The 184,911-nt window shown below is 51.7% G+C and carries 192 protein-coding genes, 1 tRNA gene, 1 other RNA gene, 3 pseudogenes and 4 riboswitches; of the genes and pseudogenes, 83 read left to right on the forward strand and 114 right to left on the reverse strand.

The window, feature by feature from the left end; all coding sequences use genetic code 11:
* Positions 1–33 precede the first annotated feature (33 nt).
* The 4 genes and pseudogenes from EVJ33_RS04885 to EVJ33_RS04900 form a co-directional block, all read left to right on the forward strand.
* Positions 34–399, forward strand: a pseudogene (locus tag EVJ33_RS04885) (RNA-guided endonuclease TnpB family protein); the annotation flags it as partial.
* 132 nt (positions 400–531) lie between these two features.
* On the forward strand, positions 532–1,017 hold the full coding sequence (locus EVJ33_RS04890) for an SRPBCC family protein (RefSeq protein ID WP_131434961.1): 486 nt from the start codon (positions 532–534) through the stop codon (positions 1,015–1,017).
* 7 nt (positions 1,018–1,024) lie between these two features.
* Positions 1,025–1,501, forward strand: coding sequence for a GNAT family N-acetyltransferase (locus EVJ33_RS04895; RefSeq protein WP_131434963.1), 477 nt, complete (start codon positions 1,025–1,027; stop codon positions 1,499–1,501).
* 19 nt (positions 1,502–1,520) lie between these two features.
* Complete coding sequence (locus EVJ33_RS04900; protein WP_131434965.1) at positions 1,521–2,501, forward strand: Gfo/Idh/MocA family protein; 981 nt, start codon at positions 1,521–1,523, stop codon at positions 2,499–2,501.
* Positions 2,502–2,532: 31 nt separating this feature from the next.
* On the opposite strand, the gene EVJ33_RS04905 is transcribed toward EVJ33_RS04900, so the two are convergent.
* Positions 2,533–3,084 carry an ATP-binding protein gene (locus tag EVJ33_RS04905; RefSeq protein WP_131434967.1) on the reverse strand — a complete coding sequence of 184 codons (552 nt, stop codon included), beginning with the start codon at positions 3,082–3,084 and terminating at the stop codon, positions 2,533–2,535.
* A 215-nt stretch (positions 3,085–3,299) separates the two neighbouring features.
* Here EVJ33_RS04905 and EVJ33_RS04910 point away from each other — a divergent pair, with 215 nt between their 5' ends.
* A complete protein-coding gene (locus EVJ33_RS04910) occupies positions 3,300–3,866 on the forward strand; it encodes a histidine phosphatase family protein (protein ID WP_131434969.1) in 567 nt (188 codons plus the stop codon).
* 159 nt (positions 3,867–4,025) lie between these two features.
* Here EVJ33_RS04910 and EVJ33_RS04915 read toward each other — a convergent pair whose 3' ends face one another.
* Both EVJ33_RS04915 and EVJ33_RS04920 read right to left on the reverse strand, forming a co-directional pair.
* Positions 4,026–7,406: a dynamin family protein gene (locus tag EVJ33_RS04915; RefSeq protein ID WP_131434971.1), complete on the reverse strand. Its 3,381-nt coding sequence runs from the start codon at positions 7,404–7,406 to the stop codon at positions 4,026–4,028.
* A 17-nt stretch (positions 7,407–7,423) separates the two neighbouring features.
* Complete coding sequence (locus tag EVJ33_RS04920; protein WP_131434973.1) at positions 7,424–8,044, reverse strand: NAD(P)-dependent oxidoreductase; 621 nt, start codon at positions 8,042–8,044, stop codon at positions 7,424–7,426.
* Between the two features lie 187 nt (positions 8,045–8,231).
* Here EVJ33_RS04920 and EVJ33_RS04925 point away from each other — a divergent pair, with 187 nt between their 5' ends.
* The 6 genes from EVJ33_RS04925 (at position 8,232) to EVJ33_RS04950 (ending at position 14,306) form a co-directional block, all read left to right on the forward strand.
* The gene (locus tag EVJ33_RS04925) at positions 8,232–9,323 is read left to right on the forward strand and encodes an FUSC family protein (protein WP_131434975.1); all 1,092 of its coding nucleotides are present in this window, start codon (positions 8,232–8,234) and stop codon (positions 9,321–9,323) included.
* Positions 9,324–9,417: 94 nt separating this feature from the next.
* Positions 9,418–10,320: a hypothetical protein gene (locus EVJ33_RS04930; RefSeq protein ID WP_131434977.1), complete on the forward strand. Its 903-nt coding sequence runs from the start codon at positions 9,418–9,420 to the stop codon at positions 10,318–10,320.
* A gap of 4 nt (positions 10,321–10,324) precedes the next feature.
* Positions 10,325–11,515: an SMI1/KNR4 family protein gene (locus tag EVJ33_RS04935; RefSeq protein WP_131434979.1), complete on the forward strand. Its 1,191-nt coding sequence runs from the start codon at positions 10,325–10,327 to the stop codon at positions 11,513–11,515.
* 36 nt (positions 11,516–11,551) lie between these two features.
* Positions 11,552–12,223, forward strand: coding sequence for a WGR domain-containing protein (locus EVJ33_RS04940; RefSeq protein ID WP_161566898.1), 672 nt, complete (start codon positions 11,552–11,554; stop codon positions 12,221–12,223).
* Positions 12,224–12,297: 74 nt separating this feature from the next.
* Positions 12,298–12,807 (forward strand): PH domain-containing protein, encoded by a 510-nt coding sequence (locus tag EVJ33_RS04945; protein ID WP_131434983.1) that lies wholly within the window; start codon positions 12,298–12,300, stop codon positions 12,805–12,807.
* Positions 12,804–14,306: a PH domain-containing protein gene (locus tag EVJ33_RS04950; protein ID WP_131434985.1), complete on the forward strand. Its 1,503-nt coding sequence runs from the start codon at positions 12,804–12,806 to the stop codon at positions 14,304–14,306. The genes EVJ33_RS04945 and EVJ33_RS04950 overlap by 4 nt, the downstream gene beginning before the upstream one ends.
* Positions 14,307–14,515: 209 nt before the next feature.
* On the opposite strand, the gene EVJ33_RS15710 is transcribed toward EVJ33_RS04950, so the two are convergent.
* A complete protein-coding gene (locus EVJ33_RS15710; protein ID WP_255417482.1) occupies positions 14,516–14,638 on the reverse strand; it encodes a hypothetical protein in 123 nt (40 codons plus the stop codon).
* Positions 14,639–14,923: 285 nt separating this feature from the next.
* Between EVJ33_RS15710 and EVJ33_RS04955 the strand changes: the two genes are divergently transcribed.
* The 13 genes and pseudogenes from EVJ33_RS04955 (at position 14,924) to EVJ33_RS05015 (ending at position 25,091) form a co-directional block, all read left to right on the forward strand.
* Positions 14,924–16,186 carry an NCS2 family permease gene (locus EVJ33_RS04955; RefSeq protein ID WP_131434987.1) on the forward strand — a complete coding sequence of 421 codons (1,263 nt, stop codon included), beginning with the start codon at positions 14,924–14,926 and terminating at the stop codon, positions 16,184–16,186.
* A 63-nt stretch (positions 16,187–16,249) separates the two neighbouring features.
* The gene (locus tag EVJ33_RS04960; protein WP_131434989.1) at positions 16,250–16,855 is read left to right on the forward strand and encodes an Imm64 family immunity protein; all 606 of its coding nucleotides are present in this window, start codon (positions 16,250–16,252) and stop codon (positions 16,853–16,855) included.
* A gap of 28 nt (positions 16,856–16,883) precedes the next feature.
* Positions 16,884–17,372: a hypothetical protein gene (locus tag EVJ33_RS04965; protein WP_131434991.1), complete on the forward strand. Its 489-nt coding sequence runs from the start codon at positions 16,884–16,886 to the stop codon at positions 17,370–17,372.
* 82 nt (positions 17,373–17,454) lie between these two features.
* Entirely contained in the window at positions 17,455–17,940 is a 486-nt protein-coding gene (locus EVJ33_RS04970) for a DUF3916 domain-containing protein (protein WP_131434993.1), read from the forward strand.
* 142 nt (positions 17,941–18,082) lie between these two features.
* On the forward strand, positions 18,083–18,856 hold the full coding sequence (locus tag EVJ33_RS04975; RefSeq protein ID WP_236634537.1) for a hypothetical protein: 774 nt from the start codon (positions 18,083–18,085) through the stop codon (positions 18,854–18,856).
* Positions 18,853–19,776, forward strand: coding sequence for an AAA family ATPase (locus EVJ33_RS04980; RefSeq protein ID WP_131434995.1), 924 nt, complete (start codon positions 18,853–18,855; stop codon positions 19,774–19,776). Before EVJ33_RS04975 ends, EVJ33_RS04980 begins: the two co-directional genes overlap by 4 nt.
* 2 nt (positions 19,777–19,778) lie before the next feature.
* Complete coding sequence (locus EVJ33_RS04985) at positions 19,779–20,849, forward strand: DUF58 domain-containing protein (RefSeq protein WP_236634538.1); 1,071 nt, start codon at positions 19,779–19,781, stop codon at positions 20,847–20,849.
* Between the two features lie 14 nt (positions 20,850–20,863).
* Positions 20,864–21,568 carry a hypothetical protein gene (locus EVJ33_RS04990; protein ID WP_131434997.1) on the forward strand — a complete coding sequence of 235 codons (705 nt, stop codon included), beginning with the start codon at positions 20,864–20,866 and terminating at the stop codon, positions 21,566–21,568.
* Positions 21,565–22,938: a barstar family protein gene (locus EVJ33_RS04995; RefSeq protein ID WP_161566899.1), complete on the forward strand. Its 1,374-nt coding sequence runs from the start codon at positions 21,565–21,567 to the stop codon at positions 22,936–22,938. Before EVJ33_RS04990 ends, EVJ33_RS04995 begins: the two co-directional genes overlap by 4 nt.
* Positions 22,939–22,999: 61 nt before the next feature.
* A pseudogene (locus tag EVJ33_RS15595) lies at positions 23,000–23,248 on the forward strand (CPCC family cysteine-rich protein); the annotation flags it as partial.
* Between the two features lie 241 nt (positions 23,249–23,489).
* Positions 23,490–24,044, forward strand: a complete 555-nt coding sequence (locus EVJ33_RS05005) for a hypothetical protein (RefSeq protein ID WP_131435003.1) — start codon at positions 23,490–23,492, stop codon at positions 24,042–24,044.
* Between the two features lie 56 nt (positions 24,045–24,100).
* Positions 24,101–24,490, forward strand: a complete 390-nt coding sequence (locus EVJ33_RS05010; protein ID WP_131435005.1) for a hypothetical protein — start codon at positions 24,101–24,103, stop codon at positions 24,488–24,490.
* A gap of 46 nt (positions 24,491–24,536) precedes the next feature.
* Complete coding sequence (locus EVJ33_RS05015) at positions 24,537–25,091, forward strand: suppressor of fused domain protein (protein WP_131435007.1); 555 nt, start codon at positions 24,537–24,539, stop codon at positions 25,089–25,091.
* 52 nt (positions 25,092–25,143) lie between these two features.
* Here the strand turns inward: EVJ33_RS05015 and EVJ33_RS05020 are convergent, their stop codons facing one another.
* Positions 25,144–25,854: a GntR family transcriptional regulator gene (locus EVJ33_RS05020; protein WP_131435009.1), complete on the reverse strand. Its 711-nt coding sequence runs from the start codon at positions 25,852–25,854 to the stop codon at positions 25,144–25,146.
* A gap of 153 nt (positions 25,855–26,007) precedes the next feature.
* On the opposite strand from EVJ33_RS05020, the gene bglA reads away from it, so the two are divergent.
* From bglA to EVJ33_RS05035, 3 genes are all read left to right on the forward strand, one after another.
* Positions 26,008–27,462, forward strand: coding sequence for a 6-phospho-beta-glucosidase BglA (bglA, locus tag EVJ33_RS05025; protein ID WP_131435011.1), 1,455 nt, complete (start codon positions 26,008–26,010; stop codon positions 27,460–27,462).
* 83 nt (positions 27,463–27,545) lie between these two features.
* Complete coding sequence (locus EVJ33_RS05030) at positions 27,546–28,304, forward strand: hypothetical protein (protein WP_131435013.1); 759 nt, start codon at positions 27,546–27,548, stop codon at positions 28,302–28,304.
* Positions 28,305–28,322: 18 nt separating this feature from the next.
* Positions 28,323–29,339, forward strand: a complete 1,017-nt coding sequence (locus EVJ33_RS05035; protein ID WP_131435015.1) for an SMI1/KNR4 family protein — start codon at positions 28,323–28,325, stop codon at positions 29,337–29,339.
* 78 nt (positions 29,340–29,417) lie between these two features.
* Here the strand turns inward: EVJ33_RS05035 and EVJ33_RS05040 are convergent.
* The 3 genes and pseudogenes from EVJ33_RS05040 to EVJ33_RS05050 all read right to left on the reverse strand — a co-directional run bounded on the left by EVJ33_RS05040 (position 29,418) and on the right by EVJ33_RS05050 (position 30,890).
* A pseudogene (locus EVJ33_RS05040) lies at positions 29,418–30,192 on the reverse strand (AraC family transcriptional regulator).
* An 89-nt stretch (positions 30,193–30,281) separates the two neighbouring features.
* Positions 30,282–30,497, reverse strand: a complete 216-nt coding sequence (locus EVJ33_RS05045; protein WP_131435017.1) for a hypothetical protein — start codon at positions 30,495–30,497, stop codon at positions 30,282–30,284.
* Between the two features lie 39 nt (positions 30,498–30,536).
* Positions 30,537–30,890 (reverse strand): hypothetical protein, encoded by a 354-nt coding sequence (locus EVJ33_RS05050; RefSeq protein WP_131435019.1) that lies wholly within the window; start codon positions 30,888–30,890, stop codon positions 30,537–30,539.
* 112 nt (positions 30,891–31,002) lie between these two features.
* Here EVJ33_RS05050 and EVJ33_RS05055 point away from each other — a divergent pair, with 112 nt between their 5' ends.
* Positions 31,003–31,266, forward strand: a complete 264-nt coding sequence (locus tag EVJ33_RS05055; protein WP_131435021.1) for an excalibur calcium-binding domain-containing protein — start codon at positions 31,003–31,005, stop codon at positions 31,264–31,266.
* A gap of 33 nt (positions 31,267–31,299) precedes the next feature.
* Here the strand turns inward: EVJ33_RS05055 and EVJ33_RS05060 are convergent, their stop codons facing one another.
* Both EVJ33_RS05060 and EVJ33_RS05065 read right to left on the reverse strand, forming a co-directional pair.
* Positions 31,300–31,674 carry a hypothetical protein gene (locus EVJ33_RS05060; RefSeq protein ID WP_131435023.1) on the reverse strand — a complete coding sequence of 125 codons (375 nt, stop codon included), beginning with the start codon at positions 31,672–31,674 and terminating at the stop codon, positions 31,300–31,302.
* Positions 31,675–31,803: 129 nt separating this feature from the next.
* Positions 31,804–32,661, reverse strand: a complete 858-nt coding sequence (locus EVJ33_RS05065) for an alpha/beta fold hydrolase (protein WP_161566900.1) — start codon at positions 32,659–32,661, stop codon at positions 31,804–31,806.
* A gap of 195 nt (positions 32,662–32,856) precedes the next feature.
* Here EVJ33_RS05065 and EVJ33_RS05070 point away from each other — a divergent pair, with 195 nt between their 5' ends.
* Positions 32,857–33,615 carry a glucose 1-dehydrogenase gene (locus EVJ33_RS05070; protein WP_131435027.1) on the forward strand — a complete coding sequence of 253 codons (759 nt, stop codon included), beginning with the start codon at positions 32,857–32,859 and terminating at the stop codon, positions 33,613–33,615.
* A 33-nt stretch (positions 33,616–33,648) separates the two neighbouring features.
* On the opposite strand, the gene EVJ33_RS05075 is transcribed toward EVJ33_RS05070, so the two are convergent.
* Both EVJ33_RS05075 and EVJ33_RS05080 read right to left on the reverse strand, forming a co-directional pair.
* Positions 33,649–34,446 carry a helix-turn-helix transcriptional regulator gene (locus tag EVJ33_RS05075; protein WP_131435029.1) on the reverse strand — a complete coding sequence of 266 codons (798 nt, stop codon included), beginning with the start codon at positions 34,444–34,446 and terminating at the stop codon, positions 33,649–33,651.
* A 140-nt stretch (positions 34,447–34,586) separates the two neighbouring features.
* Entirely contained in the window at positions 34,587–34,847 is a 261-nt protein-coding gene (locus tag EVJ33_RS05080; protein ID WP_236634539.1) for a DUF1294 domain-containing protein, read from the reverse strand.
* A 208-nt stretch (positions 34,848–35,055) separates the two neighbouring features.
* On the opposite strand from EVJ33_RS05080, the gene EVJ33_RS05085 reads away from it, so the two are divergent.
* Positions 35,056–35,844, forward strand: a complete 789-nt coding sequence (locus EVJ33_RS05085) for a LysM peptidoglycan-binding and 3D domain-containing protein (protein WP_131435031.1) — start codon at positions 35,056–35,058, stop codon at positions 35,842–35,844.
* A gap of 46 nt (positions 35,845–35,890) precedes the next feature.
* Here the strand turns inward: EVJ33_RS05085 and EVJ33_RS05090 are convergent, their stop codons facing one another.
* The gene (locus EVJ33_RS05090; protein WP_131435033.1) at positions 35,891–37,105 is read right to left on the reverse strand and encodes a cation:proton antiporter; all 1,215 of its coding nucleotides are present in this window, start codon (positions 37,103–37,105) and stop codon (positions 35,891–35,893) included.
* A gap of 147 nt (positions 37,106–37,252) precedes the next feature.
* Here EVJ33_RS05090 and cls point away from each other — a divergent pair, with 147 nt between their 5' ends.
* The gene (cls, locus tag EVJ33_RS05095) at positions 37,253–38,719 is read left to right on the forward strand and encodes a cardiolipin synthase (protein ID WP_131435035.1); all 1,467 of its coding nucleotides are present in this window, start codon (positions 37,253–37,255) and stop codon (positions 38,717–38,719) included.
* Between the two features lie 47 nt (positions 38,720–38,766).
* On the opposite strand, the gene EVJ33_RS05100 is transcribed toward cls, so the two are convergent.
* From EVJ33_RS05100 to EVJ33_RS05120, 5 genes are all read right to left on the reverse strand, one after another.
* Positions 38,767–39,744, reverse strand: a complete 978-nt coding sequence (locus tag EVJ33_RS05100; protein WP_131435037.1) for a hypothetical protein — start codon at positions 39,742–39,744, stop codon at positions 38,767–38,769.
* A complete protein-coding gene (locus EVJ33_RS05105; RefSeq protein WP_131435040.1) occupies positions 39,741–40,769 on the reverse strand; it encodes a DUF58 domain-containing protein in 1,029 nt (342 codons plus the stop codon). The genes EVJ33_RS05100 and EVJ33_RS05105 overlap by 4 nt, the downstream gene beginning before the upstream one ends.
* 1 nt (position 40,770) lies before the next feature.
* Positions 40,771–41,679: an AAA family ATPase gene (locus tag EVJ33_RS05110; protein WP_131435041.1), complete on the reverse strand. Its 909-nt coding sequence runs from the start codon at positions 41,677–41,679 to the stop codon at positions 40,771–40,773.
* Positions 41,680–42,071: 392 nt separating this feature from the next.
* Entirely contained in the window at positions 42,072–42,767 is a 696-nt protein-coding gene (locus EVJ33_RS05115; RefSeq protein WP_131435043.1) for an amino acid ABC transporter permease, read from the reverse strand.
* 6 nt (positions 42,768–42,773) lie between these two features.
* Positions 42,774–43,622, reverse strand: a complete 849-nt coding sequence (locus tag EVJ33_RS05120) for a transporter substrate-binding domain-containing protein (protein WP_131435045.1) — start codon at positions 43,620–43,622, stop codon at positions 42,774–42,776.
* Positions 43,623–43,954: 332 nt separating this feature from the next.
* Here EVJ33_RS05120 and EVJ33_RS05125 point away from each other — a divergent pair, with 332 nt between their 5' ends.
* Both EVJ33_RS05125 and EVJ33_RS05130 read left to right on the forward strand, forming a co-directional pair.
* Positions 43,955–44,350 (forward strand): hypothetical protein, encoded by a 396-nt coding sequence (locus tag EVJ33_RS05125; RefSeq protein WP_131435047.1) that lies wholly within the window; start codon positions 43,955–43,957, stop codon positions 44,348–44,350.
* A gap of 80 nt (positions 44,351–44,430) precedes the next feature.
* Positions 44,431–44,973, forward strand: a complete 543-nt coding sequence (locus EVJ33_RS05130; RefSeq protein WP_131435049.1) for a GNAT family N-acetyltransferase — start codon at positions 44,431–44,433, stop codon at positions 44,971–44,973.
* A 157-nt stretch (positions 44,974–45,130) separates the two neighbouring features.
* Here the strand turns inward: EVJ33_RS05130 and EVJ33_RS05135 are convergent, their stop codons facing one another.
* Genes EVJ33_RS05135 through EVJ33_RS05145 form a run of 3 tightly spaced genes read right to left on the reverse strand, consistent with a single transcriptional unit; the run spans position 45,131 to position 46,940 of the window.
* Positions 45,131–45,580 (reverse strand): GNAT family N-acetyltransferase, encoded by a 450-nt coding sequence (locus EVJ33_RS05135; protein ID WP_131435051.1) that lies wholly within the window; start codon positions 45,578–45,580, stop codon positions 45,131–45,133.
* Between the two features lie 17 nt (positions 45,581–45,597).
* The gene (locus EVJ33_RS05140) at positions 45,598–46,314 is read right to left on the reverse strand and encodes an MBL fold metallo-hydrolase (protein ID WP_131435053.1); all 717 of its coding nucleotides are present in this window, start codon (positions 46,312–46,314) and stop codon (positions 45,598–45,600) included.
* Positions 46,315–46,328: 14 nt separating this feature from the next.
* Positions 46,329–46,940 (reverse strand): NUDIX hydrolase, encoded by a 612-nt coding sequence (locus EVJ33_RS05145; protein WP_131435055.1) that lies wholly within the window; start codon positions 46,938–46,940, stop codon positions 46,329–46,331.
* Positions 46,941–47,106: 166 nt separating this feature from the next.
* Here EVJ33_RS05145 and EVJ33_RS05150 point away from each other — a divergent pair, with 166 nt between their 5' ends.
* Positions 47,107–47,613 carry a DinB family protein gene (locus EVJ33_RS05150; protein WP_131435057.1) on the forward strand — a complete coding sequence of 169 codons (507 nt, stop codon included), beginning with the start codon at positions 47,107–47,109 and terminating at the stop codon, positions 47,611–47,613.
* Positions 47,614–47,651: 38 nt separating this feature from the next.
* Here the strand turns inward: EVJ33_RS05150 and EVJ33_RS05155 are convergent, their stop codons facing one another.
* The 4 genes from EVJ33_RS05155 to EVJ33_RS05170 all read right to left on the reverse strand — a co-directional run bounded on the left by EVJ33_RS05155 (position 47,652) and on the right by EVJ33_RS05170 (position 53,328).
* Positions 47,652–48,320, reverse strand: coding sequence for a hypothetical protein (locus tag EVJ33_RS05155; protein WP_131435059.1), 669 nt, complete (start codon positions 48,318–48,320; stop codon positions 47,652–47,654).
* A gap of 99 nt (positions 48,321–48,419) precedes the next feature.
* On the reverse strand, positions 48,420–50,825 hold the full coding sequence (gene parC / locus EVJ33_RS05160; RefSeq protein WP_131435061.1) for a DNA topoisomerase IV subunit A: 2,406 nt from the start codon (positions 50,823–50,825) through the stop codon (positions 48,420–48,422).
* 2 nt (positions 50,826–50,827) lie between these two features.
* Positions 50,828–52,795 carry a DNA topoisomerase IV subunit B gene (gene parE, locus EVJ33_RS05165; protein WP_031200243.1) on the reverse strand — a complete coding sequence of 656 codons (1,968 nt, stop codon included), beginning with the start codon at positions 52,793–52,795 and terminating at the stop codon, positions 50,828–50,830.
* Between the two features lie 128 nt (positions 52,796–52,923).
* Entirely contained in the window at positions 52,924–53,328 is a 405-nt protein-coding gene (locus EVJ33_RS05170; RefSeq protein ID WP_034777629.1) for a CoA-binding protein, read from the reverse strand.
* A 353-nt stretch (positions 53,329–53,681) separates the two neighbouring features.
* Between EVJ33_RS05170 and EVJ33_RS05175 the strand changes: the two genes are divergently transcribed.
* On the forward strand, positions 53,682–54,737 hold the full coding sequence (locus tag EVJ33_RS05175; RefSeq protein ID WP_131435063.1) for a GGDEF domain-containing protein: 1,056 nt from the start codon (positions 53,682–53,684) through the stop codon (positions 54,735–54,737).
* A 15-nt stretch (positions 54,738–54,752) separates the two neighbouring features.
* Positions 54,753–55,763 (forward strand): tyrosine-type recombinase/integrase, encoded by a 1,011-nt coding sequence (locus tag EVJ33_RS05180; RefSeq protein WP_131435065.1) that lies wholly within the window; start codon positions 54,753–54,755, stop codon positions 55,761–55,763.
* 65 nt (positions 55,764–55,828) lie between these two features.
* Here the strand turns inward: EVJ33_RS05180 and EVJ33_RS05185 are convergent, their stop codons facing one another.
* The 3 genes from EVJ33_RS05185 to EVJ33_RS05195 form a co-directional block, all read right to left on the reverse strand.
* Complete coding sequence (locus tag EVJ33_RS05185) at positions 55,829–56,965, reverse strand: hypothetical protein (protein WP_131435066.1); 1,137 nt, start codon at positions 56,963–56,965, stop codon at positions 55,829–55,831.
* The gene (locus EVJ33_RS05190) at positions 56,962–58,173 is read right to left on the reverse strand and encodes a hypothetical protein (RefSeq protein WP_131435067.1); all 1,212 of its coding nucleotides are present in this window, start codon (positions 58,171–58,173) and stop codon (positions 56,962–56,964) included. The genes EVJ33_RS05185 and EVJ33_RS05190 overlap by 4 nt, the downstream gene beginning before the upstream one ends.
* A gap of 70 nt (positions 58,174–58,243) precedes the next feature.
* Positions 58,244–59,416 carry a MalY/PatB family protein gene (locus tag EVJ33_RS05195; protein ID WP_131435068.1) on the reverse strand — a complete coding sequence of 391 codons (1,173 nt, stop codon included), beginning with the start codon at positions 59,414–59,416 and terminating at the stop codon, positions 58,244–58,246.
* A 116-nt stretch (positions 59,417–59,532) separates the two neighbouring features.
* Here EVJ33_RS05195 and EVJ33_RS05200 point away from each other — a divergent pair, with 116 nt between their 5' ends.
* Positions 59,533–60,189, forward strand: coding sequence for a M48 family metallopeptidase (locus tag EVJ33_RS05200; RefSeq protein WP_131435070.1), 657 nt, complete (start codon positions 59,533–59,535; stop codon positions 60,187–60,189).
* Between the two features lie 37 nt (positions 60,190–60,226).
* On the opposite strand, the gene EVJ33_RS05205 is transcribed toward EVJ33_RS05200, so the two are convergent.
* From EVJ33_RS05205 to EVJ33_RS05225, 5 genes are all read right to left on the reverse strand, one after another.
* Positions 60,227–61,132 carry a methyl-accepting chemotaxis protein gene (locus tag EVJ33_RS05205; RefSeq protein WP_131435072.1) on the reverse strand — a complete coding sequence of 302 codons (906 nt, stop codon included), beginning with the start codon at positions 61,130–61,132 and terminating at the stop codon, positions 60,227–60,229.
* Positions 61,133–61,335: 203 nt separating this feature from the next.
* Complete coding sequence (locus EVJ33_RS05210) at positions 61,336–61,740, reverse strand: hypothetical protein (RefSeq protein ID WP_131435074.1); 405 nt, start codon at positions 61,738–61,740, stop codon at positions 61,336–61,338.
* A 28-nt stretch (positions 61,741–61,768) separates the two neighbouring features.
* Complete coding sequence (locus tag EVJ33_RS05215; protein WP_131435076.1) at positions 61,769–63,025, reverse strand: hypothetical protein; 1,257 nt, start codon at positions 63,023–63,025, stop codon at positions 61,769–61,771.
* An 11-nt stretch (positions 63,026–63,036) separates the two neighbouring features.
* A complete protein-coding gene (locus EVJ33_RS05220) occupies positions 63,037–64,329 on the reverse strand; it encodes a hypothetical protein (protein WP_131435078.1) in 1,293 nt (430 codons plus the stop codon).
* 106 nt (positions 64,330–64,435) lie between these two features.
* Positions 64,436–64,819: a DUF302 domain-containing protein gene (locus EVJ33_RS05225; RefSeq protein WP_131435079.1), complete on the reverse strand. Its 384-nt coding sequence runs from the start codon at positions 64,817–64,819 to the stop codon at positions 64,436–64,438.
* 170 nt (positions 64,820–64,989) lie between these two features.
* On the opposite strand from EVJ33_RS05225, the gene EVJ33_RS05230 reads away from it, so the two are divergent.
* Positions 64,990–65,385, forward strand: coding sequence for a Spx/MgsR family RNA polymerase-binding regulatory protein (locus tag EVJ33_RS05230; protein ID WP_021067479.1), 396 nt, complete (start codon positions 64,990–64,992; stop codon positions 65,383–65,385).
* A 27-nt stretch (positions 65,386–65,412) separates the two neighbouring features.
* On the opposite strand, the gene EVJ33_RS05235 is transcribed toward EVJ33_RS05230, so the two are convergent.
* The 5 genes from EVJ33_RS05235 to EVJ33_RS05255 form a co-directional block, all read right to left on the reverse strand.
* Complete coding sequence (locus EVJ33_RS05235) at positions 65,413–66,075, reverse strand: methionine ABC transporter permease (protein ID WP_131435082.1); 663 nt, start codon at positions 66,073–66,075, stop codon at positions 65,413–65,415.
* Entirely contained in the window at positions 66,047–67,081 is a 1,035-nt protein-coding gene (locus EVJ33_RS05240) for a methionine ABC transporter ATP-binding protein (RefSeq protein WP_131435084.1), read from the reverse strand. Before EVJ33_RS05240 ends, EVJ33_RS05235 begins: the two co-directional genes overlap by 29 nt.
* A 9-nt stretch (positions 67,082–67,090) precedes the next feature.
* Positions 67,091–67,912: a MetQ/NlpA family ABC transporter substrate-binding protein gene (locus tag EVJ33_RS05245; RefSeq protein ID WP_131435086.1), complete on the reverse strand. Its 822-nt coding sequence runs from the start codon at positions 67,910–67,912 to the stop codon at positions 67,091–67,093.
* A gap of 73 nt (positions 67,913–67,985) precedes the next feature.
* Positions 67,986–68,090, reverse strand: a riboswitch (SAM riboswitch).
* A gap of 40 nt (positions 68,091–68,130) precedes the next feature.
* The gene (locus EVJ33_RS05250; RefSeq protein WP_131435088.1) at positions 68,131–69,147 is read right to left on the reverse strand and encodes an iron-containing alcohol dehydrogenase family protein; all 1,017 of its coding nucleotides are present in this window, start codon (positions 69,145–69,147) and stop codon (positions 68,131–68,133) included.
* Positions 69,144–70,319 (reverse strand): aminotransferase class I/II-fold pyridoxal phosphate-dependent enzyme, encoded by a 1,176-nt coding sequence (locus tag EVJ33_RS05255; RefSeq protein ID WP_131435090.1) that lies wholly within the window; start codon positions 70,317–70,319, stop codon positions 69,144–69,146. Before EVJ33_RS05255 ends, EVJ33_RS05250 begins: the two co-directional genes overlap by 4 nt.
* A gap of 77 nt (positions 70,320–70,396) precedes the next feature.
* Positions 70,397–70,497: riboswitch (SAM riboswitch) on the reverse strand.
* Positions 70,498–70,671: 174 nt separating this feature from the next.
* Here EVJ33_RS05255 and EVJ33_RS05260 point away from each other — a divergent pair.
* From EVJ33_RS05260 to EVJ33_RS05270, 3 genes are all read left to right on the forward strand, one after another.
* Positions 70,672–71,772 carry an AI-2E family transporter gene (locus EVJ33_RS05260; protein WP_131435092.1) on the forward strand — a complete coding sequence of 367 codons (1,101 nt, stop codon included), beginning with the start codon at positions 70,672–70,674 and terminating at the stop codon, positions 71,770–71,772.
* A gap of 265 nt (positions 71,773–72,037) precedes the next feature.
* Entirely contained in the window at positions 72,038–73,282 is a 1,245-nt protein-coding gene (locus EVJ33_RS05265; RefSeq protein WP_131435094.1) for an MDR family MFS transporter, read from the forward strand.
* 143 nt (positions 73,283–73,425) lie between these two features.
* A complete protein-coding gene (locus tag EVJ33_RS05270) occupies positions 73,426–74,919 on the forward strand; it encodes a peptide MFS transporter (protein WP_131435096.1) in 1,494 nt (497 codons plus the stop codon).
* Positions 74,920–74,967: 48 nt separating this feature from the next.
* On the opposite strand, the gene EVJ33_RS05275 is transcribed toward EVJ33_RS05270, so the two are convergent.
* Entirely contained in the window at positions 74,968–76,263 is a 1,296-nt protein-coding gene (locus EVJ33_RS05275; RefSeq protein ID WP_131435098.1) for a glutamine synthetase family protein, read from the reverse strand.
* 192 nt (positions 76,264–76,455) lie between these two features.
* Here EVJ33_RS05275 and EVJ33_RS05280 point away from each other — a divergent pair, with 192 nt between their 5' ends.
* Positions 76,456–77,493, forward strand: coding sequence for an SDR family oxidoreductase (locus EVJ33_RS05280; RefSeq protein ID WP_131435100.1), 1,038 nt, complete (start codon positions 76,456–76,458; stop codon positions 77,491–77,493).
* 41 nt (positions 77,494–77,534) lie between these two features.
* Here the strand turns inward: EVJ33_RS05280 and EVJ33_RS05285 are convergent, their stop codons facing one another.
* Together EVJ33_RS05285 and EVJ33_RS05290 are read right to left on the reverse strand one after the other, a co-directional pair.
* Entirely contained in the window at positions 77,535–77,858 is a 324-nt protein-coding gene (locus EVJ33_RS05285) for a YflT domain-containing protein (RefSeq protein ID WP_236634540.1), read from the reverse strand.
* Positions 77,859–77,962: 104 nt separating this feature from the next.
* Positions 77,963–78,190, reverse strand: coding sequence for a hypothetical protein (locus EVJ33_RS05290; protein ID WP_131435102.1), 228 nt, complete (start codon positions 78,188–78,190; stop codon positions 77,963–77,965).
* Between the two features lie 118 nt (positions 78,191–78,308).
* Between EVJ33_RS05290 and EVJ33_RS05295 the strand changes: the two genes are divergently transcribed.
* Positions 78,309–79,367: a GTP pyrophosphokinase gene (locus tag EVJ33_RS05295; protein ID WP_201739661.1), complete on the forward strand. Its 1,059-nt coding sequence runs from the start codon at positions 78,309–78,311 to the stop codon at positions 79,365–79,367.
* 90 nt (positions 79,368–79,457) lie between these two features.
* On the forward strand, positions 79,458–79,895 hold the full coding sequence (locus EVJ33_RS05300) for a MarR family winged helix-turn-helix transcriptional regulator (RefSeq protein ID WP_034777659.1): 438 nt from the start codon (positions 79,458–79,460) through the stop codon (positions 79,893–79,895).
* Between the two features lie 102 nt (positions 79,896–79,997).
* On the opposite strand, the gene EVJ33_RS05305 is transcribed toward EVJ33_RS05300, so the two are convergent.
* The 5 genes from EVJ33_RS05305 to EVJ33_RS05325 form a co-directional block, all read right to left on the reverse strand.
* Positions 79,998–80,636, reverse strand: coding sequence for a class F sortase (locus EVJ33_RS05305; RefSeq protein ID WP_236634541.1), 639 nt, complete (start codon positions 80,634–80,636; stop codon positions 79,998–80,000).
* Positions 80,584–81,381 carry a DUF4397 domain-containing protein gene (locus EVJ33_RS05310; RefSeq protein ID WP_131435104.1) on the reverse strand — a complete coding sequence of 266 codons (798 nt, stop codon included), beginning with the start codon at positions 81,379–81,381 and terminating at the stop codon, positions 80,584–80,586. Before EVJ33_RS05310 ends, EVJ33_RS05305 begins: the two co-directional genes overlap by 53 nt.
* 253 nt (positions 81,382–81,634) lie before the next feature.
* The gene (locus tag EVJ33_RS05315) at positions 81,635–82,348 is read right to left on the reverse strand and encodes a glycerophosphodiester phosphodiesterase (protein ID WP_131435106.1); all 714 of its coding nucleotides are present in this window, start codon (positions 82,346–82,348) and stop codon (positions 81,635–81,637) included.
* Between the two features lie 11 nt (positions 82,349–82,359).
* Positions 82,360–83,826 carry a carboxypeptidase M32 gene (locus EVJ33_RS05320; RefSeq protein WP_131435108.1) on the reverse strand — a complete coding sequence of 489 codons (1,467 nt, stop codon included), beginning with the start codon at positions 83,824–83,826 and terminating at the stop codon, positions 82,360–82,362.
* A gap of 66 nt (positions 83,827–83,892) precedes the next feature.
* Entirely contained in the window at positions 83,893–85,425 is a 1,533-nt protein-coding gene (locus tag EVJ33_RS05325; RefSeq protein WP_131435110.1) for an FAD-dependent oxidoreductase, read from the reverse strand.
* 201 nt (positions 85,426–85,626) lie between these two features.
* On the opposite strand from EVJ33_RS05325, the gene EVJ33_RS05330 reads away from it, so the two are divergent.
* Together EVJ33_RS05330 and putP (EVJ33_RS05335) are read left to right on the forward strand one after the other, a co-directional pair.
* Positions 85,627–86,604, forward strand: a complete 978-nt coding sequence (locus EVJ33_RS05330; RefSeq protein WP_131435112.1) for a D-alanyl-D-alanine carboxypeptidase family protein — start codon at positions 85,627–85,629, stop codon at positions 86,602–86,604.
* Between the two features lie 358 nt (positions 86,605–86,962).
* The gene (putP, locus tag EVJ33_RS05335) at positions 86,963–88,444 is read left to right on the forward strand and encodes a sodium/proline symporter PutP (RefSeq protein WP_131435113.1); all 1,482 of its coding nucleotides are present in this window, start codon (positions 86,963–86,965) and stop codon (positions 88,442–88,444) included.
* Positions 88,445–88,620: 176 nt separating this feature from the next.
* Here putP (EVJ33_RS05335) and EVJ33_RS05340 read toward each other — a convergent pair whose 3' ends face one another.
* The 6 genes from EVJ33_RS05340 to EVJ33_RS05365 all read right to left on the reverse strand — a co-directional run bounded on the left by EVJ33_RS05340 (position 88,621) and on the right by EVJ33_RS05365 (position 93,124).
* Positions 88,621–88,914, reverse strand: coding sequence for a hypothetical protein (locus EVJ33_RS05340; protein ID WP_232819561.1), 294 nt, complete (start codon positions 88,912–88,914; stop codon positions 88,621–88,623).
* Positions 88,915–88,928: 14 nt separating this feature from the next.
* Positions 88,929–89,483, reverse strand: coding sequence for a hypothetical protein (locus EVJ33_RS05345; RefSeq protein WP_131435115.1), 555 nt, complete (start codon positions 89,481–89,483; stop codon positions 88,929–88,931).
* Positions 89,484–89,562: 79 nt separating this feature from the next.
* A complete protein-coding gene (locus EVJ33_RS05350) occupies positions 89,563–90,384 on the reverse strand; it encodes a YihY/virulence factor BrkB family protein (RefSeq protein WP_034777670.1) in 822 nt (273 codons plus the stop codon).
* Positions 90,385–90,489: 105 nt separating this feature from the next.
* Positions 90,490–91,908 carry an alanine/glycine:cation symporter family protein gene (locus tag EVJ33_RS05355; RefSeq protein WP_201739662.1) on the reverse strand — a complete coding sequence of 473 codons (1,419 nt, stop codon included), beginning with the start codon at positions 91,906–91,908 and terminating at the stop codon, positions 90,490–90,492.
* Positions 91,909–91,967: 59 nt separating this feature from the next.
* On the reverse strand, positions 91,968–92,873 hold the full coding sequence (locus EVJ33_RS05360) for a Gfo/Idh/MocA family protein (protein WP_131435118.1): 906 nt from the start codon (positions 92,871–92,873) through the stop codon (positions 91,968–91,970).
* Positions 92,874–92,941: 68 nt separating this feature from the next.
* The gene (locus EVJ33_RS05365; RefSeq protein ID WP_131435119.1) at positions 92,942–93,124 is read right to left on the reverse strand and encodes a hypothetical protein; all 183 of its coding nucleotides are present in this window, start codon (positions 93,122–93,124) and stop codon (positions 92,942–92,944) included.
* 289 nt (positions 93,125–93,413) lie between these two features.
* Between EVJ33_RS05365 and EVJ33_RS05370 the strand changes: the two genes are divergently transcribed.
* Positions 93,414–94,289 carry a DNA/RNA non-specific endonuclease gene (locus tag EVJ33_RS05370; RefSeq protein WP_131435120.1) on the forward strand — a complete coding sequence of 292 codons (876 nt, stop codon included), beginning with the start codon at positions 93,414–93,416 and terminating at the stop codon, positions 94,287–94,289.
* Positions 94,290–94,456: 167 nt separating this feature from the next.
* On the opposite strand, the gene EVJ33_RS05375 is transcribed toward EVJ33_RS05370, so the two are convergent.
* Positions 94,457–95,620: a THUMP domain-containing class I SAM-dependent RNA methyltransferase gene (locus tag EVJ33_RS05375; protein WP_131435122.1), complete on the reverse strand. Its 1,164-nt coding sequence runs from the start codon at positions 95,618–95,620 to the stop codon at positions 94,457–94,459.
* Between the two features lie 106 nt (positions 95,621–95,726).
* Positions 95,727–96,094, reverse strand: an RNA gene (gene rnpB, locus EVJ33_RS05380) — RNase P RNA component class B.
* Between the two features lie 121 nt (positions 96,095–96,215).
* Here rnpB and EVJ33_RS05385 point away from each other — a divergent pair.
* Positions 96,216–96,620, forward strand: a complete 405-nt coding sequence (locus EVJ33_RS05385) for a hypothetical protein (protein WP_131435124.1) — start codon at positions 96,216–96,218, stop codon at positions 96,618–96,620.
* A gap of 53 nt (positions 96,621–96,673) precedes the next feature.
* Here EVJ33_RS05385 and EVJ33_RS05390 read toward each other — a convergent pair whose 3' ends face one another.
* Complete coding sequence (locus EVJ33_RS05390) at positions 96,674–97,081, reverse strand: hypothetical protein (RefSeq protein WP_131435126.1); 408 nt, start codon at positions 97,079–97,081, stop codon at positions 96,674–96,676.
* A gap of 168 nt (positions 97,082–97,249) precedes the next feature.
* Here EVJ33_RS05390 and EVJ33_RS05395 point away from each other — a divergent pair, with 168 nt between their 5' ends.
* From EVJ33_RS05395 to EVJ33_RS05415, 5 genes are all read left to right on the forward strand, one after another.
* Positions 97,250–98,140, forward strand: a complete 891-nt coding sequence (locus tag EVJ33_RS05395) for a hypothetical protein (RefSeq protein ID WP_131435128.1) — start codon at positions 97,250–97,252, stop codon at positions 98,138–98,140.
* A gap of 61 nt (positions 98,141–98,201) precedes the next feature.
* Positions 98,202–98,867 carry a response regulator transcription factor gene (locus EVJ33_RS05400; RefSeq protein WP_131435130.1) on the forward strand — a complete coding sequence of 222 codons (666 nt, stop codon included), beginning with the start codon at positions 98,202–98,204 and terminating at the stop codon, positions 98,865–98,867.
* Entirely contained in the window at positions 98,864–100,219 is a 1,356-nt protein-coding gene (locus EVJ33_RS05405) for a sensor histidine kinase (RefSeq protein ID WP_131435132.1), read from the forward strand. The genes EVJ33_RS05400 and EVJ33_RS05405 overlap by 4 nt, the downstream gene beginning before the upstream one ends.
* A 68-nt stretch (positions 100,220–100,287) precedes the next feature.
* Positions 100,288–101,295 carry an ABC transporter permease gene (locus EVJ33_RS05410; RefSeq protein WP_131435134.1) on the forward strand — a complete coding sequence of 336 codons (1,008 nt, stop codon included), beginning with the start codon at positions 100,288–100,290 and terminating at the stop codon, positions 101,293–101,295.
* Positions 101,292–101,960 carry an ABC transporter ATP-binding protein gene (locus EVJ33_RS05415; protein WP_131435136.1) on the forward strand — a complete coding sequence of 223 codons (669 nt, stop codon included), beginning with the start codon at positions 101,292–101,294 and terminating at the stop codon, positions 101,958–101,960. Before EVJ33_RS05410 ends, EVJ33_RS05415 begins: the two co-directional genes overlap by 4 nt.
* A gap of 21 nt (positions 101,961–101,981) precedes the next feature.
* Here EVJ33_RS05415 and EVJ33_RS05420 read toward each other — a convergent pair whose 3' ends face one another.
* Entirely contained in the window at positions 101,982–102,410 is a 429-nt protein-coding gene (locus EVJ33_RS05420) for a hypothetical protein (RefSeq protein ID WP_131435137.1), read from the reverse strand.
* Positions 102,411–102,599: 189 nt separating this feature from the next.
* On the opposite strand from EVJ33_RS05420, the gene EVJ33_RS05425 reads away from it, so the two are divergent.
* A complete protein-coding gene (locus EVJ33_RS05425; protein WP_131435139.1) occupies positions 102,600–103,499 on the forward strand; it encodes an alpha/beta hydrolase in 900 nt (299 codons plus the stop codon).
* Here the strand turns inward: EVJ33_RS05425 and EVJ33_RS05430 are convergent.
* A complete protein-coding gene (locus EVJ33_RS05430) occupies positions 103,456–104,154 on the reverse strand; it encodes a CPBP family intramembrane glutamic endopeptidase (protein ID WP_131435141.1) in 699 nt (232 codons plus the stop codon). The two genes, EVJ33_RS05425 and EVJ33_RS05430, sit on opposite strands and share 44 nt — an antisense overlap.
* A gap of 78 nt (positions 104,155–104,232) precedes the next feature.
* Here EVJ33_RS05430 and EVJ33_RS05435 point away from each other — a divergent pair, with 78 nt between their 5' ends.
* Together EVJ33_RS05435 and EVJ33_RS05440 are read left to right on the forward strand one after the other, a co-directional pair.
* Positions 104,233–104,925, forward strand: a complete 693-nt coding sequence (locus tag EVJ33_RS05435; protein ID WP_236634542.1) for a lytic transglycosylase domain-containing protein — start codon at positions 104,233–104,235, stop codon at positions 104,923–104,925.
* A 34-nt stretch (positions 104,926–104,959) separates the two neighbouring features.
* Positions 104,960–105,547 carry a DUF1643 domain-containing protein gene (locus tag EVJ33_RS05440; RefSeq protein ID WP_131435143.1) on the forward strand — a complete coding sequence of 196 codons (588 nt, stop codon included), beginning with the start codon at positions 104,960–104,962 and terminating at the stop codon, positions 105,545–105,547.
* Positions 105,548–105,559: 12 nt separating this feature from the next.
* Here the strand turns inward: EVJ33_RS05440 and EVJ33_RS05445 are convergent, their stop codons facing one another.
* The 9 genes from EVJ33_RS05445 to EVJ33_RS05485 form a co-directional block, all read right to left on the reverse strand.
* Positions 105,560–106,297, reverse strand: a complete 738-nt coding sequence (locus EVJ33_RS05445; protein WP_131435145.1) for an energy-coupling factor transporter transmembrane component T family protein — start codon at positions 106,295–106,297, stop codon at positions 105,560–105,562.
* Positions 106,297–107,625 carry an ABC transporter ATP-binding protein gene (locus tag EVJ33_RS05450; protein ID WP_161566901.1) on the reverse strand — a complete coding sequence of 443 codons (1,329 nt, stop codon included), beginning with the start codon at positions 107,623–107,625 and terminating at the stop codon, positions 106,297–106,299. The genes EVJ33_RS05445 and EVJ33_RS05450 overlap by 1 nt, the downstream gene beginning before the upstream one ends.
* Positions 107,618–108,193 (reverse strand): ECF transporter S component, encoded by a 576-nt coding sequence (locus EVJ33_RS05455; RefSeq protein WP_131435149.1) that lies wholly within the window; start codon positions 108,191–108,193, stop codon positions 107,618–107,620. The genes EVJ33_RS05450 and EVJ33_RS05455 overlap by 8 nt, the downstream gene beginning before the upstream one ends.
* Positions 108,186–108,779: a YkoF family thiamine/hydroxymethylpyrimidine-binding protein gene (locus tag EVJ33_RS05460; protein ID WP_201739663.1), complete on the reverse strand. Its 594-nt coding sequence runs from the start codon at positions 108,777–108,779 to the stop codon at positions 108,186–108,188. The genes EVJ33_RS05455 and EVJ33_RS05460 overlap by 8 nt, the downstream gene beginning before the upstream one ends.
* An 80-nt stretch (positions 108,780–108,859) precedes the next feature.
* A riboswitch (TPP riboswitch) is annotated at positions 108,860–108,960 on the reverse strand.
* A 61-nt stretch (positions 108,961–109,021) separates the two neighbouring features.
* Entirely contained in the window at positions 109,022–110,215 is a 1,194-nt protein-coding gene (locus EVJ33_RS05465; protein ID WP_131435153.1) for a GTP-binding protein, read from the reverse strand.
* Positions 110,216–110,318: 103 nt separating this feature from the next.
* On the reverse strand, positions 110,319–110,582 hold the full coding sequence (locus EVJ33_RS05470) for a hypothetical protein (RefSeq protein ID WP_131435155.1): 264 nt from the start codon (positions 110,580–110,582) through the stop codon (positions 110,319–110,321).
* Positions 110,583–110,594: 12 nt separating this feature from the next.
* Positions 110,595–111,476 (reverse strand): SMP-30/gluconolactonase/LRE family protein, encoded by an 882-nt coding sequence (locus EVJ33_RS05475; protein WP_131435157.1) that lies wholly within the window; start codon positions 111,474–111,476, stop codon positions 110,595–110,597.
* 173 nt (positions 111,477–111,649) lie between these two features.
* Positions 111,650–112,711, reverse strand: a complete 1,062-nt coding sequence (gene rlmN, locus EVJ33_RS05480) for a dual-specificity RNA methyltransferase RlmN (RefSeq protein WP_131435159.1) — start codon at positions 112,709–112,711, stop codon at positions 111,650–111,652.
* 69 nt (positions 112,712–112,780) lie between these two features.
* Positions 112,781–114,184 carry an amidase family protein gene (locus tag EVJ33_RS05485; protein ID WP_236634543.1) on the reverse strand — a complete coding sequence of 468 codons (1,404 nt, stop codon included), beginning with the start codon at positions 114,182–114,184 and terminating at the stop codon, positions 112,781–112,783.
* Between the two features lie 111 nt (positions 114,185–114,295).
* Here EVJ33_RS05485 and EVJ33_RS15510 point away from each other — a divergent pair, with 111 nt between their 5' ends.
* Entirely contained in the window at positions 114,296–114,457 is a 162-nt protein-coding gene (locus tag EVJ33_RS15510; protein WP_201739664.1) for a hypothetical protein, read from the forward strand.
* A gap of 44 nt (positions 114,458–114,501) precedes the next feature.
* Positions 114,502–114,602: riboswitch (SAM riboswitch) on the forward strand.
* A gap of 63 nt (positions 114,603–114,665) precedes the next feature.
* Complete coding sequence (msrA, locus tag EVJ33_RS05490) at positions 114,666–115,190, forward strand: peptide-methionine (S)-S-oxide reductase MsrA (RefSeq protein WP_131435161.1); 525 nt, start codon at positions 114,666–114,668, stop codon at positions 115,188–115,190.
* A 117-nt stretch (positions 115,191–115,307) separates the two neighbouring features.
* On the opposite strand, the gene EVJ33_RS05495 is transcribed toward msrA, so the two are convergent.
* Positions 115,308–115,769 (reverse strand): hypothetical protein, encoded by a 462-nt coding sequence (locus EVJ33_RS05495; RefSeq protein WP_131435163.1) that lies wholly within the window; start codon positions 115,767–115,769, stop codon positions 115,308–115,310.
* Positions 115,770–115,949: 180 nt separating this feature from the next.
* A complete protein-coding gene (locus tag EVJ33_RS05500; RefSeq protein ID WP_131435165.1) occupies positions 115,950–116,813 on the reverse strand; it encodes a GRP family sugar transporter in 864 nt (287 codons plus the stop codon).
* A 133-nt stretch (positions 116,814–116,946) separates the two neighbouring features.
* Between EVJ33_RS05500 and EVJ33_RS05505 the strand changes: the two genes are divergently transcribed.
* The 3 genes from EVJ33_RS05505 (at position 116,947) to EVJ33_RS05515 (ending at position 118,100) form a co-directional block, all read left to right on the forward strand.
* A tRNA-Ala gene (locus EVJ33_RS05505) sits at positions 116,947–117,019 on the forward strand.
* 115 nt (positions 117,020–117,134) lie between these two features.
* On the forward strand, positions 117,135–117,467 hold the full coding sequence (locus EVJ33_RS05510; protein ID WP_131435167.1) for a four-helix bundle copper-binding protein: 333 nt from the start codon (positions 117,135–117,137) through the stop codon (positions 117,465–117,467).
* Positions 117,468–117,533: 66 nt separating this feature from the next.
* The gene (locus EVJ33_RS05515) at positions 117,534–118,100 is read left to right on the forward strand and encodes a 3'-5' exonuclease (RefSeq protein ID WP_131435170.1); all 567 of its coding nucleotides are present in this window, start codon (positions 117,534–117,536) and stop codon (positions 118,098–118,100) included.
* Between the two features lie 43 nt (positions 118,101–118,143).
* Here the strand turns inward: EVJ33_RS05515 and EVJ33_RS05520 are convergent, their stop codons facing one another.
* From EVJ33_RS05520 to EVJ33_RS05540, 5 genes are all read right to left on the reverse strand, one after another.
* Positions 118,144–119,205, reverse strand: a complete 1,062-nt coding sequence (locus EVJ33_RS05520; RefSeq protein WP_131435172.1) for a bifunctional glycosyltransferase family 2/GtrA family protein — start codon at positions 119,203–119,205, stop codon at positions 118,144–118,146.
* Between the two features lie 102 nt (positions 119,206–119,307).
* Positions 119,308–120,297: a sodium:calcium antiporter gene (locus EVJ33_RS05525; RefSeq protein ID WP_131435173.1), complete on the reverse strand. Its 990-nt coding sequence runs from the start codon at positions 120,295–120,297 to the stop codon at positions 119,308–119,310.
* A gap of 212 nt (positions 120,298–120,509) precedes the next feature.
* Entirely contained in the window at positions 120,510–121,358 is an 849-nt protein-coding gene (locus EVJ33_RS05530; RefSeq protein WP_236634544.1) for an HD domain-containing protein, read from the reverse strand.
* A gap of 111 nt (positions 121,359–121,469) precedes the next feature.
* Entirely contained in the window at positions 121,470–122,174 is a 705-nt protein-coding gene (locus tag EVJ33_RS05535; protein ID WP_201739665.1) for an SDR family NAD(P)-dependent oxidoreductase, read from the reverse strand.
* 49 nt (positions 122,175–122,223) lie between these two features.
* Complete coding sequence (locus EVJ33_RS05540; RefSeq protein ID WP_131435179.1) at positions 122,224–122,772, reverse strand: glycerol-3-phosphate responsive antiterminator; 549 nt, start codon at positions 122,770–122,772, stop codon at positions 122,224–122,226.
* 126 nt (positions 122,773–122,898) lie between these two features.
* On the opposite strand from EVJ33_RS05540, the gene EVJ33_RS05545 reads away from it, so the two are divergent.
* Together EVJ33_RS05545 and EVJ33_RS05550 are read left to right on the forward strand one after the other, a co-directional pair.
* Positions 122,899–123,318: a GNAT family N-acetyltransferase gene (locus tag EVJ33_RS05545; protein ID WP_131435181.1), complete on the forward strand. Its 420-nt coding sequence runs from the start codon at positions 122,899–122,901 to the stop codon at positions 123,316–123,318.
* Positions 123,319–123,355: 37 nt separating this feature from the next.
* The gene (locus tag EVJ33_RS05550; RefSeq protein ID WP_131435183.1) at positions 123,356–124,534 is read left to right on the forward strand and encodes a cation:proton antiporter; all 1,179 of its coding nucleotides are present in this window, start codon (positions 123,356–123,358) and stop codon (positions 124,532–124,534) included.
* Between the two features lie 45 nt (positions 124,535–124,579).
* On the opposite strand, the gene EVJ33_RS05555 is transcribed toward EVJ33_RS05550, so the two are convergent.
* Positions 124,580–125,209, reverse strand: a complete 630-nt coding sequence (locus EVJ33_RS05555; protein WP_131435185.1) for a DedA family protein — start codon at positions 125,207–125,209, stop codon at positions 124,580–124,582.
* Positions 125,210–125,311: 102 nt separating this feature from the next.
* Between EVJ33_RS05555 and EVJ33_RS05560 the strand changes: the two genes are divergently transcribed.
* The 7 genes from EVJ33_RS05560 to EVJ33_RS05590 all read left to right on the forward strand — a co-directional run bounded on the left by EVJ33_RS05560 (position 125,312) and on the right by EVJ33_RS05590 (position 132,378).
* On the forward strand, positions 125,312–125,869 hold the full coding sequence (locus EVJ33_RS05560) for a DNA-3-methyladenine glycosylase I (protein ID WP_131435187.1): 558 nt from the start codon (positions 125,312–125,314) through the stop codon (positions 125,867–125,869).
* A gap of 123 nt (positions 125,870–125,992) precedes the next feature.
* Complete coding sequence (gene putP, locus EVJ33_RS05565) at positions 125,993–127,480, forward strand: sodium/proline symporter PutP (RefSeq protein ID WP_131435189.1); 1,488 nt, start codon at positions 125,993–125,995, stop codon at positions 127,478–127,480.
* Between the two features lie 136 nt (positions 127,481–127,616).
* Positions 127,617–128,768, forward strand: coding sequence for a CapA family protein (locus EVJ33_RS05570; protein WP_236634545.1), 1,152 nt, complete (start codon positions 127,617–127,619; stop codon positions 128,766–128,768).
* Between the two features lie 124 nt (positions 128,769–128,892).
* On the forward strand, positions 128,893–130,104 hold the full coding sequence (locus EVJ33_RS05575) for an argininosuccinate synthase (protein ID WP_131435191.1): 1,212 nt from the start codon (positions 128,893–128,895) through the stop codon (positions 130,102–130,104).
* Positions 130,097–131,479, forward strand: a complete 1,383-nt coding sequence (argH, locus tag EVJ33_RS05580; RefSeq protein WP_131435193.1) for an argininosuccinate lyase — start codon at positions 130,097–130,099, stop codon at positions 131,477–131,479. The genes EVJ33_RS05575 and argH overlap by 8 nt, the downstream gene beginning before the upstream one ends.
* Before the next feature lie 110 nt (positions 131,480–131,589).
* On the forward strand, positions 131,590–132,120 hold the full coding sequence (locus tag EVJ33_RS05585) for a biotin transporter BioY (protein ID WP_131435195.1): 531 nt from the start codon (positions 131,590–131,592) through the stop codon (positions 132,118–132,120).
* Positions 132,121–132,183: 63 nt separating this feature from the next.
* Positions 132,184–132,378 (forward strand): hypothetical protein, encoded by a 195-nt coding sequence (locus EVJ33_RS05590; protein WP_131435197.1) that lies wholly within the window; start codon positions 132,184–132,186, stop codon positions 132,376–132,378.
* Between the two features lie 124 nt (positions 132,379–132,502).
* Here EVJ33_RS05590 and EVJ33_RS05595 read toward each other — a convergent pair whose 3' ends face one another.
* From EVJ33_RS05595 to EVJ33_RS05630, 8 genes are all read right to left on the reverse strand, one after another.
* Complete coding sequence (locus EVJ33_RS05595) at positions 132,503–133,351, reverse strand: sulfite exporter TauE/SafE family protein (protein WP_131435199.1); 849 nt, start codon at positions 133,349–133,351, stop codon at positions 132,503–132,505.
* Between the two features lie 74 nt (positions 133,352–133,425).
* Complete coding sequence (locus tag EVJ33_RS05600; protein WP_131435201.1) at positions 133,426–133,782, reverse strand: transposase; 357 nt, start codon at positions 133,780–133,782, stop codon at positions 133,426–133,428.
* Positions 133,783–134,069: 287 nt separating this feature from the next.
* Entirely contained in the window at positions 134,070–134,531 is a 462-nt protein-coding gene (locus tag EVJ33_RS05605) for a hypothetical protein (protein ID WP_131435203.1), read from the reverse strand.
* 635 nt (positions 134,532–135,166) lie between these two features.
* Positions 135,167–135,577, reverse strand: a complete 411-nt coding sequence (locus tag EVJ33_RS05610; protein ID WP_131435205.1) for a hypothetical protein — start codon at positions 135,575–135,577, stop codon at positions 135,167–135,169.
* A gap of 91 nt (positions 135,578–135,668) precedes the next feature.
* On the reverse strand, positions 135,669–136,556 hold the full coding sequence (locus tag EVJ33_RS05615) for an alpha/beta hydrolase (protein ID WP_131435207.1): 888 nt from the start codon (positions 136,554–136,556) through the stop codon (positions 135,669–135,671).
* Positions 136,557–136,596: 40 nt separating this feature from the next.
* Positions 136,597–137,379: an AAC(3) family N-acetyltransferase gene (locus EVJ33_RS05620; RefSeq protein ID WP_131435209.1), complete on the reverse strand. Its 783-nt coding sequence runs from the start codon at positions 137,377–137,379 to the stop codon at positions 136,597–136,599.
* A gap of 5 nt (positions 137,380–137,384) precedes the next feature.
* Entirely contained in the window at positions 137,385–140,396 is a 3,012-nt protein-coding gene (locus tag EVJ33_RS05625; protein WP_131435211.1) for an SbcC/MukB-like Walker B domain-containing protein, read from the reverse strand.
* A complete protein-coding gene (locus EVJ33_RS05630; RefSeq protein ID WP_131435213.1) occupies positions 140,393–141,499 on the reverse strand; it encodes an exonuclease SbcCD subunit D in 1,107 nt (368 codons plus the stop codon). The genes EVJ33_RS05625 and EVJ33_RS05630 overlap by 4 nt, the downstream gene beginning before the upstream one ends.
* A gap of 105 nt (positions 141,500–141,604) precedes the next feature.
* Here EVJ33_RS05630 and EVJ33_RS05635 point away from each other — a divergent pair, with 105 nt between their 5' ends.
* Genes EVJ33_RS05635 through EVJ33_RS05645 form a run of 3 tightly spaced genes read left to right on the forward strand, consistent with a single transcriptional unit; the run spans position 141,605 to position 144,487 of the window.
* Positions 141,605–143,338 (forward strand): ABC transporter ATP-binding protein, encoded by a 1,734-nt coding sequence (locus EVJ33_RS05635; RefSeq protein WP_131435215.1) that lies wholly within the window; start codon positions 141,605–141,607, stop codon positions 143,336–143,338.
* On the forward strand, positions 143,335–144,207 hold the full coding sequence (locus tag EVJ33_RS05640; protein ID WP_131435217.1) for an NAD(P)-dependent oxidoreductase: 873 nt from the start codon (positions 143,335–143,337) through the stop codon (positions 144,205–144,207). The genes EVJ33_RS05635 and EVJ33_RS05640 overlap by 4 nt, the downstream gene beginning before the upstream one ends.
* 46 nt (positions 144,208–144,253) lie before the next feature.
* Positions 144,254–144,487: a DUF2188 domain-containing protein gene (locus tag EVJ33_RS05645; protein ID WP_131435219.1), complete on the forward strand. Its 234-nt coding sequence runs from the start codon at positions 144,254–144,256 to the stop codon at positions 144,485–144,487.
* 20 nt (positions 144,488–144,507) lie between these two features.
* Here EVJ33_RS05645 and EVJ33_RS05650 read toward each other — a convergent pair whose 3' ends face one another.
* The 12 genes from EVJ33_RS05650 to EVJ33_RS05710 form a co-directional block, all read right to left on the reverse strand.
* A complete protein-coding gene (locus tag EVJ33_RS05650) occupies positions 144,508–145,155 on the reverse strand; it encodes a DUF975 family protein (RefSeq protein WP_131435221.1) in 648 nt (215 codons plus the stop codon).
* A 59-nt stretch (positions 145,156–145,214) separates the two neighbouring features.
* Positions 145,215–145,877: a copper homeostasis protein CutC gene (locus tag EVJ33_RS05655; RefSeq protein WP_131435223.1), complete on the reverse strand. Its 663-nt coding sequence runs from the start codon at positions 145,875–145,877 to the stop codon at positions 145,215–145,217.
* A gap of 15 nt (positions 145,878–145,892) precedes the next feature.
* On the reverse strand, positions 145,893–146,663 hold the full coding sequence (locus EVJ33_RS05660; RefSeq protein ID WP_131435225.1) for a DeoR/GlpR family DNA-binding transcription regulator: 771 nt from the start codon (positions 146,661–146,663) through the stop codon (positions 145,893–145,895).
* Positions 146,664–146,909: 246 nt separating this feature from the next.
* Entirely contained in the window at positions 146,910–147,515 is a 606-nt protein-coding gene (plsY, locus tag EVJ33_RS05670; protein WP_131435316.1) for a glycerol-3-phosphate 1-O-acyltransferase PlsY, read from the reverse strand.
* 20 nt (positions 147,516–147,535) lie between these two features.
* Entirely contained in the window at positions 147,536–148,450 is a 915-nt protein-coding gene (locus tag EVJ33_RS05675; protein ID WP_131435227.1) for a M15 family metallopeptidase, read from the reverse strand.
* A 75-nt stretch (positions 148,451–148,525) separates the two neighbouring features.
* Positions 148,526–148,945 (reverse strand): acyl-CoA thioesterase, encoded by a 420-nt coding sequence (locus EVJ33_RS05680; protein ID WP_131435229.1) that lies wholly within the window; start codon positions 148,943–148,945, stop codon positions 148,526–148,528.
* Positions 148,946–148,975: 30 nt separating this feature from the next.
* Positions 148,976–151,237: an AAA family ATPase gene (locus tag EVJ33_RS05685; RefSeq protein WP_131435231.1), complete on the reverse strand. Its 2,262-nt coding sequence runs from the start codon at positions 151,235–151,237 to the stop codon at positions 148,976–148,978.
* A gap of 57 nt (positions 151,238–151,294) precedes the next feature.
* Positions 151,295–151,978: a hypothetical protein gene (locus EVJ33_RS05690; protein WP_131435233.1), complete on the reverse strand. Its 684-nt coding sequence runs from the start codon at positions 151,976–151,978 to the stop codon at positions 151,295–151,297.
* 101 nt (positions 151,979–152,079) lie between these two features.
* Complete coding sequence (locus EVJ33_RS05695) at positions 152,080–153,645, reverse strand: BCCT family transporter (protein ID WP_131435235.1); 1,566 nt, start codon at positions 153,643–153,645, stop codon at positions 152,080–152,082.
* A 126-nt stretch (positions 153,646–153,771) separates the two neighbouring features.
* Positions 153,772–154,260, reverse strand: a complete 489-nt coding sequence (locus EVJ33_RS05700) for a DUF3939 domain-containing protein (RefSeq protein ID WP_131435236.1) — start codon at positions 154,258–154,260, stop codon at positions 153,772–153,774.
* Between the two features lie 107 nt (positions 154,261–154,367).
* On the reverse strand, positions 154,368–157,082 hold the full coding sequence (gene acnA / locus EVJ33_RS05705; RefSeq protein ID WP_131435238.1) for an aconitate hydratase AcnA: 2,715 nt from the start codon (positions 157,080–157,082) through the stop codon (positions 154,368–154,370).
* 194 nt (positions 157,083–157,276) lie between these two features.
* The gene (locus EVJ33_RS05710) at positions 157,277–158,872 is read right to left on the reverse strand and encodes a peptide chain release factor 3 (RefSeq protein ID WP_131435240.1); all 1,596 of its coding nucleotides are present in this window, start codon (positions 158,870–158,872) and stop codon (positions 157,277–157,279) included.
* 193 nt (positions 158,873–159,065) lie between these two features.
* Between EVJ33_RS05710 and EVJ33_RS05715 the strand changes: the two genes are divergently transcribed.
* From EVJ33_RS05715 to EVJ33_RS05725, 3 genes are all read left to right on the forward strand, one after another.
* Positions 159,066–159,497, forward strand: coding sequence for a DUF2621 domain-containing protein (locus EVJ33_RS05715; protein WP_131435242.1), 432 nt, complete (start codon positions 159,066–159,068; stop codon positions 159,495–159,497).
* A 295-nt stretch (positions 159,498–159,792) separates the two neighbouring features.
* Positions 159,793–160,125: a DUF485 domain-containing protein gene (locus tag EVJ33_RS05720; protein WP_131435244.1), complete on the forward strand. Its 333-nt coding sequence runs from the start codon at positions 159,793–159,795 to the stop codon at positions 160,123–160,125.
* Positions 160,122–161,684, forward strand: a complete 1,563-nt coding sequence (locus EVJ33_RS05725; RefSeq protein ID WP_131435246.1) for a solute symporter family protein — start codon at positions 160,122–160,124, stop codon at positions 161,682–161,684. Before EVJ33_RS05720 ends, EVJ33_RS05725 begins: the two co-directional genes overlap by 4 nt.
* A 34-nt stretch (positions 161,685–161,718) precedes the next feature.
* Here EVJ33_RS05725 and EVJ33_RS05730 read toward each other — a convergent pair whose 3' ends face one another.
* Entirely contained in the window at positions 161,719–162,171 is a 453-nt protein-coding gene (locus tag EVJ33_RS05730; protein WP_131435318.1) for a CcdC family protein, read from the reverse strand.
* A 20-nt stretch (positions 162,172–162,191) separates the two neighbouring features.
* The gene (locus EVJ33_RS05735) at positions 162,192–162,890 is read right to left on the reverse strand and encodes a cytochrome c biogenesis CcdA family protein (RefSeq protein ID WP_131435248.1); all 699 of its coding nucleotides are present in this window, start codon (positions 162,888–162,890) and stop codon (positions 162,192–162,194) included.
* 192 nt (positions 162,891–163,082) lie between these two features.
* On the opposite strand from EVJ33_RS05735, the gene EVJ33_RS05740 reads away from it, so the two are divergent.
* On the forward strand, positions 163,083–163,262 hold the full coding sequence (locus EVJ33_RS05740) for an aspartyl-phosphate phosphatase Spo0E family protein (protein WP_131435250.1): 180 nt from the start codon (positions 163,083–163,085) through the stop codon (positions 163,260–163,262).
* An 83-nt stretch (positions 163,263–163,345) separates the two neighbouring features.
* Here EVJ33_RS05740 and EVJ33_RS05745 read toward each other — a convergent pair whose 3' ends face one another.
* The 7 genes from EVJ33_RS05745 to EVJ33_RS05775 form a co-directional block, all read right to left on the reverse strand.
* Positions 163,346–165,109, reverse strand: coding sequence for an ABC transporter ATP-binding protein (locus EVJ33_RS05745; protein ID WP_131435252.1), 1,764 nt, complete (start codon positions 165,107–165,109; stop codon positions 163,346–163,348).
* A complete protein-coding gene (locus EVJ33_RS05750) occupies positions 165,099–166,853 on the reverse strand; it encodes an ABC transporter transmembrane domain-containing protein (protein ID WP_131435320.1) in 1,755 nt (584 codons plus the stop codon). The genes EVJ33_RS05745 and EVJ33_RS05750 overlap by 11 nt, the downstream gene beginning before the upstream one ends.
* Before the next feature lie 129 nt (positions 166,854–166,982).
* A complete protein-coding gene (locus EVJ33_RS05755; RefSeq protein ID WP_131435254.1) occupies positions 166,983–167,213 on the reverse strand; it encodes a YneF family protein in 231 nt (76 codons plus the stop codon).
* 124 nt (positions 167,214–167,337) lie between these two features.
* Positions 167,338–169,329, reverse strand: coding sequence for a transketolase (tkt, locus tag EVJ33_RS05760; RefSeq protein ID WP_131435255.1), 1,992 nt, complete (start codon positions 169,327–169,329; stop codon positions 167,338–167,340).
* A gap of 198 nt (positions 169,330–169,527) precedes the next feature.
* The gene (locus EVJ33_RS05765; protein ID WP_131435257.1) at positions 169,528–169,761 is read right to left on the reverse strand and encodes a DUF896 domain-containing protein; all 234 of its coding nucleotides are present in this window, start codon (positions 169,759–169,761) and stop codon (positions 169,528–169,530) included.
* 60 nt (positions 169,762–169,821) lie between these two features.
* A complete protein-coding gene (locus EVJ33_RS05770) occupies positions 169,822–170,466 on the reverse strand; it encodes a YneB family resolvase-like protein (protein ID WP_131435259.1) in 645 nt (214 codons plus the stop codon).
* 72 nt (positions 170,467–170,538) lie between these two features.
* Positions 170,539–170,772 (reverse strand): hypothetical protein, encoded by a 234-nt coding sequence (locus tag EVJ33_RS05775; RefSeq protein WP_131435261.1) that lies wholly within the window; start codon positions 170,770–170,772, stop codon positions 170,539–170,541.
* Between the two features lie 205 nt (positions 170,773–170,977).
* Between EVJ33_RS05775 and lexA the strand changes: the two genes are divergently transcribed.
* Together lexA and EVJ33_RS05785 are read left to right on the forward strand one after the other, a co-directional pair.
* Positions 170,978–171,598, forward strand: a complete 621-nt coding sequence (lexA, locus tag EVJ33_RS05780; protein ID WP_021067589.1) for a transcriptional repressor LexA — start codon at positions 170,978–170,980, stop codon at positions 171,596–171,598.
* A complete protein-coding gene (locus tag EVJ33_RS05785; RefSeq protein WP_131435263.1) occupies positions 171,598–172,038 on the forward strand; it encodes a metal-binding protein in 441 nt (146 codons plus the stop codon). The genes lexA and EVJ33_RS05785 overlap by 1 nt, the downstream gene beginning before the upstream one ends.
* An 86-nt stretch (positions 172,039–172,124) precedes the next feature.
* Here EVJ33_RS05785 and EVJ33_RS05790 read toward each other — a convergent pair whose 3' ends face one another.
* The 6 genes from EVJ33_RS05790 to hflX form a co-directional block, all read right to left on the reverse strand.
* Positions 172,125–172,610 (reverse strand): P-loop nucleotide/nucleoside kinase family protein, encoded by a 486-nt coding sequence (locus tag EVJ33_RS05790; protein ID WP_131435265.1) that lies wholly within the window; start codon positions 172,608–172,610, stop codon positions 172,125–172,127.
* A 65-nt stretch (positions 172,611–172,675) separates the two neighbouring features.
* Entirely contained in the window at positions 172,676–173,779 is a 1,104-nt protein-coding gene (locus EVJ33_RS05795; protein WP_131435267.1) for a DNA alkylation repair protein, read from the reverse strand.
* Between the two features lie 156 nt (positions 173,780–173,935).
* On the reverse strand, positions 173,936–175,276 hold the full coding sequence (glnA, locus tag EVJ33_RS05800) for a type I glutamate--ammonia ligase (RefSeq protein ID WP_131435269.1): 1,341 nt from the start codon (positions 175,274–175,276) through the stop codon (positions 173,936–173,938).
* 46 nt (positions 175,277–175,322) lie between these two features.
* On the reverse strand, positions 175,323–175,724 hold the full coding sequence (locus tag EVJ33_RS05805; protein ID WP_131435271.1) for a MerR family transcriptional regulator: 402 nt from the start codon (positions 175,722–175,724) through the stop codon (positions 175,323–175,325).
* 93 nt (positions 175,725–175,817) lie between these two features.
* Complete coding sequence (locus EVJ33_RS05810) at positions 175,818–177,113, reverse strand: methionine gamma-lyase family protein (RefSeq protein WP_131435322.1); 1,296 nt, start codon at positions 177,111–177,113, stop codon at positions 175,818–175,820.
* A gap of 7 nt (positions 177,114–177,120) precedes the next feature.
* Positions 177,121–178,365 carry a GTPase HflX gene (gene hflX / locus EVJ33_RS05815; protein ID WP_131435273.1) on the reverse strand — a complete coding sequence of 415 codons (1,245 nt, stop codon included), beginning with the start codon at positions 178,363–178,365 and terminating at the stop codon, positions 177,121–177,123.
* 102 nt (positions 178,366–178,467) lie between these two features.
* Here hflX and EVJ33_RS05820 point away from each other — a divergent pair, with 102 nt between their 5' ends.
* A complete protein-coding gene (locus EVJ33_RS05820; protein ID WP_131435275.1) occupies positions 178,468–179,466 on the forward strand; it encodes a site-specific integrase in 999 nt (332 codons plus the stop codon).
* Between the two features lie 61 nt (positions 179,467–179,527).
* Positions 179,528–179,923, forward strand: coding sequence for a hypothetical protein (locus EVJ33_RS05825; RefSeq protein WP_131435277.1), 396 nt, complete (start codon positions 179,528–179,530; stop codon positions 179,921–179,923).
* On the opposite strand, the gene EVJ33_RS05830 is transcribed toward EVJ33_RS05825, so the two are convergent.
* The gene (locus EVJ33_RS05830) at positions 179,924–180,472 is read right to left on the reverse strand and encodes a GNAT family N-acetyltransferase (RefSeq protein WP_131435278.1); all 549 of its coding nucleotides are present in this window, start codon (positions 180,470–180,472) and stop codon (positions 179,924–179,926) included. It lies immediately after the preceding gene.
* A 145-nt stretch (positions 180,473–180,617) separates the two neighbouring features.
* Between EVJ33_RS05830 and EVJ33_RS05835 the strand changes: the two genes are divergently transcribed.
* Complete coding sequence (locus EVJ33_RS05835) at positions 180,618–181,775, forward strand: MFS transporter (protein ID WP_131435279.1); 1,158 nt, start codon at positions 180,618–180,620, stop codon at positions 181,773–181,775.
* A 55-nt stretch (positions 181,776–181,830) separates the two neighbouring features.
* Here EVJ33_RS05835 and EVJ33_RS05840 read toward each other — a convergent pair whose 3' ends face one another.
* Both EVJ33_RS05840 and EVJ33_RS05845 read right to left on the reverse strand, forming a co-directional pair.
* Positions 181,831–182,358, reverse strand: coding sequence for a hypothetical protein (locus EVJ33_RS05840; RefSeq protein ID WP_131435280.1), 528 nt, complete (start codon positions 182,356–182,358; stop codon positions 181,831–181,833).
* A complete protein-coding gene (locus tag EVJ33_RS05845) occupies positions 182,348–183,175 on the reverse strand; it encodes a hypothetical protein (RefSeq protein WP_131435281.1) in 828 nt (275 codons plus the stop codon). Before EVJ33_RS05845 ends, EVJ33_RS05840 begins: the two co-directional genes overlap by 11 nt.
* Positions 183,176–183,264: 89 nt before the next feature.
* Between EVJ33_RS05845 and EVJ33_RS05850 the strand changes: the two genes are divergently transcribed.
* Positions 183,265–183,813, forward strand: coding sequence for a DUF4256 domain-containing protein (locus tag EVJ33_RS05850; RefSeq protein ID WP_131435282.1), 549 nt, complete (start codon positions 183,265–183,267; stop codon positions 183,811–183,813).
* A gap of 23 nt (positions 183,814–183,836) precedes the next feature.
* Here EVJ33_RS05850 and EVJ33_RS05855 read toward each other — a convergent pair whose 3' ends face one another.
* Both EVJ33_RS05855 and EVJ33_RS05860 read right to left on the reverse strand, forming a co-directional pair.
* Positions 183,837–184,322 (reverse strand): hypothetical protein, encoded by a 486-nt coding sequence (locus tag EVJ33_RS05855; RefSeq protein WP_131435283.1) that lies wholly within the window; start codon positions 184,320–184,322, stop codon positions 183,837–183,839.
* Positions 184,319–184,597: a hypothetical protein gene (locus EVJ33_RS05860; RefSeq protein ID WP_131435285.1), complete on the reverse strand. Its 279-nt coding sequence runs from the start codon at positions 184,595–184,597 to the stop codon at positions 184,319–184,321. Before EVJ33_RS05860 ends, EVJ33_RS05855 begins: the two co-directional genes overlap by 4 nt.
* Between the last annotated feature and the right edge of the window lie 314 nt (positions 184,598–184,911).

A 184,911-nucleotide genomic window follows, 5' to 3' on the forward strand; every position in this document is an offset into this window, starting at 1 on the left:
AAGGGCTACCAATACCGGCTCCACAAGCTGTAGCGACACATCGTCGACGAGAACCAAGTCGTCGTGGTCGAGACGCTGAAACCGAGGGAGATGATGCGGGACCGCCGCCTGGCGAAATCGATCGGGGACGCCGGATGGGGCGAGTTCGTCCGCCAACTGGAATATAAGGCGAGCTTCTATGAGCGGACGCTCATCAAGGCCGACCCGTGGTTCGCCTCGACCCAAGTCTGTTCGGCCTGCGGCGAGAACGGCGGTAAGAAGAGCCTGAACGTCCGCGAGTGGACGTGTGCCGCGTGCGGTGCGCACCACGACCGAGACGTCAACGCGAGCCTCAACCTGTTGCGCCTCGCCGATCGAAACACCCGAGAGCAGGGACTGCCCGAAGAGCTTGGCCCATAACCGTGGATGGTCAAAGCACGGTCTTCCCAAGAAGCTCCCACTTCAGGTTGCGAAGGAAATAAGTGGTGAGTAGTTCACGAAAAAGATGACAAATGAAATAGAAATCATTTCATCACAATTAAAGGAGGACCTATGAAACAACCAATTGAAGTAGCTACATATACGATGGCAATCGACGCACCGATCGACCACGTCTTCGGTTGTCTCGCAGAAGACGAACATATCGTCAAATGGAACGACCATTTGATTGAGAACATTTATGAGGATGGTAACGCCTCACTCGTGACGGGAAAACGGTTCATCTCGGTCCAACAGTTCGAGAAGAAAGAAATTCGGGTCGAGTCTGAGTTGACCTATGTCAATCGTCCTCACACATGCGAGGTACAGGCGGTGACGAATCAAGGGGTATCGATTGCGACATATACGTTGAGCGAGACAGCAGACGGGACGGACGTGACGATTCGTATCTCGCTCGTCCCGTCCTCATGGCTCTATGCCCTTTACGTGAAGGCGTTCCGTTGGGCGATTCGGCTGATATACGATGAACAGTTCAAACAGTTCCGGATTTATGCCGAGGCGAGTGTTCCAAAACCGTCCCCTGCCCGAGAGGCGGAGTGATACGGCGATGATTGAACCGATTACTTCTTCGACGCGTGACGCGGTCCGTTCGTTCTTCATTGACGCCTGGGGCTCACCCGAGATGGTCATCTCGACCGGGACGTATGATTGCGCCACGCTTGACGGGTTCGTCTGGTCGGAAGGGAACGTCATTATCGGCCTCACCACGTATGTCACTCGGGAAGACGAGATTGAAATCATCTCGCTCGACAGCCTGCAGGAGAAGCGTGGCATCGGCTCGGCGCTCCTCGATGCAGTGGAGCGAGTGGCCAAGCAGCATCAGCTCGAACGGCTGTCGCTCATCACGACAAATGACAACTTACGAGCGATTGCTTTCTATCAAAAGCGGGGCTGGCGTCTCGCACGCATCATCCCGGACGCAGTCGATGCGGCCCGGATTCAGAAACCGTCGATCCCCGTCATCGGGGAGCACGGTATCCCGCTCCATGACGAAATCATGCTTAGCAAAGCCATCACAACCTAAAGAAAAGAGGGATTAACCTATGATTCGATTCGGTATCATCGGCACAAACTTTATCACCCGTTCTTTTATTGAAGCGACTCATGAAGTCGAAGGCGCATCCGTGTCCGCCGTCTATTCTCGTACGGACGAGCGCGCGAAAACGTTCGCTGAAGAATTTGATATTCCAAACACGTTCACCTCGCTTGAGCAGATGGCGTCCAGTGAGTTGATTGATGCGGTCTATATCGCGAGTCCGAACTCGCTCCACGCCGAGCAGAGTCTGCTCTTTATGCGTCACGGCAAGCACGTCCTCTGTGAGAAACCGTTCGCCTCGAACGTTGAGGAAGTCAGACAGATGCTTGAGACGGCGCATGAACATGACGTCGTCTTGCTCGAAGCGCTCCGCAACCTATTCATGCCGAACTTCGATGTGTTGCGTCAAGAACTCCATCGCGTCGGACCGGTCCGGCGTGTCATCTTGAACAAGTCACAATACTCGTCCCGCTACGACTTGTATAAACGCGGGGACAACCCGAACACGTTCAATCCCACCTTCTCGAACGGTTCACTGATGGATCTCGGTGTTTATTGCCTCGGTCCGGCCTTGAAGCTGTTCGGCCGACCGAAAGGCTTGCATGCCAACGCCGTCAAGCTCGAGTCAGGCGTCGACGGAAGTGGTTCGGCCATCTTGTCGTATGACGGCATGGACATCATCGTGCTCCACTCGAAGATTCACGGTACGGATTCCCCGTCCGAAATCATCGGGGAAGCGGGGCGCATCGTGATTGACGATATCGGTTCGCTTGACCGCTTGACGTTCGTTGGCCGCGACGGGACGACCGTCGAACTCGGCTCAAAACAGGCGAGCCATATGACGTATGAGATTCAGACGTTCGTGAACATGATTGAGGCAGGGGAGCGGGAGACCGAGGTTCATTCGTTTGCCAATATGCTCACACTCGCGGACGTCATGACCGATATTCGGCAGCGTATCGACGTGCGGTACCCGGCTGACGTATAACAAAGAGCCTCGAGCATTTTGTGCTCGGGGCTCATTTATCATGACTGAAATCTTCTTTTAGAAAATTCGTAACTATTGCGATCCGTTCCTCGGTCGAGTAGTCACCTTCGATTCTTAGGATGGGACAAGACAGTTCAGCCAGCCATTGTTCATGCAACGTCTTGCTTCTGACTTCCGTCCCGGCATGGTCGTAGAGAGCAGCCCAATTTAGAAAGGCTTGTGATTGCTCGTACAGGCTGCCACCGACGAGTGACTCTGCTCCATAGCGCTCGCGTTCCCGTTGTTGTAATCTGGCCAATCGAACGTCGGGCGGAATCCATAAAAAGATAACCAAATCAAAATAGGGCATGAAGCAGTCGCCCCAACCGACAAGCGACCCTGACAGAATCCACTGTTCAGATTGGAGCAACTCTTCTTTGAGCATCTCGCGTCGTTCAGGGACGGGTCTCGGTTCGGTGAACTTGGTGGTCCAAAAATACTCATCCGTATCGAGATATGTATGCGGCAACACGTTCGCCAACGCGTCGCCAAGTGTTGACGTGCCGGAGCCCGAAGCGCCGAGTATGTGAATTCTGCTTCTCATGTTTGCCTCTCCCATCAACCTATATTTTTTGTGGCTAACATCATGAACTCCTAAGATATATGTTCATCGTTCGAATCTCGATGTTCGTCTTCATCGAGAAAACGTGTAAGCGAAATCCTCTTTTTGAGGATTATCATGAAGGCATGCTGGATAATTTTACAATAAGTTTCAGTAGAATGATAGTTGATGACATACCTAGAACGGGAGACGATGACATGACGACCATGTATTTCGTAAGACATGCACACTCTACATATACAGCTGATGAGTGGACGAGACCTTTATCTGAAAAGGGAGAGGGAGACGTCCGTAACATCACAAACACCTTGAGTGAAGAAAAGATTGATCTCGTCGTTTCGAGTCCATATAGACGAGCGATTCAAACCGTCCAAGGGATTGCTGACCAGATTGGGACAGAAGTTCTGCTCATCGATGACTTGAGAGAGCGGACATTGACGACAGAGCCGGCCGAGAATTTTACCCTGGCGATGACGAGAGTGTGGGAAGATCCTACTTTTGCATGGGAAGGGGGCGAATCGAACGTGGTTTCTCGACAGCGCGGAGTCCGTGCGATCCTGTCACTGCTCGACCAATACGAAGGAAAGCGAATCACAATCGGTACGCATGGGAATATCATGGTGCTGATCCTCAATTATTTTGATGAACAGTATGGCTATGCGTTCTGGAAAGAACTCGATATGCCGGACGTTTATAAAGTGACGTTTAACAAACATGAACTAGTGAGCGTTGAAAAGCTATGGGACCGTCCAGAAATGGTTTGAAAGCCGTTTATGCCGTCATAAAAAAAGGATGGGCCGGTCTCGGTCCCATCCTTCAAAGTCTACTCTCTATTCAGATACAGGTGGCGGATAAACAGGCCGAGTGCGACTGTCATGATGACGGCCGGAATCAATCCGACGAGCAACAAGGAACCCATGCGTTCAGTCCTTTCTGAGCGCATCGAGGCGCTGTGTCATGTCTTGGAACGATTGACCGTCCGAGAGCACGCTCAATTCACCGGCGACGAGATCGTTCACTTCACGGTCCCAGTCCTGGCTGAGCGTCGTCTCGAGTGCGAGGAGATGCATCGCTGTCCGCTCGACTTGATGTGTTCCGACGCGCGCCAGCTGTTCACGCACCGCCGTCTTCAACAGGGCGCTCAAGTCATCGCGCAACTTCGTCCGGCCGTCGCCTTCGAAGAACTGGTTCGCGTTCTTATAGTGCTTCAATACGGGACGGAACGGGGCCGCCTCGAACGTGACCGGATCGACGGCGTCGCGGAGCCAATCGATGTCGATGTCTTCCTCGTATGATAACGTCGGCAAGAGCGGGCGCAGTTTGAGCGTCTCGCGCTCGATCAAGCGTTCCGTCTCCCGTTTCAAGAAGCGCTCGAGCCGATATTGGAACACTTGCAGCTCCTGATGGATGTCATACGCATACTTGTCGAGCGTGCGGGTGAGGGCGCGCTCCAGGCTCGCTTTCGACCCATCCACTTCGACCGGATGGAACGTCTCCTTGACGAAGTCCGACAGCCGGAGGAGCGAGCGGGTCTCGAGGTGAGCAAGCAACTCGTCCGTCTCGCGCTGGAACGGGTCTTCGAGCGTCGTGACGTTGAGACGATTGTCAGACGTGCGCAACTGTTCGAGCTTGTCACGACGGGCCGCCTTGACGCTCGCATCCGCTTCGGCCTCGCGGACGACGTCCTCGAACGCGGCGACGAGGGCTTCTGCCTCATCTTTGATGCGGACCGCGTTCGCCTGACGCAAATCGTGGTCGACGAATTGCTCGAGCTTGGCCGAGAATCGATTGAACCCGGCATCCGTTCCCTGGATGGCGTTTCGGCTCGAGATCGGCAGCACCGTCGGATGACGGACACCGAGCTTTGTCAACTGGTTCGACACATAATCGGTGACGGCGAGCCGTTCCGCTTCATCCGCCGCCAAGTCAGCCGCGTTGACGAGGAAGAACATGTGATGGTCACCTGTCCCTTGTACGCGTCCGAGCTGGATGACGAGTTCACGGTCGGCCTCGGTGAAGGCGTGATTGTAATACGTCACGAACAGGACGGCATCGGCGTCACGCATATAGCCGAACTGTACCTCGCTATGACGGTTGAACTGCGAGTCGGCACCCGGCGTGTCGACGAAGATGATGCCACGGTCGGCCCAAGGGGAGTCGATGGCGAGCTCGATTTCTTTGACGATACAGCTCTTCTCTTCTTCTGTGACGAACGAGCAGAACGTGTCATAGTCGACCATCTCCTGGCTACCGAGATAGGACAGGGGAGCGTTCTTGACGGCGTTGACGAACGGGTGATCGAGATGGAGCGCGTCGAGTGACGCCCCGTAACCGTTCAGCTCGGCCTCGAGTTCGACACGTGTCTTGAACGTGATCAACGCGCTCTTGTTGGCGCGGCCGTTCGGCGGCACGATTTTCGTGATCGATGCCGTCAGTGGGTTCGGTGACGTCGGGAGCACCGTCTCACCGAGCAACGCGTTCAATGTCGACGACTTGCCGGACGAGAACGCCCCAAAGATGGCGAGCGTATACGTCTCGGATTCGGCCCGGGCCAATTTATGACGGAGCGACTTGACGCGTGACTTGAATAACGGATGTCTTTCTAATATTTCACATACCGTATATTCATAAGAAAAATCAAAGGACAAAGCAGTAATATCATCCACCAAAAGCGCGGTCGAGGCAACTTCTTGTTGCTGATGTTCGACTTGTTTCTGCGGCAATTGGTCGGCCGTGACGTAGTGACGGGTCTCAAGGTCCGTCAAACGCGAAGCAGAGAGGTCACGTGTCGTGTAATTGGTGAGTTCGTCTCGTTGTTCGCCCAGCTGACGTTGTAGCGCCAACGTGTCGAGCATGTCATACAACTCATCTTGCTCAGTCTCGATGGCATGGATTCGGTTTTTGCCTTCGGCTTCGAGATACGCCTCGACCGACGTGACCCACGGTTCGGACACTTTCGTCACCCAAGAGGCGAGAGCCGCCTCGATGTCGCGGCTGAATTGAAGCACCGTGTCACCGCTGAGCGATGCGCCGGACTTCACTTGGTCACTGATGAGCGTGCTCGGTGCAGTCGGTAACGTATCCGGACGGGACAAAATCGCCTCGGGCAGTTTCAAATCGCGGACGATGTCTTCGGCGTACTTGATCAAATGGGGGCGAAGGTTCGTATCGATCAATCGGTTGAACTCCTTGACGGCAATGTCTTCACGACGCAGGCGTTCCTGGCGCGTCTTCTCTTTTGAGAAGAACAGGCCGACTTTGAACTCCGGCGCACAACTCTCGAGATAGTTCCGCAACAGTTCACGGAACTCGTAGTTCATGATCGGCGCGCTCGCGACGATCGGCGTTTGGTGTTTGAAGAACTCGCGGCGGAATGATGTGAGCCATATCGCTTTTTTGTCGAGGCGTTGCAGGCGGGCTTGAATCTCCGTCGGCTGCTTCTCGACGACCGGCAATTCGTTCAGGAGCGCATCGTTCGCACGAGTGGACCGGGCGAGCAACGTGTCGACGAGCAAGTCGGCGCGCGCTTCTGCGTGTTCCCGTGCGCCGTCGATGACGGTTTGGACATACGTCCGGAGTCGTTCGGCCTCGTTCTCAGGGTGATCGAGCTCAAGGAGCGAGATATAGAATATATCGTCCGGATTAATGGCATGACGGGTGAAGGCGGTCTCGAGCGAGCGTTTAAACGTGCTGAATGGAAGCTCTCCTTCATCGTGCTTATCGATTTGGTTGATGATAATCGAGTAGGGACGTCCTTCAGCGCTGAACTGTTTCATCAGTTTGATGTTCTGTTCGGACTGGACGTGATTGTAATCCATCATGAAGAACAGATGGTCGGCGAGGAAGAGCGAGCGTTCCGTCGCTTGACGGTGTCGCTCATCGGTCGAGTCGATCCCGGGTGTGTCCATGAGGACGACGTCGCTTCCGAACGGGAAGCGGGGCAGGGCGTATTCGACTTCTTTAATTTCTTCAATCTTACAGTAGTCTCCTAAACGGTCTAGTTCATCCGTCTCAAGTCGAATCCAATCGGTGTCGTTAATGGCGACGGATGCCCCGACATCCCCCTGTCGAAGCGTCACGATATTCGCACTCGTCGGAATCGGGCTCGTCGGTAACACACCGTCCCCGAGCCAATTGTTGAGCAGCGTCGACTTCCCGGCCGAAAAATGACCACAGACTGCGATCCAAATCTCGTCCCGCGTCACTTTCCGGAGCGCGGTCTTGGCAAGACGGGCCGACTCTGTCTCAGCTTGCGTGTCAAATACGTCGGTCAATTGCGCGAGGCGCATGCGTTGTTCGTTCATAAATCCCCATCCCCTACTTATGATTCCGTCGTGATGCCGACGCGGTGTCTACGATATGAGTTGTTTTCCCAGGCTTGAATGACGAGCTCCGCCACATCGTCACGCGAGATTGGTCCCGAGTTCTGCGTCCCGAGCACGTCAGCTGTGATGACGATCTTCCCGACGGACGCGTCTTCAATCAATTGGGTCGGGCAGACGATTGTATAGTCGAGCGTCGATGCGTCGAGCAGTTCATACGCCCGCGCGTGGTCTTCGGCCGCGGTCGTCATCGAACGTTTCGACTCGCGGGTTTCAAAACGATAGTGATCAGAATCATGTGCCTGCAAAATTCCGGCCGTCCCGACCGTCAAGATGCGCGTGATCCCAGCTGTTTGCATCGCCGAGATGACGAGCGGGGTAAAGCGGGACAAGACGTTCTGCTTATCCGTACCGAGCGCCGACATGACGACGTCGGCTGATTTCAATGTTTCCGCGATAGCCTCTCCATCAGTCGCGTCTCCGATGATGACCGTGAGTCGTTCACTCGGTTCGACCTCTCGACGTGACAAGAGTCGGACGTCGTGTCCGTCTTCTAATAAACGTTCGAGCAACCGCATCCCCGTGCGGCCGCTCCCTCCAAATAAAGCAATGGTTGACAAGTAAACCCCTCCCCATCAAGATTAAAGAAAATATCCAACGCCATCATACCACGGAAGCGCTCTCGAATCGGACAAAATGTCCTGACTTCGACCGGTTCGAAGGGCAAATGTTTCACACACGCCGAAGACGGCTAAAAAAATTGCATGACGTGTATAAAGGGGGAAGACACTCCGGTGTCGAGAACGCATGAGATTTGGAGCTAGAACAATTAAAACCGGGATTTCTGTCGCCCTGGTATTGCTTATTGCCGAAGCATTTCAATTTGAACAAATCGTCGTCCCGGCACTCGCGGCCTCGCTCGCCTTACTGCCTTCAGTCTATCAGACCGGTGTCCGACTTTTAGAAGAGTTGAAAGGGAACTTGATTGGGGCTTTGCTCGCTGTCTTCTCATTGATGTTGACGCCGAACCCGACGCCAATCGCCATTGGGGTCGTCATCATCATCGCCATCTCAATCCTTCTCTTCTTGAACCTCGAGTCGACGACCCGAACCGTCATCTTGACGACAATCCTGATCATGGAAGGGGCGAGCCAGTCGGACATGCCCGTCTGGATGTTCGCCGGCGAACGTTATTTGCTCATCATGATGGGGATCACCGTCGCGCTGCTCGTCAACGCGCTCTTGTTCCCGCCACGCTATGAACGGAAGCTCGAAGAAGACATCACGACCGTCTTCCAGATGGCCGTCCGCATCGCCCGCCTATTTTCGGAAACAGAAGGCGGCCGTTCATCGTTCGAATCGCTCGATGAGACGAAGAAGAAACATCGCGCCTCAAAGACCACGTATGATTATTTCGAAGAAGAGATCAAAGCCAACCGCTGGCTCGAAAAGAAGACACCCATCTACCGTCGGGCCGTCTTGAAGTCGAAGATGATCGACACGAACAGTGCCGCTATCCACGTGCTCGACAAGTTGCATGACGATTATTTGACGGTCGAACATCTGCCGCCGCAACTTGAAGAAGAGTTGTTGCGTCATATGCGGCATTTGTTACGCCGGCATGAGCGCCTCTTTTCGGCTTACGAATTAGAGAACGAGCATATCATCGACCGTGAAGAGGATCTGATCCACGAGAACTTCGATTTCGCAAAATTGATGATTGAGAAGATGCGCGATGAAGAAGAAGACCTCATCTTGACTGTCGTCCCGCTCGTCGCGGCGATGACAAACTGGGTCAAGGCGATGAATGAACTCGAACGCTATCTCATCACCGAGATGAAGAAGCACGGGGACAATTTGAAAGTGGAACCACGCAAGAAATGGTTCTTTGAAGATTAACCGCCGACTGGCGGTTTTTTTGTTGCATCAAGACATGCGCTCCTTCGTTGTTTCATTCATAATAAAATCAAGAGAATAAGAGAGGATGTAACGAATGAGCTATCTAGAAGAAATGAGGCATTTAAAAGACTTAGGGACTATGACATTTGATGGGGATTACCTGCTTATGGTTGATGAACAAAGTTCTCTCAATCGAATCTCATTACCAATCAAACGGGAAGGCGAGTGGCGCGTACATATCGGATACGCTACCGGTCAAGAAGGGGTGATGGCTTATTGCGAAGATGTAGACTGGGCAGAACTTGAGCATGTCGGAGATTTGGAATGTGAGTCAGTAGTAAATTTGATTGCTGTCGAAGATTCTTCTACACGAGTTCTAAAATCGGACAAAGCATTTGCACTTGAGCTGGATTCTTTTCATCGACCACTTAGTGTATATGTGATCAAACGCCAACAAACAATCGTAGCTTTTTATATCGAAACAGTTGATGAAGGATTGACAGAACTTCCAATCGGTGAATTTTCAACTGATTCATCGAATCTCTGTTTCACTGATCCCGCGAACACTGATGAATCGTTAATCGTTCCAGTCACACCAAATCTGACATGGACTGTAACCGGTTTTCTAGATGAGACAGAGACTCTTGTTCGCGTTGAAGGAAGAGCGCAGACTGATTCTTTATCCGATGTGACTGACTATCAAGAGCTTGGAACTTTTTTAGTTCTCTCAGCATTCATTTGTGTCCTTGATGAACAACAGCTCAACATGACACCACATCCGATCACTGTAGATTATCCTGGGTCCCCATTTTATCTTTCCTTGATGAGTCTGATGGGGGAAAACCAGGAAGCGGCATGGAATCAAGGAGTCATCTTTTTAACAGAGGGTGGAAATAAGGAATATTCAGTCCGCGGTAGCTTTCAGGAAAATCGATTAGTCACTTTCTCAATCGACTTGTTTGAAGATGATTCTATAGACTTGGGCATCAAGGAGTAAATCGATGAGACACATAAAACTTACATTTTACTTTCAACATGATGTAACATCGATTGATTACGCTCGACGGCTTCTTGAATTGTTCAAGCGACACCGTGTGACCATCGAGTCGATTGGTTATGATTTAAAATCGATTTCGCGATACGATGGGAGGCGATTCGAACGGAGTTGGACAGACGGAATCGAAGGGAAGCATTCTTTCTTCGCAAAGCTTGAAAGTCAACCGAGTTACGTGACTGCCTTTAATTTAACCGGACTAGAAACAGGTGACATCGGTTTTGGGTTGGTGTTATCGAAGTCCTATTTCGATAAACATAAAACCGATTGGGAAAAGCTGTTTCATGCAGTATGTGAGACGTTAAGACCAACTTACGCGACAATCGGTAAAGACGTTGTGGAACGATCCGTCTATGCGTATACACCAAATCGTTCAACAATCCATGAAATTGAATGGCTCAACTACTGCAGCGACGACTTCTTAAAGGAAGTGGAACGTTCTCGATTAGATTCTTATTCGTGGCATGCCGTATTTCCGTCTGCATATGGCACGTTTTATCAATTGACCGAAAGGCTTCATGATCGACAACTATTCGATGAATCCGAGACAGCACGTTCTCATATCGGGACGCGACTGATGAGGCAAAGAAAGGAAGCACAAGGTCCGTTTACGTTGATTGCGCACTTACATGCCAACTTTAAGACCGATTACAAGATACTCAACAATGGAGCACACGTATTTGGGTACTTAGGGGAAACAGACACATGGCGTATATCGATTGCACCGCCTCGTGATGAACGTGTGCTTCGTCTCTGGGAGAGTCATCATCGAGATCTCCCTAAAACCTACAAACGATTGTTGAGACAGTTTGATGGGGTTAGCCTCTATTGCCAACTCAACCTATACGGCGTATCAGACATCGAATATAAAGGTATATCGATTGAAGAACAAGTGAATACACCGCTCGATTTATCCTCACATTACGATACGTTACGAGCAGACTATTTCGTTATCGGACAATCCCTCATGGAAGGAGAACTATATGCCATGACATATGACGGGGACGAGACCGTCTATGTATTTGATGGGGAGACGTATATCGAAAAATCGCAAATCGCAAATATCGAGGTGCTCATCAAACAAGCGCTAGCCGTCGTGGAAGCAGAGCATCGCCATGGAACCCTACACTTCACTTGAGCCGACGGACTATATTTAGACATAAGGGGAAATCGTGTGAATACATCACTGCAACACACCACAAAATTTTGGAACATCCGTGTTGGCACAGACGAGTTCGTCGTCCAGTACGGAAAGCTCGGTACGGTCGGTAAAGTCCAACTAAAGTCTTTTAATACGGCCGAAGAGTGTAAGAAAGAAGCCGACAAACTCGTCCGTCAAAAACTGAAGAAAGGGTACGTGGAGGTCGATTACGACTGGGACAACCATCTTTATTTCGACGACCCGGAAATCGGTCCCGACCAACTCACCGCATACCCTCGGTTCAATGCTCATTTTCAGGAGGACTTCTACTTGGATTGCACGGATGAGTTCAGTCCGTTCGGCAGTGATGAAGGCGCCGACGTGCTCGTGATGTTCGAGGACGCAATCCGAAAAGAACGGGACATCGATTTCCTCGTCGGTGCGTACGACATCGTTTCGGGCTGGATGGAGCGGGATGTATCGAGCTCTGACGACTGGGCGACATATGAATACGGATTCGACTGTGACGTCGTCGTCATGTCGAGTGCGTTCGCATCGATTAAACTGACCGGTCATCTAGACGCTGCGCTACAGGAGGAAGGCGTTGCCGCACTCGACCGACTTATCCAGCAAGTCGAACCAGAAGACAGACCGCGGTTTAAATTGATGAGCGTGCAGTTGAACAGTTTCCCGACCTCAATTTGAAACTTTTTTAGGGAGTGCGCCGTATACTAGAGGTAGAACGGACATATGCTCCGAATCGTTAGGGGGAAACACCAATGTCAGACATAGAAACAACACCGACATCATTCAGCGGCACACTGCCAATCGAGGCCCGTACCGTCTTCCGACTGTCGAGCGCCATCTTTTATCTGATCGGGCTCGTCATCACAGGGGGCCTCGTCGCTGCCTCGCTTTATTTTGACTGGCCGACGTGGCTGCAATATACGATGTACGCCTTACTCGCTATCGACCTCATCTATAGTGTGATCGATATCGTCGTCTTCCAAAAGTGGAAGCAAGAGCGGTTTACGTATGACGTGAAACCACTCGAGATTCGCCTGCATCACGGCATCATCACGACGCACGACGTCTTGATCCCAATGACAAAAGTACAATACGTCCACGCCCAGCAAGGCCCGTTGCTACGGAAATACGGCTTGCAGACGATCACAATCGGGACGGCAGCAGGCTCACATGATATCTATGCGATCGAGGAATCGTTCGCGAAGACGCTTCGGGAACAGATTGCCGTCTATGCCCGCATCGAAGAGGAGGATGTCGTATGACAGAAGCCGCTCTCACGTGGCATCGACTGCCGAGTCGCGTCTTGCTGTTGCGTGTCTTAGAGGTCATCAAGTCGTTTATCATCCCACTCGTACTGCTGTTTGTGATCAATAACGACTGGAGCTCAACATTCGGCATCATCTTACGGGTCGGGATTTTGTTGTTCCTCTTGCTCGATATCCTGCAGAAGTTCTTCGGTTGGCTCAACTTCCGGTATGCGCTCGACGAGAAGACGGTATATGTCATCGACGGCAACTGGATCAAGAAAGAGAAGTCGTTGCCGCTGTATAAGATTCAGAGCGTCCACTCGAACAGCCCGTTTTTGTACCGGCTGCTCGGGGTCGTTGAATTGACGTTCGATACGAACGCGAACAGCGACGACGCCTCGTTCAAATTAGCCGGTGTCTTCCCGAATGAGGCGAAGCGGCTCGAGGACATCCTTGACCAGGTCCGTCATCGGAAGGCCGAGACCGATGTACCGGTAGAAGGGGAGACGGACGCGACCGAAACACCGGTGGCGATTGCAAAGCCAGCGAGCCGTTTGTTGTACGCCCTCTCGACCCGCGAAATCATCATCGCCTCGTTGACGTCACTGTCGGTGTTCGCCATCTTCCCGGTCGCCTCAACGATCGTCTCGTCCATCGATGATTTCATCAATCTCGACGGGACGTTCGATACAATCGGGGATTGGGTGATTCACGCGTCCATCATCGCAATCGGCCTGCTCGTCTTGTCGGTCCTAATATTGTCGGTCGTCATCGGCATGGTCATCAACTTCTTGAAGTACGGGAACTTCCGGCTCGAACGACGAGGTGACCGCATCCGGGTCGAGAAAGGACTACTCAACCGTTCCGCCAAAGAGATTCCGTACGAGAAGATTCAAGCGATCCGAATCAAGGAGACGTTCATCCGGCGTTGGTTCAATATCGTCGGCGTCGAACTCGTCGCGGCCGGAACGATGGATGAGCTGAAAGATGAATCGTCGACGATTCTCCCATTCGTGAAACGGGAGCGGGCGATGAACGTGTTGAACGAACACTTCGATCAGTTCGTCTGGTCTGATACGCTGCATCGTTTGCCGAAGCGTTCCCTCTGGGTCAAACTGTTGCGCATCAGCTGGTTCGGACTCATCGTCTCGGGTGTCGTGCTGTATTTCTTCCGCGATTACGCCTGGTGGCTCGTCCTGTTGTGGGCCATTATCGTCGGCGGCCGCCTGTTGAGCTATATGACGACACGCTACGCCCGGAACGGTCACTTCGTCGAGTTACGGACCGGCGCCTTCAACGTCCACTCATTTTTGACGGACAAGCCCCGGATCGAACAAATCCAAGTGACACAGACGCCGCTTCAACGCCGTTTCAATGTATGTAACGTTCTGTTCTCGACGCGTGGTGTCTTATCGAATGAAATGATCGAGGACATCCCGAAACAAGAGGCGGACGCCATGCTGAACTGGTTCTCCCGCTATACAGTAGAGGAAGATATGAAAACACCGGGCTAAAATCGCCCGGTGTTTGTTCGTCACGTCAACTTCATCGTTTTCGTGTTTCTGTTACTGAAAAATGGGAACAAGTATGGTATGATGCAAGTAGAAAGAGACCGGTGCTGGACACACCGGCCTCTGGCGTACAGGTTACCACTTTAAGAGTGGCCCAGCCGCCACAATGGTTAGTGAATCAGAAAGTGACCCATCTCATTGCGCCGAGGGGGTCATTTTTTTGTGCGTTCAGACGTTGCACGATCGGATGTTTGGTGTAACACCAAGTGAACGATAATCGGAGCGAGGATCGGGACGATGACATAATCGCCGACCCAGGTCCATAGTTGTTCCATCCGCACCACCGCCTTCCTCCATTGTGGACTTGGCGGCTGACCCCACTATTGCTGCGTTAACCTGCCTCTTCATTATAGCAGATTCCCTTCAAAAAAGATGCTAAAAACAGGAACGTTTGTTCTTATTTTATAAAATGAACCTTTAGATGGAGTCGTCTCGGCAGTAGGTCTAAAGATGGAATTGAACGACAATAATGTTGCATGTCAGAAGTCAGACAGGATATAATCAATCTCGTGTGTATAACCACATGGGTGGGTGAGGGTGCCAATAAAGGATTGATTCCTATGGCAAAACAAACAGAATGGAAAACAGAAACATACGGGGGCGTGCTGAACTTTCTGGCGACAGCATACATCCCGGCCGTTCACGCGGCAATCTTGACACAAGCCGGACTCCCGTTCGAGGGAGCGCTCGTCGGAGCGATTTTGACAAGCATCATCGGAACGTTCATCGCAGGGCTGTTCAACTTGCCGCTGCTCCTATTACCAGGGATGGGCATCAACGCGCTCTTTACGTACACGCTCGTCCTGCAGATGGGGCTGAGCTGGCAAGGCGCGCTCGCCGTCTCGTTCGTCTCGGGGGCGCTCGTCGTCCTGTTGACGGTGACGAAAGTGGCGAGGAAACTCGCGAACGCGTTCCCGCCGATCATTCATGACGGTTTGACGGTCGGACTCGGCCTATTCCTCATCTTGATCGGACTCGAGGCGGCGGGGATCGTCTCGGGCGGTGGTGGGGCGTTGCTTCACATCGGAGACCTCGGGGAGCGGCCGGTACAGGTCGCGTTCCTGACGCTATTCGTCGCCATCCTTCTCTTTTTGAAGATGGGACCGAGCAGTTTCCTATGGACGATCGCGTTCGGGGTCGGCTTGAGCGCCGTCATGGGCACGCTCGACTGGACCGGTGAGTTCGCGCTTATGCCGTTCTTTGAGTCGTTCGGTACGGTATTCGGCAACGTCTCGTTCGCCGAGTCGGCGTCACCGATCTTCCTTGTCGCTGTCGGCGTATTGACGCTCGTCTTGCTGATCGAGAACATCAGCCTGATTCAGAATCAGACGCGTGCCATCGGCAAGGATGCGGATGCTCCGAAAGGGCTCGTCGCCCAAGGGTTATCGACGATGGCCGGTGCGATGTTCGGTTCGAGCCCGACCGTCTCGACGGTCGAGGTCGCGGCCGGCATCTCGGTCGGCGCTCGGGGCGGCATCGCCTCGTTCGTGACGTCAGGGCTGTACGTCGTCTCGCTCTTGTTGTTGCCGCTGTTCGCGATCATTCCGGTGACGGCGATTGCGCCGGTGTTGATCATCATCGGCATGATGATGTTCCAGAACGTGAAGCATCTCCCGCTCGACAATTGGGAGCATGCCTTCCCGGCGATTCTCGTCATCATCATGATTCCGTTCACGTATTCCATCGTCGATGGCATCGGGCTCGGCTTCATCGCCTACACGATGATCGTCTTGTTCAAGAAGGGCTATCGGTCGCTCAGTCCGGTCGTCGGTGTCTTGACCGTATTGTTCTTGGTTTTCTTCTCTTTACCAGTCTGGTTGTAAGATAGGGCGGTACCGTGTAAACGGTGCCGCTTTTTTGTATGATGAAACAAAGGGGGAGGTTCTATGGGGAAATCAGGAGGATTCGTTTCAATCGGAATCGCGTTCACAACAGGGAGTGGCCTGCTTCGCAACCTTCAAGTCGTTTGTGAAGCGTTAATGCGAGATGGTGGGAAGATAGATCGCATCACCTATAGCAAAGACGAAGATGGAACGGAGTGGGTGACGATTGAACCGAAGGGATCAGACCTCGACTTGTCTCAAATTCAGTATTACGGTTCCATTACCCTATCGACTGCCCGTTTCGGTCGACGTGACCAAATTGTGACCGTTTCATTGAAAACTGAAGTCGATTTTGAAGGGCTTCTCATTGATTTGGACTGGGAGGACTTGTTCGTGGACACGAATGAGACGGAATCGATTGTCAGAGCCACAGACAGTGTGGAACGACTGCTTATAGACGTATACCGTAGCACATCCTTCGCCTATGCGGTGGCGGGCCACGAGATTGAGCTGGACTGGGCACCTGAGACGCTTCTTCAAGACCGTAAAGTCATCGAAAGTCTTTCCCTCTCTGTCATACCCGTTAAGGACGGTCTCAAAGTGGTTCACGGGTCAATCGCACTTGATGGGATGACGCCACAAGATGATAAAAGCTCAAACCGGCGTTAGCTGAATGGTTGTTAGAAAGGGGCATGTTATGAATACAATCATCGATCGATTTACTTCAATTCAACAGGTCATTGATTCTCTCGGCACACAGGTGACCAAGTACAATTGGATGCTGACAGACGTGGACGGAAATATACCAGATCGCCATCTGCATTATTTTGATGATGTACGCGAGTTTGAAGAGGGATGGGTTTACTGGATTAAAGGAGAGCAACTGATTCAATTCGTTCACATGCCTGATGTCTATTTCATCTGGGGCGTATTTTCAGGATTTGACTCTAAGCAGTACATAACTTTTGAACAATTGGACGTCTACCCGTTCGCAGATGGAAATGCAGAACTGTGGATTGAATCACCACACATCCAACACCGAGCTGCGGTTTGTGAATTAATCTTGTGGGATTCCAGTCATGTCTTATTGTTAAGCAAAAATAGTGAATTAACTGAGCAGTTTCGTAAGGCTCATCCTGACTGGAGAAGTTTAGAAGAATATAACCGAACGAATGAACTATATTAATCTATAAAGCATTGCATCGGCATGGTATAATTTCCTTAATTTAGGAATAAAAAATTAAATTTACAGTTAATGAGGATGAACCATGAATCGAGAGCGGAAAATACGCGGCATGCGTCGGAAATTAAGAAAAATGGTCGAGCACGTCGAGGAAACGACGTCCACGTTTCCGACAACGTTCATCAATGGGTACTGGAACAGCAAAATCCCGATTGGGCAGCCCATCCTGTTCTCCAAACGGTTCAAGATGCGTGGAAAACGTCTTGTTGTAGACACATTGCTAGATGGAGCAATCCGTTTAAAACGTCTTCGACCTAACGAGGTTTATCGAATCGTCGTATTATTGGACGTCCCTTCACTCTGGGCGTCTGAGATCATCGTTTTCGAGACGGACGAAGCTTATCGAGATTTTCTCCTGAATCCGAATTGGACCCTTGGATCGATGGAGTTCAAGGAACACGAAATCTTATTGCGACAATTACCCGATGACATGGAACTGAAGAAGTACATGTCTTCGATGTGTGACGAGGATGGTCAGTTTGAAAGTGAGATTTGGCTTCTATATGTCTAGTGGTCATTTCACAACTAAAGAATACTGAAGATTGCGACATCTTTCTTTTGAAAGCACAATCGAATTTGTCATTCACTTTAATTCGAAAGGAGCCGTTGGAAGGTATGAAATCCAATCTACATCTATCTGTACGGATCATTACATGAAAAAGGCCAAAGCTATTTTTCTATCCGTCTCCTTGCTTTCCTTACTGGTTGTCGCACTCATTTCATTCTCAGGTCAACTCGCTTATACCTACTTCAAAGAGTTGGACATCTCAGGGAGCCCCATCACGAGTTGGGTCACGGACTGTCATGACAAGCGAAAGTTGTTTGGGATCATTGAGGTCGTCGATACGGATTTTTGGTGTGGAGATGGTAGTGACGTAGATTCCGGGCCCGGTATTTCTGAAGCAGGGGCGATTGTTGGACCTTCAGATGATGAAGGCGGCACACCAAGGGAAGATGAGAATGACTCGTCTCCGTCATACGGCAAACCATCTACAAGTGAATCTGATCGCCTTTCCCTATTACCTTACATCTTCAGCGCAATCCTTCTCTTGATTGGCTTATGGATGTGGCATAGACGCCGCTTTAACAAAAAAGTGAGGGAATCCATTTCGACAGACGAGAGGGTTGATGCAACGAAAGAGACAGACGAAATGTCCGAAGAGGTAAAACGCCCCGTCCATCCGCTGCCGGATTCACCGTTACGGCAACATTTGATTCAATTCGAACAAGCATTGCCGCCACAAAAGCGTCGGCGGACGTTCGAGACGTTATCCGCCTGGGCGAGCCGCATTCAACTCGATGCCTCGCTTCGGAGCTATTTAGAGACCCGTTATGACAAAGTCGAGATCACGCCACAACGTGAAGAAGCGTTCAAACAACAGCTCGACGCCTACTTACTTCGCCTAGAAAAGGAGCCACTCTCATGACCATCAAACGCGTATTGGAACAACTGGACCAGATCTATCTCGGAAAGCCTGAAATCACGCGTCTCTGCTGTACGGCACTCCTCGCCAATGGTCACATCTTATTAGAGGACGTTCCTGGGACCGGAAAGACGCTCCTTGCGAAAAGTATCGCCAAAAGTTTCGAGGCCGACTTCACACGAATTCAGTTCACGGCCGACCTTCTGCCGACCGACATCATCGGTACAGACTTCTTCAACGTGCAGACCCAGACGTTCGAGAACAAGACCGGACCGATCTTCACGAATATCTTGCTGATTGATGAGGTCAACCGGGCCGTCCCCCGGACGCAATCCGCTTTGCTCGAGGCGATGGAGGAGCGGCAAGTCTCAATCGGCGGTGTCACATATAAATTGCCTGAACCTTTCTTTGTCATCGCGACACAAAACCCAATCGAGTCAGCAGGAACGTTCGCGTTACCAGACGCGCAGCTCGATCGCTTCTTTATGGCGCTCCAAGTCGGCTATCCAGAGGCTTCAGAAGAGCGGAATTTGATTCTCCAAACGATTTCCAAGACACGACATGCCGTGCACGCTCTCATGTCGAACGAGTCGTTCTCAGCGGCCCAAGCAGAAGTCGAGGATGTCCGAGTCCATGAAGATGTCGTCACGTATCTGCTTGCACTCGTTCAAGAGACGAGGAACCATCCGCTCGTCGAGGTCGGGGCGAGTCCACGGGCGACGCTCGCGCTCGTCAAAGCATCTCAAGCGTACGCCTATATCCAGGAACGACAATTCGTGACCCCGGAAGATGTTCAGGCCGTCGCGCCGCAAGTATTGTCACATCGATTGACGTTGACGCTCGAAGGGGACGTGAAGTCGACAAAGCGGAATGTGCTGGAAGATATACTTGAACGAGTCGACGTGCCTGTCGAGAAGGTATGACCATGAACCGCTACGAACTGAGCACGCCAACGTGGTTGGAAGAAAAATTATGGTCTGCGTACACCGGTCTGATGATCTTCACGATATGGTTCCCATATATCTGGCCAGTTGCCTACGTCTGCGGAATCATCCTCGGGCTGATGCTGGCTCGGAAATGGTTGACGAATACAATTTCTACTTCCATAGGTGTGTCGTTCCATCAAAAAGAACAATTGCTGTTCATCGATGATGCCGCCACGTTACGAATGACTGTCCACGGCTTAAATCAAATGACAACGCTCGGAATCCCACTTTCTGTCCGAGTTACGCTCGGACGAGGCATCACCTTTGAAAATGGCTCGAGTACGACGACACTCGACATCGAGCCAGACGAAGCGGATGTTCCGTTGACGATTCAGGCTGAGAAACGAGGACCGGTCAAAATGAACGAATGCATCGTCAGCGCGAGACTGCCATTCTTTCTTGGTACGGTACTGCTCGTCGACGCGGTCGAGTCACTTCCCGAGTGGACGGTACTCCCGTCGATCAAGAAGATGAACGTGTCCGACTCGAAGCATTATCGCGTGGGAGATCGGCTCGTCAAACATTCCCCACTCAAAGACCAGTTGATGATTCTGAGCTCGAAATCGTATGAAGCCGAACCGGCGAAACAAATTGATTGGTATGCGTCGGCCAAGACAGGACGTTTACAAGCGAAAGTATTTCAACGACAAAACTTGGATACGTTCACGTTAATGCTCGACTTGAGTGGTCCGCTCGGAAACGGCCTCCACGCTCGTTACGAAGAGTTGATTCAACAGGCAGCTTATCTGGTATCCTATTTGGTGAAGGAAGATTGTAAAGTCGAGCTGTTCATCAATCGGCTCGATGCTGATAATCATATCGACCACCTGCGAATGAGTGACGGTCGCAAGCAATTGCGCCTCGCCCTCGTACGTCTGGCGGGCGTCCATGAATCCGATCGATTCGTCGCTTCGAAACGGTTCAATCAGATCATCGAGCGACAGAAGCATCCTCATGCGGAAGTGATTCGGATTGATACGTCACTGCTCAAGCAGATGTTTATCAGTTGAAAGGAGGCAACATGTTGCGCCACCTCACAACATTCGCCTTAGCCGGGGCCTTCACACTCGTTGCTACGTCTGCAATTGCCGCGCCGACAGAACGGTCCGCTGAGCGTTTCGCTAAAACCCATTTTGAGTCAATCGTCCTTGATTATATTGAAGGGGGAGACGACCCGAGCGGCTATCACTTGACGGAAAGTCACTCCATCTCGTTCGGTTCGCTTCATAAAGTGATGATGGCCGCACAATCCTGTTACTCGTCAGATGAGCTTTGTACGTTCGTCCCGAGCGATGAGCACGTGTCGGCCGTCTTACAGGACGGAGAACCAAGAAACGTCATCGGCACGTATGAGCAGGAACCGGGTGTCTTCGCCTTCTCAACGCTCGGGTACGGCCAGGAGTTGTCAACTGCTCTAGGCGACGTATCCGGCTCACTCGTCCATTCGGCGCCAGAAAATGCCTGGTTTGACTATGAAGAGAAGACGTTGACCGCCTTGACGACCGATGCAAAACGCTTCATCGGCGGAGATACGATCACGCTCGTATCCTATCAGGCACTCTTAGTCGAGACACATGCAAATATCGAAGGTTCGTTGGAAGATGGCCTCACTGGTAGTTCAGGTAATGTTCAGACGACAGAGCCGAAATCATATCGGATGCTTGGCCTAGCGTTGCTGACAGGCCTTCCGCTCGGTTATTTCTTTTATCGGAGGCGATGGAAAAGATGAATTTGAAACGTCCGTGGTTACGTGAAGTTGACGCGACCACGGCTTTATTTGTGCGTCAACACGCAGTGCATTCGGATCAATTTGAACAAAAGACGGACAGCTTACCCTATTCTAGCGAGCGGACGTTATGGCAAGTGGACCGTAATGAATTCGACCGTGTCTATGATCAAGAGCTTGATGACGTCTATCGCTCGATCCGTCGACAAGCTGCTGACATCTTCTCGTTTCATCCGGATGATGTGCAGATTGGTGAGGGTTTTACGGATGTAGTGGTATTGCGTTACCTCGCCATGCATCCGTTCACGCGAGACGTCTATATAGATGTCTCGCCATATGAAGTTGTCGAGACGGTGTATGTCTGGATGCATCCGATTGAGGTGTGTAAACAGAGAGACCAAACCACTCGTGTGACGCTAGACGTCTCCAACATCGCGACGGAAACCGAGTTACATGAACTGTTAAAAGAACAGTTACAATTTCCTTCGCACTATGGCATGAACTGGGACGCGTTTTGGGATGTCATCACCGATGAGAACGGATTGCCGGACATCGTGGAGCTATACGGTTGGACGGAGTTTGAGCAGCGATTGCCTGAGGCGGCGAACACGCTCGCAAAATGTTTTACGGACTACGGGAACGAGCCGGACGTGAAACCGTGTCGAATCATCTATTATCAGACAGAGATGCTGATTTTGCCGAGTGATGCATTAAAAGAGGGAGAAGCAAATCGCCTAATTTACCGACATCTCGCTGGCGCAGCATTCCCGTTACGCGTGGAACGGAAGACGTCGGTACGGTTGCCAAGGCGACATCGTTTCGCGTTTGAACGCTTAGAAGAGGAGGCTGTCACATCCGGAATCGTTCATAATCATGAGGATATTACACCATGGCTGACACTTTCCTGTGACGACCAGCGTGAAGACGTCGTCACGTTCTCAAATGAAATGGATTGGTTGGTAAGCTATTACCGTGAGGGACTGACACTACAAGGGATGACTATTGAATCCGTTGAATCGATTGATACAGCGGATTACGAGACGTTTTTTCGTCACGTGACACGTGGTGCGTATCCGATTGAATTGACGTTCTGTTTCGGTGGTACAATTGCTCTAAGCGAGAGGGTCTATCGATTGACGCTACATGACGCAGCATGGGAGAAGTTGATTGAAGACGGGTTGTTGCCTCAGCTAGAGATTCCGAAAGCAAAAGGGTTTTGGAAGTCGTTTTCCCCAACTACACCTGTACAGACATTCGAGACATTCATCGGAGAGTATCATCCCCATATCTTCGGAAACTTCATACTGGCGCATGATGCGGACGATGTGTATCACTTTCTCGATCATGTGAACGGTTCGATTAAGCGATTTTGAAATAGTGAGCGATGCTTTTACCTTGCTCATTGCACATTTTTTACGAAATGGAGCTGTACAAATGAAAAAATATACGTGCGTCTGTTGCGGGTACAAAACGATGGAGGAGAAGCCGCCCGGAACGTTTTTGATTTGTCCGAACTGTTTTTGGGAGGATGATGGTGTAAATCCCGATGTTTGGGGAGGCGCAAACGGTGTTTCTTTACGAACGGGTCAACGGAATGTGATTCGTTTCGGGGTTTCCGAGGAACAGTTGGTTGGCAATCGTCCATCTAGAGAATATGAAAAGGACGCGGCATGGAAACCTGTCTGGGAAGCGAATCCGTCGATGTCACCCTCCTTATTAATCGATGGTGTAGTCTTGCATCGAAAAAAGAATAAGCCTATTGATATCAACCGGTTCAATGAACAGTTTGAAAGAATGTTGAAACAAAATGGATGGACGTTTGGCGGAGAGTTTGTTCAATCTGAAGAATAGGAGACTCTTTTGAAGACTACACAACGCATCATGTCATAAGATTATACTTGCATGGTATTTAGAGCAAAATCACATGCAGAAATCAGGTGGAGCGATGTATCGATATAGATTAAGCAAATACAATCCAGAATACAGAGATGAGTTCGGTGGCTACGAAAATAACGAGTGGACATCAATATCCGATGTTGGAAAGTCGTTTGATGGCGTTATACTTAATTTCGAGGAATACATGAGAAGTGAAGATGCATATGTGAAGTCGGTGAACATAATTATGGATTATTGCAAGGTGACCGCCCTCAAGGTTACATATATTGAGAAGAGAGGAGCTCTCTCAGCTCACGAATATCATCTACCTACTTTTCCAAAGAACCTATATGATTTAAAAACGACAGCTTTGTACAAAGGTGTGAAAAAAGGAACGGTTTTGACGGGGTGGAGAGTCGATCGTGTGATTCGGTTATTGTTGAGAGAAGAGCTTTATTTACACTTAGAATCGTATCCACCAAACAAGAAAGAACAATCGCTCAAAGTTTTTGTTGGGTTTGATTATCTGATGGGGATTCATACAAATATAAATCTCAGACATTTAGAAGAGAAGCTTTTAGACATTGGCATGTATCTAGAATAAAACAAAAGTCGTTATTGTTAATTCTCTCAAAAACAATCCACACAAGGGGGTGAACCTTGAATACACTTAGAGAATTCAAATCGCTCGATAGTGAGGTTTGGCGAGTACGACTTGACGAGAGTGACGCATTCCTCGTGATTAAAGATGAGAAAAGACGAAGCGAGCTCACCGACTATCCATGGTTTTCTGAACATGAAGCTTCTCTTTTTGAGTCGAAAGAGAACGTCATTCAGGTCAGTTACCTTGTCACCCCGGACGTTCGATTGAGTCCAGAGCACTTGGCAGAGGTGTTTGAAGTCGTCGAACAGCTACTGCATCACGTCGCCCAGGCCTCGTGTGACATCATACTCACGCCTCACACTTTTCCTAGCGAATCTGATCGTTTAAACTATATTCAGAAAATGTGCGCGGTCGATTCTGATGCGTATAACGATTTGACTCAATAAAGTCGCATGCGCATCACTACCACTTAAAAGAAAGTAGGAGTAACCATTGGATTATTTAGAACATCTAGAAGCCCATTGTGGAGAATTTGTCACTGGATACGACGTTCCCGATTTACTGGAGGACCATGTCCAAATACTAAAATTGGAGGAGCCAAAACCTTCTGACATCGTGACGATCGCAACACTAGGGTTACATCTACACTCGTTTCAATTCGAGGATGGATCGGTCGCCCATCAAGATTTGTTGTTTCGCTTCAAACAAAAACGTGCCGAGCAGGACATCGTCCAGTTAGTGTGGCATTTGGCGACCCATGCGCTCGAGACACATCAAGCGTTTGATTTAGGTGAATACTTCAGTTTGCCGAAAGGTGTGCTCAAACGGTACAAGTTTTCCTCCATCTACGTGACCGCACCGTTCTACTCAGATCCATCGTTTCTAAAATATGAAGGCGAACCCCACGACGTGCTCGTTGTTTGGTTCGTCCCTATTTTCCCATCAGAGGAACGTTTCATCGAAGAACACGGTGCCGAAGCGTTCGATGAATTACTTTTTGAAACAGATGATGAGCTACTCGATTTGAAACGCAAACCGCTCGTTTGAGTTCGATACGTGTTGACCGACAAGCCCCCATGCGCACGCATGGGGGCTTGTTTTACATATACGGTCCGTTCGCCTGAACGACGAACTGTGAGTACTCGTAATGATAGGTGATGCGTGAGTAGTCAAACGGTTTCCCGTTCGAAAGATGGAAGATCGTCTCGATGCGGAGCGTCGGGTCCTCCGTCTGTAAACCTAGATAGCCGGCTTCCGTCTCAGTCAGTCGGCCGACCTGCATGTACATGTCCGAAAAGCCGATGGTGACGCCGAGTGCGCCTTGGACGTAATCGAAGATCGAGTCGGCCACGATCTCCCGGTTCAAGTACGGGACAATCGCCTTCACAAAATACGACTCCTCATGACAGAACACCTCGCCGTCGACGAAGCGGACCCGTTCGACGCGATAGACATCGTCCGTCACGTCAATACCAAGGTTCTGTGCGACCGTCGCGTCCGGTTTCGTGACCGAGACATCGAGCACATCCGACGTCAACATCCGGTCCCCGAGATTGCTCTTGAACCCTTGCGTCGAGAACAAGCTCATATAGCCCGAACGGTTGTGGCGCCGGACGAAGATGCCGCTCCCACGCAATTGAAAGACGACGCCTTTCCGCTCCAGCAACTCGAGCGCTTTCGTGACCGTGCTCTTGCTGACGGCATATTGGCTCATCAACTGCTCGAGGACGGGCAGTTTATCTCCTTGCTTCAAATCGTGTTGATTGATGTACTGCTCAATTTCGGCTGCAATCTGTTGATATTTTAGCATGTGGCATCCTCACCTCGTATAATCTGCTTCGATTGTACCACGTCACCATTTCGTCGAGAATACAAAATATATCGCACTTGTATAATTGTACCGGTACAATTATACTTGACGTGTATGATTCATCATTGGTATCTCGGAGAAGGAGGAACACATATGAAAACACTACCAAAAGACTTTCTATGGGGCGGCGCTCTCGCCGCCCACCAATTTGAAGGCGGCTGGGACGCCGACGGTAAAGGACCGAGCGTCGTCGACGTGTTGACGGCCGGCGCTCACGGCGTCGCGCGTCGGATCACGGACAAGGTCGAGCCGGACGAGTTTTATCCGAACCATGAAGCCATCGACTTCTATCACCGCTATAAAGAGGACGTCGCGCTCTTCGCCGAGATGGGCTTGAAATGTCTCCGCACGTCAATCGGCTGGAGCCGAATTTTCCCGAACGGGGACGATGCAGAGCCGAACGAGGCCGGACTCCAATTTTATGACGACTTGTTCGACGAGTTGTTGAAGCACGGCATCGAACCGATCATCACATTGTCCCACTTCGAGATGCCGCTCCACCTCGCACGTGAGTACGGCGGGTTCCGCAACCGTGCCGTCGTCGACCATTTCGTCCGTTTCGCCGAGGTGTGTTTCGACCGCTACAAAGACAAGGTCAAATATTGGATGACGTTCAACGAGATCAACAACAAGATGGACGTCAACAACCCGCTCTTCTTATGGACGAACTCTGGCGTCATCGTCGAAGATGGGGAGAACGCCCGTGAAGTGATGTATCAGACGGGGCACCATGAGTTGATTGCGAGCGCGCTCGCCGTCGCGAAAGGGAAAGCCATCAACCCGGACTTCGAGATCGGGGCGATGGTATCACACGTGCCGATCTATCCGTTCTCGTCGAACCCGGACGACGTCATGCTCGCCGAAGAGATGATGCGCCAACGTTACTTCTTCCCGGACGTGCAAGTGCGCGGGTTCTATCCGAGCTACGCCTTGAACGAGTTCGAGCGTGAAGGTTATTCCATCCCGTTCCTCGAGGGGGACGAAGAGATTTTGAAAAATGGGACCGTCGATTACCTCGGTTTCAGTTACTATATGTCGACGACCGTGAAGAGTGACGTCGTCGCCGATAACAGTGGCGACATCGTCAACGGTGGTCTGCCGAACGGCGTCGAGAATCCGTATATCAAGTCGAGCGACTGGGGCTGGTCGATTGACCCCGTCGGTCTCCGCTACGTGCTCAACCGCTTGTATGACCGCTATCAAATCCCGCTCTTCATCGTCGAGAACGGATTCGGTGCTGTCGATGAGATCGTCGACGGGAAGATCCATGATGCGGCCCGCATCGACTACTTGAAAGCGCATATCGAGCAGTTGAAACAAGCGGTCGTCTATGACGGCGTCGACTTGATCGGCTACACGCCGTGGGGCATCATCGACATCGTCTCGTTCACGACGGGCGAGATGAAGAAACGGTACGGCATGATTTACGTCGACCGTGACAATGAAGGAAACGGCTCGATGGAGCGGATGAAGAAAGACTCGTTCGATTGGTACAAACATGTGATCGAGACGAATGGGGAAGCGTTGGAGTACAACGTAACCAAATAAAAATGACTCCCTTTGGCTATCTTGATGATGGTTAAAGGGATTTTTTCTGTATGATACTATTAGAAGAATATGGAGGTGTATAGATGAGCAGTTTCTCAATCCGTTTAGGTACAACTCGCAATCAGCAGCGTGATCGGGACTGGAATAAAAAACACATCACTGAGATCCACTCGTCATTTGTCTTTGAGGAATTGCTCTCGAGTCATGTATCGAGACAGATCGAACGTGGGGCACTCCAATTCAATTCCCATGCCGTTGTTGGAATCGAGCTTTTAGAGGCTAGTGAGACAAAGACATACACGCAGCACACGTTTGACGATACTCATCACCAAGTGTTGGTTCATGAGTTCATGAGTGAGACGTTCGACTATGATTCGTACATGATGACTCTCGACGAGCAAGAGAAGTTTTGTCATTTCGCTACCGTCGTTCGCGACGTGCTCGTGCCACTGTTAGATGTACAGATGTTCAGCACAAAACAGACAATCTCTGACATTATCGAGCATTGCCTGAAACAGATTGAAATGAACGACTACAAGTTGGTCGTCTTGTTGAATAAGACGCCGAAATCGAACAAAAAACGCAATCGGGTCGTGCTTTTCAAATTGATCGTCTCGGTGACCGGTGCGACGTTTTGGATTGAAGGGTACGAAAAAGGTATAAGACTGTTTCATATGCAGGTGATTGAGGAGATTGCGAGCTTTAACGCGTTCTCATTATATTTCGGGACGAGTCGTTGGGAGTCAGACGATGTGTTCGTCATTCAATCTGACGTCCGGAACTGGAATGCACGCGTCGATTTCAGGAGTAGAGATATCGACGTCTATAAACGAGAGAGGTAACTTAGGAGAGGAGTAGCCATGAATAAAATCGAAGCTAAATTCAATCGTGTCAAAAAGATGATTGAGAAGTACCCACAAGTGTTCGAGTACGGTCCAGGAGCTTCAGAAGCTGCCATTCAGGAGGCGGAGGAGCAACTCAATGTGACGTTTCCTCCGTTATACCGAAAGTTTTTAGAAATCTATGGCTACCTTGTAACAGAAGATGAATCGATTTGGGGAATCGCGCCTCAAAACCTTGAATATGATTTAGTCTCTCAAAACGATAAGTTTAAAAATATGTTAGCAAAATCAGGTAAACCGCCTCTTCTTTCATATTTGGTCGGCATCCAAACTTTTGAAGAATCGCTCATCTGTCTTGATTTAAAGACAAAGTCATACGATGGGGCAGAAGTGAAGACTTGTTTTTATCCACCGGAAAAGGAGGGTTCTGAGTATTTAGATGACTCTTTCACAGAACTATTTTATATGGAATGCGACAATGCGATATCTTCTTATTTAGATGAGCAAACCTTTAAGAAGGACAATCACCCGCCTTCCACAATTAAAGAAACGAAACTATCCTCAACTCAAGATGACTTATATGAGACAGCAAAGCAGCTAATTCTACAACATCCCGAACTTTCTGAGTTAGGTGACGGTTATACCAAGGAAGAAATCGCAATCGTCGAACGGGAATTAGGGGTCAACTTTACAGGGAGTTATTATACGTTTTTAAACGAGTTCGGTGGGGGACTGTTTGGAGAGAACGTGTTCTTCGCTTTGGACGATGATGAGTTGATAAAAATCAACCTACAACTGTATCATCCGACCGATTACGAACATGGGCTGGCAAAAAATCTGGTAGCGGTATACTACGATGACTTAGAAGACTTCTACGCCTGCCTTGATTATGAAAATAAGATAAACGGAGAGCCGAGCGTCGTATACCGGAACGCGAACGTACCCGAGGAAGATTATGATCAAAACGAACGACTTCAGTCTTTCGCTGAATTTCTTTTATACATCATTAAGGACACAGTATCAGTCAATGGATAGGTCGAAAAATTGAATCTAATGCAAAGCAAACCCTTATCAGAGAGTAAATTCTCTAATAAGGGTTTTCCTATACTAAAGTCAGGCTTGTGACTTTTTCTCTTTGATCGCCACCCACACTTCGCTATAGACGTTGTCCGACGGACCATCATGCTTCGTGAACGAGATACTCGGAAAGACGGCCCATAGGTTCGACGATTGTAATCTGTTCAAGGTCTTCATACGGATTGTGTTGCGTTGTCGCAAAGCCGATCATGTGCGCCAGTGAACCTTGTTCGTCCAAATAGCCTTCATCGAAGTTGTACGATACGTTAAGCACTTGGCGCGGATAGAGGTCCACGAATTGATGCATCTCGCTACGCTGATGCTCCGTGATTGACTGTGCCAACTCGACGATTGAATTGTTCACACCTTCAAACTGAATCGGGACGCGCTTGGACACGCCGACGACGTTGAATGAAGGTTTGTGTTCTAATTTGAATTCCATTGAAATTCCCCCTTTGATGTCGATGAAGAAAGTGAATTTCGGGAATGACTTTTGAATCTTGTTCTTGATCACTTCAGACGGTAAAAAGCCACACCAGTCTCGAAACGCTCGCGAGAAGCCGTCGACGGATTGGTATCCATACGTATAGGCCACATCCGTGACTGATTTCCCATGAATTAAGTCCTTGTTCGCTTCTGACAGCCGACGATTTCGGATGTATTCATTGAGCGCTATCCCGGCCATATAGGAAAACATGCGTCGAAAATGATAGTCGGATACACCGACGATGCGTGTGATATCCTCACTCGTGATGTCTTCTGTTAGATGTTGATCGATGTGGTCCATCAATCGGTTCAATGATTCAAGCATCAGCATTCCCTCCTTTCTGCATTCATCATACTTCGAACATCGTAGGGGCACTCGATGATTTCGATACGGATATCATCGGATAAAAGACATCACTGGTTGTAGCCGATGAACATCGTGAACATGAAAAGGATGACCGATGACGTCATGAGTAGGAATGCAAGCGAGCTCGCGAACACGAGAAATCCTTTGGAGAAGTGGCGTCGTCGTTTCCAAATCCCGATGACGAACACCACGTTCAAAATGAGAAATAGTGCGAGCAGCAGTAACGGGAGGGCCCGGTCCTGCATCAATATAAGTAAGTCCATGAAAGATTACCTTCCTTTGCTGGTTTGTTAACGACTAAATCAGTGATGCTCGGTGAAGACAAGGTACCAACAATCATGTCCTTCCCAGACGCGTGTCGTCCAACAATATCCGTTCGGAAAATCGTCAAGTGAGAAAGCGACCTCAAACGTGAGATGATGTTTGAATGTCTTCTCCCACACTGTCTGTAGTTGGTCGAGTGGCTGTTCTTCTAATTGGATTCGTCGCGAAGAATGGTGTCGCGTGATCAAACACTTGATGGCCTCAGGACCAAACAACATCCGTTCGATGAACTCCAGATTATGCGGTTCGGGCATCTCGTGTACGGATACGAGTAAATTTCCTTGATAGAGCTGTTCATCAGTATTGTCGATATAAAAAGGTGATGAGGTCAATGTGCTCGTCCTTCCATTTGAAGATTTTATAAACTAGGTTAGTTATCCTAATCTCTCCTATAATAGATGAGAATGGTAACGCATATCGCTTGTGACTAAGGAGGAAACAACTATGAAGAAGCTACTTCGTGCGACCATCGCCGGCATCGCGTTGTTCACGCTCAGCGTCGCGCCGTCAGAAACCGTGGACGCCGCACCGAAAAAATTCAAAAACTGTACCGAGCTAAATAAGACGTACAAGGGCGGTGTCGCCAAAACGAAGACGACGAAAAACAAAGGCGGGAAGACGAAGTACAAGCCTTACGCCAACAGTTCGCTTTACAAAGCGAATGAATCAAAAGACCGTGATAAGGACGGCATCGCCTGTGAACGCTAAGAGATGAGAGGACAGCCGTCCTCCGTCTCTTTTTTAGTTGTTGAAGCGGTAGGATACTTCCCCTTCAGAATCGTAGCCAGTGATGGACTCAATCGACTCGATTTGGTCGACGAGGACGAACCAGACGTCATTCCCGGCCTTTGTCTTCAACAGTTCCGGTTCGAACCGCTCCCCGTTCAACTCGACAACGACTAGGGTCGTCATACCGTGGTTCATCCCGTAAAGGATGTCGTATGGGGAACATTCTGACCGATCCCCGCACGTGCGGCTATCGATTGACCACGTGAGCTCTTCTTCTGACAGCGAACGCGATGTAATCGACTCGACGCGATCGTCAATGGTAATTTCAAGGCCCATACCTTGCATAGATATGTCTTCGCTCCATTCGTCGACAGCAAAACTGTTCATGAAAAAGCGAAGACTCATGTCACGGTCATCGAGAGTGTAAGTGAGAATTGGATCCGCTCCCTCGGGCAACTCCGGCTGATAACAACAATACGCATACGATGATTAGGACAATCTTTTGCTGATGGTTCATTAGAGACCGCTCGCTTTCTCAGGTTGTAAAAACTGTCGCACTTGTTCAATCGGAAACGCTGGGTTCCAATGGACAAAATGACCCCCGGTGACACGGATGCAGGTGATCGGGAGCTCCTGCCGTTGCAGGTCCGATATGGCTGACCGCGTCAATCGGGCTTCTTTGTCGTCCAGTCCGACGAAATCACCGTAAAAAAGTAACGTCGGGACTTGGAGTGTCCGCATAAGCTGTGGCACGTCAAGATGGTAGAAGCCGAACAACAGATTCAATCCACCTCGTCCTAGCTTAGCCGGGGCGTCCAGTACACGTCGAATCTCATCTCGTTCCGAAAGACCAGTCTTCGCACAGAAAGTTTGGAACCGTTCGTCTGAGATAGACTGGGTCGGCTCGTCTGAAACAATCTTTCTTTCAATCCGCTCTATAATCCGTGGTCCCATCAAACGATAAAGTCCGCTCAGGAGCGGGACGGTAAGGCCGAACACCCCATACTCTTTTAACGGCACGCGCGGGAACGCCTTATGTCCTTGGTCGAGCAAGACGAGCCGCTCCACTTGCTCGGGATAATGGGTGGCGAAAGCGAGACCGACCGCACCACCGAGCGAATGTGCGATCACATGGACAGACCTGAGTCGTTGTGTCTCGACGTAGCCGTTGACCCAATCCGCCAACTGTTTGGATGTCATAACTTGATTGACCCCTTCACTTCTTCCGAACCCTGGCAAATCTAACAAATGAACCTCGAAGTCATCATATAGCGCCTCGGCGAGCGACCGGCCTTCTTCTCCGGTGAACCCTCCGGCTGGTAAATACAAAACAGGTGTCCCACTTCCAATCACTTCTGCATAATAACGACTCAACCAAAAACCCACCTTTCGAATTCCAATATCTGTATCTTACCATTGTACGTGACCATGCACTTGAACAGAAGCAGATTCTTCCAAGCGGAGATACGTTTTCCTCAAAATTTGGGTATAGACTAATGACACGTGAGCAGGTTGCACTTGTCGTTTTCTCTGTCGCTCTTGAGTTGTCTCAACAAGGAGGAATGCGGTGTGAAATTATCAGGTAAAACGGCGCTCGTCACCGGGGCCGGGTCAGGGATGGGTCGGGCCATCGCCAAACTGTTTGCCGAGGAAGGGGCGCGCGTCGTCGCCGTCGACATGAACGGGGACTCGGTCGAAGCGGTCGCCTCAGAGATTAAAGCGAGCGGTGGGGAAGCCGTCGGTGTCTCGGGGAACGTCACGAAGCAGGAAGATATCGACAAGATGGTCGAGACGGCGACGAGCACGTTCGGTTCGCTCGACATCTTGGTCAACAATGCCGGCATCATGGACAACTTTTTGACCGTCGGCGAAGTGACCGACGAGGTGTGGGACCGCGTCATCGCCGTCAACTTGACCGGACCGATGAAATTGGCCCGGGCCGCCATCAACATCATGGACAAGCAAGAGTCGGGTGGCGTCATCGTCAATAACGCCTCGGTCGGTGGTCTGTTCGGGACACGCGGCGGTGCCTCATACGTCGCCTCGAAGCACGCACTGATCGGCCTGACGAAAAACATCGCCGCCACGTACGGTACGTTCAACAAGATTCGGGCCAACGCCATCGCACCGGGTGGGGTCAATACGAATATCGGTGCCACCATCACCGCGCCGAGCGAACTCGGGATGCGCGCCATCCAAGGGGCAGGGGAGGCCCCGATCGGTGAACCGGAGCAGATCGCCAAGGTCGCATTGTTCCTCGCCTCCGATGATTCGAGTTTCGTCAATGGCGACGTATTGAAAGCGGACGGTGGTTGGACCGCCCGTTGACGAAAAAAGCCGACACACGCATGTCGGCTTTTGTTATGTCTTCTGCTTGCGAAACGCGAGCGGTGTTTGATGATGCACTTTCTTAAACGTCTGGACGAAATGGCTCACGCTCGTAAAGCCAAACCGGTTTGCCACTTCAGCGACCGGACTGTCCGTCTCACACAATAGACGGGCGGCCCGTTGCATCCGGACGTCTTGGACATAGGCGAGCGGCGATGTGTCTCCCCATTTTGAAAAGTAACGGCAACATTCCGCCCGGCTCAGCCCACCGGCAGCGGCGATGTCTTCAAGCGACAGTTTCATCGTGTCGTGGTCGTGTATGTAGGTAATCATGCGTTGCATGCGTTCGTGCCCATGTCGTCTCGTCACGGGTTGCCGTTGAATCCAATAGCGCCAGACGACGGCAAGCTGCAAGGTCGCATCGAGTAACGCGAAAGCCGAGTCTTTCTTTAAACTTCTGATTACTTTATGAAGCGTCTCGAGAATGGCCTTGTCACCCGGTTCAGCCGGATGCAGCACGTGATGGCCAATCGTCTCGATAAACGGTGTGACGTATTGCTCCGCGAGCGGCGGTGCCACCAAGTCGAACGGGTCGACATGAAGCATCGTCATTTGAAACGAGTCATCGTTCCGCTCGACTTTTATGATTTGTCCGCGGTCGAGTAATAGTGCCATCCCGGTACGAAGCCTTGAACGGGTACCGTTAATTTGAACCTCGACTTCTCCTTGTGTCACCAGCCAAATTTGAAACTGTACAGTCATCGTGAACCCGATCTCCAACGTTCGTGCGGTCCACGACTGGACATCAATCACATTTTCTTCGACATTCATCCCAACACCTCAACAATCGAACATTTATTTCGGTTTCGCACCGGCTGAAGACTTCATTTTCTCGCCATCAAGCGTCAATCCAGACATTTTGAATTCATCTCCGCTGGACGGTGTGAACGAGTTTCTTCTATATATTGGCGTCAGAAGATGAACCAGCCCGTGATCCCGGCATGCACCAAGATGGCAATCGGGACCCCGATTCGAAACATCGGCTTCAATGTCTTATGACGGAAGAGGCGCATCGCAACATAGGCGCCGAATGCTCCACCGATCCAGACGAGAATGAGGAGCGTTCGTTCTGAAATACGCCATTCCCCTGATTTGGCACGACGTTTATCGAGGAAAAATGACATAAACGCTAGTAAATTAGTCACAATGTAATATAGCAGTAATAGTTCCAAAGACTATTCACCCCTTTCTTCTCCGTTCAGTATACCTTTAAACGGCTCAACAAAGCCATTTGTATCCGTTTTGTAAGAAATTCACTCTTGACTTTACGCTAATAAAGTTCTGTAACTGAACTGATATCACTCTCATATCAGCCTGTAACGGCAGTGAAATATACAGGTGTTACAGTAAGGGAGCGTTAGAAAAGGGAGGAATATTCTTATGAAAAAACCACTATTGACACTAACGGCACTCGCTGGCCTTAGTTTAGGAGTCGCTGCTCCAGCTTCGGCAGCATCAACACACACAGTTCAGTCTGGAGATACACTTTACCGTATCGCCGTGAACAACGGTGTATCAGTTAATGACATTAAACAAGCGAACGGCTTAAATTCTAATATGATTTACCCGAATCAAGTATTGAAGCTCGCAAAGTCTGAAGCAAAAGCAAGCTCTTCTTCTTCAGCAAGCACGTATACAGTTAAAGCAGGCGACACGTTGTATCGCATCGCGACAAACAACGGCGTATCTGTCAACCAATTGATGACATGGAACGGTCTTAAATCAGATCTCATTTTCCCTGGTCAACAATTCTCTGTAAAAGGTGCCAAAGCAGCATCGGTTGCGAACAGCGCACCAGCCGCTAAACCAAAAGCATCAACATCTGCACCAGTGACGAAACAGTCTACGTCGACAACGCAAACCCAAGCTCCGGCTTCAGGTAAGACGATGACTGTGGAAGCCACGGCTTACACGCCATATTGTGCAGGATGCTCAGGAATCACGGCAACAGGAATCGACGTCCGCTCGAACCCGAACCAAAAAGTCATCGCGGTTGACCCTTCAGTCATCCCACTCGGCTCTAAAGTATGGGTTGAAGGCTACGGCGAAGCAATCGCTGGAGACACTGGTGGCGCCATCAAAGGGAACAAAATTGACCTCTTGATGCCGACACAAGAGCAAGCGCTCAACTTCGGTCGTAAATCAATCACAATCAAAGTCTTAAACTAATCGATTTACCCCAAAAACACCGCAGGCGCGGTGTTTTTTTGTGTATTCAGCTCCAAGGATTCTTGACTTTGTTCAGTCCGAGACGTTTTGCGAACGGTTTGATGGTCAACCCATGGATTGTCACGGATAAAAAAACGAGACCGAGTGTCATCGGCAACATTTTCTCAGCATCTGTCACACCGAGCTCTGTGATTTCAGCCGCAAAGAAGCCGGTCACCGTCATCGCCACGATACCGCGAGGAGCGATCCAACCGATGAACAATCGCTCGTTCCTCACTAATGGCGTCCCAATCGTCGCCGAAAGAATCGAGAGTGGCCGGACGAGGAACAAGATGCCGGCAATCGAGAGCAAAATCGGTGCTTGCAAGACAGCAAGTAAATCGGTCCGGCTCAAACTGGCCGTTAAAATGATAAATACCGACGAAATCAAAAGGATGGACACGTTCTCTTTGAATTCACGGAGATGTGTGAGAATCTCTGGACGTGCGAATTTCGAATTTGCCATCGTCAGCCCCATTGCCGTCACGGCGAGCAGACCGACCTCATGCATGACCCATTCGCTCATCGAGAAGACGAGCAACACGCCACTCAATGTCAGTGTCGTTTGCAAATACTCAGGGACTCTTCCTTTCGCGAAAGAACGCATCAAGACGACGCCGAACACAATCCCCAATAAAATCCCGACCAAGCATGAGCCGAGAAAAGGAAGATGGGTCGTCAAGCTGTCATTTTGATAGAACGCGAACCCGAATTGGACGACGAATAGGCCAAGGAGCGCCCCGATCGGATCGACAATGATGCCTTCCCATTTCAATACGTTCGCCACATGCGGCACCAAATTGGCTTGTCGCAAGAGTGGGATGACGACCGTCGGCCCGGTCACGACGAATAAAGCGCCAAGTGTCATGGCCGGGAGCCAATGGATGTCCCCGACGGTGATCAGCAAAACCGAGGTGACGATAAACGAGAGCAGGACACCGACCGTCACGAGCCGGGCAATCACTTTTCGATATTCGCGAATTTCACGAAATTCCAGACCAAGACTTCCTTCGAATAAAATGAGGGCGACGGCAAATGAAATCAATGGGCTGTACAAATCGCCAAGCATCGTCACCGGGTCAATCCATCCGAAGATTGGTCCGACGAGCACTCCGGCCACGGTCATAATAATGATAGCGGGTAGGTCGAACCGCCAAGCGAATAGTTGCGCCAAGGCACCGATTGCTACAATCAAGCTAAAGCCGATCATCATCGTCTCCATCGTCTTGTCCTCATTTCTGATTGTGATTTAACGACATGTCTGTTGTTTTTTACCCGGAAACGGAAATATTTAAAATTTGACACATATCTCACCATTACTATTCTGACGAGAACGGGTATGTAAGGGAGTAAAAGGGAGGGAAATGTGATGATCCCGACAGAAATCATTCTAAGCGTTCTTGGTATTGTATTGATTATCCTGAATGTCACGTTCGCCGTCACCATCATCTTCTTCGAGCGGCGTGATATCGGTTCGACGTGGGCCTGGTTGCTTGTCCTGTTTTTCATCCCACTGCTCGGTTTCTTCATCTATATCTTCTTCGGACGGTTAATCAAATCGAATAACTTCTACCAAATCGATGAAGAGCAGCGGCATGAATACGCGGAGCATGTGCAAAATCAGCTGACCGAGCTCGATGCGCATGAAGGTTTATTCGCCCGCGACCCGCTCTTATCCAAATATCGTCGACTCGCTCGTTTGAATTTGTCATCCACGAACGCGCTCATGACGTACCAAAATGCGATTCACGTCATCCATGACGGAGAGCAAAAGTTCGAGGCGCTGTTCCACGATATTGATACAGCGACACGTGAAATCAATATCCAGTACTATATCATTCAAAATGACTCGCTCGGACAAGCGCTCATCGAGGCGCTCACGCGACGGGCCAAAGATGGTGTCAAAGTACGTCTGCTCTATGATGCGGTAGGATCACGAGGATTGCGGCGTTCCCATTTCAAACAGCTTCTCGCGCACGGCGGCGAGGTGAAGTCGTTTTTCCCGTCACGCCTCGGCATCAACTTCCGCGTCAACAACCGCAATCACCGCAAGTTATGTATCATCGACGGAGACATCGGCTATATCGGCGGATTCAATGTCGGAAATGAGTATCTCGGAACGAACCGTCAGTTCGGCTATTGGCGCGATGTGCATCTGCGGATGAGAGGGGAGGCGGTCCGAGAACTGCTTGAACGTTTCCTCCTCGATTGGAACCGTGCCGTACCGACGAAGCATCGGGCTGAGAAAGAGGAATTCATTTGGCCGTCCGTTCTCATTGAGACAGCCCAATCACCGGTGCAAATCGTCACCTCGGGCCCGAACTCATCGACCGAGCACTTGAAAAACATGCTCGTCAAGATGATTACCGAGGCGAAAGAGACGATTTACATCCAGACCCCTTATTTCATCCCTGACGCCAGCTTCCTCGACGCCTGCCGCAATGCGCTCATGTCCGGGACGAAGATTCGCCTGATGATTCCGAACAAGCCGGATCACATGTTTGTCTACTGGGCGACGTATACGAATGCGGCCGAGCTCGTCCGCTACGGGGCCGAGGTGTATACGTATGAAGGCGGGTTCTTGCACGCGAAGACGCTCGTCATCGATGGCGAAGTCGCCTCGATCGGCACGACGAACATCGACGCCCGGAGTTTTCGTCTCAATTTCGAGATCTCGGCACTCGTCTATGACGAGGTGGTGGCGCAGTCCGTCATCGATGCGTTCGAACGCGACATGGCTAGCGCCAATCGATTGACGATTGAGCGTTATGAGACACGAACGAAATGGATCCGCTTCAAAGAGAGCGTGTCCCGTCTGCTCAGCCCAATCCTCTAAAAAAGACCAGTAGGCCGTCCGGGTGACCCCGGCAAGCCTGACTGGTCTTATTTTTTGAGCGTCTGGGTGACCTGTCGCTCGAACGCCTCGACGATGGATACGGGGGCTTCTTTCTCTCCATATTCGGCCGCCTCGAGCCATGTGGCGAAGCGGCTCCCTTCGGTAAACCCAATGCGGTCGAACCATTCCAAGACGGTCTCCTCACGTTGGCGAGGATGAGCTTGTTCAAGCCGTCTCCCAGCATCGAGCAGCCGGACGTGGCGTGGGGCCCGTGTGAAGCGTCGAATGGCATCCGTCGCTTCGTATCGTGGTTTCGACACATTCACATCCTCATGAATCTCTTTTCGACGTTGCACATAGATGAACAAGGCGATCATTCCGACGAGCAAAGCGAGAAAAGCCAGAATCAAGAACAGTGACTGGTTCGTCGCCGATTCGAGTAACGTTTCGTTTGAAATCGTCTCGGCATCGATGTTGGGATTGTCCGGGACGAGAATCCGGTTGACACGATCGGTCGGATCTAGATCGACTCCGTCGAACCACCCACCGATCCATATCAGGATGGGCTGGATCCAGGCGACGAGATTGCCGAACAGCAGCTCTTTGATGGTCCGGATGATCACAGCCAAGCCAAGACCGACAGCAAGGGCGACGACAAGCGTTGACAGCATCCGTTTATAGTCACGGCGATAATACAGGCTTCGTTGCCAAAACAAGAACAAGAACGGGAAGACGATCATCGCGAGCGGCTGTGACGCCGGCGGGAACAACCAATCGACAATGAGGAAGAGCACACTGGCAATCGCGTAACGGTCCGTCCAGTCGAACGTCCGGATAAAGGCATGGACATAGGTGAACAACAATAGCGTGACACTCATCTCATAGGAGAACAAGAGCGCGGCGACGCTCAGTGCCGTCTGAACGACGAGTTGCCAGTTGCGCGGCAAGCGGAACGTCAACAGAAAGACGAGCGGAAACACGTGACCGACATAGAAAGCGGCGAATACCCACCAAAGCAGTCTCATCTGCTGTCACCTCCGAGCCGTAAAATCGATTGGCTGCCGCCGTATTTGGCGACCTTTCGTTCGAACAATGAGCGGGCGAGCGGGAAATCCCGTTCCGACAGACACGCGAGTGTCGTCATGACCTTGCGGAAATGCGTCTCACCGCTACCTGGGGCGAGGTCATAGGTAATGCCTTCCTTTGTCAGTGTCGGGACAATCAGCCCATAGCTGGCGTTCTCTTTCTCGAAATCGCGGCATAGCGCCGCGGCTTGAGAGATCAACCGTTCCATCTGATGGGTCAGGGCGCGCCCATCTTTCGTCAGCAAGTCGAGCACGACGACATATTCGTTCGCTTGAACGGGTTGCTCGGTGCGGGCGAGCAGTTCACCTGTCTTCGCGTAGGCCGACCAATACAGTTGCCGCATCGGCTGCCCGTGATACGGCGCCACCGACTGGAACGTCTCCGGGTCACGATAGGCGCTATGACGGACCATCTCCTCGCCCGGCAATGTCGGCGGACGCTTCGGAATCGGATAAGGCAAGAATTCAGGGAAGACATACCCGATGCGGTCGAGCGGATCTTCCTTATAGAGCGAGAACATGCGGAGCGGGTCACGAATCTCCATCCCGATCGACTCCATCCTGATCGGGCCACGCTTGATCGCCTTGAGCGGCAATGTGTAGGACACGGCGACCTCACGACCGATATAGTTCTCTTGGCGCCAGAACGCGTGCGCCTCTGCTTCGACGGTCGGATGCAGATAGCCGGACAAGCGGACGACACCAAGGGGCACAGGTGCCGTCGAAATCAGTTTGAGCGTATACGTCTCTTCATCATTCGGGAACAGCTTCAGCTCGTCGGTCACTTCGACATGGACGTATTCAGCGAGCCGGAACAACAGCTCCGGCATGATGAGCGCATATAGGCTGAAGCCGATAATCACACTCGCGAGGAAGACGTTCCCGTAGAGGGCGGTGAATACCCCGACGACGAACAAGAGCCACATATATCCGGACTCGAGGTAGCGAGGGCTGACGAGTTGCATGTCACACCTCTGACGGGACCGGGATGGTCTCCAAAACGGACTTAATCAATTTAGACGGCTTCGTCTTAAGCGACGCCTCGACCGTCAAGACGATTCGGTGGCCGAGAATCGGTAAGGCGAGCGCGCGGATGTCTTCCGGTGACACGTAATCCCGTCCGTCCATATAGGCATGCGCCCGAGCCGCCATCGTGTAGGCGAGCGTCGCTCGTGGGCTCGGTCCGACCTCGATATCCCGGTGATGACGGAGCGCCTCGACGAAGTCGAGAAGATAATCCTCCATCGCCTCGTGGAACAAGACGTCCCGGACGGCTTGCTGCATCTCGGCAAGTTCGGTCTGTTGCAACGTGAACGGGGCCGCACTCAAGTGTTCGTTTCGCAGCAACCGGCGTTCCGACTCTCGAGACAGCGGGGCGAGTGACAGTTTGAATAAGAAACGGTCGAGTTGCGCCTGCGGCAACGGGAACGTCCCTTGCCCGTCGAACGGGTTTTGCGTCGCGATGACGAAGAATGGGTCCGGTAGACGAAGCGACACCTCACCGAGCGTCACTTGGCGCTCCTGCATCGCCTCTAAAAGCGCCGACTGTGTCCGTGGCGTCGTCCGGTTGATCTCATCGACGAGTAAGATCGACGTGAAAATCGGACCGGTCCGTCGCTCGAACGCACCCGTCGTCGGATTGAACAGCTCCATCCCTAAAATATCACTTGGCAGCGTGTCCGGTGTACATTGCACGCGCTGGAAAGCGGCTGATAAAGAGGAAGCAAGACTCCTGGCGAGCGTGGTCTTCCCGGTTCCTGGCCGATCCTCGAGCAAGACATGCCCCCCTGAAAGTAAGGCAATCGTCGACAGCTTGATCGCTTTTGACTGCCCAATCACTAAACTATTTAAATGTGTCGTCCATTGTTGCACCATAATGAAATTCCCCCGTCTATTTTCTGATAATTAAGAAAATCATAGCACACTCTCGGATTGAGATGGAACGCTAAAGAACGTCGCTTCAAATTATGTACGTCGCGTACGGTCAATCCGAAGAAGATGTTTTCGCCCTTTTCCGGCTTGGAAACTTAAAAACTAAGTAATAAAGGACAATCAGACTCGTGTATGGGTTTAAGGCACTGACCCATGCCGGCCCATCGAACAAAATGTACGTAAATGTGATGAGGAATGACGATAAGAATAATAGTTTTGAGAACATATAGGATGGCTCTCCTTTGAATCGCAAGATGGAATAGGTTGACTATACCATGTCAGCTTCTCGATAACCGCCCAACAAAAAACTGACCTGCCCGTATGAGGCAGATCAGTCATCGTTTCGGTGTATCTAAATAGCGTTCGAAATGCCGCTCGAGCCAGTCTTGGAAAAAGGACATAAACGTACAGATGCCCCAGTAGATGAGGGCGACGACCAAGTAGACGGTCATATAGTCGAACTCTCGGCCCCCGACGATTTTCGCCTTATTGAAGATCTCCGGGACGGTGATCATCGCGGCGAGCGAACTCGCTTTAATCAAATCGAGAAATACGTTCGAAAGCGGGGGGAGCGCGATTCGAGTCGCCTGTGGCAAGACGACCCCTTTAAGCGTCTGCCACTTCGTCATCCCGAGTGAGCGGGCCGCCTCGACTTGTCCCGGGTCGACGGCACGGATCGCCGCTCGGACGATTTCCGCGATATAGGCAGCCGAGTTCAGACTGAACCCGATGATCGCCGCCGTCAGCGCCGCGAACTCGATACCGATGAACGGGAACCCTGAATATAAGATGAACAAGATGATCAGAATCGGCACACCCCGCATGAACGAGATATAAAACGTCGACGGAAACCGAAGCCACCGTGACGGTGACAGTTTACCGAGGGCGAGCACGAGACCGAGCAACAAGCCGAAGAACATGCTGACGAATGAGATCCAAAGCGTGTTCGGCAAGCCACCTAACAAATAAGGGAATGAACGCACAGCCAGGTCGACGTCAAAGATTGCTTCCCATTTCACACCTTCGAACATGATTGTTTAGTCCAATTCGACGATTGTCGCGTCGACGTCCGGTTCTACCGAGACATCGGCTCCGTTATAGAACGTTTCCGACAATTCTTTTACCGTACCGTCTTCAAGCATCTCGGCAAGGGCGCGGTCGATATTCTCTTGGAGCTCTGCATTCTCTTTATCCATCAAGAACGCGACTTCCTGTGGGTTATAGGCGATATCCGGGTGGATCGTGATATCGAACTCAGGGAAGAAGGCGAGGGCGAGGGTCTGAAGATAGTAGTCGTTCAAGATGACGTCGGTACGTCCTGTCGAGACGTCACGAAGATACTGGTCGTTCGTCGCGTTGTCATAGATGACTTCCTCGGCCTCGTATTGACGTGCCACGTCCATGAAGACGGTCGTCGCTTCCCCAGCAGCTTTCTTGCCTTTCAAATCCTCAAGTGACTCGATTCCAGACAGGTCGCTCTTACGAACGATGGCCGTCCCGTACGTGTACTTGTATGGCGTCGAGAAAGCGAACTTCTCTTTCCGGTCCTCTGTGACCGAGATATCGTTCGCGGCGACGTCGACTTGTCCGTTTTGGACGCTCGTCAACATGTTGTCAAACGCCATCTCTTTGAATTGGACTTCAAGGTCGAGACGCTTCCCGATCTCTTTCATAAGCTCGACGTCAAACCCAGTCAATGTATCGCTATCTTCTTCCCGGAACGAAGCGGGGTAGAGCGTCCCTGCCGTACCGACCGTGAGCGTACCTTCTTCTTTGATTTCGTCCCAGCGCGAAGTTTCGGCCTGATCGGTGCTAGCATCACCACACGCCGCGAGCGGGACAGCCAATAATAAAGATGCTGCCAAACCTTTTGTCATACGTTTCATTCAAGTTCCTCCTTAAGTTATCATCTGTCTAAAAATAGCATGCTCCCCGTTCTGTGGCAACTCCCAAACACTTTAAAACAGTTAGTTAGTTGTATTTGAAACATAAATCCATAAAGCGCTATCACGGCATTGAATGAACGATTCAATCGAATGACACAGTTTATTAATTATGATGAAACAGATGAATCAATCTCGGATTCAACAACGCGGTTTAAGTTGGAATACCATCATGTTGATTAAGCCATTTCCACGCGTGTAACAATATTCATTCATGTATGATAAATGGTAGCGGATGATTTGTAACAGATCAAAATGAGGGAAGGAGGGTGAAGATGGAAAAATGGGAAAGATGGACCGTCAATTCTGAGATACCGGATAAGCTGTATCTGCAGGCTTTAATTGATGATAAAGACGGATTAACACTCGTATTTACTGATGCGTATGAGAATACATATACATTCTTGTTTGACGGACTTGTGTTGTCGTATCGAAATACAGACGAAGGAACGCTTATTAAAACGCTAGAACATTTATACAAACATGATGACCCTGATTTTTTTGGCGACTGGACACTCTTTCAAGTGACCGATTCCAGCTATTTAAAATGGCTAGCTGAAGAATCAACAAACATTTACGAAACGGTTTATAATATTCAGCATTACGTGTTCCTGACATCACATGATGTCATCGAAGTGTTGTCGACCGAGCCACCGACTCTGATCTCATGACCGTCACTGTATGGCTAGTCTGGCGAGACTATGTAGTTCTGGGATGGAGCGGTCATTACATATGAAGGGAGAAAGATGCAATGGAAGAAGCCAAAAACATCACGATTAAAGCGTTAGATGAGTATTCCATCAGCGTCGTGAATGAAGCGAACAATCCGTTTCCATTCATCGGGAAAATCATTCCGAGCTTTTCTGACTCGGTTTGGACGTATGAGGAACAGTTATATGAGAAAGCACATGAGACGAGCTTTCCGGACGACTTGCTGGACTGGTCGGAATACATCAACAGTGAGGACAAACAAGTATTCTTGGCGTTCGACGAGACGTCATGTATCGGACAGATCCGTGTGGTGAAAGACTGGAACCGTTTTGCGTATATCGAGAACATCTCGGTCCGTAATAGCTATCGACACAGCGGGATTGGTCATTTGCTGATGGATGTTACGGAAACGTGGGCAAAAGAACAATTGTTGCTTAGATTGTCGCTCGAAGCGCAGAACGATAACGTGATCGCGTGTCGATTTTATGCGAAAGAAAGGTTCGTGCTCGGCGGTGTGGACACGCTGAAGCAAATCGGCAATCCGAACATCGACATGACATTGTATTGGTACAAGATATTCTGATTTCAATTGAGAGGAGAGACGTCATATCTGACATCGATTTTCTCTTCATTTTCTTATAGTTAACATAACATATATTATCAGTAAAAATAAAACTCTGTCTCAATGCTTTAGTATACTTTAAGTAGTGAGACAGAATCTGAAATTTGAGAAAAGGGATTCAAGATCGCGTAAATCGAATCAATGTGACACCCGGTTCCGGTTCAAACTCAGCACTCGGTTCGAACCCAAGCTTCGTGTACAGCTTCTTGGCCGGCCCGTTATGTTTGCCGGTATGCACATAGACAAGCTTGTCCTCGTGCAGACTGAGCACGTGTTCGAGCAACGTCGTCGCAAGTCTCGCCCTGAAATATGTCGGATCGATGCACAGTTTCGTGACCTCGACCGTGTTCTCAGCCGCTTCAATCGTGATGAAGCCGATCAACCGCTCGTCGTTATATAAGCCATAGCTCGTACCGGGCAGATTTTGAATCACCTCGACCGTCTCATAACGCGCCGGAATCTCATCGAATCCGATCAGCTCGGCCTCGACCGCATAGGCGTTCCGTTGAATCTCGAGCATCTGCTCGGCCAGTTGATAATCTGTCGTCTGTATCTCGTGTAATTCCATCTGTCCGCACCCCCGGTTTATCCTAAAAATAGACGTGCTTGCTTGCGTTTGGCCCGTTTCAGCGCCAAATAGAGCCGGTGTGTCCCGACGACGGGCTGTCCGTGCCCGACGAACGTGTGGCGCGGTGCGAGGTCGATCAGCTTCTCCGCATGTTCGACCGCTGCCCGTTTATCCCATGTCGCGACTCCCGGGAGCGGGAACAATGGGCGGACGTCCCCTGCCACGGCGACTCCCCCACGTGTCTGAAACGCATCTCCGGCAAATAACATCCGCTCCTTCTCATCGAAATAGGCGACGGAGCCCGGCGTATGACCCGCTGCCGGATAGACGCGGAGGCCAAACAAGCGCTCACCCGGGTCGAGCAGTTTATCCGGCAAGGAGTGGATTTTCGGGAGGGATCCTTTCAGTTTGAGCGGTCGCTCATCCGGGTCGGTCGTTTTGTCCCCTTCGAGGAGACGGGCGTCTCGGCGCGAGACGTACAATTCGGCATGGGGATGAGCCTTCAAAATCGTATCAACACCGCCCACATGGTCGCCGTGCGCATGAGTCAGCAAAATGGCGAGCAGCGGACGTTCCTGCGCCTCGATATATGCCAAGATGGCTTCCGCATTACGCGCAAGACCGGTATCAATCAAAACAAGTCCGAGCTCTCGTTCAATCAACTGAACGTTAATCGGTAATACGGGCGCATAGAATGTCAGTTGATGGACGTGATCAATCCGTGTGACTTTCATAGAGTCCCCTCCCCTTAATCAAGTAACGTGATCCAATCCTCTTGCCACCTTGCCTCAAAACACATATAGAGCTGTTCCTGCGTGTTACGCGCGGTCGATAAAGGTGGTAAGTTGTCCCGCGTGAAGAACGCGACGTCGCTCGTCTCATGGCTCACCTGCGCCTCCCCACCAATCAGCTCGCATTCGATGAACAGCTTATAGTAATGCTGCGACAGTGGCGGATGGTCGTGATGATGCATGTCGAACAACGCGAGCAGCCGCACCGGTACGACATGAAACCCAGCCTCTTCCTCAATCTCCTTGATGATATTTTGTGCCGGGGACAGCCCGACCTCACAAAAACCACCTGGTAACGTCCAAAGCCCGTCCGACCGCTCCTTGACGAGCAAGAGCGCATCGTCCCGGAAAACGACACCGCGTACGTCGAGCTTCGGTGTCGGATAACCATCGACATGCGTCAGTTCGGTAATTTCATGCAACTCGAGATTAGATTGTTGTTCGAACATCTCGGTCGCGATGCGTTGGATTTCGACGTAACGCTCGCGATCGAACTCGTCTTTCGTAAACGTCAAGCCAGCCTGTGACAGCGCCTGTAGCCGCTTGGCCCAATCGAGCCACTGTGACATACGTATCCCCCCATATTTTGTCCTCCTGTCCCATTCGCCAAAAGGGATCGTTGTTCCTTTTAGAAATACCCGCTCCTAAGAGAAACTAATGTGGCGAGGCATTGAAAAAATCAGCCAATGTTCCCATGGTATACTGGAAAGAGAATTAAATCGAAGGAGGTTGGATATGGCGATTTCGCTATTATCTCAGTTCAAACAAGATTTGGACGGCTATACCGAACGGCAGTTGCGCTATCAGGCAGCAATAGATGTCTGGTCAATCGGACAGATGTACGACCATATCATCGTGGTGGCTGAAGAATATGCAGACGAGATTGAACGTTGTCTCGCCTCACACGAAGAGAAACCGCTTGGGAAGACCGAGTTCGGTGAACGATTGTTTCAAGCCGGCGGGTTCCCTCCGATTAAAATCCGTTTACCTGATGAGATGAACCAACCTCCGAACAACACGGACAAGCGTGAGACGCTCGAGCGACGACTCGACGAGTTATCTGCGCGATTGATGCGCCTTGAACCGCTCGCACGCGCGGCAAACCCTGACGTCAAAGCCCGACATGGCGGTTTCGGTTGGCTGAACGCCCAGGAATGGTACGACCTCATCGAGATGCATAGCCGTCATCATTTGCGCCAACAGGCCGATTTGGAGCGCTATCTCATGGAGGCTGGAATCTGAATCGCGATTACAAAAAGACGCCTCGTGTGTCTTTTTGTTCATTCCTCATAATAATAGCTTCCCGTGAACGGATTATCTCGCTCGTTCCGTTCGCACCAGTCGAGAAAACTCTCATTTTCCGACTCCGCATGAGTGTAAGCCACCCAATCCGCCAGCAAATCGCTATAGGAGTTTAGTTCCGCCTCATAATCCGCTCGTTTTTCCTCGCTCAATACGGATTGGTTCAGCTTCCTCGCTTCTAAGATGATCTCGCTGTCCTCATCGACTTCACTGAGATAGAGATCTTCGTTAATGTGATGAAACGCAAACCAAAGGGCAAATATTTTTTGATCCATGAGCGCTTCGACGGCAATCTGTTCGGTTAGCCCACCGAGTGCGAATGCCTGTTCATATTCCATCAGCCAGCGATAAGGACGAGGGTCATTCGGGAAACGTTGCTTCCACTCATGGAGAGTCGGTTGTAGTACATTCGTTACGAGCGAATATACGAACACATTATAGAAATCGGCTCGGTCGGACGATTCTTTATGCGTATATAGCCAGGCAACGAATTCCTGTCGTTGTTCAAAACCCCATGTCTCCACCGTTTTAAGAAACGGCGTCATGGCAGCGAGTGCCTGTTTTCGTAGTCCTCGACTCTTCAATTCACAAAATGTGCGGAATTCCGGATAATTGTTCATATTTGGATCGTTCAGCAAATCGTGCATGGAATGTCTCCTCGTTAGTGGATTCGATTTCTTCTATCCCCTCTAGTATATCGAAACCAAAAACCCCTGCACAACGTCTGTTGTACAGGGGTTCATACGTTAATCGAGATACACGTCCTCAATCTCTCCGAACGTCTCTTCATCAAACACGAATGAGCCGTTGGCGTAGCGGTCCAAGAGCGTCAACTGCTTCGTCTTGACCGTCTTCGCTTTCTCTTTCCCGATGATGTGGAGCGTCTCATCGTCATGTACCGGGAGCACACGACGAATCTGGTGTGGTTTCGACTTGACTTCGCGAATGAGCATCGTCCCGCGCAAGTTGCGGTTCGTGCAGTCGAACTGATCCTCGAGCTTCATCTTCTTGACCGCTCCACGTTGCGTCACGAGGACGAACAGCGGCGGGGTGAAGAAGGCGAAGGCATCGGCGACCACATCGCCATCTTTCAAGTTCATCGCTTTGACGCCGGCGGCACGTTGGCCGACGACCGGTACGTCATCTTCTTTGAACCAGAGACCATAGCCGCGCTCGGAGACGAGGAACAATTGGCCTGGACCGTCACTGATCCCGGCGAAGACGACCTCGTCGTCACCTTTTAACTTGAGCGCCATGAGCGCCTTCGACTTACGTTGGGCGTCATAGTCACGGAGCGGCGTCCGTTTGACCATCCCTTCACGCGTCACGAACAGACAGTGCGCGTCGGTGTCGAACGTCGAGACGACGTCAGCCGAGACGACTTGTTCGCCTTCGATCGGCACGAGGTTGGCCACATGCTGTCCGGCGTCTTTCCATTTCGACTCTGGAATCTGATGGACCGGGATGAGCAAGTAGCTGCCCTTGTTCGTCCAGACGAGCAGATGATCCGTCGTCATCGCCTGGGTGACGAGGACAGGACGGTCTTTCGCCTTCATGTCCGGCATGTCTTCACTCGAGGCACCGTATGAGCGCATCGATGAGCGTTTGACGTAGCCGTCGCGGCTGACGAACACCATCGTCTCTTCGACGGCGATCATGACCTCTGTCTTCAGTTTCAACTCTTCGACTTCCGATTCGATGACCGAGCGCCGTGCGTCGCCGAACTCGTCACGGAGGGCGGTCAACTCTTTCGAGATGAGCTTCCGTTTCGTCGCGTCGACGTTCAAGATGTTGGCGAGGCGAGCAATCTCTTTTTGGAGCGCCTTCGCCTCTTTTTGGAGCTCGACGATATCCGTGTTCGTCAAACGATACAATTGGAGCATGACGACCGCTTCGGCTTGACGGTCCGAGAACGAGAACCGCTCCATGAGCTTCTGCTTCGCCTCGGACTTGTCTTTGGCCGAACGGATGAGTTCGAGCGTCTCGTCAAGGACCGAGATGGCCTGTTCGAGCGCGTCGACGATCTCGGCGCGTTTCTTCGCCTGATCGAGTTCGAACGTCGTGCGACGGGTGACGACTTCTTCAACGTGCTTCAAATACGCGTCGATGATCGACAAGAGACCCATCTGTTTCGGTGTCCGGTTGACGATGGCGACCATGTTGTAGTTATAGGCGAGCTGCAGGTCGGTATGCTTCAAGAAGAAGTGGAGCACACCTTCCGCATCGGCTTCCTTCTTCAACTCGATGACGACGCGGACGCCGGTCCGGTCGGTCTCGTCACGGACTTCGGCGACGCCTTCGACTTTGCGGTCGAGACGGAGCTCCTCCATCTTCTTGACGAGGTTCGCCTTGTTCACCTCATACGGGAGCTCGGTGATCGTAATCTGTTCACGGCCGCCTTTGAGCGGCTCGATGACCGATTTGGCACGGATGATGACCTTGCCTTTGCCGGTCTCGAACGCCTTCAAGATGCCGTCTTTGCCCATGACGATCCCGCCAGACGGGAAGTCAGGTCCTTGCATATAACGGAAAGCGTCATTCGTCGTCTCGACCTCACCTTTCAAGCGGGCGATGGCGAGGTTGAGCACCTCGGTCAAGTTGTGCGGCGGAATCTCGGTCGCGTAACCGGCAGAAATCCCTGTCGTCCCGTTCATGAGCAAGTTCGGGAGCAGTGACGGCAAGACGAGCGGCTCCTCGGTCGAATCGTCGAAGTTCGGCGTATAGTCGACCGTGTTCTTCGAGATCGACGTCAGCATGACGCCGGCAATCTTCGACAGACGGGCTTCGGTATATCGCATCGCGGCGGCCGAGTCGCCGTCCATCGAGCCGTTGTTCCCGTGCATGTCGATGAGCGGGTAACGCAACTTCCAGTCCTGCGACAGGCGTACCATCGCCTCATAGACGGAACTGTCACCGTGCGGGTGATAGTTACCGATGACGTTCCCGACCGTCTTGGCCGATTTGCGGTACGGTTTCTCGTTCGTGTTGCCTTCATGGTGCATCGCATACAGGATGCGGCGCTGAACGGGTTTGAGCCCGTCGCGCGCGTCCGGGAGGGCCCGGTCCTGGATGATATATTTCGAGTAACGCCCGAAGCGGTCACCGACGACCTGTTCGAGCGACAAGTTTAAAATGTGTTGAATCGTCGACATCGTTACATCACTTCCTCAATCGCTTTAGTCACGTGTTCATTGGCGATGATCGAATCATCTTCCTGGAGGCCGAAGGCGACGTTCTCCTCGATCCACTCCCGGCGATGGGCGACATTGTCTCCCATGAGCACCGAGACGCGCTTGTCGGCGACGGCAGCGTCGTCGACCGTGACACGGATGAGCGTCCGTGTGTCCGGGTTCATCGTCGTCTCCCATAGCTGGTCGGCGTTCATCTCACCGAGACCTTTATAGCGCTGGAGGATATAGCCCTTCTTATACACTTTGACGAGTTTCTCGAGCGCTTCTTCGTCCCAAGCATACTCGAACTGTTCCGACTTGCCTTTCCCTTTCGAGATGCGATAGAGCGGTGGCAAGGCGACGAACACTTTGCCGGCCTCGACGAGCGGGCGCATATAACGGAAGAAGAACGTCAACAGGAGCACTTGGATGTGGGCCCCGTCCGTATCGGCGTCGGTCATGATGATGATTTTGTCGAAATTGCAGTCCTCGAGGTCGAAGTCGTGACCGACCCCGGCCCCGATCGCGTGGATAATCGTATTGATCTCTTCGTTCTTCATGATGTCCTGGAGTTTCGACTTCTCCGAGTTGATGACCTTCCCGCGCAGCGGCAGGATGGCCTGGAACGTCCGGTCGCGGCCCTGTTTGGCCGAACCGCCGGCCGAGTCACCCTCGACGAGGAACAGTTCGTTCTTGGCGGCGTTCTTCGACGTCGCCGGCGTCAGTTTCCCGTTCAAGATGCTCGAACGTTTCTTCTTTTTGCCGTTACGCGCCTCTTCCCGGGCTTTCCGGGCGGCTTCGCGGGCCTGGGCGGCGCGGATCGCCTTCTTGATGAGCATCGTCGCCATCTGCGGGTTCTCCTCGAGGAAGATCGTCAGTTGTTTGGCCATGACACCATCAGCACTCGTACGGGCCTCAGGTGAACCGAGTTTTGACTTCGTCTGCCCCTCGAACTGGAGGAACTCTTCCGGAATCCGTACCGAGACGATGAGCGTCAAGCCTTCGCGGACGTCACCGCCGTCAAGGTTCTTGTCTTTTTCTTTCAACAATCCGTTCTTCCGGGCGTACTCGTTCACGATGCGGGTCATCGCCGTCTTGGCGCCGACCTCGTGCGTGCCGCCGTCACGAGTCCGGACGTTGTTGACGAACGAGAGGACGTTCTCAGAATAGGCGTCCGTGAACTGGAAGGCGAGCTCGAGCTCGATATCGTTCTCCGTCCCTTCGAAGTAGACGATCGGATGAAGCGTCGCCTTATCGTCGTTCAAATATTGGACGAACTCGGCAATCCCTTCCTCGTAATGGAACGTCTCTTCTTTATCCGAACGCTCGTCCGTCAACGTGATCGTCAATCCTTTTAACAGGAATGCCGATTCACGGAGCCGTTCAGCGAGCGTGTCGTAGTTATATGTCGTCGTCGAGAAAATCGAGGCGTCCGGTTTGAAGTAGACGCTCGTCCCCGTCTGGCGCGTCTTTCCGGTCTCGAGGAGCGTCGTCTGCGGGATCCCGCCGTCGGCAAACGTCTGCTCGAACACTTTGCCGTCGCGATAAATCGTGACGAGGACCTTGCTCGAGAGTGCGTTCACGACCGAGGCTCCGACCCCGTGGAGTCCACCTGACGTCTTGTAGCCGCCTTGGCCGAACTTACCGCCGGCGTGGAGGACCGTGAAGATGACCTCTGGCGTCGGTTTCCCGGAGGCGTGCATCCCAGTCGGCATCCCACGCCCGTGGTCGCGTACCGTGATGGCGTCATCTTTATGGATCGTCACGTCGATTTGGCCACCGAATCCGGCGAGCGCCTCATCGATCGCGTTATCGACGATCTCATAGACGAGATGATGCAAGCCGCGATGGTCGGTCGAACCGATATACATCCCCGGACGTTTCCGGACAGCAGTCAGTCCTTCGAGCACCTGGATGGCGTCTTCATTGTAATTAAATAAGTCTGTTGACATCTTCGTCACCTCAATTTCGAACACACGTTCGTTTTTCTATCCTATTGTATAGCTGTTTTTGGATTCTGGCAAGCCTCCCTCCACGAGCCGGGCTCGTGAAAAAAGGAGACCTACCAAGGAGGTAGGTCTTAACCAAGAAGACGGGCGTGCTCGACGTAGATGCATCGATTTTCGATGTAGTCGAGTCCGGCATCGCGAGCGATCCGCTCGGCGTCCGGGCTAGTGAGCCCGAGCTGGTTGAAGACGAGACCGACATCCCCATGTCGGACGGCATCTTCGGCCACGCCGGCCAAATACTCATTGCGTCGGAAGACGTCGACGATATCGACGCGTCCTGGGATGCTCTCGACCGTCGGATAGACTTTGCGTCCGTTCCACGTCTCGAGCGTCGGATTGACAGGGATGACCGTGTAACCTTGCAACAGCAGATACTCTGCGATTTGGTTCGCGGTCTTGTTCGGGTTCGCTGACACACCGACGACAGCAATTGTCTTCGCTTCGGTGAGCCATTGTTTCAAACGTTGATCGTCCATCCTAAAATCCCCCTTTTGTTTACGTTCTCAGTGTACCTTTACCTGAATCACCGTTTCAAGCTTTATTTTCTTTTATCATACAACTGTAACTCTTTCAAATTTTTAAAACAAATCAATTGGTTCACCATAACTAATTATGTAAACCGTGCTATGTGACGTTATTTTATCGACTTGCAGGTACACGTGTGTCTCGCGTGAAAATAACGATTCAGCAAACTTTGCGTGAAATATCTATTTCACGCAATTATAGTGACGATTTAAAGGCGTTTTAAGAGATGGAATTGACCCGATTCTTGAACAGTCATGGGCAAAGGGACGACATTTCGGTATACTAAGATTTAGGAGGTGTTCGCGTGGGAACAGCCTATGAGGAACGTCGCGGCACGTTATATAATGACCGCATCACTTTCTATGGGAATTTGTTTGCTTGGCTCATCCATGTCTTATTCTTTTTCATGTTTTGGAGACTCGGGGTCACTGCGCTCGCATGGTCGAACGTGTTCAGTGTTCTCTATTACACATTGTCCTTTTATTTTGTACATAAACGATATTATCGGACGTTTTTCATCGGCCTATCCGTCGAGGTCGTCTTTAACGCCATCATCTCGACACTCGTCCTCGGTTGGGGAGCAAATGTCCATTATTTCATCATCATGGTCGCCTACGCCGTCTTCTTCATGCCGAATGTCAGTCGGTCCATCCGGGTCGCCTCGACGGTGCTCGCCATGACCATCTATGGTTTCCTATACGTGAACGTGACGACAGGGACACAACCGCTCACTCCATCGTTTGAGCAAGCACTCGGCCTGTTTTGCCTCTTATCGACAATCGCCTTGATCGCCGGTCTATCCTTTGTCTTCGAGGGGTCCGTCGTTGAGGTAACGTCCGAACTTGAACGGACCAATGAGCGGTTGCATACACTCGCCTCACGGGACGGCCTGACCGGTTTGTATAACCGGACAACGGGTTACCGGTTGGTCGAAGACGAGATTCGCGAGGCCGTCATTAACGGACGACCATACGCCGTAGCCCTCGGGGACATCGATCATTTTAAGGTGTTCAACGAGCAACACGGGCACGATTGCGGCGATCTCGTGCTCAAACAAGTCGCCTCCGCACTCGTCCGAAACGATGGAATTGCCGTCCGATGGGGCGGCGAGGAGTTCCTTATTTTCTTGGCAAATCAGTCCCCCACAGAGGCTGCGGAGACGATTGACTGCTTGCGTCAACGTATCAAATCGCTCGAGACGATTTATGAAGGTCGGCGGCTCAGCGTCACGATGACGTTCGGCGTCACGACGCGCACCGGGTTCGAGGTCGTTGACACGCTCGTCAAAGAGGCAGATGACCGGCTCCGCGCTGGTAAACAAGCCGGCAAGGACCGAATCGTCACGTCAATCCATCAGTAAGCAAGGAGAGATCTTTTGAGTATATTCCGCCAGCTCGGCCAAACGCCGACCAAGGTCACAACAAAACGTTTCAACTTGAGCGGCTACGAGCGCATGCCGTTCTTTATCCAACGATTCCTGAACCATCTGGCCGCCAAACACTATTCCGAACAGACCGCTCAGCGCTATCTCTACGACTTTTTAGACTTTTTCCGCTGGGTCGAAGCCGCAAGCGCATCCGAGGTCGACCCGTCATCAGTCGAGATCGACTCGTTCGTCGAGTTCGATCACGCGGGGGCCGAGGCGTATGCGATGTATCTCGCCCTCGAGCTCGATAACGCGCCGAGTGTCATCAATCGAAAATTATCGTCGATGCAATCGCTTTTCAACCATTTGATTGAAACGGGCGTGACGGCCCATAACCCGTTCCAGACGGTCGAACGCCCGAAGCGCGCCAAACGTAACCCGGTCTATTTGACGGAACAGGAGTGGCTTGATTTCTCGACGCTCGTCCGCAGCAACGTCGGTATGTCCGACCGCGAGGCGAGTTGGTACGAGCGTAACCGGGACCGTGATTTCTTGATGATTCAACTGCTCGGACTGACCGGGATGCGTGTCTCAGAACTTGTCGGTCTCGATTGGAGTGACATCGACCGTGAGGCTGGGACCATCCGCGTCATCGGGAAAGGAAATAAAGAGCGCATCATCCCGATCGCTTCCCCACTCGATCCGCTCCTCGACGCCTATCGACGTGACGGATCAGGTCCGCTGTTCCACTCGGAGCGAGGCAAGCGGATCTCGGTACGGACAGTGCAACATGCGTTGAAAGGTCACATCGACCGTCTGAAACCGTATTTGCCATTTTTGACGCACAAGCAGGTCACACCCCATAAATTGCGCCACACGTTCGCCTCTCGTCTTGCTATGAACGGGGTCGATGTATTGACGATCCAACAATTGCTCGGACACGAGTCAGTGGCGACAACGCAAGTCTATGCCCATATCGGCGATGAGAAGAAAAAACAAGCGTTAATCGGTTTACGATAACTTGTTATGTAAACCTATATAAAACACCCGAATCTATCACGTAGATAGGTCCGGGTGTTTTTTTGTCATAACTGCTTCGTCGACAGGATGACGATCGTCTCATCGAGTACCGTGTAATAGGCGTCTTCAAACGTTTGTCGCTCGTTCGTCTCAAGATTGAAGATGCTCACGCCACCCCCTCCTTCCGCCGATTCATGGATGAAATAAATCGAAGCGAGTACACGCTCGAACGGAGCCGTATCGAGGAAGCGGGCACCGTTCGTCGCGTCAATCAGTTCGGTGTGATTTTCTGATTCCTCAACCTTGATGAAAATCGTCGAGCTGACATCATCGTACGTGAAATCAATCGGTTCATAGGCCCCCCAGTCGACTACTGTCACCTCGCGAAGCACGTCCGGTGCCGTCACCTCGTAAATCGTCTCCTCATTGGCGGCATCCACAAAAGCGGAGAACCGGAGCCGGTTGTCCCGCTCACCCAGGTATTGAACCGTGTCCCCCTCCCCATGAAGTCGAATCAAATCCTCGAACGGAATCTCACTAATCCTTTCTCGGACGGCCTCGACGGCATCATCGAGAGAACAGATGAGAATCGCCTCTGAGTGATCAATCGCATCGTCTGGAGAGACACGTCCTGCTTCAAGGGCCTCATAATAGGCGAACTCGTCCAAACGGGCGTTGCAGACGATATAAGGGACACCTTCTAAATCGCTCGTGAACAAGTACAACTCGCGGAACTTCCCGGCGTGCCCAACGAGCCGTTCGTCACGAATTCGCTCTTGGAATGCCGTCTCTGCATCATACAACCATGCCTCATCCGCATCCCCGAAGCTCGTCAAGAATAAGAAATAACGATCGGCTAGTACCCAATAGAGCGTACTATTTCCCCGCTTTTCAAAAGTTGCGAGCACCTCTTCTTCTCCGGAGCGATAGTCAAAGGCAATCAGCTCCGTTCGGATGACACCGGTCCGGTCCGGTGTCTCGTTCAAGAAATAGACGCGGCCACCACTGATAAACAGCTTCGAAATCCCGTAGTCTTCATAGACGCGACGACTGACCGGCGTGACGGTCCCGTTCGCTTCGTCATAACGGAAGATTGAGAAACTCGTCTCCCCAGACTTTTCCCGGTAATAGACAGATGTCTCGGTGACGGCAATCAAGTCTTCATGGCTAATCGACATGGCACGTGCATCAACGATTCTCATAGCGCACCTCTCTCATAAGAAGATTCGACCGGCTCGACGCTGACGATGCCAGGTGGTCGTTTTGGAAATGAAATCCGCAGATGGGCGAATTCGATGACAGACTGGCGAGGATCGGTCTTTTCAATCCAGCGAATTTTTTGTCGATTCGCCAAGGCATGACCAATCTTTTCTTCGATTTGGAACTCAGATATGCCGCGATAAGCGACTTTTTGGATATATGTTGCTTCATCGACCTCGAACTGTTGCCAAATCCCCATGACGAGTTGTCCAAGTGCCGACACCCGATGTTCCGGCAAACGAACCGCCCGTAGCGTCCGCTCGACTTCTTTCAAACATTCGAGTGGGTCGTCGGCCACTGCAAACAAGCGCTTTGCCGAGTTGTTCATGACCCGATAGCGTCGTTTCCCACTCTCAACGCGGAGTACTTGCGCATACGGCTCAACCGGTACACCGTGAAAGAATGTATCCGTCCCGCCCCAGGAAAATCCGAAGGCCGGATCGAACTTTTGAATTGTCTTCATGAAGGCGAGCATGAAATCCTCGACCTCACGACGTTCGAGCCGCAACCATTCAGCAAGCGCGAGCGTGCCTCTGTCCTTCTGGATGCGGTGCACTGGGAAGAACAAGTCCCCCTCAGCCAGACGATGTGGTTTGAGCTCGGTCCCATCAGCACGATAGTCTGTCGCCGGACGTCCGCTTCGGCCCGAATAAATAATCCATTCGTCAGCCGTGCTCTCGAACGCATAGGCTTGGTGGGCCCATGGCGGTGTGGCGTATAGCGCCGGATATTCCTCATACGTCTCAAGGTGAAGGAACGAGCGGTCGTTCCAAAGATGGGCAAGCAGACGAACGATTTCCCCGGTCTCTGACTCTTTCGGCGCGATATAGTTTCCCGTGTTACCGATATACGTCAAGACATGGAAGTCGTAGGCGTGATATAGATGGCGGACGATGCGCTCAAACACGGCGGCGACCATCCGCTCGAACAGCGGATGATCCTCGTTACGGTCGACCGAAGTGGCATCGACCGTGCACATGAGCCATCCCATGCGCACGTATAGCCGAATTCGGAGCGGATACGAGATCAACGGGGACGAAGACGCTTGAATCTCCGTCAGTCCGAGGTTGGCCATATTCTCGACCTGTAACGTGAATCCGCTACGCCTCAGTTGTTCCTCCATCTTCTTTTTCCAATTGATCGTCTCCATTCACATTCACTCGCTTTCCGTGGCCATCGTTCTTGTGAGGCTCATTGTGAAATTTTTCCCGTTTCTCGATTCATACAAACGCCTTTCCGCCGACATGGTCGTTGAGACGTTTGAGCGCCTCATCAAGAATGACGCGGGACGTCCCGAAATTGAGCCGTTCGAACGCCCGTCCCGATTCGCCGAACGGGAGACCCGGTGACAAGAACAGTCGGACTTGATCGTGCAGCCATTTCTTCCGCGCCTCCGGTTCAAGACCTAGCCCCGTAAAATCAATCCACAGGAGATAACTCGCCTCAGGCTTGAACACTTTCAGTTGTGGTAACGCTTCACTGAACCGTTCGACGAGGTATGTCGCCTGTTCTTCGAGTTCTGCCGTCAATTGGTCGAGCCAACGCTCCGCACGTGGGTCCGTGTAGGCCGCAATAATGGCCGTATTCGCAAACGGCGTTGGCAATACATGGTGTTTATTTTGGACTTGGATAATCCGTTTTCGCATCGCATCGTCTGGACAGATGATGTACGACGCGAACAACCCGGCGATATTGAACGCCTTCGATGGTGCACTCACCGTGATGACGTCGTCATCGAGGCGATTGAGGGTGGTGTGTCGTTGTGACGGATAGGTCAAGTCGGCATGAATCTCATCCGAGACGAGAATGACATCATGGCGACGCGCCAGCTCGACGACTTGCTTCAGCTCGGCCTCAGTCCATACCCGGCCGACCGGGTTATGAGGTGAGCAGAGCAAGAACAGCCTCGCCTTACGCATCTGCGCCTCGAGCGCGTCGAAGTCCATCTCGTAGCGACCATCGACTTGACGGAGCGGGGCGTCGAGCAACTCACGTTTCAACCCGGTCACGAGTTCATGAAATGGCGGATAAACGGGCGACTGGATGACGACACCATCTCCTTCCACTGTCAATGCCTCGACGATATGTGTCAATCCCGGCACGACGCCGTTCGAGAACAGGACATGATTCGCTTCGACCTTGAGCCCGTGACGACGGTCATACCATGAGCTAACGGCTGCTTGCGCTTGTTTCGAGAACAACGTGTATCCGAACTCGCCTGTCGCGGCACGTGCCGTGAGCGCTTCCGAGATGGATGGCGCCGTGCGGATATCGATATCTGCGACCCAAAGCGGCAAAACGTCATCTTTTAAATGGAACCATCGGTCGAGTCCGTCCCATTTCACCGAGTCTGTTCCGGCCCGGTCAAGTGATTGATGTAAGATTGATTTCATGTTCATCCCTCCTACCCCTACTGTAACAAAAAACGAGTGGTCGAGTCCGCAAAACGATGGCGGATTCGAGGCACGTCGGCTATAATCGACCGAGATACTTCAAGGAGGTGAACCCGATGACCGTGATTGTCATCCGTCATAAACGCCGAAAACGGGCGGCCTTTTTCGTGACGCCGGAAGGAATCGAGCTACGGATTCCAGCGCGCCTCCCGAACCGGGTCGTCGAGACGATTTTATCTGAACACGCCGACTGGATTGCGGAACGCCTGGCGACACTGCCGAAACGCGTCGTCTTGCCCGAAGACAGCTTGAACCTACATGGGGAGACGTTCCCGCTCGTCAAAAGTGATACCGAGACAAGGTTCCGTTTCGACGGCCAAAACTTTCACTGTCCCGTTTTGTGGGACGAGTCATCGTTACGGAAAGCATATGAGACTTGGCTCCGCGAGCAAGCCCTCGCCTTCGTCACGAAGCGGGCACCCTATTATGAACGTCAGCTGGGCGTGAAGGCGAACCGAATCCGTATCGGTCATCAAAAGACGCGCTGGGGATCGTGCAGCTCGACCGGGACGATTTCGATCAACGTCCGGCTCATGCTCGCCCCGCCCGACGTCATGGATTATGTCATCGCCCATGAATGGTCCCACCTCGTCCATTTCGATCATTCAAAAGCGTTCTGGTCGACGCTCGCGTCGGTCTACCCGGACATCACAGGCGCGATGGGCTGGTTGAAGCAACATGGCCATACGTTACAAATCAAAAAAGCCAATTGAACGTGTCCCGATTTAATGGGCATGTCCAATTGGCTTTTTAGATGGCGGAAGTGAACCGCTCAGCCGTATCGTTCAGCGATTCCGCCGACTGTTCGATATGTTCGAACCGTTCGAGCGTCTGTTCCATAATACGCACGCTCTCTTGAATATCTGTACTAGAGCGAGAGACCCCGTCGACAATCGAGATGAGTTCTTTGTTCATCCCGTCCGTGTTCGATCGTACCTCGATGACGGCCCGTTCAACGAGACGCGATAAGTTACGGACCTCGGTCGCGACGACGTTGAAACCGAGACCGTGTTCACCTGCCCGCGCGGCCTCGATGGCGGCATTGAGCGACAACAGGTTCGTCTGAGCGGCGATTTCTTTGATTGTGCTGGCAATCTTCGTAATCTCGCCTGCCTGCTCTTGCAAGTTTGTGAGTGTATTCAAATTTTGATTTGAATCCGCATCAAGCCGTTCGATCGTCTGCTTCAATTGTTGACTCTCTTCCATCCCACGGCGGGCCCGGTCATCGAGGTTTTCCGCCATGACCCGGAACGAGCGAGCATATTCCTCGATCGTCTGTTGGCGACCGGTGATGTCCGAGGCGATTTTGACGACGCCGACGACCTCGTCCTCTTCATAGATCGGCATGTACGTCGCCTCGAGCCAGATTGATTCGCCCCGTGCGTCAACCCGTTCGATCTTGTCGGCTGAGCTGAAGCCGTCGAACAGTTTGTTCCAAAACGCTTGATAGTCCGGGCTGCTGACGAAACTTGGTGTACAGAACAAGTGGTGATGCATCCCAATCATTTCGTCACGTTTATATTTCATCGCCTTGGCAAAGAGGTCGTTCACGTCAACGACACGTCGCTGACGATCGAATCGAATCATTGCGACGTTCGCCTCGAGTGCACGCAGCACGTCAGGGGATGAGAGGCTAGCGCTTTTGGTCAGTTCCATTACGATTATTCCTACCTTCTTTTCTTGATTTCGGTTAGTACTCTATTCCTGAAATGTAGCGGGACTATAGTGTAACCTGTGCAAAAAGTCCTGAATAGCATCGATTTTTAAAACGAGTCAATATCTTGAATTTGAAGTGTTTTCCAGTTCTTTTCTCAGCTGGTGTCACTAGAAATGGACCCGCGCTCTGCACGGGTCCATCATCATTCGTATTCATCAAATACTTCTTGGAACAGCGTGACTTGGTCGGACTTAAGTTCGCCCCGGCTGTCTCTTGGGTCGATGCCGCCCATCATCTGTTCTTCATACCAGATTCCGAAGTCGAGCGAACGCTCCGGCGCATCTTCCGGCGTGTACACGAATGTCACTTTCACATCCGGTTCCCGCTTGATTGGGACGGGCTGGTCTTCCCACTCGACTTCATCCGTCGCTCGGTCAAGCTGAGCAGACGTCTCAGCGTCGGTAATGATTCGTGTAGCCCCATAGTCGCCATCGACCTCTAACGTCTGATACAAAATGCGAGACGGATCCAAATTTTCTTCGCTACTGGCACAACCGCCAAGCAGAAATCCCATCCAGATGACACATCCTATCAACATACGTTTCAACAGATCATCCCTCCTCGAGTTAATCCATTTATTCGAACGCCTGAGGGAATAGCTCTTGGAACGTCTCCGCCCCGGCGCTCGACAGTTTGAACACCTCCCCGGTCTTCACGTCTTTCACGAAGACATCGACTTTCTTCGACCGTTGTTGGTAACTCACTTCGAACTGTTGACCGAGATTTCCGTGTAATAGCGTCAAATATTTATAGTCGTTCGTTTCACCACTCTTCGTCGACGGGCGCGCGGTCTCGATGGCTTCGATCAATCGATCATACGCCTCGCCGCTAACATTCACCGCATCAGGGTAAGGGAGCGGGACTTCGCGGTGATACGGATACTTATGGAGGTAAGCGAGCGCTACTTCATCTGAATTGACGATTTCGGTAAGTGGAGGATTCGGTCGATAACGCATCGACAAGGTCTTCGTCACCATTTGTCCATCCAGATTAATCGTAAGTTCATATAACGGATAAGGTGTCATCGGTTCCATCGTGCCACCGTTATGGATTCGACGGAAGGTTAAACTGTCAGCCCCGTTGAGTAAATCTGCATCTTGTAAAATGGAGGAGGAATAGCGAGCCTTGTCTCCACCATAAGACAGGAGCAGAAGAGGCAGGTTCGTCTCCGTATGTCGCCCTAGTGCGATGAACACATCGGACGGTCTAAGGTTTGGCAAAAAATGGAAGGACGGGTTAAAGTAGCCCCCTTCTCCAATCCCAATCTCGACGGTACCGCTAAATCCGGGCGAGATCCTCATGAGCGTGACCGGATACGGTTCGATGTCTTGTCCATTCTCATAGAAGGCGTCCGGCTTATGTAGCGAGGCCCGCTCGTTCTCCGTCGCGACATGAACGGTCGGAAGGAACGAGATCTCCGTGCCAACTTCGTCTTTTAAGAAAGACGGCCGTGCCTCGAGCTCGACGGCCCGGTATCCTTGCTGCCCGTCCATCCGCTCTGATCGACAAAGCGCATAGACCGCATCCCCTTCGACATAGGTCACTTCGTCGAAGGCATATCCATCATAATCCTCATTCATGAACGGGGCACGGGTCGCATACGCCATCCCGAGCACCGAGAACGTCTCTTCGTCTAGTTCGGCCAATCGTTCTTTGTCTTCACATTGGTTCAAAATTGTTTCGGCATTTACTTCCGGCTCTTGACTGTTTATCGTAACCCGTTCGGCTTGCCAGTGCTCCTCGACATGGCCGTAGCGGACGACGTCCACGTCTTCCGAGCAGCCTGCCGTCAACCATAAAAGTGACAATGCCATCAACGCTCGTTTCTTCATGTTCAACCCACTCATTTCTTCTTTAAATCGGGGAAGTAGGACAAGAACGTCTCGGCCCCTTCGCTCGTCAGTTTATATGTCTCTTCGGTTGATCGGTCGGTCACGTAGATATCCAGCTTCTTCGATCGCTGTTTATACGTCACCTCGAACTCTTGACCTTTGTGTCCATCGACAATCGTCAAGTATCTGTAGTCACCCTCATCGCCTGAGCGGTTCGTCGGTTCAGCAGAGTCGATCGCTTGGACGAGGTCGTCCATCTCGTTGCCGGCCGCTTTTAAGAGCGCTGGGTATGACAACGGAGATTCTGTATTGAACGGTTGTTGGTGAAGGTAAACGAGTGGACCGGTCACAAGTGGCATGTAGTCTTCCTCAAGCTGTGTCTCGAGCTTCGTTCGTTCCGCTGTCGACAATAAATCCGAGGTGCGGTAGTTGAACCCCATCGTCTCATTGACGACTTTTCCATCGCGGGTATAGGAGAACTCATACAGCGGGTAAGTCTTGTCCGGGACGAGCTCCGTCTCAAGCGGGAGACGTTCGACGGTTAACGCCTCATATGTATGTCCTTCTGTGGTCGGGTCAATCATCGACTCGAGCGGAGTCACAGAAATATAAAGATCCGCAAACATGAGCAGCAAATACGGTTTCTCAGTGAGCTTGTCATAACCAATTGCCAATTTGATATCAGTCATGCCGGCCATCGACGGGTCGAACGAGAACAACGGGTATGGACTCGGCATTCCTCCGACCTCCAATTCAATCTCACCGTACAGAGCCGGGGAAAAGGCGACGAGCGTATCGAGGAACGGTTCAATCGGGTTACCTGACTCATTCAATTCATCCGCATTGCGCAAGGCGGTTTTGGCGGAATCGTCGGCCGGTCCGACTACGGGATAGCGATTAATCGGTGTACCTGTCTTCACGTCCACATCGTCAGGGAACGACTCGATCACTTGCGCTGAGAATCGATTTGATGCCATATCACGACAAATGGCATAATTCTCATCTCCTTTCATATACGATACGGCCTTGAACGCATACTCTTCACCCGTGTCCGTCATCGGATAACGGTTCGCCACAATCGTATCGAATACGGTCAAGTCGCCTTTTAGCTCGGTCGTCAAGTCACCGGTACAGGCTTGAAGTGTCTCGTCGGCTGAATGAAGGGAAATCAGCTTCTCTTCGTCATACTTGTTAACGGTCCAATGCGCGTCGACGTACGACAAATTCACGACGTCTGGCTTTTCCCCACCGCAACTGGCCAATAAGCCCATGGATAATACGAGTGCACTGGCTAACTTTTTCAAATCATCCGCCCCTTACAATCTATTTGCACCAATTTTACCATTATATGACTTTAAGGAGGAACAGGAAAAAACCCGTCCACTCTCATGGACGGGTTCGCTCATTCAATTATACGGCTTGATCAATCGCACGCGTCAGTCGCGTCTCGACGTCGTGGGCGATCGATTGAAGCGACTCATCCTCAATCAGCTCAATCAGTTTCGTCGGCTTAGGCATACCGACATGGGTCGACCCATCTTTCGTGAAGACGGCGAGCTTACACGGCAGGAAATAGCCGCCTTCCCGATGTGCCGTAATGACTTTCTTCGCTTCTTTCGGGTTACATACTTCAAGGATGCGATAGTCCCCGTCGATCGCTTGGCCTTTCTCTGCGAGCGTCTCACTCAAATCAAAGTCCCAGAGCACTCCGAACTCTTCTTCCTTGAGCGTCGCTTTCAGCTTCTCGACGACCGCTTCGACCGTCTGGTCTGTCTTGACCGTGTAATCAAACATGCGAATCCCTCCTCGGTTATGGTCTCTTTCGTCATGTACCCGAACTGACTGACGACAAATCGTTCGATGTGATAAAAAATATATGTGATTTGAAACATATTCGATGTCCGTTACGTATGTATGAGAGAAAATAAAGAAGTCCAACCTTACGCAAAGGAGAAGTGGTTGCCGTGACGGTCACCGTATTCACACATACAAGCTGCAGTTCTTCCCGTAAGACGATTGATTGGTTACGCGAACAGAACATCCCATTCATCGAGAAGAAATTGACCGATCAAGGGATGTCGTTCACCGAGTTCAAAGACATGCTCCGCCTCACCGAGAATGGGACGACCGACCTGTTGTCCGTCCAAAAGAGCGTGTACAAACAAGCGGCGGACCAACTTGACGAGATGTCGCTCCGTGAGCTGTACAGCTTTGTGGCGTCGCACCCCCAGATCTTGAAGAGTCCGATCGTCGTCGACGACAATCGGATTCAGATCGGGTTTAGCGAGAAAGAGATTCGTACGTTTATCCCGCGCCATGACCGAATCGCCGAATTGAAACGATTGCTCGACAACAAGTAAGAGCCCTGCCGAAGCAGAGCTCTTTTCTTATGCCTTCTTGAGCCGGGCCGCCAAACGGTTCCCGAACGATTGAATCGATTGGACGAGTAGGATGAGGACGAAGATCGTCACATACATGACCTCCGGCTCGAAGCGGAGATGGCCATACTGATAGGCGATATCGCCGAGCCCACCTGCTCCGACGAGACCGGCCATCGCAGTCGCCCCAATCAAACCGATCGTCGCAATCGTCAACCCGAGCACGATCGAAGAACGCGCCTCCCGAATCAATACATACCAGATGATTTTCCGGGTCGAGATGCCCATCGCCTCATACGCCTCGACGACACCACGGTCGACCTCGAGCAGCGCTGACTCCATGAGACGTGCGATATACGGTGCCGTGAACACGATGAGCGGCAACAGTACGCCTTGAACACCGATTGTCGTCCCCATGATGAAGCGGGTGAACGGCAGGATGAAGAACAAGAGGATGATGAACGGGATCGAGCGGACGACGTTGATGACGCTTGATAAAATACCGTAGAAATAACGGTTGGCGAGTCGGCCGTTCGGACGCGTCAAGACGAGGAACGTCCCGAGCGGCAAGCCGATCAACGTCGAGATGACAAGCGCGATGCCGGTCATCGTGAGCGTCTGAATCGTCCCCGTCCAAATCAAGTCACCCCAATTTCCCCAAAACTGAACCATGGCTCGTCACCTCCTTCACTTTCACGCCGCTCGCTTCTAGGAAGCGGACGGCTTGGTCGGTCTGAGCCTCATCGCCGTCCAAGTGGACGAGCAGATTGCCGACGAGACCACCTTTTAGCTTTTTAATGCCACCCCCGATGATATTCGGGAGCAAGCCGAACCGTTTCGTCAACTGGGCGAGCACGGCCTGTTCACTTTGATGGCCGATGAACGACAAGTTGACGAGTGTCCCATGTGTGCTCAATTCTTCGACGACTTCTTTCGGCACGTCGAGGTTCGTCTTCAAAAATTTCCGTGTCGTGCCGTGCTGCGGGTCCGCGAACACGTCGAGCACGTTGCCTTCCTCGATGATTCGTCCTGCCTCGATGACGGCGACCCGGTCACAGATCCTTTCAATGACTTCCATCTCGTGGGTGATCAGGAAAATTGTTAATCCGAGTTCACGATTGATGTCGAGCAAGAGATCAAGAATCGACTCGGTCGTTTCCGGGTCGAGCGCGCTCGTCGCCTCGTCGCTGAGGAGGATATCCGGCTCGTGCGCTAGGGCCCGGGCGATGGCGACACGTTGCTTCTGTCCGCCCGACAGTTGTTCCGGGTAGTGTTTTCGATGCGCCGTCAATCCGACGATGTCGAGGTACTTATCCACTCGTTCACGGATCGTGCGCTTATCAAGTCCTTCGAGACGGAGCGGGATGGCGACGTTCTCTTCGACAGTCGCCGTCTTGAGCAGGTTGTAATGTTGGAAAATCATCCCGATCCGATGACGGAGTTTTGAGAGCCCACGTTTGTCGAGCTTCGTGATGTCCTGTCCCTCAATTTCGACATGGCCCGACGTCGGCCGTTCGAGCAGATTGATCATGCGGATGAGCGTACTCTTGCCGGCCCCGCTGCGACCGATGATGCCGAAGATCTCGCCTTTCTTAATCGTGAGCGTGACGTCGTCCAGTGCGGTCACAGTCCCTTTGTTCACCGTGAACGTCTTCGTGATTCCGTTAAGTGCAATCATAGGCCCTCCTTAAAACGCCGGGACGATCGAGCCGTTGAACGTCTCTTCGATGAACGTCCGGACCTCATCCGAGTGATAGTACGATTTGAGCGTCGCGACGACTTCGTCATCTTTATTGTCGGTGCGGACGACGACGTAGTTCGGATACGGGTTGTCGACCGTGTCCTCGTGGAACAAGGCATCCTCGTTGATCGACAGACCGGCACCCATCGCGAAGTTTGTGTTGATGGCCGCGAGGGCGACTTCCGGGAGCTGGGTCGGGAGCTGCGATGCCTCGAGTTCGATGAATTCAAGGTTGAGCGGGTTCTCGGCGATATCACGTTTCGTTGCCTTGTCCGTCAAGCCTTCCTTCAGCGTGATGAGGCCCGCTGTCTCATAGAGACGGAGCGCGCGTAGTTCGTTCGCCGGGTCGTTCGGGACGGCGACCTTGTCGCCTTCTTTCAAGTCCTCGATGTCGGTCAATTTCTCTGAGTAGAGACCCATCGGGAAGGCGACAGTCTTGAACACGTCGTCGATTTTATAGCCTTTGTCGGACTTTTGCAGTTCAAGGAATGAGAGCGTCTGATAACTGTTCACGTCGAGGCTGCCCTCGGCGAGCGCCGTGTTCGGCGTATTATAGTCGTTGAACACTTTGATATCGAGTTCGAGGCCGTCTTCGGCCGCGAGTTCTTTCACTTTCTCGGCGATCTGTTGGTGCGGCCCGCCCGTGACGCCGATTGTGAGCGACTCCGTGCTGAGCGCCTCGCTCGCGTCCGATTGTCCGCACGCCGAGAGGGCGATGGCGGCGAGTAGTGATGTTCCTGCTAGTACTGTTTTCTGTTTGATGTTCATGTGTTTTTCCTCCTCCAAAATGAAAGCCCGCTACTCATGAAGAGTGGCGGGCACGACAAGACGAAGTCGGACACGCTCATCTCCCAGACGATTTCGTCTGTTGGAATTAGCACCATGATCATAATGATCTGGTTGCCGGGTTTCATAGGGCCAGTCCCTCCACCACTCTTGATAAGCAATCGGTCTATTTAATTGTTATCATCTTACTTTCAATTCTTTTATTTGTAAATAGGTAATTGTAAATTTTCAAAAATTATTTTCAAATAATCTTTATCAAGTGGTGCCGGCAACTGTTGTAACTCCGTCTCGGTTATGACGGAATCGACGAGAATCGGGATGTCACTTGTCCTAACCCCTAGCGTTGCGAGCGTCGTCGGGGCACCGAACCGTTTCAACCAAGCCTCCAAATACGGGACGTCAGCTGAACGACGCAACCGCTCTTGGACGATCAGTCCAAACCCGACCTTGTCACCATGCAAGAAAGAGTGGCTCGATTCGAAGCGGCTGAGCGCGTTATGGACCGCATGGCCCACGGCGACACGTGTCCCGGCGTCACCAAAGCCACCGACGGCGCCGCCGATGGCGATCACGTGATCGACCGCGAAGCGGACGGCATCGTTATACGACTCAAAAGCGTGCTCGCTCAAATCAAGTTCGACGAGACGCCCGCACTGCTCGGCCAAGGCGAGACCGGTGTTGACACCGGCGTCAATCGAGCTGTCGCCGCTCAAATAGCGGGCCTCGTAAAATTTAGCGACCGTGTCGATGACACCGGCTCGGAAGTACTCATAGGGGGAGCGCCTCATGACCCGCGAGTCGACGATGACCCGCTCGATGACGACGCGGAACATGTCGTACCGGTCGTAGCTCCCATCCTCCTCATAGACGACGCTGAGTGGTGTGAAAGCGGCACAGTTCGAGGCGAGCGTCGGGATGACGATGAGCGGGACGTTCCGTAGAGAGGCGACGAGTTTGGCCGTATCGACGAGCTTACCGCCTCCGACAGCGATCAACACGTCGGCGTCAAACGAATTGATCCGCTCGACTTCAGCGTCCGTACACTCTCCGCGGAACGCCGTGGCTGGATAGTCCGCAATCGCCGGATGGATGTCCCGAACAACGTCATATCCGTTCTGACCGTGCAGGACATGGGCCCGACGACCGTCAATCAAGTCGTCGAGACGGTCGAGCGCGTCATCGGAGTGGTCATACTCGAGCACTGCTTGACGAATCATGCCCGTACCTCCTCATAAGCGGCGAACAATCGTTCAATCCGTTCGACAGCCTCGTCAATCTTTGGTTCTGGTGAGACGAGACCGAAACGGACATAACCGTTCCCTTCCGAGCCGAAGAAATAGCCCGGCGTGACGGCGACTCCCGCTTCATATAACAGCTTCCGCGAGAATGATTTGGCATCGCCCTCAGGCACTTTCGCCCAGACGAAGAATGAGCCTTCCGGCGGTTCGACGGCCCAACCGGCCCGATTCAATCCGTCGACGAGGCGATCACGACGGGCCTCGTACAGTCGTGCCAAATCGTCGCGAATGGTGCGCGGCGCCTCGAGCGCGGCGACGGCGGCCGCTTGGATCGCTGAGAAGACGCTGACGTGGACGTGGTCCTGATACGTATTGATTGCTTCGATGATGTCAGCGTTCCCGACGGCAAAGGCGACGCGCCAACCGGACATGTTGAACGCCTTCGACATCGTGTACACTTCAATGCCGACGTCTTTCGCCCCTTCTGCTTGCAGGAAGCTCGGCGGGACATGTCCATCGAATCCGATGCTGCCGTATGCGAAATCGTGGACGACCATCAAGTCCCGCTCCTGGGCGAACCGAACGGTGTCGTCAAAGAATGCTGGTGTGGCGACGGCCCCCGTCGGATTGCTCGGATAGTTCAAGTACATGAGTCTCGCCCCTTCCGTATCGAGCGTCTCATAGTCGGGGAGGAAACCGTTCTCCTCGCGTAAGATGAGATCACGGACGACGGCACCGGCGAGTCGTGCCCCGGAGATGTAGTCGGGATAGCCCGGGTTCGGCAGCAAGATCCCGTCCCCTGGCTCGAGCACGCATTGCGGAAGTGTGATGAGTCCGGATTTGGAGCCGATCAGGATTGCGACTTCTGTCTCCGGATCGAGCTCGACCCCGTACTCGTTCAAATAGAACGTAGCCACCGCTTGCTTCAGACGGGCCTGTCCTCGGAACGGACCGTATTGATGGGTCGAAGCGTCGAGGAGCGCCGTCTGGAGTGCATCACAAATCGGCTCCGGCGTCGGTAGGTCGGGCGTTCCTTGACCGAGTCGGATGATATCGCGACCTGCCTGTTCGAGCTCGGCGACTTCAGCGGCGAGTCCGACGAAATGTTGGGGCGGTAACGTCTTAAGTAAGTTTGAGCGTCTGTCAGTCATGAATAGTCCTCCTATGCAAAAAACACCCCTTTCCGCGGAAAGAGGTGTCGAGATACGGACGTATTCAAACAACCACCTTCCCATCTCTCAAGGTCACCTTGCTGGAATTAGCACAGTATTGAATCAATCTGTTGCTGAAGCTTCGTCGGGCCAGTCCCTCCGCTTCTCTTGATAGAAAGTGTTTTATATGCAATTTGTCTTTTTGTAATATGTCACTTAGTTAACCAAACGTTACCAATCTTGTCAATCCTTTTTCGAAAATGTGTGCCCCCTATTGAATCCCGGTAAAAAAACGGTCATAGTAAAAAGTGAACACTATTCTACAAAATTTAAAGCATGAGGGGATGGACCATTGGAACTAAATCGTCAATTGATTTGGAAGTTGAGCGTCATCGGCCTGATTTTACTTGTCCTCTGGAAGGTCATCAGTGAGCCGGATACGATTTCTCGTGTGCTGCACTACGCGTTCCAGTTGCTGACACCGATCATTATGGGAATCGCCATCGCACTGCTCCTGAATACCGTCCTGTCCTATATAGAAGAACGGTTTCACTTAAAACGTTATCAAGGCTTGCTGATCGTCTATGTCACGTTCATCGGAATTCTCGTCATCTCTGCGGTGACGTTGTTCCCGCGCATCTATTCGAGCGTCGCCTCGCTCATCGAGGAGCTCCCATTCTACATCCGTCAGATCGATGGGTTTCTCGCCCAGCTGAACACGTACTTGAAAGAGTACAACGCAACGATCGCCCAGGCCATCGACTTCAGTCGCTTCGAGGAGCGCTATTCCGGTTGGGTCGAGACCGCCGTCTTGTCATCGGTCAGTTACGTGTCGAGCTTCACGATGACGCTCATCAATTTCTTGATCGGAATCGTCATTTCAATCTATCTATTGAAAGACAAAGAGGTCTTTGCCCGTATGTTCAAGCGTCTGTTGTACGCGATGTTCCCTGTCGCATCAGCCAAGACGACGATCGATATCTTTCAAGAGATGGACTACATCTTCAAGCGCTATATCATCGGAAAGTCGCTCGATTGCCTCATCATCGGGGTGATGGCCGTCGTCGGTCTGTTGGTGATCGGTGCGCCTTATGCGCTTCTCCTAGGCGTCATCATCGGAGTATTGAACTTCATCCCGTATGTCGGTCCGCTGCTCGGGATGATCCCGGCGTTCATTATCACCTATTTCTATGACCCGTTCACGGCGCTCATCGTCCTCCTGTTCATCTTCTTGCTGCAACAGTTCGATGGCCTCTGGCTCGGTCCGAAGATACTCGGCGACAGTGTCGGCATCACCCCGTTTTGGGTCATCACGTCGATCATCATCGGGGGTAGCCTGTTCGGCCTCGTCGGCATGTTCATCAGCGTGCCGGTAACGGCGATGATTCAAGTCGTATTGTCTCGCTTGATCGATTATCGGCTCAGTCGTAAGAATTTAAATGAATTATTATGACACATTGATGATTTAGGTTGACACATTTCACAGAAATATCATAATCTTGAAGAGAAGACAGTCCAATGTAGAAAGGAGAGGTACCGATGTCAGTCATTCAACGCTCGCACGTAAAAGTCCATATTGACCGGCAGGCGCCTCTCCGTGATTTGAATCCGTGACGTTCGCCTGCCTTCCGAGGCATGTCTAAGATCGTAGGGACGCGTATGCCTTTGTGCATGTTGCGTCCCTTTTTTCATTCCAAAAATTAAAGCAGGTGAACCTAATGATTCAATCACTTAAACGACTCGACCGCAATATTTGGATCCGTTTCCTCGGGGAGACGATCACCGGCGTTATGATGTTCATGATCGCGCCGTTCCTCGTCCTCTATTACAGCGACAAGCTCGACAGTTACATCCAGGTCGGGGTCATCATGGCGACCGGACCGATCATGGCACTTATCGGCTCGGTCGTCGGCGGACGACTCGCCGATCTATATGGCCGCAAACCGATCATGATGGCCGCCATCCTTGGAGATGCGCTCGCCCTCGTCGGTTTCGCCTTCGCCGAGACGTTTTGGCCGCTCTTGCTCTTGAACGCGATGCTCGGACTTACGAACTCGCTGTTCCATCCCGCCGCTAGCGCGATGGTAGCGGATGTAACCGAGCCCGAACAGATGAACGAGGCGTTCGGACTGTTGCGGATGGGCCATAACATCGGGGCGGCGTTCGGTCCGCTCCTCGGTAGCGCCGTTCTCTTTATCGACCGACAGTACATCTTTTATTCGGCCGCGTTCGTCTTCGTCCTGTACGCGCTCGTCCTCGGCCGCTACATCCGGGAGTCGCTCCCGGAGTCGACCGATGCCGACACGCCGTCGAACCGAGACGTGTTGCGCGTGTTCTACAATGACAAGGTGTTCCTCGTGTTCATCTTCGCCGGCGTCTTCATCTCGATGGGCTTTTCACTCATCGAGAGCATGTTGCCCCTGTTTTTGCGGGAATCGATGCCGTCGTTCACCGATCGCGAGAACCCGTTCGCCTACATGCTAGCTTTGAACGGCATCATGGTCGTCTTATTCCAGTTCCCGATCGCCTCGAAACTTGGCCGCAAGCCGTTCGGAAACGTCATGCTCGCCGGTGCGACCATCTTCGGTGTCGGCATGATCTTGATCGCCGTCATGCCGCGTCTCCTCTACTCACTCGGGACACCGTACCTCGTCCTTGTCAGCATCTTGCTAGCGGTGTACGCGTTCTATACGCTTGGCGAGATGATTATGTCACCGGTCCAACAGACGTTCATCGCCTTGATCGCACCGGAGAACATGCGCGGCGCTTATAACGGGGCCGCTAGTATCCAATGGTTGATCGGCGGGGTGACCGCTCCCATCATGGCGAGTTTGTTCTTCGACCAGCGGGCCGGTCACATCGCCTTGATACTCGTTGGAGCCGCCAGCTGCGTGTCAGGGCTCATTTATTGGCAACTCGGACGACGCATCAGTGCGGCCGAAGCGAAACAGAAGTCAGCTTGATGTATAAAACCACACTGAACCTAGTTGTTTAGTGTGGTTTTTGATTTCGTTTCAAAATCGTTAAATTTTGAATTTTTCATTCATTTATTCTTTACAAACATAATGATTCTTTTTATGATAATACGGTCAAGGAGGGATCTTTCATGGAAAGGATCGATAAACAGAAAATTGTGGACAGCGTGCCACAAAAAGGTTTTTTCGGACAGCCTAAGGGCTTGTTCACGCTATTCTTTACAGAGTTTTGGGAACGGTTCTCGTATTACGGGATGCGTGCCATCCTCGTGTTCTACATGTATTACGAGGTATCCGAGGGTGGTCTCGGTCTCGACCAGAACGTCGCTCTGTCGATCATGTCCGTGTACGGCGCACTTGTTTACATGTCCGGGGTCATTGGGGGATGGCTCGCCGACCGCGTCTTCGGGACGTCCCGCGCTGTCTTCTTCGGTGGCGTGTTCATCATGCTCGGTCACATCGTGCTGTCGATTCCTGGCAGCCTGACGTTCTTGTTCATCTCAATGGCATTGATCGTCATCGGTACGGGCTTGTTGAAACCTAACGTCTCGAGCATCGTCGGTGACTTGTATCACGAAACGGATCGTCGTCGTGATGCCGGGTTCAGTATCTTCTATATGGGGATTAACCTCGGTGCCTTCATCTCGCCTTTGATTGTCGGCGGGGTCCAGAAAAGTTACGGTTTCCATTGGGGCTTCGCACTCGCTGCGGTCGGGATGTTCATCGGTCTCGTCGTTTTCCTCGTCACAAAGAAGGGCAACCTCGGTCTAGCCGGCTCATACGTGCCGAACCCGTTGACGCCATCTGAAAAGAAAAACGCCATCAAATATACGACGATTGCGGTGGTTCTCATCGGTGGCCTGTTGGCCGTCTTGATTCCACAAGGCTTATTCACGATCAACACGTTCATCGGTCTCGTCGGTGTGTTCGGGATTGCCATCCCGACGATTTATTTCATCATCATGTATCGTAGCCCGAAAACGACAGAAGTCGAGCGGTCACGGATTATCGCCTATATCCCGCTCTTTATCGCCTCGGTCATGTTCTGGGCGATTCAAGAGCAAGGGGCGACGATTTTGGCCAGCTATGCCGATAAGCGGACCGACCTTGAATTTTTAGGGTTCACCCTCTCACCGGCCTGGTTCCAGTCGCTTAACCCACTGTTCATCATCATGCTCGCGCCGGTATTCGCATGGCTTTGGGTCCGACTCGGTGATCGTGAGCCGAGCATCCCGACGAAATTCGCCTTCGGGATCTTGTTCGCAGGGTTAAGTTTCTTGGTGATCTTGCTGCCGGCCTACTTTGGTGGACCGGACACGCTCGTGAACCCGCTCTGGCTCGTTCTCAGTTACTTCATCGTCGTGCTCGGTGAGCTCAGCCTGTCGCCTGTCGGTTTGTCAGCGACGACGAAGCTTGCCCCGGCGGCCTTCTCGGCCCAGACGATGTCACTCTGGTTCTTGTCGAACGCGGCGGCGCAAGGGATCAACGCCCAGCTCGTCCGTTTCTACTCACCGGAGAATGAAATGCTCTATTTCGGAATCATCGGTGGTGCGGCCATCGTGCTCAGCATGATCTTGTTCGCACTCGCCCCGGTCATTAAAAAGTATATGCGTGGGATCCATTAATCAAAAAGCCCATTCCTCGGCCGAGGAATGGGCTTTTATATGCTTCGTTTATTTACGGACTTGGATGAGCGACAAGTAGCGGTCGATCAAGTCGTGGTTGAAGTAATCATGGAACCGGTCCGACTTGAGCGATTGAATCGACTCATGGAATGTCGCCGGGAGTGACGAGATGCCTTGGCTCTCGATTTGTTTCGCCGAGTACTCGAACAAGTCGTCTTCGTTCGGTGACGACGGTTCGAGCTGTTGCTCGATCCCTTCGAGTCCCGCATAAATCAAGGCCGCGAGGGCAAGATATGGGTTCGCGCTCGGGTCTGGGTTCCGGACCTCGACACGTGTCGCGCTACCGCGTGACGCCGGGATACGAATCATCGAGCTGCGGTTCGACGGGCTCCAGCAGATGTTGACTGGTGCCTCGAAACCTGGCACGAGACGCTCATATGATTCTGGGAGCGGATTCGTGAAGATGGCCGTCGCACGGGCATGTTTCAGAATCCCTTCGATGAAGTGACGGGCTGTGACTGACAGGCCGTAATCCGACTCAGGCTCTTCGAACGCGTTGACCGTCGGTTTGCCATCCTTATCGTTTTTCCAGACCGAGATGTTGAGGTGCATCCCCGACCCGTTCACGTCGCGGAGCGGTTTCGGCAAGAACGACACTTTTGCGTTTTTCTCTTGGGCTGCCAATGTGACGATTTCTTTGAAGAACTGAATGTTGTCGGCCGTGTGCAACGCGTCATCATATTTGATACCGATCTCGTGCTGGGCCGGGGCCACTTCGTGGTGGACTGCTTCGATGTTGAAGCCGACCTCACTCAACCGGTTGGCGATATGTTGACGTACCTCATAGCCTTTGTCTTCTGAACGTGTCGAGAAGTATCCCGCCTCGTCATAAAATTCTCCGTTCTCGTCGAAGATGAAGAATTCCGGCTCGGCGCCGACGAAGATCGAGTATCCGTCGCCAGCTGCGCGCTCGAGGGCATCTTTCAAGACGTTACGCGGGTCGAACTCATACCGTTCCCCGTCTGGTGTGCATACGTCACAGAAGAACGCGAGGATGCTCTCGTCCCCGTCCTGTTCGTAGCGTGGACGATCTAAATCCGGTCTCAAGAATAGGTCTGAGTTTTTGATGGAAGAGAAACCTGCGATGGATGAACCGTCAAACATCGTCTTCCCTTCAAAAACTTCCGGCAACAATTTTGCAGAGAGAGTCAGTAGCTTCAAGTCTCCAAGCACGTCGGAGAAGTACATATGGATTTGAGTGATCCCTTTCTCCTGAACCGTTTTTTCAATCTCTTCTTGCTTCTTCCTGTTGCCATCCTTGTCAGTTCCGAATAGATTAGCCATGATTCTAAAAAACCTCACTTAAGTTATTTGACAGATCAACACTGTCATGACGTACCTTGCGTACGCTTCTCCTTAAGTCATAACCCACTTTAAAAAGTGTTAAACCCCAAATTTGAAACATCGGGTTGAAAGTGGCTCATTCTGCCGTCGCTTGTTATGATGGAAAGAGACTGAAAAGAGAGGAAGAACGCTGTGAATATTTTTATGACCGGTGCGACCGGATTTTTAGGAGGACGACTCGCCCGCGAGTTGATTCATCGAGGCCATACGCTTTGTGTCCTCGCCCGTACGCCTGAAAAAGTGAAGGCGATGTTCTCGCAAGACGAACTGAGCTCGATCACTGTGCTTTCAGGTGATTTGACGGCCCCGCTCCTCGGTGCGGACGATGAATTTATCGCACGCCATGACGAATCGTTCGACTTGGTGCTCCATATGGCTGCCCTCGTCAAATTTGATGAGGAGCTTCGCGACGAGCTGTTCGAGACAAACTTAACCGGGACGAAGCAAGCGCTCGGGCTCGCAAAAGCGCTACATTGCCCCCGCTTCTTCCACGTCAGCACGGCGTACACGCTAGGAGCGCGTGAAATCGGCGATGAGACGTTGTATGCAACCGATCAAGCGTTCCATAACCCGTATGAAGAAAGCAAGGCACATGCCGAACAGGCAGTATGGGCAGCGCGACGCGATTTGTCCGTCTCGATTTTCCGCCCCGCCATCATCGTCGGTGACTCGAAAACCGGCGAGGCTGATTCGAAGTTCACGATGTATGGTTATATGCGCGCCCTTGAGGTGTTCAAGCGCCGACTCGAACGAAAAGGTGCACCCGTTGGCCCAATCCGCCTTCTCGGGTCCGAGACAGGCACGTCGAATCTCGTCCCGGTCGACTACGTGGCCGACGTGTTGCTGGCGGCCATCGAGCACGCCCGACCGGACACGATTTACAACGTGACCAATGATGCCCCGCCACGCAATGAGACGATGCTTGAATACATGAAGCAGGCGCTTGAATTCCCGCATCTGAAAATCACGGAGACGGCGAAGTCTTCGCTGAGTAACGTCGAACAGACGTTCAACGAGATGGTAAAAGTGTTCAATCCGTATTTAAATCGCAACATCTCATTCAACGACACGAACACGAAACGTCTATTACAGGACGCCGGATTTAAAACGCTTGATTTAAACGAGCGTTCGCTTCGTCGAATCGTCAACGCTTATTACGAAACCAAATGAAAACAGCCGGGACTGATCCTCATCAGTTCCGGCTGTATTGTTTATGACTTGTCACAGACGAGGACGATTTTTCCGGCTTGAATCTCATTCTCGAGTGATTCGACCATCTCTTTCGTCAGACCAAGACTCTCGAATTGATCGATACGGTCATCCGAGTTTTTGGAAAACTTCGACATGAGCGATTCCCAAAGCCCTTTCTCGGTGATCCGATACGGTTGGACCCCTGCTTCTGCTGCGAGTCGCACCGTCAACTCTTCATCCTTGGCAAATAAATAAATATTTTCGTTCAGACATCCTCCTGACACCATTCCGTTCACTTCATGGTCCACCGAGGTCATATCTCGCACGATTCTTGTTTCTAACATATTCATCCTCCTAAACGTCCGCTGTTCTAAAATCGAATAATATACTATTCCCGAAAAATGAGTCATAAAACCCGTTTTCCGCCAGCGATTTATAAAAGAAGGATTCAAGAAAACGTGACGGTCCAATCTTCAATTTCGAAATGGTCGACGATCCCTCGGATTCGAGCCCGTTCGTCCGGTTCAGACGATACATCATCCCGACTAAGGCGTACGATGTTGATTCCAGTCTGCCAATCGATTTTTCCGCCCCGATAGCCCGCTTGTCTTAACAACCCCGCAATGATCTCCAACTTCTCCCTTTCGGTCGATTTCAATGTATGGGTCACTCTCACATACTCCACTCCTTCCCATTCCAAGCCGTATTGTACCATACCGCCTCTTCATGCACGAAGGTGCGACACCGATTTCAATGGTGGTATACTAGAGACATTGAGACAAGGAGTGATGTAGATGCCGAGACAGGATATGAATACGATCATGCTCGACTATATGAATGAGAAAGAGGATTACGAGGCGTTCGCCGCTAAGTTGAAATCGCTCCTCAGCGAACTATTGAACGACGCGGGGATTCAATTTCACTCGATTGTCGCCCGGGCGAAGGAAACGGAGAGCCTATACGCCAAACTGTCACGTAAACCGTACCAATATCGGTCGTTACGTGACGTCCAAGATTTGGCAGGGATTCGAATCGTGACGTATTTCCATGACGATGTCCGGGCCGTTGCCCGAATTCTCGAGGACGAGTTCCGAATCGACCGCGAACAGTCAATCGACAAATCCACTCTGCTCGACTCAAACGAGTTCGGTTACCTATCCGTCCATTACGTCGTCGGTCTGAGTGACAAGCGGCTCGCTCTCGGGGAATATCGTCGCTTTGAGGACAAAGAGGCGGAGATTCAAGTTCGTTCAATCTTACAACACGCATGGGCCGAGATCGAGCACGATCTCGGCTATAAAAACCCGAACGCCGTCCCACCGGAAATCAAACGTAGTTTTAGTCGTGTTGCCGGATTGCTTGAGATTGCCGACTCCGAGTTCGTCAATATCCGTAAACAGTTGCGGACGTTCGAACAAGAGACGGTCGAACGGATTGTCGAATCACCGGACAAGGTGAGCATCACCCGGGACAATTTAAACTATTATATCGCCAACGACGTCACCGTCGAGAAACTCGACAATGCCATCTTCCAGAGCGATTGGCTGCTCGACACCGACCTGTCGACGATTATCGAGCTGACGCGTATGTTCCATTATGCCGAGATTCGCACATTCCAGGATCTGAGCGACACGCTCGATCTCTACTTCAATCGTGCCGTCCAATGTGCGACGCTATTGCCATCGTCTCTCCTGCCCCGTCAAGGGATGGGTGTCGTCTACGCCGTCCTCGCGAAATTGCTCGCAGAAGGGGATGACCAGCAGATCGAGTTCTTCTTCCGCCGCTTCTATCCGGACTTGAAACACTATGATGAAGTCATCCAAGAACTTCGTACCCGAGAAGAGCCATCATAACTTTACAGACTTCATGTTTTTGTTGTAGAATGTTTTTATGTTCTGAAATATATGCAAATAATGATATTTACCTAGGAGGTACGCTTGAGGATGACAACACCTGTACAGACAGCATCCCGCCGTCAGCTCGTCGCTGATGCTGAGCGAGGGATTCGCATGAACTATCGCGGAGTGAAAAAAAACCTCCGGTCGATGTTCTCACAATATTTGACGCGAAACGAATTTTTCATCCTTCGGTCGCTTTGTCAAAATAGTCCTCAAATCGCCTCGGCCCTATCGAACGAGTTTCAATTCTCTGCTTCGATGATCACTGCCCTTGCGGATGAGCTCACGAAAAAAGGATTGATCTCACGCGAACGCAGCGAACGTGATCGTCGCGTCGTCGAATTGCAAGCGACCGAAGAAGGTCGTGCCTTGTTCGAGACGTTAGAAGACATGAAAATCGAGTACTTGATGGACGTGTTCGAAGATTTTTCAGATGATGAATTGATTCTTCTGTCAAAACTGCTTGACCGAATGGACGCATAAAAACGACTAGGCCGATTATCGCGGCCTGGTCGTTTTTTGTTTCTTCACGACACGACACAAAAACCCGAGTGCGGATAACCCGCACTCGGGTTCATTCTTGATTTAAGATTTGGCGATCGCCGTGACGACGATTCGGTCCCGGTATCCGTGTTGCGGGTCATAAGGTCCCGCGCATGTGATGAGCTGAAGCCGTGTCGATTGGGTCGCCGCAAAAATTGAGGCGAGTGGCACGTCTTCAAGTCGATACCGTTCAACGGAGACGACTTCATATTCGATCACCTTTTTACCACGCTGGAGCGTCACCGATTCTCCGAGGCGCAGTTCGCCAAGGTTTGCGAAGATGGCCGGTCCGCGAAGGTCATCGAGATGACCGGATAGGACGACATTGCCTGTCGCGCCTGCTTTCGCCCCGTAACGATACCATCCGACCTCATCAGCGTCTGTCGGCGTATCCATCCGGTCGAGTCGGTCTTTCCCGACCGGTTGAATGACGGCATCGACATCAATTGACGGAATCTTCAATCGTTTTGGGACGAACGTGTCTCTGTGAAAAGATTGACGGTCAATCTCGGTCGCTGACAAGACGAGCGGTTCGGCGAAACCGACGGTCGTCAGTTTCGCGTTCGCGTCCGGGGCGCCGGCGACCGGTGCAAGCATGAGGAACGATAACGTTCCAATCAAGAGAAGCTTAAGCGTCTTGCTTCTGACGACGAAAGACGTAGAAGCCAGCCGCTGCTGCACCAAGAACCGCTGCTGCGAGCAACCAGTTCATCGATGCTGTCTGAGCGAGACCACCTTGTCCTGTTTCAGGAGCTCCGGCCATTTCACCGCCGTCCGCTGCGAGAAGGACTTCAAATGCTGGTTCACCTTCAAGAAGTCCGATGGCGAACGCCGTGTAGTTTTTTCCACCTTCGAGGGCAACACCGTCGAGTGCCTTCACGACATCAGTCGCGCCGGCTGGACGAACTTCGAGGTCATACGTGCCAGCATCGAGTGTACCGTAGTCGCTGACCGCTTTGAACTCAAGGTTTGAGAAGAGTGGGTCGCCGCCTTTAGGTGCTACATCGACTGCCGGTGCGTCAGGTGCGAAATGAGCGACACGGACTTTTGATTTACCATCTTCAAAGTTCGCATCGTCTTCCATTGCTGCAATCTCGATATTTTCAAGTTGGCCGATTGCTGCCGCTGTATAGAACTTGCCTGCTTCGATCGAGAGGTCTGCCGCAACGACGACCGTCTCTGCATCACCAGCCGGCTTGATCTCAACATTGTAATCTCCGGCTGGGAGAGTTAAATAATCGGTGAGCGCTTTGAACTCTGCGCCTTCGACCGCTACTTCACCGTTGACATATACATCTACCGCAGGTGCGTCAGGTGAAGCATGGAGCACACGTACCATCGCGTTCTCGTGTCCTTCTGCACTGACCGGTACGATGAGTGCGAACGCCAGGGCGAGTGTACCAAGTAAAGACATCAATTTCTTCATGTGAAATTTCCTCCTTTTTCTGCTTGGGTTGACCGATTGACTGCATACAACAAGTTTGATGCGGTGCTGCAACGTGTGCTACATCTGATTGCTATGTAGCTGGTGACATCTTAAACTTAAGACAACGGAGCAATGGCGTAAAGGTGGCGGTGTGCTCTCAATATGCCGTTCAGCACATTTGCAAGAGACCGCTTTCTTTACATTAACCACACTTCCCTTTCGTCTTTATTTAAAAACCCCGTAACGCGTAACGTTACGGGGTCGAATGTGCTTTCGCCCAGTCGATGTCGTTTACGAACACCGCGTCGACCTTGAGCCGGTGAAACCGGTCAAGGTCGTGGACCGTTTTCACAGTGTAAGGGCGTACGGCGAGCCCTTCAGCTTGAAGCTGAAGGATTTCTTCATCGGTCATCGTTCGAACGTTTGGATGTACGGCGGTCGCACCGACCTTCTGACAGTAAGCCACAAGGTCATAAAGGGGTTGGGCCAAGAGAACCGCACACTCAATGTCTGGCGCTAACTGGTTCAAACGTTTTAGCGTCATGTGATTGAATGACGAGAACACGACTTGTTCAGCAGGGACACGTCGGTTACGGATCGTGTCAACTAAGCGCTGCTCGATGCCGGGATAGCGTTCGATATCGGTCTTGACCTCGAGGTTCAACACGACCGACGTCCCTTGACACAGGTCGATTAGTTCATCTAACGTCGGGATCTGCTCATGAACCGCGAACGTGACGCCCGCATCGACCCCTCGCAGTTCCGATAAGGTCATGTCGGCCACTCGGCCTTGGCCATCCGTCGTCCGATTGATGGTCTCGTCATGAATGAGGACGAGTTTTCCGTCCCCCGTCATATGAACATCTGCCTCGATTCCGTCCGCTCCTGCCTCGAGCGCAGCCTGGAATGCTGTCATCGTGTTTTCCGGATGGTGAGCCATCACCCCCCGGTGTGCGAAGAATCTCATCAGGTATCGCCTCAGTTCGTTTTATATTTGCTCGTCAAGTAACGGACGAGTGGTCGGACCGAGATGTTTTGCCCGGTCACTTGCTTGATGAGTTCATTAGGCGTCAGCGCTTTTCCATGACGATGAACATTGTCCTCGAGCCACTGTTTGATTGGACCGAACGTGCCAGCGCTGACGAGCGACTCAAAATCTGGATGGTCATCGCGGAGCGACTCTGTCAACTGAGCGGCATAAATCAAACCAAGGGCGTAGCTCGGGAAGTAACCGAACGACCCACCGGCCCAGTGTACATCTTGCAGGACGCCCTTCGCGTCACTCGGTACGTCGACGCCAAGGTATTCCTTATAGAGCGCGTTCCATGCCGCAGGTAACTCCTCGACCGATAAATCACCTTGGATCAGTTTCTTTTCAAGCTCATAGCGAATAATGATATGCAGGCTATATGTTAATTCGTCCGCCTCGATTCGAATCAAGGAAGGCTTCGCCTCGTTCACACCGGCATAAAACGTCTCGAAAGAAACGTCTTGAAGCGCCGGATTTTCTGTTTGAAGACGCGGATAGACGCTCTTCAAGAACGCTTCGCTACGTCCGACAAAATTCTCGAAGAAGAGCGACTGTGATTCATGGATTCCCATCGAGGCACCGCCTCCGAGACCGAGCTCGTCGAGTTCCGAATCGATTTGTTGCTCATACGTCGCATGCCCCGCCTCGTGCATCGTACCGAACAAGGCGTTGCGGAAGTCGGCTTCGTCGTATTTTGTCGTAATGCGAACGTCACGCCGATTGATTGTAATCTCAAACGGATGCACCGTCGCGTCGAGTCGGCCTCGCGTCAAATCATAGTCGACGACCCGCATCCAATCCTCACATAATCGCTGTTGGACCGACTTGTCCATCGTCCAGTCGAGCCCTTGGACGGGTTCCGGCAATTGGCGGATGAGCGGGACGAGTTCATCCCTCAGTGTCTGAAACAACGCATCGAGCTGTTCGACCGTCATGCCCGGTTCATAATCGTATAACAAGGCATCGTACGGGTGCGACTCATAGCCAAAATAATCGGCGAACTTGCGTTGAAACCCGATAATCTTCTCCAAATATGGGGCAAACATCTGCCAGTCATCCTGATCTTTCGCCTTCTCCCATGCCGTCTCAGCCTCGGAGACGAGCGTCACGTACGCCTGATACTCAGATGACGGGATTTTTGCATTCCGCTCATACTGGGTCTTGGCGACCGCGACCGACCGCACTTCGACCGGGGTCAAGTCCTCGGTCTCGATCATCTGTGCGAGCAATTCTTTGAAAGACTCGCTTGTCTGGCGTTTGAACGCCTCCGTCGACAGATAACCAATCGTCTCGGCCCGAAGCGGGGCCGATTGCTCCGGCATCTGGGTCCGCATATCCCAATACAATAAAGAAATCGCCTCGTCGAAGGCACGTAATTGCTTGAAATGTTCACGCCACTGCTTTGTTAGTTCCATTCTGATTCCACCCCTATGACAGTTGTATCGTTACTTCTCTACTTTAATATAGACGGGGCGAGTTGCCTATGCTTTCGGCACATCGGTTTTACGTTCGTACGAGAGCGGCTTGGTCGCTGGCCCCTCGAGCACATTCCCTTTCGTATCAAATCTTGACCCATGGCACGGGCAATCCCACGAGCGCTCGGCGTCGTTCCAATTGACGGTGCACCCCATGTGCGTGCACCGTGTCGAGACGAGGTGGCATTCATTATCAAGGTCGCGATAGACGCCGACTTTCTTCCCGTCGACTTGGACGATGCCTCCTTCATCAAGTTGCAAGTCGTCGAGCGTACCGGATTTCTCGAGAGAACCTTTGACGAACTGGGTCGCCGTGTCGAGGTTCGTTTTCAAGAACTGACCGACATCCGTCGGCTTGAACTTGGAACGGAGTGGATTTAATAGTTCTCGGAAGCGGTTATCCTGACCGGTCAACAGATCAGCCAAGAGGAGACCCGAGGCGATCCCGTTCGTCATCCCCCATTTGGCGAATCCCGTCGCGACGAACACATCTGGCTCCCGGCTAAACATTTGTCCGACGTACGGCAAATGGTCGAGTGTAATCAAATCTTGGGATGACCATCGGAAGCTTGCTTTTTTCGTATCGAACGTGTCATGGGCGAACCGGTCGAGGCGGTCGTAACGCGAGCGTGTCTCTGTCACGTGACCACTCAAATGACCTTCGCCGCCAACGAGCATATACGTTTTATCCCCTTCCTGGAACGTACGAAACGAACGACTCGGTGTATCGACGCTCAAATACATGCCTTCCGGTACACTTTGCTCAGTCTCACAAGCCACGATATACGAGCGTTCGACCTCGAATTTCGAGAAGTAAAGTCCTCGGATATCATTGAACGGGTAATGGGTGGCGACGACGACTTGATTCCCTTGGACCCGCCGCCCTGCTGATGTCGTGACGATCGGCCGGGGTCCACCACTGATTTCGGTCGCCCGCGTCTTCTCATAGACTTGACCGCCAGCCTCGACGAAACGACGTGCGAGCTCGTTTAAGTACTTGACCGGATGGATTTGAGCTTGATCTCGGATGACGAGCGCTTGCTTCACTTGTAGCGGTAGGGCGGCATTCACTTCTTTTGTCGCGTCCCCACCGAGAAGCTCGAGTTGCTCATACGCCTCGCGTTCGGCGACGAGTTGACTCGAGCCGTCGATAGAATATAAGTAAGAATCTTTCGCCTCGTAATCGATATCAAACCCGTCTGTGACCTGACCTCGCAGATATTGGAGTGCTTCTTGGTTGAGCTCGTAGTAGAGTCGGGCCGTTTCTAGATTGAACGTCCGGATTAATTTGGAGTAGACGGTCCCGTGCTGCACAGAACATTTCGCCGTCGTATGGCCGGTCGTGCCCCGTCCAATCTCGGCCGCCTCGAGCAGGACAACTTGTTTACCGCGTTGCTGTAGTTCATAGGCTGTCACGAGCCCGGCGATGCCCGCCCCGATGACGACAACGTCACAAGAGACCGAGCTTTCTAGTTTTGGATACGGAAACGTCTCGTCGTGCTGACGCCATAGCGAATTGGTGAATGGATATCGATGCATGAAGGTGCCTCCTTTAGTAGGTTGAGTGTCTGTTATTGTGTATACCCATTCCCCTTCATTTCATACGCGTCAATTATTGACCTGATTCTTTATTTTGATGACGATTTCAAAGGGCTTCATCCATTATGGTAGAAAAGTAAACAATGAAGGAGCGAATACATAGTGAAACGAAACCGCAGACACCGTAGAAAAACGTACATCATGAGGCGACTCACTGTCGGCCTCGCCTTGGTTGGACTACTCGCCATCATCCCGGCCTTGATCGGCTTCAAACAAGAACCAGAACCGAAAGCCGCACCTGCCGTCTCGGCAGTGGTACCTGTCAAACAAGGACCGACCTTCCCGGAGATCCCGATCATGGATTGGACGAACCAACCGATTGCAGCATCGGATACGGCCGAGCTACTTGTCGGTTCGATGGCGTTTGTCAATTTGACGGATGGTGAGATCCTACTAGACAAGAACGCATCGGAGCGCGTCTTCCCCGCTAGTACGACAAAATTGATGACTGCACTCCTCGCATACGAGGCAGCGGTCGACAAGAACGAACTCGATCAAGACGTCGTCATCGTGAAACAGTCGACGCTCGATATTCCCTGGGACAGTCACATCGTCCATCTTGCGGTCGGTGATCGGCTCACTGTCCGTCAAGCCCTCTATGCGACGTTGCTCGAGTCGGGAAACGACGCTGCAAATAGCCTGGCCGAATATGTGAGCGGTTCGACGACCGAGTTCGTTGACTTGATGAACGCCCGCTCGAAAGTACTCGGCTTGACCGGCACACAATTTAGAAATGCGCACGGCTATTCCGACCCAGAACATTTTACGACCGCTCTCGACATGGCTAAGATTGCTTACGCGTTCGGCACGTATCCGGAACTTCTCGAGATTGCCGGGACGTACGAATACGAGGCGAAATTTGTCGATCAGAACGGCGATTTGAAGCGACGTTGGTGGTACCACCTCGGGTCGGCGGTCAACGAGCGCAGTATCCATTACTCCGAGCTCGTTAAAGCGACAAAGACCGGATACACGGACGAATCAGGTTATACGATGGTGTTTTTGATGGAGCGTGATGGCAAGCAGTACGTATTGGTGACGATGCAAGCCAAGTCTGGACAAACGTTCCCGACGATGCGCTCGGTCGAACAGATCGCGTTCGGAATCACCCATGAATAAAAACACCAGTCAACGACCCGCTCTTCCCTGTACAGGGAAGAGCGGGTCGTTGTGTTAAACGTTAAGTAAAATGACGATTTATATGACAAACAGATGACACAAGAGTAACACTGGCATGACTAATTGTCAGAATATTTAAACTTTTATAATGAAAAATATCGTGCTTATCCGTTGATACAATGCGCTTTAGAGCCCTTTTTCTGAAAAGATGACAGTTTGCAATGATTCTTTAGGTCCGTTATGGTTAGTCACAAGTTCGCCTAGTCATTCGAGTTTGACCAGTTTGTGTGAGTCTCACACATGATTAAACTGTAATTGATTAAACGACAACAATTGAACACGTACAGGAGGTAATCAAATGTTATGGCAAGAATGGGTATCCATCGCGCTTTACCTCGTGATGATGCTCCTCATCGGATACGTCGCCTATAAGCGAACGACCGATTCATCAGATTATATGTTAGGTGGCCGCAAGATGGGGCCAGGAGTTACTGCCATGTCAGCCGGGGCTTCGGATATGAGTGGTTGGATGTTAATGGGACTTCCGGGGGCAATGTATGCCACGGGATTATCAGCGATTTGGTTAGCCGTTGGATTGGTCATCGGAGCTTACTTGAACTACTTGTTAGTCGCTCCCCGTCTACGCGTCTTCACGGAGATGGCAAATGACTCGATCACGATTCCTGACTTTTTAGAGAATCGGTTCCGAGATCACTCGAACTGGCTACGGATCCTGTCTGCATCCGTCATCATCATCTTCTTCACGTTCTACACGTCAGCCGGACTTGTGTCTGGCGGGAAGTTGTTTGCAAGCTCGTTCGGGCTTGACTATCAGACAGGTGTCATCGTGACGATCAGCGTCGTCATTCTGTACACGCTCTTCGGCGGTTTCACAGCCGTTAGCTGGACAGACTTTGCGCAAGGCGTCATCATGTTCCTCGCGCTCGTCCTCGTCCCAATCGTCGCCTTGACTGACGTCGGTGGTGTTTCAAACGCCGTCAACACAGCAACGACGCTCAACACTGATTTGTTCGACCTCTTTAAAGGGACGTCGACGCTCGGGATTATCGGTCTCCTCGCTTGGGGACTTGGTTACTTCGGTCAACCACACATCATCGTTCGCTTTATGGCAATCCGTGATGTGAAATCTTTGAAGACGGCACGCCGTATCGGTATGGGTTGGATGACTGTCTCAATCATCGGTGCTGTCATGACCGGTCTTGTCGGGATTGCTTACTTCCGTGGTCAAGGGAACGCCTTGGCTGACCCAGAAACGGTGTTCATCCGTTTCTCTGAAGTATTGTTCCACCCGTTCATCACTGGTTTCTTGCTCGCTGCGATTCTAGCCGCGGTCATGTCGACCGTATCGTCACAACTTCTCGTGACATCGTCAGCGTTGACAGAAGACTTCTATCGCAAATTCTTCAATAAAGAAGCAAGCGAGAAGACGATGGTGCTCGCCGGTCGAATCGGCGTCTTGACTGTCGGACTCGTAGCGACACTCATGTCGCTCAGCCCATCGAACACGATTTTGACGCTCGTCGGCTATGCATGGGCCGGATTCGGTTCTGCATTTGGTCCAGCGATTCTCTTGTCTCTATATTGGAACAAGATGACGCGTCAAGGTGCCCTCGCCGGTATTCTCGTTGGTGCCATCACCGTTATCCTTTGGATCGTGACTGGACTTTCGAGCGTCATCTATGAGATGGTACCAGGGTTCTTCCTCAGTATGCTTGCCATCGTTCTCGTCAGCACGTTCACGAGCCAAAAAGAACAAAAACGAATCAACCGTGAATTCAGTGAAATGGAAGCTGAACTCGCCGTTGCGAAAAAAGAATAACGACATCAAAACGCGGGCATTTGCCCGCGTTTTTTGTTTGGTCCGACTTGACCGCGTCACAGTACTCCTCCTGACGCGGCTTTAATCATCCCTATGACCGTCTCCCCGTTCGAAACAATAAACGCGAACGAAAAAAAGGCCACAGACAGTATACTCTCTGCGGCCTTAAGATTCGATTACATCGCTCTCGCCATGAACCATAACTGAATGAAAAATGGCACCAATACGAGGACGAGCATCGCATTACGCATCCATCGGTTGCGGTTCCAGTAGTACGCCATCAAGACGAATGGATGGAGCGCCGTCAGCTGATAAGGGTTGAACCAGAACCAGGTGAGGATCAATGCGATAAAGAAATATAACACAGAACGTTGCTTCGTGGTGCGCCATTCGCGCCACATATCGAACGCCCCTTTAAAGAATACAATAAACGTCACGATCCAAAACACCATCACAATGACACTATTCAATGACTAGACCACCTTCATGAGACATTTTCGATATAGAACCCGCCCCAGTAAATATGCCGATACGTGAACTCTTTCCCACTCTCTGCCGTGATGATGATCTCATCCTCTGTCAGCACGAGCACATGCACTGGAATCTCTCCTTTTCGTAACATCGGGCTAAACAATTGAAACTGCTTGTTCAACCACTTCCGTTCCGTGAAGTCACGATAATGATGCAAGGCGAGCGACGGATGGACCAAGAACACACCAATCATCAAGGCGATGGCACTTGGTGAAGCAGATACTTCAAGCAGCAACGAAAGGACGAGCACAAGCGAGAGAATCGCATAGCCGAATTCGAGAAGCTCCATCAAAGAAGCTCGACTGGCAATCACGTACTGCATGACACGAAATGCCACGTACAGCAAGAGACTGACCATCACATACTGGGTGAACGGAGCACTACTCATCTCAACGTCCAAATAAAACAAGACCGGTAGTAACATGACCCACTTCCATAATTGTAAGGCGAGGTAAAACAATGTTTGATCGATGAAACGACGATTGTGTACGAGCCGTTGCATATCCATGTTTCCCACCTCCGATTAAAAGATGTGACCTTAAACGTAACATTCCCTGAATCAAAAAATGATAACAAGCAATTACACGTCAACCGGAAATTTCTTTTTGTTCGATGAGCGTGGCGTTCAGAAGCCCTCCGAGGAGGATGACCGAGGCCGCCAAGTAGAACCAGATCAACAGGATGATAAAGGCACCGAGTTGACCGTAAAACTGTTCATAGTTAGCATACTGTGAATAGTAGCTGAATACGTTCGAAACTGTCAAGATACCAATTGTTGCAAAGGCCGCCCCGGCCCAGCTGTCCCGAAACGTACCGCGATGGCTCGGCAACCATTTATAGACGAGCAGGAAGACACTGAACAAGATGAGCGTCCCGATAATCCAACGGAAATAGAACCAAATCTGAGCATATCGGGCAACGATATCATCGATAAAGATGATGTGGGTCGCCAGCTCTCGTAGTGCCGTCTCGATGACGGGAACGAGCAATGAGAACGGCAGGACGAACATAAGCGCGAGTGTGACGGCGATATCTTGTAGCACCCCACGCCAAAATGCTTTATTCCGGATTAGACGGTAGGCGTCGTTCAATGACCGGACGAGCGACTGGACGGCCATCGAAGAGATCCACAATGCTGGCAAGATGCTGAGCGAGGCGAGACGCAGTCTCGAATCATCAAAAATGGCTTCGATGTTTCCTTGCAACAACCGATAACTTGCCTCCGGCATGACCAAGGACAGTGCGGAAATGACGTCACCGCTCGAAAAAGGCAGCCAACCGACGATCCCGAGGACGAACAATAGAAATGGAAACGTCGAGAGGATAAAATAGTAGGCCAACATCGCGGCCTGATCGAAAAAACGTTCGGCAAAAAATCGTTTGAATGTATGAAGGAATGGTTGTATCATTTCGTGCACTCTTTTCTTTTTTATAATATAATTTCGGTATTTGAAATAAAATGAAGCAAGAAGGAAAGGCAAGAATGGCGCAACGCGTCAATTCTTGCCTCGGTCTTAACTGATGTTCTCTCGCTTCGCTTCCCAAGCCTCGATATGCTCTTTGCCAGGCAACTCGACGTCGTCCCGATTGAACACCGGGTCGCGTCCTGCCCGTTTCTGCGCCACATAATCGTCGAGCAATAGTTTCGCAACCTTACTGAGGCGGAAGATCGCATACATATTGACGAGTGCCATCAACCCCATGAATATATCAGCGATTGACCAGACGAGGCCGGCTGAACGGACCGATCCGAACAATACCATCCCGACGACGGCGATCCGGTAGAGGACCAGATACATTTTTCGCTCCGAGATGAACTCGATATTCGTCTCCCCGTAATAATAATTCGCCAAAATCGAGCTGAACGCGAACAATAAAATCGCAATCGTCATGAGCGATGTCGCAATCGGCCCAATCTCTGTCAAGAGCGCCTCTTGGGCGAGCTCGATGCCTTGGAAGTCCTCAGAGCCCGGCACGCCGGAGATGAGGACGATCATCGCCGTCGCCGTGCAGATGAACAACGTGTCGACGAAGACGCTTAGGGACTGGATGAGACCTTGCTTGACAGGGTGACTGACCTCCGCGGTCGCTGCCGCATTCGGAGCTGATCCCATCCCCGCTTCGTTTGAGAACAGGCCGCGCCGTATCCCTTGCAAGACGGCCGCACCGACCGCTCCTCCAAGAAGTTCTCGGAGCCCGAGTATCCCTTCTGAAAAAATGGCCGAGAAAACAGCCGGCACGACGTCCAAATTCGTCAAAACGACCCACAAAGCAAGTAAGATATAACCGCCGGCCATAATCGGGACGATGATTCCTGACAGCGTCGAGATAGAACGAATCCCACCGAAGATGACAATCCCTGTCACCACCGCCAAAATAATCCCGATCCAAAGCGTGTCAATATCGAAGACGTTATTGACCGACAAAGCGATCGTGTTGGCTTGGACCGAGTTGAACGCAAATCCAAAGGCGAACGTGATCAGAATGGCGAACACGACGCCGAGCCATCGTTGTCCGAGCGCCCGTTCGATATAATAAGCCGGTCCACCACGCCACGCCTTGCCGTCGTGCACTTTATACACTTGAGCGAGCGTGCTCTCGACAAACGCTGACGCCGAACCGATCAACGCGATGAGCCACATCCAAAACACGGCACCCGGGCCACCGAGTGCAATCGCGGTCGAGACACCGGCGATGTTGCCGGTCCCGACCCGTGCGGCCGTCCCGATAGCGAAAGCCTGGAACGACGATACTTGTCCTTTCTCGTGTTTCATCCCTTTGACGAATAAGAGCTTGAACATCTCCGGTAACATCCGGAACTGGACGAATCCCATCCGAATCGTAAAATAGAGCCCCCCGGCAATTAATACGAAAATGAGTACGTACGTCCATAACAAATCATTTGCTTGCATGACGAGTTCACGAATATCCATGCGCATCCCCTCCTTTTAAGAAGTTCTTACCCGCTCCTGGAAGCTTGAAAACGAGACGCTTACCGCGATGCTTTTTCCAAAATCCGCTCACAGAGGGCATGTGTCGTCAGACTGTCTGCGGCGAGCACCGACTCGTTCGGTTGCCCGTTCAGCAACTTGATGAACGCATCGATCATCGTCGTGAAGCCGCGACGCATAAGGTTCGACTCCCACGGACTCAGAGCTCGCTCGAGCATGCCATCGCGTGTGAAGTCATATACGCGCTCTACGTCGCGTGACACTCGCTTCAGGTGCGGGGACATCACTTCCATCACTTCCTCTGTACAGCCGTTGTCGCGGTTCATGATTCCGATCGCTTCGACCCCACCCGCAGTGAACTGAATCTGCAACTGCTTCAGCTTCCCGTCTTCGTGGCGCGTCCGCACCGCCAAGTCTTCGACCGGTGCGAGTCCCGTCAAATATCGTAGCGTGTCGACGACATGGACAAAATCCTCGATGATGAACTCCCGGAGTGTCGCCGGTTGATACGTCCGGTTCTTTTGAATGAGGACGAGGTTATGGTCCGTGACTTCCTTCAAAGCTGCCGTCGCCGTCGCGAAACGACGATTGAAGCCGGTGACGAGTTCGACCCCATGTTCTGCCGCGAGTCGGACGAGCCGCTCTGTTTCCTCGAGTGAGAACGTGACCGGCTTATCGATGAACACATGGACACCATGCTCGAGCACGTAAACGACCTGTTCCGCGTGTGCCGACGTCGTCGAATGGATCAATACACCGTCCACCTCATCGAACGGCACGTCCTGTAACGACCGGTAATGGCCCGTAAAGCGGTATTTGTCGACGAGCTGCCCCGCTTTCGCCTCATCTCTCGAGACGAGATAGACATCCACCCCTTCTAATCCGGCATAGACTGGTAAGTATGCTTTCTTCGCGACGTCCCCTAACCCAACAACCACAATCTTCATTTCGACATCTCTCCTATTCGATGGACTGAACAAAACCCCAAGGCGTGCGCCCGGGGCCGATGAAATAGTTAAAGGACGGCAAGTATCTCAAAACTCGTGATCGGCTTACGAATCGCATCCGACACGATTTGATAGAGGTCGGCCAATTGCTCGTTATCGTTTAAATCTGGTGTCCGATCGAGCTCGACCTCACACGTCCGGGACGTCTGTTCTTTATCTTGAAATGCATATTCAATCGTATATGTCTGCATGACACGTCTCCTCTCAAGCGATGTATAACGTATGTATAGCCTGAAACGAAACGATTGAAACGCCACAAGTATGCGCATGAATCGATTGAGAGCTACATCCGCTAAGCCATTTTCGATTCTTTCTACTCTATTGTACCATTCGTTCTTGACCGAACACCTCCTCAATCTGTGACAATTTTGCCTAGTATGTCGAGGCACGACCAAAATCGTCTTCAATTTAATTGCTTGTAAATGCCAGGAAAGATTCCTAGAATGGACAAGTATGCATCAAAGACATAGGAGCTAAACGATGAAAAACAATCTTACTTATCTTACCTTGCCATTGGCCCTTCTACTTTTGAGCGGTTGCACGAGTGAAACGGATCAACCCCCCTTAACGAAGACGGAACCTCAGGAACAAGCCCCTGTCGAGACGAAGCCCACCGAACAGAGCGAAACGAGCGATCGATTCTCGGGCTATGACTTGATTGAGGTCGAAGGTGGAGATTTGTCGGGCGAACGTGAAAAGAATGTCGTCGTCGATATCGGCTACGGGGAGCGCGAGTATTGGGCGTTCACGAACGAGTACGGACAACTCGTGAAAGTGATTGCCGACGAGATCGTCCTGCAAAATGATGAACTCGAGAACGTCACGTCTTCCGGGCGCTATTATTCAGACGAAGCGAAAGTTCCTGGTGTCGAACATCAAGACCTCGACGAAGGTCACGTCATCGCCGACTCGCTCGGCGGCGTCTCGAATGCGTTTAACATCACCCCACAAAATAGCACGCTCAATCGCCATGGCGACCAGGCGTACATGGAGAGCGTCATTCGGAGTGCAGGCGGGGCCACAGACTTCGAAGCCCTCATCACCTATCCGGATACGAAGACACAAATCCCCTCGAGCTATCAATACACGTATACGCTCAAAGGGAACGTCATCGTCGACAAGTTTGACAACGTGAATCCGGACGAAGTGAACGATTCACTCGGGCTGACCGAGAGTGAGCCCGAAGCCGCGACTTCGTCTGAAGCAGGCGACATCGCGAGCGTCGATACGAACGGGAACGGCCAAGTGACGATCCAAGAAGCGAAAGATGCCGGGTTCGGCATGCCGATCACAAGTGATCATTGGCTCTATCCTCACATGCATGACAATGATGGTGACGGGATGGTCGGAGAATAAAGTTGCCCGCATGATCCGTATCGCTAGGATCGAATCATCGACGCCACGCTCTTCCTAACTTAAAGGGAGAGCGTTTTTTTGTGACGAGTCTTGATTGATTTTGGAAAACACACATCAAACCAAAACGGACCATAGACGAATGTCTACGGTCCGGGGGATTATGTGCCTTATTTCGTGTCTGTCGAATCGACCGGACGTCTCGGCGGACGTTTTCCGAAAAATTGGTAGTATTGTGTCTCGATATTCCCGTTGTACAGCTTGCGGCGTTTCGTCGCCGGGCGGCCGTACGCCTTCTCGAAGTCCTCATAACTCGTCAGCATATAGACGCTATAGCCCGGATACTTGGCGAACTGTTGCCCGATCCGCTCGTACAGGTCGATAATCTCTTCCTCGGTCTGCAACCGTTCCCCATATGGCGGGTTACCGATGATGATGCCATACTCTTCTTTCGGCTTCAAGGCGGCCGCGTCACTGTGGACGAACGTGATCGCGTCACGGACGTCGGCGAGCTCGGCGTTGTCCTTGGCGAGCTTGACCATACGTGGGTCGAGGTCGATGCCGTAAATTTTGAGCGGTTTGTCCCACTCGGCTTTCTCGTTCGCTTCATTGATGGCCTCGTACCAAGCCTTCTTCGGTACGCACGGCCAATCTTGTGAGCAGAACTCACGGTTTAGGCCAGGCGCGATGTTGCGGCCGATCAGCGCCGCCTCGATCGCGAGCGTCCCTGAACCGGTGAAGACGTCATAGAACGGCATGTCCGGCTTCCAGTTCGTCAGCTGAATCATCGCTGCAGCCATCGTTTCTTTGAGCGGAGCCTGTGAGTGGAGCTCACGGTAGCCACGACGGTGAAGCGCGTCACCTGACGTGTCGATCGTGATCGTCGCCACATCTTTCAACAAGGCGACTTCAATCGGATAGTAGGCGCCCGTCTTCGGGAGCCACTCGCCTGGCTTATCATAGCCGCGTTGCATCGCGTCGACGATCGCCTTCTCCGTGATTTTCTGACAATCACGAATCGAGAACAGCTTCGACTTGACCGAACGGCCGTCGACGATGAACCGAGCGTCCCACGGCATGAGATCCGTCCACGGCAATTCGACGACACCGTCGAATAGTTCCGTGAACGTCGTCGCCTTGAACTCGGCGACGACGAGTTTGACGCGGTCTGCCGTCCGGAGCCATAGATTTAACCGTGGAATGTCCTCCATCTCCGCGTCGATATAAACGCGGCCGTTCTCGACCTCACACGTGTAGCCGAGGTCGCGCACTTCTTTGGCGACGAGCGCCTCGATGCCCATCGCCGCGGTGGCGATCAGTTTTCGTTTTGCCATACTATCCCTACTTTCTATAAGTGTTACTCCTAAAATGGTCATGTAAAAAGGAGCTCAAGTAGGATTGCTTGAACTCCTGGTCAATGTTAAATGAGAGACTATGCTGCCCTGTAAGCCATGTTCTGTACTCCGGTGCTCATAACGGTCTCCCTGGCACGATGGAGTGACAATCATCTATCTGCGCCGATTGGCGCCTTCCGTCCCGTTCGGTTCCAGTCAGGAAGTTCCCCTACCATAGTTTGGGTTTCTCGCTCGTGGGGTTTACCTCGTTCCACTCTGAACGTTTCCGATCAGACTCCGTCACTGTGGCACTTTCAAGAAGCTTGCACCCTATCCGAGGACTTAGGTGCTTCTTCTGCCGTCAACTTGCGTTGCCTACACTTATCGTTTCGTGTAGCACGATCACTACAGCCATCACAGGCTGTGCGAGCATGGACTTTCCTCAAGACTTGAGTCCCGCGATTGCCCAGACCTCATAGTCACTTTATCCATTGTAGCGGATAACCTGCGAAATGACAACCGAGAACCTGAACTTGATTTTCATTGGCGTCAGCGCTAAAATAAGGCGTGTTCCATTGAACAAGGAGGGATTTTGATGCGTCAAGATGCAAAAAACGGTTGGATTCAACGACTGACCTATGTGATTGAAATCGATGACATTAAAGCGCTCCACCCGAACAACGGCGTGTTCGCCTTTTACCGAAATAATCGACTCGTTCGAGGATTCGAGCCGTTTGACATCAAAGCACCGAATGAGCTGTCCAAACGTCCGTATCACTTCGACCATCATAACTTGGCCCACTTACAGGAACGTTTTCCTGAATCAATTCCGACGTTCGACGCGTCGACACAGACGCGTCGTGCATGGAGCGACGACGTTCGCGTCGGCCTCTGTGAGATTATCGTCGACGGGAAACTGAGTTTTGAACATATCGACGATAACGGCAATGTCTTAGAAGCGAATATCCGTTGGAGTGGTGAAGCCATCACGAAAGCATAAACGAACACCCGAATCCATTTCGATGGATTCGGGTGTTTTTTAGCTCGATTCGGTCACCAGTAGTCAGGTTGGTCAGGGTCACGCATCTCATACTCGACGATTTTACCAATTGTCAAATACGTATAATAGCGCGCCAGTTCCGTCCGATACGGGTCGGGCGTGAACCCATCCAAGTCCTCGCCGAGCGGTGAGCCGTCGATCGTCTCGAACTGTTGACAAAAGAACGATTCCGTCTCTTTGTCCCAGACGATATTGTCGCCGATGTAGCCACTCCCGAATCGGATATAATCGATGATAGAAGGCACGATTACCTCGGCCGGAAGCCGCTCACTCATCCGGCCGACCAATTCATAGCGGTCTCGGTCAGCATACTCGGCCTGATCGAGGGACGTACATTTCAAGACCTCTTTATTGATTTCAATCAAGACGACATAGTCCCCCGGATCAATCGATAGCTTCATCTCATCACCTCATCTCAACATCCACATAGCTCTATCTTAACAAATATTCGGAATGAAACCGCGAAATCCTGTACGCCTGTAAAATTTTCCATCTGGTCGATTCATACAACATGACGAAATCTGTTTTTGTTATACTGAAAGGGATGACATGAAGAGAGGAAGTGCAGTATGGCCAAACGTCCTTTGACCCCTCGCGAGAGTGAATTGATCGCCACAGCCTTGTTCGTCGTCGGGAACGTCCCGTACGCTGGGCATATCGACCGGCTCGAGTCGATCACGCTCCGGGATATCGCAGACGACTATTTGAGCGGTAACCATTCCGTCGCCAATGCCGTCGAGGCACTCGACCAATACATCTACGTCCGCCGCCACCGTTTCAAAAACGTCACGCCGAACAACCTGTGGACGCTTGACGACCGAACCGAACAGGAGGCACTTCGCTATATCGTGCGCCGGCCTGAACTGAAGAAAGGCGAGACGCTCAATAAACAAAATCAGCCTTTCACAATCGGCCAAGAGATCGAGTTCAAAGTTGACAAACAACTCGACCGTGGTCAATTTCGGATTTACATCGGCAAGTTGAACGGTTATACCGTCAAAGCGCAGTCAAAAGACAAAGATAAACTGAAATCGGTCAAAGGTTGGATCACCCACCTTGACCGGAAAGACCGACTCGTCTTCGTCAATATCTCCGAGTTTGGTCGAGAACCGATTGACCCGGCCGCAAAAATCCGACTCGAGGAGATGAGCGCCGCGCTTCTCGGCTGGTTCGCCACCGCCACGTTGCCGTCCGAGGAGGAAGCGACGACGGCCAAGCAGATGATTGCCACCCTTCAGCGTCGTGACCAACCGTACTGGTTCACGTTGACCGTCGCGATGAATCATCCGAAGCCCGAGCACATCAAACGGTGGGGCACGGTCGTCAACCTGCTCGTCAAGGCGAGCACCGGCGACACGTCCGCGCTCGAGACGCTCGAGGCCCAAGAAGACAAGTATTTCAAAGACGCCTTCTTGCGGGCGCTTCGGGCCTTGCATAAAGAGCTGACCAAAACGGCATAACATGCAGGTGGCCTGAGATAGGTCACCTGTTTTCGATGTTGACTTAGAAAGGAAGAGTGCGATGCACGTACTGATTGTAGAAGACGATTTAGCAATCCTTCACCTCGTTGAAACCACGTTACAACGGGTCGGCCATACTGTAACGACGGCCACGAACGGCATTGACGCCGAACGACTATTTATGGAAAACCCAGCCGATGCCGCAATCATCGACATCCTGTTACCGGGCCTCGATGGACGAACGCTCTGCTCGCGTCTAAAACAACTGGCGGATGTTCCCGTCATTCTATTGACCGCCCTCGGAGAATGGGAAGAAAAACGAAGTGGCTTCGAACACGGGGCTGACGATTATATGACGAAACCGTTCATCCCGGAAGAACTCCTGTTCCGCCTGCAAGCCGTCGCAAAGCGTTACGCGAAAAATGCGGCCACGCTCGTCACGGCCGGACCGCTCAAGCTCGACTTACGCGACTATCGCCTCGAACTAAACAGAGAGACGATCCACCTGCCTAAGAAGGAGTTTGAGTTGCTTTATCAGTTGGCGGCGTTTCCGGGTCGGGTGTTCACTCGAGATGAATTGATCGAGCAAGTATGGGGCCTCGACTTCGAAGGCGATGACCGGACCGTTGACGTTCACATCAAGCGGTTGCGGAGCCGCCTGCATGACGAAGGGATCACAATCCGAACGGTACGAGGCGTCGGCTATACGTTCGAGGTCAATCAATGAAGACGCTCTATACCCGGATCGTCCTGACCGTGTTCATGATTTTACTACTGTCCGGCGCCATCGCCCTCCTCGTCAGCAATATCGCCTATCACGTCTGGTGGCAGCCGACCTACAGCGAAAAGACCGAACAGACGGCACAAGCCGCCCTTGACTATTTTGAGACACACACGGATGGCGAGGCTTCGGCCTTTTATGCACTGCTCGCCCAGACCGGCTATCAACTCCTCGTCGTGCGTCCTGACGACGACATCGACCGTTATGGAGGTTCGTTCCGGGACGAGTCTCTTGACGCCGACATCATCGCCTCGGTCCAGGACGGTGAGCGCTACGACGGGATGCGCAGCTATCCGTTTCACTTGTTTTGGCTCGGATTGTTCGACAACGAAGTCGTCAACACGTACGGGTTCAGCGTGGATGGAAACGAAGGGACTGACGCCGTCTTCATTCGCCCCGACCTCAGCGCCCAAATCCGAGAATTGCACTTGTTCGTCGGCCTGTTCTTCGCACTTCTGACCGGGCTCGCCTTCATCTTGATCGCCCTGTCGACGAGTCTGATCGTTCGCCCGGTGCGAACGTTGACTGAGGCGACCCGCTCCGTCGCTTCCGGCGCTCGTCCGCTCAACCTGCCGACGGAGCGCTACGATGAAATTGGAACACTCGCCCGCCGTTTCTCTGATATGGTCGACTCACTTGAAAAATCAGAGGGTGAACGGCGCCGTTTCGTCTCGAGCGTCTCGCACGAGTTCCAGACACCGCTCACGTCGATCAAAGGATACGCCTCAGAATTGGTCATCCGAACCGAAGGGGATGCACGCAATTATGCAAGAATCATCCACGATGAGACGGAACGACTGTCGGATTTAACGAGACAATTGTTGCTGCTCGCCCGACTCGACGAATCGAACGTCTCACTCACCGAATCGGTCGACATCAGCGCGTCGATCAAGGACGTCATCCGTCGCCATGCGTTCCAATTGGACGAGAAAGGGATTGCCGTCGCGACAGATTTAGATGAGACACTCGTCGTCACGGGCGACCCGCTCTTGTTGGCCCAAGTCTGGACCAATTTGTTGACGAATGCGATTCACGCTTCTGACGACGGCGGACTGATCACCATCAAAGCGTATACAGCCGACCGCCCGACCGTCTCAATCGAGGACGACGGCGTCGGAATGGACGAAGCGACGCAAGCCCGCCTGTTTGAACGCTTCTATAAAGGAGACGCCTCCCGGACCGGCCGAGGAACGGGGCTCGGACTTGCTATCGTCCAAGATATCGTCCGCCTTCACGGCGGCGACTTGACGGTCGAATCTCGCCTTGGTAAAGGGAGTATGTTTTACGTCCGGCTCTAGTCCCGTTCATATTCCGTTCACATCCATCGGTTATGCTTCCTTCATCGCTATGAAGGAGGCTTTTTTGTATGAATTTAGCATTTAAAGAAATGTGGCGGCAAAAACGAAAATTTTCGCTCATTTTTGTGATCACGTTACTCATCGTCTTATTGTCGACATTGATCACCGGGCTCGCAGACGGACTCGCTTACGACAATGGGGCCAGCCTGCGTGAACTAGAAGTGGAGACGTTTCACTTGGCCGATGACGCTGACAATCAATTGACCCGGTCGTTCATCGAGTCGTCGACGCCTGAGTCCCTCACCCCGCTCGGCGTCAAACCGATGACGCTCGTCCACGGTAAAGACAAACAAGATGCCACACTGTTCACGTTGCCGAATGATTCCAAGGTCGGACCTACTCTCGACCTCGACGTTGGCGAAGTACTCGTCGACCCAAGTTTTCTTGACACCGTGACAGTCGGCGATACCGTACGCGACTTCGCGACCGGTTACCGGTTCACCATCGCCGGGACGACGGAGGGTCGCTACAGCCATGCACCTGTCATGTGGGCATCGATGGAAACGTGGGAGGCATACCAAGCAGACAGTGGACAACCAACATATGTATCCGCTTGGCTCGGGGAAGCTGATACATCGCTCGTAACGCTAGCTAAACAAGATGTCGTAGAGGCCGTCCCGGGCTATACGGCCGAGCAAGGCACGTTTACCATGATGCGCGGATTTCTTCTGTTCATCGGTGCTTTCATCTTGACCGCATTCTTTTATATGTTGACACTTCAAAAATTACCTGAACTCGGCATCTTGAAAGCAATCGGGATCCGTCCCCGCGTGATCGGTACAGCGCTCGTCACACAAGTCATGGTGACGGTGCTTGTCGCGAGTCTTTTGGCCGCGACGTTGACCGCCCTCGTCGCGACGCTCGTTCCGACTGACATTCCATTCCGCTTCGACGCGGGTCACGTGCTGTTATATGGTGCAATCATGTTCGGACTTTCACTCATCGGGACGCTGTTGCCACTTTGGAAACTGCGTCACCTTGACGCCGCCGATGCTTTAGGAGGGACATTACAATGAAATTGAAGAATATTAGCCATGCCTATGACGGACAATCCGTACTGCGCGGGATTGATTTAGAAGTTAAAGCCGGGGAATGTATCGGCATCATCGGTCCAAGCGGCAGTGGGAAAAGTACATTGCTCCAAATTCTCGGCCTGTTGAAACGTCCGGTAGCGGGGAAAATTGAGCTCGAGGGCCGAGACTTGCTCGATGCCGGTGAAGAAGAACGACGCCTCTTGAGGTTGAATGAGATCGGGTTCGTGTTCCAACAGGCACATCTCGTGCCTTATTTGACGGTCCGGGAACAACTCGAGCTCGTACAGGCAGACAGCGAATCGAAACAAGACCCGATTCGCCTGCTCGAGGCGCTCGGATTAAGCCATCGTCTCGACCAGTTGCCTCAGCACCTATCCGGGGGTGAACGTCAACGTGTCGCGGTCGCTCGGGCCTTGGTCAATCGCCCGCGACTCATCTTGGCCGACGAACCGACTGCGAGCCTCGATTTCGAGAACGGTCGGCGTGTCATGGAGCTACTCGTTGCCGAGGCACGGATGAGCGCGCGACGTGTCATCGTCATCACCCATGATGAACGGATGCTCGACGTCTGTGATCGGGTTCTCTTACTTCAAGACGGGCTGCTCCAACCGTCGCCCCGCCATCAAAACAGGGAAGACCGCGATTGAAGCGGCCTTCCCTGTTGTTTGTCAGATGACGTGCGCATGAAGCCGATCCTCGATGCATTCACTCGCAAGTTTACCGAGGTGATGCGTCAGCCAGGCATTAAAACAGATGATGAGCGTCATCTTCCCTGTCTCATCGATTCCTGCCGAGTCGACCCGGATCAGTCTTTCCTCGATATGTTGCGAGACGAGAGTGATGCGAGCGAGCGCCATGACAGAGCGAAAGACATCGTCCGGCGGTATGCCAATCGAAACCGCGACGTCTGGCACCGACAGTTCGATCGGTTGCCCCGGTTCTCGTACGTAGCAATCGAGCAACACATCGAGCACAATCGCATGTTGGCGATGATTGCTCATCGGGGCTCGATAGAAGGTCACCCCTTCGGCGGTCCTGTAGTCCACCTGTCCCGTCAAGCACGCTTGTAACAGCCGATCCATCACCTCTCGCCCCATCGCTTCATACCCTCCTGTGTCACCTGGATGATTGTTCAGACTCATCATACCCGTACATCACCGAACAAACGAACGAGGATATCATCGATAAATCCCACGCTAAACCGTACTAACTCGTTGTCGAATTCACACGGAAAGTGAACTGTTATCGCATTTTCGGGTACAATAATGGAGAAAGGAGCGGTTTAAATGCAGAAAAGATGGAAAGTTGGACTTGCCACATTACTCACCGGTTACTATGCCATCAGCTATTACGCGTTCAAGCGCATGACTCGAGGTAAGCGCAAGACACCCGAGATGCTCTTGGCCCCCTATACGAAGGAAGATCAATCGTTTTACCATGACGTGCCGTTCGAACACGTCTCGCTCCATTCTCAAGACGGGTACCGCCTGTATGGGCGTGTGTATCGCAACGAAGGCTCGACGAAATGGATTGTCTTCGTTCACGGTTACACTGCCTCTCACAGTTTCATGGCCCCGCATTTGGCGATGTTCCACCGCCTCGGTTACAATCTTCTCGCCGTCGATTTACGTTCCCACGGTGAATCTGAGGGCGTCTACGCGTCCTACGGCTATCATGAGAAGCATGACATCGTGGACTGGGTCGATTGGTTGCGGGCCAACGAAACGGTCTCGGAAGTCGGGTTACACGGTGTCTCGATGGGTGCCGCCTCGATTTTACAGGCCGGACCGCTGACAACAGTCGATTTCTTGATCGCCGAATGCCCGTTCGACGATATGAGACAGCTCATGCGTCATCAGTTGAACGTGTTGCATCGTTTGCCTGGTGACCTGCTCTTACCGGGGATTGACTACTTCCTATGGACACGAGCCGGTTTCAGGATGCATCAAGTCCGTCCGAAACACGAACTCTCAGCGATTGATGCACCCGTGTTGTTTATTCACGGAACGAAAGATGATTTCGTGCCGACATGGATGTCGGTCGAGATGAATGCGCTCAACCGGCAAAACGAGATCGCCCTCATCCATGGTGCCGAACACACGAACTGTATTTTGAAAGACCAGCCCGCCTACGAGGCGGCCGTCAGTCAGTTTCTGAATCGGCGACATGAACCGGCCCTGCGATAAGGTCGAGTAAAGTGTGGACGACCATCACCGGCCATAGCACGCCCATCGTCAAATAGAGATAGCCGAGACCCCAACCGACGAGCCCGGTCACGAGGATCCCTCTGACACCTTGATAGGCATGGGCCAATCCGAACATGGCCCCGCCGATGAAGGCGAGCATCGGGGAAGACACATCGAGGTAAAGTGATATCGTGTAGAGCAACACACCTCGGAAAATGAATTCCTCGGTCACACCGGCCGTCCACGAGATCGCGCCCCACGCCTTCGCCTCAATATTCGTTCGGGGCAAGAGCAACCGCTCAATCTCGAGATCGTAATACGGTCGTAACTTCCGCCGTAAATGTGTTGAGGTTTTGACGAGCAAATAGAATGCCAACAGCACGGAGATGAGCACGGTCGTGAAAAAGAAGAACTTCCAAGCCCGGACGTCGCCCTCAATCGGAGCAAATCCGAGCCCGACCGCCTCGGGCGTGACATTAAACAAGAAGACGAGGGCGAGCAAAAGCAGGCTGAGCCCCCACGACGACTTGACTGTCTGTTCATAGACACGTCCACGACCGAGCGTTTCGATCATCGGCTTCATCAACCGGGCGTTGAACAATTGAACGATCAACAAATACATGAGAATGATGGTAAAGACGGCCTGTTCGAGCATCTATATCCACTCCTGTCCTTCCTGTTAGCTATATGCTACACTATTCGGGTATTGTCTAGAAAGCTAGGAGGCGGAATCTTGAAACGATTGATTTTGCGACTGACCGGTCTCATGCTTGTGATCGTGCTGTGCCTCGGCGCAATCGGCTGGTTTGGTCAACATGATAAAGTGAACAATGCCCTGTACCGGGCCTACTACGGGGATCACGGGGTCCCAGCCATCCATCGCGATGTCTACGAGGATGCCGCGTCCACGTATGACGTCGATTGGCGTCTGCTCGCCGCCGTGCATCGTGTCGAGACGATTTTCTCCCACAGTTCATCGATGCGTTCCTCGGTCGGGGCAATCGGCCCGTTCCAATTCATGCCGCGGACGTGGCTCGGTTGGCAATATGACACGGACGATCAAAAAGGCGATGTTCCTGAGGACGAGGTTGATTTGACAGATCTCGCGCTCATCGAACAATACGGTGGTCTCGGACGCGATGGGAACAATGACGGCAAGGCGGACCCGCATAGTCTCGTCGACTCGGCCCATACAGCCGCTTACTATTTGAGCGAGCACGGCGGGACGACGGCAGACTCGACGGACTCGATTCGAAACGCCATCTTCGAGTACAACCGCAGTGAACAATATGTCAATGATGTGATGTCATTTTATGAATCCTATCAAACCGATGTGTCTTCTTTACCGGACGACAAAGCGTCGGTGACTCAACGTGTCGCGCGCTACACGATCCGCTACTTGGAATGGTTCGCAGGCTGGGTCTGACCTGGCACTATTTGATTAAAAGTGAGGAAATCTTATGAATACCCATATCGAGGAAGTGACGATTCGCGTCAAGTCGGTCTTCAATGAGGATAAGACGAAACGCTACTTGCGCTCGTACGAATTCACCGATGTCATCGACGGCGTCATCTGTGCCGTCATCATCTACTCGCCCCGAATGAGCGATGCCTTCTTGTCCGGTACAACGACACAACGGGCGTATATGCTCATGCGGAACCATCTCGATCAACCGATCCGTGAGATGCGCGTGATCAGTCTCGTCCCGACACTTGCCATCAATGACAATCTTCCCTACGTCGAATCGCAACTCGACGAAGTGAACTTTCATTACGTCGAAGAAACGCTCGACGAAGTCGAAGCAAGCGGCGGCATGATCATTGTCGGCTGGGGCTCGCCAGGACGCCTGATGCACCACGCGACGCCATACAAGACGCTTTTCGCCGACCATGAGGCGCACATGTACTGTATCGGCACGACTTCAAAAGGCGAGCCGCAACAGATTCGCATGGCCAATGAGAACACGGTGCTCGAGGCGTTCAATAATGAATCGATCAAACCGAAATTTAGAATCGTGAAAGAAACGAAACAGGACGACTCCAAGTGAGTCGTCCTGTTTTTAACGTACGCCAACCCATGTGCTTACTCCGAACAATAGGAACAACAGTGACGCCAACAGAAAATCGTTCCTCGTGACGGCGACAACTTCATACGTAGCTCGAGGTTCCCCTGTAAATCCGCGCGCCTCCATCGAGAACGCGATTCGTTCCGCTTGTCGGATCGATCCGGCAAGCAGCGGAATGATTAGTTTCGGGGCGTGGCGAATATGATCGAGACGTGTCTCTAAGCGCACGCCACGTAACGCATGCGTCTCATACAGTTGCATCAGTTCATTCTTTAAAATCGGGAAGAAACGAAATCCGACGAACACACTGTAGGCGATTTTTGGTGACAATTTCCCTTGTTGCATCAAACTGTAAACGAACCGCTTTGGATCCGTCGTCAGCGTGAACAGAAGCGACAAGGCTGTGAATGCCAACACACGTAAGGAGAGCGTCGCTGCTAACCTCACATTCTCGTCGGTCACATCATTGCCAAACAGCTTGAACATGACATCTCCACTTGTCTGCTTTCCAAAGACGAGCGACGTCCAAAGTGTTCCGAGCGCGGTCAATAGAAATGGAATCATGAACAATCCCCATCTTCTCCAGCTCACGGCAGAGAAGAGCGTTTGAAGGGCCAACGTACCGAGAAAAACAACAAGTGGCGTCCAAGGATTATACATAAAGGCGAGACCGAACATGAGACACGTCACGGTCAAAAATTTAATCGTCGGGTTCATTTCATGAAACGTCATCACGATTCCTCCATCAATAAGCCGTGGGACCTTAGTAATCCCGGATCATCCCAAAGTGAAGGATCATATGGCCCGCTCAAGTTGCCGTCACACATCAAGTAATAGGTGTTCGCAATTCGGGCAAAACTGAGGTCGTGCGTCACAAACAAAACCGTCTGGCCGGCGCGTACTCGTTCAGCCATCAAGTCATAGAGCGCACGAAGCGACACCTCATCTTGACCGGCGGTCGGTTCATCAAAGGCAATCAATCGTTTATTCGAGAGCATCATCACTCCGATCGCGAGCCTTCGCTTTTGACCGTGACTCAGAGAGAGTGGGTGGTGGTCACGCATCGAACCGAGCCCGAGCCGCATCAAGATGTCCTCAATCGGGCGATTATGACCGTATGATAGTTCATGTGTCACATCACTCGTAACGAAGAGATGGGCCGGAGATTGCGGGACGAGGCCGACTTCATGATATTCCCGGGCGAGGCTTCGAAGCCATGTCGACTTCCCGCTGCCGTTTCGACCGAGCACGGCAATGAGATCGCCCTTGGCGACTTTCATTTTGCTCGCTGCTAGGTTAAATGTTTTTCGTTCACATTTCGGTATGTGAAATAAAAATTCTTTTCCACGTTCGGTTCGAATCGGAGAGAACACATAATCTGGTCGGACGATGAACGGCCCGTCATAGTCAATGCGCCCGTTCACGAGCTTCACTTGTCTGTCAAAGAAGTCCCCCCATATATATGGCCGATGCTCAATCACGACAATGTTTATCGTCTCCGCGATATCGTCGAGCCATCGAACGAAATAATGGGCGGTCTCAGGATCAAGGTGAGCGAGCGGCTCATCAAGGAGGAGCCACTCCGGACGGCCAATTAACGCACACGCGACGGCAACTTGTTGCTTCTCACCTCCTGATAGGTCATGGATGTTACGGTGCCGATAGTCCGTCAACTGTAACGCCTCTAGCATCTGGGTGACACGATCCATCATCTCGTCTCTCGCGACGGCGAAGTTTTCGAGCGTGAAAATCAATTCTTCTTCGACCGTCTGCATGACGAACTGACTGTCCGGGTCTTGAAACACCGTTCCGACGCGACGATTCACTTCGCCAGCTTCATACGTATCATAGGAGCGGTCAAACAAGTGCAGTCTGCCCGTCACGATTCCATCACAATTGTCTGGATAGAGACGATTCATCAAACAGAACAGTGTCGATTTCCCTGACCCGCTCGCCCCTGTGATCAGCGTTCTCCCTTTTGTGAGACGGAGTGTGAGATTCGTCAAGACATCGGATGTTTTGTCCGGATAACGAAACGACAAATGTTCTGCGTCAACCATGGATACGACCCTGACGCGCGAGGGCATACCCTTCAAGCGCTCCCGTGCGAAGCAACAAGTCACTTAAAAGCTTCCCTCCAAGGCCAGCAATGAGCATCCCACTCGACGCGCGTAGTGCGAACATGGTCGCCACGTATGTCGGACTGAGGGCGGTAAGACCTCCCATGACGTATGTATACGCGAAACTTGTCACAGCCGCTCCAAAACCAGCGAGCATGAGCACCCAAAGGTCATAGCGTCTATAACCGGTCAATGCGAACGCCGCCTCTGCCCCGAGTCCTTGTATGATCCCGACTAAAATGATGCGCGGTCCGATGGCGTTGCCAATCATCATCTCAATCGTCGCCGCAAGCACTTCGGACAAAAATGCGGCGCCAGGTCTGCGAATGATATAGGCCGCGATAATCGAGACGATGAACCAAATCCCAAAGATCCACTCGTACGCGATCGGTCCGATCAAGCCGGCCCAAAGGTTCCCGATATGGACGAACGCCAAATAGACGACAGCGAATACGACCGATAAAATCGACAATAAGACGATTTCTTTTAACTTCCATGATTTAAGCATCGATGCGTCCCCCGTGTGACGGACTGTTCACGCTGAACGTGACCGTCATGACGACATGGCTCGTTTTCGCACGAACCCGGTCGAATGTCGCCTCATAGAAAGCGAACACCGGCTCGATGTCCCCATGAATGCCTGAGGCGTAGTGCATCGAGTCGTTGAAGACGCCTCGCTCTCTCGCAAAGTCAATTTCCTCGTAGATGATATCCATATAGTTTGCGTCACCAAGCGGATAGAGCGCAAATTGTGAAGACACGTATTGCGAACCCACCTTGCCATTCACCGGCTCTGTCGTCACGTCGAGAAGATTGTCTCCTGCCGTGTCGCCTGGACAGCCGACCGAGAACGTCCCGCTCATCGAGACGTGGGTCCCTGTCTTCGTCGCATGTGACAGCACGGCCTTGGCCACGTCGAACACATGCTCACTGCGGCCACGGATGACCGTCGAAACGTCATCGGTATGCCGCCAGACGTTACGAAGATCCGTCTCCTTCAATGCCCCTTTGATGACGCTCACGAAATCGGATGTCATCGGGCTCAGCGTAAAGCGGAACCCGACGATCGGGCTCGTCCCACATTGCTTGTTCATGATTCATTCCCCCTATGGTTTGTTACACAAAAAAAGCCGCATCCATGAGAATGCGGCCACTCGTCCAATTTAAGTCCATTAGAAAAAGTGCCACACTTCCTCACGCCGGTATTACCCGGATCGAGTCATAAGGGATTGGAGCCATGCTCACATCTCAGCCGAAGCACCCCTAGTGTAGTCCAATGTATGCGGTTGTCTATGCAACGAGAAGTATAGACGAACACGCCAAGTTTGTAAACGGTTTATGTGAAAGTCACGATACCATTTCCCGGAAGCGTATCCTGCAACGTCGTCCAGTCAGAAGTCATCTCCTCGTCTGTCAACAGACAATCATCTAATTCCGCCTCGATGACCGAACGCTCCATCCGCTGCCCGATCAAGACGAGTTCTGTCTGGCGATCCCCGTACGGCTCGACGTAGTCGGCAGCGAGCTCGGGTTCTGCCGCGAACATAAGACGACGCTCTTCCTCCGGAAGCGTCGCGAGCCAGCGACCAGCATGTTCAAGCGTCGAGGCATAACCTGCTTGTGAGAACAGGCAAGCGAGGTCGTTCCGGGAAGCGATCCATAAAAAGCCTTTGGCGCGGACGACTTGCTCCGGGAACGCTTCAATCCAGGCGTGGAGACGCTCCGGGTGGAACGGTCGACGTCGCCGATACACGAACGAGCTGATCCCGTATTCCTCTGTCTCCGGTGTGTGTGCTTCCGCCTCAAGTTCTTGAATCCAGCCAGCGGCGTGCATCGCCTGGTCGAAATCGAACAACTTGACGTCTAACAGCTCGGTCAATTCTACGTTCGCATGGACCGACGTCAACAGTTTGGCGGTTGGATTGAGCGCCTTCAACAGCCCGGCCATCTCGTCGAGTTCCGTCACGGTCACCCGGTCCGCTTTGTTCAAGACGATGATGTCCGCGAATTCGATTTGGTCGACGAGCAGGTCGACGACTTCGCGTACATCTGTCGCGTCAATCGCCTGTTTGCGTTCATGGAGCGACTCGCCCGAGTTGAAATCTTTCAAGAATCGAAACGCATCGACGACCGTCACCATCGCATCGATATAGACGCGGCTCGTCAAATCGATGCCGAGGACGTCATCGGCGTATGTAAACGTTTGAGCGACCGGAATCGGTTCTGAGATGCCTGATGACTCGATGATAATCCCATCAAGGTCACGGTCGTTCGTAATTTCCTGCACCGCCTCGAGCAAGTCCTCACGGAGCGTGCAACAGATGCAACCGTTCGATAGCTCGACCAATTTCTCGTCCGTCCGCGAGAATCCACCCTGCTCGATCAATCGCTCATCGATGTTCAACTCGCTCATGTCGTTGACGATGACGGCGTACTTCTTCCCATCCCGATTGTTCAATATATGGTTCAATAGTGTCGTCTTACCGCTCCCTAAATAACCGGACAGCACCGTGATTGGAATTTGCTTCATTATCCCCACTCCTAAATCGTAATCATTACTTTTTAGATAATGACGGGTCGTTATCATATTGTCAAGAAAAAAACACGCCCGCTCACGGACGTGTTCCTACTCTCTATTCCTCTAACGCTCTCCGTTCAGCTTCTGAGCGCGGATAGGTGTTCGCCTGCCATTCGGCCCGATAAATCGAATCGAGCTGAGTCAGACCGACCTCATCCATGTCTTTGTCTGCATCGACACTCGGCGTCTCATCCCACCGCGGCTCCAAATACGTATGATCCTCTTCCCGGTTCGCCCCCAACAACTTTTGAATACCGACCCGGGCCACCGCGGCAAGCGCCAAACCGATTCCCGCCCGAACGAGCAATCGCTTCACCATCTTCGTACCTCCTTATCGTCCAAACCGATAGAGCGGCATCCCTTTCACGTCTGTATCAATTTTAAAGACCGAACCTGCGTCGGGATGGGCCTCAAGCGCCGCTTCATCCATTCCTTCACGTGCCGTCGTAATAGCGAGTTGTTTCAAGTCGTCGCCGACGAAACAGCATGATGTGACGTTCGGAGCAGGGACGCTCACCTCGAGCACTTTCTCACCAGTTTGCGGGTTCCATCTCGACACTTTCCCGCCGGCAAAATGGGCGATCCACAAGAAACCGTCCTCATCAGATGTCATGCCGTCCGGGAATCCTTCCTCGTCTTTAAAATCAATGACGACTTCCCCTTCCCCGAGCGTTCCCGTTTTCAAGTCGAACGGGTATTTACGGACCGTCTCGGTCGGTGTATCGATATGATAGAAAATCGAGTGGTCCGGGGACCATGTCAGTCCGTTCGATAATGTCAACTCGCTCAACATGACCTCGGTCGTGCCGTCGCGGTTCACGCGATAGAGCGTCGCCTCGTTCTCCTCGTCGTCGAGGTGGAGCGTTCCGGCGAAGATGCGGCCGTACGGGTCGGCTTTCCCGTCATTGAAGCGAAGGTTTCCTTCCGAGTCGTCGAGTTCGACGATTTTATCGAGCTCTTTTGACGTCTCGTCCCACTCATAAATCCCGTCTTTCAACCCGACGACGACGCCGTCTGTCACTTTCGGGACCGCAAACCCGATCTGTTGTCCCATATCGAACGACGACAGCTCATCTTCCTGTTCATCGTACCACCAAAGTGTATGTCCCTCGATATCGACCCAATAGAATCGTTTTAGCTCAGCGTCCCAACACGGGCCCTCCCCAAGCGTGTTTCTGACTCGAATCCATAACGCAGCGTTTACTGTCTCCATTGAAATGCCTCCACTCTCTACATTGATTTCAACTGACTATTCCCTGAGCGGACGAGGTCTATTCACTATTTATCAAAATCGTTTCAGCGAGTTGTTGGCGACGACTCTTTTCCCGTCTTTGGAGCGTCTCTCCATAAAAAAACTCCTTGAATCGAGTGATTCAAGGAGTCCACTTATTTCGCACCTTCGACGTTCATATGTTTACTGCGCAATTGGCCACAGGCCGCATCGATGTCAGTACCGTGTTCGAGGCGGACACCCGTGTTGATGCCACGCTTCTTCAAGACGTCATAAAACGCCATGATATCCTCGGACGTACTGCGCTCGTATTGGATATGCTCGTTGACCGGATTATACGGGATCAAGTTGACGTACGACTTGTCCTTGATGTCGTCGATGAGCGCCGCCAATTCTTCGGCGTGCTCCGGCAAGTCATTCACTTTCGACAATAGAATGTATTCGAACGTGATCCGTTTGTTCGTCTTCTCGACATAATACCGAATCGCCGGCATGAGCTTGTCGAGCGGGAACGCCCGGTTGATTTTCATGACCTGCGTCCGCAGCGCATCGTTCGGCGCATGAAGCGACAGCGCCAAGTTGATGCGAAGATCGAGGTCCGCGAACTTGTAAATCTTGTCGGCGAGTCCACTCGTCGACACGTTGATTTTACGTGGCGCGATGGCGAGTCCGCGCTCGTCTTTGACGACGCGCAGGAAGTCGACCAAGTTGTCAAAGTTATCGAACGGTTCGCCGATTCCCATGACGACGATATGGCTGACCCGGGCACCTTCGCCGACCTCGTCCAAGTAGTGTTGGACGGTCATGATCTGTTCGACGACTTCACCGGCCGTCAAATCACGTGTCTTTTTCAAAAGTCCGCTCGCACAGAAGCTGCAGCCGATATTGCATCCGACCTGCGTCGTCACACAGACCGAACGTCCATATTTGTGACGCATGAGTACGGTCTCGATATAGTGACCATCATGTAACTTAAGTAAGAATTTGACCGTCCCGTCGCCCGCCTCTTGCTTGACGAACAGGTCTTGTGTCGAGATGACGTACTCGGCGGCGAGCGCCTCACGCACCTCGGCCCGAACCGAGATATCCTCGATTTGCTTCACTCGGTCGATGTAGAGCGAGTCCCAAATTTGTCTCGCATGGAAGGCGCTGTATCCCCAAGCGACACACGCTTCCGTCAGCTGATCGAACGTCAGCCCGTATATAGATGGTTTCATTGCTATCTGTCCTTTCTTCAATCCGCATACGTACCATTGTAGCGGACGTGGACGACCGGTGCAACGTTCTTATAACGGTGGGACGGGACGTGTCACTTGTTGCTCGAACGCAAAGGCGATTCGGATCAAGTCACGTTCGGCATAACTCGTCCCCGTGAACGACAAGCCGAACGGAGCCCCGCTCGCTTTCAATCGAAACGGGATCGTGATGGTCGGATGCCCGGCTTTTGCAGCCATGTCATAGTTCAAATCGTGAGGCAAGACGAGTCCGTGCAACTGCTGCTCATTCAATAGGCGGTCGAGTCCGTCCGTTTTGGCGTCACGTACGTCATCGAGCCGGCGCGTCAAATAAGCCGGCTCGATGAGACGTCCCGACAGTTGTTCCGCTTTCTCGAACGTCTTTTGTCCATGCGGGATCGTCTCAGGATGCTTGTTGTTCCAGTCAATCAAATCAGACAACGTCTCGTATAGGAGCGTCGTCGTGGCGAGGTACGCCTCGATTCCGAGTTTGAACTCGTGGTACAGAATATCGCCTTGGTCGAGCGTGTCATGGGCGGGCAGTTCGACTTCGACCAGTTCAATGCCGCTCTGCTTCAACAGCTCGACCGCCTCACCGTATAAGGATTGCTCTTCTTCCGATAAGTCTGCTTTGACAATCCCGACACGCATCCCGACCGCTTGGCGCACGTCGAGGCACGTCCGATACGGCGGGCCGGCCGGGAGGTTTAGTGTCGACGGGTCCGATGGGTCTTCCCCGACCATCGCTTCAAGTGCACGTACCGCGTCTTCGAGAGTGCGTGCCATCGGTCCCGCCGTGTCTTGCGACCGCGAGATCGGGATGATTCCACTCCGGCTGATGAGGCCGACGGTCGGTTTGATGCCGACGATACCGTTGTGCACGCTCGGATGGATGATCGAGCCGCTCGTCTCGCTACCGACGGCGAGCAGTGTCAAGTTCGCTGCGACCGCTGACGCCGAACCTGAACTCGACCCTCCGACATTGAGCTTGTCACCATACGGATTGAGCGTCTGGCCACCAACCCCGCTCCACCCGTTCGGCATGCCTTCTGTCAAAAAGTTGGCCCATTCGGACAAGTTTGCTTTTCCGAGGATGATGGCCCCGTTGTCACGAAGGAGACGGACGAGGTGCGCGTCCTTTCCAGCGAAGTGATTTTCGAGCGCCACGGCCCCGGCCGTCGTCTTCATGAGTCCGGCTGTTTCGATATTGTCTTTAATCAAGACAGGAATGCCGAGTAGCGGCAAGCGTAGCCCGCGACGATACGCCCTGTCAGCCGACTCGGCCTCGAACAAGGCGTCCGGGTTCACTTGGATGACCGCCTTCAGTTTGTCGTTCAACTGGGCAATCCTTGTCAAATAGAAAGCAGTCACGTCACGGGCTGTGAACGTCCCTTCTTTATAGCCGTGATGGGCTGATTCGATATCAAGTTCCATAAAATCGTATGTGTCAGTCATGATGATTCCTCCTTTGGTCAATGGATGATATTCTCTAAAGACGTCCCGATTCCTGTTTTTCATCGCCAATGAATGTATAAGTTGATACACTGAAAGAAAAAGGAGGTAACCATGACCCGTTCTTATATGCTCGTCTTACTCGCCGTCTTCGCCTTGTTCTTTTTACAACTGTACGCCCGGGAAGAGGCTTATTCGACGCCCGCCTCGATCGTACTCGTCATCCTGATTCTCGGTGCCACCTTGTTCCAACTTCGACGCAAGCCAAACCGTTGACGCCGCTTCAAATCTGATGGTATGATGCTGTCACGAACTACATATCGATATCTTGAGTGAACGAGAGACCTGGCTCTATGACTTCACAGCAACCTGCTTCGGCAAGGTGCTACTACCAGCAAGGCGTTTGCCTTGGCCGATATGACGAAGCGCTCATGTCGATGACATGGGCGCTTTTTTTTGGAAATTGATTGAGGGGGATGTAAAAATGGAAAAAGCAACATTCGCAGGCGGTTGTTTTTGGTGCATGGTGACGCCGTTCGAGGAACAACCTGGTATCGAATCGATCGTATCAGGCTATACGGGTGGTCACGTCGACGACCCGACGTATGAACAAGTGAAGACGGGGACGACCGGTCATTATGAGGTCGTCGAGATCACGTTCGACCCGACGCTGTTCGCATACGAGCGCCTGCTCGAACTATATTGGATTCAGACCGACCCGACCGATGACGGCGGCCAGTTCCAAGACCGTGGCAGCCAGTATGCGCCAGCCATCTTCTATCATACGGAAGAACAACGCGTGAAAGCAGAACAGAGTCGCGACGCGCTCGCGGCGAGTGGACGTTTCAAACAGCCGATCGTCACGAAAATCTTACCGGCCGACACGTTTTATCCGGCCGAGGAATACCATCAAGACTTCCATAAGAAGAATCCGAAACATTATAAGGAAGATCGGGCTATTTCAGGACGCGATGAATTTATTGATGTGGCGTGGGCGGAAAAGGTTTAACTCATATAATTTAAAATGAAAAGATGCGGCCATCTTGATTTGGTCGCGTCTTTTCATTTATTCCAGCATTAACAATAGATGATTCTTAGCTCTCTTATAAGCCTTTAGTATACTAATTTACTTCCAGTTCTCTAACGCCCAACCTTCTGTGATTCGCTTGACTAATAGCGGATAACTCCAAGTATCCCAGGGAGATAATTGGATTTGTTCTTCTGTTAACTCATAGACTTCATGGTTATACCAAGTGGAATAATCTACGATATGCCACCCCACAAGATTCCCCTCGTTATCTGTTATCTCTGTTCTAAATTTATGAGGGATTTTAAAATCCTGAGGTATGTCATAGTTCGAAATGGCTTCAATGATCTTGTGTCTTATAGCCGGTTTGAGTGGGCAATGCAATAGATACGCTTCTTTCTCCGCGACTATTTCTTTAAGGTTTTTTGGAGTTTTTTCATATACCCCTGGCAATATTCTAACTAACTCGCCTATCGTTTTATCTTCGTGAACGTATTGAAGATAAGCCTCTCCGTTAGGTGTGTTAATCTTAAACACATCGCCGATTTGTATTCTTGCCATCTTGATCACGTCCTATTCTTAAATGAATTCACTTTTATGATTCATAGTATGTTTATTCCAACTTTATTCCCCCCTTACTTCTCACTTTTCCAATCATTATATATAAAAGGCCGTAGTCCGGTTCGACTAAAAAAGAACCAAGTCGCATCAAGCGACCTGGTCCATCTTTAACGAATTCATTCAGCTCTTCGCAATCCCGAGCATAAACCCGGCTACGACGATGAGCCCGATACCCATGAAGACGAGCACCCGTTCTTTCGTCGTCTTTTCTTCTTTCAACAGATAGATTCCGCCGAGCGTCGCCACGACGACGTTCAATTGGGACAAGGCGAACGACGTCGCGATCCCGACCTCACCGCTCGACACGAACAAACCGAAGTTCCCAATCCCCCAGGCGAGACCGGCCAAGATGTTTTTGAACGTCTTCGGATCGAACTTCTTCACATCTTTCTCTCGCAGGCTGAACAAGAGCGCCGCGATAAACATCCCGACCGATTGCGGCAAGATGGCCGTGATGCCGTCGACTTCGAAATAGTTCGTCAGGACGGCATACGTCACATACCCGATACTCGAGACGAGCAGGACGAGCAAACCTTTTTTCAAGGCACCGCTGCTGTCGCCGTCTTTGTTCTGCTGATACGACGTCAGCGCCGCCCCGATGATAATCAACACGAGCGCAGAAAACCCTAGCCATAACTCGGTCGAAGTCTGCCAATCCCCTAGCACGATGACACCGAACAACGACGTACCGACTAGCTGCATCCCGGTGCTGATCGGCATCGCCTTCGATACGCTTAAAATTTGGAACGATTGGAATTGTAAATACTGACCGAGCGCCCAGAACGCCCCGGAGATGAAGCCGGTCACGATTGCGAGCGTCGTGAACTCCGGATTGAACACGAGCGCGATGATGACCGCCATCACCATCGCTCCCATCGTCGTCCCGATCAACTGTTGAATCGGCTTTCCACCGACCTTCGATACGATGAGCGGGATACTCCCCCACATCAAGGCAGGCAAGAGTGCGAGTAAAATCATTTCCATGGATGACACCTGCTTTCGTAATATAACATCATCTGTGATTTTCCCACGTTCAGCGCTGATTAAACTTTGTTCAACAAATTTAAAAATACCCATTGCCAAATGTTTTACTAGAATGATATAATAATTTTCGAACGGGGCATTAGCTCAGCTGGGAGAGCGCCACGCTGGCAGCGTGGAGGTCAGCGGTTCGAGCCCGCTATGCTCCATTACTTGGTCACTTCACTTTTGTGAAGTGACTTTTTTGTCGTTTTGGCGCGGTTTAAGCGATATGGTATCGGGTAATGATTTGAAGATACATTATTTTATCAAGGGGGACTTATCATGAACCGGGACTCAATTGAAGAGACGATTTCAGCGATTATCGACTGTATGCGGACGAGCAATCATTGTTTTTCAAAAAGTTTACAAGAAGAAGATGTGCTGATGGTAAAAGAGTGCATTCGTCTGACGCGAGAATGCTCCGACATCTGCTCCCTCACCTTGAACGCACTCGAGACCGATTCGGCGTTCACCAAACCGATCGCGGCCCTCTGCGCCCAAGTGTGCGACACGTGCGCCGTCGAATGCGGCCGTCACTTGCATGACCATTGCCAACGTTGTGCCGAAGCGTGTCTCCGCTGTGCCGAGGCGTGTCGCAACCTCGTGGCCGCATAATCGCTTTTTAGTCTAACGATATGTTAGACTTTTTTTATACTTGTTTTATGAAGAAAGGGAACGATTATGTCACATTCAATTCTTGCCATCGACGTCGAGACAGCGAACCGCGATAGCCGGAGCATTTGCTCTGTCGGCTGGAGCTTGCTCGTCGACGGTGAAATCATCGAAACGAACCAACTGCTCGTCAATCCTGAGGAAGACTTCGATGCCGGCAATATCCGGGTCCACGGCATCCGGCCGAGCGATGTCTGGGACGCCCCAGCGTTACCTGAGGTGCTTGAACAGCTCTATCCGACGCTACGGGATGTCGACCTCGTCATGGCACACAACGCCTCATTTGATATGGGCGCTTTCAAGAAAGCGATCGCCAAATATGATTTATATACGTTTCCGACAATCGAGTACGGCTGTACTGTCAAATTGTCGAGAAAACTGTATCCAGGTCTGCCGAATCACAAGCTGAACACGATGGCGGAATATTTGAACGTCCCGTTCATCCATCATGATGCGGCTGAAGATGCCCGTGTCTGTGCCCTGCTCATGCGCGACATGATGCAGAAGACCGGGATTCATGATCCGCGTGAACTGCACCGGTACACATCGGTCAAGCTCGGAAAACTCGCTTATTGAACGATATGCATGCCAAACAGGCCAAGACACACGTCTTGGCCTGTTACCGTTTAAAAACCCATTTTTTTTGGACATAATAGCTGACGACGAACAAGAAGCTGTCGACCACCACTTTGATCCATACCTCCCCGTCGCGGATGACATAGAACAACGCATAGACGAGACCAGCCGACAGCGCCATCTGCAATCCGACGAGCCCGAAATATTTGGGCATCGCCCGCTTCGCCTTCGAATGGAATACGATTTTTCGGTTGACGAAATAATTGAACAACGATGACAGGATACGTGCCACGACCGTCGCGATCAAGACGTGCGTCGTCTCGAACCATGGATTCAACAAGTAGACGAACAAGGCATATACGCCGACGTCCAACACGAATGACGCGATCGAAGATAAGGAATAGGCCAAAAACATGCGATAGATTAGAATCGAGTCAATCACCGGGCGGAAATGGGACGAGGCGTTTTCTGCCACATAGACGGTTTGAATCGGAGTCTGATGGATTGGGACTTGCAGTCGTTTCGTGAACGTCAACATGTTCATTTCGAACTCGTAACGGTTCCCTGGCACATCGAGCAATTGTTCCGCATAGCGAAGGGGAATCGCCCGAAGACCGGTCTGCGTGTCCTTTAGACGGAGACCGCTTCCGAGCAGCATAACACCACGCGTCATCTGATTCCCGAATCGGCTCCGGAACGGGATATCAGACCCGGAAAAGTCACGGCAGCCCATAATTAAATGATGGGGCCAACGTACGCCTTCTTCATAAAGTTTTAATACGTCTGCCGGGAGATGTTGCCCATCCGCGTCGACCGTGATGACACCGGTCGATTTCGGAAAATGCTGAACGACATGTCGAATCCCAGTTTTCAACGCCGCTCCCTTGCCTTGATTCCGTTCATGGACGAGGACAGTCGTCACCCACTTCCCGACCTCATCGAACACGTGCCGGGACGTCTCGACACTTCCATCGTTCACGACGATGACATAGACAAATCCCGTCTCTTTTAGCTCACGGACAAGTGTGACGAGCGCTTGATCCGGGTTATATGCTGGAATTAACACAATGTACTCATCTAGCCGTTTCAGAGAATGCATTTGCATCGCCACCCCTCCTTCCCTCCTTCTATACCCAAGACGATGAAAAGTGATTCCTCGAACCGCTTCAAACAAAAAACACGATGTCCGAGGACACCGTGTGAGTGATTAACCGATGAAAATGAAATAAGACGATGCGAAATAGACGAGGATGACGAGCACGGACGGTAAGACGTAGCGGAACTTCGACGTGACATCTTTGCGCAGGACGCTGTACATGACCAAGATCGACAAAATCGTGATTCCAATCGCCGTCACCAAGTGGGACGTTGACACATCTGCTAGAATCGAGCCGCCTCGGTAGAAGACATCCGACAGCGCGATGATGAGCATATTGAAGATGTTACTCCCTAAAATCGAACCGAACGCCAAGTTGACGTTACCAAGCTTCAAGGCGACGAAAACAGCGACCGCTTCTGGGAGCGACGTCGAGGCCGCGATCAAAAAGCTGCCGACAAAGCTCGAACCAAGTCCGGTCACGACGGCGATTTGATCACCTAACACTGAAAGCGCTGTTCCGGCAGCCATGATGACGAGCGCGGCGATGATGAAGCCGATGACCGCGCGCTTGATTGGAATTGAGTCGGTGACGCTGACACCGACCTCTTGCTCGACTTCCCGTTCTGTCGAAGGTTCTTTTGGACGTTGTCCGATATAGTAAATCCCAATCGCGTACAACCCTGCAATCAATAAGGCATCAATCCCGATCCCAAGAATCGTGAAGTCGATACGGATGACGAGTGCGAGCATCGTCACGAGCGTCAACATCAAACCGAGACTCGCCGTATAGAGGTGATCGCGACTCGCTTCATTAAACAGGCGTTTCTGACGGTAATACAAGTCGAACATCGCCAAAATGAAGATATTGAACAAGTTCGACCCGAGCATGTTCCCGATGGCGATATCCGGGTTGTTGATCATGACGGCCGAGACGCTCGTCGTCACTTCTGGAAGTGACGTTGCTCCGGCCAGCAACACGGTACCGACGAGCATGCCGCTCATCGTCGACTTCTCACTGATGACGTCGGCATACGTCGAGAGTTTGATGGCAGCATACACAGTGATGGCGGCAGCCAAGATAAAATAAATAAATACCATTTTAATAGATCTCCCCTTTTCGTGAATTCAAAAAGACCTTTTTATGGACGCGAAAAAAGCATCCATAAAAAGGTCTTGCGGACTTGGTAAGAAGCTCGGTGGACCGAGTGCATTGCACCGTAATGACGACCCACCGACCACGGTCGTGGTCGCTACTCCCCCTCTTATGTTCACGACGAATATATCACGTTTAAGGTCACATGACAATCATTTCACTCGAGCCACGCGACAAGTTCGTCCGATTTCAATGCCATGCGATACGATAATTCATCGATCGCTTGAAGTGTCGGAAGCGGCAAGCGTTCCCACATACCTGCTTCTCTCAACTGAGCCGACAAGGCGTCTAGCTCCGGTTGATTGACCATGAACCCGTGACGATATCCTTCGCGCATCGTCTCGTTCAGTTCATAGGCAGTTTGACAAAGCGTTGATGTCTCTTGAAACCACTCTTCTTCGTGAAATCCGTATTTGATCACCCCGAACAGTTTTTCTAACTTTTCGCTCCGTTCTTCTTCTACACCATAAAACAGCAGGTTCAATTCTGTCTCGAACGCTTCAATGAGTGTCGTCGTCTGAGCGAACGGCTGAAACGCATGGAGCAATTCGTGATAATACCAGGACTGGTCACGGAGCGGTCGATTGAACCGATCCCATACTTGTTTGCCGGCAGACTCGACGTCGAATCGAATCGAGCGCAGATTATGTAGCTTGTCTGCGACAAGGAGGGCCACTTCATCATATTGGAGTGTCGACACACGTTGAATCGTCATCCGTTTGCGTTCTTCCCAAGAATGATGTTTCTCCGGCTCGGAAACGGCCAGGACTAAACGAGTCACTTCGCTTCCGAAACGCTCCGTCAATTCCTCTGACGTGGTCAACGTATCCTCAAGCAAGTCATGGAGTAGACCGGCCACGATGACCGGGACGGGTTGACGATCTTCGACGAGCAACATCGAGACGCCGACAGGATGGGTCACATAAGGAATGTTCGTTCCTTTTCGAAACTGTCCGTCATGACGAACGGCTGCGAAACGGAGAGCCTGTTCGATGATTTGCTGCACGACGCTTCCTCCTTCACAAGTTTCAATGTACTCCCCATTCTATACCCGCCACTAGGTCTTTACACGCATATCCCTCATTAAAATATAGGGTAATGGTCCTAGTTTTGTGAGTTAAGGTTCGTAAATCATTTTTTTCGTCATCCCTCCGTCGACGACGAGGTTTTGTCCGTTGACGAAATCGTTTCGTTCATCGATCAAATAATCGACGGCCCGAATAATGTCGTCCGGCGTGCCGACCCGCCCTGATGGATGCTGCGCGTGGTCAATGTCACGGAGCGGTTCATCTGAGGTGTGGATCCAGCCAGGACTGACCGCATTTACCGTGATCGGTCGGTTGGCCAAGGAAACCGCCATCGACTGGGTCAGCGAAACGATGCCTCCTTTTGATGCGCCATACGCTTCCCAATCGGCCTCGTTCTGGAGAGCACGCGTTGAGGCCATATTGATGATGCGACCAAAGTCTGCCCCTTCGTTCAACGTCAAGAAAGATTTCGAGCAAGCGAACGTCCCGACGAGGTTGACATCGATCACTTGTTTAAACGTCTCGATGTCGAGCTCTGCCATCGGTTTGACGAGCGATGATACACCGCCGTTATTGATGAGCACATGGGCGGTACCGACTTCTTGCTGAATCTGTTTGAACACACGGGTCACATCTTGATGATCCCCTAGGTCCATCCGGTGGAACGTCACTCCTTCAAGTTGCGGGTCTTGCCCGATATCGAGTCCGACGACACGGTATGTCGTGCTAAAATGACGCGCCAGTTCCAGCCCGATTCCTTGGCTGACCCCGGTGATAATCATCGTTTTTGTCATGTTCATCCCTCCTGGAAAATAAAATACCCTGATTGCGTGGAAACAAGTCCTAGTTGTTCGTCCACAGAGATTGATCCGACGTCGTCACGACCGTCGCCCCGGCCTCAAGGGCGGCCTCGACTTCTTCAGGCGACGAGATCAACCCACCCGCAAAAACGGGAATATCCGTCGCATCCTTAACTGATCGGATATATTTCGGGACAAGGCCAGGCAACACTTCGATGTAATCCGGCTGCGTACGTTTAATCAGGCGATAACTTTTATCGAGCGAGCTCGAATCGATCAAAAACAAACGTTGGACCGTTTTGACTTGCTTTTGTTTCGCCTTTAAGATGACGCTGCCTTTCGTCGAGATGATTCCATACGGACGATACGTCTGACAAATATATTCGGTCGCATATTCATCAGCCTTAAGTCCTTGAATCAAATCAAGATGGACGAATACTTTTTTGTCATGGGCCGCCAGCAACTGAAACACGGCATCGAGCCGGGCGACATGTACTTCGAGTAGCACACCGACGTCGAACGGTCCTTTCACAAACGTTTCGAGGTCTCGCATGTCACGAAGAGCGGGTAAAATCGTCTGACCTTCTATCATAGGGACACGTCCTTTTCTGCATATCATGTCTTCATTATCTGAATAACCCGAAGTGGAAATCAAGGTTTACTGATTCAATATAGCGGGAAAATAATTTTAACTTATGGACAGAGAGGGAGTAGCGATATGGTGAATGAAGTAGATGTACGGATTGAAACACCGACACCGGAGGAGCATCAACGTTTACGTGTCAAAGCAGGTATGCCGAAGCGTTCTGATTCTGGAACGGTAAAAGGACTTGCGAACACGCTGTATGGTGTTTGCTTATATAAAGACGAGACGATGGTCGGCATGGGACGCGTCGTAGGAGACGGCGGCATGGTGTTTCATCTCGTCGACATCGTCGTCGACCCTGAATGTCAAGGTCTCGGACTTGGTAAATTGATCATGGAGCAGTTGATGGATTGGATTTTGCAAGAAGCAGATGAAACTTCAATCATTAGTTTAATCGCCGACATTCCGGCAGACGGTCTGTACCGCCAGTTCGGATTTGACTATTCTCGTCCCGAATCGGTCGGAATGGAATACCAATGGAGTGAAAACTGATGCTGAAGCATTGCTTTGCTTCTTTTGGGGGTGACATATGGACATATTCAATGTAATCGTACTGCTCGGGTTGGCGCTCACCGTGATCTCGGTGCTCAGTTTGATCATCGAGCGGCTATTCTTTCCAAGTATCCTTGCCTTCATTGCAGTCGGTGTCGCGGTCGGCTTCTTTTGGGACGGAAATGAGGTCTTCAAAATCGCCGGGGAAATCGGCATCATCTTGTTATTTTTCCTACTCGGTTTAAAATTTCCACTGAGCGAACTCGCCAAGCGAATGAAGCAAGTGTGGAAAGCAGGTGTCTTAGATATCCTTCTCGCGTTCGGAGTCACGATCGGGATCGCTCTGTTGTTTGGCCTCGACTTCTCACAAGCATTTTTGATCGGTGCCGTCCTTTACGCGACGAGTTCGTCTATTTCGGCGAAACTTCTCGAGCGACATTCGGAAAAACATGAAGATGTGAAAGAGTTTGTACTGGCGCTCCTCATCTTCGAAGACATTTTCGCCCCGCTCATCTTGACCATCGCCCCGTTCATCATCCAGGACGAGCCAATCGCATTTTCTGACATTGGTAAAGTGTTTGCTGGGTTCCTCGTCTTCGGAGTGCTACTCTTTATCGGGTCTCGTTTCGTTTTGAACCGACAGCGGTTCGTCAAACATTTGTTGCGACAAGATGATGCGAGCATCGGTTTAATTGGATTGATTTTATTCTTTGCGGGAATCGGCATGGTGTTCGGCCTGTCCGAGATTCTCGGGGCGTTTATCGCAGGAATCATGCTTGCAGGTATCCATGACGTGCGGCCGTTGAAGCGACTGACGGTACCTGTTCGTGACTTGTTCTTACCAATCTTTTTCATCTCATTCGGCATTTCAATCAATCTTGATCAAGGTGTCATCGTCAATACGCTCTTCTTCGTCTTGATTGTCTGGGGTGTATTATCGAAGTGGATTGTCGGGCGTGTCGGAGGGCGACTTTATGGATTGTCTCGTGTGCAAGCGAACGAGGCCGGGTTTTCACTCGCCCCTCGCGGCGAGTTCTCGATTTTGTTCACCGCCCTATCGAACGGCGCAATCAATTTATTTGTCGGTCTCTATATTTTCGTATCGGCCATCATCGGCATCGTCTTGTTCCGCTTCTCTGAGATTCTTGCTAACAAGACGGAGGAAAAACTTGAGAAAGTACTTCCCGATGAGACAAAAAATAAAGAGGATCAATGATAGAACACAAAGGAGGACCTTCACGCGAAGGTCCTCCTTTGTTCATCAAAACGATGATGCTTGTTCCGACCGCTTTTTCTTCCGTTTCTTGCGCCAAATGAGAAATACGATAAGGCTGACGGCCAGTAATCCATAAATCACATACGAGTACACATTTAAATAACTTAAAATGGATTCCCAGTTCTCGCCGACACGGATGCCGATATAAATCAGGATCGTGTTCCATATGACCGTCCCGGCCGTACTAAGCAGTAAAAACTTCACGAACGGCATGTTCGACATGCCGGCCGGTAGCGAGATCAAGCTTCGGACGACCGGCATCAATCGGCCAAAGAACACCATCCAGCTCCCATATTTGTCAAACCAGGCATCCGCCCGTCGCACGTCCGCAATATCGAGTCGAATCCATTTCCCATATTTTTTTGTCCATTTCTCGATTTGTTCGACATCTACATATAACCCGATTCCATATAACAATACGGCTCCTAAAATGGCGCCCGCAGTCGCAGAGAAAATAACGAGCGGAACATTTAAATCGGTCTGCACGGCGAAGAATCCACCGAACAAGAGCACGACCTCTGATGGAATCGGCGGAAACACGTTTTCAATAAAAATCATGAACGCGATACCGAAATAACCGAACTGTTCAATGACCTGGATCATCCAATCTCTCATAACGTTCACCCTCCAATATCTCCTATTATACCCGTCACCTCCCATCAAAAACCGTCCTGACATGCTAAACTGAAGTACTTGAATGAAAGCGAGGGAACAATCATGACAGAACCGACACGTTGCCCGTGGTGCGGCACCGACCCGTTATACGTTCGTTATCACGATGAGGAATGGGGCAAAGCCGTCCATGACGATCAAAAGCACTTTGAATGTTTGACCCTTGAAAGTGCCCAGGCTGGCCTCAGTTGGATCACTATTTTACGAAAGCGCGACAATTACCGGGACGCCTATGCCGACTTCGACGTCGCAGCGGTCGCCTTGTTCGACGAAACGGATATGGAACGGTTGCTGAACAATCCCGGTATCGTCCGGAACCGCCGCAAAATTGAAGCGTCAATCAATAATGCCAAGCGTTTCATCGAGATACAACAAGAATTCGGGACGTTCGATGCCTATATTTGGTCGTTCGTCGACGGTGAGACAATCAATTCTAGCTGGACCTCGATTGATGAAGTTCCGGCAGCGACCGAACTGTCGCATCAGATCAGCAAGGAGTTGAAACGACGTGGATTCAAATTTTTAGGGCCGACGACCGTTTATGCTCATCTACAGGCGACGGGCCTTGTCAATGATCATCTTGCTTCGTGCTTCGCTAAATAATTTGATTATTTGGTCAATCGTTCAATAAAAATCGTGCACTTGTTTCAGTTTTGTGGCAAAATTTCGTCATGGTGTATTCCATAAATAAAGAAAGCGTTTTCATTACGAATGAGGGGGATTTTTATGAACGGGATATTGATATCCATCACCGTTTACATGGCGCTCATGGTATTACTCGGCGTCATCGCCTATCGGCGGACGGAGAGCATCGGCGACTATATGCTTGGAGGACGAGGTCTTGGTCCGGCCGTCGCCGCCTTGTCGGCAGGTGCTTCCGACATGAGTGGATGGCTGTTGATGGGTCTACCGGGTGCGATGTTCGCAACCGGTCTGTCGAGTGGTTGGATCGTCATCGGGTTGACGATCGGTGCGTACTTGAACTGGTTGCTCGTCGCACCGCGGCTTCGGACGTACTCGTATTTATCCGAAGATGCTATCACGATACCAGACTTTTTTGAGAAACGTTTTAAAGATTCACGCGGTACGTTGCGGACGTTCTCCGCAGCCGTGACGCTCGTATTCTTCACACTCTATGCCACGAGCGGGTTCGTGGCCGGCGGTCGGTTATTCAACGCCGTCTTCGGGATCGAGTTCGGGACGGGCGTCTTGATTTTGGCTTCTATCATTATTATTTATACGTTCATCGGCGGCTTCTTGGCCGTCAGTTGGACCGACTTCGTCCAAGGACTCATCATGTTGTTCGCCCTCATCCTCGTCCCGGCTATCGCCATCACGGCAACCGACGGGGTGAGCGCCGCGTTCCAAACGATTGGTGATATCGATGAGGCGCTCCTTGATCCATTGACAGGACAGTCGCTCATCGGCATCGTGTCGTTGTTCGCTTGGGGTCTCGGTTATTTCGGGCAACCGCACATCATCGTCCGCTTTATGGCCATCGAAAAGTTACAGGATATCAAGAAAGCACGACGCATCGGCATCTCATGGATGCTGTTCACCGTCGTCGGCGCGATGGCGACAGGCCTGTTCGGTCTCGCCTATTATACGCAACGCGGTCTTGAGATTGATAATCCTGAAAACATTTTTATCAATCTCTCGGATTTATTATTCGTCGACCTCATCACCGGCGTCTTGCTCGCGGCGTTGCTCGCGGCGATCATGTCGACTATCTCGTCACAGCTCCTCGTCTCATCGAGTGCCGCGACGACAGACTTCTATCAGAAGTTTTTCCGGAAAGATGCCGGCGACCGTGAGCTCGTCATGGTCGGCCGGATTACCGTCATCCTCGTCTCGTTAATCTCGATCTGGCTCGCGTTCGGGGCGGACGATACCATCTTGAACTTGGTCGGTTACGCCTGGGCCGGCTTCGGCTCGTCGTTCGGGCCACTCATCTTGTTCAGCCTGTTCTGGAAACGGACGACGCGTCAAGGGGCGCTCGCTGGTATGCTTGTCGGGGCATTTATCGTCATCGTCTGGAAAAACTTTGCCGCCGACTGGTTCGGGACCGTCGGTGAGCTATACGAGATGATTCCAGCGTTCTTCTTGTCGAGCCTCGCCATTTATGTCGTCAGTTTGATGACACCACCACCGAGCTCGAGGATCACGAACGAGTTCGAAGAAATGGAACACATCTTGAAGACAGAACGCATTTAACAATCAGAGTGCCATGCTACTATAGCCTGGCACTTTTTTCTTGTGCCCTGACAAGGAGATTCTACTTTCATGGCGAATGGATTGTGTAGGACCGCTTGAGCCAGTTTGAACCACATGAAAGGAAGTGACTCGTCCATTGAAACGAGTAATCCCATATAAACAAGTCATGTTGACCTTGCCCCTCCTCTTCTTGTTCGGCTGTACGACCCCTGACGTCGAGACGTCGTCTACGAAGCAAACCGAGACCCCGGCACCAGAGACCGAGGCGGAGGAGCCGGCACCTGTTCCAGAAGAGCCAGAACCAGTCGTGACGACGACGTCGCTCTATGCGATTGGCGATATCTTGTTACACGACAGCGTGTATAATGCCGCCAAGCGCAGAGAGGGCTATGATTTCACCACCGCCTTCGAACCAATCGCTCCGATTTTGACCGAGGCCGATATCGCTATCGCCAATCAAGAAAGCATGATCGGCGGAAGTGAGATCGGGTTGTCGAGTTACCCGGCCTTCAACAGTCCATATGAGGTCGGTGATGCGCTCCAAGCTGCAGGCGTCGACTTGGTGACGACCGCAAACAACCATACGCTCGACCGGGGCATCACGGCCATCGAGAATTCGATTGCCCACTGGAACGAGATTGGCATGCCGTACACGGGTTCGTTCCTATCCGAAGCGGACAAGGCTGAAATTCGGACGTTAACGAAGAACGATATCTCATTCGCGTTTCTCGCCTATACGTATGGGACGAACGGTGTCGTTCCGAAACAACCGTATCACGTCAATTATATTGACCTCGAAGCGATGACCCCTGACATCGAAGCGGCTGAGCAAGCGGCCGATATCACGGTCGTATCGCTTCATTTCGGGAACGAGTACGAGACGGTTCCGAACGAAGCGCAACAGACGCTCGTCCAACAACTGTCTGACCTCGGAGTCGACCTGATCATCGGCCACCATCCTCACGTCCTCCAACCGCTCGCTTGGATAGATGGCGCCGAGGGCAACCGGACGTTCGTCGCGTACTCGCTCGGCAACTTCCTATCCGGTCAACAAGGGGACGACCGGAATACGGGCGGCATCGTCGGCATCGATGTCGTCAAGACGGTCGATGCGGATGAGACGACGTTCGAACTCGCCAACCCGATGTTCTATCCGACGTTCACTCGCCGATCGAGTGCCAACGGTCCGTTTGAGGTCGTCCCGTTACAAACCGCCAAGCCGGAGCTGTTCGAGGCCACGAGCCAACATATGACACAGTGGATGCCCGAGCTCGAAATCGTCCAATGAAGGATCACTTTCACAAGTGATTCTTTTTTTTCGTAAAAAGGTTGCTTTACTGCGAATCATACGTTAAAGTAAGTCGTATATTTATAAATACAGATGAATAATTATGTATAAGGGGTGTAAGGAAATGAAACAAAAACTCGTATTAGCTTATTCAGGTGGTCTTGACACATCGGTCGCAATTAAATGGTTGGATGAACAAGGATATGATGTCATCGCCTGCTGTTTAAACGTCGGTGAAGGGAAAGACCTAGAGCGCATTCAACAGAAAGCGCTCAAAGTCGGGGCCGTCAAATCGGTCGTCATCGATGCGGTCGATGAGTTCGTCAACGATTTTGCCCGGTATTCGATGCAGGCGCATACGATGTATGAAGGCGTATATCCACTCGTCTCTGCCTTATCGCGCCCGCTCATCTCGAAGAAGCTAGTCGAGGTCGCACAAGCAGAAGGCGCTGTCGCCGTCGCCCACGGATGCACAGGGAAAGGGAATGACCAAGTCCGGTTCGAAGTGTCCATTCACGCGCTCGACCCGTCGCTTGAAATCATCGCACCGGTCCGGGAATGGAAATGGTCACGGGAAGAAGAAATCGCCTATGCGGCCGAACATGGCATCCCAATCCCAATCGTGCAAGAAGAGCCGTTCTCGATCGACCAAAACATTTGGGGGCGTGCCGTCGAATGCGGCATCCTTGAGGATCCTTGGGCCGCTCCACCAGCGAGCGCCTATGAATTGACGGCACAGCTCGAAGACACACCGAATGAACCGACGTATGTCGAAATTGAATTCAACGCCGGGATCCCGGTCGCCATCAACGGACAAGCAGCGACATTCACAGCAATCCTCGAGCAACTTAACATCGTCGCCGGTGCCCATGGCATCGGGAAAATCGACCATATCGAGAACCGGGTCGTCGGCATCAAATCACGGGAAGTATATGAAGCACCTGGCGCGATGACACTTATCACGGCACACCAAGCGCTCGAGGCGCTCACCCTCGTCCGTGAAGTCGCCCATTTCAAACCGATCGTCGAACAGAAGTTGACAGAGACGATCTATAACGGCCTCTGGTACTCACCATTGACGAAAGCACTCCTCGCCTTCATCGATGAGACGCAACAGACGGTGACCGGTACGGTCCGGATGAAACTGTTCAAAGGGCAAGCCATCGTCGACGGACGGAAATCGCCGATCTCGCTCTATGACGAACACCTCGCGACGTACACGTCAGCTGACACGTTCGACCAACAAGCAGCCGTCGGTTTCATCAAACTTTGGGGTCTACCGACAAAAGTTCAAGCGGAAGTGCTCGCGGAGAAAGGAACGATGGTGCATGAGTAAACTATGGGGCGGCCGGTTCGAACAGACGGCGAGTGAATGGGTCGACGAGTTCGGCGCCTCGATTCATTTCGACGCCCAGCTCGTGTTAGAAGATATCGAAGGGAGCATCGCCCACGTGACGATGCTCGGGGAGCAACACATTTTGACGGCTGACGAAGTCACGCAAATCGTTGCCGGCTTGAACACGCTAGCCAATAAGGCGAAAGCGGACGACTTGACGTTCAACGTCTTCCATGAAGACATCCATATGAACCTCGAGGCGCTCTTGCATGAAGAGATTGGTCCGGTGGCGGGCAAGATGCATACGGCCCGCAGCCGGAACGACCAAGTCGCGACGGATATGCATCTGTATTTGAAACGCCGCGTCCTCGAGACGATTGACGGAATCGAATCCGTACAGAAAGCACTCTATGACCACGCCGCTCAAAACGTCGAGTCGGTCATGCCGGGCTATACCCACTTGCAACGGGCCCAGCCGGTCTCACTCGCCCATCACTTGCTCGCGTACTTCTGGATGCTCGAGCGTGACAAAGAGCGCTTCAGTGACAGCTTGAAGCGCATCGATATGAGCCCACTCGGAGCGGGTGCCCTCGCCGGGACGACGTTCCCGATCGACCGCCACCGTTCGGCCGAGCTGCTCGGCTTCGACCAAGTCTATCCGAACAGCTTGGACGCCGTCAGCGACCGTGATTTCATTCTAGAGTTTTTGTCGAACGCATCGCTGCTCATGATGCATTTGTCTCGTTTCTGTGAGGAGTTAATTCTGTGGAGTAGCGAAGAGTATCGTTTTATCACGATTTCCGACGTGTTCTCGACCGGTTCGAGCATGATGCCACAGAAGAAAAACCCAGACATGGCCGAACTCGTCCGCGGAAAGTCCGGACGCGTCGTCGGCAATCTGATGGGGCTTTTGACGATTATGAAAGGACTCCCACTCGCCTATAACAAAGATTTGCAAGAAGACAAGGAAGGGATGTTCGATACCGTCAAAACGGTACAGGGTAGCCTCAGCATCATGGCCGGTATGATTCAAGACATAACGTTCCACACGGATACGATGAAGCAAGCAACCGAGCGTGATTTCTCGAACGCCACCGAACTCGCCGACTATTTGACAGCGAAAGGGATGCCGTTCCGTGAGGCCCATGAAGTGACAGGGACGCTCGTCCGGTATTGTATCGACCAACGTCTGTATTTATTAGAATTACCGATCGAGATGTACCAAGCCCACTCTGAGTTGATTGAAGCGGATGTGTACGAAGCACTCTCGCCGATGACGGCGGTCAAACGTCGCAACAGTTATGGTGGGACAGGCTTTGATGCGGTCCGTACCCAACTGAAGGAAGCAAAAAAGAACCTACCGACGCATGCATAAACGATGAGGACCCGGTCTTTTTACGACCAGGTCCTCATTTTTGCTTGTCATATAGAATTAATGATGTTAACCTATTATCAGTTAACGTTAACAGAAAAGGGGTTTACATAATGAAAATTCACGATTTAACACAAATCGCCATCGGTGCCGCCCTACTCGCAAGCATCGGCTCCATCGCCATCCCGATCGGTCCCGTTCCGATCACCCTGCAAATGCTCGGCATCATGACGGTCGCTTCCGTCCTCGGAGCCAAAAAAGGTGGGCTCGCCGTCGTCGTTTACTTACTGCTCGGTTTGATCGGTCTACCCGTCTTAAGTGGTTCGGGCGGGCTCGCCCCGTTCGTCGGTCCGACGGTTGGTTACTTGATCGCCTTCCCGATCGCTGCCTTTTTGATCGGTTGGTTGTCGGAACGCCATCGTTCGTTCCCCGCTCTCGTCGCTTATAACATCCTGATCGGCCTCGGCTTCGTCTATGTGGTCGGCAGTCTCGGCCTCCAAGCCGTGTTCGCTATGTCGTTCACTGATGCATTAAAAGTGAATATCCCATTCATCCTCGGCGACCTGATTAAAGCGGTCCTAGCCGCGGCCATCGCCTATAAAGTCTCGACGAACCCGCAAATGCGCAGAACCCTCGCCTCATGAACGTTCAAACGTTTCATCGGAATGGAGAGGTGGAACGTGTATAGTATGGAAGGGGGTGTCCTGATGAGCGATTCAACGTTTAAAAAGCGCTTGATGAAAGCGACCCATATCCATCGCTCCCCGAAAGGACAGCGTCGCGGGAAAGACGAGCCGCAACGTGAAAAACGTGACACTGAGGCGTTTGAACAACGGCTTCGTGAAGCGAAGAGCAAAGTCGGAGAGATTCAAGAGAACATTGACCATATCGCCAGACGTTAAGACCCTGTCCTCGGACAGGGTTTTTTTTGCGCGTTTCAGCATGCGTTATACCGATGGTGATGTTTATATGAAGGATATACTCCCCCTATAAGAAAGACCCCCGTCTGTAGACGAGGGTCGATGATCACTTCGAACGCGGTCGGATAAATAGCGCGACGATAAACGAAAGCGCGAGGACGACGAGCAGTCCGAGCGAGATATCGTTGAAGCCGAGCAAGTTAAGTCCTACGCTGATGGCGACAGCAACATAGAAGCCACCGAGCGCCTTTTTGACGAGTTGCGAACTGAACCGTTGCAACTGCTTCGCCCCGATCGGCGAGCCAATCATCGCCCCTGCGATGAGCGCGAGACCATGCCAATAGTTCGCATCGGCCCCGGCGACGGCATAGTTGATCACGCCTGAGACGACGATAAGGAACGCCGCGGCGATACTCGTCCCGACGGCTCGTTTCATCTCGGTGTTGAGCAGTTTGACTTGAAGCGGTGTCAACACAAATCCGCCGCTGACACCCATGAGTGACGAGATGAACCCGCCGAACAACCCGATAAAACCGAGGCGTGGGACCGACTCCGAGCCGACACTTCCTTCTTCATGTTGCTTCGACCGGAAGAACGAGACGGCAAAGTACGTCAGTAGCGCGATGTAGGCGAGCGAGATGACCGGCTTCGCACCGTCGAGCGTCTCAAGGTAGAACACGAGCGGCGTCGCCACCCACGTCCCGACGACACCGAAGGCGCCGATCATGAGGGCATGTTTCGGATTGACGTTCTTTAATTTAAGATGGGAGATCGTACCGGCCGTCGTCGACCCGAGTGTGAGCATCAGACTGAGCGCGATGGCCGCACTTGCCTCATACCCGAAGACGAGCAGCAGTGGCGTGAGTAAAATCCCGCCCCCGATCCCGAAGAAACCGCTCAAAATCCCGATCAGCGTCCCGAGCAAGAGAAACGATAATAATGCTGTAACGTCCATGAGCAAACCTTCTTTCTTTCCTTTTCATAACCAATCATAACAAAAAGAGACACAGTCTGCGCCTCTGATGTAGATTATGGATACAAGTCTTCGTCTTGCAAGTAGCCAATGAAGGCATCTTGCAGCTCCATGTCTGTGTCAGTCCCGTCAAGCATTACCGTCGCTTCGATGTCTGAATCCGTCAATGGTGACGTCCCATCAATCGCGCCGAACACATGAGACACCGTGTCCACCATGACGACTTCAATAATATGCATCATCAACCCTTGTTGCTCTGCATTCATCTGTTGATACATGTGAATCGCTTGACTGTACAAGTCAACCTCTGAAGATGAGATTTCTTCTTCGTACATTTCCTTATACATGTGAAGACCTTCCTGTACGACAGTCTCGTACACAGCCTTCACGAATTGATCCGCCTTTTCACTCATCTATAAAATCCCCTTTGTTCCATCTTGAATATCGAGGCACGTAGTCCTTTCACAAGTCCATCATGCTTCAGTAATCACTTTTTTAACAAAACCCCTTCGTCCTGCTTACCGTCAATTTCGAACAGACACTGCTGTTACTCGACATCCCAGAAACGTCGCCACAAATCGAACGTGAGTTGAACAAATTCTTTAAAGAGTTTAATATCCTAAAACAACCTTAAAAAGCAGTTAGGTTTCCAATGTATCGAGATTATTTCACCGCAAGTTTAGTATCCTTCTAAACTTATTCACTTCCAGTTCTCTAACGTCCAGCCTTCTGAGACTCGCTCGACTAATAGCGGATAACTCCATATACCCCAAGGAGATAACTGAATTTGTTCTTCTGTTAACTCATAGACTACATCGTTATACCAAGTGACATAATCTACGAGGTGCCAACCAATAAGATTCCCCTCGTCATCTGTTATCTCTGTTCTAAATTTTTGAGGGATTTTAAAATCTGGAGGTATGTCATAGTTCGAAATGGCTTCAATGATTTTGTGTCTTATAGCCGGTTTGAGTGGGCAATGTAATAAATACGCTTCTTTCCCCGCGACTATTTCTTTAAGGTTTTCTGGAGGTTTTCCATATACGCCGGGTAATATTCTTACCAACTCGCCTATCGTTTTATCTTCATGAACATATTGAAGATAAGCCTCTCCGTTAGGTGTGTTAATCTTGAACACATCACCGATTTTTATTCTTGTCATTCTGATCACTTCCTAACTCTCGTATGTACAGTGAATCTTGTCGGAATCAGTTTCATCAAAAAAAATTCAAGATTCAAATCAAGCTCCATCAATGTACCATGAGGATTCCATGTCTCACAGACAAACCGAAAGAGCTGTATCCATTTCTCTCGCTCTTTAAGAAACTGCCGTTTACTCAAGACAATATCGAACCGTGCGCTGCCTGGCAAAATACCGCCTTATAGATTGACTTTTTTTCTTTGTCAATCTGTCCATGAAGCTGTAATCATCGCCCAATCTTTCAAGCCACATCTTACAAAACAAATCTTCTGAGAAAAGTTGATTGATTGGTTAAAAAACTGAGTTTCGAAACCGAAACATCAAACCGTTTCAAACAATCTAAAGAGTCTGTCGCATAATGTCTTTCAGCAATATCAGTCTCAAAAACGAACTTTGAACTAATGGTCTCCATATCGATTACTCCTGTTCACATAGCTGGAAATTCAACACCTTGGAATCAATCAACTGAACTGTCTCATTAACATTGAATATGGATGATTAAGTTGGTTCTTCAAACAAGTGCGCTTTATCGATTCCATTCTCCATGAGCTTGTACAGTAAAACCCAATTCCTCAATCATCTCGCCATCCGTTCAATTATGGCAAAAACGGCGGCGGCAATATTTCAGTCATCTCTTGCTCCAACTGTCTATAGAACTGTTCCATCTCCTCTTTCAAGAAGAAGAATGCGTCCACCCGCTTCGGTCCAGTTCTCGCCCAAAATGTCCATTTATACAATTCGTCCGCCTTCCGTTCAATCCTCAAGACGAAATAAGGTTCAATCGGATCGAGTAAATACTTGTCCGTGGTACCATCTAACAATTTTCTCATATGAAACAAAAGATCTTCGAACTCCGATTTGAGGAGCAACGAACCATAAAATTTGAAGATGAATAGCTGTTCTACCTCGATCGTGAACAAGGAAGCGATAAACACGTCTTCCCCTGTTTCTGAATACTTTCTTGGGAACAGTTCAATCGTTACGTCCTCATGTTTAATCTGCGCCATATGCCTACTCCAATCGGTTGCACTTTACTGATCGTCGCCGAGCCGATGACCCTTCTCACGACAAGAGTCCAGGTTTCCCCAGACTCTTCGTTTACAACACGCGCTCTAAAAACTCGAATACGGTCTGTCGATATTCGGTTTGGAACGAGCGATGCGACTGCACGTGCCCGTCATTCTCGGTCACCCACAGCTCGACATCTTCCCCGGCCGCGGCCAATTGCTCGCTCTCGCTCACAGGGATCGCATCGTCCCCTTCACTATGAATCAGTAACACCGGTGCCTCAATCTGAGCGATATCGTCAATCGGGCGAACTAAGTCGGCGTCGAGCCCCGTGAACCACGGGGTCACCGTCATGATGACCGGTGTGAACGGTACGTTCGGCAAATCGCTCCATATCGGCAGATTCGTCTCGAGATAGCCGCGAAGATCGCTGAACGGACTGTCGGCGATGACGGCCGCAACGTCCGTGTCGTCAGCCGTCGCGAGTGCCGTCGCCGCTCCCATCGAGATGCCATATAAGACGATTGGTCCATCCGTCCGCTTATTTGCAAAAGCGATGGCTGCTTGGAGGTCGGACTGTTCTTTCGCCCCGACCGTCACACGATCGCCTTCCGAGATGCCTGACGCCCGAAAGTCAAACGTCAAAAACTGATAGCCTTGCTCATGGAACTCCGGGATCAATTCTTTCAGCGGCAAATCAGACTGCTCTCTGTTCTTCCCGTACCCATGTGCGAACACGACCGTCGCGCGCGGTGTCGGATGCGGAATCCACCAACCGTATAAATCCTGTCCATCTTCGGCTTCGATTGTGACATTCTCATATTTGACGCCTAACGACTTCGGTGTATACGTCAACGTCTCGCGTTCGGGCGACGTCAATTGATCACCGATGTGGGCTGAGATGCCCACGACGGCGAGAAACGCGACGAGCAGTACTACTCCGACCGCCATCCCTACATATTTGACCCAACGATTCATCGAACTGCCCCTCTCCATTGTTCACTTGCTTTCGGTTGATTCATCGGAGCCAACTCCGTAATGCAATCAACGCGTGTTGCACAGGTTCCCACGTCTTAGACGGAATGACATAACACGTCGCATCCGCAATGTGGAACGTCGTCACATCGGCACGCCTGACGATATTCTCACCGATCGGACCGAACGGGTCACTGTTGACGTCGATATGCTCGAACGTCTTCCACACTCGTCGACCATTCTCCACCAACGCACATTCGAACGGCTTCATCGGTCCGTCAATCCCGTATTCCGCATAATGCCATAACGTCGTCGCATCGAGCGGGGAACCGAGGTGTACAACTTTTGCATCGCGCTCGATCAAGCGCTCAATCGGTGACCCTGGCCCGAAACCGTTGTCGATTGTGTGCCCGGCCACAATCTGCTCGGCGTTCCGACCCCAAGCGGCGACCGACCACATCGGGTGATCGCTCCGGAACACGTCCGGATACGTTCGGAACAGTTCTGGCACCCGTCCCATTCCTCGAGTCGCTGTCTTCGTCTTGTCATACGCTGGCATCTCGTCACGGATCGTCTGCCACCATTCACTCGGGACCGGCGGAGCTTCCCATTCGGCGGGATTTGAATTATCTCCGCTCTGGGTCGCCATCATGATGAGCCCGTCCGCTCCGACCGCTTCTTGGAGTGCTTCAATGACCGTCTGGGCACCACCGCACACCCAACCAAGTTTTGAAAGTGACGTGTGGACGAACAGTGCGTCCCCTCGTCGAATGCCCGCCTCTTTCAGGTGGGCCATTAACGTTGTTTTCGTTTCCATATGTTTCATCGGTCTCACTCCACGATGAGCTGGATCGTTGACCCGCTCCTTGATTTCTTGACTTCAATCCGGGCATCGACCCGGTCTTTCAATTCTTGGACGTGACTGATGACCCCGACGAGCCGGCCGCTCGATTGGAGCGACATGAGCAATTCGATCGCTTGATCGAGCGATTCGGCGTCGAGTGTCCCAAAGCCTTCATCGATCAGCATCGTCTCGAGACTGACCCCGCCACTTAGTTGTTGAACGACTTCTGCGAGTCCGAGGGCGAGTGACAGGGAGGCCTTGAATCCTTCTCCACCCGACAAGTTTTGGACCCGACGCGATTGACCCGTATAGGCGTCAAAGACTAACAATTCGAGACCAGACTTGGCATTTCCTTTCGCTGTCTCGATTTTTCGTTCCAACTGGAACTGCCCGCTCGTCATTTGATCGAGGTGTATATTGGCCGCATGTAAAATTTGATCGAAAAACGCCGTCTGCACGTATGTCTCGAACGTCAATTTTTGTGGGTTGAGCCCCCGTCCGGTGTCGGCAATCAATTTGACCGTCTCTAAATTCCGTTGATCCTGATCCGTTTTCTCCCGAAGTACGTTCCATTCGGCGACGATGTGACGATGACGCTTCAACTGCCCGTCCGCCGTCATGAGTTGTTCGGACAGTGCTTCGAACGAACGGACCTCCTCGTGCAACCGCTCCTGGAGCCGTTCGAGGTCTGGTCGCGGACGATCCCCGATTTTCTCGTTCAACGCCTTGACGGCGTGTTCGAGACGGACACCTTCCTCAAGTTCTGACGCTTGGCGCTCACGCAGTTCGGGAAGTTGCTCGACGCGCGCACGATACTCCTTGAACACAGTTTCAGTCAATTCAAGCTTCTCGAGAGCCGCATCCAGTTCGGTCGTCGCTTCGGATAGACGAGTCTGCTCGAACTCGAGTTGTTCACCGAGGAGACGGAGCCGTTCCGCTTCCCCCCACTTCAATCGGTTCAATTCTTCGAGCCGGCGTTCATACACGGCCACCTTCTGTTCGATGTGGGCGAGTCGCGTCGTAAGTTGGCTCCGTTCGGTCTGCAACGTCTCTAGCGTCGTCCCATCCGGTTGACGCATCGACTGAAGCTGCTCTTGAACGTGTTGGAGTTGTTCAAACAGTTTCTGCCGCTCATCTGCTTGCGTACGCTTCGCCGTCTCAAGTTGTTTCAATTCGCTCGTGGTCGCGCGTAGGAGACGCTCGTTCCGTTGTCGCGCATCGGCCTCTTGACGCAACTGTCGGACACGGGCGTCTTGGTGTTGCAGCGCAGTGATGGCCTGACCGTCGAGCTTTAACTCGAGCCGCGCGAGATCGCGTTCGCGGGTCAACTCATCGAGTTGACGTTTGAGCGACCGATAATCCGCCCGTGCTTCATGTAGTTCAGCCTCAATCCGTTTCAACGTCTCGACGGCCGAGCGGTGACCGGCTTGGTCGACGGACGTCTCCGTTCGCTCGACGTGTCCATGGGTCAACGAACCGCAAACCGGACAAGGCTCCCCTGTCTCAAGCTGCTCGCGTAGCATGTCGGCCATGCGCGCATGCTCAGCCTCGACGAATTGTTCGACCCGTTCCGTCTGGGCGGTGAATTGTCGTTGGACTTCCTTCCCGTTGCGTTCACAATCACCGAGCCGTTCCGTGACCTCTTCCACTTTCGCCTCGAGACGAGCCTGATGCTGGAGCTGACTATAGAGTCGTTCGGCTTCAACGAGTTGTTCTGGTGCCGGTGCTTGCTCGAGCTTAGCCGCGAGTTCAATCTCGGTCGCTTGGAGCTGCTTCAGACGCGCTTCTTCTAAAAACTGGCTGAGCGGTTCTACCTGTCGCTTCAAGTCGTCCCGACGTCTCGTGGCACGGTGCCATTCATCGACGTATGGCAACATCTCGTCAATCGCGTTGACACGACTTGTGGCTTGTTCTGCCTCTTGGCGCATGGCCGTGATCGTCTCGGCCTCGGCCTTTAACCCCTCCAACTGTTTCAAGTAACCTTCGTCCCGTTGCTGCGAGGCATCGCGTTCACGGGTCAACCGTTCGATGTCATGACGCACCGTTTCGGTACGTTGATAGAGCGGATTGACGCTCGACACTTGTTCGAGTCGTTGGATGAGTGCCTGTCGTTCTTTGCGGGCTGTTGCCGCTTCTCGGAACGTCTCGAGTGCCCTGGCGCGTATGTCCCGCTCCTCAATCAACTCGGCGAGCGTGGTCGCCTGATTCACGTCTCGGCGCAACGCCTCGAGTCGTTCCTCTCCAGCCCGGCGCTGTTCTTGTAGCGAGTCCCTTGACGCTAAGAGCCGCTCCTCGCGGGCATCGAGCCACGTCACGATTTCAGGCAAGTTACGGGTGGATATGTCCTCAACGGCATCATCTTCAAGTTCCAACAGTTTTAAGCGCGTCGTCTCGACCGCCCATTCGACTTGTTTGCGATATTTGCCGTAGCGTTCGATCCAGTCTTCTTGAAAGGTGCGGTACGCCTCCGTCTTGAAAATCGATTGCAAAATCTGTTGCTTCTTCGTCGAATCGGAATCAAGAAGCTGGCGGAACTGGTTTTGCGGCAGCAACAAGATTTGACTGAACTGTTCATAGCTCAGCTGGAGCAACGATTCAATCGTCTGCTCGACGTCGTTCACTTTCGTCGCCATCGGTTTCCATGCGTCTTTCCATTCATAGAGCACCGCCTCATGAGGAATCGGCGTCTTGTTTTTCGGGTGCGGTTGTTGCGGCTGGCGGACGACTCGATATCGTTCGTCGCGAATCGTGAACGAGAAATCGATCTCGGTCTTTCGATTCGGGTCTGCGTACTGACTTCTGAAATCGCTGGCGTTCCGGAGTGTCCCGCTCGCCCGACCATAGAGCGCGAACGTCATCGCGTCAAAAATCGTCGTCTTGCCGGCGCCGGTCCGGCCGCTGATCACGAACATCGAACGTCCCTCGAGCTGCGTAAAATCGATTTGTTCCGTCTCGGCGTAAGGACCGAAGGCGGTAATGGTCAATTGTTCCGGTCTCAAATCGACTCCTCCCCTTCTAAGAAACGTTGAACCGTCGCATCGGCTTCACGCCCGTGGACGGCTTTAAAAAAGTCCATATATACATCTTCGACCGATTGCCGCTCGAGTTTCTCCCGTTCGAACCGGGACGTCTCGTCTTGACGACGCAACAACTCAAGTTCGAGATGCAAGATGTTCGGGTAGACAGTCCGTAATTTCGCCATCGGGTCGAATAACGCACGTTCATCGGTCAAGATGATTTTCAAATAGTCGTCTACGGCCTCATCTTGATAAAACAATGGGTCGAGTAGCTCGTTCAGCGTCCCCGTCAAGATGCGCAAGTCTCGTCGCGCTTTGAGCGGGCGCCGACGGCGTATCCATATCCCGTCCCATTCGATGACGTCGACCGATTTCACATGGGTCGCCTCGGAGAACGAATATTTCATGAGCGACCCGCTGTATGCGATGCGGTCGTCGCGGATGGCGTCGCGGTTATGTAGGTGTCCGAGCGCCGTATAGCCGAACGGGTCATACAATCCTTTGGCGACTTGCCCGGCCGTCCCGACGGACAGTTGCCGTTCGGAGTCGGTCTCGAGTCCGCCGGCGACGAAGCTGTGCCCGACGGCAACGGATTTTGGGTCAATCGCCCCGTACGACTCGACGACCGCGGCGAGCGCGTCATGATGGGTACGAATCGACTCGTCGCCAAACGCATAACGGATACGCGCCGGCTCAAGGAACGGCATCAAATAAAATGGGATGTCGTTCACGATAATCGGCCCTGTGCCCGGGTCAACCTTCCCGACGATATGGAGACCGACTTTCGTCAACAGTTTTGAGCTATATTGGAGACGTTCGGCCGAATCATGATTGCCAGCGATGGCGAGCACGGGGATGCCCCGCTCGAGCACGAGCGCGCGCCACATCTCATCGAGCAGATCGACGGCCTCGACGGGTGGCACGGCCCGGTCATATAAATCACCGGCGACGACGATGGCATCAGGCTTCTCCTCGTCGACGATGTGTAAGAATGACTCAAATAATATATGTTGTTGTTCTTCTGTCATGTGGCGGCCGTGGACGATTTTTCCTAAATGCCAGTCGGCCGTATGTATCCATTTCATGCGACTTCACCTCTGATTCCATTCTATCATTATTCCATGCTACGATTCGACGTCTTGACACTTGTTTTCGAAACAGCGAAAGTTATAAGGAAAGGGGGACGTATGATGGAGTCCACATCCACATGGCAAGCGTTTTTACGTTTGTTCCGTGTCGCTCGACCACCGAAAGGTCTGTTTGTCGGTGCCGTATTGATTTCTTTAATTCAAGCGATGGCATCACTCGTCATCCCGCTCATCTTGCAGCGCGTCGTCGACAATTGGAGCGAAGCCGCGCTCGACGCCCGTCTCGTCACCATCTTCGTCATCGCGTTTCTCATTCAAGTCGTCTCGAGCGCGATTTCGATTTATTGGCTACATATCGTCGGACAACGGGTCGTCGCCAATTTGCGGACGACGCTATGGGAACATCTTGTCGCACTACCGATCCCGTTCTATGACGGCGTCAAATCAGGGGATCTCGTCTCGCGATTAAATAACGACACGACGACGTTGCAACAACTTTTGTCCGAACAGAGCGTCCGTCTATTGACGTCGTTCGTCTCGGTCATCGGCGCCGTCGGCATCTTGTTCACGCTCGATTGGCAGATGACACTCGTCATCTTGTTCTCCGTGCCGACGACGCTTCTCATCGTGATCCCGCTCGGCCGCAAACTTCGGAAAATCGCCAAGGCGACGCAACACGAACTCGGCGATTTGTCAGGTTTTTTCGCCGAACTACTTGGTGAAATTCGGCTCGTCAAATCACAGGCGACCGAATCCGTCGAGGTTGAAGAAGGAAAACGACGCATCGAGCGTTTGTTCGGTCTTGGCGTCCGAGAGGGTCGGATTCAAGCGATTTTGATTCCGCTTCTGAACGTCACGTTGACGGCGATGTTGATTGCCATTCTCGGATTCGGGGCTTATCGCGTCTCGACCGGTGCTTTGTCGACCGGGTCGTTGCTCGCGTTCATGCTGTATTTGTTCCAAATCATCACGCCACTCATCACGATGACGGAATTTATCACCCGGCTCCAAAAAGCACGCGGGGCGACCGAGCGGATTTCAGAACTGCTCGCCATCGAGCCAGAACCGTACACGGATGAGGCATCGACGATCCAACAGTCATCGCTCTCATTCGAGGGCCTGACGTTCCGGTATGGCGACCAACCCGTGATCGATGACGTGTCCCTCACCATCCCGTTCGGTGCCACGACGGCCATCGTAGGACGCAGCGGTGCCGGCAAGACGACACTGTTCGCCCTCGTCGAGCAGTTTTACCTCCCGTCGAGTGGTCACATCCGTTATGGGGACCGCGATATCACGACATATGGACGAAATGAGTGGCGTCAAGTCATCGGCTATGTCGCCCAAGATTCGCCAGTCTTATCCGGGACGGTGCGACAAAATATCTTGTATGGCTTGATTCGGACAGCGACCGAGGACGAGATTCGTCACGCTTGTGTCATGGCTAACGCCTGGTCGTTCATCGCAGCGATGCCGGACGGACTCGACACGGAAATCGGCGAACGCGGCGTCCGCTTATCAGGCGGACAGCGGCAACGGCTTGCCATCGCCCGGGCGCTGTTACGTGACCCGCAAATTTTATTACTCGACGAGGCGACGTCAAGTCTTGACTCGGAATCCGAACGCGTCGTTCAGGAAGCGCTCGACCGGCTCATGAGAGGACGGACGACGCTCGTCATCGCCCACCGGCTCTCGACCGTCCAACATGCTGACCAAATCGTCGTGCTCGAGGACGGTGGAATCAGCGGGCTCGGGACGCATCGAGAATTGCTTCGTGATAACGTGCTCTATGAACGACTCGTGAAACAACAACTTTTAGGAGGCAATCAACTATGAAGACAGTCGGATTTATCGGACTCGGTGTGATGGGTCAATCGATGGTCAGAAACTTAATGAAGGCGGGATTCGAAGTCCAAGCGTATACGCGGACGAAAGAGAAAGCGACTGATTTATTGGCCGAAGGTGTCCGTTGGTGCGATTCGGTCGAAGCCGTCTGTCAAAACGCCGATGCGGTCATCACCATCGTCGGCTACCCGTCAGACGTTGAGAGCCTTTATTTCGGGGACGGGATGATTTTGCAATCGGCCGAGCCGGGAACGCTCGTCATCGATATGACGACGTCTTCACCTTTCCTTGCCGAACGGATCGCCGAGGCCGCAATCGACCAGAGTTTGCTGCCGCTTGATGCACCGGTCACGGGCGGAGATGTCGGCGCGAAGAACGGGACGTTGTCGATTCTCGTCGGTGGCGGCGAATATGCCTTCACGAAGGCTCTACCGCTGTTCGAGGCGATGGGCCAATCGATTGAACGAATGGGCTATGCCGGCAGCGGTCAATACGGGAAGCTCGCCAATCAAATCGCCATCGCCGGCATCATGATGGGCAACGCCGAGATGCTCGCGTTCGCCAAGCGGGCCGGGCTAAACCCGGACCAACTCCGCCAGACAATCCGCGGTGGGGCTGCCGGCAGCTGGACGCTCGAGAACCTAGTCCCACGGATGATCATCGAAGACTATTCGCCTGGTTTCTTCATCAAGCACTTCTTGAAAGACATGAACCTCGCCCTCGAGAGCGCTGAACAGTTAAACATTAAACTGCCGAGCCTCGAGTTGGCCCATAAACTGTACACCATCCTCGAAGAGAACGGATATGGGGAGAACGGGACCCAAGCGCTCATCGAGTACTATATGCACCAAGACGTTTGAATCGGCTCGCTTGTGGAATTAGTAGTACAGAAGGGAGCGATGTGAGATGCCATGGAATATGAAAGATTATCCGGAATCACTGAAAAACTTCGACCCGCTCGTTAAAAAGAAAGCCATCGATATCGCCAACGCCTTGCTCGCTCAAGGCTACTCCGATCAAAAGGCAATCCCAATCGCGACGGAGCAGGCAAAAAAGTGGCATGAACATGCCTCACAAGAAGAGAAAACGGAGTTCCGTGACGCACCCGACCCAAAAAAGTCGGATCGACACGGGACATAAAAAAACAACCGGTCGGCTAATCAGCTGACCGGTTGTTCGTTTGCTTCTGTTTCTGCCTTGATTTCCACATACAGTCCTGCGAGCGCCGTATTGATATACGGTTGCACGAAGATATAGGCCAATCCTCCGGTGAACAAGACGAGGACATACCAACCGATGAAACTCGCATATAGACGAAGCATCGTGCGCTTGTGTCCAAACATGAGACGTCGGCTTTCGCGCATCGCCTGAAACGCTGACAATTCTGGACGGTCCCGAAGGACGAACGGGACGATTCGATACGTCAAGTAAAACCAGACGCCCGGCACAATCAAGAACAGCATGAGCACGTTCAAGCCGAGATAGAACACGGCGTAGTACGTGACAGCGCGCATGTAATCTTTGAGTGATCCGAACGCATCGAACAAGAGACCGAACGACGGTTTCTCAGCTTTTGCGATATCGAGGAACACCCAGTTGCGACCGAGTTCGAGCGGAGCAAGCAAGACGGTCGCACCGTACAACAATCCAATCGAGACGAAGAGGATGCTCGGGTCGGTCGACTCTAAATCAAGCTGGGTCGTGACCACCGCTTGGACGAGCATCGTCGCGACGACCGCGAGGAGTGAGATGCCCCAGTTTCCTGACAGCATCCGGAGTGCAAATTGTTTATAGACTGATGTTTGCATGACTTCACCTACAGTATCATTTTCTTCATTATAGCAAAAAAACAGTCATCCGACTGTTTTTAGCGTGTCATCTGTCGCTTGATCGCGTTGAACTTTTGCTCGTCGAGCTGTCCGTCGGTCCGCACCCCGCTACCGACATGAACGAAATCAACACCTAGTCGTTCGATGAGCTGTGCCACATTGTCGGCCGTGATGCCGGCACCCGGTAGAACATTCATCTCTGCCACTTCTTGCATCGCGCTCAAACGTTCAATTCCGTCTAGCGCCGTTGCTTTTCCGCCGGACGTCAGCACATGGTCGACTTCAGGGAAATCGTTCAAGATCGTGATTGCATCCATCAAATCGACCGCATCATCGATTGCCCGGTGAAACGTCAATGCCATTTCACCTTTATGTTTGATCACTTCCCCGAGTAGCGCCTCGTCGATACGACCGTCATTCGTCAAAGCCCCGAAGACGATACCCTCGGCCCCGAGCTCACGGCAAAGACCGACGTCTGCCAATATCGTCTCCACATCTTCCTCGTTATAGACAAACGAGTTCGCATGGGGCCGAATCATGACGTGGACGGGAATGGTCGCCTGTTCGAGGACGTTACGAATCGTCCCGAAACTCGGTGTCGTCCCGCCTGCCGGCAAATCGGCAATCAACTCGAGGCGATTAGCTCCGAACCGTTCGGCTGTTTTTGCTTCGGTCAATGTCGTCACAATTACTTCAATCATGTTTTTTCCTCCTCATCATGGTGCGAAACGCCATTCGACCTCGTGCTCTGCTAAGGCCCGTTTCCAATCGGTCGGTTCCGGAAAATCCGAAATGATGGTCGTTACTTTAGAAAAATCAGAGACGCGATATCGCTTCTGTTGATTGAACTGGGTGTGGTCGGCCAATAAGTAACATTGACGTGTTTGATCGAGAACCGCCTGTGTCACGGTCGAGAGACCGTGAGCCTCACACGTCAAACCGAGCGAGGCGTCGACACCTTCAACGGAAAGAATCGCCATATCGAACACGTACGCCTTTAGTTGTTGCAAAACATGCTCACCGACAGTGACAAGATGCTTCGGGTCGATCGTCCCGCCGAGCAGTTGAATGTCTCCTGTGAACACGCCTTTGGCCCGTTGCTCGAATAGTGCCTTGGCAACCATGAGCGACGGCGTGACGACCGTCAAGTTACGGCCACGGAGCCTCGCTGCAACTTGTTCCGAGGCGACGCCGTGTCCGATATAGAGCAACATGTCATCTTCGACGAGCTGAAACGCCGTATAGGCGATACGACGAATCCCATCCATGTTCGAGATCATCATCGGTTGAAACGAGACGCTCTGATGGAGCACCGCCCCTCCATACACCCGTTTAATACGATGTTCTTTTTCAAGCTCTTCTAAGTAGCGGCGAATCGACTCCCCCGAGACGTTCAACCGTTCAATCAATTCGCTCGTCTTCACTTTGCCTTCCCGTTCAATCCACTCCACAATCTTCTGTTTACGTTCTTCTCCAATTAAAGACACTTCCCTGCCTCCTCCGCAAATATCGCTTCCTTTCTCAGTGTAGCGAACGGATGTAAATTTAACGTAAACAGAAAGTAAAGAACGGGCAAATCCAACAGTTTTTTCGAACTTTTCAGCAAAAATCAACGGAAATCCACAAAAAGACAGTCAGCAGATCCTAGATTTTTTTCTGTATGCAATTTACCTCATCAAAAAATGACCTTCCTGCATTCTGTGTAAACAGAGCGCCTGTCGGTCATCATTTTTTTATTTCCGCTTTTGAAACAGCGGTACTTTCGGTTCTGTGCCCGCACGGATTCGTTGCCAGTTCGTACGGTGCTTGATGATGATGAATAAGGCGAGCGGGACGATGACGATGAGCGGTAACCAGTCCTTCGCGATAACGCCATAGGCGACGACGGTCACGAGCCCTACGGCTGCGGCAGCCATCGATGAGAGTGATACCATCCTTGAGACGAGCAGCGTCACGATGAACGTTCCGACGACGACAGCGAAAAACCATGGAAATGCCGCGAGCAACACGCCCGCGCTCGTCGCTACCGATTTCCCGCCTTTGAACTTGGCGAACACCGGATACGAATGACCGATAATAGCCGGGATCCCGGCGAGAAGCAGGCTCATCTCACTCCCGAATAGGAGCGGCAATAACGCCGCGACCAAGCCTTTCCCCATATCGCCTAGCAGGACGATTGTACCTGCCTTCTTCCCGAGCACACGAAACGTGTTCGTCGTACCTAAGTTCCCACTTCCATGCTCGCGGACATCGACCTTGTAGCCGAGCTTTCCGACAAGGAGTGCGAATGGAATCGAACCGAGTAAATAGCTGATTAAAATGATGAAGATTTCTGTCATGTAAGGCATCGCAATTCCCCTTAATCCATTAATTGCTCGAGATAACGCTCAAGCGGGACGTTCGTCTTGTGAACGTTCGTCGCGTGCTCTACCCCGATATAACGTAAATGCCACGGTTCGTACATATAACCTGTCTCGGCCTCATAGGCGCGTTGATAGCGGACGATGAAACCGTACGTATGGGCATTGTCGGCCAACCACTTGCCTTCTTTCGTCTGCTCGAGGCTTTGTGTCAACTGATAGCCGACGGAAGCGCTTGAGACATCGATGGCGAGACCGGTCTGATGTTCCGAATGACCGGGCGGTGCTGAATATTTCATCGCTTGTGCTTTTCCATCCCGGGCGACATAATTATTGAACAGTTGCACTTGATAATCGTAAGAACGGAACGCACTCGTCCCTTTCAACTCGATCTTGGCCGCTTTCGCTCCCGTCATGAGTTTCTCGATGGCCCGTGCCGCTTCTTGGCGGAGCATCTTTCGTTCCCCCGTCGCGGTGTCGACAAAGTCGATGTTCGCCGTCACGAGATCTTTCGGTTTATAACCGGCAGGCAAAGCGATTTGTTTGTTGACGAGGATGAGTGTATCGAGTTTCACGTTCGCGGTCCCGTTTTGTTCAAGCGGCTCGCTCGGCGTTTGGGCCGGTTCTTCTACAGGTGGCGCTTCAGCAACAGGTGCTTCTTCGGTCTCAGGTTCGTCTGCTGCCGGTTCTTCCGCAGGCTTATCTTCTTTCGGTGGCTCGGCTTCAGACGTCGGAGCGTCTTCAACCACTTCGTCTTCTGTATCCTTCGGCGTTTCGGCCGGAGCTTCTGTTTGTTGTTCGGTCTCAGCCGGTTTATTCTCGACTTCTTCCGTTTCGTTTTGGTTGCTTGTGGTACAGCCCACCAACGTGAGCGTCAAGGCGCAGCATACCATCAACAGAGATGGTTTTCGCATGCGATCTTCCCCTTTCTTTGTACAAAAAATACCGTCAAGATATGATACCATACTGACGGTACAAAAGAACCACTGTTATAAGACGGGACTCATGATGCGCATGTACATGTCATGCCACTCAGGAAACTCGCGGTCGAGTCGGACCGGTTTAAAGTCGCCTCGCTTGACGACGACGTGTGTCGTTTTCGCCGAACCGACGAGGTGACCATGTTGGTCGGTCAACTCATAGCCATAGACGGTCCGGATCTTTGAATAACTGTCGACCCAAACCCGAACGTGAACCGTGTCGCCGAACGTGACGCTCCTCTTATAGTCGACCGAGACGTTCGTCACCGGAGAGACGAATCCTGCTTCCTCCATGTCCTTATATTCAACCCCGAGCTGTCGCAACAACTCGGTACGCGCCATCTCAAGATATACTAAATAGTTTGCATGATAGACGATGCCCATCATGTCGGTCTCCTGATAGCGGACCGGAATCTGAATTGTATGCATTGAATCGTCCTCACTTTCAACCCGATTATATTATAACTTAGTCTTAATATCTACTACTAAAATATGATTCAAATCATCGTCTTGTGACGACGCTTCGATTAAGCGATATGATTGTCTCGCGATTGCTTCATCGATCAATGATAGGGCCGTCCGTGCATTCGGACGGTCGATTTCCTTCAGGCGATCGAGGAGCGCTTGACCGACAGCTTCATCACACGTATAGCCGAATTTTGCGGCGTACTTCTTGGCGATATCGACAAGCTGCTCATTCGAGTAGTCCTCAAAGTGGATTGTCCGTTTGATTCGGCTATTGAGCCCCGGGTTTGAGTCGATCAAGCGACGCATCGGTGCCTCATAGCCCGCCATGACGACGACGAGGTTGTCCCCGTGCTTCGGCATCTCGTCGACGAGTGTATCGATTGCCTCTCGTCCGTAATCGTTCGGACCTCCGTTCAGGCTGTATGCCTCGTCAATCAACAGCACGCCGCCGAGTGCATCGCGGATCGCCGCCTTCGTCTTTTGTGCCGTCTGACCGACATATCCGCTGACGAGATCGGCCCGACTGACGACTTTCAAGTGCCCGCGTTTCAAATATCCCGTCTTCTTCAAGAGCTGGGCGTATAGGTGTGCGAACGTCGTCTTGCCGGTCCCACTGTTGCCAACTAGAGCAGCATGGAGTTGGACCGGGGCCGTCTTCAATCCGAGCTCACGTCGCCGCTTTTGAATCGTGACGAGCGCCTCGATTTCGCGCAGTTGACGTTTCGCCTCCTCCATCCCAACAAGGTCCGTAAGGGTTGGACCCGAGGTATCTTCGGTGGCATCCATATCAAAATCGACTTCTGTCAGGAGCGCCATCTCGTCAAGCGGGGCGTCAGCACCAAATCGCGACCCTTTCTTGAACATGGCGTCGAGCAAAATGTTATGAACCGTCCGCGCGTTTCCGAACGTCGCGTCGACCCGTTCCCGGTCGATGCGCGCAATCAAGGCGCGCTTCGCCTCCACCGTCAGGACATAGTTGTTCTCCGCGGCCACTTTTTCACCGATTGCGACGAGTTCGTCGTCACTATAGTTCGGGAGTTCGTAATGGTTCGATTCCGGGAAGCGGGAACGAAGTCCCGGGTTCGCGAGCAGAAAATGTCGCATCTCTTCCGGATAACCAGCGAGAATCACGACGAACTTGCCGGCATATTCGCCGCTCGTCATCGCGGCGACGAGCGTGTCGATGGCCGCCTGACCATAGTCACTCCCACTCGCATCTTGTCGTTTCAAGGCATACGCCTCATCGATGAACAAGACACCGCCCTCGGCTTCTTTCACCTTGTTCATGACTTGTTCTTCCGTTTGTCCGACGAATGCACCGACGAGACTCGAACGGTCCGCTTCGACGACGTCAGGACGCATGAGCAGTCCTAGTTCAAAATAAATCTCGGCCATGAGACGCGCGAGCGTCGTCTTGCCGGTACCGGGATTACCGGTGAATACAAGATGAAGTGAGGGTTGATGTTTGGACGAGAACCCTGCTTTCTCACGCTCTTTCTGGAACAGTAGGAACCGATACCACGCTTTGACGCGTTGTTTTACGTCATACAAGCCAATCATCGACTCAAGCGATTCGATCGCACTCGACCGCGTCTCTTCAGTTTGTTCTGGCAACAGGTCGACGATCGTAGCGAGCCGCTCCTTGACGAGCAACACCTGTTCACCAAACCGATGAAACGCTTCGCGACTGAAATAGTTGCCTTGCATCGATGCCAAGAGTGAAGCCGTGTCGTCTTCGAGCGCGGCCACTTCTTGCATCGCTTCAATGACGACGATGAACAACCGTTCGAGTTGACCTTTAAACTCCGAGTCCCGCAAATCTGATTTGGCGCGGTCGATCTCATCATGAAGCTGCTCAAGATGTTCGAGCAATTCAGACGTCTTCGACTCATACTCGGTCAAAATTTGAACTTTCATTGAGGCGTAATCCGTTTCACGTAGCTTTGGCCAGTCGACATGCAATTGTTGTTTGTGGCGCCGTAAATGCTCGTACAATTGGCTAACACGGAGAGCTGGCGGCAAAGCACCTAGTGACTCCAACTCTTTCACCCAACGATTTAACAGTGGGTCGATTGACTGACGGTGTTGTAACCGCCTCGTCGCGAGCAAAGTCAATGTGCGGATCAATTCTTGACGCTGGCCGGTCGCACGTGACCAGTGAGCGTAGGACAAAAGAGCCGCTTCGTCGACGCGTCCGCCTTCTTCCCAAGCCGTCAAGTCGGTTTGGACTTGCTCCAAAGTGATCTGTTTCATAAAATTCTCCTTTTTAGACGACAAAGGAGCCGACGTCTCAGTCTGCTCCTCGCCGGATTATCGTGATTCAAAAGAAGTCATGCGAATCGAATGAAACAACTTGCCGTTGTTACGCGACTCGGCGGCGAGCAAAATGCGCTCGTTCGCATCGACGTAATACGTCACCGCTTCTTCGTTTTCGTCTTCGCTGAAAATCGATGGATATTTCTCGACCCATTCTGCTGGGACGGCTTCCGGTGTTTCTTTCTTGACGAACGCCTGTGCCGTACGACCGATGATATCGACATCGCCTTCGCTCGAGCCAAGGGTTCCGTCGTCTAGCCATTTACGAATCTGTTCGTTCGTCGCCCGTGACAAGAACGGGTGCGGGGCGACCGCGCCTGAGCTCGTCTCTTGACTGTTCGTCTCCTCACCGTCCGGATTGAACTCACGATAGACGGTCCCATCCCACTCGGCACGGGCGCCGACGTTCGGGCCCTCTACGACCTCGGATACGAAATGTCCGTCTTCGTCATATGTCACTTTATATTCACGAACTTCTAGCGTCTCCCCGTCCTCAGGCAACTTTTTCTCTTCATAGCCGATGACCACAGACGTATAGAACGGTTCGGCCCGATTTGCACGGCCCTCGTCGTCATTCAAATTCGTGACCAAATAAAAGTTATAAGCAAGTAGGGCGCCGACAATGAGAATTCCGGCAAAAATCACCCAACTCAATCGCTTTTTCACGTGTTGTTTCATAGAATGCCCTCCCAATCTTCTTCACTTACTATCCTACACTAGCGAGAGGGTCCTGCAAAACATTAACCACTCAAAAAGGCCTCCATATGGAGGCCCTTGACTTATCCGAGTTTATTTTCTTCGTCTTTATACGCTTCAATCCACTTGTCCCGCTCGTCCGGTTCATCGGCCAAGTCCTTGAACAAGGCGACAATCATCAGAATCAAAACAAAGATGAACGGGAAGGCAACGAGGATGGCGACCGCTTGGAGCGCCCCGAGTCCACCCGCATACAACAAGACAGCAGCAATTGAAGATTGAATGAAGCCCCAAATCAACTTGATGCGCATCGGCGGGATTAGTTTCCCGTTCGTCGTGAGCATGCCGAGCACGTATGTGGCCGAATCCGCTGACGTGATGAAGAACGTCGAGATCAAGAAGATGGCCACGATGCTGAGGACCACCCCGAATCCACCGAACGTCTCAAACAAGGCGAACAATCCAACTTCCGTCCCGATCTCGTTCACCTGGTCAATCAATGATGCGCCGCCGAACAAGTCGGCCCAAATGGCTGATCCGCCAAAGACAGAGAACCAAAGTAAACCGAATGAGGTCGGTACGAGGAGAATCCCGATGATGAACTCACGAATCGTACGACCTTTTGAGACGCGGGCGATGAACGTCCCGACGAATGGTGACCATGAGATCCACCATGCCCAATAGAAGATCGTCCAACCGTTGATCCATTCCCGTTCGACCGGCTCGAATGCACCCGTACGGAAACTCATCGTCGGTAACTGTTGCAAGTACGTCCCGATTGTCTGTGTGAACAGGTCGAGGATGAACGCACTTGGTCCAGCCACTAGTGTTGCTCCGAGCAAGACGATGGCGAGGAAGATGTTCGTGTTACTTAATATCCGAATCCCTTTCTCGAGACCCGTCGAGGCGCTGATCATATAGAGCACCGTCACGACGGCGATGATGATAAATTGAGTCGAGAACGCGTTCGGCACGCCAGGGATCAAGTAATGCAAACCTCCGGCGATTTGCTGGGCCCCGAAGCCGAGCGAAGTAGCGACACCGAAAGCCGTCGCGATGACGGCTAAAATATCAACTGTCTGTTTGACAGGACGTTCATAGCGATCATTGACAATCGATCCGATCGTCTCCCCGATCGTCGCCGGGCGACCTTTGCGGAACGTCGAGTAGGCGATGGCGAGCGCGATCATCGCATAAATTGCCCATGGGTGGAAGCCCCAATGGAAGAATGAATAGCGCATCGCAGTGCGTGCATCACCTTCAGGCGTTGGTGACTCAAACGGTGGTGCGTGAAAATGCGACAACGGTTCTGCTGCTCCCCAGAAGATGAGGCCAATCCCCATCCCGGCACTGAACAACATGGCGAACCATGTCAAATAGCTGAATTCTGGTCGGTCCGTGTCTTTTCCGAGTCGAATCGATCCGAATCTCGAAAAAATTAAAAAGACGGCGACGAGTAAAATCCCGGTCGCGCTGAGTAAATAAAACCAACCCATCCCGTTCGAGAGCCAACCTTGTAACTTCGTCGTCACGTTCAAGAGACTGGCGTTACCGAGGATACTCTCCGGGAAGATGCCCCAAATCGTGAACAAGACCGTGATGATGGCTGAAACGAGAAAAACGGTCGTCACTTGGCTTTTTCTTTCCATAATCTCACTCCTATTCAATTTTCTTATTTTCATATACGTTTTCCACCGTAACATAGTTTATAAACCCAACTCAACCCCTCGGCGTGTAATCGAGTCGACGACAAAAAGAGTGACGGTCCGGATTCGTCACTCTTGCGGCTTCGGTTCTAAGGAGACGATCAACGTCTCATCCACGACGTAATAAGGCCGTTTTGGAAGTACTTTTAAATATCCGCCCTCGCGTAGTCGTGTCAAATCAAGCTGTAGCGTCTGTTGGAATTTCCGCAGTGGTATTTTTTTTTCTTGTTCAAAATATAAATCGAGTGCCCGCTGGACCTGGTCCATCTCATAGACCACTTCCCGTTCTGTCTCAGGAACGATATGAAACGTCTCTTTCGACATATAAAATCGTTGTCTCGGTTTGCCAGGTAAATGTTTCTTTAGACGAGCAAGGTCGATTTCCTGGGCCTCGTCGAGCAGCACCGTCCGATTGACCCCTTTCGGTAACGTCTGCTCATACTCATGAATCGCTTCTCGCAACTGAGGAAGCGTGAGATCGATGTCTTCTTCCGGGACTTCCTCTTTTTGCGTCAATCGTTGCCACCAATTCTTACCTGATTTCGTTTGTCGTTCCATACACTCCCCCCTTTCCCCATTCTCTTCCCGATATTGTGGACCGTCTCACCTTATATTCGCACATTCACCAAAAAAACCTTCCTTTTTTCAAAGGAAGGTCAGTTGACTTACTTCAATTTGTTACGGAGAACCATCTGCAAGATTCCGCCGTGACGGTAGTAATCGATCTCGACTTCAGAATCGAAGCGGGCGACGACTTTGAATTCAGTCACCGTACCGTTCTCATGAGTCGCTTTGACGTTCAGGATATCACGTGGGCGGACTGACTCGTCGACTTGGATGTCGATCGCTTCTTCGCCAGTGAGTCCGAGTGAGTCAGCTGACTCCCCGTCCATGAACTGGAGCGGTAACACACCCATCATAACAAGGTTCGAGCGGTGAATCCGTTCGAAACTTTGCGCGATGACGGCACGGATGCCGAGCAGGTTTGTACCTTTGGCAGCCCAGTCACGAGACGAGCCCATTCCGTAATCGTTTCCGGCGAAGACGACAAGTCCTGTACCTTGTTCTTTGTACTTCATGGCCGCATCATACATCGGCATGATTTCGCCAGTCGGCCAATACGTCGTGAAGCCGCCTTCAGTGGCTGGCGCGACTTGGTTACGGATCCGGATGTTCGCAAACGTACCACGCATCATGACTTCGTGGTTCCCACGGCGTGAGCCGTACGAGTTGAAGTCAAGCGGTGCGACGCCTTTCGACTGAAGGTATTGACCTGCTGGTGTCGTCTTCGAGAAGGCGCCAGCTGGTGAGATGTGATCGGTTGTGACCGAATCGGCAAACTTTCCGATCACACGGAGACCGTTCAAGGCGCTTACAACGCCAGCCTCTGGTTCAAGATTTTCGAAGAACGGCGGGTTTTGAATATACGTCGATTCGTCCGAGAAGTCATACAAGTTGCCTTCCGGCACGTCGAGGGCGTTCCAACGCTCATTCCCTGTGAACACCGTATCGTACTCTTTACGGAATGCTTCCGGTGAGACGACGTCTTGAACGACCATCTTAATCTCATCGTTTGACGGCCAGATGTCTTTGAAGAAGACTTCATTGCCATCTTTGTCCGTACCGAACGATTCGTTCATGATATCGAAGTTGACCGACCCTGCGAGCGCGTAGGCGACGACGAGTGGCGGTGATGCCAAGAAGTTCGCTTTCACGAGCGGGTGGACGCGACCTTCGAAGTTACGGTTACCCGAGAGGACCGACGAGACGAGCAAATCGTTCGACGTGATCGCTTCTTCGACTTCGCGGTCGAGTGGACCCGAGTTTCCGATACAAGTCGTACATCCGTAACCGACGGTGTTGAAACCGAGTTGGTCGAGATACGTCGTGAGACCGGCTTTGTCGAGGTAGTCGGTCACGACTTTCGAGCCTGGCGCGAGCGACGTCTTCACGAATTTCGGAACCGTGAGACCGCGTTCGACGGCTTTCTTCGCGACAAGTCCTGCTCCGACCATGACGTATGGGTTCGATGTGTTCGTACAGCTTGTGATCGCCGCAATCGCCACGTCACCTGTACGCATGTCGACAGTGCCGTCCGTATAGTTGATTGGTGCCGTCTTCTCGAGTTCGGCACGGTCGAGACCGAATCCGCTGTGTCCGGCCGGTGCCGTCACGCTGTCGACGAACGCCGTTTGAAGATCTGACAAGTTGATCCGATCTTGTGGACGTTTCGGTCCAGCGAGTGACGGTTCTACTTTCGACAAGTCGAGCGTGAGCGTCTTCGTGAACGATGGATCCGCTTGGTCCGGTGTATAGAACAAGTCGTTCGCTTTTGAGTAGGCTTCGACGAGATCGATCAATTCTTCAGAACGACCAGTCGTGCGCATGTAGTTGAGCGTCTCTGTATCGACCGGGAAGAAGCCACATGTTGCACCATATTCAGGTGCCATATTGGCGATTGTCGCACGGTCTGAGAGCGGCATCGTATGAAGTGATGGACCAAAGAATTCGACGAACTTGCCGACGACTTTTTCGTTTCGGAGCATTTCCGTGACGACGAGTGCGACGTCTGTCGCCGTGACACCCGGATTGACTTCACCGATGATTTTGACGCCGACGACGTCTGGTACCGGGAAGTAAGACGGTTGACCGAGCATACTCGCTTCAGCTTCGATTCCACCGACACCCCAGCCGAGGACACCGAGACCGTTGATCATCGTCGTGTGCGAGTCCGTTCCGACGAGTGAATCCGGATACACAACGTTGCCCGTTCCATCATTTTTTTCGAGTACGACTGACGCCAAGTACTCCAAGTTTACTTGGTGGACGATTCCTGTCGCTGGCGGGACGGCACGATAGTTATCGAACGCTGTCTGGGCCCAACGCAAGAATTTATAGCGCTCTTCATTACGCTCGAACTCGATGTCCATGTTTTTCATGAGTGCGCCGGCAAAGCCGTACGCATCAACTTGGACCGAGTGGTCAACGACGAGGTCGACCGGGATTTCCGGGTTGATTTTGTTCGGGTCTCCACCGAGGTCAGCCATCGCTTTGCGAAGCGAAGCGAGGTCAACGACCGTCGGGACGCCCGTGAAGTCCTGGAGGACGACGCGAGCCGGTTTGAACGGAACATCGATGTCTTTCGAGACTTCGGCAGTACCCCACTTAGCCAAGTTCTCGACATGTTCTTTCGTGATGGCACGGCCATCCTGTTGGCGAAGTACAGATTCGAGCAATACACGAATCGAGTACGGAAGTCGACTAAGTTCCGTCACCCCTTCTTCTTCAAGCTTTTTGAGCCGGTAATAATCGTACGCTTGTCCATTGACCTCGAATTGCGTCCGAGATTTGAAAGCGTCTAATACGTTCGTCTGTTCCATACGATATCCCCCTTTTTGAAAGCGGCGAATTTGGCACGTGCCGAAATCGCTTACTTATCACATGTTTATCATAATACAACTATAGCGTGACGTAAAATACATTCCGTCACAAATTGGTCATAAGTAAAACTTATCAAAACGTTTCATATCTCTGAAACGAAAAAAGACGGCCCTATGAAAGAGCCGTCCATTCATTATTCTGCGCCAATCTCGACGTTGACGTCGAGGGCGTCGACGAGCGTGAGCTCGTCTTCATACCGTTCTTTGAAGCGGTCGAACGTAAACTCGTTGGCGAACAAGAATACTGGGCGCTCCCAGCGGTCCGTCACGAGCATGTTGCGTGAATCCTGGAACGGCTTGAGTGCCTTCAGTTCCTTGTCTTTCACCCAACGCGCGACGCTATACGAGACCGGCTCCATGCGGATGTCGACGCCGTACTCGTTGTTCAAGCGATACTCGAACACCTCGAATTGGAGTTGACCGACCGCACCGAGATAAATCTCGTTATACTCGTTACGGTACACTTGGATGGCTCCCTCCTGGGCGAGCTGCTCCACACCTTTGTGGAAATGTTTCGACTTAAGCGAGTTCACAGGCGAGACGCGCATGAAGAGCTCTGGCGGGAATGTCGGCAACGCTTCGAACGCGATCTTCTGTTTCGAAGTCGTGATCGTATCACCGATTTGATACGTACCCGAATCATAAATCCCGATTACGTCACCGGCGAACGCCTTGTCGACCGTCTCCCGATCGTTGGCCATGAGCTGTGTCGACTGGCTCAATTTGATTTTCTTCCCGGTCCGCGTGAGCGTGACGTCCATGCCGCGCTCGAACACACCCGAACAGATACGGACGAAAGCGATGCGGTCACGGTGAGCCGGGTTCATGTTCGCTTGAATCTTGAAGACGAAGCCGCTGAAGTCCTCTGACGTCGGATCGATTGGACCAACGTTCGACTTACGTGCCTCTGGGGCTGGTGACATATCAAGGTAGTGGTTCAAGAACGACGTCACTCCAAAGTCGACGAGCGCCGTCCCGAAGAAGACCGGCGTCAATTTCCCGTGCTGAATCGCATCGACATCAATCTCATTGCCGGCGCCGTCCAACAAATCGATTTCATCCCGCAGATTCGTCAAGTTCTCTTCCGTCAAATGATCAGCGAGCACAGGATCGTTGACCCCATCTTCATTCAACGTGAGCGTCCCTTTCTCGCCGCGGAACAAGTGGACTTCGTTCTTCAGGCGGTCGTACACTCCTTCGAACTGCATCCCGCTCCCGATTGGCCATGTTACGGCGACCGAAGGCATACCGAGTACCTCTTCGAGCTCTTCCATGAGTTCAAGCGGGTCTTTTGCCTGGCGGTCAAGCTTGTTCATGAACGTGAAAATCGGAATACCACGCATCCGACAAACTTGGAATAGTTTCTTCGTCTGCGTCTCAATCCCTTTAGCCGCATCAATCACCATGACGGCACTATCGACCGATGTCAAGACGCGATACGTATCTTCCCCGAAATCGTTATGTCCTGGTGTGTCCATGATTGAGACGACCTTGTCTTGATAGACGAACTGCATGACTGATGACGTGACCGAGATTCCACGTTGTTTCTCGATTTCCATCCAGTCCGATTTGGCGTGCTTAGAGTTTTTGCGGGCTTTGACCGTCCCCGCTTCACGGATGGCTCCCCCGTGAAGGAGCAATTTTTCGGTGAGCGTCGTCTTACCGGCATCCGGGTGCGAGATGATGCCGAAAATGCGCCGCTTCTCAACTTCTTGTTTTAACTGGTTCATGTATGGCTCTTTCCTTTCTGAACATTACGATTTACACTGGCTCTTGCTCATTGCAACGCTATCTATTCTAACGAAGCGAGCCCGTTTCGTCCATCTTTATAGTAAGGGATGAATAGCTGTAGCTTTTGTATCGCTCATCTTTTTTGTATACTTAGCTTGAATGATCGTGAAATGACAGAACGGGGGAAAAACGATGCCAGAAAACTTGGTGATGTATTTCATTGTCTTCTGGGGATTCGTAATGATCGGGTTGATGTCGATCGGCGGCTACTTCATGTTCCGCAAATTTTTAAAACGAATGCCGAAAGAAGACGGGCGCTCACTCCTTGATATCGAGGATGATTACATCGACAAGACACGCCACTTATGGACACCGGAGACGCGTACGTTGCTCGATCGTCTCGTCACACCGGTACCGGAGCTGTTCCGCGACGTCGCCATTCGAAAGATTGCGGGCAAAATCGGACAGTTCGCCCTCGAGACGCGGGCCCGTGAAATGACGACCGAGCTCGTCGTCAAAGGCTATATCGCCGCGACACCGAAGCGAGACCATAAGTTTTTAAAAAAGGCGCTTGAAGAAGAACAGATTGACTGGAAAGTGTATCAACATTATTTTCAACAATGATGAAGCGAGATGTCGGCCTTGGGCTAGGCATCTTTTTTCGATTTCAAACAAACCAATTAAGTCATACGAATCGGAAATTGTGACATATGACTAATAGGTCTAAAGAACCTTTTTTTCACTCTTTTACTATCTTGAAATACAGTTCACAATATAGACAATATTGAAAACGCTTACAATAAATTGGTATGACCAATATTAGTATAATGCTTTTGTATTTCAGTAATAAAAATGGATAGCTTTTCCTTAATTTACATTTCTATAATATACCTATCTTGATTCCCAAGGAGGTTTTCCGATGCATGATGTCACGCACGTCACGCGCACTGACAGCACTCGCTCCGCCGAAACAATCGTTGAGAGCCCATCGTTCCACAAGTTGATGCAAGAAAAGAATCGGTTCATTGTTCCATCCATCATTTTCTCCCTCATTTTCTATTTTACGTTACCGATTTCTACGAGCTATTTCACGTTCTTGAACATTCCAGTCGCCGGGGATATCACATGGGCTTGGATACTCGCCTTCGCCCAATTCTTCATGACTTGGACGTTTTGTGTCATGTATAGTCGCCGGGCACGCCGGTTCGATGAACTTGTCACAGCAATCAAACAAGAGGAGGACGGACGATGAACTGGACCGCCATCCTTCTATTTCTCGCAATTGTCGGACTGACGCTCGTCATCACATTTTTCGCCGCCCGCAAGACAAAAACCGCAAGCGATTTTTATACGGCTGATGGGGGCTTGACCGGATTCCAAAATGGTCTTGCCATCGCCGGAGATTACATGTCGGCCGCTTCATTTCTCGGAATCGCCGGAATGATCGCCCTCGCCGGATTCGATGGTTTTTTCTACTCGATCGGTTTCCTCGTAGCTTATCTCGTCGTGCTTTACCTTGTCGCTGAACCGCTCCGAAACCTCGGCAAGTATACGATGGCCGATATGATCGCGGCACGTTTTAATAAACCACGTGTCCGCGGTGTCGCGGCTATGAACGCAATCGTTATCTCAATCTTTTATATGATCGCCCAGCTCGTCGGCGCGGGTGCGCTCATCGAGCTATTGCTAGGTATCCCATACACGACGAGTGTCATCGTCGTTGGCATCTTGATGACCGTGTACGTCGTTTTCGGTGGGATGACCGCGACGTCATGGGTCCAAATCACAAAAGCTGTCTTATTGATGATCGGGACTGCCATCATCTCATTCCTCGTGTTCGCCCGCTTTGACTTCTCCGTCTTCACCATGTTTTCCGAGGTCAGCAAGGCGACTCCGCTCGGGGAAAGCTTCTTGAACCCGGGCAACAAGTTCAAGCTGCCGCTCGATACGATCTCGCTCAATTTGGCGCTCGTCCTCGGGACAGCCGGTCTGCCTCACATCCTCATCCGTTTCTTCACCGTCAAAGATGCGCCGACGGCACGTCAATCCGTCGTCTATGCGACATGGGTCATCGGTGCGTTCTACATCTTGACGATTTTCCTTGGTTTCGGAGCGGCCGCATTCGTCGGCTCGGACGCCATCATCGCGGCTAACCCGGCCGGAAACATGGCCGCACCACTCTTGGCCCAAGTGCTCGGCGGTGACTTGTTGTTCGCCTTTGTCGCGGCCATCGCGTTCGCCACGATCCTTGCCGTCGTCGCCGGGCTCGTCCTATCGGCTGCCTCTGCGTTCGCCCATGATTTTTATGGCCACATCGTCCGTAAAGGAGAAGCGACAGAGACAGAACAGGTCACGGCGGCCCGGATCGCTTCGATCGCTGTCGCCCTCGTTTCGATGGGACTCGCCTTCTTCGCTCAATCGATGAACGTCGCTTTCCTCGTCTCGCTCGCTTTCGCCGTGGCCGCCAGTGCCAACTTGCCGGTCATCTTGTTCACGATTTATTGGAGACGGTTCAACACCGGAGGAGCCGTGTTCGGCATGATTGTCGGCTTGTTCTCGTCACTCTTCCTCGTCGCCATCAGTCCGAACGTGTGGGCACCAGACGGTTCGGCCATCTTGATCGGTGAAGCGTTGTTCCCGCTCACGAATCCAGGGATTGTCTCCATCCCACTCGGTTTCCTCGCCGCCATCGTCGGGACGTATTTGACGAAGTCGGACGAACTTGCCGGAAACTTCGAACGGATCCTCGTCAAAGCGAACACTGGAATCGATGCGAAGACTGAAGCTGCGATGACGAAAAAAACTTCGTAATCGACAAAACGGCGTCCCTCGTGAGGGACGCCGTTCATGTTGAAGCAATCTGTTTATACTTTTGGTACATGGCGATCCGCCAAGGGACAATCATTCCCCAAGCAATCAAATAGAACAACCCGCCTGTCGCAAAGATATTGACCTCGTCCCCGATAAACGCCTTCATGACCGTCCGGATCGCCAACAAGACGAAGACGACGATAAAGAACGCTTTCGAACGGGATAAGTATACCTCACCATCACGTTTCTCGAAATTCGATGTCTTAATAAGAAAGACGCTGAAAATCAATCCGACGATGAGCGCCTCTCCGACCTCGAGCCAAGTCAGTCGAAACGCTGGGACGAGAAATTGCAACATTCCGGTCGACATCGCTAAAGGCGGAATCAAAATCTTTTTCGCATTCGTCGGTCGTGCTGACGCTTTGACGCGAACGAAGCTCGCAATCAGCCCCATCATCAGTGCGACGAGGGTCGATCCCCAAAATATCGACATGTGGTCAACCCCTTTTAAAATCCGGTGAATCCTACTAATTCGCTCATCCAAGCAGCGAAACGATTCATGCCATCAAAATATAATACGACGCCGAAGGCCATCATCAAATAACCTCCGAATTTTGCCACCTTGGCACTGTTGCGCGCCAAATACTTAATCTTCCCGACAAAGCTCGCCATGATGAGGAACGGGATGGCGAAGCCGATGACGTACGCCAACATATAGCCCATTCCCTGACTCGGGTTTGATGCCGCGAGCGCGATGACACCGGCAAGAATCGGTCCGGTACACGGGGTCCAACCCGCCGCGAATCCAATTCCGATCAATACCGTTCCAAAGTAGCCGCTTTTACGCTCCCCTAAAGCGAGCTTCTTCTCACGCATCATGAAACTTGGTTGCCAAAGTCCCGCTAAAAAGACACCAAACACGAAGATGAGAATCGCGCCGAACATGCGCAAACTATCCTTGTATTGAATGAACACATCGGCGATTAGCGAGGTCGACAGACCAAGCACAAGAAAGACGATTGAGAAACCAAAAAGGAATGAGAACGTGTGAAACCATGCCGTGCGCTGCCGCAGTCCCTCACTCTTCAAATCAGAGACTGAGACTCCAGTAATATACGATAAAAAGACAGGATATAACGGTAGCGTGCACGGGGATAAAAATGATAAGACGCCCGCCCCAAATGCGAGCCAGAGTGTGACTTCCATGCGATCTTCCACCTTTCAGCCCCATTATAGCGAAAACCTTTTCAAAATGCTCGCATCTTTTTCTTCGTCTCTCCCGTAATCGAATTTGTAATCTTTGAAATGGAAATGAAACTTGTAAACAGTAGTGCTAGATGCTAAGATTTGGATATTCTTATTAGTCAGTATTGATCTTACAATGATGGGGGAAACACCGTGGCGGTCATCACAGCTGAAAACTTACATTATGCCATTGAACAAAAACGCGATGAACTGTATGAAATCGCCTCACAGCACAGTTGGACGTCTCCCGAAGTGATTCATGTCAGCCAAGAGTTAGATAAGCTGATCACACGTCACGTCCTGGCTATCCACGCTTCAGACCACTTAAATTAATGACATCGAACAGCTCGCCCTTCTTTGAAGTGGCGGGCTTTTTCCATGGAAAAAAGACACCTTGACGGTGTCTTTTTTGTAATTTATGACATCAGACGTTGACCAGATTGAAGTTCGTACATCTTTTTGTACAGCCCATCCTGTTTTAAAAGCGTCTGATGGTTACCTCGTTCGACGATTTCACCCCGATGGAGGACGAGAATCAAGTCGGCATCTTGAATCGTCGACAGACGGTGCGCGATGGCAATCGTCGTCCGTCCCCGTCTCATCCGTTCAAGGGCGAGCTGGACGCGCTCCTCGGTCTCGGTATCAATCGAACTCGTCGCCTCATCCAAAATCAAAATCTTTGGATCACGGGCGACCGTCCGGGCGAAGGCGAGAAGTTGCCGTTCTCCACTCGAGAATGTCGCGCCGCGCTCACCGACCGTATGTCCGTAACCTGCCTCAAGCTTCTCGACGAACGTATGGGCCTGCACGAACTCAGCCGCTTCCCGGACTTTGTCCGAGTCAATCGTCGGGTTGAACAGTTTCAGGTTGTCCTCGATCGTCCCTGTGAACAAAAATGGATCTTGGAGCACAAGCCCGACTTTAGCTCGGAGTTCGGCTTCTTCAAACTGTTCGATCGGATACCCGTCAATCGTGATTTGGCCTGATTGATACGGATAGAACCGGGTCAACAGGTTGATGATCGAACTCTTTCCGCTACCCGTGTGACCGACGAGGGCAACCGTCTCACCTGGTTTGGCGACGAATGAGATCCGTTTCAATACATCGACTTCCCCATCGTAGCTGAACGTGACGTTCTCGAACCGGACTTCCCCGGAGCCAATCTCAGCCGTTCCATCGAGACTTTTCCCTGGGGCCGGTTCGTCCGTGTCCAAAATTTTGAAGACACGGTCCGCAGAAACGACCGCCTGTTGAAACTCGCTCAAGCGTTGCATGATGTCGAGTACCGGACGGAAGATGCGCTCGATGTAGCTGATGAAGGCATAGACGACCCCGACCTGCACTTGTTCGGTCGTCGACAGGACACCGTAATAGCCGAGCAGCCCGATGATGGAGAAGGCGAGTAACAGCTCGATGATGGGCCGAAGCAACATACTGTCAAGCTTCAAGTTCCGATATCGGGCCTCTTGGTGGGCCTCATTCATCTTCTCGAACTGGCGAACGAGCCGTTCTTCTTGTCGAAACTGTTGAACAATCCCCATCCCATTGATCGATTCATTCAATTGGCCGTTCAATTGCGACAACAGATCACGCACTTGAGCGAAATATTTCGTCGAATAGCGGCGATACGCCCAAATGATGAGCCAGAACAGTGGGACGAGGATGAGTCCCATCGTCGCGAGCGTCGGTTCGAGAATGTAGAGGAAAACATACGTGCCGAGCAGTTGGACGGCAGACTGGACGAACGTACTCATCACCCCGACGTACAGTTCCTTAACGGCCTCGGTATCGTTCGTGATCCGAGAGACGAGCACGCCCGCCGGAGTCCGGTCGAAGTAGGCGAGCCGCATCCCCATGACGTGGCGGAAAATATCCATCCGGATGTTTTGCACGATTTTCAAGGCAATCTTTTGAAATGAGATCGACTGCAAGTAGTCGAAGATGATCGCCGAGACATGGAGAACGAGATAAACGACGAGCAGCGTGACAACCCAGTTCGTCGGATAGACGCCAGGCGTCACGAACTCATCGATGAACACTTTAATTAAAAATGGTCCGGCGAGCTTTGCGCCGGTGGCGAGCAACAAGAACACGAACGCGACACCGAGCGGACGTGCATAGCGATTCGTGTATGCCAACAAGCGTTTGATGACCGCCCATTCCTGAACATCATGCTTCATGGTGGCCACCTCCTTCTACAATCGCCTCAAGCTGCTGGCGATCATACGTGTCTTTGTACCAACCGGGCTTGCGAATCAAGTCCTGATGACGTCCGCGTTGGATAATTCGACCGTCCTCAAGGACGAGAATCTCATCGGCATGCTCGACGGCGGACAGCCGGTGCGCCACGATCAAGCGAGACTGGTCAGGATTACCGGTCCGGAAATGCTCGATGATCGCCTCCTCCGTCTTCGCATCGACGGCCGAGAGGGCGTCGTCTAGAATCAATACATCCGCTTCAATCATGAGGGCACGCGCAATCGAGATCCGTTGCTTCTGACCACCTGACAGCGTCACACCTCGTTCCCCGACGAGTGTGGCATACCCTTCCGGTAGCCGCATGATGTCATCATGAACCTCGGCGATTTTCGCCGCTTCCATCACCTCATCAAGTTTAGCTTCTGGTTTGCCGAACGCGATATTGTTCGCGATCGAATCGCTAAACAAAAAGTGATCTTGAGGGACGACGGCAACCTTATCGAGCAAGAGTGATTTTTTCACTTGGCGAATGTTGACGCCGCCGATTTTGATTGTGCCATCATGGACGTCATACTCTCGTGTCAACAAGCGTACAATCGTCGTTTTACCGGAACCGGTACGGCCGACGAGACCGAGTGTACGGCCGCGTTCAAGGCGGAACGAGACGTCTTGTAGGACAGGCATCTCGTCATAGCGGAACGCACGGATATCCGCTTCGATTTCTGAATGTGCGAGCTTCGTCGCTGCCATCGGGTCATCTTGAATCTCGGGCTTGACGGCGAGCATCCGCTCGATGCGGTCATAAGACGCCCGGCCCCGTTCGACGATATTGAACAACCAGCCGAAAGCGAGCATCGGCCATGTGAGCAGACCGAGATAGGCAGTGAAACTGACGATTTGTCCGATGGTCAGCTCCCCTTGTTCAATCAAATACGCACCGTAGCCAATCGACAAGATATACGAGAGGCCGACAATCCCGAAGATGGTCGGGTCGTACAAAGCGTCGATTTTTGCGACACGGACGTTTTTCGCCATGACTTCGTCGGATAGCTTTTCGAACGAGTCGACGTCGCGGCCGACTTCCCCGGTCGACTTCAATACCCGGACACCGCTGACGCTCTCTTGAACTTTGTCGTTCAGTTCGGAGAACGCCGCTTGAGCGACCCCGAACCGACTATGTAACAGTTTCCCGTATCGCGTTGTCAACGCGACCATGATCGGGAGCGGCAATAATGCGACGATCGTCAACTTCCAACTGATTGTCGTCACCATCGTGATGATAACGAACGTCCCCATGGTGATGCTGTCGACGAGTGTCAAAATCCCAGCCCCTGCCGTCGTCGAGACGGCCTGGACATCATTCGTCGCGTGTGCCATCAAATCTCCAACGCGCGACCTCTTATAAAAACGTTGGTCTAAGTCGGTGAAATGTCGATAAAGCTGACTCCGTAACATCCGACCGAGCCGAATCGAAGCCCCGAAGATGAAGTATCGCCAGAAGAAACGGGCCACGTAGTTCCCGATTCCCACGGCCGCGAGCCCGCCGAGCAACATCCATAATAAATCGGTTCCAAGCGTTCCCCGGTTGATCTCATCGACGATTCGACCGATGATGCGCGGCGGTATGAGTTCGAGCGCCGCAACGAACATGAGCAAGACGATGCCGAGCGCATATGTCCGCCACTCGAGCTTGAAGAACCAAGCCAGTTGTTTGAATACACGAATTGGAAACACCCCCTATGTTGTCTTGAATTCAGACTATTCTATTAGAGTAGCGAAAGTTTGTTCGATTGTCTAACAAAAATTGGATACAAAAAGCACTTTGCGGGCGCAAAGTGCTTCGGTCGATCATGTTTATTTCTTTTCGTTCTTCATTTGAACGTTCATGGCACGCATCACTTGGTTGACTTTCTTTTGTGACGGCTTTTGACCCATTTGCATCATCAATGTACGAATCATGTCTTCGTTGATCGGTGGGTTCTCTTCGAGGTAGTTCATCATGTATTTACGAGCGATAAAGAAACCGATCGCAATACCCCCGATTAGTGCTGCCACGATAAGAAGAATCCAGAATAATGTACTCAAGGCTTAACCTCCTCTACCATATGAAACATCGTTTTTTACTATACACTATATTACGCTAATTCGCTAGTCGTCTGAAAAAAAAGTGGTGACCCAAAACCTCCGGGCCACCACTGACAACATGCGATTAAAGTGATTTGGCAGCTGCGACGACGTTGTCGACCGACATGCCGTATTCTTTCATGAGGAGATCCCCAGGAGCAGAGGCGCCGAACTTATCGATGCCGAGTACTTTTCCGCCGAAACCGACGTACTTGTACCAGCCGAGCGTCGCGCCCGCTTCGAGCGACACACGTTTCGTGATCGACGACGGAAGGACTGATTCTTTATACTCTGCCGATTGCGCTTCGAACAATTCCCACGAAGGCATCGAGACGACAGCCGCGTTCACGCCTTCAGCCGCGAGTGCTTCGCGAGCTTCGACGAGGACGTGGACTTCAGAACCTGTACCGAGAAGAAGGACGTCTGCCTCGCTCGAGTTACCCGCGACGACATAGCCACCTTTAGCTGCGTCTTCAATCGACGTACCAACGAGTTCTGGCAACGCTTGACGAGTCAAGACGAGAAGTGATGGTGACGATTTCGTCGTGATGGCTTGCTTCCAAGCCGCGATCGTCTCTTTTCCGTCAGCTGGACGGAGAACAGACAAGTTTGGCATTGCACGGAAGCTCATCAAGTGCTCGACCGGTTCGTGTGTCGGGCCGTCTTCGCCGACCGCGATTGAATCGTGCGTCAAGACGAACGTTGACGGGATACCCATGAGCGCAGCAAGTCGAACCGCTGGGCGAAGGTAATCCGAGAATACGAAGAACGTCGCGCCATATGGGAGGACCCCACCGTGGAGCGCCATCCCGTTGACGGCTGCTGCCATCGCGAATTCACGGACCCCGAACCAGATGTTGCGGCCGGCTGGATCTTCATCGAAGTCCGCAGCACCTTTAATCATTGTGTTGTTCGAACCAGCGAGGTCAGCCGATCCACCGAAGAGTGTCGGGACCGTTTTGGCAATCGCGTTCAATACTTCACCGCTCGTTTGACGAGTCGCTTTTTTCGAACCGATTTCGAACGTTGGCAACTCGCTGTCCCAACCTTCTGGGAGCTCATTGTTCATCGCACGTTCGAATTGGGCACCAAGTTCAGGATGTGCTGACTTGTATGCTTCGACGAGTTCATTCCAGTCCGCTTCATGTTTCGCACCCGGCTCAACGACTTTATCATTGAACAAGTCGTACACTTCGGTCGGTACGTAGAAGTTCTCGCCTTCCCATTTGTAGAACTGCTTCGTGAGTTCGATTTCCGCTTCACCGAGTGGTGCACCGTGCGATGCCGATTTTCCTGATTTGTTCGGTGAACCGAAACCAATCACCGTTTTAACTTCGATAAGTGTTGGTTTCGACGTTTCCGCTTTCGCTTCGTCGATTGCTTTCGCGATTGTATCGATATCCGTACCGTCCTCGACACGAATGACTTGCCAGCCATAGGCGTTGAAACGATCTTCGACACTTTCCGAGAACGACTTGTGAAGATCACCATCAAGTGAGATGTCGTTTGAATCATAAAGGACGACGAGCTTTCCGAGTTTCAAGTGACCAGCGAGTGAGGCAGCTTCTGCCGACACGCCTTCCATCAAGTCACCGTCTCCACAAATCCCGTATGTGAAGTGGTCAACCACTTTAAACTCATCGCGGTTGTATGTCGCTTCCAAATGCTTTTCAGCCATTGCCATCCCGACAGCCATGGCAATCCCTTGTCCGAGCGGTCCAGTCGTCGCGTCGACACCAGCTGTGTGACGATACTCTGGATGCCCAGGCGTCTTCGAATCCATTTGACGGAACGATTTGAGATCGTCCATTGAAAGGTCGTAACCAGATAAGTGAAGAAGCGAGTACAAGAGCATCGAACCGTGTCCCGCTGAAAGCACGAACCGGTCACGGTTGAACCAGTTCGGATTTTTCGGGTTGTGACGCATCTTATCCGTCCAAAGTGTGAACGCCATCGGAGCCGCACCCATCGGCATCCCCGGGTGACCAGAGTTCGCTTTTTGGACCGCATCGATTGAGAGCGTCCGAATCGAGTTAATCGCTAATAGTTCTTTAGTAGTTGTTTCCACTAATTTCATCCTCTCTGTTGTTACAAAGTTTCTACCCGTCATATTTTAGCACACTCATTCGTGTGTCACAACTAATTAATTAGTATAACACATTAAATGGAATCGTTTACTTCCTTTCGCTTGAAAACGCATCAATAAGCCCCCCTGATCAGCGTTCGCGTATAACAAACATGCACACCCTATATGAAATAGGATGTGCATTCATGGTCATTCCGAGCGGTGACGTTTCTGCTCGTCTTTTAGTTTTTCTGGCGTCACGTCGTTCCCGTCCGGATCGACGACCTTCATTCCCATCATCTGTGATTTGAATGATTGGCGGAACGCTTGCAAATATTGTTGACGTAGTACTTGTTGCTCGTCCATCTCTTGAGTTGATAGACCATCTGTTTTCGCTTTGTTGGCGAGGAAATTGATTCGCTCCAACTGTTCAGGTGCTAGCATCAGGCTCGCCCCCTCTCTACTGAATTTGTTCTTCTACTGTACAAAATCAGCGAGCAGGAATCAAGTTTCTGGTACCGATACATGCTCCAAATAGCGTCGATTCACGGTCGCTTTCGATACCTCATAACCAAAACCCCGGAGCGTGGCCGCAATTTCAGCGAACGTGAGCCCACGCTCGCGCAGTTGGACGATTTCCTCAATCGGGACCTCGATTCGGCTCCGACCACCTTGGTCGTGGTGCTGAATATTTCGGTGCGGATTGAAGCCATTTGCGACCGCCCGGCGCATTCCACGCGATATTTTAGCGTTATGAATCTTACGTTGATACTCTTCGACGACACTCACGATTTCGAGCACCATTTTCTCGGCATCAGAGACGACGTATTCATCGGACGACTGCATCGTCAACAAGCGGACGTTATGCTTCATGAGTGTATGCAAGATGGCAATTTTCGCGTTTCCCCGCCCCAGACGACTGTCATCGCTAACGAGCACAGCATCGAGGTGGGACGTCGAAACGTGCTCCAACAAATCAAGTAATCCAGTCCGATTGACCTCATACCCGCTCTCTTGCTCGCTGATCACATCAACGATTTCGGCGTCAAGACGTTTCGCCATCTGCGTCAATTCGTCCGCCTGGCGACTGAGCGATGTCTCTTGGGTGGACTTGTTCGTCGATACGCGACAATAAATGACGACCCTCATCGCGTCACTTCCTTTCTCTCCATTCGCCCTCTACGATACACAGGTTTAGGGGCTGTACGCAATCAGAAAAGATTATTCGGCGGCGAACCACGTCGTCTCGTCGTTCTCTTCCTCGTCTCGTTCAGCGAGAATGTGCGCTTCGAGCGTCTCCGCCTCGGTCAAGGCGACTTCTTCTTCAATGCTGTGTTCGACTTTTTGTTCGGTCACGGCGACCTCATTGTTACGCAGCTCACCGACTGCAAAAAATGCGAACATACCAAGTGCCAACATGCCGACTAAAATGATTCCATTAATAGTATCTCTCATGATGATTACCTCCTGGGAATAAGAATGCACGTTCTCGGGAACGTTTGTTCGTTTATCTGTTCTCATCATAAAACAAGAACTTCTGTTCGGTCAAGTAGAAAAAAACGAACGAATGTTTGTGCGCTCATGTGTTCTTGTGTTAAACTAAATCCATAAAGAATAGGATGCGTTCGCAGGTTATTCGACATAATCGAGGTGAAATCCATTGAAAAAAATGTCAGCAAGACAACAACAGATTCTTGATTTTATAAAAGCTGAGGTCCGAGCAAAAGGGTATCCCCCTTCAGTCCGCGAAATCGGCGAAGCTGTCGGGCTCGCATCGAGCTCGACCGTCCACGGCCACTTGGACCGTCTTGAAAAACGTGGATTGATTCGACGTGACAAAACGAAGCCACGTGCCATCGAGATTTTGGATGAAGAGATGTCAGTCGTCGAAGACCATGATGCCGTTATGTATGTGCCGGTCATCGGGAAAGTTACAGCCGGTACGCCGATCACAGCGATCGAGAACGTGGAAGAACACTTCCCGCTCCCGGCTCACGTCGTCGGATCCGACAACGTTTACATGCTTTCGGTCTCCGGAGACTCAATGATTAACGCAGGAATTTTGGATGGGGACCGCGTCCTCGTTCGTCAACAGAACACGGCCGACAATGGAGAGATTGTCGTCGCTATGACCGATGAAGGCGAAGCGACCGTGAAACGGATTTATAAAGAGGCTTCGAAAGTTCGCCTCCAACCGGAGAACGACGAGCTTGAAGCGATGTATTTCGATAACGTGTCAATTTTAGGGAAGGTCATCGGTGTATACCGCACGATTCACTAATGGCGAGTGGCAAGACACATACCCGTACAAATCTCGTGGCAATCGGTGCTCTAGCGATTGCCACGCCTTTTATTGACATCGATGTGCCGACGGTTTTCCTGCTCGGCGCTCTCATCGGGACGTTCTGGCTCTCCCCGGACCTCGATTTGAAGTCGGACGCCTACTACCGATGGGGGCCGCTCCGGGGCTTTTGGCTCCCTTACGTGAAGCTCATGCCTCACCGATCGCTGTTTTCACATCTGCCGCTGTTGAGCGATCTCATCCGGGTCGTCTATCTCGGCTTCCCGCTCACGCTTGTTCTCACGCTCACACCGTATGAGGAAGCTGTCAGCTCTTGGCTCGACCTGAACGGAGTGGCATGCTTCTTCGGACTCGTCTTCGCGACGACGCTACATACCGCGCTCGACTACGCGTCTACGTTCCTGAAGCGTGCGTTTTAAACAGATAGTTATGCTATACACCTAAAAGGGCAACCCGTCTAGTAGACTGGGCTGCCCTTTTTTAAGCGTCTGAAGATATTAACGGATTAATCATACTCGACAATTCGGATTCCTTCCGACTCAGAAGGTGCTTCAAAAAATGAAGTGACATAATCGAACACTTCTTTTGTGTCAAATACTGCTCGCTCAGGCATTTCTGTCCGCCTGTTAGCAATTTGTCTCATACACTGCTCGTCGCTAAGGTTCAGATAAATCAATTGATGGTCTGCACCAACCTCAGTCGCCATGGCAAGAAACCATTGACGTAGACCGATTGTGTTGGCCGGGAAGTCCATCACGACATCCACCCCTACTTCAAGCATGCGCTGGACAGTTGTTTCTACGATTGGTTTGAGAAGTTCAGCGTGTCGTCTGTAATTTTCGAACGTATGAATCTGATTAGGATAAAGTGCCTGTAACCACTCATCTTCAGACAACCGTACCGCATGCTTTTCGAGCTCGATTCGCTTGGATGTCGTTGATTTCCCTGCCCCCATCTTCCCACAAAGAAAAAATAATGTCCCTTTTTCCATCGTGATCATCTCTCCTGTCCACACAGATTTGGGTGCTGGCATCATATTGTATCGCAAAGTATGAATCAATCATTACGTTGATGCAACATGATGTGATTCTCAGCGACTTCGCGACCATTTACCAACAAGACGATTCGATGCTCACCCGGATAATGCCTACGGGTCGTCAAATCAGACCAGTTATGAACTCTATTCGCTGCAAGTCGCGCACCCCCGGCGACGATTTTATTCGCTAACAGGAAGGCTTTACGACTCGCTTTCCCGTTCGCTTTTATGAAATCGATGGCGTATTCGACACGAATATAGGCGGCATCTCCTGGACGAATCGACATCTCATACTGAATCTCGCACGCCTCACCTATGCTGATCACATTCGGATGTATCGTAATCGATGCGTTGACGGTTAAATCTGTTTCTTGCGTATAACCAAACAATGTTAACGCGTCCGGGTGTGCAGATTTAATTAACGTTCGGCACGCATGTCTGATGACCCAGTCGGTATGAGGATGTTCGCCTTGCCATCGACGCGAGACTTCGAGCACGGCTTCAGGGTGATCTTTCGAGATATCGTTGAGGTTGTTGGCGACACTTTTTCTTACATATAATGAGGGGTCTCGTTTTAATAACTCTAAAACTGCCAACACTGGAGCCGGGTCTTCTTTGAACATCGGTAACGATTCCGCCCACGGAAGACGCGGGCGACAGCCTTCACTTGCCAACCTTCGTACATGCTCATCCGGATGCTCGGCCCATGCCATCATGCGATCAAGCACTCGCGTCGAATCACGAAGCAGAAAAGATCGGATCGCGAATTCAGAAGACGATTTCTGGGTGAAGAGTTCGAGCGCTGACATCGAACGTTCCCAATGTTCTTCAGCCTGTCCATGGACTGCTACGAAGTCCGGAAAGAATAAATATGAAAAGCCGATACAATCGTCAGCAATTTCAACCAATATGTCCAAAGCCGATTCGTAATGTTGAGGTAAGTACTGCCCGAGTTTTGTCGAGATCCGGCGAGTACGCCCTTTCAATGCTAACGCTTCCCATGATTCATCTACAATCGATGCGACAAATGCCTGTACGTCAAACGATGGGTAAACGGATTGAATACGTCGTCCAAATTCTAGCAAAAAGTCCTCATGATCTACCTCTTTTAATGGTGTCGCCACTTCTTGCACCTCGCTAAGTTTCGTCTATTTTGCTCATCCAGCCATACCTACTCCCTCATTATATAGAGTGATAGAAAAAGAGTCCTGAATGAGTTCTTCTTGCGAAGACTCGTTCAGGACTCTGATTGGTAGGGTTAACGTCCCCAGTTCATCGACTTAGTAGAGCGTCATGTACTGATCGCGTTCCCACTCCGTCACTTGTGTGCGGAACATATCCCACTCGATTTCTTTCAACTCGAGGAAGTGTTCACCGATGTGGTCACCGAGAGCATCCATCACGACTTTGTCGGCACGAAGGACTTCGAGTGCGTCGAAGAGTGTAGCCGGAAGGTCGTCAATGCCGTTCGCAACACGCTCTGGCTTGTCCATCACGTAGATGTTGCTGTCGATCGGCTTCGGAGCCGTCATGTCTTTCTCGATTCCGTCAAGGCCAGATGCCAAGAGAGTCGACAAGGCGAGATACGGGTTCGCCGCTGGGTCAACCGAACGTACTTCGATACGCGTCGAGAGGCCACGGGCCGCAGGTACACGAACGAGTGGTGAACGGTTGCGCGCGCTCCATGCTACATAGCAAGGTGCTTCGTAACCAGGTACGAGGCGCTTGTACGAGTTGACCGTCGGGTTACAGACAGCTGTGAACGCACGAGCGTGCTCGAGAATTCCTGCCGTGAAGGCGCGTGCTGTGTCTGACAATTCCATTTCGCCGTTTGGATCGTAGAAGACGTTCGTGTCACCTTTGAAAAGCGACATGTTGGCATGCATCCCAGAACCGTTGACACCGAAGAGCGGTTTCGGCATGAACGTCGCATGAAGGCCATATTTCGCCGCGATTGTCTTGACGACGAGTTTGAACGTTTGGATGTTGTCAGCCGTTGTGACTGCATCCGCATATTTGAAGTCGATTTCGTGCTGTCCTGGAGCGACTTCGTGGTGTGACGCTTCGATTTCGAAGCCCATGTTTTCGAGCTCGATGACGATCTCTTTACGGCAGTTCTCGCCGAGATCGACCGGTGCCAAGTCGAAGTATCCGCCTTGGTCGTTGAGTTCGAGTGTTGGTTGCCCGTTCAAGTCTTTCTTAAAGAGGAAGAACTCAGGCTCTGGTCCGACGTTGAACGCTGTGAAGCCAAGCTTTTGCATGTGCTCGAGGTTACGCTTCAAGCTACCGCGCGGGTCACCGCTGAACGGTGTACCGTCTGGATTATAAATATCACAAATCAAGCGAGCGACTTTTCCGCTGCCATCTGTCCACGGGAAGACAACCCATGTGTTGAGGTCTGGATAGAGGTACATGTCTGATTCCTCGATGCGTACGAAACCTTCGATTGAAGAGCCGTCGAACATCATCTTGTTATCAAGTGCTTTGTCCAATTGGCTGATTGGCACCTCGACGTTTTTAATCGTACCGAGGATGTCCGTGAATTGAAGACGAATAAAGCGTACGTCCTCTTCTTGTGCGATCCGTTTGATGTCTTCTTTCGTGAACGTTTTTCTGGCCATGGTAAAATGTCCCCTCTCACATTGTGTAATGGTTAATGTACTGGCGTCATCGATAAAAACGTGACAACTCACCTTGAATGAGCGACGTCTTATTGAAACGGCCAGCTTCTTGAAGCTGTGTTTTCAATAATTGATGTAACTCTTTTTCAGAGATCTTCGGCGCTTCATTGATCGGAGCTTTTGCGGTTTGTTCCGCTTCTTTGGCAGCCTCGTTGTCGAGCATATGACGAATTGCCGCTAAGTTGAACCCCTGGTCGATGAAATCCTTGATCGCGAGTAGACGTTCGACATCGTTAAAGGAATAGAGCCGTCGTTTCGATTCCGTCCGACTAGGCGAAACCAGACCCTGTTCTTCATAGTACCGAATCTGTCTACCTGTCAGCTGTGTCAAATCTTGAACGATTCCAATCGGAAACAACGGGTTGGAGCGACGAAATTGATCGGCCATCTCATACCCCTCCTTTTCTGTCTCACACTGTGAGAATAATACATGACAACTTACCTGTCAATAGATGTTAAGAAAGTTAACATGACATTTTGGTTACAACTTTTGTGAGATTTTGTCACGGTTAAATGTGACGAGATCTTTCGTCCGCAATTGGCTCAAGGCGAGCATGAGCGCGACCTTAACGTGGGCGTATGTCAAGCCACCTTGAACGTACGCCGTGTAAGGGGCACGGAGCGGACCATCGGCCGACAGTTCGATTGATGACCCTTGAATAAACGTCCCAGCCGCCATAATGACGTCATCCTCGTAGCCAGGCATATAGGCTGGTACCGGCAACGCATGGGCATTGACCGGTGACGCCATTTGGATACTTTGGCAAAACGCGATCATCTTGTCGCGATCGCGGAACGTCACCGACTGAATCAAGTCGGTACGGGGTGTCGTGTAATGCGGGTCGGTCTCAAAACCGAGCAATCCGAGTAGGCTCGCCGTCAAGTGTGCCCCCTTCAACGCTTGGGCGACCGTGTGCGGCGCCATATAAAAGCCTTGATACATTTCTTGGAGCGAATAGAGCGACGGACCGGCCTCGCTTCCGATGCCTGGTGTCGTCATCCGGAACGAGCAACGTTCGACGAGTTCTTTCGTTCCAGCGATATAGCCGCCCGTCTTCGCCAAACCACCACCCGGGTTCTTGATGAGCGAGCCGGCCATGAGGTCGGCCCCGACATGGGTCGGTTCAATCGTCTCGACGAACTCGCCATAGCAGTTGTCGACGAAGATGAAGACGTGCGGATGCGCCGCTTTGATTTTCGCAATCGCCTCTCCAATCTCTTGGACCGGGATGCTGCGACGGTTGGCGTAACCTTTCGAGCGCTGGATGCCGACGAGCTTCGTCTCGGGGCGAATCCGTCCGATGACGGTTTCGACGTCGATTCGGTCCTCTTTCAACTCGATCGTGTCGTAGCCGACTCCGAGTTCTTTGAGCGAGCCACGGCCGTCTCCGCGAATCCCGACGATTTCTTCAAGTGTATCGTACGGCTTGCCGGTAATGTAGAGCAGTTCATCCCCAGGCAACAACACACCGAACAAGGCGATCCCGATGGCGTGCGTCCCGGAGATGATTTGCGGGCGACAGAGTGCGAGGTCGGTGCCGAACACGTCGGCATAAATCGATTCGAGCGTGTCGCGCCCGATATCGTCATATCCGTACCCCGTCGTCGGATTGAAATGAAAGTCCGACACTTTGTGCTTCTTGAACGATTCGAGGACGCGGAACTGATTGAATTCCGCCGTCTCCTCGATCTCTTCAAAATATGGTTTTACCCGTTCTTCCGCTTGTTTTACGAACGGGGCCAATTCATCATAATACGCAATCTTTTCTTGCCACATCATTGTTTCACACCTCAAATTGTTTCAGCGTCGCATATAGACGCGTGTCTTCTCTCATATAACCAACGAGTTCGACCGAACCGTCATCGAGGAAATTCTCCTCGAGCCGGTACATCGACTCTTTCGCCGGATGGTAATGCTCGAACGAACGAACTGGCAAGACGACGTGGACCCGCGTCAAGATGTCGCAGATTTTATCCTCGATTGAGCCGATGAGCCCATCGACGTCAGCCGGGTCGAGCGCCGACATAAGAAGCGGTCCACCGATGAAGTCTTCCGTCAAACGGTCTTTCTTATTGTATACCTCGAGTTGCGGCACCTCACTCGCCCCAAGCTCCGTCAAGACTGAGTTGGTCGTGTCGATTTGGTTCAAGTAGTGCGGGTTCGACGCATCGATGATATGAAGCACGAGGTCGGCCCCGACGACTTCTTCAAGTGTCGAGCGGAACGCAGCGACGAGTTTCGTCGGCAAGTCCCGGATGAAACCGACCGTATCGGTGATGAGTACCTTGCCGCCACGCGGCAGTTCGAGTTCACGGGTGAGCGGATCAAGCGTCGCGAACAGTTCGTCCTGTTCGTACGTATCGGCGTCCGTCAAGCGGTTAAAAATCGTCGACTTCCCGGCGTTCGTGTACCCGACAAGGGCAACTTGGAACACGCGGTTCTCTTTCCGGCGTTCACGGTAACGGTCACGGTGGGCGACCGTCCCTTCGAGCTGTTTCGTGATTTCGTCGATGCGGCGCTTGATGTGCCGGCGATCCGACTCGAGTTTCGTCTCACCTGGTCCTCGTGTCCCGATTCCACCACCGAGACGTGACAGCTGTGTGCCTTGTCCGATTAAACGCGGGAGCAGGTAGTTCATCTGGGCGAGCTCGACTTGGAGCTTCCCTTCTTTCGATTGGGCCCGTCCGGCAAAGATATCTAGAATCAATTGCGTCCGGTCAATCAGTTTCATCTCGTCCGGATCGTTCAGCGAGATGCGAATGTTCTTCGACTGGGCTGGCGACAGCTCGGCGTTGAAGATGACGATGTCCGGCTCGAACTGTTCGATGAGCACCGCGAGCTCCTCGACCTTCCCTTTTCCGATGAACGTGCGGCGGTCGACTTGTTGCCGTTTCTGATCGAGACGGGCGACGACCTCACCTCGTGCCGTATCGACCAATTCGACGAGTTCCCCCATCGATTGATCATATGTCCAATCGTCGACGGTCGGTAATTGACATCCGACGATAATGACTTTCTCTCGTTGCATAAAAATCCCTCATTCCTATAAGTCTCATCCTCCATCTTACCACGAAACGACGAATGGAGAACGTCCGTTTGTGGTACGATATGAGGAGAAGGAGGAACGTCCATGACGAAACGTAGAAAAGAATATCCATTGCCTGAATACATCGAGTCGTACTTGTTCCATCTCGGCGCAAGCGGGCGCCAACCGTCGACGCTGAAACGGTATCGCTACGATTTGATCGATGTGCATAAATACTTTCATGACCATAACGTCGAGCTCGATGCCCCGGAGGCTTGGCTCGCCGTCCCGCTCGAATCGTGGAAGACGTTCGTCAACGACTTCCTGATCGAAGAGAAGCAATACCAACAAGCGACGGTCGCCCGAATCGTCACCGTCATCAATAGCCTGACCGTCTTCTTGAATCCGCTCCGAAAAAAGATGCTGACATACGCGCAGCCGGCCCATACGCTCACCGTCGACCAGATCGCCTTACCCGCTGAGTTCAGCAAGCTCGTCCGAACGATTCGCTCGAAAAGCGGGTTGAGTGAGAATCAGCTCCAGGCGCACCCGTATCTCGTCAATCGAAACGAGCTGATCGTCACGCTGTTCTATAAATACGGACTCCGGGTCCACCATATCATCCGTCTCCGGATGAATGACCTGCATCTCGCGAGCCAAGAGTTCGACGTCTATGACCGGCTCGGCAACCGCTTCTCATTAAAGCTCAGTCAAGAAGACCAGACGCTTCTCATGAACTATTTGGCCGACATCCCGACGCCCGTCCGTCCGCGTTGGTATTCGGACGATCCCGTCTTCGTCTCGTTCGACTTCTCGCGGATGACGTTCCGCTGGGTGTATGCGAAGAATCAACCGAAGCAGCTTACGATCGTCATGATCACGAAGATGATGCGCCAATTGAACGAACGGAGCGGTCTCACCCGCTCGGTCACACCGTCGATGCTTCGCAATGCCCACGTTTTGAAGACGTACGCGACCGACATGACGTCACTCGAGCGCATGAACGTGACGTGTATGCATAAAGAGTCTTCACTCCGGCGCTATGAGCAGGCGTATGCAGAGTTCGGCGCGACGCTCTATGAATCAGGGGGAGTTACCCCGTAACCAGTCGTCATCTTTGAAGGTGACGGCTTTTCTACTTGATGATCAGAAAGGTGGGTGTCCCATGTTTTATCAGAAAATCCAGTCCGCCCTCATCAGTTTATTCATCATCCCTTTCGTGTTGCCATTCCTATTTCCCGATGCCCTCGAGTTGTCGTATGGGCCAAGTGTGGCGATCTATTTGCTTTATGCCATTCCGATAGTGTTCACCTACGGGACGTTCATGTCTCTAATTTCTGAGTATAACAGCCAAAAGACGCCATTCCGTTCAAAACGGATGACGTCTTTGGTGTTTCACCTTATAGCTGGTTGGTTGTTCGTGATTCCATATGGACTGTTATTCGACCTATCCATCTTCGAGACAGGCTTCTTTAATTTCGCATCGTTACTCGGAGTATCAAGTGCCCTCGTCTTCTATATGGTCGACCAACTGCTTGGTCATCATTTCAGAACGCTTTAGTCAGTGGGCCCACTCATCTCGCAACAAGCCGTACACGACATGGTCGACATAACGGTCATAGAGCCACTCCGCGTTCCGGAGCACCCCTTCTTCGAGAAAACCGAACCGTTCCGGCAAGGCCCGACTCTTCACATTTCCAGTCGCGACCCGAATCTCGATTTTATCAAGTTTCAAGTCACGGAACCCGTAGTCGATGACCGTCTCGAGTGCTTGGCTCATGATGCCCTTGCCTTGAAAGTCTTGGCCGAGCCAATAGCCGACCGTGCCGCACTTGATGCCCCGGTCGATGTCGTTGAAACCAATCGTCCCAGCGAGCTCGCCCTGATACACAATCGCGAACGATTTCGGATAGCCGCCGGTCTCCATCAACCCTTTAATCCGCCCTTCGATATTTTTTCGCGAATCGTCGACCGTCTCAGTGTAATCGAGCCAACCGAGCCACTCGCGAAGATATGGCTTCGACGCCATCGTCAATTGGAACAACGCCTCCGCGTCGTCGACGGTGAACATCCGTAAATGAAGCTGATCATTGATGTCATAGCGTAACATGTCGTTTCCCCCGTTCACTTTCCAATTATTGTGCTCTTCATCATTTTATCGTAAACTATTTGTAAATAATTTGAAAGCGGTGAAAGTATGTAAGTCGACATCATGTCATCCACCCAAAATTGAATACTTCTGGAGGAGAGTCATGATGAAGTCGTTTTACCTGCTGTTGGTCAGTCAATGGCTGGCCAATATCGGCGACGTGCTCTATATCGTCGCCTTGATCGCTTTGTTATATCAACAGACCGGTTCCGCCCTGGCCGCCGCCAGTTTCCCGATTGCCGTCACGATCGGCATGACCGCGAGCGGTCTGTTCTTTGCCCGTGTCTTGTCTCGGTTCACCCTCGGTCAGACGTTGCTTGTCACCCAACTGTTGAAGACGGTCTTGCTTGGGGCCGTCATCTGGTCGGAGTCGATTCTCGTCCTCGGACTCGTCGTGCTCATCGCCTTCTTGGACGGGTTCGCCCGACCGGTCCAGGCGTCGTTCATCCCACGGCTGAAGACGAATCGCCAACAAGCGAACAGTCTCGTCCAAGGGTCGAACCAATTCGTCCAGCTGGCGATGTGGCCGCTCGGGACGATTCTTGTCGCTTCTTTCTCGAGCGCACTCGCTCTGACGATTGCGTTGATATTGTTCATGCTCTCGACGCTCGTCACGCTTCGCTTCGTCCGTTCACTCGATCGCGACGTGACGGTAGAAGATGGCGAATCAGACATTTCCCTCAGAGACAGCCTCGCCATCGTGCGAACGGCACCTCACGCTCGATTAATCACGGTGTTCGTCACGTTCGAATCGTTCGTCAGCACGCTCTGGATCTCGGCGCTCCTGCTTGTCTATCTAGAACGCCACCTCTACATCGACACAGGGTGGTGGGGCATGATGAACGCGAGCTTTTTGGTCAGTATGATTCTGGCCAGTGCGTATCTGTATCGCGCTCAACGCAACAGTTCGCTTGGGATCAGCTCTATGCTGTCGGTCGGAGCGGCCTTGTTGTTTGGCGTGACGTCTCATATCGCGTTCGCGCTCATCGCGCTCGCGATTCAAGGGTACGCCACCCAGCTCCGCATCATCCAGACGAACACCGTGCTCCAAGAAATGACACCGACCTCGCAACTTCCGTACGTCTATAGCGTCCAACAGACGGCCTACACCCTCGCCTTCAGCATCGGCAGCCTGACGTTCGGAATGCTTGCGGACGGATTGCCGATTGCCATTGTTTATTTGATTGGGGCAGGTTTGACCGTCCCGCTCGTCTGGCTCGGTCGACAAATCGATTTGACGGACGATGTGGCTCAATCCGCATAACAAGACAGCGCCTTCTCAGTCAGAAAGGGCGCCTGTTTGCTATTATGCGTACTTCTTACGACTTTTCGTAATAATGCTGCCCACCAAAATAGAAACTCGGGCTACCACGACGGATACACTTCAACCCGATCGCCGCCTCGACAGTCGGATCCGACATCGTGATGATTTCGAGGACCGTATCCAAACCGTATATCCGATAGTGACAAAATGTAACGACGTCCGGTTTGATGTCTTCCCACAATTGGAAACGTGTTTCTTGGAGCTGCTCGAGATAGCCTGACCTTATGTAACGAACGATTTGATTTCCTTCACATTGGTCGTGAGACGTGATCACCACCCCATCGGCATACGATTCATCGATGACTTCCATGTAGATGATGTCTTCAAAGCAGAGTTTCACGTTCACCATCTCGCTTTGTGGATGAATCCCATTCGCCTCGAGCCGCTCACGGAAGGAGGCATTCCTCTTCCTAGGATGGTCGAAGAGCTGTAAATTGAATGTCAGGTGTTTAGAACCGATGTCATAATCAAAAGCAAACACGTGCATCATCCCGTCATACAGGAACAAATCTTCAAATCTCATTGGAAATCACCTCTCCAGGATTTTTATACTGAAACACACCGTACCCTTCTCCTTGCGTGAAATCGTCTCCGATGAACAGTGAGACGGTTTCTGTCTTGGTCGGGATGAGGAATCGAATGCCTTCCCACTCTTCAGATAGGTTTACTAATGAGACAAGCTGATGCAAGGCGTGTTCTGAAAGTTGTGAGACATCACAGCTCACCTTATACGTCTTCGACCACATCCATTTCCCGATGCGTTCTATCGAATGGTCGCATCCCGTTCGTTTCGCCCAAATTTCAAAACCGGACAAAAATTCATTCTTTGATGAAACGATATGAAATGATTGAGCGCCAAGCGTAACCAATAAATAAGTAATGAATGAGGTAGGTTCTTTCAACTTCGGTAAATAAAACTCTCTCCACTGGCTGTCCCGCAAATTGTCCCACGAAAAATCATAAAGTGATTCCATTTTTGCAGAGAATGAATCCGGATAATGAAATGTCTGACTATGTGCTAATAAATAATCAAGGAAGGAAATATCATGTCCGGCTAGCTCGATGGACACAACTTTTTCTGTATGTAGCTTCCGATGATACGGGTCATACAAAAAGACTAGTTTTTCATTCGAATAGATGCCAATCGGTAACGTCAAATCGATCCATCGAAGCTGAAGCAATTCCGGCTTCGTCACATGTAAGTTCAGCTCTGAAAAATCTGTCACACGGTAAGAATCATGCGGCAGACCATCAGACCAAATCGTTTTGAGTTGAAACAAATCAATCGTCTGGAACGTCTGCGCGTGTAGCTGCTGAACATTCACCTCATCAAAGTTCATCGCACATTCCCCTTTCGCTAAATGAATTATAAATAGATGACGAAAAATATCTTATACTGATAAAAACTGCTGAAACGGAGTGAAGAATCATGGCCAACCTCTCAACTGAAGACAGAAACGAGTTATTCGCTATTCTCGAAGCACGTTTTCACACCCACATCGAGCGACACCCCGATATCGTCTGGTCAGACGTGTTAACGAAGCTGGAGACAGATTCGAACAAGCTCATCACACTCTCTGAAATGGAGCGGACCGGCGGCGACCCTGATGTGATTCGACTTCCGAACGGTGACCTCGCCTTTTGCGACTGCTCACCGGAAAGTCCGAGTGGCCGACGCAGCCTATGCTATGACGATGCGGCGTTAGCGGCACGAAAGAAAAACAAACCGGATGGGAGTATCGTCGCATCAGCCGAGAAGATGGGAATCGAGCTACTCGACGAAGCAACGTATCGCCATCTGCAGACGCTCGGCTCATTTGACTTGAAAACGTCGAGTTGGATATTAACCCCGGAAGCGATTCGTCAAAAAGGCGGCGCCTTGTTCTGCGACCGCCGCTATGACCAGATCTTTGTCTATCATAATGGTGCCGATTCGTATTATGCGGCCCGTGGATTCCGCGGGATGCTCATCCTCTAAGCAAGGCTACGCGCCTTGCTTTTTTATGTAAAAAGCCAATTGAAGAAAACAGGAACATATTTGACGAAGAAGAGACTTACGAAAAAGAGCGAGGGTACTTTTAGCAACCACATGTACCAGACGGTGTCTTTACGCATCCAAAACAGAATGATGGCGTGAAGCAGCGCATTCTGTGTGACGTTTGATCCGTGCATCATTTGACTTAACAAAGCTCCCCATCCAGGGAATGAATCTATACCAAACGATGCCGTGAAATCCGGCGATGTATCATATTTAATGCGTACGTACCACGCCATGGCGTAAAGAGAAACAAAGAACGAAGCGACAATCGTCATCACTAAAAACGTTAGAAACTCTTTCCACGACTCCACATCGAGGTAAAACACAATGAATAAAGTTACACTTGCAAACATAACTTGAATGATAAAAGCTGGAGAAATGGTCAGTACAGAAAACTCTTCTGCTGTCAGAAATGATCCAGCAACTAAACTTCGGCTATACTCTATCATCTGTATCTCATCTCACGTATGTAAGAAATAATCGCATCATACAATTCTATGTAAAGTACTATTCCCATCACAATCCCGAAGAGCAATAGAAGAGCTCCTAAGTGCTTCGTTGTCATGCGGACCAAGATCACATGAAGCACAATTGTTCCAATGATACTGTCCACTGTCGCACCGTCCCCTGAGACGGCCTGTTTTGGTTTAAGTAACAAATACATGCCGGCGGTAGATAAAATGATGCCTAGACAGACGATTAAAAATAGGTCAATTGCTAACATCTTTCTTGTGACTCCCTTTTATGTAAATTTGGTAGTTGAAATAAAAACAATGAAATCTGAGTGCTTTCTCGTTCAAATTTTAGAGTCTGTCCACCAAAATGTCTACCAAAATTTTCAAATGAATGAACGGTTGGGCATGATGGTTTATCTCACGTCCATCTCACTACAACAAAAAAACTGCAGACGATTTGATATGCTCCCCAATAGGTAGACAGATAAAATAACAAATCTGTTTATCTGATTGGGGAGTGTTTTTTTATGGCGAGAAGTCGGCATTCGATCGAACAAAAACTGGCTGCGCTGCGCATGGTGGA

Origin of the sequence: Exiguobacterium sp. SL-10, assembly GCF_004337025.1 — a bacterium.
Taxonomy (GTDB): Bacteria; Bacillota; Bacilli; order Exiguobacteriales; family Exiguobacteriaceae; genus Exiguobacterium.

Excerpts from the sequence above, each read along its gene's own strand:
- EVJ33_RS05350 (WP_034777670.1), bottom strand. The coding sequence starts at position 90,384 with ATGATACAACCATTCCTTCATACATTCAAACGATTTTTTGCCGAACGT.
- EVJ33_RS05345 (WP_131435115.1), bottom strand. The coding sequence starts at position 89,483 with ATGGATATGCAACGGCTCGTACACAATCGTCGTTTCATCGATCAAACA.
- EVJ33_RS05850 (WP_131435282.1), top strand. The coding sequence starts at position 183,265 with ATGGCCAACCTCTCAACTGAAGACAGAAACGAGTTATTCGCTATTCTC.
- EVJ33_RS05640 (WP_131435217.1), top strand. The coding sequence starts at position 143,335 with ATGAAGACAGTCGGATTTATCGGACTCGGTGTGATGGGTCAATCGATG.
- EVJ33_RS05245 (WP_131435086.1), bottom strand. The coding sequence starts at position 67,912 with ATGAACATCAAACAGAAAACAGTACTAGCAGGAACATCACTACTCGCC.
- EVJ33_RS05225 (WP_131435079.1), bottom strand. The coding sequence starts at position 64,819 with ATGTTTGATTACACGGTCAAGACAGACCAGACGGTCGAAGCGGTCGTC.
- EVJ33_RS05395 (WP_131435128.1), top strand. The coding sequence starts at position 97,250 with ATGGCCAAACGTCCTTTGACCCCTCGCGAGAGTGAATTGATCGCCACA.
- EVJ33_RS15710 (WP_255417482.1), bottom strand. The coding sequence starts at position 14,638 with ATGGAACAACTATGGACCTGGGTCGGCGATTATGTCATCGTCCCGATC.
- EVJ33_RS05330 (WP_131435112.1), top strand. The coding sequence starts at position 85,627 with ATGAGGCGACTCACTGTCGGCCTCGCCTTGGTTGGACTACTCGCCATC.
- EVJ33_RS05635 (WP_131435215.1), top strand. The coding sequence starts at position 141,605 with ATGGAGTCCACATCCACATGGCAAGCGTTTTTACGTTTGTTCCGTGTC.
- EVJ33_RS05575 (WP_131435191.1), top strand. The coding sequence starts at position 128,893 with ATGAAACAAAAACTCGTATTAGCTTATTCAGGTGGTCTTGACACATCG.
- EVJ33_RS05130 (WP_131435049.1), top strand. The coding sequence starts at position 44,431 with ATGGAAGAAGCCAAAAACATCACGATTAAAGCGTTAGATGAGTATTCC.
- EVJ33_RS05390 (WP_131435126.1), bottom strand. The coding sequence starts at position 97,081 with ATGAAGCTATCGATTGATCCGGGGGACTATGTCGTCTTGATTGAAATC.
- EVJ33_RS04890 (WP_131434961.1), top strand. The coding sequence starts at position 532 with ATGAAACAACCAATTGAAGTAGCTACATATACGATGGCAATCGACGCA.
- EVJ33_RS05450 (WP_161566901.1), bottom strand. The coding sequence starts at position 107,625 with ATGGTTGACGCAGAACATTTGTCGTTTCGTTATCCGGACAAAACATCC.
- EVJ33_RS04895 (WP_131434963.1), top strand. The coding sequence starts at position 1,025 with ATGATTGAACCGATTACTTCTTCGACGCGTGACGCGGTCCGTTCGTTC.
- EVJ33_RS04960 (WP_131434989.1), top strand. The coding sequence starts at position 16,250 with ATGGGGAAATCAGGAGGATTCGTTTCAATCGGAATCGCGTTCACAACA.
- EVJ33_RS05835 (WP_131435279.1), top strand. The coding sequence starts at position 180,618 with ATGAAGTCGTTTTACCTGCTGTTGGTCAGTCAATGGCTGGCCAATATC.
- EVJ33_RS05585 (WP_131435195.1), top strand. The coding sequence starts at position 131,590 with ATGAAAATTCACGATTTAACACAAATCGCCATCGGTGCCGCCCTACTC.
- EVJ33_RS05365 (WP_131435119.1), bottom strand. The coding sequence starts at position 93,124 with ATGCAGACATATACGATTGAATATGCATTTCAAGATAAAGAACAGACG.
- EVJ33_RS05235 (WP_131435082.1), bottom strand. The coding sequence starts at position 66,075 with ATGGTTCAGTTTTGGGGAAATTGGGGTGACTTGATTTGGACGGGGACG.
- EVJ33_RS05265 (WP_131435094.1), top strand. The coding sequence starts at position 72,038 with ATGATTCAATCACTTAAACGACTCGACCGCAATATTTGGATCCGTTTC.
- EVJ33_RS04905 (WP_131434967.1), bottom strand. The coding sequence starts at position 3,084 with ATGAGAAGCAGAATTCACATACTCGGCGCTTCGGGCTCCGGCACGTCA.
- EVJ33_RS05295 (WP_201739661.1), top strand. The coding sequence starts at position 78,309 with ATGCCGAGACAGGATATGAATACGATCATGCTCGACTATATGAATGAG.
- EVJ33_RS05405 (WP_131435132.1), top strand. The coding sequence starts at position 98,864 with ATGAAGACGCTCTATACCCGGATCGTCCTGACCGTGTTCATGATTTTA.
- EVJ33_RS05605 (WP_131435203.1), bottom strand. The coding sequence starts at position 134,531 with ATGACAAGAATAAAAATCGGTGATGTGTTCAAGATTAACACACCTAAC.
- EVJ33_RS05055 (WP_131435021.1), top strand. The coding sequence starts at position 31,003 with ATGAAGAAGCTACTTCGTGCGACCATCGCCGGCATCGCGTTGTTCACG.
- EVJ33_RS05170 (WP_034777629.1), bottom strand. The coding sequence starts at position 53,328 with ATGGACGATCAACGTTTGAAACAATGGCTCACCGAAGCGAAGACAATT.
- EVJ33_RS05655 (WP_131435223.1), bottom strand. The coding sequence starts at position 145,877 with ATGATTGAAGTAATTGTGACGACATTGACCGAAGCAAAAACAGCCGAA.
- EVJ33_RS05460 (WP_201739663.1), bottom strand. The coding sequence starts at position 108,779 with ATGAACAAGCAATGTGGGACGAGCCCGATCGTCGGGTTCCGCTTTACG.
- EVJ33_RS04930 (WP_131434977.1), top strand. The coding sequence starts at position 9,418 with ATGAGCTATCTAGAAGAAATGAGGCATTTAAAAGACTTAGGGACTATG.
- EVJ33_RS05525 (WP_131435173.1), bottom strand. The coding sequence starts at position 120,297 with ATGGTATTTATTTATTTTATCTTGGCTGCCGCCATCACTGTGTATGCT.
- EVJ33_RS05810 (WP_131435322.1), bottom strand. The coding sequence starts at position 177,113 with ATGTGGCAAGAAAAGATTGCGTATTATGATGAATTGGCCCCGTTCGTA.
- EVJ33_RS05190 (WP_131435067.1), bottom strand. The coding sequence starts at position 58,173 with ATGGAGACGATCAATTGGAAAAAGAAGATGGAGGAACAACTGAGGCGT.
- EVJ33_RS05545 (WP_131435181.1), top strand. The coding sequence starts at position 122,899 with ATGGTGAATGAAGTAGATGTACGGATTGAAACACCGACACCGGAGGAG.
- EVJ33_RS05255 (WP_131435090.1), bottom strand. The coding sequence starts at position 70,319 with ATGACTGACAGACGCTCAAACTTACTTAAGACGTTACCGCCCCAACAT.
- putP (WP_131435189.1), top strand. The coding sequence starts at position 125,993 with ATGAACGGGATATTGATATCCATCACCGTTTACATGGCGCTCATGGTA.
- EVJ33_RS05035 (WP_131435015.1), top strand. The coding sequence starts at position 28,323 with ATGAATAAAATCGAAGCTAAATTCAATCGTGTCAAAAAGATGATTGAG.
- EVJ33_RS05535 (WP_201739665.1), bottom strand. The coding sequence starts at position 122,174 with ATGACAAAAACGATGATTATCACCGGGGTCAGCCAAGGAATCGGGCTG.
- EVJ33_RS04980 (WP_131434995.1), top strand. The coding sequence starts at position 18,853 with ATGACCATCAAACGCGTATTGGAACAACTGGACCAGATCTATCTCGGA.
- EVJ33_RS05840 (WP_131435280.1), bottom strand. The coding sequence starts at position 182,358 with ATGAGATTTGAAGATTTGTTCCTGTATGACGGGATGATGCACGTGTTT.
- EVJ33_RS05310 (WP_131435104.1), bottom strand. The coding sequence starts at position 81,381 with ATGAAGAAATTGATGTCTTTACTTGGTACACTCGCCCTGGCGTTCGCA.
- EVJ33_RS05715 (WP_131435242.1), top strand. The coding sequence starts at position 159,066 with ATGCCAGAAAACTTGGTGATGTATTTCATTGTCTTCTGGGGATTCGTA.
- EVJ33_RS05155 (WP_131435059.1), bottom strand. The coding sequence starts at position 48,320 with ATGCACGATTTGCTGAACGATCCAAATATGAACAATTATCCGGAATTC.
- EVJ33_RS05410 (WP_131435134.1), top strand. The coding sequence starts at position 100,288 with ATGAATTTAGCATTTAAAGAAATGTGGCGGCAAAAACGAAAATTTTCG.
- EVJ33_RS05240 (WP_131435084.1), bottom strand. The coding sequence starts at position 67,081 with ATGATTGCACTTAACGGAATCACGAAGACGTTCACGGTGAACAAAGGG.
- EVJ33_RS05860 (WP_131435285.1), bottom strand. The coding sequence starts at position 184,597 with ATGTTAGCAATTGACCTATTTTTAATCGTCTGTCTAGGCATCATTTTA.
- EVJ33_RS04995 (WP_161566899.1), top strand. The coding sequence starts at position 21,565 with ATGAATTTGAAACGTCCGTGGTTACGTGAAGTTGACGCGACCACGGCT.
- EVJ33_RS05445 (WP_131435145.1), bottom strand. The coding sequence starts at position 106,297 with ATGACGTTTCATGAAATGAACCCGACGATTAAATTTTTGACCGTGACG.
- EVJ33_RS05620 (WP_131435209.1), bottom strand. The coding sequence starts at position 137,379 with ATGAAACATATGGAAACGAAAACAACGTTAATGGCCCACCTGAAAGAG.
- EVJ33_RS05075 (WP_131435029.1), bottom strand. The coding sequence starts at position 34,446 with ATGAATGTCGAAGAAAATGTGATTGATGTCCAGTCGTGGACCGCACGA.
- EVJ33_RS05650 (WP_131435221.1), bottom strand. The coding sequence starts at position 145,155 with ATGCAAACATCAGTCTATAAACAATTTGCACTCCGGATGCTGTCAGGA.
- EVJ33_RS05110 (WP_131435041.1), bottom strand. The coding sequence starts at position 41,679 with ATGGTGCAACAATGGACGACACATTTAAATAGTTTAGTGATTGGGCAG.
- EVJ33_RS05275 (WP_131435098.1), bottom strand. The coding sequence starts at position 76,263 with ATGGCTAATCTATTCGGAACTGACAAGGATGGCAACAGGAAGAAGCAA.
- EVJ33_RS05720 (WP_131435244.1), top strand. The coding sequence starts at position 159,793 with ATGCATGATGTCACGCACGTCACGCGCACTGACAGCACTCGCTCCGCC.
- EVJ33_RS05045 (WP_131435017.1), bottom strand. The coding sequence starts at position 30,497 with ATGGACTTACTTATATTGATGCAGGACCGGGCCCTCCCGTTACTGCTG.
- EVJ33_RS05680 (WP_131435229.1), bottom strand. The coding sequence starts at position 148,945 with ATGCATACAATTCAGATTCCGGTCCGCTATCAGGAGACCGACATGATG.
- EVJ33_RS05375 (WP_131435122.1), bottom strand. The coding sequence starts at position 95,620 with ATGGCAAAACGAAAACTGATCGCCACCGCGGCGATGGGCATCGAGGCG.
- glnA (WP_131435269.1), bottom strand. The coding sequence starts at position 175,276 with ATGGCCAGAAAAACGTTCACGAAAGAAGACATCAAACGGATCGCACAA.
- parC (WP_131435061.1), bottom strand. The coding sequence starts at position 50,825 with ATGTCGACGATTCAACACATTTTAAACTTGTCGCTCGAACAGGTCGTC.
- EVJ33_RS05645 (WP_131435219.1), top strand. The coding sequence starts at position 144,254 with ATGCCATGGAATATGAAAGATTATCCGGAATCACTGAAAAACTTCGAC.
- EVJ33_RS05700 (WP_131435236.1), bottom strand. The coding sequence starts at position 154,260 with ATGGAACGACAAACGAAATCAGGTAAGAATTGGTGGCAACGATTGACG.
- EVJ33_RS15510 (WP_201739664.1), top strand. The coding sequence starts at position 114,296 with ATGACCCGTTCTTATATGCTCGTCTTACTCGCCGTCTTCGCCTTGTTC.
- EVJ33_RS05115 (WP_131435043.1), bottom strand. The coding sequence starts at position 42,767 with ATGTTCGAAGGTGTGAAATGGGAAGCAATCTTTGACGTCGACCTGGCT.
- EVJ33_RS04975 (WP_236634537.1), top strand. The coding sequence starts at position 18,083 with ATGAAAAAGGCCAAAGCTATTTTTCTATCCGTCTCCTTGCTTTCCTTA.
- EVJ33_RS05475 (WP_131435157.1), bottom strand. The coding sequence starts at position 111,476 with ATGGAGACAGTAAACGCTGCGTTATGGATTCGAGTCAGAAACACGCTT.
- rlmN (WP_131435159.1), bottom strand. The coding sequence starts at position 112,711 with ATGAAACCATCTATATACGGGCTGACGTTCGATCAGCTGACGGAAGCG.
- EVJ33_RS05855 (WP_131435283.1), bottom strand. The coding sequence starts at position 184,322 with ATGATAGAGTATAGCCGAAGTTTAGTTGCTGGATCATTTCTGACAGCA.
- parE (WP_031200243.1), bottom strand. The coding sequence starts at position 52,795 with ATGTCAACAGACTTATTTAATTACAATGAAGACGCCATCCAGGTGCTC.
- EVJ33_RS05785 (WP_131435263.1), top strand. The coding sequence starts at position 171,598 with ATGGCGAGTGGCAAGACACATACCCGTACAAATCTCGTGGCAATCGGT.
- EVJ33_RS04950 (WP_131434985.1), top strand. The coding sequence starts at position 12,804 with ATGACAGAAGCCGCTCTCACGTGGCATCGACTGCCGAGTCGCGTCTTG.
- EVJ33_RS04945 (WP_131434983.1), top strand. The coding sequence starts at position 12,298 with ATGTCAGACATAGAAACAACACCGACATCATTCAGCGGCACACTGCCA.
- EVJ33_RS04925 (WP_131434975.1), top strand. The coding sequence starts at position 8,232 with ATGAGATTTGGAGCTAGAACAATTAAAACCGGGATTTCTGTCGCCCTG.
- EVJ33_RS05695 (WP_131435235.1), bottom strand. The coding sequence starts at position 153,645 with ATGGAAAGAAAAAGCCAAGTGACGACCGTTTTTCTCGTTTCAGCCATC.
- EVJ33_RS05510 (WP_131435167.1), top strand. The coding sequence starts at position 117,135 with ATGAACCGGGACTCAATTGAAGAGACGATTTCAGCGATTATCGACTGT.
- EVJ33_RS04915 (WP_131434971.1), bottom strand. The coding sequence starts at position 7,406 with ATGAACGAACAACGCATGCGCCTCGCGCAATTGACCGACGTATTTGAC.
- EVJ33_RS05600 (WP_131435201.1), bottom strand. The coding sequence starts at position 133,782 with ATGAGTGAAAAGGCGGATCAATTCGTGAAGGCTGTGTACGAGACTGTC.
- EVJ33_RS05745 (WP_131435252.1), bottom strand. The coding sequence starts at position 165,109 with ATGAAGCATGATGTTCAGGAATGGGCGGTCATCAAACGCTTGTTGGCA.
- EVJ33_RS04900 (WP_131434965.1), top strand. The coding sequence starts at position 1,521 with ATGATTCGATTCGGTATCATCGGCACAAACTTTATCACCCGTTCTTTT.
- EVJ33_RS05415 (WP_131435136.1), top strand. The coding sequence starts at position 101,292 with ATGAAATTGAAGAATATTAGCCATGCCTATGACGGACAATCCGTACTG.
- EVJ33_RS05085 (WP_131435031.1), top strand. The coding sequence starts at position 35,056 with ATGAAAAAACCACTATTGACACTAACGGCACTCGCTGGCCTTAGTTTA.
- EVJ33_RS05285 (WP_236634540.1), bottom strand. The coding sequence starts at position 77,858 with ATGTTAGAAACAAGAATCGTGCGAGATATGACCTCGGTGGACCATGAA.
- EVJ33_RS05300 (WP_034777659.1), top strand. The coding sequence starts at position 79,458 with ATGACAACACCTGTACAGACAGCATCCCGCCGTCAGCTCGTCGCTGAT.
- EVJ33_RS05455 (WP_131435149.1), bottom strand. The coding sequence starts at position 108,193 with ATGCTTAAATCATGGAAGTTAAAAGAAATCGTCTTATTGTCGATTTTA.
- EVJ33_RS05440 (WP_131435143.1), top strand. The coding sequence starts at position 104,960 with ATGAATACCCATATCGAGGAAGTGACGATTCGCGTCAAGTCGGTCTTC.
- EVJ33_RS05775 (WP_131435261.1), bottom strand. The coding sequence starts at position 170,772 with ATGAGAGATACTATTAATGGAATCATTTTAGTCGGCATGTTGGCACTT.
- EVJ33_RS05315 (WP_131435106.1), bottom strand. The coding sequence starts at position 82,348 with ATGAGATTCTTCGCACACCGGGGGGTGATGGCTCACCATCCGGAAAAC.
- EVJ33_RS05370 (WP_131435120.1), top strand. The coding sequence starts at position 93,414 with ATGAAAAACAATCTTACTTATCTTACCTTGCCATTGGCCCTTCTACTT.
- EVJ33_RS05355 (WP_201739662.1), bottom strand. The coding sequence starts at position 91,908 with ATGGATATTCGTGAACTCGTCATGCAAGCAAATGATTTGTTATGGACG.
- EVJ33_RS05560 (WP_131435187.1), top strand. The coding sequence starts at position 125,312 with ATGACAGAACCGACACGTTGCCCGTGGTGCGGCACCGACCCGTTATAC.
- EVJ33_RS05790 (WP_131435265.1), bottom strand. The coding sequence starts at position 172,610 with ATGGAAAAAGGGACATTATTTTTTCTTTGTGGGAAGATGGGGGCAGGG.
- EVJ33_RS05140 (WP_131435053.1), bottom strand. The coding sequence starts at position 46,314 with ATGAAAGTCACACGGATTGATCACGTCCATCAACTGACATTCTATGCG.
- msrA (WP_131435161.1), top strand. The coding sequence starts at position 114,666 with ATGGAAAAAGCAACATTCGCAGGCGGTTGTTTTTGGTGCATGGTGACG.
- acnA (WP_131435238.1), bottom strand. The coding sequence starts at position 157,082 with ATGGAACAGACGAACGTATTAGACGCTTTCAAATCTCGGACGCAATTC.
- EVJ33_RS05200 (WP_131435070.1), top strand. The coding sequence starts at position 59,533 with ATGACCGTGATTGTCATCCGTCATAAACGCCGAAAACGGGCGGCCTTT.
- EVJ33_RS04910 (WP_131434969.1), top strand. The coding sequence starts at position 3,300 with ATGACGACCATGTATTTCGTAAGACATGCACACTCTACATATACAGCT.
- EVJ33_RS05195 (WP_131435068.1), bottom strand. The coding sequence starts at position 59,416 with ATGAAATCAATCTTACATCAATCACTTGACCGGGCCGGAACAGACTCG.
- putP (WP_131435113.1), top strand. The coding sequence starts at position 86,963 with ATGTTATGGCAAGAATGGGTATCCATCGCGCTTTACCTCGTGATGATG.
- EVJ33_RS05360 (WP_131435118.1), bottom strand. The coding sequence starts at position 92,873 with ATGAAGATTGTGGTTGTTGGGTTAGGGGACGTCGCGAAGAAAGCATAC.
- EVJ33_RS05400 (WP_131435130.1), top strand. The coding sequence starts at position 98,202 with ATGCACGTACTGATTGTAGAAGACGATTTAGCAATCCTTCACCTCGTT.
- EVJ33_RS05120 (WP_131435045.1), bottom strand. The coding sequence starts at position 43,622 with ATGAAACGTATGACAAAAGGTTTGGCAGCATCTTTATTATTGGCTGTC.
- EVJ33_RS05020 (WP_131435009.1), bottom strand. The coding sequence starts at position 25,854 with ATGCTAAAATATCAACAGATTGCAGCCGAAATTGAGCAGTACATCAAT.
- EVJ33_RS05725 (WP_131435246.1), top strand. The coding sequence starts at position 160,122 with ATGAACTGGACCGCCATCCTTCTATTTCTCGCAATTGTCGGACTGACG.
- EVJ33_RS05520 (WP_131435172.1), bottom strand. The coding sequence starts at position 119,205 with ATGCAAATGCATTCTCTGAAACGGCTAGATGAGTACATTGTGTTAATT.
- EVJ33_RS05495 (WP_131435163.1), bottom strand. The coding sequence starts at position 115,769 with ATGGCAAGAATACAAATCGGCGATGTGTTTAAGATTAACACACCTAAC.
- EVJ33_RS05030 (WP_131435013.1), top strand. The coding sequence starts at position 27,546 with ATGAGCAGTTTCTCAATCCGTTTAGGTACAACTCGCAATCAGCAGCGT.
- EVJ33_RS05820 (WP_131435275.1), top strand. The coding sequence starts at position 178,468 with ATGACGAAACGTAGAAAAGAATATCCATTGCCTGAATACATCGAGTCG.
- EVJ33_RS05845 (WP_131435281.1), bottom strand. The coding sequence starts at position 183,175 with ATGAACTTTGATGAGGTGAATGTTCAGCAGCTACACGCGCAGACGTTC.
- EVJ33_RS05250 (WP_131435088.1), bottom strand. The coding sequence starts at position 69,147 with ATGATTCGTCAAGCAGTGCTCGAGTATGACCACTCCGATGACGCGCTC.
- EVJ33_RS05805 (WP_131435271.1), bottom strand. The coding sequence starts at position 175,724 with ATGGCCGATCAATTTCGTCGCTCCAACCCGTTGTTTCCGATTGGAATC.
- EVJ33_RS05690 (WP_131435233.1), bottom strand. The coding sequence starts at position 151,978 with ATGAAACAACACGTGAAAAAGCGATTGAGTTGGGTGATTTTTGCCGGA.
- EVJ33_RS05135 (WP_131435051.1), bottom strand. The coding sequence starts at position 45,580 with ATGGAATTACACGAGATACAGACGACAGATTATCAACTGGCCGAGCAG.
- EVJ33_RS05090 (WP_131435033.1), bottom strand. The coding sequence starts at position 37,105 with ATGGAGACGATGATGATCGGCTTTAGCTTGATTGTAGCAATCGGTGCC.
- EVJ33_RS05615 (WP_131435207.1), bottom strand. The coding sequence starts at position 136,556 with ATGAATCGTTGGGTCAAATATGTAGGGATGGCGGTCGGAGTAGTACTG.
- EVJ33_RS05550 (WP_131435183.1), top strand. The coding sequence starts at position 123,356 with ATGGACATATTCAATGTAATCGTACTGCTCGGGTTGGCGCTCACCGTG.
- EVJ33_RS05060 (WP_131435023.1), bottom strand. The coding sequence starts at position 31,674 with ATGAACAGTTTTGCTGTCGACGAATGGAGCGAAGACATATCTATGCAA.
- EVJ33_RS05430 (WP_131435141.1), bottom strand. The coding sequence starts at position 104,154 with ATGCTCGAACAGGCCGTCTTTACCATCATTCTCATGTATTTGTTGATC.
- EVJ33_RS05425 (WP_131435139.1), top strand. The coding sequence starts at position 102,600 with ATGCAGAAAAGATGGAAAGTTGGACTTGCCACATTACTCACCGGTTAC.
- EVJ33_RS05595 (WP_131435199.1), bottom strand. The coding sequence starts at position 133,351 with ATGGACGTTACAGCATTATTATCGTTTCTCTTGCTCGGGACGCTGATC.
- EVJ33_RS04935 (WP_131434979.1), top strand. The coding sequence starts at position 10,325 with ATGAGACACATAAAACTTACATTTTACTTTCAACATGATGTAACATCG.
- EVJ33_RS05420 (WP_131435137.1), bottom strand. The coding sequence starts at position 102,410 with ATGGGGCGAGAGGTGATGGATCGGCTGTTACAAGCGTGCTTGACGGGA.
- hflX (WP_131435273.1), bottom strand. The coding sequence starts at position 178,365 with ATGCAACGAGAGAAAGTCATTATCGTCGGATGTCAATTACCGACCGTC.
- EVJ33_RS05385 (WP_131435124.1), top strand. The coding sequence starts at position 96,216 with ATGCGTCAAGATGCAAAAAACGGTTGGATTCAACGACTGACCTATGTG.
- bglA (WP_131435011.1), top strand. The coding sequence starts at position 26,008 with ATGAAAACACTACCAAAAGACTTTCTATGGGGCGGCGCTCTCGCCGCC.
- cls (WP_131435035.1), top strand. The coding sequence starts at position 37,253 with ATGATCCCGACAGAAATCATTCTAAGCGTTCTTGGTATTGTATTGATT.
- EVJ33_RS05100 (WP_131435037.1), bottom strand. The coding sequence starts at position 39,744 with ATGAGACTGCTTTGGTGGGTATTCGCCGCTTTCTATGTCGGTCACGTG.
- EVJ33_RS05485 (WP_236634543.1), bottom strand. The coding sequence starts at position 114,184 with ATGACTGACACATACGATTTTATGGAACTTGATATCGAATCAGCCCAT.
- EVJ33_RS05765 (WP_131435257.1), bottom strand. The coding sequence starts at position 169,761 with ATGCTAGCACCTGAACAGTTGGAGCGAATCAATTTCCTCGCCAACAAA.
- plsY (WP_131435316.1), bottom strand. The coding sequence starts at position 147,515 with ATGACAGAAATCTTCATCATTTTAATCAGCTATTTACTCGGTTCGATT.
- EVJ33_RS04970 (WP_131434993.1), top strand. The coding sequence starts at position 17,455 with ATGAATCGAGAGCGGAAAATACGCGGCATGCGTCGGAAATTAAGAAAA.
- argH (WP_131435193.1), top strand. The coding sequence starts at position 130,097 with ATGAGTAAACTATGGGGCGGCCGGTTCGAACAGACGGCGAGTGAATGG.
- EVJ33_RS05630 (WP_131435213.1), bottom strand. The coding sequence starts at position 141,499 with ATGAAATGGATACATACGGCCGACTGGCATTTAGGAAAAATCGTCCAC.
- EVJ33_RS04955 (WP_131434987.1), top strand. The coding sequence starts at position 14,924 with ATGGCAAAACAAACAGAATGGAAAACAGAAACATACGGGGGCGTGCTG.
- EVJ33_RS05515 (WP_131435170.1), top strand. The coding sequence starts at position 117,534 with ATGTCACATTCAATTCTTGCCATCGACGTCGAGACAGCGAACCGCGAT.
- EVJ33_RS05555 (WP_131435185.1), bottom strand. The coding sequence starts at position 125,209 with ATGAGAGATTGGATGATCCAGGTCATTGAACAGTTCGGTTATTTCGGT.
- EVJ33_RS05205 (WP_131435072.1), bottom strand. The coding sequence starts at position 61,132 with ATGGAACTGACCAAAAGCGCTAGCCTCTCATCCCCTGACGTGCTGCGT.
- EVJ33_RS05685 (WP_131435231.1), bottom strand. The coding sequence starts at position 151,237 with ATGAAACAGATCACTTTGGAGCAAGTCCAAACCGACTTGACGGCTTGG.
- EVJ33_RS05465 (WP_131435153.1), bottom strand. The coding sequence starts at position 110,215 with ATGAAGCAAATTCCAATCACGGTGCTGTCCGGTTATTTAGGGAGCGGT.
- EVJ33_RS05770 (WP_131435259.1), bottom strand. The coding sequence starts at position 170,466 with ATGAGGGTCGTCATTTATTGTCGCGTATCGACGAACAAGTCCACCCAA.
- EVJ33_RS05830 (WP_131435278.1), bottom strand. The coding sequence starts at position 180,472 with ATGTTACGCTATGACATCAATGATCAGCTTCATTTACGGATGTTCACC.
- EVJ33_RS05675 (WP_131435227.1), bottom strand. The coding sequence starts at position 148,450 with ATGCGAAAACCATCTCTGTTGATGGTATGCTGCGCCTTGACGCTCACG.
- EVJ33_RS05710 (WP_131435240.1), bottom strand. The coding sequence starts at position 158,872 with ATGAACCAGTTAAAACAAGAAGTTGAGAAGCGGCGCATTTTCGGCATC.
- EVJ33_RS05500 (WP_131435165.1), bottom strand. The coding sequence starts at position 116,813 with ATGGAAATGATTTTACTCGCACTCTTGCCTGCCTTGATGTGGGGGAGT.
- EVJ33_RS04965 (WP_131434991.1), top strand. The coding sequence starts at position 16,884 with ATGAATACAATCATCGATCGATTTACTTCAATTCAACAGGTCATTGAT.
- EVJ33_RS05150 (WP_131435057.1), top strand. The coding sequence starts at position 47,107 with ATGGCGATTTCGCTATTATCTCAGTTCAAACAAGATTTGGACGGCTAT.
- EVJ33_RS05105 (WP_131435040.1), bottom strand. The coding sequence starts at position 40,769 with ATGCAACTCGTCAGCCCTCGCTACCTCGAGTCCGGATATATGTGGCTC.
- tkt (WP_131435255.1), bottom strand. The coding sequence starts at position 169,329 with ATGAAATTAGTGGAAACAACTACTAAAGAACTATTAGCGATTAACTCG.
- EVJ33_RS05215 (WP_131435076.1), bottom strand. The coding sequence starts at position 63,025 with ATGAAGAAACGAGCGTTGATGGCATTGTCACTTTTATGGTTGACGGCA.
- EVJ33_RS05470 (WP_131435155.1), bottom strand. The coding sequence starts at position 110,582 with ATGGTGAAGCGATTGCTCGTTCGGGCGGGAATCGGTTTGGCGCTTGCC.
- EVJ33_RS05590 (WP_131435197.1), top strand. The coding sequence starts at position 132,184 with ATGAGCGATTCAACGTTTAAAAAGCGCTTGATGAAAGCGACCCATATC.
- EVJ33_RS05270 (WP_131435096.1), top strand. The coding sequence starts at position 73,426 with ATGGAAAGGATCGATAAACAGAAAATTGTGGACAGCGTGCCACAAAAA.
- EVJ33_RS05825 (WP_131435277.1), top strand. The coding sequence starts at position 179,528 with ATGTTTTATCAGAAAATCCAGTCCGCCCTCATCAGTTTATTCATCATC.
- EVJ33_RS05125 (WP_131435047.1), top strand. The coding sequence starts at position 43,955 with ATGGAAAAATGGGAAAGATGGACCGTCAATTCTGAGATACCGGATAAG.
- EVJ33_RS05005 (WP_131435003.1), top strand. The coding sequence starts at position 23,490 with ATGCAGAAATCAGGTGGAGCGATGTATCGATATAGATTAAGCAAATAC.
- EVJ33_RS05325 (WP_131435110.1), bottom strand. The coding sequence starts at position 85,425 with ATGCATCGATATCCATTCACCAATTCGCTATGGCGTCAGCACGACGAG.
- EVJ33_RS05540 (WP_131435179.1), bottom strand. The coding sequence starts at position 122,772 with ATGATAGAAGGTCAGACGATTTTACCCGCTCTTCGTGACATGCGAGAC.
- EVJ33_RS05185 (WP_131435066.1), bottom strand. The coding sequence starts at position 56,965 with ATGAGAATCGTTGATGCACGTGCCATGTCGATTAGCCATGAAGACTTG.
- EVJ33_RS05320 (WP_131435108.1), bottom strand. The coding sequence starts at position 83,826 with ATGGAACTAACAAAGCAGTGGCGTGAACATTTCAAGCAATTACGTGCC.
- EVJ33_RS05610 (WP_131435205.1), bottom strand. The coding sequence starts at position 135,577 with ATGGCGCAGATTAAACATGAGGACGTAACGATTGAACTGTTCCCAAGA.
- EVJ33_RS04985 (WP_236634538.1), top strand. The coding sequence starts at position 19,779 with ATGAACCGCTACGAACTGAGCACGCCAACGTGGTTGGAAGAAAAATTA.
- EVJ33_RS05735 (WP_131435248.1), bottom strand. The coding sequence starts at position 162,890 with ATGGAAGTCACACTCTGGCTCGCATTTGGGGCGGGCGTCTTATCATTT.
- EVJ33_RS05145 (WP_131435055.1), bottom strand. The coding sequence starts at position 46,940 with ATGTCACAGTGGCTCGATTGGGCCAAGCGGCTACAGGCGCTGTCACAG.